Origin of the sequence: Marinobacter sp. bablab_jr008 (assembly GCF_016464145.1) — a bacterium.
GTDB lineage: Bacteria > Pseudomonadota > Gammaproteobacteria > Pseudomonadales > Oleiphilaceae > Marinobacter > Marinobacter nauticus.
Window position 1 is genome coordinate 1 of sequence record NZ_JACDWW010000052.1, and the last position, 202,023, is coordinate 202,023.

At 58.1% G+C, this 202,023-nt stretch carries 189 protein-coding genes, 3 tRNA genes, 1 rRNA gene, 1 other RNA gene and 1 pseudogene; 127 read left to right on the top strand and 68 right to left on the bottom strand.

The genetic code is table 11. The annotated features are described in order from the left end of the window. The 13 genes from rrf to JIF53_RS06380 all read left to right on the top strand — a co-directional run. Positions 1-87: ribosomal RNA gene (gene rrf / locus JIF53_RS06320) — 5S ribosomal RNA — on the top strand; the annotation flags it as partial. A 116-nt stretch (positions 88-203) separates the two neighbouring features. Further along, on the top strand, positions 204-1,754 hold the full coding sequence (locus JIF53_RS06325) for a 2-isopropylmalate synthase (protein ID WP_113879807.1): 1,551 nt from the start codon (positions 204-206) through the stop codon (positions 1,752-1,754). A 30-nt stretch (positions 1,755-1,784) separates the two neighbouring features. Continuing rightward, the gene (locus JIF53_RS06330; protein WP_278350333.1) at positions 1,785-2,603 is read left to right on the top strand and encodes a hypothetical protein; all 819 of its coding nucleotides are present in this window, start codon (positions 1,785-1,787) and stop codon (positions 2,601-2,603) included. After that, a complete protein-coding gene (gene rimI, locus JIF53_RS06335; protein WP_199452093.1) occupies positions 2,600-3,082 on the top strand; it encodes a ribosomal protein S18-alanine N-acetyltransferase in 483 nt (160 codons plus the stop codon). Before JIF53_RS06330 ends, rimI begins: the two co-directional genes overlap by 4 nt. 61 nt (positions 3,083-3,143) lie before the next feature. Then, positions 3,144-4,724 carry a peptide chain release factor 3 gene (gene prfC, locus JIF53_RS06340; RefSeq protein WP_022991995.1) on the top strand — a complete coding sequence of 527 codons (1,581 nt, stop codon included), beginning with the start codon at positions 3,144-3,146 and terminating at the stop codon, positions 4,722-4,724. A gap of 23 nt (positions 4,725-4,747) precedes the next feature. Then, positions 4,748-5,539, top strand: coding sequence for a TatD family hydrolase (locus JIF53_RS06345; protein WP_153740845.1), 792 nt, complete (start codon positions 4,748-4,750; stop codon positions 5,537-5,539). Between the two features lie 202 nt (positions 5,540-5,741). Continuing rightward, positions 5,742-6,170: a 50S ribosomal protein L13 gene (gene rplM / locus JIF53_RS06350; RefSeq protein ID WP_011785931.1), complete on the top strand. Its 429-nt coding sequence runs from the start codon at positions 5,742-5,744 to the stop codon at positions 6,168-6,170. 12 nt (positions 6,171-6,182) lie between these two features. Continuing rightward, entirely contained in the window at positions 6,183-6,575 is a 393-nt protein-coding gene (rpsI, locus tag JIF53_RS06355; protein ID WP_011785930.1) for a 30S ribosomal protein S9, read from the top strand. 238 nt (positions 6,576-6,813) lie between these two features. Further along, a complete protein-coding gene (gene petA / locus JIF53_RS06360; RefSeq protein ID WP_014420621.1) occupies positions 6,814-7,407 on the top strand; it encodes a ubiquinol-cytochrome c reductase iron-sulfur subunit in 594 nt (197 codons plus the stop codon). Continuing rightward, a complete protein-coding gene (locus JIF53_RS06365) occupies positions 7,407-8,639 on the top strand; it encodes a cytochrome b (protein WP_014420622.1) in 1,233 nt (410 codons plus the stop codon). Before petA ends, JIF53_RS06365 begins: the two co-directional genes overlap by 1 nt. Next, positions 8,639-9,394, top strand: coding sequence for a cytochrome c1 (locus JIF53_RS06370; RefSeq protein ID WP_153740846.1), 756 nt, complete (start codon positions 8,639-8,641; stop codon positions 9,392-9,394). The genes JIF53_RS06365 and JIF53_RS06370 overlap by 1 nt, the downstream gene beginning before the upstream one ends. Before the next feature lie 104 nt (positions 9,395-9,498). Further along, positions 9,499-10,128 carry a glutathione S-transferase N-terminal domain-containing protein gene (locus JIF53_RS06375; protein ID WP_011785926.1) on the top strand — a complete coding sequence of 210 codons (630 nt, stop codon included), beginning with the start codon at positions 9,499-9,501 and terminating at the stop codon, positions 10,126-10,128. A 57-nt stretch (positions 10,129-10,185) separates the two neighbouring features. After that, the gene (locus tag JIF53_RS06380; RefSeq protein ID WP_206769525.1) at positions 10,186-10,590 is read left to right on the top strand and encodes a ClpXP protease specificity-enhancing factor; all 405 of its coding nucleotides are present in this window, start codon (positions 10,186-10,188) and stop codon (positions 10,588-10,590) included. Positions 10,591-10,619: 29 nt separating this feature from the next. On the opposite strand, the gene JIF53_RS06385 is transcribed toward JIF53_RS06380, so the two are convergent. From JIF53_RS06385 to JIF53_RS06395, 3 genes are read right to left on the bottom strand one after another with little or no spacing between them, the layout of a single operon-like run. Then, positions 10,620-11,210 (bottom strand): D-sedoheptulose-7-phosphate isomerase, encoded by a 591-nt coding sequence (locus JIF53_RS06385; RefSeq protein WP_011785924.1) that lies wholly within the window; start codon positions 11,208-11,210, stop codon positions 10,620-10,622. A 9-nt stretch (positions 11,211-11,219) separates the two neighbouring features. Continuing rightward, complete coding sequence (locus tag JIF53_RS06390) at positions 11,220-11,591, bottom strand: YraN family protein (RefSeq protein WP_153740848.1); 372 nt, start codon at positions 11,589-11,591, stop codon at positions 11,220-11,222. Between the two features lie 6 nt (positions 11,592-11,597). Next, positions 11,598-13,451 (bottom strand): penicillin-binding protein activator, encoded by a 1,854-nt coding sequence (locus tag JIF53_RS06395; RefSeq protein ID WP_199452094.1) that lies wholly within the window; start codon positions 13,449-13,451, stop codon positions 11,598-11,600. 144 nt (positions 13,452-13,595) lie between these two features. Between JIF53_RS06395 and rsmI the strand changes: the two genes are divergently transcribed. The 18 genes and pseudogenes from rsmI (at position 13,596) to lpxC (ending at position 33,257) form a co-directional block, all read left to right on the top strand. Next, positions 13,596-14,459, top strand: coding sequence for a 16S rRNA (cytidine(1402)-2'-O)-methyltransferase (rsmI, locus tag JIF53_RS06400; protein ID WP_199452095.1), 864 nt, complete (start codon positions 13,596-13,598; stop codon positions 14,457-14,459). Between the two features lie 38 nt (positions 14,460-14,497). Then, an RNA gene (rnpB, locus tag JIF53_RS06405) (RNase P RNA component class A) lies at positions 14,498-14,848 on the top strand. Positions 14,849-15,158: 310 nt separating this feature from the next. Beyond that, a complete protein-coding gene (gene mraZ, locus JIF53_RS06410; protein WP_022991988.1) occupies positions 15,159-15,611 on the top strand; it encodes a division/cell wall cluster transcriptional repressor MraZ in 453 nt (150 codons plus the stop codon). Further along, positions 15,608-16,567, top strand: coding sequence for a 16S rRNA (cytosine(1402)-N(4))-methyltransferase RsmH (gene rsmH / locus JIF53_RS06415; protein ID WP_183580826.1), 960 nt, complete (start codon positions 15,608-15,610; stop codon positions 16,565-16,567). The genes mraZ and rsmH overlap by 4 nt, the downstream gene beginning before the upstream one ends. Positions 16,568-16,593: 26 nt before the next feature. Next, on the top strand, positions 16,594-16,998 hold the full coding sequence (gene ftsL, locus JIF53_RS06420; RefSeq protein ID WP_014420629.1) for a cell division protein FtsL: 405 nt from the start codon (positions 16,594-16,596) through the stop codon (positions 16,996-16,998). A 30-nt stretch (positions 16,999-17,028) separates the two neighbouring features. Then, entirely contained in the window at positions 17,029-18,771 is a 1,743-nt protein-coding gene (locus JIF53_RS06425) for a peptidoglycan D,D-transpeptidase FtsI family protein (RefSeq protein WP_199452096.1), read from the top strand. Positions 18,772-18,774: 3 nt separating this feature from the next. Further along, a complete protein-coding gene (locus JIF53_RS06430) occupies positions 18,775-20,259 on the top strand; it encodes a UDP-N-acetylmuramoyl-L-alanyl-D-glutamate--2,6-diaminopimelate ligase (RefSeq protein ID WP_153740853.1) in 1,485 nt (494 codons plus the stop codon). Next, a complete protein-coding gene (locus JIF53_RS06435; protein ID WP_199452097.1) occupies positions 20,256-21,653 on the top strand; it encodes a UDP-N-acetylmuramoyl-tripeptide--D-alanyl-D-alanine ligase in 1,398 nt (465 codons plus the stop codon). Before JIF53_RS06430 ends, JIF53_RS06435 begins: the two co-directional genes overlap by 4 nt. Beyond that, the gene (gene mraY / locus JIF53_RS06440) at positions 21,638-22,723 is read left to right on the top strand and encodes a phospho-N-acetylmuramoyl-pentapeptide-transferase (protein ID WP_014420633.1); all 1,086 of its coding nucleotides are present in this window, start codon (positions 21,638-21,640) and stop codon (positions 22,721-22,723) included. The genes JIF53_RS06435 and mraY overlap by 16 nt, the downstream gene beginning before the upstream one ends. A 15-nt stretch (positions 22,724-22,738) precedes the next feature. After that, positions 22,739-24,079, top strand: coding sequence for a UDP-N-acetylmuramoyl-L-alanine--D-glutamate ligase (gene murD / locus JIF53_RS06445; RefSeq protein ID WP_153740855.1), 1,341 nt, complete (start codon positions 22,739-22,741; stop codon positions 24,077-24,079). Next, positions 24,079-25,278: a putative lipid II flippase FtsW gene (gene ftsW, locus JIF53_RS06450; protein ID WP_153740856.1), complete on the top strand. Its 1,200-nt coding sequence runs from the start codon at positions 24,079-24,081 to the stop codon at positions 25,276-25,278. Before murD ends, ftsW begins: the two co-directional genes overlap by 1 nt. Continuing rightward, positions 25,271-26,362, top strand: coding sequence for an undecaprenyldiphospho-muramoylpentapeptide beta-N-acetylglucosaminyltransferase (gene murG, locus JIF53_RS06455; RefSeq protein ID WP_153740857.1), 1,092 nt, complete (start codon positions 25,271-25,273; stop codon positions 26,360-26,362). The genes ftsW and murG overlap by 8 nt, the downstream gene beginning before the upstream one ends. Continuing rightward, positions 26,355-27,800 (top strand): UDP-N-acetylmuramate--L-alanine ligase, encoded by a 1,446-nt coding sequence (murC, locus tag JIF53_RS06460; protein ID WP_153740858.1) that lies wholly within the window; start codon positions 26,355-26,357, stop codon positions 27,798-27,800. Before murG ends, murC begins: the two co-directional genes overlap by 8 nt. After that, the gene (locus tag JIF53_RS06465) at positions 27,793-28,770 is read left to right on the top strand and encodes a D-alanine--D-alanine ligase (protein ID WP_014420638.1); all 978 of its coding nucleotides are present in this window, start codon (positions 27,793-27,795) and stop codon (positions 28,768-28,770) included. Before murC ends, JIF53_RS06465 begins: the two co-directional genes overlap by 8 nt. Next, the gene (locus JIF53_RS06470; RefSeq protein WP_199452098.1) at positions 28,763-29,602 is read left to right on the top strand and encodes a cell division protein FtsQ/DivIB; all 840 of its coding nucleotides are present in this window, start codon (positions 28,763-28,765) and stop codon (positions 29,600-29,602) included. The genes JIF53_RS06465 and JIF53_RS06470 overlap by 8 nt, the downstream gene beginning before the upstream one ends. 36 nt (positions 29,603-29,638) lie before the next feature. Continuing rightward, positions 29,639-30,874 carry a cell division protein FtsA gene (gene ftsA, locus JIF53_RS06475; RefSeq protein ID WP_199452099.1) on the top strand — a complete coding sequence of 412 codons (1,236 nt, stop codon included), beginning with the start codon at positions 29,639-29,641 and terminating at the stop codon, positions 30,872-30,874. 100 nt (positions 30,875-30,974) lie between these two features. Continuing rightward, positions 30,975-31,964: pseudogene (ftsZ, locus tag JIF53_RS06480) on the top strand (cell division protein FtsZ); the annotation flags it as partial. A gap of 378 nt (positions 31,965-32,342) precedes the next feature. After that, positions 32,343-33,257, top strand: a complete 915-nt coding sequence (lpxC, locus tag JIF53_RS06485; RefSeq protein WP_199452100.1) for a UDP-3-O-acyl-N-acetylglucosamine deacetylase — start codon at positions 32,343-32,345, stop codon at positions 33,255-33,257. Positions 33,258-33,268: 11 nt separating this feature from the next. On the opposite strand, the gene JIF53_RS06490 is transcribed toward lpxC, so the two are convergent. Continuing rightward, complete coding sequence (locus JIF53_RS06490) at positions 33,269-33,718, bottom strand: DUF721 domain-containing protein (protein ID WP_199452101.1); 450 nt, start codon at positions 33,716-33,718, stop codon at positions 33,269-33,271. Between the two features lie 213 nt (positions 33,719-33,931). On the opposite strand from JIF53_RS06490, the gene JIF53_RS06495 reads away from it, so the two are divergent. The 6 genes from JIF53_RS06495 (at position 33,932) to ribA (ending at position 41,319) form a co-directional block, all read left to right on the top strand. Then, the gene (locus JIF53_RS06495; RefSeq protein WP_153740860.1) at positions 33,932-34,888 is read left to right on the top strand and encodes a M23 family metallopeptidase; all 957 of its coding nucleotides are present in this window, start codon (positions 33,932-33,934) and stop codon (positions 34,886-34,888) included. An 89-nt stretch (positions 34,889-34,977) separates the two neighbouring features. Then, positions 34,978-37,716 (top strand): preprotein translocase subunit SecA, encoded by a 2,739-nt coding sequence (gene secA, locus JIF53_RS06500; protein ID WP_199452102.1) that lies wholly within the window; start codon positions 34,978-34,980, stop codon positions 37,714-37,716. Between the two features lie 101 nt (positions 37,717-37,817). Further along, positions 37,818-39,035 carry a bifunctional glutamate N-acetyltransferase/amino-acid acetyltransferase ArgJ gene (gene argJ / locus JIF53_RS06505; RefSeq protein WP_199452103.1) on the top strand — a complete coding sequence of 406 codons (1,218 nt, stop codon included), beginning with the start codon at positions 37,818-37,820 and terminating at the stop codon, positions 39,033-39,035. After that, positions 39,016-40,005 carry a Nudix family hydrolase gene (locus JIF53_RS06510; RefSeq protein ID WP_199452104.1) on the top strand — a complete coding sequence of 330 codons (990 nt, stop codon included), beginning with the start codon at positions 39,016-39,018 and terminating at the stop codon, positions 40,003-40,005. Before argJ ends, JIF53_RS06510 begins: the two co-directional genes overlap by 20 nt. An 87-nt stretch (positions 40,006-40,092) precedes the next feature. Then, positions 40,093-40,575 carry a cyclic pyranopterin monophosphate synthase MoaC gene (gene moaC / locus JIF53_RS06515; protein ID WP_199452105.1) on the top strand — a complete coding sequence of 161 codons (483 nt, stop codon included), beginning with the start codon at positions 40,093-40,095 and terminating at the stop codon, positions 40,573-40,575. A 132-nt stretch (positions 40,576-40,707) separates the two neighbouring features. Then, a complete protein-coding gene (gene ribA, locus JIF53_RS06520) occupies positions 40,708-41,319 on the top strand; it encodes a GTP cyclohydrolase II (RefSeq protein WP_014420644.1) in 612 nt (203 codons plus the stop codon). 43 nt (positions 41,320-41,362) lie between these two features. Here the strand turns inward: ribA and dxs are convergent, their stop codons facing one another. The 4 genes from dxs to JIF53_RS06540 all read right to left on the bottom strand — a co-directional run bounded on the left by dxs (position 41,363) and on the right by JIF53_RS06540 (position 45,402). Further along, positions 41,363-43,294 (bottom strand): 1-deoxy-D-xylulose-5-phosphate synthase, encoded by a 1,932-nt coding sequence (gene dxs / locus JIF53_RS06525; RefSeq protein WP_199452106.1) that lies wholly within the window; start codon positions 43,292-43,294, stop codon positions 41,363-41,365. Positions 43,295-43,416: 122 nt separating this feature from the next. Next, positions 43,417-44,313, bottom strand: a complete 897-nt coding sequence (ispA, locus tag JIF53_RS06530; RefSeq protein ID WP_199452107.1) for a (2E,6E)-farnesyl diphosphate synthase — start codon at positions 44,311-44,313, stop codon at positions 43,417-43,419. Beyond that, complete coding sequence (locus JIF53_RS06535; protein WP_011785895.1) at positions 44,313-44,570, bottom strand: exodeoxyribonuclease VII small subunit; 258 nt, start codon at positions 44,568-44,570, stop codon at positions 44,313-44,315. The genes ispA and JIF53_RS06535 overlap by 1 nt, the downstream gene beginning before the upstream one ends. A 58-nt stretch (positions 44,571-44,628) precedes the next feature. Then, the gene (locus JIF53_RS06540; protein ID WP_014420647.1) at positions 44,629-45,402 is read right to left on the bottom strand and encodes an NRDE family protein; all 774 of its coding nucleotides are present in this window, start codon (positions 45,400-45,402) and stop codon (positions 44,629-44,631) included. A gap of 92 nt (positions 45,403-45,494) precedes the next feature. Between JIF53_RS06540 and JIF53_RS06545 the strand changes: the two genes are divergently transcribed. From JIF53_RS06545 to JIF53_RS06560, 4 genes are read left to right on the top strand one after another with little or no spacing between them, the layout of a single operon-like run. After that, positions 45,495-46,292, top strand: coding sequence for a sulfite exporter TauE/SafE family protein (locus JIF53_RS06545; protein ID WP_199452108.1), 798 nt, complete (start codon positions 45,495-45,497; stop codon positions 46,290-46,292). Positions 46,293-46,302: 10 nt separating this feature from the next. Next, a complete protein-coding gene (gene lgt / locus JIF53_RS06550; protein ID WP_023011442.1) occupies positions 46,303-47,091 on the top strand; it encodes a prolipoprotein diacylglyceryl transferase in 789 nt (262 codons plus the stop codon). After that, the gene (locus JIF53_RS06555) at positions 47,088-47,927 is read left to right on the top strand and encodes a thymidylate synthase (protein WP_199452109.1); all 840 of its coding nucleotides are present in this window, start codon (positions 47,088-47,090) and stop codon (positions 47,925-47,927) included. Before lgt ends, JIF53_RS06555 begins: the two co-directional genes overlap by 4 nt. 14 nt (positions 47,928-47,941) lie before the next feature. Further along, positions 47,942-48,457: a dihydrofolate reductase gene (locus JIF53_RS06560; RefSeq protein WP_014420650.1), complete on the top strand. Its 516-nt coding sequence runs from the start codon at positions 47,942-47,944 to the stop codon at positions 48,455-48,457. A gap of 19 nt (positions 48,458-48,476) precedes the next feature. Here the strand turns inward: JIF53_RS06560 and JIF53_RS06565 are convergent, their stop codons facing one another. Then, positions 48,477-50,003 (bottom strand): DEAD/DEAH box helicase, encoded by a 1,527-nt coding sequence (locus tag JIF53_RS06565; protein ID WP_022991977.1) that lies wholly within the window; start codon positions 50,001-50,003, stop codon positions 48,477-48,479. A gap of 198 nt (positions 50,004-50,201) precedes the next feature. Here JIF53_RS06565 and JIF53_RS06570 point away from each other — a divergent pair, with 198 nt between their 5' ends. Beyond that, positions 50,202-50,990 carry an acyl-CoA thioesterase gene (locus tag JIF53_RS06570; protein ID WP_199452110.1) on the top strand — a complete coding sequence of 263 codons (789 nt, stop codon included), beginning with the start codon at positions 50,202-50,204 and terminating at the stop codon, positions 50,988-50,990. A gap of 18 nt (positions 50,991-51,008) precedes the next feature. On the opposite strand, the gene JIF53_RS06575 is transcribed toward JIF53_RS06570, so the two are convergent. The 3 genes from JIF53_RS06575 to JIF53_RS06585 form a co-directional block, all read right to left on the bottom strand. Beyond that, positions 51,009-51,908: a haloalkane dehalogenase gene (locus tag JIF53_RS06575; protein WP_199452111.1), complete on the bottom strand. Its 900-nt coding sequence runs from the start codon at positions 51,906-51,908 to the stop codon at positions 51,009-51,011. A gap of 122 nt (positions 51,909-52,030) precedes the next feature. Continuing rightward, on the bottom strand, positions 52,031-52,279 hold the full coding sequence (locus JIF53_RS06580) for a hypothetical protein (RefSeq protein ID WP_011785886.1): 249 nt from the start codon (positions 52,277-52,279) through the stop codon (positions 52,031-52,033). A gap of 98 nt (positions 52,280-52,377) precedes the next feature. Further along, positions 52,378-52,728: a hypothetical protein gene (locus JIF53_RS06585; protein ID WP_199452112.1), complete on the bottom strand. Its 351-nt coding sequence runs from the start codon at positions 52,726-52,728 to the stop codon at positions 52,378-52,380. A gap of 129 nt (positions 52,729-52,857) precedes the next feature. Between JIF53_RS06585 and JIF53_RS06590 the strand changes: the two genes are divergently transcribed. Both JIF53_RS06590 and JIF53_RS06595 read left to right on the top strand, forming a co-directional pair. Then, entirely contained in the window at positions 52,858-53,949 is a 1,092-nt protein-coding gene (locus tag JIF53_RS06590; RefSeq protein WP_022991975.1) for an AI-2E family transporter, read from the top strand. A 107-nt stretch (positions 53,950-54,056) separates the two neighbouring features. Next, a complete protein-coding gene (locus JIF53_RS06595; RefSeq protein ID WP_022991974.1) occupies positions 54,057-54,467 on the top strand; it encodes a peptidoglycan-binding domain-containing protein in 411 nt (136 codons plus the stop codon). Between the two features lie 67 nt (positions 54,468-54,534). Here JIF53_RS06595 and ilvD read toward each other — a convergent pair whose 3' ends face one another. Continuing rightward, a complete protein-coding gene (gene ilvD, locus JIF53_RS06600) occupies positions 54,535-56,370 on the bottom strand; it encodes a dihydroxy-acid dehydratase (protein WP_199452113.1) in 1,836 nt (611 codons plus the stop codon). Positions 56,371-56,523: 153 nt separating this feature from the next. On the opposite strand from ilvD, the gene JIF53_RS06605 reads away from it, so the two are divergent. Beyond that, positions 56,524-57,777 (top strand): HDOD domain-containing protein, encoded by a 1,254-nt coding sequence (locus tag JIF53_RS06605; protein WP_022991973.1) that lies wholly within the window; start codon positions 56,524-56,526, stop codon positions 57,775-57,777. Between the two features lie 44 nt (positions 57,778-57,821). After that, positions 57,822-58,403 carry an LON peptidase substrate-binding domain-containing protein gene (locus tag JIF53_RS06610; protein WP_011785880.1) on the top strand — a complete coding sequence of 194 codons (582 nt, stop codon included), beginning with the start codon at positions 57,822-57,824 and terminating at the stop codon, positions 58,401-58,403. A 3-nt stretch (positions 58,404-58,406) separates the two neighbouring features. Here JIF53_RS06610 and JIF53_RS06615 read toward each other — a convergent pair whose 3' ends face one another. From JIF53_RS06615 to JIF53_RS06625, 3 genes are read right to left on the bottom strand one after another with little or no spacing between them, the layout of a single operon-like run. After that, a complete protein-coding gene (locus tag JIF53_RS06615; protein WP_153740872.1) occupies positions 58,407-59,858 on the bottom strand; it encodes a bifunctional DedA family/phosphatase PAP2 family protein in 1,452 nt (483 codons plus the stop codon). After that, on the bottom strand, positions 59,855-60,853 hold the full coding sequence (locus JIF53_RS06620) for a GGDEF domain-containing protein (RefSeq protein ID WP_153740873.1): 999 nt from the start codon (positions 60,851-60,853) through the stop codon (positions 59,855-59,857). Before JIF53_RS06620 ends, JIF53_RS06615 begins: the two co-directional genes overlap by 4 nt. Continuing rightward, positions 60,850-61,872, bottom strand: a complete 1,023-nt coding sequence (locus JIF53_RS06625) for a GGDEF domain-containing protein (RefSeq protein ID WP_041656405.1) — start codon at positions 61,870-61,872, stop codon at positions 60,850-60,852. The genes JIF53_RS06620 and JIF53_RS06625 overlap by 4 nt, the downstream gene beginning before the upstream one ends. A gap of 136 nt (positions 61,873-62,008) precedes the next feature. Here JIF53_RS06625 and JIF53_RS06630 point away from each other — a divergent pair, with 136 nt between their 5' ends. From JIF53_RS06630 to lipB, 10 genes are all read left to right on the top strand, one after another. Further along, complete coding sequence (locus JIF53_RS06630; RefSeq protein WP_153740874.1) at positions 62,009-63,265, top strand: glutamate-5-semialdehyde dehydrogenase; 1,257 nt, start codon at positions 62,009-62,011, stop codon at positions 63,263-63,265. A gap of 4 nt (positions 63,266-63,269) precedes the next feature. Continuing rightward, the gene (gene nadD / locus JIF53_RS06635) at positions 63,270-63,920 is read left to right on the top strand and encodes a nicotinate-nucleotide adenylyltransferase (RefSeq protein WP_153740875.1); all 651 of its coding nucleotides are present in this window, start codon (positions 63,270-63,272) and stop codon (positions 63,918-63,920) included. 93 nt (positions 63,921-64,013) lie between these two features. Then, the gene (gene rsfS / locus JIF53_RS06640; RefSeq protein ID WP_011785874.1) at positions 64,014-64,364 is read left to right on the top strand and encodes a ribosome silencing factor; all 351 of its coding nucleotides are present in this window, start codon (positions 64,014-64,016) and stop codon (positions 64,362-64,364) included. 2 nt (positions 64,365-64,366) lie between these two features. Next, a complete protein-coding gene (gene rlmH / locus JIF53_RS06645; protein WP_153740876.1) occupies positions 64,367-64,837 on the top strand; it encodes a 23S rRNA (pseudouridine(1915)-N(3))-methyltransferase RlmH in 471 nt (156 codons plus the stop codon). A gap of 8 nt (positions 64,838-64,845) precedes the next feature. Beyond that, the gene (gene mrdA / locus JIF53_RS06650) at positions 64,846-66,744 is read left to right on the top strand and encodes a penicillin-binding protein 2 (protein WP_199452114.1); all 1,899 of its coding nucleotides are present in this window, start codon (positions 64,846-64,848) and stop codon (positions 66,742-66,744) included. Beyond that, entirely contained in the window at positions 66,744-67,886 is a 1,143-nt protein-coding gene (gene rodA / locus JIF53_RS06655; protein WP_014420665.1) for a rod shape-determining protein RodA, read from the top strand. The genes mrdA and rodA overlap by 1 nt, the downstream gene beginning before the upstream one ends. 110 nt (positions 67,887-67,996) lie before the next feature. Further along, on the top strand, positions 67,997-68,884 hold the full coding sequence (locus JIF53_RS06660; RefSeq protein WP_199452115.1) for a septal ring lytic transglycosylase RlpA family protein: 888 nt from the start codon (positions 67,997-67,999) through the stop codon (positions 68,882-68,884). Positions 68,885-68,941: 57 nt separating this feature from the next. Further along, positions 68,942-70,105 (top strand): D-alanyl-D-alanine carboxypeptidase family protein, encoded by a 1,164-nt coding sequence (locus JIF53_RS06665; RefSeq protein ID WP_416234183.1) that lies wholly within the window; start codon positions 68,942-68,944, stop codon positions 70,103-70,105. Positions 70,106-70,137: 32 nt separating this feature from the next. Then, positions 70,138-70,416 carry a YbeD family protein gene (locus tag JIF53_RS06670; protein ID WP_394132853.1) on the top strand — a complete coding sequence of 93 codons (279 nt, stop codon included), beginning with the start codon at positions 70,138-70,140 and terminating at the stop codon, positions 70,414-70,416. Positions 70,417-70,418: 2 nt separating this feature from the next. Further along, positions 70,419-71,057 carry a lipoyl(octanoyl) transferase LipB gene (gene lipB, locus JIF53_RS06675; RefSeq protein ID WP_014420669.1) on the top strand — a complete coding sequence of 213 codons (639 nt, stop codon included), beginning with the start codon at positions 70,419-70,421 and terminating at the stop codon, positions 71,055-71,057. Here the strand turns inward: lipB and JIF53_RS06680 are convergent. Continuing rightward, entirely contained in the window at positions 71,045-72,139 is a 1,095-nt protein-coding gene (locus tag JIF53_RS06680) for a GGDEF domain-containing protein (protein WP_199452117.1), read from the bottom strand. The genes lipB and JIF53_RS06680 overlap by 13 nt on opposite strands. A gap of 253 nt (positions 72,140-72,392) precedes the next feature. Between JIF53_RS06680 and JIF53_RS06685 the strand changes: the two genes are divergently transcribed. Further along, positions 72,393-73,799: an ABC1 kinase family protein gene (locus tag JIF53_RS06685; protein WP_014420672.1), complete on the top strand. Its 1,407-nt coding sequence runs from the start codon at positions 72,393-72,395 to the stop codon at positions 73,797-73,799. Here the strand turns inward: JIF53_RS06685 and JIF53_RS06690 are convergent. Beyond that, entirely contained in the window at positions 73,796-74,221 is a 426-nt protein-coding gene (locus JIF53_RS06690; RefSeq protein ID WP_199452118.1) for a YqaA family protein, read from the bottom strand. The two genes, JIF53_RS06685 and JIF53_RS06690, sit on opposite strands and share 4 nt — an antisense overlap. 58 nt (positions 74,222-74,279) lie before the next feature. Between JIF53_RS06690 and JIF53_RS06695 the strand changes: the two genes are divergently transcribed. Both JIF53_RS06695 and JIF53_RS06700 read left to right on the top strand, forming a co-directional pair. After that, positions 74,280-76,406, top strand: a complete 2,127-nt coding sequence (locus tag JIF53_RS06695; protein ID WP_199452119.1) for a methyl-accepting chemotaxis protein — start codon at positions 74,280-74,282, stop codon at positions 76,404-76,406. 154 nt (positions 76,407-76,560) lie between these two features. Next, on the top strand, positions 76,561-76,815 hold the full coding sequence (locus JIF53_RS06700; protein WP_011785863.1) for a GrxA family glutaredoxin: 255 nt from the start codon (positions 76,561-76,563) through the stop codon (positions 76,813-76,815). Positions 76,816-76,889: 74 nt separating this feature from the next. Here JIF53_RS06700 and JIF53_RS06705 read toward each other — a convergent pair whose 3' ends face one another. Beyond that, positions 76,890-78,152 (bottom strand): 6-phosphofructokinase, encoded by a 1,263-nt coding sequence (locus tag JIF53_RS06705; protein ID WP_199452120.1) that lies wholly within the window; start codon positions 78,150-78,152, stop codon positions 76,890-76,892. Between the two features lie 144 nt (positions 78,153-78,296). Here JIF53_RS06705 and mpl point away from each other — a divergent pair, with 144 nt between their 5' ends. The 4 genes from mpl (at position 78,297) to JIF53_RS06725 (ending at position 83,650) form a co-directional block, all read left to right on the top strand. Then, complete coding sequence (gene mpl / locus JIF53_RS06710; RefSeq protein ID WP_153740884.1) at positions 78,297-79,691, top strand: UDP-N-acetylmuramate:L-alanyl-gamma-D-glutamyl-meso-diaminopimelate ligase; 1,395 nt, start codon at positions 78,297-78,299, stop codon at positions 79,689-79,691. Then, entirely contained in the window at positions 79,684-80,307 is a 624-nt protein-coding gene (locus JIF53_RS06715) for a flavin prenyltransferase UbiX (RefSeq protein ID WP_199452121.1), read from the top strand. Before mpl ends, JIF53_RS06715 begins: the two co-directional genes overlap by 8 nt. A 122-nt stretch (positions 80,308-80,429) precedes the next feature. After that, positions 80,430-81,569 carry an acyl-CoA dehydrogenase family protein gene (locus JIF53_RS06720; RefSeq protein WP_011785859.1) on the top strand — a complete coding sequence of 380 codons (1,140 nt, stop codon included), beginning with the start codon at positions 80,430-80,432 and terminating at the stop codon, positions 81,567-81,569. A gap of 146 nt (positions 81,570-81,715) precedes the next feature. Next, positions 81,716-83,650: a hypothetical protein gene (locus JIF53_RS06725; RefSeq protein WP_199452122.1), complete on the top strand. Its 1,935-nt coding sequence runs from the start codon at positions 81,716-81,718 to the stop codon at positions 83,648-83,650. A gap of 149 nt (positions 83,651-83,799) precedes the next feature. On the opposite strand, the gene JIF53_RS06730 is transcribed toward JIF53_RS06725, so the two are convergent. Continuing rightward, positions 83,800-83,886: transfer RNA gene (locus JIF53_RS06730), tRNA-Leu, on the bottom strand. Positions 83,887-84,159: 273 nt separating this feature from the next. Between JIF53_RS06730 and rnr the strand changes: the two genes are divergently transcribed. The 8 genes from rnr (at position 84,160) to alr (ending at position 92,270) form a co-directional block, all read left to right on the top strand. Further along, positions 84,160-86,607: a ribonuclease R gene (rnr, locus tag JIF53_RS06735; protein ID WP_014420680.1), complete on the top strand. Its 2,448-nt coding sequence runs from the start codon at positions 84,160-84,162 to the stop codon at positions 86,605-86,607. Positions 86,608-86,632: 25 nt separating this feature from the next. Further along, complete coding sequence (gene rlmB / locus JIF53_RS06740) at positions 86,633-87,370, top strand: 23S rRNA (guanosine(2251)-2'-O)-methyltransferase RlmB (protein ID WP_011785850.1); 738 nt, start codon at positions 86,633-86,635, stop codon at positions 87,368-87,370. Between the two features lie 246 nt (positions 87,371-87,616). Beyond that, positions 87,617-88,030 (top strand): 30S ribosomal protein S6, encoded by a 414-nt coding sequence (rpsF, locus tag JIF53_RS06745; protein ID WP_199452123.1) that lies wholly within the window; start codon positions 87,617-87,619, stop codon positions 88,028-88,030. A gap of 24 nt (positions 88,031-88,054) precedes the next feature. Then, a complete protein-coding gene (gene rpsR / locus JIF53_RS06750; protein ID WP_011785848.1) occupies positions 88,055-88,285 on the top strand; it encodes a 30S ribosomal protein S18 in 231 nt (76 codons plus the stop codon). 25 nt (positions 88,286-88,310) lie between these two features. Beyond that, a complete protein-coding gene (locus JIF53_RS06755; RefSeq protein ID WP_199452124.1) occupies positions 88,311-89,174 on the top strand; it encodes a hypothetical protein in 864 nt (287 codons plus the stop codon). 20 nt (positions 89,175-89,194) lie between these two features. Next, positions 89,195-89,641, top strand: a complete 447-nt coding sequence (gene rplI / locus JIF53_RS06760; protein ID WP_199452125.1) for a 50S ribosomal protein L9 — start codon at positions 89,195-89,197, stop codon at positions 89,639-89,641. A gap of 149 nt (positions 89,642-89,790) precedes the next feature. Next, complete coding sequence (gene dnaB, locus JIF53_RS06765; protein ID WP_014420683.1) at positions 89,791-91,197, top strand: replicative DNA helicase; 1,407 nt, start codon at positions 89,791-89,793, stop codon at positions 91,195-91,197. Beyond that, entirely contained in the window at positions 91,197-92,270 is a 1,074-nt protein-coding gene (gene alr, locus JIF53_RS06770; RefSeq protein WP_199452126.1) for an alanine racemase, read from the top strand. The genes dnaB and alr overlap by 1 nt, the downstream gene beginning before the upstream one ends. On the opposite strand, the gene JIF53_RS06775 is transcribed toward alr, so the two are convergent. Continuing rightward, entirely contained in the window at positions 92,239-92,601 is a 363-nt protein-coding gene (locus JIF53_RS06775) for a hypothetical protein (RefSeq protein ID WP_022991953.1), read from the bottom strand. The two genes, alr and JIF53_RS06775, sit on opposite strands and share 32 nt — an antisense overlap. A gap of 169 nt (positions 92,602-92,770) precedes the next feature. Between JIF53_RS06775 and JIF53_RS06780 the strand changes: the two genes are divergently transcribed. Continuing rightward, positions 92,771-93,643, top strand: coding sequence for an SDR family oxidoreductase (locus JIF53_RS06780; protein WP_153740891.1), 873 nt, complete (start codon positions 92,771-92,773; stop codon positions 93,641-93,643). A 30-nt stretch (positions 93,644-93,673) separates the two neighbouring features. Here JIF53_RS06780 and fnr read toward each other — a convergent pair whose 3' ends face one another. Further along, positions 93,674-94,420 (bottom strand): fumarate/nitrate reduction transcriptional regulator Fnr, encoded by a 747-nt coding sequence (fnr, locus tag JIF53_RS06785; RefSeq protein ID WP_011785841.1) that lies wholly within the window; start codon positions 94,418-94,420, stop codon positions 93,674-93,676. Positions 94,421-94,687: 267 nt separating this feature from the next. Continuing rightward, entirely contained in the window at positions 94,688-95,611 is a 924-nt protein-coding gene (gene ylqF, locus JIF53_RS06790) for a ribosome biogenesis GTPase YlqF (RefSeq protein ID WP_199452127.1), read from the bottom strand. Positions 95,612-95,847: 236 nt separating this feature from the next. Here ylqF and JIF53_RS06795 point away from each other — a divergent pair, with 236 nt between their 5' ends. Beyond that, positions 95,848-96,297: a Spy/CpxP family protein refolding chaperone gene (locus tag JIF53_RS06795; protein WP_199452128.1), complete on the top strand. Its 450-nt coding sequence runs from the start codon at positions 95,848-95,850 to the stop codon at positions 96,295-96,297. A 62-nt stretch (positions 96,298-96,359) separates the two neighbouring features. Here the strand turns inward: JIF53_RS06795 and JIF53_RS06800 are convergent, their stop codons facing one another. The 5 genes from JIF53_RS06800 to JIF53_RS06820 form a co-directional block, all read right to left on the bottom strand. Then, complete coding sequence (locus JIF53_RS06800; RefSeq protein ID WP_199452129.1) at positions 96,360-98,837, bottom strand: efflux RND transporter permease subunit; 2,478 nt, start codon at positions 98,835-98,837, stop codon at positions 96,360-96,362. A gap of 48 nt (positions 98,838-98,885) precedes the next feature. Continuing rightward, positions 98,886-100,106 carry a methyl-accepting chemotaxis protein gene (locus JIF53_RS06805; RefSeq protein ID WP_199452130.1) on the bottom strand — a complete coding sequence of 407 codons (1,221 nt, stop codon included), beginning with the start codon at positions 100,104-100,106 and terminating at the stop codon, positions 98,886-98,888. Positions 100,107-100,115: 9 nt separating this feature from the next. Continuing rightward, positions 100,116-101,162 carry a lipoyl synthase gene (gene lipA / locus JIF53_RS06810; RefSeq protein ID WP_199452131.1) on the bottom strand — a complete coding sequence of 349 codons (1,047 nt, stop codon included), beginning with the start codon at positions 101,160-101,162 and terminating at the stop codon, positions 100,116-100,118. Positions 101,163-101,292: 130 nt separating this feature from the next. Then, positions 101,293-102,570 carry an O-acetylhomoserine aminocarboxypropyltransferase/cysteine synthase family protein gene (locus JIF53_RS06815; protein WP_014420692.1) on the bottom strand — a complete coding sequence of 426 codons (1,278 nt, stop codon included), beginning with the start codon at positions 102,568-102,570 and terminating at the stop codon, positions 101,293-101,295. Between the two features lie 117 nt (positions 102,571-102,687). Beyond that, positions 102,688-103,884: a serine hydrolase domain-containing protein gene (locus tag JIF53_RS06820; protein ID WP_153740894.1), complete on the bottom strand. Its 1,197-nt coding sequence runs from the start codon at positions 103,882-103,884 to the stop codon at positions 102,688-102,690. 117 nt (positions 103,885-104,001) lie between these two features. On the opposite strand from JIF53_RS06820, the gene JIF53_RS06825 reads away from it, so the two are divergent. Both JIF53_RS06825 and JIF53_RS06830 read left to right on the top strand, forming a co-directional pair. Next, on the top strand, positions 104,002-104,703 hold the full coding sequence (locus tag JIF53_RS06825; protein ID WP_153740895.1) for a transporter substrate-binding domain-containing protein: 702 nt from the start codon (positions 104,002-104,004) through the stop codon (positions 104,701-104,703). A 25-nt stretch (positions 104,704-104,728) separates the two neighbouring features. Continuing rightward, positions 104,729-105,601 carry an amino acid ABC transporter substrate-binding protein gene (locus JIF53_RS06830; protein ID WP_226597606.1) on the top strand — a complete coding sequence of 291 codons (873 nt, stop codon included), beginning with the start codon at positions 104,729-104,731 and terminating at the stop codon, positions 105,599-105,601. A gap of 379 nt (positions 105,602-105,980) precedes the next feature. Here the strand turns inward: JIF53_RS06830 and JIF53_RS06835 are convergent. From JIF53_RS06835 to JIF53_RS06875, 9 genes are all read right to left on the bottom strand, one after another. Continuing rightward, positions 105,981-106,057 (bottom strand) — tRNA-Met (locus JIF53_RS06835). A 91-nt stretch (positions 106,058-106,148) separates the two neighbouring features. Further along, positions 106,149-107,240: a redox-regulated ATPase YchF gene (gene ychF, locus JIF53_RS06840; protein WP_199452132.1), complete on the bottom strand. Its 1,092-nt coding sequence runs from the start codon at positions 107,238-107,240 to the stop codon at positions 106,149-106,151. Between the two features lie 83 nt (positions 107,241-107,323). Beyond that, positions 107,324-107,914, bottom strand: coding sequence for an aminoacyl-tRNA hydrolase (gene pth / locus JIF53_RS06845; RefSeq protein ID WP_011785830.1), 591 nt, complete (start codon positions 107,912-107,914; stop codon positions 107,324-107,326). A 21-nt stretch (positions 107,915-107,935) separates the two neighbouring features. Continuing rightward, positions 107,936-108,574, bottom strand: coding sequence for a 50S ribosomal protein L25/general stress protein Ctc (locus tag JIF53_RS06850; protein WP_011785829.1), 639 nt, complete (start codon positions 108,572-108,574; stop codon positions 107,936-107,938). 165 nt (positions 108,575-108,739) lie between these two features. Beyond that, positions 108,740-109,690: a ribose-phosphate diphosphokinase gene (locus JIF53_RS06855; protein ID WP_011785828.1), complete on the bottom strand. Its 951-nt coding sequence runs from the start codon at positions 109,688-109,690 to the stop codon at positions 108,740-108,742. A gap of 52 nt (positions 109,691-109,742) precedes the next feature. Continuing rightward, positions 109,743-109,817: transfer RNA gene (locus JIF53_RS06860), tRNA-Gln, on the bottom strand. A 22-nt stretch (positions 109,818-109,839) separates the two neighbouring features. Beyond that, positions 109,840-110,703 carry a 4-(cytidine 5'-diphospho)-2-C-methyl-D-erythritol kinase gene (ispE, locus tag JIF53_RS06865; protein ID WP_014420700.1) on the bottom strand — a complete coding sequence of 288 codons (864 nt, stop codon included), beginning with the start codon at positions 110,701-110,703 and terminating at the stop codon, positions 109,840-109,842. Between the two features lie 3 nt (positions 110,704-110,706). After that, positions 110,707-111,333, bottom strand: coding sequence for a lipoprotein insertase outer membrane protein LolB (lolB, locus tag JIF53_RS06870; RefSeq protein WP_199452133.1), 627 nt, complete (start codon positions 111,331-111,333; stop codon positions 110,707-110,709). Next, positions 111,330-113,087, bottom strand: coding sequence for a tetratricopeptide repeat protein (locus tag JIF53_RS06875; RefSeq protein ID WP_199452134.1), 1,758 nt, complete (start codon positions 113,085-113,087; stop codon positions 111,330-111,332). Before JIF53_RS06875 ends, lolB begins: the two co-directional genes overlap by 4 nt. Positions 113,088-113,321: 234 nt before the next feature. Here JIF53_RS06875 and hemA point away from each other — a divergent pair, with 234 nt between their 5' ends. From hemA to JIF53_RS06895, 4 genes are read left to right on the top strand one after another with little or no spacing between them, the layout of a single operon-like run. Continuing rightward, the gene (gene hemA / locus JIF53_RS06880; protein WP_011785824.1) at positions 113,322-114,611 is read left to right on the top strand and encodes a glutamyl-tRNA reductase; all 1,290 of its coding nucleotides are present in this window, start codon (positions 113,322-113,324) and stop codon (positions 114,609-114,611) included. After that, positions 114,608-115,699: a peptide chain release factor 1 gene (prfA, locus tag JIF53_RS06885; RefSeq protein WP_011785823.1), complete on the top strand. Its 1,092-nt coding sequence runs from the start codon at positions 114,608-114,610 to the stop codon at positions 115,697-115,699. Before hemA ends, prfA begins: the two co-directional genes overlap by 4 nt. Further along, positions 115,686-116,543: a peptide chain release factor N(5)-glutamine methyltransferase gene (prmC, locus tag JIF53_RS06890; protein ID WP_228285489.1), complete on the top strand. Its 858-nt coding sequence runs from the start codon at positions 115,686-115,688 to the stop codon at positions 116,541-116,543. The genes prfA and prmC overlap by 14 nt, the downstream gene beginning before the upstream one ends. 11 nt (positions 116,544-116,554) lie before the next feature. Then, on the top strand, positions 116,555-117,301 hold the full coding sequence (locus tag JIF53_RS06895) for a HesA/MoeB/ThiF family protein (protein ID WP_199452135.1): 747 nt from the start codon (positions 116,555-116,557) through the stop codon (positions 117,299-117,301). 143 nt (positions 117,302-117,444) lie between these two features. Here the strand turns inward: JIF53_RS06895 and phrB are convergent, their stop codons facing one another. After that, complete coding sequence (gene phrB, locus JIF53_RS06900) at positions 117,445-118,836, bottom strand: deoxyribodipyrimidine photo-lyase (protein WP_199452136.1); 1,392 nt, start codon at positions 118,834-118,836, stop codon at positions 117,445-117,447. 151 nt (positions 118,837-118,987) lie between these two features. On the opposite strand from phrB, the gene JIF53_RS06905 reads away from it, so the two are divergent. From JIF53_RS06905 to JIF53_RS06945, 9 genes are all read left to right on the top strand, one after another. After that, a complete protein-coding gene (locus JIF53_RS06905; protein WP_014420707.1) occupies positions 118,988-119,800 on the top strand; it encodes a hypothetical protein in 813 nt (270 codons plus the stop codon). Positions 119,801-119,820: 20 nt separating this feature from the next. Then, positions 119,821-120,708, top strand: a complete 888-nt coding sequence (locus JIF53_RS06910; RefSeq protein WP_199452137.1) for a mechanosensitive ion channel family protein — start codon at positions 119,821-119,823, stop codon at positions 120,706-120,708. Then, on the top strand, positions 120,689-121,180 hold the full coding sequence (locus JIF53_RS06915) for an ATP-dependent zinc protease (protein WP_199452138.1): 492 nt from the start codon (positions 120,689-120,691) through the stop codon (positions 121,178-121,180). The genes JIF53_RS06910 and JIF53_RS06915 overlap by 20 nt, the downstream gene beginning before the upstream one ends. A 2-nt stretch (positions 121,181-121,182) precedes the next feature. Further along, complete coding sequence (gene rimK, locus JIF53_RS06920; protein ID WP_011785816.1) at positions 121,183-122,088, top strand: 30S ribosomal protein S6--L-glutamate ligase; 906 nt, start codon at positions 121,183-121,185, stop codon at positions 122,086-122,088. Positions 122,089-122,094: 6 nt separating this feature from the next. After that, complete coding sequence (locus tag JIF53_RS06925) at positions 122,095-123,162, top strand: succinylglutamate desuccinylase/aspartoacylase family protein (RefSeq protein ID WP_121208399.1); 1,068 nt, start codon at positions 122,095-122,097, stop codon at positions 123,160-123,162. An 18-nt stretch (positions 123,163-123,180) separates the two neighbouring features. Then, complete coding sequence (locus tag JIF53_RS06930; protein ID WP_014420709.1) at positions 123,181-123,606, top strand: secondary thiamine-phosphate synthase enzyme YjbQ; 426 nt, start codon at positions 123,181-123,183, stop codon at positions 123,604-123,606. 222 nt (positions 123,607-123,828) lie between these two features. After that, complete coding sequence (locus JIF53_RS06935) at positions 123,829-125,580, top strand: type VI secretion system PAAR protein (protein ID WP_199452139.1); 1,752 nt, start codon at positions 123,829-123,831, stop codon at positions 125,578-125,580. An 85-nt stretch (positions 125,581-125,665) separates the two neighbouring features. After that, positions 125,666-126,199 carry a DUF2931 family protein gene (locus JIF53_RS06940; protein ID WP_323127156.1) on the top strand — a complete coding sequence of 178 codons (534 nt, stop codon included), beginning with the start codon at positions 125,666-125,668 and terminating at the stop codon, positions 126,197-126,199. Positions 126,200-126,244: 45 nt separating this feature from the next. After that, complete coding sequence (locus tag JIF53_RS06945) at positions 126,245-126,835, top strand: DUF2931 family protein (protein WP_199452141.1); 591 nt, start codon at positions 126,245-126,247, stop codon at positions 126,833-126,835. A gap of 143 nt (positions 126,836-126,978) precedes the next feature. Here JIF53_RS06945 and JIF53_RS06950 read toward each other — a convergent pair whose 3' ends face one another. Then, entirely contained in the window at positions 126,979-128,019 is a 1,041-nt protein-coding gene (locus JIF53_RS06950; protein WP_199452142.1) for a threonine aldolase family protein, read from the bottom strand. Positions 128,020-128,241: 222 nt separating this feature from the next. On the opposite strand from JIF53_RS06950, the gene JIF53_RS06955 reads away from it, so the two are divergent. The 5 genes from JIF53_RS06955 (at position 128,242) to JIF53_RS06975 (ending at position 136,613) form a co-directional block, all read left to right on the top strand. Beyond that, the gene (locus tag JIF53_RS06955; protein WP_022991005.1) at positions 128,242-129,219 is read left to right on the top strand and encodes a TAXI family TRAP transporter solute-binding subunit; all 978 of its coding nucleotides are present in this window, start codon (positions 128,242-128,244) and stop codon (positions 129,217-129,219) included. Positions 129,220-129,303: 84 nt separating this feature from the next. Then, a complete protein-coding gene (locus tag JIF53_RS06960) occupies positions 129,304-131,499 on the top strand; it encodes a TRAP transporter permease (protein WP_023011494.1) in 2,196 nt (731 codons plus the stop codon). Between the two features lie 107 nt (positions 131,500-131,606). Continuing rightward, positions 131,607-133,421 carry a sensor histidine kinase gene (locus tag JIF53_RS06965; RefSeq protein ID WP_023008866.1) on the top strand — a complete coding sequence of 605 codons (1,815 nt, stop codon included), beginning with the start codon at positions 131,607-131,609 and terminating at the stop codon, positions 133,419-133,421. Next, entirely contained in the window at positions 133,418-134,770 is a 1,353-nt protein-coding gene (locus tag JIF53_RS06970; RefSeq protein ID WP_011785810.1) for a sigma-54-dependent transcriptional regulator, read from the top strand. The genes JIF53_RS06965 and JIF53_RS06970 overlap by 4 nt, the downstream gene beginning before the upstream one ends. 148 nt (positions 134,771-134,918) lie before the next feature. Then, on the top strand, positions 134,919-136,613 hold the full coding sequence (locus JIF53_RS06975; RefSeq protein ID WP_199452143.1) for a methyl-accepting chemotaxis protein: 1,695 nt from the start codon (positions 134,919-134,921) through the stop codon (positions 136,611-136,613). 71 nt (positions 136,614-136,684) lie between these two features. Here the strand turns inward: JIF53_RS06975 and JIF53_RS06980 are convergent, their stop codons facing one another. The 3 genes from JIF53_RS06980 to JIF53_RS06990 are packed head-to-tail and all read right to left on the bottom strand — an operon-like array spanning position 136,685 to position 141,145. Then, positions 136,685-138,343, bottom strand: coding sequence for an acetolactate synthase large subunit (locus JIF53_RS06980; protein ID WP_199452144.1), 1,659 nt, complete (start codon positions 138,341-138,343; stop codon positions 136,685-136,687). After that, positions 138,340-139,527 carry an L-lactate dehydrogenase gene (locus JIF53_RS06985; RefSeq protein WP_199452145.1) on the bottom strand — a complete coding sequence of 396 codons (1,188 nt, stop codon included), beginning with the start codon at positions 139,525-139,527 and terminating at the stop codon, positions 138,340-138,342. Before JIF53_RS06985 ends, JIF53_RS06980 begins: the two co-directional genes overlap by 4 nt. Positions 139,528-139,531: 4 nt before the next feature. Continuing rightward, positions 139,532-141,145 carry an FAD-binding dehydrogenase gene (locus tag JIF53_RS06990; protein ID WP_153741560.1) on the bottom strand — a complete coding sequence of 538 codons (1,614 nt, stop codon included), beginning with the start codon at positions 141,143-141,145 and terminating at the stop codon, positions 139,532-139,534. A gap of 90 nt (positions 141,146-141,235) precedes the next feature. Here JIF53_RS06990 and JIF53_RS06995 point away from each other — a divergent pair, with 90 nt between their 5' ends. After that, complete coding sequence (locus tag JIF53_RS06995) at positions 141,236-142,243, top strand: AraC family transcriptional regulator (protein WP_011785805.1); 1,008 nt, start codon at positions 141,236-141,238, stop codon at positions 142,241-142,243. Positions 142,244-142,246: 3 nt separating this feature from the next. Here JIF53_RS06995 and JIF53_RS07000 read toward each other — a convergent pair whose 3' ends face one another. The 3 genes from JIF53_RS07000 to JIF53_RS07010 form a co-directional block, all read right to left on the bottom strand. After that, positions 142,247-143,632, bottom strand: coding sequence for a PhoH family protein (locus JIF53_RS07000; protein WP_011785804.1), 1,386 nt, complete (start codon positions 143,630-143,632; stop codon positions 142,247-142,249). Between the two features lie 24 nt (positions 143,633-143,656). Further along, positions 143,657-144,148: an HPP family protein gene (locus JIF53_RS07005; RefSeq protein ID WP_014420722.1), complete on the bottom strand. Its 492-nt coding sequence runs from the start codon at positions 144,146-144,148 to the stop codon at positions 143,657-143,659. Between the two features lie 83 nt (positions 144,149-144,231). Next, entirely contained in the window at positions 144,232-144,957 is a 726-nt protein-coding gene (locus tag JIF53_RS07010) for an START domain-containing protein (RefSeq protein ID WP_199452146.1), read from the bottom strand. A 137-nt stretch (positions 144,958-145,094) separates the two neighbouring features. Between JIF53_RS07010 and JIF53_RS07015 the strand changes: the two genes are divergently transcribed. Further along, on the top strand, positions 145,095-146,102 hold the full coding sequence (locus tag JIF53_RS07015; protein ID WP_199452147.1) for a DUF2804 domain-containing protein: 1,008 nt from the start codon (positions 145,095-145,097) through the stop codon (positions 146,100-146,102). Positions 146,103-146,116: 14 nt separating this feature from the next. Here JIF53_RS07015 and minE read toward each other — a convergent pair whose 3' ends face one another. From minE to JIF53_RS07040, 5 genes are all read right to left on the bottom strand, one after another. Next, a complete protein-coding gene (gene minE / locus JIF53_RS07020) occupies positions 146,117-146,368 on the bottom strand; it encodes a cell division topological specificity factor MinE (protein WP_011785800.1) in 252 nt (83 codons plus the stop codon). A 3-nt stretch (positions 146,369-146,371) separates the two neighbouring features. Continuing rightward, positions 146,372-147,184 carry a septum site-determining protein MinD gene (minD, locus tag JIF53_RS07025; RefSeq protein ID WP_011785799.1) on the bottom strand — a complete coding sequence of 271 codons (813 nt, stop codon included), beginning with the start codon at positions 147,182-147,184 and terminating at the stop codon, positions 146,372-146,374. 65 nt (positions 147,185-147,249) lie between these two features. Continuing rightward, positions 147,250-147,999 (bottom strand): septum site-determining protein MinC, encoded by a 750-nt coding sequence (gene minC, locus JIF53_RS07030; protein WP_014420726.1) that lies wholly within the window; start codon positions 147,997-147,999, stop codon positions 147,250-147,252. Further along, positions 147,996-148,385, bottom strand: a complete 390-nt coding sequence (locus JIF53_RS07035) for a HopJ type III effector protein (RefSeq protein WP_011785797.1) — start codon at positions 148,383-148,385, stop codon at positions 147,996-147,998. The genes minC and JIF53_RS07035 overlap by 4 nt, the downstream gene beginning before the upstream one ends. Further along, the gene (locus JIF53_RS07040; RefSeq protein WP_011785796.1) at positions 148,385-148,663 is read right to left on the bottom strand and encodes a DUF1244 domain-containing protein; all 279 of its coding nucleotides are present in this window, start codon (positions 148,661-148,663) and stop codon (positions 148,385-148,387) included. Before JIF53_RS07040 ends, JIF53_RS07035 begins: the two co-directional genes overlap by 1 nt. 112 nt (positions 148,664-148,775) lie before the next feature. Between JIF53_RS07040 and dinB the strand changes: the two genes are divergently transcribed. Together dinB and JIF53_RS07050 are read left to right on the top strand one after the other, a co-directional pair. After that, on the top strand, positions 148,776-149,837 hold the full coding sequence (dinB, locus tag JIF53_RS07045) for a DNA polymerase IV (protein WP_011785795.1): 1,062 nt from the start codon (positions 148,776-148,778) through the stop codon (positions 149,835-149,837). A gap of 161 nt (positions 149,838-149,998) precedes the next feature. Beyond that, entirely contained in the window at positions 149,999-151,408 is a 1,410-nt protein-coding gene (locus JIF53_RS07050; RefSeq protein ID WP_014420728.1) for a pectin acetylesterase-family hydrolase, read from the top strand. Here JIF53_RS07050 and JIF53_RS07055 read toward each other — a convergent pair. The 3 genes from JIF53_RS07055 to JIF53_RS07065 form a co-directional block, all read right to left on the bottom strand. Beyond that, positions 151,396-152,058: a hypothetical protein gene (locus JIF53_RS07055; protein WP_199452148.1), complete on the bottom strand. Its 663-nt coding sequence runs from the start codon at positions 152,056-152,058 to the stop codon at positions 151,396-151,398. The two genes, JIF53_RS07050 and JIF53_RS07055, sit on opposite strands and share 13 nt — an antisense overlap. Before the next feature lie 67 nt (positions 152,059-152,125). Next, complete coding sequence (locus JIF53_RS07060; RefSeq protein ID WP_199452149.1) at positions 152,126-152,674, bottom strand: phosphatase PAP2 family protein; 549 nt, start codon at positions 152,672-152,674, stop codon at positions 152,126-152,128. After that, the gene (locus JIF53_RS07065; protein ID WP_199452150.1) at positions 152,640-153,887 is read right to left on the bottom strand and encodes a glycosyltransferase family 4 protein; all 1,248 of its coding nucleotides are present in this window, start codon (positions 153,885-153,887) and stop codon (positions 152,640-152,642) included. The genes JIF53_RS07060 and JIF53_RS07065 overlap by 35 nt, the downstream gene beginning before the upstream one ends. 104 nt (positions 153,888-153,991) lie before the next feature. On the opposite strand from JIF53_RS07065, the gene JIF53_RS07070 reads away from it, so the two are divergent. The 4 genes from JIF53_RS07070 (at position 153,992) to JIF53_RS07085 (ending at position 158,445) form a co-directional block, all read left to right on the top strand. Beyond that, positions 153,992-155,029, top strand: coding sequence for an NADP(H)-dependent aldo-keto reductase (locus JIF53_RS07070; protein ID WP_199452151.1), 1,038 nt, complete (start codon positions 153,992-153,994; stop codon positions 155,027-155,029). Positions 155,030-155,262: 233 nt separating this feature from the next. Next, a complete protein-coding gene (locus tag JIF53_RS07075; protein ID WP_023011506.1) occupies positions 155,263-155,616 on the top strand; it encodes a hypothetical protein in 354 nt (117 codons plus the stop codon). Between the two features lie 139 nt (positions 155,617-155,755). After that, positions 155,756-157,969 (top strand): acetyl-CoA hydrolase/transferase C-terminal domain-containing protein, encoded by a 2,214-nt coding sequence (locus tag JIF53_RS07080; protein WP_121208412.1) that lies wholly within the window; start codon positions 155,756-155,758, stop codon positions 157,967-157,969. Continuing rightward, positions 157,969-158,445 carry an FKBP-type peptidyl-prolyl cis-trans isomerase gene (locus JIF53_RS07085; protein ID WP_011785787.1) on the top strand — a complete coding sequence of 159 codons (477 nt, stop codon included), beginning with the start codon at positions 157,969-157,971 and terminating at the stop codon, positions 158,443-158,445. Before JIF53_RS07080 ends, JIF53_RS07085 begins: the two co-directional genes overlap by 1 nt. Here JIF53_RS07085 and JIF53_RS07090 read toward each other — a convergent pair. Then, complete coding sequence (locus JIF53_RS07090; protein WP_014420732.1) at positions 158,405-159,223, bottom strand: lysophospholipid acyltransferase family protein; 819 nt, start codon at positions 159,221-159,223, stop codon at positions 158,405-158,407. The two genes, JIF53_RS07085 and JIF53_RS07090, sit on opposite strands and share 41 nt — an antisense overlap. 15 nt (positions 159,224-159,238) lie before the next feature. Further along, entirely contained in the window at positions 159,239-160,000 is a 762-nt protein-coding gene (locus JIF53_RS07095; RefSeq protein ID WP_153741552.1) for a GNAT family N-acetyltransferase, read from the bottom strand. Positions 160,001-160,242: 242 nt separating this feature from the next. Between JIF53_RS07095 and JIF53_RS07100 the strand changes: the two genes are divergently transcribed. From JIF53_RS07100 to glpK, 3 genes are all read left to right on the top strand, one after another. Next, complete coding sequence (locus tag JIF53_RS07100; RefSeq protein WP_011785784.1) at positions 160,243-160,977, top strand: response regulator; 735 nt, start codon at positions 160,243-160,245, stop codon at positions 160,975-160,977. Between the two features lie 58 nt (positions 160,978-161,035). After that, on the top strand, positions 161,036-162,607 hold the full coding sequence (locus tag JIF53_RS07105; RefSeq protein WP_141067747.1) for an ATP-binding protein: 1,572 nt from the start codon (positions 161,036-161,038) through the stop codon (positions 162,605-162,607). Between the two features lie 244 nt (positions 162,608-162,851). Then, positions 162,852-164,333 (top strand): glycerol kinase GlpK, encoded by a 1,482-nt coding sequence (glpK, locus tag JIF53_RS07110; protein WP_011785782.1) that lies wholly within the window; start codon positions 162,852-162,854, stop codon positions 164,331-164,333. A gap of 3 nt (positions 164,334-164,336) precedes the next feature. Here glpK and JIF53_RS07115 read toward each other — a convergent pair whose 3' ends face one another. After that, positions 164,337-165,413 carry an ABC transporter ATP-binding protein gene (locus tag JIF53_RS07115; protein ID WP_011785781.1) on the bottom strand — a complete coding sequence of 359 codons (1,077 nt, stop codon included), beginning with the start codon at positions 165,411-165,413 and terminating at the stop codon, positions 164,337-164,339. Between the two features lie 3 nt (positions 165,414-165,416). Further along, a complete protein-coding gene (argF, locus tag JIF53_RS07120; RefSeq protein ID WP_011785780.1) occupies positions 165,417-166,331 on the bottom strand; it encodes an ornithine carbamoyltransferase in 915 nt (304 codons plus the stop codon). Between the two features lie 200 nt (positions 166,332-166,531). On the opposite strand from argF, the gene grxD reads away from it, so the two are divergent. Continuing rightward, positions 166,532-166,858, top strand: a complete 327-nt coding sequence (gene grxD, locus JIF53_RS07125; protein ID WP_014420735.1) for a Grx4 family monothiol glutaredoxin — start codon at positions 166,532-166,534, stop codon at positions 166,856-166,858. A gap of 12 nt (positions 166,859-166,870) precedes the next feature. On the opposite strand, the gene JIF53_RS07130 is transcribed toward grxD, so the two are convergent. The 4 genes from JIF53_RS07130 to JIF53_RS07145 all read right to left on the bottom strand — a co-directional run bounded on the left by JIF53_RS07130 (position 166,871) and on the right by JIF53_RS07145 (position 172,156). Beyond that, positions 166,871-167,605, bottom strand: coding sequence for an energy transducer TonB family protein (locus JIF53_RS07130; protein ID WP_227548983.1), 735 nt, complete (start codon positions 167,603-167,605; stop codon positions 166,871-166,873). A 35-nt stretch (positions 167,606-167,640) separates the two neighbouring features. After that, the gene (locus JIF53_RS07135; RefSeq protein WP_153741549.1) at positions 167,641-169,848 is read right to left on the bottom strand and encodes a DUF1631 domain-containing protein; all 2,208 of its coding nucleotides are present in this window, start codon (positions 169,846-169,848) and stop codon (positions 167,641-167,643) included. A 128-nt stretch (positions 169,849-169,976) separates the two neighbouring features. Next, on the bottom strand, positions 169,977-171,257 hold the full coding sequence (locus JIF53_RS07140; RefSeq protein ID WP_153741548.1) for an HlyC/CorC family transporter: 1,281 nt from the start codon (positions 171,255-171,257) through the stop codon (positions 169,977-169,979). Positions 171,258-171,349: 92 nt separating this feature from the next. Next, positions 171,350-172,156, bottom strand: a complete 807-nt coding sequence (locus tag JIF53_RS07145; protein WP_014420738.1) for a cytochrome C assembly family protein — start codon at positions 172,154-172,156, stop codon at positions 171,350-171,352. A gap of 161 nt (positions 172,157-172,317) precedes the next feature. Here JIF53_RS07145 and ffh point away from each other — a divergent pair, with 161 nt between their 5' ends. From ffh to ung, 13 genes are all read left to right on the top strand, one after another. Then, positions 172,318-173,703, top strand: coding sequence for a signal recognition particle protein (ffh, locus tag JIF53_RS07150; protein WP_014420740.1), 1,386 nt, complete (start codon positions 172,318-172,320; stop codon positions 173,701-173,703). 165 nt (positions 173,704-173,868) lie between these two features. Next, entirely contained in the window at positions 173,869-174,108 is a 240-nt protein-coding gene (gene rpsP, locus JIF53_RS07155; protein ID WP_011785745.1) for a 30S ribosomal protein S16, read from the top strand. Between the two features lie 30 nt (positions 174,109-174,138). Further along, complete coding sequence (rimM, locus tag JIF53_RS07160) at positions 174,139-174,666, top strand: ribosome maturation factor RimM (RefSeq protein ID WP_011785744.1); 528 nt, start codon at positions 174,139-174,141, stop codon at positions 174,664-174,666. A gap of 3 nt (positions 174,667-174,669) precedes the next feature. Beyond that, complete coding sequence (gene trmD / locus JIF53_RS07165; protein WP_014420741.1) at positions 174,670-175,428, top strand: tRNA (guanosine(37)-N1)-methyltransferase TrmD; 759 nt, start codon at positions 174,670-174,672, stop codon at positions 175,426-175,428. Positions 175,429-175,453: 25 nt separating this feature from the next. After that, positions 175,454-175,810: a 50S ribosomal protein L19 gene (gene rplS, locus JIF53_RS07170; protein ID WP_011785742.1), complete on the top strand. Its 357-nt coding sequence runs from the start codon at positions 175,454-175,456 to the stop codon at positions 175,808-175,810. A 96-nt stretch (positions 175,811-175,906) separates the two neighbouring features. Then, on the top strand, positions 175,907-176,812 hold the full coding sequence (gene xerD / locus JIF53_RS07175; RefSeq protein ID WP_011785741.1) for a site-specific tyrosine recombinase XerD: 906 nt from the start codon (positions 175,907-175,909) through the stop codon (positions 176,810-176,812). 83 nt (positions 176,813-176,895) lie between these two features. Next, positions 176,896-177,630: a DsbC family protein gene (locus tag JIF53_RS07180; protein ID WP_153741547.1), complete on the top strand. Its 735-nt coding sequence runs from the start codon at positions 176,896-176,898 to the stop codon at positions 177,628-177,630. Between the two features lie 140 nt (positions 177,631-177,770). After that, positions 177,771-179,072 (top strand): homoserine dehydrogenase, encoded by a 1,302-nt coding sequence (locus JIF53_RS07185; protein ID WP_114434400.1) that lies wholly within the window; start codon positions 177,771-177,773, stop codon positions 179,070-179,072. Positions 179,073-179,083: 11 nt separating this feature from the next. After that, positions 179,084-180,484, top strand: a complete 1,401-nt coding sequence (thrC, locus tag JIF53_RS07190) for a threonine synthase (protein ID WP_011785738.1) — start codon at positions 179,084-179,086, stop codon at positions 180,482-180,484. A gap of 6 nt (positions 180,485-180,490) precedes the next feature. Then, the gene (recJ, locus tag JIF53_RS07195) at positions 180,491-182,224 is read left to right on the top strand and encodes a single-stranded-DNA-specific exonuclease RecJ (RefSeq protein WP_199452152.1); all 1,734 of its coding nucleotides are present in this window, start codon (positions 180,491-180,493) and stop codon (positions 182,222-182,224) included. An 86-nt stretch (positions 182,225-182,310) separates the two neighbouring features. Further along, positions 182,311-183,406, top strand: a protein-coding gene (prfB, locus tag JIF53_RS07200) for a peptide chain release factor 2 (protein WP_113879872.1) whose coding sequence is annotated in 2 segments (ribosomal slippage) — positions 182,311-182,382 and positions 182,384-183,406 — 1,095 coding nt in all. Because the reading frame shifts where the segments join, the coding sequence is not laid out codon by codon here. Positions 183,407-183,458: 52 nt separating this feature from the next. Beyond that, entirely contained in the window at positions 183,459-184,994 is a 1,536-nt protein-coding gene (gene lysS, locus JIF53_RS07205; protein ID WP_199452153.1) for a lysine--tRNA ligase, read from the top strand. A gap of 4 nt (positions 184,995-184,998) precedes the next feature. Continuing rightward, positions 184,999-185,730: a uracil-DNA glycosylase gene (ung, locus tag JIF53_RS07210; protein ID WP_199452154.1), complete on the top strand. Its 732-nt coding sequence runs from the start codon at positions 184,999-185,001 to the stop codon at positions 185,728-185,730. Positions 185,731-185,775: 45 nt separating this feature from the next. On the opposite strand, the gene JIF53_RS07215 is transcribed toward ung, so the two are convergent. From JIF53_RS07215 to nadB, 5 genes are all read right to left on the bottom strand, one after another. Next, positions 185,776-186,609, bottom strand: coding sequence for an HDOD domain-containing protein (locus tag JIF53_RS07215; RefSeq protein WP_011785733.1), 834 nt, complete (start codon positions 186,607-186,609; stop codon positions 185,776-185,778). Between the two features lie 100 nt (positions 186,610-186,709). Next, complete coding sequence (locus tag JIF53_RS07220; RefSeq protein WP_199452155.1) at positions 186,710-187,690, bottom strand: YgfZ/GcvT domain-containing protein; 981 nt, start codon at positions 187,688-187,690, stop codon at positions 186,710-186,712. 26 nt (positions 187,691-187,716) lie between these two features. Continuing rightward, the gene (locus JIF53_RS07225; protein WP_199452156.1) at positions 187,717-188,178 is read right to left on the bottom strand and encodes a hypothetical protein; all 462 of its coding nucleotides are present in this window, start codon (positions 188,176-188,178) and stop codon (positions 187,717-187,719) included. Further along, the gene (locus JIF53_RS07230) at positions 188,162-188,434 is read right to left on the bottom strand and encodes a succinate dehydrogenase assembly factor 2 (protein WP_141067759.1); all 273 of its coding nucleotides are present in this window, start codon (positions 188,432-188,434) and stop codon (positions 188,162-188,164) included. Before JIF53_RS07230 ends, JIF53_RS07225 begins: the two co-directional genes overlap by 17 nt. A gap of 38 nt (positions 188,435-188,472) precedes the next feature. Then, complete coding sequence (gene nadB, locus JIF53_RS07235) at positions 188,473-190,080, bottom strand: L-aspartate oxidase (RefSeq protein ID WP_181800070.1); 1,608 nt, start codon at positions 190,078-190,080, stop codon at positions 188,473-188,475. Positions 190,081-190,288: 208 nt separating this feature from the next. On the opposite strand from nadB, the gene rpoE reads away from it, so the two are divergent. The 5 genes from rpoE (at position 190,289) to JIF53_RS07260 (ending at position 194,555) form a co-directional block, all read left to right on the top strand. Continuing rightward, positions 190,289-190,906, top strand: a complete 618-nt coding sequence (gene rpoE / locus JIF53_RS07240) for an RNA polymerase sigma factor RpoE (protein ID WP_011785728.1) — start codon at positions 190,289-190,291, stop codon at positions 190,904-190,906. 15 nt (positions 190,907-190,921) lie between these two features. Further along, positions 190,922-191,488 (top strand): sigma-E factor negative regulatory protein, encoded by a 567-nt coding sequence (locus tag JIF53_RS07245; RefSeq protein WP_141067760.1) that lies wholly within the window; start codon positions 190,922-190,924, stop codon positions 191,486-191,488. A gap of 17 nt (positions 191,489-191,505) precedes the next feature. Further along, positions 191,506-192,564 (top strand): MucB/RseB C-terminal domain-containing protein, encoded by a 1,059-nt coding sequence (locus JIF53_RS07250; protein ID WP_199452157.1) that lies wholly within the window; start codon positions 191,506-191,508, stop codon positions 192,562-192,564. Beyond that, on the top strand, positions 192,545-192,994 hold the full coding sequence (locus JIF53_RS07255) for a SoxR reducing system RseC family protein (RefSeq protein WP_023008837.1): 450 nt from the start codon (positions 192,545-192,547) through the stop codon (positions 192,992-192,994). Before JIF53_RS07250 ends, JIF53_RS07255 begins: the two co-directional genes overlap by 20 nt. A 112-nt stretch (positions 192,995-193,106) precedes the next feature. Further along, positions 193,107-194,555 carry a DegQ family serine endoprotease gene (locus JIF53_RS07260; RefSeq protein ID WP_323127157.1) on the top strand — a complete coding sequence of 483 codons (1,449 nt, stop codon included), beginning with the start codon at positions 193,107-193,109 and terminating at the stop codon, positions 194,553-194,555. A gap of 251 nt (positions 194,556-194,806) precedes the next feature. Here the strand turns inward: JIF53_RS07260 and JIF53_RS19770 are convergent, their stop codons facing one another. Both JIF53_RS19770 and JIF53_RS07265 read right to left on the bottom strand, forming a co-directional pair. Further along, a complete protein-coding gene (locus tag JIF53_RS19770) occupies positions 194,807-194,947 on the bottom strand; it encodes a tyrosine-type recombinase/integrase (RefSeq protein ID WP_227499572.1) in 141 nt (46 codons plus the stop codon). After that, a complete protein-coding gene (locus JIF53_RS07265; protein WP_416234184.1) occupies positions 194,944-195,282 on the bottom strand; it encodes a site-specific integrase in 339 nt (112 codons plus the stop codon). Before JIF53_RS07265 ends, JIF53_RS19770 begins: the two co-directional genes overlap by 4 nt. A gap of 370 nt (positions 195,283-195,652) precedes the next feature. Between JIF53_RS07265 and JIF53_RS07270 the strand changes: the two genes are divergently transcribed. From JIF53_RS07270 to JIF53_RS07285, 4 genes are all read left to right on the top strand, one after another. Then, a complete protein-coding gene (locus JIF53_RS07270; protein ID WP_041656226.1) occupies positions 195,653-196,225 on the top strand; it encodes a hypothetical protein in 573 nt (190 codons plus the stop codon). A gap of 499 nt (positions 196,226-196,724) precedes the next feature. Next, entirely contained in the window at positions 196,725-197,102 is a 378-nt protein-coding gene (locus JIF53_RS07275) for an SMI1/KNR4 family protein (protein WP_194841929.1), read from the top strand. Between the two features lie 90 nt (positions 197,103-197,192). Beyond that, a complete protein-coding gene (locus JIF53_RS07280; protein ID WP_153741540.1) occupies positions 197,193-197,507 on the top strand; it encodes a hypothetical protein in 315 nt (104 codons plus the stop codon). A gap of 178 nt (positions 197,508-197,685) precedes the next feature. After that, positions 197,686-201,570: a hypothetical protein gene (locus JIF53_RS07285; protein ID WP_199452158.1), complete on the top strand. Its 3,885-nt coding sequence runs from the start codon at positions 197,686-197,688 to the stop codon at positions 201,568-201,570. The last annotated feature ends 453 nt before the right edge of the window (positions 201,571-202,023 follow it).

A 202,023-nucleotide genomic window follows, 5' to 3' on the forward strand; every position in this document is an offset into this window, starting at 1 on the left:
CTGATCCCATCCCGAACTCAGAAGTGAAACAGACCTGCGCCGATGGTAGTGTGGCGTTGCCCATGTGAGAGTAGGTCATCGTCAGGCGCCTAATGCCTAAAAACCCCCGACAGCGAAGCTGCCGGGGGTTTTTTATTTCTGGTTCCGGAGAAGTGATATACTTCACCGAAAATCAAAGCAACGTTTCTGATGGGAGCCCAGCAATGGCCGCAAGCGAACACCTGGTCATTTTCGATACCACTCTGCGCGATGGCGAGCAAAGCCCGGGCGCCACCATGAACAAGGCGGAAAAACTCCGCATTGCCAAGGCGCTCGAGAAGCTTCGCGTAGACGTTATCGAGGCGGGGTTTGCCATTGCCAGCCAGGGCGACTTTGATGCAGTCAAGGCCATTGCCGAGAACATCAAAGAATCCACTGTCTGCAGTCTGGCTCGTGCTTTGGACAAGGATATCGACAGGGCTGCTGAAGCGATCCGCCCTGCCGAACGCTCCCGTATCCATACCTTTATTGCCACCTCGCCCATCCATATGAAGCATAAACTTCAGATGGAGCCAGATGAGGTGGTCGAGCAAGCCGTGCGCGCTGTCAAGCGGGCGCGTAGCCACGTTGATGACGTCGAGTTCTCCTGTGAAGACGCCGGGCGGTCAGAGCTGGATTTTCTTTGTCGCATCATTGAAGCCGCTATCGATGCCGGCGCCCGTACCATCAACATCCCTGATACCGTGGGCTATGCCATTCCTGAACAGTTTGGTGAGACCATCCATCAGTTACTGAACCGTATCCCGAATGCCGACAAGGCCGTGTTTTCAGTCCATTGCCATAACGACCTGGGCCTTGCGGTAGCCAACTCGCTGGCTGCGGTTGCCCACGGTGCCCGTCAGGTCGAATGTACTATCAATGGTCTGGGCGAACGTGCTGGTAACGCAGCGCTGGAAGAAATTGTCATGGCGGTTCGTACCCGCCAGGATCTCTTCAATATTGATACCCGCATAGATACCCAGCATATCGTCCCGGCATCACGTCTGGTGTCCACCATTACCGGGTTTCCTGTTCAACCCAACAAGGCGATCGTCGGTGCCAATGCCTTTGCCCATGAGTCCGGCATCCATCAGGATGGCGTGCTCAAGCATCGTGAAACCTACGAGATCATGCGGGCACAGGACGTAGGCTGGCATACCAATAGCCTGGTTTTAGGTAAGCATTCCGGCCGCAATGCCTTCCGTACGAGACTGCTGGAACTTGGTATCCAGTTTGAAACCGAAGGGGAGCTAAATGAGGCCTTCACGCGCTTCAAGGCGCTGGCCGACCTCAAGCATGAGATCTTTGATGAGGATCTGCAGGCGATTGCCAGCGATACCAAGCAAAAGGAAGAAGAAGGCCGCTTCGGTCTGGTCTGCATGCAGGTCTGTTCTGAAACCGGCGTTGTGCCCAAGGCGCATCTGACCATGACGGTGGATGGTAAAGAACACACGGTAGAGGCTGAGGGCAGCGGTCCTGTAGACGCAACTTTCAAGGCCATTGAATCTCTGGTGGATTCCGGGTGTAACCTGCAGCTGTATTCGGTCAACAATATTACCAGCGGCACTGATGCTCAGGGGGAAGTCACCGTTCGTCTTGAGCGGGGCGGCCGTATTGTGAACGGCGTTGGATCAGATACCGACATCATTATTGCGTCGGCGAAGGCCTACATTGAGGCTCTGAACCTGATTTCCAGTGGCGGTATTCGCCAACATCCCCAGGTGGCTGATGTTTAAAGCGCCCGAAGGATTGCCATGGAGGGATTCGTGATAGGGAATGAGGCGGAGCGGCAGTTCTATCTGGCGGCGGCAGGCATTCGGATGTGGTATGCCCGCGAGAGTTTGCCTGGCGCGGCGCCAAGCCCCGACTTTGATTTCGGAGTGGATGACGAGCCGCAATTCCAGCCCGCGTCGGAGGTGCCTCAGATTGGGCGCAAATCTGAGCCGCTGTCAGGGGACCAGGGGCGGCAGCGCATTGCTCAGCTCCAGAGCCTGATGGGCAACAAGCCTGAATCCGTGCAGAAGGCGGACAGCGCTGGGCAACAGGCCGCGGACCCAGTGAAAGCTCCACCGGCCACCGAGCCTCGGTCTGAAACTCCAGACATGGAGCCAGAGGCTTCCCTGCCGGCCTCGGAGCCAGTAGAAGTGCAGCAGCGGGAGCCAGTGCACCGGGTGTGTCTGACTGCCTGGAAAGGCTCCCGGTTCATGCTCTTGTGCCATATTGCCGAGGACGCCAGTTTTGCCTTGCAGGAAAATCTGGCTCGTAACATATTGCGAAGCATTGGAGAGACCGGGGTGTCTCAATGCAGTGTAGTGCGCTGGCCCTTGTTCAATAACCTGAAAGTGACGCTCAACAGTGAAAGCGATCTTGTCTCAGTCATAGCCTCTGCTTTTGCTGGCGACGCCCCGACAGAAACGCTAATAACGCTGGGGCTTGGCGACGAAACTCAGGCACGGTTGATCGAGCGTGGCCTGGGGCGGGTGCCGGAGATTGCGTTTTCCGGCACGCTCGCATCACTGGCATCAGACCCCTCCCAGAAGCGGCTGCTCTGGCAATCGATTCGGGTTCTCGTACCTGGCCGATGAAAGCATCACAGCCTTTTTTCGACGTGCACAACCAGGATGTCCGGGTACGCCCTCTGGTCGAGGCAGACCTGGCGGCGGTCATGGAGCTGGAGTGTCAGGGACACTCCCATCCGTGGCCGAAATCGACTTTTCTTGACTGTTTTAAGCCGAATTACAGGCTCTGGGCCGCTGAGCGTGGCGATGAGCTGATTGGCTATGCGGTTGTGGCCTATATGGTCGACGAAGCCCATCTGCTGAATATCTGCGTCAGTCCCCGTGTGCGTGGTCAGGGTGTCGGGCGCTGGCTGCTACGGCATCTGATCGCTGTCGCGGTGTCGGATGGTATGGAACAACTGATTCTGGAAGTGCGGGTTAGCAATGATGCCGCCACCCAGCTCTATCTGAGCGAGGGTTTCTCTGAAATCGGCAGAAGGGCCGGCTATTATCCCGATGGCGCTGCACGGGAAGATGCCCTGGTCATGGCGCTGCGGTTCACCTGAGGACGGTATAGGCCGTATAATGCTCGGCTTTCATCCATCTCGATTCAGGTCACCAGAGTTTATGCCTAACCTTTCCCAGGAAGTGGCCAAGCGCCGCACCTTTGCGATCATCTCGCACCCGGATGCCGGTAAGACCACCATCACAGAGAAGGTGCTGTTGTTCGGCCAGGCCCTGCAGAAGGCGGGAACCGTCAAGGGCAAAAAATCCGGACAGCACGCCAAGTCTGACTGGATGGAGATGGAAAAAGAACGGGGTATTTCCGTCACCACGTCGGTGATGCAATTTCCCTATGGTGGAAAGCTGGTCAACCTGCTGGATACACCGGGGCACGAAGATTTCTCCGAGGATACCTATCGGACACTGACCGCCGTCGACTCCTGTCTGATGGTGATTGACAGTGCCAAAGGGGTTGAGGAGCGCACCATCAAGCTGATGGAGGTGACCCGCCTGCGTGACACCCCGATCCTTACCTTTATGAACAAGCTGGACCGGGATACCAGGGACCCCATCGAGTTGATGGACGAAGTGGAAGACGTACTGAAGATTGCCTGTGCGCCGATTACCTGGCCCATTGGTATGGGCAAGGGGTTCAAGGGGGTTTATCACCTGCTGCGGGACGAAGTGATTCTTTATCAGTCAGGCCAGGGGCATACCATTCAGGAAAAACGTGTTGTCAAAGGTCTGGACAACCCGGAGCTGGATGAGGCCATCGGCAATTACGCTTCCGACCTTCGTGATGAGATTGAGCTGGTCAAAGGGGCTTCCCATGAATTTGACCAGGAGGCTTTCCTGGCTGGTGAGCTGACCCCGGTGTTTTTCGGAACAGCGCTTGGCAACTTCGGTGTTGATCACATGCTTGATGGTCTGGTGGATTGGGCGCCGGCCCCTCAGCCCCGGGCCACGGATGTGCGCCAGGTGACCCCGACCGAGGATGGCTTTTCCGGCTTTGTCTTCAAGATTCAGGCAAACATGGATCCACAGCACCGGGACCGTATCGCTTTCCTGAGGATCGTGTCAGGTAGTTACAATCAAGGCATGAAAGCTCGGCACGTCCGTATCGGTAAAGATGTTCGGTTCTCTGATGCGCTCACCTTCATGGCTGGTGACCGTGAACATGCGGAAGAAGCGTTTGCCGGTGACATCATTGGCCTGCATAACCACGGCACCATTCAGTTGGGTGATACCTTTACCGCGGGCGAGGACATGAAGTTTACCGGTATCCCGAACTTCGCCCCAGAGCTGTTCCGGCGCATTCGATTGAAAGATCCGCTGAAAGCCAAGCAATTACAGAAGGGCCTGATCCAGCTTTCCGAGGAGGGTGCAGTTCAGGTCTTCCGTCCGCTGAAGAACAACGATCTGATCGTCGGGGCGGTGGGTGTGCTGCAGTTTGATGTAGTTGTCGCCCGCCTGAAAAGTGAATACAAGGTGGAAGCGGTTTACGAGCCCATCAACGTGGCAACTGCCCGTTGGGTAACCTGTTCCGATGAGCGTAAACTGGACGAATTCCAGCGTAAGAATCAGGACAACGTCGCACTGGATGGCGCAGATCGCCTTGCGTACATCGCGCCGACCATGGTGAACCTGAATCTTGCTCAGGAGCGTTATCCGGATATCCAGTTCCACAAGACCCGGGAGCACTGATTCGGCTCCGGGAGGAGGCCGCCATGCAGTTGGTAGATGCTCATTGCCATTTTGATTTCCCGTTTTTTGACGGGCATCGGGAGGCGGTGTTGGCACAGGCGGCCAGCCTTGGAGTTCGCGCGATCGTGATTCCGGGGGTCCGGCGGCAGGACTGGCAGCGTGTGGCGAGCATGGCAGATGCAGAGAAGGGTCTCTGGTACTGTCTGGGTATTCACCCCTGGTTTATTCAGGAGCACGGCGCTGGCGATCTCGCCGAGCTTGAAAGGTTGCTGTCTTCCGCGCCCCAAGCCAGTGTTGGCCTTGGAGAGTGTGGTCTGGACGCCCTCAAAGGCGATCTGTCTGAGCAGGAACCCTGGTTCGAGGCCCAGATTGATATTGCCCAGCGGCTCGGTCTGGCGCTGGTGATTCACTCCGTCAAGAGCCATGATCTGGTGCACAGTAGTCTGAAACGCGCCGGATGGAACGGGCGGGCATTGCTTCACGGCTTCTCGGGCAGTTATCAGCAGGCGCAAAAGCTGGTTGATCTGGGTTGTTACATTGGCGTGGGCGGCGTGATTACCCACGATCGGGCCCGGAAAACCCGGGATACCATTGCCCGGTTACCGGCGGATGCGCTGGTCCTGGAAACCGATGCGCCGGATATGGCGCCGGCCGGAGTGGCGAAAGGGCAGAACTCACCTGTCCACTTGCCGGAGATTTTCGAGGCCCTGGCGGAACTGCGGAGTGAGCCCCGGGAGTCGCTGGCTGAAATACTGTTGGCCAATACCGCGAAGCTCTACCGGAAAGATCCGCTAACTCTGGTTCCACGCCCATAGGGGATTAACGAAACAGCATAGGTCGGGGTTGGCATTCACCAGGGGTTCGAGTATACTTCGCGCCCTGGCTTTTCAAGGCGATGTCATTATCTCAGCCCCGAATGATGGCAGCGCAACATACAGGTATGAACCTCCTCCGGATGCCTTGCATGTACCGGTGGTGGTTTTTAACGTTTCTTATATAGCGTTCAAGGCGGAATCAATGAAGACTCTGAGTGCGAAACCAGAAACAGTAAAACGTGACTGGTACGTTGTAGACGCAGCCGGCAAGACGCTGGGTCGTCTGTCAACCGAAATCGCCCTTCGTCTGCGGGGCAAGCATAAGCCTGAGTATACCCCTCACGTGGACACTGGCGACTACATCATCGTTATCAATGCCAGCCAGGTGAAGGTTACCGGCAAAAAGGCATCGGCTAAAATGTATTACAGCCATACCGGCTTTCCGGGTGGAATCAAATCCATCAATTTCGAGAAGCTGGTTGACAAGGCTCCCGAGCAAGTCATTCAGAAGGCCGTAAAAGGCATGCTTCCGAAGGGCCCGCTTGGCCGCGCCATGTTCAAGAAGCTGAAAGTGTACGCAGGCGCTGAGCATGCTCATGCCGCCCAGCAGCCCAAAGAACTCGACATCTAACGGAAGGCGAATATGTCTGTAGCACAAAATTACGGTACTGGTCGCCGCAAATCATCCACGGCTCGCGTCTTTATCAAGCCGGGTAGCGGTAACATCTCCATCAACGGTCGCACTATCGAAGATTTCTTCGGTCGTGAAACCCTGCGCATGATTGTTCGTCAGCCGCTGGTGGTTGCCGAATCCGAAGATCGTTTCGATATCGCCATTACCGTAAAGGGTGGCGGCATCAGTGGCCAGGCTGGCGCCATTCGCCACGGCCTGACTCGCGCTCTGATGGACTACGACGAAACTCTGCGTCCGGCACTGCGCAAAGCGGGTTACGTAACCCGTGATGCCCGTAAGGTTGAGCGTAAGAAAGTGGGTCTGCGCAAAGCGCGTAAGCGTCCGCAGTACTCCAAGCGTTAATCGACGTTCAGTCGATTTGGAAAAACCCGGTCTTGTGGCCGGGTTTTTTTATATCTGTACTCCGGAAATATTTTTGATCTGGCGCAGGGATAGGCTCGCCTGCCGACCTTTCCGGCTTGTAAGCGGGGGGTAATTTCATTACCATTTCAGCGCTTATATTTTTGGGTTGTGAAGTCCTTTTCGAAGCGCAGTGCCGGTTTTTCCGCGTCTGTGCCTCGCCTGATGGGAGAAAACCATAATGAGTAATGGCGACGTGAGCCAAGGCCGGCGCCGGTTTCTGATCGGTGCTACGTCCGTGGTAGGTGGTGTCGGCGTCGTCGGTGCAGCCGTTCCTTTCGTAGCGTCCTGGAACCCCAGTGCGAAAGCGGAAGCGGCCGGTGCACCGGTAACCGTCAATATCAGCAAAATCGAACCGGGTCAGCAAATCACCGTTGAGTGGCGAGGTAAGCCTGTTTGGATTATCCGCAGAACGGAAGAAATGCTGGCGAATATCGAGAAGCTCAATGACGCAGTGAAGGACCCGATGTCGGAGGCGCCTCAGCAGCCTTCGTATATCCAGGGGCCCTTGCGCGCGATCAAGCCAGAGTTCGGTGTCTATGTGGGGCTCTGTACCCATCTGGGCTGCGTGCCCTCCTACCGGCCAGAGGTTGCGCCGGCTGATCTGGGTGAAAACTGGCTTGGTGGGTTGTTCTGCCCGTGTCACGGTTCCCGCTATGACATGGCCGGTCGGGTTTATGAGGCTCAACCCGCGCCGCTGAACCTTGAGGTTCCGCCGTACCGGTTTGACGATGATGTGACCATGACCATTGGTCTTGATCCGGAGGCCGCGTGATGCAAAAGCTGATTAACTGGGTAGACGAGCGTCTGCCAATCGTTGAGGCCTGGAACAAGCACCTGGCCAAGTATTACGCGCCGAAGAACTTTAACGTCTGGTATTTCTTCGGTTCACTGGCAATGCTGGTGCTGGTCAACCAGCTAGTGACCGGTATCTGGCTGACTATGAGCTACAACCCGTCTGCCGAGGGGGCGTTTGCCTCGGTGGAATACATCATGCGTGATGTGGAGTGGGGTTGGCTGCTGCGATACCTGCACTCGACCGGCGCATCTGCGTTCTTCGTTGTGGTGTATCTGCACATGTTCCGTGGTCTCATGTACGGTTCCTACCAGAAGCCGCGGGAATTGATCTGGATTTTCGGTATGCTGATCTACCTGGTGCTGATGGCAGAAGCCTTCATGGGCTACCTGCTGCCCTGGGGCCAGATGTCATACTGGGGTGCCCAGGTAATCGTTAACCTGTTTGGTGCGATTCCGGTCATCGGTGAAGATCTGTCTCTGTGGATTCGCGGTGACTATCTGATCTCCGGTATCACGCTGAACCGTTTCTTTGCCCTGCACGTGGTTGCTCTGCCAATCGTTCTGCTGGGTCTGGTTGTTCTTCACATCCTGGCGCTGCACGAAGTGGGTTCTAACAACCCCGACGGCATCGACATCAAGAAGAACAAGGATGAAAACGGTATTCCGAAAGACGGTATTCCGTTCCACCCGTATTACACCGTTCACGATCTGCTGGGCGTGGGTGTGTTTTTCTTCATCTTCTTCATCGTTGTCTTCTTCTTCCCGGAGATGGGCGGTCTGTTCCTGGAAAAGCCGAACTTTGAACCGGCCAACGCCCTGAAGACACCAGCGCACATTGCGCCTGTCTGGTACTTCACGCCGTTTTACGCGATGTTGCGGGCGGTGACGGTAGACTTTATGGGGCTGCCGGCGAAGTTCTGGGGTGTTGTGGTCATGGGTGGTGCGATTGCGATTCTGTTCGTGTTGCCGTGGCTTGACAGAAGTCCTGTCCGCTCAATCCGCTACAAGGGCTGGTTGAGCAAGATTGCCCTGGCAATCTTTGCGGTGAGCTTCGTAATCCTTGGCTACCTTGGACTGGTTCCCGCAACAGAAGGTCGCACGACTGTCGCTCAGATTCTGACAGTGTTGTACTTCCTCTACTTCATTCTGATGCCGTTCTACACGCGCATGGAGAACACCAAGCCAGTTCCAGAGAGGGTGACAGGATAATGAAAAAGCTGATTGTTGGTCTTTTCATCGCACTCCTGCCAGCGCTTGGCCTGGCGGCTGGTGCCGCGGTTCCTCTTGATCATATGGAGCCGGATCATACGGACAAGGCGTCGCTGCAGCGCGGTGCTGCCTTGTTTACCAACTACTGCATGGGGTGTCACTCCATGGAGTATGCTCGCTACAAGCGTGTTTCGGATGATCTGGAGATCCCTGTCGAGCTTTACGAGGAAAACCTGATCTTTACTGGTGCCAAGATCGGTGAGCTCATGAAGAACTCCATGAACAAGGATATGGCGGCCGGCTGGTTCGGTGCGCCGCCACCCGATCTTACGCTGGAAACCCGTCTGCGTGGTGAGTCCTGGGTATATTCATACCTGCGGGGCTTCTACAAGGACGATTCCCGGCCACTGGGCGTAAACAACGTGGTGTTCGATAACGTTGGTATGCCTCACATTCTGGTCGAGATGCAGGGTCTGTGCGCCGTGAAGCCGAACATTGGTGTCGGGGCGTCTGTTGAGCCGTTGAGTGGTAACGTCAATAACGCAGACGCTTGCCCGGATTACGCAACGGAAGGCTCGATGTCCGGTGCGGAGTTTGATCGGGCCATGTGGGATCTGACCAACTTCATGTCCTACATGGGCGACCCGGTCAAGGTGGAGCGCGAGCGTCTCGGTATCTTCGTGCTGATCTTTGTGGCGATCTTCTTTGTCTTCGCGTACCTGCTCAACCGCGAGTACTGGAAAGACGTACACTAAGATTTAGGGTATAATCCCGTGTCCTTGATTCCAGCGAGTCTTTAAGGCTCGCTGGATTTTTGCGTTTTGCATTGTTTCGATTTTTAGAATCGTGAGGTAGCTATATGGGCGTTGTGACCAAGCGGTCATCAATGACTTTTTTCTCGGATCCCGCAAGCCACTACAGTCACCGGGTGCGTATTGTCCTGGCTGAGAAAGGTGTCACTGTTGATATCGTGGATGTGGATCCGGACAACCCGCCGGCGGAACTGGCGGATATGAATCCGTACAACGCCCTGCCAACCCTGGTAGATCGGGACCTGGTTCTGTACGAGCCCAACATCATGATGGAGTATCTGGATGAGCGTTTTCCTCATCCGCCGCTGCTGCCGGTTTACCCCGTTGCCCGGGCTAACAGCCGCCTGATGATTCACCGCATCCAGAAAGACTGGTGCGGACTGGTTGATCAGATCCTGGCGCAGCCGGGGGCCAAGGCCAGCGATGCCGCTCGCAAGGAACTCAAGGAAAGCCTTCTGGCCACGGCACCTTTGTTTGCCGAAATGCCGTTCTTCCTGTCGGAAGAGTTCACCATCGTGGACTGTTGTATTGCGCCGATCCTGTGGCGTTTGCCGGCTCTGGGTATTGAGCTGAATGAAAAGCAGGCCAAGCCTTTGCAGAAGTACATGGAGAGCATCTTTGCCAGAGAAGGCTTCAAGGCAAGCCTTTCAGATCTGGAAGAAGATATTCGCAGCTGATTGTCAGCGCCCGTATTTCAGGGCAGGAGTTAAGCAGTGTCTGACATGACTATCGCCATGACATCCAGTCGTCCCTATCTGGTCCGTGCGTTGAACGAATGGATCCTCGATAACGACTGTACCCCGTATATCGTGGTGGATGCCGGCATTCAGGGTGTTCAGGTGCCTACCGAGCACGTTGCCAACGGCCAGATTGTGCTCAATATCAGCCCCGGCGCCGTGCGCGGGCTGGTGATTGGCAATGGTGCGCTGGAATTCAGTGCTCGTTTCGGTGGTGTGCCGATGCAGGTTTTCATACCGTTGCAAGCGGTTATGGCCATCTATGCCAAGGAGAACGGCGAGGGCATGGTGTTTGGCAGTGAGCCAGGCTCTCCCGATCCGGAGGGTGGAGGTGAGCCCAAGTCGTCACGGCGAGCGGAAGACCGCCCGAATGGCAGGCCAACCCTGAAAGTGGTCAAGTAATAAAAAAGCCGGCGATGCCGGCTTTTTTATTAGCCTCCGAAAAGCTTGTGGTCAATCAGGTCGCAGAAGGCGTTGATGATGACCAGCAGCAAGGGCGTGGCCTCGCTTGGCGGCAAATCGTTAAGTGCGATTTCATGGTCTTCAGGGTGCATCAGGGAGGTGATGTCGGATTTTTCCCTGGCGCTCAGCACCACAATCCTCATTTCCCGGTCGTGGGCCGCCTGGATGGCCTGGATCAGGTTTGCCTTGTGGCCATCATCCACGATCACAAACAGAAGGTCGCCGGGTTTGCCTATGGCTCTGACCTGACGAGAGAAGGTGTCGTTGAATCGATTGTCACGGCAGATAGCGGAATAGGTGGTGGCGTCTGCCCCAAGGTTGATTGCCGGTAGGGCCGGGCGGTCCTGGTCAAAGCGGGACAACAATGCCGTGCAGAAATACTGGGCCAGTACATTGGCGTTGCCATTGGCGCAGGTAATGATCTTGCCATCCTGGAGCAGGGCGTCAACAAATGCCTGCGCTACCTGCTCAATGGCGGGACCAGCGGTGCTTGCCGCCTGCGCTGTGTGCTCCATATGGCTGGCGAACCACTGGTTGATTCTCTGTTCGGTGTCGGTCATGGTTTCTGGTCAGTCTGCCTGAATTGCGTTTTTGATCCATTGTATACGGTACTTGCTGGACTGGCCTGGTGTGATGCCGATAACATCGATCCGGCTGACCCGGTCCCAGAGTCCGTGGCGGTGCAGGTAGAATGAGGCTGCACGCACCAGGCGTTGCTGCTTCACCGCGGACACCGAGCTTATCGGGTCCACCAGCGCACCATCAGCGCGGAAGCGAACTTCAAAGAACACCAGTGCTTCGGCATCCATTCCAATAAGGTCGATCTCGCCGCCACGATTGTGCACGTTCCGCTCAATAATCCGGATGCCTCTGCTTTCCAGATACCGCGCGGCGACACCTTCGTAATGCTGTCCGAGTTTTCTGGAGCCTTCCCTGGCCATCGGTTATCAGTTGTTTGCAGTCGGGGCGGGTTCACCTTCCCGGGGTACGGTCGGAGAAAGCAGTTTGGGTGTTCCCCCCTGGAATTGTGCCCAGCGTTGTTCGCGATGAATGCTGCCGTCAGGATCCATGGTCAGAATGCCGGTTTGTCCTTCAATGGCGGCATCTTCAACCTGGCGTAGAAGTGGCAAGCGCTTGCTCAGTTGCCAGGCGTCGGCGCCCATGGCGAAAAGGCGCCCCAGTTGCCCGGTGGTGCCACTCAGATACTGGCGTGATTCTTCCCGCAGGGGATTCGTCTCGGCCAATACCCAGGGGATGTCCGTAAAGAAAACCCGGTCAATATCTCGGTCCCGGCCCGGATTCGGCGTACCCTCGTACACGATGGAAGGTGAGTATACCGGCAGATCGCCGCCATAATAGAAGGCGAACAGTGGCTTGAACTGGCGGGCAACCGTGGGTGCGGCAACCAGCACGATGCCCTCGGCATCCTGGCGGCGGCGGGGTTCAAATTCCACATTCAGGCCAATTGTTCGCTCCACCTGAATGGCGCGCTGGCGGGAGGCGGTAATGCCCAGCAGGTCAGCTGTCACTGAGCGCAGGTTGTCTTCCGGGAAAAAGCGCTCGACGTCGAGCGCTCGCAACCCGAGCTGGTCCATCCTTGTTTGCAGGGCGGTTTCAACCCGGTCTCCCCATTCACCGTGGGGAATCAGTACGAGAACCTGCTCGATGTTCTCGGCATCGAGCCTGTCGGCGATCTGTCGTGCCTCATCTTCGGCAGATAGCCCGAACTGATAAAGGCCGTCCGGAATGCGGGCATCCGGGCCAAGGTAGTTCAGGCCCAGTGCCGGAACCGGCAGCGTGTTCATGTTAGCGAGCTGGGACAGTGCTTCCTTGTCCAGCGGGCCAACAATCAAATCAATGTCGTTATTGGAGAGTTCCTCGTAGAGCTCGGAAAAAGAGCCGGTGGAGGTGTCGATGACCCGAATATCGGTTTTGCTGCGGTCAGTGGTTTCATCCTGATAATAGGCGGCCAGGAAACCGTCGCGAATCGCTTTGCCGGCGCTGGCGAGGGCACCTTGAAGTGGAACCGCCAATGCCAGTTTCTCCGGCCGGCTTGCTGCCAGTTCAGCCAGCAGGGCGAGATCCATGGGGAGTACCTGTGCTGCGGGGTGTCCCGGCCAGTTATTCTGCCATTGCCGGATCAGACGCCCCTGATCATCCAGGCTGGCCCCTTTGGTGCGTAGGCGCAGAGCGAGCTCAAGCCAGCCTTGAACCTCGAATCCGAGGGCGTTGTCGGAGGCGGATTGCAGGGTTGAGCGATTGATGGGCTTGAGCAATTGCCAAATGCGATTGTGCACCTCCTGCGGGGAAGTGCTGGAGTCGGTCTGGCTGAGCAGGATCAACGTCAGTGCCCCGTCCAAAGGTTGTCCGGCCAGCTCATAGGTCCGGGCCTGGAGCATGGCAGCCCGGGACATTAACTCCGCGGGGTAGGCAAGAAAGCTTTCAGGGGTGCTATCTGTGGCGAGTTGCTCAGCCCATTGGCTGTCCTGTAACTCGCTGGCACTGGCCATGGACAGGAGCGAGCGTTGTCTTGCGATGTCCTCCGGAGCATTTTCCAGAACGGGGGCCTGGAGAATGACTCGGGCATCTTCGTGGCGGCCTTGATCCTGGAATCGGCTGGCCACCCTCAATAGATAGCGTTGGCCAACCACCGGATCACGTTCATCGCTGGCCAGTGACAGTGCCTGTTCCGGGCTTTGTGCCATATGTTCGTCGAGATTGACGGTGGCGCAGCCGCCCAGATAGAACAGAACGAGGGTGATCAGGGCCAGAATTGGGCTGTGACGGAAGCGATTTGTCATGGCGGGCTCGGTACTCTCTGAATCGTTGGGCTTGTGGTGCCGCGTTTTAGCTGGCAAGTTTACCAGCTCCCGGCGCATTTCACATGACGGGACAGTCATGGGCCGGAAATAGCGGCGCCGCGGTTCACTTCAGTGGAGTTTATTATGTCCAGTTCTGTAGCAAGCGTTGTCGGTGGTCGGCTTTCAATTGTTGCCACGCCCATCGGTAATCTGGCCGATCTTTCTGATCGTGTCCGGCAGGTGCTCGCTGCGGCGGATCTGGTCGCCGCTGAGGACACCCGTCACAGCTCACGCCTGTTACAGCACCTGGGCCTGAGCAAGCCTTTGCTGGCGCTACACGATCATAATGAGAGGGATCGCGTCGGCAGAATCCTCTCTGCCCTTGCTGAAGGGCAGCAAGTGGCACTGATTTCCGATGCCGGTACCCCATTGATCTCCGATCCCGGGTACATCCTGGTACGTGAAGCCAGAAAGGCGGGCTTTCCGGTTTCCCCTATCCCCGGTCCATGTGCACTGGTTGCGGCATTGTCGGCGGCAGGTTTACCGACGGATCGTTTTCTTTTCGCAGGTTTTTTGCCGGCTAAACGGGCGGGTAGACGTTCAGCGCTCGTGGAATTGCGTGAACAGACTGCCACTCTGGTGTTCTACGAATCCCCCCATCGAATTCTGGACCTGATGCAGGATCTGGTTGATGAGTTTGGCGAGGGCCGGGAGTGTGTGCTCGGTCGGGAGCTGACCAAAACCTTTGAAACTTTCTACAGTGGGACGGTTAAAGAGGTATTGGCGGAGTTGGAGGCCGACCCGCATGGCAGTCGGGGCGAATTCGTGGTGATGGTCCGGGGTAACGATGTCGTGACCGGTTCGTCGCTCGATCTGGATGCCGATAAGCTGTTAAAGCTGCTTGTTGCAGAGATGCCGGTCAAAAAGGCTGCGAAAATCGTCGCGGAAGTCAGCGGCATCGGAAAAAATGAACTGTATCAGCGAGCGCTGCAGTTAAAGGGTGATTAAGCCTTGCATGCCTGCGCGCACGCGGGTATTGTCAGCGCCGAGCTCGCCAGACAGTCGCCGCCGGTTGATCCGGGGGAGGAAAGTCCGGGCTCCGCAGGGCAAGGTGCCAGGTAACGCCTGGGCGGCGTGAGCCGACGGAAAGTGCAACAGAAAGTATACCGCCTAAGCGCTTTCGGGCGCCGGTAAGGTTGAAATGGTGCGGTAAGAGCGCACCGCGTGGCTGGCAACAGTCCACGGCGATGGTAAACCCCACCTGGAGCAAGACCAAATAGGAATCCAATGGCGTGGCCCGCGCTGGATTCGGGTAGGTTGCTTGAGGCCTGTGGTGACGCAGGCCCTAGATGAATGACTGTCCAAGACAGAACCCGGCTTATCGGCGAGCTCGCCTCTTTTCCCGATTATTCGGATGTGATCCGCATCCTTCTCACAAGTTACCTTTTATAGCCAAAAAATCTTAAACCTGAAGTTGGCTATCTAAAGGTGTCTGCAGGTATTTGTTTTTTATCCTTTTCTTTACGTCTTTTTAACGCTTCGTTCCGTTTCTGCTTTGTAACCTCTTGTCGTTAAAGGAACTTTCCTGTGTGTGGTGCCTGTCGCGGCGCTTGCATTGTTATTTGCGTATTTCTATAGTGTGCGGGAGTGGGAAAAAGTGGTTTTTGGTGGAATTTTGTGGAAATGAAAACCTCGGACTAGACGTTAATGAGCAATTTTCTTGGCAGTCATGCCATCAATATGGACGCGAAGGGTCGCCTGGCGATCCCGACAAAGGTGCGTGAAGAGCTCGCGCAGCTTTGCGGTGGCCGTATTGTATTGACAGCCAACGCCGATGAGGAGAAATGCTTGTTGCTCTACCCCGAGCCGGAATGGGAAGTGCTGCGCCCGAAAATCGAGGCGCTGCCCAACATGAACAAGGCGGCCAAGCGCCTGCAGCGCCTCATTCTGGGTAACGCTGCCCTTATGGAGCTGGATGGGTCCGGCCGGATTCTGGTGCCGCAGACCCTCAGAAATCACGCCAATCTTGAAAAACGGCTGATGTTGGTCGGGCTTGGCAAGAAGTATGAGCTGTGGAGTGAGGAAAGCTGGAATGCTTACCTTGATGCCTCCGCAGCCGACGAGGAAATGCCGCCGGAAATGGAGGCGCTGTCGCTATGAGCGCACGCCAGGACGATCAGGCCAATGAAGGCTATCAGCATCGCTCGGTACTGCTGGATGCAGCGGTCGACTATTTGGTTACAGATGAAAATGGCCGTTTTGTCGACGCCACGTTTGGCCGGGGCGGTCATAGTCGTCTGATTCTCGGCAAGCTCGGTCAGGATGGTCAGCTCCTGGGCATTGATAAGGATCCGGAGGCTATTGCCGTCGCCAGAGAGCTGGCATCTGGGGATTCCCGGTTTCAGTGGTACCACGGCTCGTTCGCCGAACTGGATCTTGCGCTTGAACGTCAAGGTTGGTCACAGGTTGATGGCGTGTTGATGGATCTTGGGGTGTCTTCGCCACAACTGGATGATGCTTCCCGCGGTTTTTCGTTCATGCGGGACGGTCCATTGGATATGAGAATGAACCCGCAGCAGGAGCCGAGTGCGGCCCAGTGGCTGGCCGAGGCTGATGAGCGGGAAATAGCAGATGTGATCTGGCGATACGGCGAGGAGCGGTTTTCTCGCCGTATCGCTCGTCTTGTCGTGGAGCGGCGTCAGGAGCAGCCGATTGAAACCACGCGGCAGCTGGCGGAGTTGGTTGCGGAGGCCGTGCCGAAGAAAGAGAAGCACAAGCACCCTGCCACCCGTGCTTTTCAGGCTATCCGGATTTTTATAAACCGGGAGCTCGAGGACCTGGAAGCCGGTCTGGCCGCGGCAGTTGATCGCCTGGCTCCCGGTGGGCGCCTGGTGGTGATCAGCTTTCACTCTCTGGAGGATCGTCTGGTCAAGCGCTTTATGCGTGATCTGGCGCGGGGGCCAAAGCTGCCGAAGGGGATACCGGTCACGGCGGAGCAGGAAGAATCCGGGTTCCAGCTGATTGGCAAAGCCAGCAAGGCCAATGAGCAGGAAATTACTGAAAACGTCAGGGCTCGCAGCGCGGTCATGCGAGTGCTTGAACGTAAAGCGAATTAATCGAAAACGCAGGGGAGCGCGACGCCATGGGCGCGGTAGCGATTGAGCAACCAGTAAAAACCAACAGGATAAACAAACAGCGGGTTCGCGAGGGTGTTGCGACAGCCGTTCGTTTGTCCCGTCAGGTGTTTGATGCAACACGGGAAAGCCGGGTTCTGGTGACGCTGGTGTTGGTGGCCGTACTGACGCTGTCGTCCATCGGGGTGGTGGTCAGTGCCCATGAGAACCGCGAGCTGTTCAATACGTTGTCGGGTCTGCAGGAGCAGCGCGATGCCTATCAGCGTGAGTGGAGTCAGTTGCTGCTGGAACAGAGTGCTTTGAGCGCTCACGGGCGGGTCGAGAAACTCGCTGCTGAGCGCTTCAACATGGTGGTGCCCGGGCGGCAGGACATTGTACTCGTGCCTTTGATGTCACCGCTGGCAGCGAACTAAAACCAACAATAACCATCCGGGGTAACTGAAGTGTCCGGTCAGGGAACGCACGCAAACAGCTGGAAGCAGAAGCTGGTGGCAGGCTTGAAAGCCTGGCGCTTCGGCTCTGTGCTGGGCGTTTTCCTGCTGGTTGTGGCCGGCATTGGATGGCGGTTGGTGGATCTTCATGTGGTGGATAATGACTTCCTGCGCAAGCAGGGAGATGTCAGAACTATCCGCGTTGAATCTATCGATGCCCATCGAGGCGTGGTGACGGATCGTCATGGCGAGCCTTTGGCCGTCAGTACGCCAGTTCAGACCGTGTGGGCAAATCCTTCCGAAACCGATCCCGAAGATCCGCAACTGGCGGCGCTTGCCCGAATTCTTGGGTTGTCTGAGGGCGCGCTGCGGGAGCGATTGCGCCAGTATGCTGGCCGCGAATTTATCTACCTGCGACGCAAAGTGCAGCCCTCAATGGCGCGTGAAGCGTTGGCTCTAGGTGTCGGTGGTATCTATGCCCGGCAGGAATATCGTCGTTATTACCCCGCGGGAGAAGTCACCGCTCATGTGGTCGGGTTTACTGATATCGACGAGCATGGCCAGGAAGGTATCGAGTTAGCCTATAACAAATGGTTGACCGGTGAGCCGGGCCAGAAGCGGGTGCTCAAGGATAACCGTGGGCGCGTCATCAAAGATCTGATGCTTATCCGCGATGCCCGGCCCGGGAAAGACCTGGAACTGAGTATTGATCTCCGGCTGCAGTATCTGGCCTATCGGGAGCTCAAGGCGGTGGTCGGTGCTCACAAGGCTCGCGGTGGCACGCTGGTGATGCTGGATGTCGACACCGGTGAGGTGCTGGCCATGGTCAATCAAGGTTCCTACAACCCGAATGACCGGTCACAGCTTGCCGCAGAAAACCTGCGCAACAAGGCGATTACAGATCTGTTCGAGCCCGGCTCAACCATGAAGCCGCTGACGATAGCGGCTGCTCTGGAGTCCGGGGAATACACGGTTAACAGCACCATTGATACTTCCCCGGGCTTTCGGAGATTTGGTCGCTTCACCATTCGGGATCATCGCAATTACGGGGTGCTGGATCTAACGGAGATTATTGTCAAGTCCAGCAACGTCGGGGTGAGCAACATCGCAACGGATCTGGGTGGCGATACTCTGAGAAACCTCTATGCCCGCCTGGGCCTCGGCCAGGCAACCGGTATCGGCTTCCCAGGGGAAGCCGTTGGTGTTTTGCCGGCCCCCCCGAAATGGCGGCCGGTAGAAGAGTCCACCTTGTCTTATGGCTACGGCATGAGCGTTAACGCCTTGCAACTGGCACAGGCGTATATGGTTATTGCCAATGGTGGAATTCGTTACCCTCTCAGCCTGATGAGGCAGGAGCAGAGGCCGCAGGGACAACGTGTACTGTCTGAGCAGGTGACACGGGCCGTGCGAGACATGCTAAAACAGGCGGTTGCCCGTGGTACTGGCAAGCGTGCCCGGCCCGGGCTGTATGCGGCCGGGGGCAAAACCGGGACCGTTCACCTGGTGGGGGCGAACGGGTACGAAGACAGTCAATATAAGGCCATCTTTGCCGGTATGGCACCGATTGATGACCCCAGAATTGTAACCGTTGTGGCCGTGGATGCGCCGCAGGCCGGAGAATATTACGGCGGAGAAGTTGCCGCGCCGGTATTCGCCCGGGTGATGGGTGACGCGCTGCGACTGCTGAATGTGAAGCCTGAACTGGAAGTCAGTGAAACACGCGTTTCGCAAGTGACCTCCGGGGGGAGAGGGTAAGCCATGTGCATCACATCCATCAGCACCTTGCTTCAGGGCATTATTGAGGTGCCATCGGTCTTCGATGTCACTATCCACGGCCTGAAGACGGATAGCCGGAAAGTGCAGTCCGGTGACGCCTTTATTGCGCTGGCCGGGGCCCGAACGCCCGCAGAGCACTATATGGATCAGGCCATCAGCGCCGGTGCCACGGCCATTCTGCTTGAGTCCGAGCAGGAGCGGCAGTGCCATGAGCGCCACGGCGCATTGATTGTGCCCGTGGTTGGTCTGCGCGCCCGTCTGGGCCGAATTGCCGATCGCTTCTTCGAGCATCCGTCGCGCCATCTGAGAGTGATCGGGGTTACCGGCACCAATGGCAAGACGTCGGTGACCCAATACATCTCCCAGTTGTTACGGGAAACCGGCACGCCCTGCGGGCTGCTGGGTACCCTGGGTTATGGCATGCCGGGCAGTATCGAGTCGGCCACGCATACCACGCCGGATGTGGTCCAGGTGAACCGGGTATTGAACCGCATACGCAATGAGGGTGGTCGGGCTGCGGTAATGGAAGTGTCGTCGCACGCTCTGGATCAGGGGCGGGTTGATAACCTGACCATGACCGGTGCGGTGTTCACCAACCTCACGCGTGATCATCTGGATTACCACGGTTCCATGGAGGCCTATGGTGAGGCCAAGGCCAGGCTGTTCCTGCGGGAAGAACTGCACTTCTCAGTGATCAATTTTGACGATCCGTTTGGCCGGCAGCTTTACGGTCAGCTTGAGGGCCAGTGTGACCGTGTTCGTTACAGTCTGCATGAAGCCCAGACGGAACTCTGGTTGAAGGAATTTACGCCCACGGCCTCAGGGTTCCGCGCCAGGGTCGATGGGCAATGGGGTGAGTTTGATCTTGCTGTCCCCCTGTTAGGGAGTTTCAACGCCAGCAATGTTCTGGCGGCCCTGGCTACCGTACTGACGCTTGGCGTACCCGTTGAGCGGGCGGTGTCCATTGTCAGGGAGCTGTCACCGCCCCCTGGGCGTCTTGAACGATTCACCGGCTCAACCGGCAAACATGTGGTGGTGGACTATGCTCACACCCCCGATGCCCTGGCCAATGCGCTTGAAGCATTGCGGCCCCACATCCGGGGCAGGCTGATCTGTGTGTTCGGTTGCGGTGGCGACCGGGACCCCGGCAAGCGGCCGGAAATGGCGAAAGAAGCGGAAAAGCGGGCGGATTACGTCATCGTAACCGACGACAACCCTCGTACCGAGCAGCCTGAACGGATTGTCAGCGACATTTCTGCTGGTTTCACTCAGGCTGGTCGCTGGCAGGTGATTCACGACCGCGCTCAGGCAATTGCCGAGGCAGTGGGCATGGCCAATGAGGATGATCTGGTGCTGATTGCAGGTAAAGGTCATGAAGCCTATCAGGAGATCCGGGGCCAGAAGTTGCCGTTCAGCGACGCCGAGCAGGTACGCCATCTATTGAACCTGAATGGAGGTGTGGCATGATGCGCGCCTTTTCGCTGGCGGAAGCTCGCGAGTGGCTTCAGGCCACCCTGGCAGGGGCGCGCACTGATGCGGGTGAACTCTGGTTTGATGGCGTCTCCACCGATACCCGATTGGTTGGAGATGGGCAGCTGTTTGTTGCTCTGCGCGGTGAGCGGTTTGATGGTCATGAATTCCTTGGCCAGGCCCTGACACAGGGCGCCGTCGCCGCGGTAGTGGATACCGAGGTCACCGACGTTGCCATTCCGCAACTGATCGTTAGCGATACGGTTCAGGCCTTGGCCGATCTGGCCAGCGCCAATCGCAGCGGAAGCGCGGCCCGGCTGGTGGCGATTACCGGCAGCAGTGGCAAAACCACGGTTCGTGAAATGACCGGGGCCATTCTCGCCGGCATGGGGCCGACCTTGGTGACTGAAGGCAATCTCAATAATCACATTGGTGTTCCGCTGACCCTGTTTCGGCTGACGCCGGATCACCAGTTCGGCGCCATTGAGCTGGGGGCCAGTGGTCTTGGCGAAATTGCCCACACGGTGTCAATTACCCGACCGCAGGTTGCGATTCTGACCAATGCAGGCCAGGCGCACCTGGAGGGTTTTGGCAGTTACCAGAATATTGTTCTGGCCAAAGGCGAGATTATTGATGGCGTGCCGGCAGATGGAGCCGTCGTGCTGAACCGGGACGATCCTGCCTTCGATCAATGGCATGCCCGTGCGGGCCAACGGCGGGTGCTGGGGGTTTCCCGGATGGGGCACCCGGGCGCGGATTACCGCGCGGAGGCGATCATGGCCACTGATCAGGGGTTTGAATTCCTGGTGTTGGGGCCAGACAACTGGCGCTGTCATCTGGTGCTGGGGTTGCCCGGTGAACACAACATTACCAATGCTCTGCTGGCTCTCGCGGCCTGCAGGGAACTTGGAGCGACAGATCAGCAGGTTCAGTCCGGGCTCATGCAGGTAGAAGCCGTGAAGGGGCGTCTCCAGGTGCTCAAGCCGGCCCCGGATCTGACCCTGATTGACGACAGTTACAACGCCAATCCGGCGTCTATGAAAGCGGCGCTGGACGTTCTGGCGTCGTACCCGGCGCCCCGGCTGGCGGTGCTCGGCGCCATGGCAGAGCTGGGCGATGAGGCGAACGAGCTGCACCGGCAGGTGGGTGAACATGCCCGTGCCCGTGGAATTGAGAAGGTTATGGTGGTGGGAGCCGGAGGTAACGGCTACGGCACCGGATTTGGTGACGAGACAGAGTTTTTCCCGAGTCATGAGCAGGCGGTGGACGCCATTGTGGCGGGCCGGAGTGGTGCTATGACGGTCCTGGTGAAAGGTTCTCGTAGTTCCGCCATGGATCGCGTGGTGGAGGGAATTCAGAAAAAGGTGAAGAACCCATGCTGCTCTGGCTGACAGAGATACTATCGCAATACTTTTCGTCGCTGACGGTGTTTCAGTACCTGACACTGCGGGCGATCCTGGGCATTCTTACGGCGCTGCTGATCTCGCTGGTGATCGGTCCGGTGATGATTCGCAAGCTGAGTCAGTATCAGATCGGCCAGGCCGTACGTGATGACGGCCCCCAGACTCACCTGAGCAAAGCCGGTACGCCGACGATGGGCGGCGCCCTGATCCTCGTGGCCATCGCCATTTCCACTCTGTTGTGGGCGGATCTGACCAATCGTTATGTCTGGGTGGTGTTGCTGGTTACCCTGCTGTTCGGTGCCATTGGCTGGGTGGATGACTACCGTAAGGTTGTGGAGCGCAATCCCCGGGGCCTGCCGGCACGCTGGAAATACTTCTGGCAGTCGGTGATCGGGGCCACGGCCGCGATCGTGCTCTATGTCACTGCTTCACTGCCCCAGGAAACCTCGCTTTATCTGCCGTTCCTGAAAAATGTCTCGCTGACCCTCGGGCCGGTGTTGTTCATTCTGCTGACCTACTTCGTGATTGTTGGTAGCAGCAACGCGGTAAATCTGACAGACGGCCTGGATGGTCTGGCTATCATGCCAACCGTCATGGTGGCGGGGGCTCTGGCCATCTTTGCTTACCTCTCGGGCCATGCGCAGTTCGCCAATTACCTGCTGATTCCGCATCTGCCCGGAACCGGTGAGCTGATCATTTTCTGCGGAGCCCTGGTGGGTGCAGGGCTCGGGTTCCTGTGGTTCAACACTTACCCGGCGCAGGTATTCATGGGCGATGTCGGTGCCCTTGCCCTGGGAGCCGCCCTGGGCACAGTGGCTGTCATCGTCCGGCAGGAAATTGTGTTGTTCATCATGGGCGGCGTGTTCGTGATGGAAACCATTTCTGTGATTCTGCAGGTGGCCTCATTCCGGCTCACGGGTCGGCGGATCTTCCGGATGGCGCCGCTGCACCATCATTTTGAATTGAAAGGCTGGCCCGAGCCACGAGTCATTGTCCGGTTCTGGGTTATTACTGTTGTTCTCGTTCTGATTGGCCTGGCCAGTCTGAAAATCCGATAGGAAATTGCTACGGCTATGAGTGTCATTGTTTCGGATCGTCGCACGTTAATCGTAGGGCTCGGTAAGACCGGGCTTTCCTGCGTGCGTTACCTGTCCGGGCAGGGGCGTGAGATTGCTGTGGCTGATAGTCGCCTTCAGCCACCAGGCCTGGATGAGCTGAAGGCCGGTTGGCCAGACGTCCCGATTTACCTGGGCGAGTTTGATGAGGAGCTGTTTGCCGGTTTCAATGAGCTGATAGTCAGCCCGGGAATCAGTATTGCAGAGCCGGCGATTGCCGGTGCGGCGGCCAGGGGCGCCCGGATTCGCGGCGACATCGATTTATTCGCCGATGCGGCCGACGCGCCGATTATTGCCATCACCGGCTCTAACGGCAAAACCACGGTAACAACCCTGGTAGGGGAAATGGCACGAGCTGCGGGCCGCAATGTGCAGGTGGGCGGTAATATCGGTACGCCCGCGCTGGATTTGCTGGACCAGGGTGCGGATCTCTATGTGCTGGAGCTGTCGAGTTTTCAGCTGGAGACCACCGAAGAACTCGGGGCTCTGGCGGCCACTGTCCTGAATGTCAGCGATGATCACATGGACCGGTACCCGGACAAGATGGCGTATTTCCAGGCCAAACAACGGATCTACCGTGGCTGCAAAAATGCCATCGTGAACCTCGACGATGCCCTGAGCACGCCCATGGCTCGGGATACCCTGAGGTTTCTGTGTTTTGGCTTTAACCGGGTGAATCCGGAGACCTTCAGTACCCGGGATGATGACCAGGGCACCTGGATTACCTGGGGCCTGGATAACCTTTTGCTGGCCAGTGAACTCCAGTTGATGGGCAGGCATAACATCAGCAACGTGATGGCCGCCCTGGCGCTGGGGCACGCGGCTGGCCTGGCCATGGAGCCGATGCTGGAGGTGGCCCGCAGCTTCCGGGGGCTGCCCCATCGCTGTGAATTCGTCCGCAACCTGAATGGGGTGGATTACATCAATGATTCCAAAGGTACCAATGTTGGTGCCACGGTAGCCGCCATTGAAAGCCTGGTGCCGGATTCAGGCAAGGTGATCCTGATTGCAGGCGGAGATGGCAAAGGCGCGGATTTTCAGCCGCTCGCAGAGCCGGTGGCCGCATGCTGTCGGGCCTTGGTGCTGATTGGACGCGATGCCGGCAAGATATCCGAGGCGGTAGGCGTGTCAGTGCCGCAGTATCGCGCAACGTCACTGCAAGAGGCGGTCAGCCTTGCCCGCCAGGCGGCGGAGCCGGGCGATCGGGTGCTGTTGTCTCCAGCCTGTGCCAGCTTTGACATGTTCCGGGATTACAACGATCGCGGCGAACAGTTCCGCGCTTTGGTGGAGGGGCTGTGATGCAGGCAGGCGTCAGCGTTCCTCATTATCAGGGTGTGGCGGGTGAGTTGCAGCCGCTGCCGGTGCTGATTATTACCTCCGTGGCCTTGCTGGTGACCGGTGTGGTGATGATTTCATCTGCGTCGATGGACATGGCAGCGGCCACGTTGGGCAACAGTTACCACTACGTTATTCGCCAGATTCTGTTCGCAGGGCTTGGCTGCGCCACTGCCCTTGTAGCTGTTAACGTGCCGGTATCCTGGTGGGAACGCAGTGGCTGGTTGTTGCTGGGCATTGGACTTCTGGTGTTGGTGTTGGTGCTTACTCCTCTCGGCCGCACCGTCAATGGTTCTACCCGATGGATTCCCATGGGGCTGTTCAATGTGCAGGTGTCTGAAGTCGCCAAACTCTGCCTCATCGCCTACCTGGCGGGTTACGTGGTTCGTCGGCGGGAAGAGCTGCTTCATACCTGGCCAGGTTTTCTGAAACCGCTCGGGGTTCTGGGTGTGGCGTCGGTGTTGCTGGTCATCCAGCCGGACTTCGGCGCAACGGTTGTTCTGGTGACGGCGGCTGCGGGCATGATTTTTCTCAGCGGCGTAAGGCTAAGCCGTTTTATGCCATTGATTGGCGTACTGGCGGCACTGGGTACGGTTCTGGTGGTGACCCAACCGTATCGACTGAAGCGGGTGGTCAGCTATCTCGACCCCTGGAAAGACCAGTTCGACAGCGGTTATCAGCTCACTCAGTCACTGATTGCCTTTGGTCGAGGCGAGTGGGTGGGTGTTGGCCTGGGCAACTCGGTACAGAAACTGTTCTTCCTGCCTGAGGCCCATACGGACTTTATCTACGCGATCATTGCCGAGGAATTCGGTTTGCTTGGAGCGCTGGTGGTGCTCGGCCTGTTTGCGGCGCTGGTGGTCAGTGGCCTGGTGATTGCCCGGCGTGCGGAGAAAGCCGGCATGGCGTTCGGCGCCTGTTTCAGCTACGGCATCACGCTGCTGATCGGATTGCAGGCGGGCATCAACATGGCGGTGAGTACTGGGCTCCTGCCAACCAAAGGCTTGACCTTGCCGCTGGTCAGTTATGGCGGCTCCAGCCTGATGGTTACCTGCATTGGTATCGCGGTTATCGCCCGGGTAGAACTGGAGCGGCAGGATCGGGCCAGGGTGGCATCGGAAATAAAGAGCAGCGGGCGCAAAGGAGGAGCAGTGTATGACTGATTCACCTCGCCGTCGCTTCCTGATGATGGCTGGTGGCACCGGCGGCCATGTGTTTCCTGCGTTGGCCACAGCCCGCGCGTTGCAGCAACGGGGGCACGAGGTGCACTGGCTCGGCGCCAGCGGCGGCATGGAAGAACGTCTGATTGGAGACACCGATATTCCGCTGTCGCTCATTCACATCTCCGGCCTGCGCGGTAAAGGCAAGCTGGCGCTGCTGCTGGCACCGTTCCGGTTGATGCGCGCCCTGGGCGAAGCCTACACCCATTTGCGCCGAATCCGCCCCGACTGCGTGGTAGGCATGGGCGGATTTGTCACGGGGCCGGGTGGTATTGCCGCCTGGCTGATGCGCAAGCCGCTGGTCATTCATGAACAGAACGCCATCGCTGGAATGACTAACCGTTGGCTCACACGTTTTGCCGAAACGGTGCTTGAGGCGTTTCCTGACAGTTTCGGCGACCAGACGGTTACCCGCTGTACTGGCAATCCGGTGCGGGGCGAAGTGGCGTCGATGGACGCCCCCGAACAACGATTGGCGGGCCGAAGTGGCAGGCTACGGGTGTTGGTTGTTGGTGGAAGCCTGGGAGCCCAGGTGTTCAATCAGCAACTGCCCCGGGCCCTGGCGCTGATGGCGGAGGCTGATCGCCCGGATGTTCGGCATCAGTGCGGTGAGAAGAATCTTGAGGTGGCCAGGGCGGCCTACGACGAAGCCGGAGTCAGTGCCAGCATTGAGCCCTTTATCCGCGATATGGCAGAGGCCTACGGCTGGGCTGATCTGGTGATCTGCCGTGCCGGTGCGCTGACGGTGTCTGAGCTCTGTGCGGCGGGAATTGGCGCGGTGCTGGTGCCATTCCCCCACGCAGTCGATGACCACCAGACCCGTAACGGCCAGCACATGGTGAAAGCCGGGGCGGCCATTCTGGTTCCTCAGCCAAAGCTGAACCCGGAGGTGCTGGCGGAAACCCTGAAAGATCTGGCAACAGATCGGAAACGAATTCTGACCATGGCGAAGGCCGCCCGCTCGCTGGCCCGCCCTGATGCAACGGAGAGAGTCGTGAATTACTGTCTGGAGGCCGCCAATGGCTGATGCAACCAATCCGCCACTGGTCTATCAGGTGCCGGAAATGCGCCGGATCCGCCGCATCCATTTTGTCGGGATCGGTGGTGCCGGGATGAGCGGTATCGCCGAAGTCCTGAAGAACCAGGGCTATGACGTATCTGGCTCTGATATCCGGGACAGTGCTGTTACTGCGCGCCTGCGGGCAATGGATGTCGATGTGTACATCGGTCATCGCGCCGAAAACACCGATCAGGCCGACGTGGTGGTAGTGTCTTCGGCCGTTGCCGGCGACAACCCGGAAGTCGTCTCTGCCCGTGAACGGCGGGTACCAATTGTACCCCGGGCCGAGATGCTGGCAGAGATCATGCGCTATCGCCATGGTATCGCTGTGGCCGGTACTCACGGCAAAACCACAACCACCAGCCTGATTGCCTCCGTGTTGGGCGAGGCCGGACTGGACCCCACCTTTGTGATCGGTGGCAAACTCAACAGCGCCGGAACCAATGCCCAATTGGGTGGTTCCCGTTACCTGGTGGCCGAGGCCGACGAAAGCGATGCGTCGTTCCTGCATCTGACACCGGTTATTTCTGTGGTCACCAACATTGAAGCTGACCACATGGACACCTACGGTGGGGATGTCGAAAAGCTCAAGCAGACCTTTGTGGACTTCCTGCACAACCTGCCGTTTTACGGTGTTGCGGTGATGTGTGTGGATGACGACTACGTTCAGGAAATCATTCCGCGCATTTCCCGGGCCATTATCACTTATGGCATCGACAATCCTGATGCTGATTACCGGGCGGAGAACATTACCTCTGATGGTCTGAAGACCCGATTCCTGGTTCGTCGCCCTGGTGGTCGGCCGGATCTCCAGGTGGAGCTGAAAATGCCGGGTCGTCACAACGTTCTGAACGCCCTGGCAACGATTGCCGTGGCGACCGACGAGGGGGTGGACGACCAGGCCATCTGCCGCGGGCTGGCTGGATTTGCCGGTGTTGGCCGTCGGTTCCAGGTGTATGGCGAGTACCAGACACCGAAAGCAGCAGCGACGCTGGTGGACGACTACGGCCACCACCCCACCGAGGTGGAGGCCGTCATCCGGGCTGCCCGCGAAGCCTGGCCCGAGCGCCGGATCGTGATGCTGTATCAGCCACACCGGTACACCCGGACCCGGGACCTATATGAGGATTTCGTGCGGGTATTGTCCGAAGTGGATGGACTGTTGCTGATGGATGTGTATTCCGCGGGTGAGCCGGCTATTCCGGGAGCAGACGGGCGGGCTTTGTGCCGGAGCATCCGGCAGCGGGGCAAGGTAGAACCCGTGTTCGTTGAAGATAACCGTGAAATCGAGAGTCTGCTGGCCAATGTCCTGCAGGATGGTGATCTGTTGATCACCCAGGGGGCCGGCGATATCGGTGGCGTAGCAGCAAGGCTGGCAGCAGCAGGAGTCAAGGCAAGTGAGTGATCTGACCCACAACGACATTCAGCCGTATCAGGCACCCCCCGAACTGGTTCGGGCACTGGGGCGCGTGGCTGTGTTCATGGGGGGCGATTCCGCCGAGCGGGAAGTATCCCTGAAAAGTGGCAAAGCCGTGCTGGCAGCGCTGCAATCGGCGGGTATTGATGCAGTTGGCCGGGACATTCGCGGCTGTCTGCTGCGGACCGTGGACGAACCCGATTTCGATCGGGTGTTCATTGCCCTTCATGGCCGTGGTGGCGAAGACGGGACCCTTCAGGCGATCCTTGGGCAGGCAGGCATTCCCTATACCGGCAGTGAAGTGCTGGCATCGGCACTGGCCATGGACAAATTGCGCACCAAGTATGTGTTCGAAGGTTGTGGGCTGCCTACGCCGGCATTTCGTGCCATGACCTCCGTGAGCGAGGCCGAGGACATTGTGACGGCACTGGGGGCGCCCCTGAGTGTGAAACCGGCCCACGAAGGTTCGAGTATCGGTATCCGTAAAGTGAGCAGCGCGGCAGAGCTGGCTGAAGCCTATGAGGCGGCAGCCCGGCTGGATGATCTGGTGCTGGTAGAGCAGTGGATCGAAGGGCCGGAGTTTACCGTCAGCCTGCTACAGGACAAAGCGTTACCGGCGATTGGCCTGAGCACCGATCACGCCTTTTACGACTATGACGCCAAGTACCTGGCGGACGATACCCGGTACCGTATTCCCTGTGGTCTGGCGCCGGATGACGAATTGAGATTGCAGCATCTGGCCCTGGATGCCTTCCGGGTGCTGGGCTGTCGCACCTGGGGACGGGTCGACATCATGCAGGACCGGACCGGTGAGTTCTGGTTGCTTGAGGTGAACACGGTTCCCGGTATGACGGACCACAGCCTGGTGCCGATGGCTGCAAAGGCGGCCGGCATCAGTTTTGAAGAACTGGTGGTGCGAATTCTCAGGGATACGCTGGCGGAGGGCATCGATGCTTGAGACGTTGCTGATCCGGAGCCGGGCGGTACCGCCCGAACCGCCACGCCGCCGGGGGGCAACCTCTGTCGGGCCTGAGCGGGACCGGTTTGGTGTGTTGAAAGCTGTGCTGTCGGCCGTACCCTGGTTGCAGGTCGGCCTGGGCGCAACGGTGGTACTTCTGGCCGCCATGGTGCCCTGGGCAACGGACCGGATGCTGACCGCCATGGATCAGCAGATCCTGGCGGTGGATGTGCGGGGCGAATTTGTTGGCGACAGCCAGACGGCTATTGAGCGAGCGGCCGGCGCCTGGATTGGCAAAAGCTATTTCGCCACCGATCTGGCTGACATCAAGGCTGAACTGGAACGGCGCCCCTGGGTGGCGTCGGCAGCGATAAAGCGAGTCTGGCCAGGCCGTCTTGAAATCGATATTCGGGAAAAGAAGCCATTGGCCTACTGGACCGATGGCCGTCTGGTGAGCCGTTCCGGCGAACTGTTCTCGCCGCCGAATCCGGAGGTGGCCGGAAAGCTGCCCCGTCTGGCAGGGCCGGATGAGCGAGTCAGGGACGTGATCGGTATGGCCCGAACCATGAGCGAGCAGTTGGTTGGTTACGGCCTGGGCTTTGCCGGACTGGCGCTGGAGCAACGTGGCGCCTGGACCCTGACCCTCAGTAATGGCATCGAAGTGGTGCTGGGGCGGGATCAGGTAGAACAACGGTTTGAGCGCTTTATCACCGTTTATGAGAACCGTCTGGCCTCGCGTGTTGATGAGGTCAGCCGGATAGATGTCCGCTACTCGAACGGGGTGGCGGTGCAGTGGAAGGCGGACGTGGCTCAGGCCGCTCCGAAATCCTGATAACGATTACTACGAACCTGGGGTTTGGTGAAACACATGTCATCGGTTGAAACGGAAAACATGATTGTCGGCCTGGATATTGGAACCTCCAAGGTGGTGGCGATAGTCGGCAAGCGCAAGATGGATGGAACCATCGAAGTGGTCGGTATCGGCTCACACCCGTCCCGGGGGCTCAAGCGCGGCGTTGTGGTGAACATTGAAACCACGGTACAGGCCATCCAGCGCGCGGTCGAAGAGGCCGAGCTGATGGCAGGTTGTCGCATCCATTCGGTGTACGCCGGTATTGCCGGCAGCCACATCAAGAGCCTGAATTCCCACGGCATCGTGGCGATCCGGGACCGGGAAGTCACCCAGGCGGATATTGACCGGGTGATTGACGCGGCCCAGGCGGTGGCAATTCCGGCGGACCAGAAGATCCTGCACATCCTGCCTCAGGAGTTCGTCATCGATAACCAGGAGGGCATCAAGGAACCGATGGGGATGTCCGGTGTGCGGCTCGAGGCCAAGGTGCACCTGGTGACCTGTGCCGTGAATGCGGCCCAGAACATCGAGAAGTGTGTTAAACGCTGCGGGCTGGAAGTGGACGACATCATTCTGGAACAACTGGCTTCCAGCCACGCCATCCTGACCGAGGATGAAAAGGAATTGGGCGTCTGTGTGGTGGATGTCGGTGGTGGTACAACCGACATTGCCGTGTTCACGGGCGGGGCAATTCGCCATACCGCAGTCATCCCGATCGCCGGTGACCAGGTGACCAACGACATTGCCATGGCGTTGCGCACGCCCACCCAGAATGCCGAGGAAATCAAGATCAAATACGCCTGCGCTCTGACCCAACTGGCGGGGGCGGAAGAAACCATCAAGGTTCCCAGTGTGGGAGACCGGGCTCCGCGGGATCTTTCTCGCCAGGCTCTGGCGGAGGTCGTTGAGCCACGCTATGAGGAGCTCTTCACGCTGGTGCAGTCTGAGTTACGCCGGTCCGGGTTCGAAGATCTGATCCCGGCAGGCATCGTGATTACAGGCGGCTCGTCCACCATGGAAGGGGTGGTGGAGCTGGCTGAAGAAATCTTCCACATGCCGGTAAGACTGGCCTGTCCGCAGGCGGTTTCCGGTATGACGGAAGTGGTCAACAACCCGATATACGCCACTGGCGTCGGATTGTTGATCCATGGCTTCCGGCAAATGGATCTTGGCCGGGCGCCGGTGCTCAAGGGGGAGGAGGCTCCCTCGCTGGTTGAGCGCATGAAAGCCTGGTTCACCGGTCATTTCTGACGGTGTTCCGGTTGCAGTACACGAAGGTCTCTCGAAAAAAACACAACGATTGAAGCAACCGGCCTGGAAAGGCCGGACACAGCACGAAGGAGTAGGGGAAATGTTTGAACTCGTTGATAATGTTCAGCAGAACGCAGTTATCAAGGTCGTCGGTGTTGGCGGTGGCGGTGGCAACGCCGTTCGTCACATGCTCAACAGCGACGTGGAAGGCGTTGAATTTATTTGCGCCAACACAGATGCCCAGGCCCTGAAGGACCTGGACGCACGCCAGATCATTCAGCTGGGTGGCAACATCACCAAGGGCCTGGGTGCGGGTGCCAATCCGGAAGTCGGCCGCCAGTCTGCACTGGAAGACCGTGACCGTATTGCCGAAGCTCTGAGCGGCTCCGATATGGTGTTCATCACCGCCGGCATGGGTGGCGGTACCGGCACCGGAGCAGCCCCCGTGGTTGCTGAAGTTGCCCGTGAGCTGGGTATCCTTACGGTTGCGGTGGTTACCAAGCCATTCCAGTTTGAAGGCGGCAAGCGCATGAGCGTGGCTGAAGCCGGTCTGAAGGAACTGGAAGAGAGCGTTGACTCCCTGATTACCATTCCCAATGAAAAGCTGTTGGCAGTCATGGGCAAGAAAACCAGCCTGCTGGATGCCTTTGCCTCCGCCAATGATGTGTTGCTGGGTGCGGTTCAGGGCATTGCTGACCTGATTACCCGCAACGGTATGATCAACGTCGACTTTGCCGACGTGAAAACGGTTATGTCCGAGATGGGCATGGCGATGATGGGTACCGGTCGCGCCACCGGCGAGAATCGTGCCCGTGAAGCCGCAGAAGCCGCGGTTCGCAGCCCGCTGCTCGAAGATATCAACCTGCAGGGTGCCAAGGGTATTCTGGTCAATATCACCGCTGGTATGGACCTGAATCTGGGCGAGTTCTCCGAAGTGGGCGACATTGTGCGCGAATTCGCGTCCGATTCAGCCACTGTGGTGGTCGGCACTGTGATCGATCCGGAAATGACCGACGAGCTCAAGGTTACTGTTGTGGCGACTGGCCTGGGTGGCGAGCGCGAGAAGCCGACCAAGGTGGTGGACAACACCCGTACCCTCGATGGCAAGACCGATTACAACCAGCTGGATCGCCCGGCCGTGTTGCGTCGTCGTGCGGTTGCCCAGGGTAATGTGGCGCTGGATCAGAGCAAAGAAAGCGAAGAACAGGGCGTGGACTATCTCGATATTCCCGCATTCCTTCGCCGGCAGGCTGATTGATAATCTGTTTCAATCGTGGCAGGGCTGGCTTTACTGTGAATCAGAAAGCATAAGCTTTCGCCTAAGTTGAGCTGATAAACCATAGCTCATGGCTATTGCAAGATTTAAGTAAAGTCATGTTGGTTAAATGGTGCTCAGTCTTGAATTCTGATATTCTCCGGGCAGTTTTTTGCTCAGAATATCGACTTTTTGTGACGGAATAATGAACCGATGATCAGACAACGGACACTCAAAAACACCATCCGCGCGACCGGTGTTGGCCTCCATTCCGGGGAAAAGGTTTACCTGACCCTGAAGCCAGCACCCGTCGATACGGGGATCATCTTCCGCCGCACGGACCTTGACCCGATGGTCGAAATCCGTGCCTGTGCGGAGAATGTGGGTGAGACCATGCTGTCCACGACGCTGGTAAAAGACGGTGTCCGTGTGGCGACGGTAGAGCATCTGCTCTCCGCCATGGCTGGTCTCGGCATCGACAACTGTTTTGTCGAACTCAGCGCTGCAGAAGTGCCGATCATGGATGGCTCCGCCGGGCCGTTTGTGTTCCTGCTTCAGTCTGCCGGTATCTCCGAGCAGGAAGCGGCAAAACGCTTTATCCGCATCAAGCGCGAAGTCACCGTGGAAGAGGGCGACAAGAAAGCCACCTTCCTGCCTTTCGAAGGCTTCAAGGTGAGCTTCGGGATTGATTTCGACCACCCGGTCTTCAAGGGCCGTGCCCAGACAGCGACTGTGGACTTTTCCAGCACCTCCTTCGTGAAGGAAGTGTCCCGCGCCAGAACCTTCGGGTTCATGCGTGATATCGAAAAGCTGCGGGCGATGAACCTGGCACTGGGTGGCAGTGTGGATAACGCGATTGTGGTGGACGACTACAAGATCCTCAATGAGGACGGTCTTCGCTACGATGACGAGTTCGTCAAGCACAAGGTACTGGATGCCATCGGCGATCTTTACCTGTTGGGCAACAGCCTGATTGGTGAATTCCGTGGTATCAAATCAGGTCACGACCTGAACAACAAGCTGCTGCGCAAGCTCAGGGCAGAAGAAGATGCATGGGAAGTAGTGACCTTCGATGACGAAGCCACTGCCCCTATCTCTTACATGAAACCTGTGCTGGCGGTGGGTTAAGGCCGGACGCCTTAGTCCCGGACGTGGCTGGCGAGTTTTTCGAGAACCTCGCGTAGAGCTTTATCCTTCGTGTGCCCGGCTTCCTCCTGGAGGAGCCGGGCATTTTCTTTGCTGAGCGGCTCTTTTACCGGTTTGCGTTGGCTGGCGAATCTGGGTGGGCTGACCTTGATTTTGACCTTCCAGACGTAGCGGAACAGTTCATTCTCCCTCAGTGCCGACATGATCTCGTGCTGGCGGAAGCGCAGTCGCGTGGCTTTGCTCGCATTATTAGTGGACAGCACCAGTTCCCCCTCCCGACAGCTGACGAATCGGGTAGCCTCGGACAGTTCTGCGGGAATGGCCGCGAGTACCAGTTGTTCGGCCTGTAGGTGCAGTTCGGCTTTGGACATCAGCTCTTTGAGCGTATTGTTGCCAGCCGATCCTTTGCCGAAGATCATTTTTTGATCATTTTTTTCCGTCATGGTCGCTTTTTTCTCGACGAGCCTGTTTACGATTGGTTACACTTCGGCACGCTTTGTGCGTAGCGCCATTGTTACTCTCGTTTTACATTGTCACGAGTGAGAGAGTCTACCGGGCGCTGCGATTATTCAGTACGTAGTTGTTGCCAAGGATAGCAGACCCGCTCGGAATATTTCCGGGTCGCAGCACTACAGGGATACGGTTGCGGCTCAACAATGAAACCGAAAGACGATATGAACGTAATTTTCGTAGGCAAACGTCACGGTCAGTCCAGGGCAATACCGCTGAATGGGCCGCTGTTGTGTGGCCTGGTCTTTCTGGTGTTGGCCACGCTGGCGGCAGCCGGATGGGCTGGCTATCAGGTGGCGATCAGTCAGTTTGAAGCTCGGCAACCCACCGAGTCTGAGCTTGTGGCCGGCTGGAAAGAAAGGCTGCAAGATCAGAAGGACGAAGTCGCCCGGGTTCGTGAGAACGTGCAGCAGCAGATTGATGCACTGACCCTTCGGCTGGGCCAGATTCAGGGTCGTCTGCTGCGCCTGGATGCGCTCGGCCAGCGATTCGTGGAAACGGGCATGGTCGCCAGCGATGAATTCAATTTTGACAAGCCGGCAGCGGTTGGTGGCCCCGAAGAAGATGTGCTACCCGGGGATTCCTACACGGCTCCCGAGCTGACGGACATGATCAATCAGTTGGAACAGCAGATCAACGATCGCGAAAAGCAACTGCGCCTGCTCGATAAAGTCGCTTCCCGCAAAAAGCTGGAAGATGAGCTCTATGTGCAGGGGCGGCCGATCACCTGGGGCTGGCTCTCGTCCAAATACGGATACCGCTCGGATCCTTTTACCGGAAAACGTACCTGGCATGCCGGTGTTGATCTGGCAGGCAAGGAAGGCAGCGACATTATTGCCGTGGCGGCTGGTGTTGTAACCTGGGCCGACGAGCGCTATGGCTACGGAAATCTGGTTGAAATCGACCATGGCGACGGCCTGGTTACCCGGTATGCCCACGCCAAGGCCATCAAGGTTAAGGTTGGGGATGTGGTGCAGAAAAGCCAGGTTGTTGCACTGATGGGCAGCACCGGCCGGTCCACCGGCCCCCATGTGCATTTTGAAGTTATCCGTAATGGTAAATCCGAAAATCCCGTGAAATACATCCAGCGCGCAAGCCGCTGATTCCATTCCCGTGAACCCCGCCTTTTGTCCTGTCGCCAAATAAGGTTAGAATGCCGGCTTCCTCCGTTTAACTGAAGAAGCAGTGGTCTATGTTCACAAAGCTTGCAACCAAGATGTTCGGCAGTAAGAACGCCAGAGAAATCAAGAGGATGCGCAAAGTTGTCACGCGCATCAATGAACTTGAAGAACAGTTTGGCGCGTTGTCTGACACCGAGTTGCAAGGCAAGACTGCTGAGTTCCGGCGCAGGCTTGATGAAGGCGAAGCGCTGGACAGCCTGCTGCCGGAAGTCTTTGCCACGGTGCGCGAGGCCAGCCGCCGGGTGATGGGCATGCGTCACTACGATGTCCAGCTCATCGGGGGCATGACCCTGCACGAAGGTCGAATTGCCGAAATGAAGACCGGTGAAGGTAAAACGCTGGTGGCAACCGCCGCGGTCTACCTGAATGCGCTTCCCGGTAAAGGCGTGCACGTAGTGACCGTGAACGATTACCTGGCCCGGCGTGATGCCGAGTGGATGGGCAAACTGTACCGCTTCCTGGGCATGCAGGTGGGGGTCGTGGCGTCTGGTCAGCCACAGGAAGAAAAACGTGCCGCCTATCAGGCCGATATCACCTATGGCACCAATAACGAGTTCGGTTTCGACTACCTGCGCGACAACATGGCCTTCAGCATTGAGGACAAGGTTCAGCGCGGTCTAAACTTCGCCATTGTCGACGAAGTGGATTCCATCCTGATCGACGAGGCCCGTACACCGCTCATTATTTCCGGTGCCGCTGAGGATTCATCCAAACTGTATCAGGCCGTCAATGCCCTGGTGCCGAGTCTTGAGAAGGGCGAGGTCAGCGAGGAAGGTGAATCCTCCGGTGACTTCACCATTGACGAAAAATCCCGCCAGGTTGAACTGACGGAATCCGGCCATGAGAAGGTCGAAGATCTGCTGCTTGGCCAGGGCCTGCTGAAAGAGGGCGAAAGCCTGTATTCGGCTGCCAACCTGAGCCTGCTGCACCATGTACACTCGGCGCTCCGTGCCCATCACCTGTTCCAGAAAGACGTGGATTACATTGTCCAGGGCGGTCAGGTGGTGATCGTAGACGAACACACTGGCCGGACCATGCCCGGTCGCCGGTGGAGCGAAGGTCTGCATCAGGCGATTGAAGCAAAGGAAGGGCTCAAGATTCAGGCCGAAAGCCAGACGCTGGCCTCGACGACCTTCCAGAACTATTTCCGTCTCTATGACAAGCTGGCCGGTATGACCGGTACCGCCGATACCGAAGCCTTCGAATTCCGCCAGATCTACGGCCTGGACGTAGTGGTGATTCCGCCGAACAAGCCGATCCAGCGGATTGATTACAACGACCTGGTGTACCTGACCCAGGAAGAGAAATTCCACGCCATCATTGATGAAATCAAGGATGTGACTGCAGAGGGTCGGCCCATTCTGGTGGGCACCGCGTCCATCGAGGCCTCCGAGCTTCTGTCCATGCTGTTGAAGAATGCGCGCATTGACCATAAGATCCTGAACGCCAAACAGCACGAATCCGAAGCCCTGATTATTGCCCAGGCCGGGCGGCCGGGTGCGGTTACCATTGCCACCAACATGGCGGGTCGGGGTACCGATATTGTCCTCGGTGGTAACTGGGAATATGAAGTCGCAGCCCTGGATAATCCCTCGGAAGAGGAAGTGGCTCGCATGAAGGCGGAGTGGACTGAGCGCCACAACCAGGTACTGGACGCCGGCGGCCTGCACATCATCGGTACCGAGCGCCACGAATCCCGCCGGATTGATAACCAGCTCCGCGGTCGTGCCGGTCGCCAGGGCGATCCGGGTTCCTCCCGATTCTTCCTGTCGCTGGAAGACAACCTGATGCGGATCTTTGCGCCGGAGCGCGTGAAGAATCTGATGCAGGCCATGGGCATGAAGAAAGGTGAAGCCATCGAGCACCGGATGGTCACCAATGCTATTGAAAAGTCGCAGCGCAAGGTCGAAGGCCGTAACTTCGATATGCGTAAAACGCTGCTTGAATACGACGATGTGGCCAACGATCAGCGTACGGTCATCTACGAGCAGCGTAACGAGGTGATGGCGTCCAACGACATTTCCGAGATGATCGATACCATCCGTGAAGACGTGGTGGATTCGGTGGTCAGTGAGTTTATTCCGCCGCAAAGCATGCCCGAGCAGTGGGATGTGCAGGGGCTGGAGGCTCAGCTGCAGTCCGAGATGGCGATTGAGCTGCCCATCCAGCAATGGCTGAAGGACGACAACAAACTGTATGAAGACAATCTTCGCCAGAAGATTCTCGACGCCATCGTGGCTGAGTACAAGGCCAAGGAAGAAGTGGCCGGTGCCGAGGCCATGCGCAAGTTTGAGAAGCAGGTGTTCCTGCAGGTGCTCGATACCCTGTGGAAGGAGCACTTGTCCAACATGGATCACCTGCGCCGGGGTATCCATCTGCGTGGCTACGCCCAGAAGAACCCGAAGCAGGAATACAAGCGCGAGGCGTTTAACCTGTTCGAAACCATGCTCGATACCATGAAGCGTGACGTTACCCGGGTACTCTGCCACGTGCGGGTTCAGAGTCAGGAAGAAATGGCGGAAATTGAACGTCGACGCAAGGAAGAGCTGGAGCGGGAAATGGCTCGCGCCAAACTCCGCCACGAGCAGGCCAGTGCCGCCCAGGCAGAAGGGGAGGGTGACGGTGGCCAGCAGGGCCAGCAGACCACCCCGGAGACCTTTGTCCGCCAGGAGCGCAAGGTCGGCCGAAACGAGCCCTGCCCCTGCGGGTCTGGCAAAAAGTACAAGCAGTGCTGCGGAAAGGTGAGCTGACCAGCCACCGAGTAGCCGGAAACCAGAACCCGCAATTCGCCAGTACGCTGGCGCTTGCGGGTTCTGTCGTTTGAAGATCAGGAAAAATCAAGGAGACAGGCATGGCGGTAGGTCCCGGAACCTTACCCGATTTCTTCCCGGTGGCGGGAATCAAGCTGGGCATTGCCAGTGCGGGGATCAAGAAGCCCGGCAGAAAAGACATCGTGGTGTTTGAACTGGCGCCGGAAACCCGCGTAGCGGGTATTTTTACCCGCAACCAGTTCTGTGCGGCCCCAGTGGTGCTCAGCCGCCGTCACCTGTCCCAGGAGGTTCCGCGCTATCTGCTGATCAATACCGGCAATGCCAACGCCGGTACCGGCGAACGGGGCCTGGCGGACGCCGCGGCCTGCTGTGAGGCGCTGGCGAAAGAGGCGGGCATTTCTGCCAGCCAGGTATTGCCGTTCTCTACCGGGGTGATTGGAGAGCCATTGCCGGTTGCCAAGATCGTCAGTGCGCTGCCTGCGGCTCTGGCCGACACCCGGGAAGACCGCTGGGCAGAGGCGGCATCCGGCATCATGACCACCGATACCCGCCCTAAAGGCGCTTCGCGGCAGCTGGATCTGGATGGCCACCGGGTAACCATTTCCGGAATCAGCAAGGGCGCGGGTATGATTCGCCCCAACATGGCCACCATGCTCGGCTTTATCGCCACCGATGCCCGTCTGGCGCCGGAGGTTTTGCAAACGCTGGCTTCTGAGCTTGGCGAGAAGTCTTTTAACCGCATTACCATTGATGGCGACACCTCCACCAATGATGCCTGCATGCTGATGGCCAGCGGCCAGTATGGCGGGCCTGAAATTACCGCCGATAGCCCGCTGCTGCCGGTATTGCGGGCGGCCCTGCAGGAGGTGTACCTGGAACTGGCCCACGCCATTGTCCGGGATGGAGAGGGCGCCACCAAATTTGTGACCATCGATGTCAGTGGCGCAGCCAACCAGCAAGAAGCGCTGGATGTGGCCTACACCGTGGCGCACTCCCCGCTGGTAAAAACAGCCCTGTTCGCCTCAGACCCGAACTGGGGGCGTATCCTGGCAGCCGTTGGCCGTGCCGGCGTGGAGAATCTGGATTTGAACGCCCTGGAAATCTACCTGGGCGATGTCTGCCTAGTGCGCAATGGTGGTCGCGCCGACGATTACTCCGAGGCTCGGGGCCAGGCGGTGATGGATCAGGAAGAGATCACCATTGCCATTGACCTGAAGCGGGGCACTGTTCGGGAAACGGTCTGGACCTGTGATTTTTCCCATGATTACGTGACTATCAATGCTGAATACCGTACCTGAGACTGCCGACGGCCGCCCCGCTGCCCGCAAGACCGTTCATGTGGCGGTGGGCGTGATCGTTCGCGATGGTCGTGTCCTGATTGCACGGCGCCCGGACACCGCCCATCAGGGGGGCTTGCTGGAGTTTCCGGGCGGCAAGGTGGAGCCCGGAGAAACTGTCCAGCAGGCCCTGTGTCGGGAAATCGCCGAAGAGACCGGGCTGGTGCTGACTGAGGACAGCATGGAGCCACTGATTGGCATACGTCACGACTACGGCGACAAGTGTGTGTTTCTTGATGTCTGGTCAAGCCACTCGGCTCAGGGCGAGCCGGAGGGCAGAGAAGGTCAGCCGGTCAGCTGGCTGGCTCCGGAGGCGCTCAAGGACGAAGAGTTTCCCGCCGCCAACCGGCCTATCATCAGGGCGCTGCGATTGCCCCACCGGCTTGCGATTACCGGAACGATTGAGAATGCGCCGGCAGGCCTGGCCAGACTCGGCGCCGCTCTCGACCGGGGGCAGCCGGATTCACTGGTGGTGTTACGTGCTCCGACACTCCCCGGGGCAGCGTACCTGGAGCTGGCAGCAGCGGCTCGGGGCGTGTGCCGGGAAAGGGGCGTCGGGTTGATTCTGCATGGGGCGGCAGACCTGTGTCGGGCAGTGCCAGAAGCCCAAGGCGTTCATCTGCCCTGGCGCGAGGCGCAGCGGCATTCAGAGCGCCCTGTCAGCGACGATTGCTGGCTGGGTGTATCTTGTCATAGTGCCGAGCAATTGCGCCACGCAGAGCGCCTGGGGGCGGATTACGTGGTCCTGGGTAATGTACTGGAGACGCCCAGCCATCCGGGGCAACCCGGAATCGGGTGGGCTGCTTTTCAGGCGTTGGCCGCAACGGCAAATGTGCCGGTTTACGGTATCGGAGGTCTTGGACCTGAGCACCAGTCCCGGGCCCGCGCGCTTGGTGGCCAGGGCGTGGCTGGTATCGGTTTCTGGTGGTAGCCATCTGTGGCCCGGGGCGATTACGGATTCCAACCAGGCCCGGGCCATGCCAAAGTAACCTCTTCAACAGATCAATCGGAGTTTTCTGTGACAAAACTGACCCATCTGGATGACAAGGGCGAAGCCCGAATGGTGGATGTCACCGACAAAGCGGTGACGGAACGCGAGGCCAGAGCCGAGGCCTGTGTCCGGATGGCTCCGGAAACCCTGAGAATGATCCTGGAAGGTGAGCACCCCAAGGGGGATGTGCTGGCGACGGCCAGGATAGCAGGCATCATGGCTGCGAAACGAACCCACGACCTGATTCCCCTGTGCCATGCGCTTAACCTGACCTCCGTGAAAGTCGAACTGAGGGCTGGCGATGATGGCGCCTCCGTGGCGATCGAGACCCGGTGCAAACTGGCCGGTCAGACCGGTGTTGAAATGGAAGCGCTGACGGCCGCGAGTGTGGCCGCCCTGACCATTTACGATATGTGTAAGGCGGTCGACAAAGGTATGGTGATCGATAATCTGCGTCTGCTGGAAAAGAAAGGCGGCCGCTCCGGCCACTGGCAGGCCAAAGGCCAATGATCTGAAGCCCGGCAACGACCGTAACCTTTCGGGTACCGCATAAACCGGAGGGGAACCGTGTCGACACTACGCCAGGCAAGCAGCCGCATGATAGAATGCCCACCCAATTTGTCCGAACCACGAGGAAACACAGTGGCTGTTCGTTACATTGAAACCTGCCGTTTGCCCACCCCCTTTGGTGTGTTTGATATGCACGGCTTTGAGGAGCCGGACACCGGGAAGGAGCATGTGGCGCTGACGTTGGGGGACATTGATAGCGCAGAACCACTGCTGGCACGAACCCACTCCGAATGTTTAACTGGCGACGCCCTGTACAGCATGCGTTGTGACTGTGGTTACCAGCTGGAAGAAGCGTTGCGCAGTATCGCCCGGGAGGGTCGGGGTATTCTGATGTACCTGCGTCAGGAAGGCCGTGGTATCGGGTTGCTGAACAAGATCAGGGCTTATCGTCTGCAGGATCAGGGCGCCGACACCGTGGAAGCCAATGAGCGCCTGGGCTTTGGTGCAGATCTCCGGGATTACAGCATGTGCAAGGACATGCTTGAACACCTGGGCATCAAAAGCCTGCGCTTGATGACCAACAACCCGCGAAAGGTGAAGGCGCTGGAATCTTACGGCATCAACATTGCCGAGCGCGTGCCTTTGCATGTGGGCCGCAACCCGCACAACGAGCACTACCTGAACACCAAGCAGAGCAAGCTGGGGCACTGGCTGGAAACCCACCAGGACGACGACCCGGTCTGATGGATCTCTGGCGGATCAGTGCTGATCCGCCTTCCTTCCCGAGTTATTTAGCAGCCACCACTGTCGGGTATCCGAGCTGCTCCATTCGACGGGCAATGCTGCGACGAATACCGTCTGCATCCAGCCCACAGTCCCGCAGTAATTCCTTGTGCTGACCGTGCTCAACGAACGCATCCGGTAGCCCCAGTTGTAACACCGGCATGGAGACCTGGCGGGCATTCAGGAATTCCGTCACCGCGCTGCCGGCGCCACCGGCAACAACGTTTTCTTCCAGTGTGACCAGCAAGTCGTGGGTTTCCGCCAGTTCCAGTACCAGAGCCTCATCCAGAGGCTTGACGAAGCGCATGTCGGCGACCGTGGCGCCCAGGGCTTCCGCAGCCTCCAGCCCCGGCGCCAGCAGGGTGCCGAAGTTGAGGATGGCGATACGGCTACCGTCGCGCACGCGCCGGCCCTTGCCGATGGGCAGCGGGGTGAGTTGCTGCTGGATTTCGGCACCGGGCCCGGTACCCCGGGGGTAGCGAACGGCGGCCGGGCCGCAGTATTCAAGGCCGGTGTGAAGCAGCTGCCGGGTCTCGTTTTCGTCCGACGGAGTCATCACCAGCATGTTGGGAATGCAGCGCAGATAGCTGATGTCGAAGGCGCCGGCATGGGTGGGGCCATCTTCGCCGACCAGACCCGCACGATCAATGGCAAACAGGACATCCAGATTCTGGATGGCGACATCATGCACCAGCTGGTCATAGGCCCGCTGCAGGAAGGTTGAGTAAATGGCCACGACCGGCTTGGCGCCATCGCAGGCCAGGCCAGCCGCCAGGGTGACCGCGTGCTGCTCGGCAATGGCGACATCAAAATAGCGGTCCGGGAAGCGCTCTGAAAATGCCAGCAGATCCGAGCCTTCACACATGGCGGGGGTAATGCCGGCTACCCGGCTGTCCTGCTCGGCGGCATCGCAAAGCCACTGCCCGAAGATGTTGGCGTATTTCGGGCTGGCTGGTTTCGGCTTCACCGGTTCCGGCTTGCTGGCGGGCACCGGTTCGATCTTGTTGATGGCATGGTAGCCAATCGGGTCCGCTTCGGCAGGCGCAAAGCCTTTGCCTTTGGTGGTGACCACGTGCAGGAACTGCGGGCCTTCCAGTTCCCGGATGTTCTCCAGGGTTTCCACCAGCAGGGGCAGGTCGTGACCGTCGATGGGGCCAATATAGTTGAATCCCAGCTCCTCAAACAGTGTGCCGGGCGCAATCATGCCCTTGAAATGTTCTTCGGTTTTCTTTGCCAGGGCCATCAGGTGAGGTGTGCCTTTAAGCACCTTCTTGCTGCTGTCGCGAACCTGATTGTAGGTACGGCTGGAGAGCAGTTTGGCGAAATAGTTGGAAAGCCCGCCGACGTTGCGTGAAATCGACATGTCGTTGTCGTTCAGTACCACCAGCATGTCGGCATGAAGGTGGCCGGCATGGTTCAGGGCTTCAAAAGCCATGCCCGCGGTCATGGCGCCATCCCCGATAACGGCAATGCTCTTGCGGCCGGTGTTCTGCATCCGGGCGGCGATCGCCATACCCAATGCCGCGCTGATGGATGTGCTGGAATGGCCTACGCCAAAGGTGTCGTACTCGCTCTCTGCCCGCTTCGGGAAGCCGGCCAGGCCACCTTTGCGGCGAATGCTGCCCATTTGTTCCTTGCGACCGGTCAGGATCTTGTGGGGGTAGGCCTGGTGGCCGACGTCCCATACCAGCCGATCTTCGGGGGTATTGAACACGTAGTGCAGGGCCACCGTCAGCTCAAGCACACCAAGACCTGCGCCGAAATGACCACCGGTCTGGCCAACTGACCACAGCAAGAACGCTCGCAATTCCCTGGCCAGCCGGGGCAAGTCCTCCGCTGGCAGCTCACGCAGCTGGGATGGCACGTCTATCCGGTCGAGCAACGGCGTATTGGGCCGCTGCGACGGGATTTCCCTGAAAATGTATGTGTCCTGCATCAGCTCGGGTCTTTATCGGAATGTGAGTTCTATGGCTGGCATTATAAGGGAACAGGCGACCCGGTTTCATACATCCCGGGCCAGTTGTTACAAAATGGTGATGCTTTGGCCTTGTAAATGGTTCAGTGGCTGCGCGCCACCACGTAGTCAGCCATGGCCCTGAGGGTGTCGGCTTCCGGGCCGAAGCTCTCCAGTGCGACCAGGGCTTCATCAAGAAGCCGGGCCAGGTGCTGGCGTGCCCCGTCGATACCTAGTAATGCCGGATACGTGGGTTTCGCCTTGGCCACATCGGAGCCCTGGCGCTTGCCGATAATCTCGGTGTCGCCCTCGATGTCCAGAAGATCATCCTGCACCTGAAACGCAAGCCCCAGCGCGCTGGCGTAATCGGTCAGGTTGGTCAGCTGGCGTTCGGTCACGGTCTCGGAGGTGAGTGCGCCCAGACGAACACTGGCTTCGATCAGGGCGCCGGTTTTGTGCCGGTGCATGGCTTCCAGTTGTTCTACGCTCAGTTGCCGCCCCACCGATTCCAGATCAATGGCCTGACCACCAACCATACCCTGATGACCACTGGCCCGGGCCAGCTCTGAAATCATGGCCACGCGCTGTCGGTCTGACAACGCCGGCGCTTCTGACAGTAACGCGAACGCCAGTGTTTGCAGCGCATCCCCGGCCAGAATGGCAGAAGCTTCATCAAAGGCGATGTGGGCGGTCGGTCGGCCCCGGCGAAGATCATCATCGTCCATGGCCGGCAGGTCATCGTGGACCAGGGAATAGGCGTGAATCAGTTCCAGGGCGCAGGCTGGCGCCAGGGCCGTGCTTTCGTCGCTGCCCATGGCTCGGGCGGCAGCCATGCACAGGGCCGGGCGCACTCGTTTGCCGCCGCCCAGAACGCTGTAACGCATGGTTTCCTGGAGCCGTTCTGAGGTGGTGTTGCGGGCAAGGCAGCGGTCCAGCTCCCGATCAACCTGTTGGCGGCACTGGTCCAGATAGGCCTCCGCCTGGCGGATGCGATGGTCCATCACTGCTCGTCGTCTGCTGAGAAAGGCCGGGTTTCCAGTGTGCCGTCACTGTTCTGCACCAGCTGCTCGACCCGCTGTTCGGCGGATTTCAGGGCACTCTGGCACTCCCGTGTCAGCTTGACGCCGCGCTCGAAAGCCGCCAGTGATTGTTCCAGGGACAGTTCGCCCTGTTCCAGGTCACGAACCAGTTGTTCCAGTTCGTTCAGGGATTTCTCAAAGTCGGCTATGGAAGCGCTGCTGGTGTTCTCGCCGGCCATGGGGCGACCTCCGGTCGGGTGTTTCGGAAATTGCGCGGATTATAACAGAGTCGGTTTGCTATCGCTGCCAGCTGAACTGCCGTTTTTCCAGGGCCTGGGCATTGGGTCCCCAGGATTGTTCTGTCACCCTGACTTCGCCCTGTGCGTCCAGTGTGACGATGGTAGTGGCCCGTGTGCCGTAGTCACTGCCGACAATGAACGGTGACGATAGAAATCGTTCGGTCTCAATGCCTACGCCAGTATCGGGAAGCATGGCGTCGGGCGCCGGGCTGGTGTCCTGAAGCAAAGGCAGGAGTTGGTTGTGCAAGTCCTCGGTACGGTGGCTCGCAGCTTCAACCACGGTGGCAAAGGCCTTTCTCAGGCGCAGCAGTTTCGGCCAGGGTGTCTGTAAAAGATGATTGCTAAGACCAAAGCTGCCTCGGAAGAGTTGGCGCCCCGGGTGCGCGTCGCGGTTGCTGTAATACCAGCCGCCGCGTTCTGTCAGAGACACCAGGTTAAATCCGGCGTACCGATCGGGTTCGCTGTTCAGAGCAGCGCCCAATACGCTGGCGGGTTCAGCCAGGGCACGAACGGGCAGCTCGCCGCGGCTGGAGCGACCGGTTTCCGGGCTACCCTCCCGCACATTGGTGACAGCGGCAACCTGACCGTTCGCGCTGATGGCCAGCCAGGTGCCGCCAGAAGCCAGGTCTCTCCCGGCCAGCAGATGCTGACCGCTGTCGGCCTGCCACCAGTCCATGGCGGCCGTGGGACGGCGGAAGAATTCATCCCGGTTGGCAGCAACCACCAGGGGAAAGCGGGGGTTCTGGCCGATGGCAAAAGCAATTAGGCACATGGGTGAACGGAATTCCTTGGATGCGTGGGCTGAAGTTGCTGGCATTCCTGCGTATCATACCAGCCTGATCTGAGCCGGGGTGGTCTGTAACCATGAGCATGATAGGCATCATCGTACTGTATCTTTTATTGGGCGCACTGGCGGGCACCATGGCCGGTCTGTTTGGCATTGGTGGCGGGCTGGTGATTGTGCCGGTGCTGATCTTCAGTTTCGGGCTACAGGGCATCAGCCCGGAGATTGCTGCCCACCTTGCCGTCGGTACGTCGTTGGCCACCATTGTGTTCACCTCCATCAGTTCCATCCGCACACACCACCAGCATGGCGCGGTGCGCTGGGATCTGTTTCGCCCCATGACCGTTGGTATTGTGGTCGGTGCCGTGCTTGGTGCCTGGACCGCGGCGATGCTGAGCGGCCCGGTGCTGGAAACCATTATCGGGGTGTTTGTCATTCTGGTGGCACTGAAGATGATCCTCGAGGTCAATCCGAAGCCGGGGCGGGACGTTCCGGGCACCACCGGGCTGGGTGCTGCCGGCGGCATCATTGGCTGGGCGTCGGCTATCTTCGGTATTGGTGGCGGCACCCTGACCGTGCCCTATTTAAGCTGGTGCAACGTCAAAATGCAGCAGGCGGTGGCGACTTCGGCGGCCTGCGGCTTCCCGATTGCAATTGCGGGCGCCCTGGCCAATATCTGGACCGGCTGGCAGGATCCCCATCTGCCCGAGCTGAGTCTTGGTTTTATCTACCTGCCGGCGTTGGTGGGTGTGGTCGCCACCAGTGTGTTCTTTGCACGCATCGGCGCCGGGCTGGCCCATCGTCTGGATGGGCGCCTGCTCAAACGCATCTTTGCCATTATGCTGGTTCTGGTTGGTTTACGGTTTCTTCTGAGCTGAGAGAGCATTCATGCTGCAACATCCACAGTTTGACCCGGTGGCGATCGCCCTTGGGCCGTTGAAAATTCACTGGTATGGCCTGACCTATCTGGTCGGGTTTGCCGCCGGCTGGTGGCTGGGCCGTCTTCGGTCCCGCAAGCCCTGGTCGCCACTGCAGGAAGAGCAGGTGGGTGATCTGCTGTTCTATATGGCCCTGGGTGTGATCCTCGGTGGCCGCTTTGGCTATGTAGTGTTTTACAACTTCGATGCCTTTATAGCGGACCCGCTCTGGTTGCTCCGGGTCTGGGAAGGCGGTATGTCTTTCCATGGCGGGTTGCTGGGGGTAATGCTGGCCATGTGGTGGTATGGCCGAAAAACCGGAGCCGGGTTCTGGAAAATTGCCGATTTTGTCGCGCCCTTGGTCCCGGTTGGGCTGGGTGCCGGGCGAATCGGAAATTTCATAAACGGCGAACTCTGGGGCAAACCGACAGACGTAGCCTGGGGCATGGTCTTTCCGCAGGCGCCAGACAGCCTTGCCAGGCACCCGTCGCAGTTATATCAGTTTGCGCTGGAAGGGGTGGCCCTGTTCGTGATTCTCTGGTGGTTCTCCTCGAGGCCCCGTCCGAAAATGGCGGTGTCCGGCCTGTTTCTGGTCTGCTACGGCATCTTCCGGTTCCTGGTGGAGTTCGTTCGTCAGCCAGATCCCCAGTTGGGTTACCTGGCCTTTGACTGGCTTACGATGGGGCAGGTGCTCTCTACACCCATGATCGCCGCCGGCGCCGCCCTGATGTTCCTTGCTTACCGGAGAAACGCCCAATGAAAGCCTACCTCGACCTGATGCAGGATGTTGTCGACAACGGATTCGACAAAGGTGATCGCACCGGCGTGGGCACCCGCTCGGTGTTCGGTCGCCAGATGCGTTTCAATCTGCAGGACGGATTCCCGCTGGTGACGACCAAGAAGGTTCACCTGCGCAGCATCATTTATGAGCTGCTGTGGTTCCTCAAGGGCTCCACCGACAACACTTGGCTGGCGGAACGCAAAGTCAGCATCTGGAATGAGTGGGCGCTGGAAAACGGCGATCTGGGGCCGATCTACGGCAAGCAGTGGCGCAGCTGGCAATGCCACGACGGCCGCGTGATTGACCAGATCAGCGAGGTGATCGAGCAGATTCGCACCAAGCCCAACTCCCGACGCCTGATTGTCTCCGCCTGGAATCCGGCTGAGCTGCCGGACGAGTCCATCAGCCCGCAGGATAACGTGCGGGAGGGGCGCATGGCCCTGGCGCCTTGCCACTGTCTGTTTCAGTTCTATGTCGCCGACGGCAAGTTGTCTTGCCAGCTCTATCAGCGCAGCGCCGATCTTTTCCTGGGTGTGCCCTTCAATATTGCGTCCTATGCCTTGTTGACCCATATGATTGCGCAGCAGTGTGATCTGGGGGTGGGCGAGTTCGTGCACACGTTTGGTGATTGCCACTTGTACCGGAATCACCTGACGGACGACATCGTATTCGAACAGCTCAGGCGTGAGCCCCGCGCGTTGCCGAAGCTGGTCATCAAGCGTAAACCGGAATCCATCTTCGACTACGAGCTGGAAGATTTCGAGTTCGAAGGTTACGACCCGTACCCCGTGATCAAAGCCCCTATAGCGATTTGACCAAGGAACCCGTTATGCGCAAGGCCCTCATCGTAGCTATGGCCCGAAACCGGGTGATCGGCCGGAATAACAAGCTGCCCTGGTATCTGCCCGGTGATCTGCGCTACTTCAAGCAGGCCACCATGGGCAAGCCCATTATCATGGGCAGAAAGACCTGGGACTCCATCGGCCGGCCCTTACCCGGGCGGATGAACGTGGTGATTTCCAGAAATCCGGAATGGCAGGCGCCAGCCGGAACCGTTGCCGCAGCGTCGCTGAACGAAGCGTTGGTGAAAGCGGAGGCCCAGGCGGAGCTTGAAGGTGGTGATGAGGTGATGATTATTGGCGGAGGCCAGATCTATGCTGAAGCGCTGCCAATGGTTGACCGGATATACATCACTCAGGTGCACGCAGAGGTGGACGGAGATGCCTTCTTTCCGGAAGTGAACTGGGACGAGTGGGAAGAGATCGGGCGCGAAGATTTTTCTGCGTCTGACAACAATCCTTACGACTACAGCTTTGTCGTATACCAGCGTAGCCGGTCAGAATGACCGGCTAGCCAATCAGGCCTCAGCGCGGCGCGCGCTTGGGGCCTTTTCCTGCAGGTTTGCCGCCCTTGCCGGCGGGCTTGCCACCTTTCGGCCCGCTCTTGCGGAAGCCGGGTTTGCCATCCTTGCTGAACTTCTTGCCAGGGCCGCCTTTGCGGAAGCCGCCTTTGCCCGGAGGCGGGCCTTTGCGATCCCGGCGAGGCGCGGCGGAAATCTCGGGCAGTGCTTCCGGCTGTTCCAGTGGCAGAGAATCCGGCTGGGAGGCTTCCAGCAGGCAGGCCATGGCGCCAGCGATGGCGGCCATGTCCATGTCGTTACGTTCGGCGATCTCGTCCAACAGGGCGATGGCCTTGGCGGCGCGAGGATCGTCGGTGAAGCCCAGCAGCTGCGCCTCAAACTGTTCTACCCGCATTTTCTGCAGGGCGGCAGGTGACGGCAGCTGGTACGGTTCCATCGGGGAGTTGGTGGCCCGCTCCAGAGTGCGCAGCCAGCTGCGCTCACGCGGAGTCACCAGCAGGATAGCCTTGCCGGTGCGACCGGCACGGCCGGTACGGCCAACCCGGTGGATGTAGGCCTCGGTGTCGTAGGGCACATCGTAGTTGATAACGTGAGTAATCCGGGGCACGTCCAGACCACGGGCGGCGACATCGGTGGCAATGATGATATCTTTTTTGCCACGCTTGAGATCTTCAACGGTCTGTTCGCGCTGACGCTGGTTCAGGTCGCCGCTCAGGGGCGCCACAGCGTGGCCGCGTGCGGACAGCTTCTCTGCCAGCATGGTGGTTTCGGCCTTGGTGCGCACGAAAATGATCGAGGCGTCAAATGGCTCAACTTCCAGAATGCGGGTCAGCGCATCCAGCTTGCGCTCGGCGTAGACCGGCAGCACAAACTGAGCTATGCGTTCCACCGTGCGGGTTTCGCTCTCGATTCTTACTTCGGTAGCGTTTTTCAGGTAAGTCTGCGCAACCTTCTTGATCTGTGGCGGCATGGTGGCCGAGAAGAGCGCGCGCTGGCAGGTGTCCGGCGTCTTCGCCAGGATGGCTTCCACGTCATCAATGAAGCCCATGCGCAGCATTTCGTCGGCTTCGTCCAGTACCAGTGCCTTCAGGCCGTCCAGCTTCAGGGTGCCCTTGCGCAGATGGTCGAGCATGCGGCCAGGTGTGCCCACAATAACCTGGGCGCCACGCTTCAGGCCGCGAATCTGTGGTGAGAAATCCTGGCCACCGTAAATTGGCAGAACATGAAAATTGCGGAACTTGCTGGCGTAGGTGGTAAACGCTTCCGCGACCTGAATCGCCAGCTCCCGGGTAGGGGCCAGTACCAGAATCTGTGGCTCGGCCACGTTCGCATCAATCCGGCTCAGCAATGGCAGGGCAAAGGCTGCGGTCTTGCCGGTACCTGTCTGGGCAACGCCCAACAGATGGTTGCCGGCCAGCAGAGCAGGGATGGATTGCGCCTGGATGGGCGACGGGGTTTCATAGCCAACGGCGGAGACGGCTTCCAGTACTGCTGGATCCAGCCCCAGTTCGGCAAAAGACAATTCTGACATGAATGTACTCGGTATTCGGAGGGTATCGCACTGCACAGGCAATGCATGATTTTGGCGCATTATAGTCTGTTTGGGGTGGTTTTTATACGACTATTGCCAGGCAATCGATAGGTAGTTGCCGGGGCCGGCCTATTGTCAGGCTTCGGTAAGTGGTGCAGTCTTACCGGTTTGCAGGCTAATGAACAGGATCTAAAACAAATGACGTTCGATGACCTTCTCGGTGATGTCCGGAATAACGGCGAAGTGGTGATACCGTCAGACTGGGGCCAGGGACGTGCAACGTTCGGCGGCCTGGTAGCGGCCCTGGTGTTTGAGGTGATGGCATCAAAGGTGGCGGATGATCGCGCCATGCGGGCCCTTCAGGTGTCTTTTGTCGGCCCCGTAGAGGCGGATGTGCCGGCCCGTGTTGAGGCCGAAGTTCTGCGTGAAGGAAAGGCAGTATCCCAGGTCCAGGGACGGATCGTTCAGAATGGCGAGCCACGCCTTGTCTGTCTTGCCAGTTTCGGGGGCGACCGTGAGTCTGCTGTCCGGGTGGCACCGACGTCGGCACCGGAAGCGGTTGCGGCAGAGCAATGTCAGTCACTTCCGTATATCCCGAAAGTGACGCCGGAGTTTACCCGGCATATCGAAATGCGCTGGGCGTTTGGCCATATGCCATTCTCCGGTAAGGGCGGGCGCGAAATGGGGGGCTGGATGAAGTTCCGGGAAGCCCCAGAGACTATGACCGACGCCCACATTGTTGCTCTGGTTGATGCCTGGCCACCGGCGCTGTTGCCGCATCTCAAGGGGCCGGCCCCAGCCAGTTCCCTGAGCTGGGCACTGGAGATTGCCCATCCCCGGCCTGCCATGAAGCCGGATGACTGGCTGTTGTACCGGGCAACCATCGACCAGGCTGGCGCCGGATATGGTCACACTCACGCTGGTATCTGGACTCCGGCCGGTGAACTGGTAGCCCTGAGCCGGCAGACGGTTACAGTCTTCGGTTGAGTCGGGCGGGTCTGGTTATCAGGCCGCTATCTCGGCTTTGAGCGCGTCCAGAATGACCCGGGCAAACTGTTGGGGAGAATCTTCCTGCAGGAAGTGTCCGCCGTTGAGGGTGATATGGGGCTGGCCGAAGGCTCCGGGGATTCGCCGCTGCATGTAACGGTCGCCACCCCGGGTAATCGGGTCGCCGTTGCTGAAGCAGGTGATAAAGGGTTTGCGCCATTTTTCCAGCACGCGCCAGGCTTCCCGGTTGGCGGCACTGGCCGGGTCGCTGGGCGACGTTGGCACCAGTGCCGGGAAAGCCCGGGCTCCGGCTTTGTAACCCGGTGTCGGAAAGGGCGCCTCGTAGGCGGCTATTTCGGCCGGGCTGAGTGATCGCTCGGTACCAAGCTGGACGATCCGCCCTATTGGAAACCATGGGCTATGGCTGGCAAACGCCTTCCAGAGTCTGAAGACGGCCGGCACCCGGGTGTCCCCCGTTGGCAGCATGCCGTTGCCGACAATGATCCGGCTGAACCGGCGGTGATGCTCTGCCGCCAGCCTTAATCCCAGCAGTGAGCCCCAGTTCTGACACACCAGCGTGACGTTGGTCAGGTCCAGTGTTTCAAGCCAGTGGGTCAGCCAGCGCATGTGGCTGTCATAACTGTAGTCGCTGACATCGGCGGGTTTGTCGGACTTGCCAAAACCAATCAGATCGGGCGCCAGAACCCGGTGGCCCGCTTCGGCGACAAGCGGAATCATGTGCCGGTAGAGATAGGACCAGGATGGCTCCCCGTGAAGCATCACCACTGGGTCTGCGTGGGCTGGCCCTTCGTCCACATAGTGCATCCGAAGACCTGGCTCAACATCCAGATAGTGTGCTGAAAAGGGGTAATCCGGGAGGCCTGCGAAGCGGGCTTCGTCGGTTCTCAGAATACGCATGCCATCGACTGTCCTGACTGAGTGGTTGCGTGATTATCGGTACGACAATCGTCGAAGGTCAGGATAAATCAGATGGGAATTTTGTGTGTTTGAGTTGCGTAACAGAGCGTTGCCAGTTTGAATCAGGATGCGATGTCAAACAGGCGTTCGGGGTTTTCCACCTGGGCCAGAGCCTCGTCGCAGCAGTTCACCGCGCCGCAATCGTCCGCGGAGCACAGGCCGATGGTGTTGCACTCTATGGCTTGGTGGGCGTCGCCCTGGTTACGGAAAATTCTGGCGCGGGAGAGAATGGAATGGCAATGCCCGCATAACAGGGTGGGCACGGCGCTCCCCTGGGCCAGGATGGCAGTGTAATGGTTATTGTCTGTCATAGTTATCCTCCTGATCAGATCACAGTAAGGGCGAAGTGTGACATTTCAAAGTCAGTCCGGGCCTGGGCCCCGCACTTCGACTTCCGCAGTTATACGTATCAGGCGTCAGGATCGACCAACGGCCGGCGGTTGGAGCGCTTGTCCTCCCAGTCGAGTTGCTTGGGGTCGTACCAGCCAAGTCCGTCCAGAACCCGTTGGCGAGTGTATTCAGACAGCGTGGGCCAGAGCTCCTGGAAATCCTCCAGGCCACGATCTCGCAACCGTTGCTGCTTGCCACGCAGGCGGCTGATGGTTCTGGGCAGGTGCAGGGCCTCGCCCAACTGGCCGGGCACGAGTACCTCCTGGCCCATCACCTTGCGACGATGGGTTCGGGCTGCCAGCACTTTCTGCAGTTCCAGTGCCGCCTCCAGCGCGCTCTCCACGGTAAAGTTGTCTGCTTCCAACCACATAACCTGTATTGTTGGCTGATCGATAACCGACCACTATAACGCGAACCCCGCTACACTGGCCACGCTATCGTGGTAGTCTGCTTTCCCTATCGGCCCGGTGGGCATGTTCTGGACAGGAATTGTTTAACTATGTACGCAAAACTTGAAACACGGACTTTTCTGGCGATGCTGCTCGGTGTGTCGCTTGCGTTCATTCTGTTGATGAAGCCGTTCTTTGGCCCGATCTTCTGGGCGGTGGCCATTGCTCTTATTTTCCATCCGGTGCAGCAGTTGCTGGTACGGAGACTGGGCGACCGGCCGACACTAAACGCCCTGATTACACTGTTCGTGTGTATGGTGATCGTGGTGATTCCGGTGCTGGTACTGGGCGCGGCGCTGATCGCGGAAGGTATGGGGATCTACCAGAAGATCCAGGCCGGAGAGATACGGCCGGGGGAATACATTGATCAGGTTAACCAGTCGTTTCCTGCCATCCAGGCCTTTCTGGCCCAGTTTGACATCAACTTTGCGGATCTGAGGGACCGCGCCGTTAATGCCTTTCTGGGGGGGAGTCAGTTTCTGGCCAAGCAGGCCCTGGGCATAGGGCAGAACACCTTTCAGTTCTTTCTGGGGCTGGCTCTGATGGTTTACCTGGCCTTTTTCCTGATCCGTGATGGCCAGAAACTGATAGAGCTGATGATTCGCGCCTTGCCGTTGGGTGATGAGCGTGAGCGCCTGTTGTTTGCCAAATTCGCGGAAGTCACCCGTGCCACGGTCAAGGGTAACCTGCTGATCGCCATCATTCAGGGTGCGCTTGGTGGCATAATCTTCTGGATACTTGGCATTACCGGAGCCTTGCTGTGGGGGGTGGTCATGGCCATCGTCTCATTGCTGCCAGCCGTCGGGGCTGCGATTGTCTGGGTGCCGGCGGCCATCTATCTGGCTGCCGTGGGGGACATTGTGCCGGCCATCATTCTGACCGCCTATGGGGTGGTGGTGATTGGTCTGGCGGATAACCTGCTCCGGCCTGTGCTGGTAGGGCGGGACACCAAAATGCCGGACTATCTCGTGCTTTTGTCCACCCTGGGCGGCATTGTTATGTTCGGCATCAATGGTTTTGTCATGGGTCCGCTGGTGGCGGCGCTTTTCATGGCGTTCTGGGGCATTTTTATCCGTGAATTTGGCCAGTATCACTATGCCGATCCTGCAAATCCCGAGAATGGTCCGGCCCGCGAAGATTAAATTATGTTATGGTCTAGGAAGCGCTGATACGTAGAGGAAGGCGCCACACTATAAAAACAGAACAGCAGATGTCACAGAGATATCCAGGAGTAGATCAGGTGAGAACCATGAAAACAGTCACCCGTCACATCGGCAGGACGGCGCTGGCGGTCGGAACGGTCGCCCTGCTGGGTCTGGCACCCGTTGCCCAGGCCAATGAAGTGGTCGCGCTCAAGCACGCGCTTTATGGCGCCGGTTACGACATCACCAATGTCAGCCCGAGCATGGATGACAAGACCAGGGCGGAACTGACCCGCTTCCAGAAAGACAACGGCCTTGAGGCAACCGGTATTCTGAACGAGGAAACCGAGCGTGCTCTGGGGCTGATCACCGTGCAGCAGGCGGCCGCTGATGCGGGCCAGTCTGCGCCGGCGGCAACTGCGCAGGCGGCACCGGCAGAACCGGCTCCAGCTGAGACCGAGTCTTCTGCCGAAGACACCATCGAAGAAGACGAAGATGGTGGCTGGTCGCTCTGGTAAACGCCAGTCCCCGGATAAAAAAAAGCCCGCAAGGCAAACACTTTGCGGGCTTTTTTGTGGTCCAGATTCAGTCCAGCTTGCTCAAATCCCGAACCGCACCTTTATCGGCACTGGTGGCCAGCAGTGCGTAGGCTTTGAGGGCGGCGGATACCTTCCGGTCCCTCGGTAACTCCGGTTTCCAGCCCCTGGCGTCGCGTGCTTCCCGTCGCTGTGCCAGTTCTTCCTTACTGACCTGAACATTGATAGATCTGTTGGGGATGTCGATCAGAATGGTATCGCCATCCTCAATCAGACCAATCGCGCCACCGGCAGCAGCTTCCGGCGAAGCATGGCCGATGGAGAGTCCTGAAGTGCCGCCGGAGAACCGGCCATCGGTCAGCAGTGCACAGTCCTTGCCCAGCCCCTTGGATTTCAGGTAGCTGGTCGGGTAGAGCATTTCCTGCATTCCTGGACCGCCTTTGGGCCCTTCGTACCGAATGATCACCACATCACCGGCCTTGACCTCGTCACCCAGAATGCCGGCCACGGCGGAATCCTGGCTTTCGAAGACCCGGGCCTTGCCCTCGAAGACGTAGATGCTTTCATCAACGCCCGCGGTTTTCACCACGCAGCCATCCTGGGCGATATTGCCATACAGTACCGCCAGACCGCCTTCTGAAGAATAAGCGTGTTCCACGGAGCGGATGCAGCCGTCTTCACGGTCGCCATCGAGGCTTGGCCAGCGGGTGCTCTGGCTGAAGGCTGTCTGAGTCGGAATACCGGCGGGGCCGGCTTTGTAGAATTCGATCACTTCGGGTGTTGGCGAGCGCATGATGTCCCAGGTTTCCAGGGCTTCACGCATGGTTTTGCTGTGAGCCGTGGGCAGGTCGACGTTGATCAGACCGCCGCGCTCCAGTTCACCCAGAATGCCCATGATGCCGCCGGCGCGGTGCACGTCTTCCATGTGGTACTTGGGGGAGTTGGGAGCAACCTTACACAGCTGCGGAACCTTGCGGGACAAGCGATCGATATCGGCCATGGAGAATTCAATACCGCCCTCCTGGGCCGCAGCCAACAGGTGCAGGATGGTGTTGGTGGAGCCGCCCATGGCAATGTCCATGGTCATGGCGTTCTCGAATGCTTCCACGGAGGCGATGCTGCGCGGCAGAACGCTGGCATCGTTCTGCTCGTAATAGCGTTTGGCATTCTCCACAATCTGGCGACCGGCTTTCAGGAACAGCTGTTCCCGGTCGGCATGGGTGGCCAGCATGGAGCCATTACCGGGCAGGGCCAGGCCGATGGCTTCGGTCAGACAGTTCATGGAATTGGCGGTGAACATGCCGGAGCAGGAACCGCACGTAGGGCAGGCGCTGCGTTCGTATTCCTCGACCATCTCATCGGTCGCCGTTGGATCGGCGGCGATGACCATGGCATCCACCAGGTCGAGCTTGTGTTCAGAAAGCTTGGTTTTTCCGGCTTCCATCGGGCCGCCGGAAACAAAAATGGTGGGAACGTTCAGGCGCATGGCGGCCATTAGCATGCCCGGGGTAATCTTGTCGCAATTGGAGATGCACACCAGCGCATCGGCGCAGTGGGCGTTGGCCATGTATTCCACCGAGTCGGCGATGATTTCCCGCGACGGCAGGGAGTAAAGCATGCCATCGTGTCCCATGGCGATACCATCATCCACAGCAATGGTGTTGAACTCTTTGGCAACACCGCCGGCCGCTTCGATCTCGCGGCAAACCAGCTGGCCCAGGTCTTTCAGGTGAACGTGCCCGGGCACAAACTGGGTGAAGGAGTTGGCAACGGCGATGATGGGTTTGCCGAAGTCCTCGTTCTTCATGCCGGTGGCACGCCAGAGGGCGCGGGCACCGGCCATATTGCGGCCGGCAGTAGAGGTGTGGGAACGATACTGGGGCATGGTAGGCGGTTCTCTCCCTAGGTTATCGGATAAAGTTAAAGACCAGAGGATAACAGATTCGACGCCGCTCGCATGGCTGTTTTCCCGAGTGGTGATTACAATACGTAACATGTAATGCCCGTTTTTTATCCAGCAGTTCAGGGGAGTCTGCCTATGGGCGGCCAGGAAAGCCTGCCGTTACGTCGTCTTAAAAGTTTTCAGCCTTTGGGCCGTCTGACTGACGATCAGCTTGTGCTGTTGGCCAGCCGGGCTGAGCGCAGAACCCATGGACCAGGGCAGAGGGTCATGGAACGGGGCGTTCGGGATGGGCTGGATTATTTTCTGATTTCCGGCGCCGTGGAGCTGCAATCGGTTGATGGTCGTAAGTCGACCATTGAGGCTGAGACCGACAAAGCCCTCAATCCAGTAGCCCGCCTGCAGCCCCGGATGTATGACGTTACTGCGGTCAAACCCTGCGAGTTTCTGGTGATCGAGCAGGAAGTGCTGAACCAGATGCTGCGGGCGGCGCCCATTTCCCAGGTGGAAATGGACTCGTCGGATCACGACGAAGACCAGAGCGAAGAGCACCATCTGTTGATGGAGTTCTACTCTGAGCTGCGGTCCAATCAAGTCCAGTTGCCGAGTGTGCCGGATGTGGCCTGGAAAGTCCGGCGGGTGGTGGACCGGGAGGACTCGTCGGCCACCGAGGTCGCTTCCGCGGTGTCGGCAGACCCGGCCATGGCGGCCAAGCTGGTACGTTCCTGCAACAGTCCGCTCTATCGCGGTTTCAGCGATGTCCGCAATGTGCGTGAGGCTGTGGTTCGGCTGGGCATGCGTACCACCCGGCAATTAGTGACGGTGTTCGCCATGCGCGAGGTGTTCAAGACCCGTCGGGCGGCATTGCAGAAAGAAATGGAGCAGCTATGGCGCCATTCCCGGGAGGTGGCAGCGCTGTGCTGGGTGCTGGCGGACCACGCCACACGCATTGATCCTGAGGAAGCCTTACTGGCGGGGTTACTGCATGATATCGGTGTGGTTCCTGTGCTGGTGCAGGCCGAGCACCACGTCAATCTGTTCGCCGATGACAGAAACCTGCACCATGCCATCGACGAACTCCGCGCCGATGTCGGGTGCGCGGTACTTGAGAACTGGGCGTTCCCGAAAGCCTTCGTGGAGGCGGTGCGCCATGCGGAAGACTGGCATCATGAGTGCCGGGAAACTGCGCCCCAACTGGTTGATGTGGTGATTGTTGCCCAACTGCATTCGATGATTGGCTCCAGCCAGAATGAGGGGCTTCCAGCCTTTGATCAGGTGCCGGCATGGCGCCGGCTGGGCGAGCTGGAACTGAATGCTTCCAGAAGTCTGCAACTGCTGAGTGAGGCCCGGGAACGGGTGGATGAAGTGCAGAAGCTTCTTTCGATTCGATAGACCAAGCCGCAGCAGGAGCCTGGCCGGTAGTGACTGAAAAACTTATGAACGTACCGCTGTTTCCATTGAATTCAATCATCCTGCCCGGGGGGCGAATCCCCCTGCAGCTGTTTGAACCCCGTTATATCGACATGCTCACCCGCTGCCTGAAGGAGGATCGCGGCTTTGTGGTGGTTTTGTTGCGGGAAGGGGCCGAGACCGAAGCCCGGGCCTCGTTCTACGACATCGGCACCTACGTCCGGATCATTGACTTCCAGCAACTGGATAACGGTTTGCTGGGTATCACCGTTGAGGGCGATTACAAGGTTTCCGTCATCCGTAGCTGGCAGCAGGAGGATGGTCTCAATGTCGGCGATGTGGAGTGCCTGATTGCCGAGGCCGAGAGTGACGTGCCGGAACGCTACCATGAGTTGCCCTCGGTTTTGCGGGCACTGTTCCGGCATCCGGTGGTCAAGGATCTGGAAATGGATGTGGATTATGACGATGCCCGCCATATTGGCTGGAGGCTGACCGAATTGCTGCCGCTGGATAAGCAGGAAAAACAGCGGCTGGCGGAATTACAGGATCCGCTTGAACGGCTTGACCGACTGCAACAGCTGCTGGAAGCGCTGGAACAGGGCGGCTGACGGTTATAGCTGGGGTGCGTAACTCACCACGGCAGTTTCCCAGTTACCCATCATGTACATGGCCACGAAAGCCAGCCAGCCGATTCCGGCGGCCCAGGTCAAGCTGTCCGGGCTCAGCGCCACCCTGTCATATCGGCTGTAACTGGCCCGTGTCGCACCGGTGATCGCGAGCCCCAGAAACAGGCCTCCAAGCACATCCGTGAACCAGTGCACGCCGAGATACAGTCGGCTCAGGGCTACCGGCAGCAAGGGTAGTGACAGAAACAGGTAATGTTGCCAGCGCTGGTGTTTGCGGTTTTCGCCCGCGACGAAGCTGGCTGCCAGGGTAACCAGCACGGTCATACCGGCCGTATGCCCACTGGGGTAAGCGCCGGAGCTTGGTGCCGAGAGCACCTGATCTGGCCGGCTGATGCCGATACCTGCTTTCAGCAGCCAAACGCTGATCCCGGTGATGGCTGCTGCAGTGGCAATATGAATGGCGGCTGCGTAGTAGCCCCGGAACGCCAGCAACAGAACGGCAAACACGGCGGCAGCGAACAGGACCGGGGGATCTCCCAGCAAGGTGAACGCTACCATCGGAAGATCCAGCAGGGGTTGGCGCAGAGCGCCGAACCATTGCAGCACTTGCTGGTTCATAAAGGCCAGCTCATCACTGACTCCGACCAACTGTGCCAGCCCAAGAAACAATGCGAGCGAGGTGGCCGTCATTAGCAGTGAGGGCAGAGGAAATTCCCCCTGCTGAGCCGGCCGCTCGCTGCTGTACAGACGCCAGAACCGGTGTGTTGCGTCGTATTGACTCATCCGGGATTCCAGCCATTGATAGAGCAAGCTCCCTTCACCAACGCCGAGCCGAATCCGCAAAACAATCAGATAGACAACCACCAGCGCCGCACCACTGATCGCAAGTACCAGATAGAAATGGGGTGGGGGTTTGATCTCGCTGCCCATAGCCGAGCCTACGAAAAATCCCGGCAGGATATACACCAGGGCCCAGCCCGTGGCTGATAGCAGATTGAAGGTGAGAAAGCGCTGCCAGGACATGGTCAGCGCACCGGCAATCAGTGGAATGACCGGGCGTATCGGCCCAACGAAACGGCCGATGACCACGCTTTTTCCTCCGTGGGCGCGAAAAAAGCTCTCTCCGCGGGCAATGAGCCCCGGGTATCGACTGAATGGCCAGACGGTATTCAGGCGCCCCTTGAACAGGCGGCCGATGGCGAAGCTGATCGCATCCCCCGCCACGGCGCCAAGGCCGGCCCACAGCAGGGCGTCGGACAGGGGCAGGCCGCTCTTGCCGGCGAGCGCGGCAAATGCGAACAGTAAAGCCACTCCGGGCACGATGATGCCGGCCACCGCCAGCGATTCTATCAGCGCGGTCAGGAACAGGGCGGCAATCAGCCAGCCCGGATTGGCGGCGACCCAGGAAGTAACGTCGGTGAGCCAGGTCGCGGTCATGCCTTGACGGGCTCTCCCGGGCTGAACCAGGCAGAATCCGCACCCCGCTTCCGGGCTTCGAGCATGGCGGTGACGGCGCGGTCACGCAATGAATGAGTGCTGGTGTCGCCGTTGCCCCGGGTGGTGCAGCCGAGGCTGACCGAGATCTTGCCAACCTGGGCCCAGTCATGTTCGCTGAGGGTTCTGCGAATGCGCTCTGCGATGACCCGGACCCCTTCCTCCGGCGTAAACGGCAGGATCAGGAAAAACTCCGAGCCGTTGATGCTGTAGAGCGAATCCCCGGCCCGGATGATTTCAAACAGGGTACCTGTAACGTCGCGTAGCAGCGTTTGCAGGCCGGCCTTGCCGTGCAGGTCGTGAATTTCGTCGGCATGGTCGATGTTCAGGCTGACGACCGACAATGGGTGGCCGGTGGCAATGGCACGACTGATTTCCTTCTGCAGTGTCTCATCCAGTAAACGGGCGTTATGGGCTCCGGTGGCGGGGTCGGTAATGGCAAGATCCTGGGCCGATTGCGCCATATGGTCGTAGTGCCAGATATACAGGGCTGTAACTGCCAGCAGTGCCATAAGGCCGGCTGTCGTCATCAGGGCAGTGTCTATGGATGTCGACAGCCAGGTGACAGCCAGCACCGGCACCAGCAGCATCGCTGAGAGCATTAGTCCATGCCGCAGGGGCAAAATCAGCAGGTTCAGCGAAAGCAAAGGCATGGCCCAGTGGCTGATGCCCGGGGCATCCATTGTCAGTACCGCTGCAACCAGACCACTGTTAAGGCCGGCGAGAATGACCAGGTGGCCGGGCGCGGAGAGCTGCTGGCGACGGCATAGCCAGGTATAGACCAGGCCGGCAACCAGTAAGGCGGTCATGGCCAGGGCCAGATAGAACAGCTGGTAAAAGCCGTAACGCAGGTTCTGCAGTGCCAGCGCGGCGGTGAACAGCGCCGCCAGGCCGTAGCCAAAGGCGTGGGTCCAGGTTCGGAGTCGGGTCTCGGTCATTGCGTTGCCTCCCTGCCGGAAGGTTCAGTCAGTCCGCTGGCCTCTGGGGGTACCGGGTTGCTGTAGGTCTGGGTCCGGTTACCGCCCTGCTGTTGGGCGCGCCGCAGGGCGTTGGCAACGCTCTGTTGCAGGCTGTCGGCATCGTCGCCGATATTGAGCCCGGCCACGCCGGTACTGACCGTAAGCTTAAGGCCGTGCGAATCCATCAGCGTGCACAGGCCGCGGCGAACCTGTTCTGCAGTGCGGGCTGCCTCGGCAGTATTGGCGCCGGGGAGAATCACAAGAAACTGAAGGTCGGCCACCCGGTAATAGGTATCGAAATCCCGAAGCTGAGAGTGCAGGTAGCGGCCGATGCGTGGCAGAATCGCGCGAATGTCTTCGTCCGGATCGACGTCGCTCAGGTGAGTATCCAGCCCGATCATCATCACCGACATGTTGGTGCCTTCCCGCTCGCTGCGCTGTATTTCCTTGTGCAGGTCGGCTGACAGGTATTCCCGGCTGGCTGCCTGGGTAAGCTCATCGGTACGGCGCAGGGGCGCAAGCTGCCGGGATTTGTACTCGCGCATGAACACCAGAATGGCCCCGAGGAGCGTGGTCAGTACCAGTGCTGTCATCATCTGGTGCCGGTCCGGGAGGGCTATCGCCCACTGGGTTCCGGCCAGCACCAGGAAAATGAAGATGACAGTAACAATGGCTGCCAGGTAGACCGGCGCCATGGCGAACAGTACCAGCGGCAGGGCATAGAGCCAGTGGCTGAGTGGCCAGGGACCCAGCCAGATGGCCGATGCCAGAGCCAGAACGAGGGCTGTCAGAAAGAATGCCCGTAATTGTGGCCAGGGGGCGTTTTGATGTGCTTTGCCCTGATGGGTGCCCGCCAGGCAAAGACCAGCTGCAGCTGCCGCTGCCACTGCCGCCAGCAGTTCCCCCATGAACAGACAGAACCCGGTGGTCAGGCCAAAGGCAATAAACCCGCTGCGGGAAAACTTGCCGGGAAGAAATTTTTCGGCGGTTTGGGGCATTGAGTCTGTCCTTTGCTGGCGCATCCATTTGAACCTGTGCAGCGCTATAATAGTCGTTTGGGGTGCGGACTTGAAACGGGAAAGGTAAAGTAACCCTCCCGTTTTGGAATCAGCTTGCAGAATTAAGGGTAAATCAATGGATGTAGCAGCCTACATGACGGAGCTCGGCCAGCAGGCCAGGACCGCTTCCCGGGAAGTCGCCCGGTCCTCCACTGCCGTGCGGAATCAGGCACTTCTGGCCACCGCCGCCGCCCTGGACGCCGCCAGATCCGAGCTTGCCACGGCTAACAGCAAGGATCTGGAGCGTGGCCGGGAAAACGGACTCGACAGTGCCATGCTGGATCGCCTGGAGCTTACCTCTCAGCGCATCGATGCCATGATTGAGGGTTTGCGCCAGGTGGCTGCGCTCCCGGACCCGGTGGGTGTGATTACCGATATGACCTATCGCCCGTCGGGTATTCAGGTAGGCAAGATGCGGGTGCCGCTGGGGGTAATCGGTATCATTTACGAGTCGCGGCCCAATGTCACGGTCGAGGCTGCCAGTCTGTGCCTGAAATCCGGCAACGCGACCATTCTGCGCGGCGGCTCCGAGGCGATCCACTCCAACCAGGCCATTGCCCGTTGTCTCAAACAGGGTCTGAGCGAGGCGGGGTTGCCGGAAACTGCAGTCCAGGTGGTCAGCACTACCGACAGGGCCGCTGTGGGTGAGCTGATTACCATGCCTCAGTTCGTGGATGTGATTGTTCCTCGCGGCGGTAAGGGCCTGATCGAGCGTATCAGTCGGGACGCCCGCGTGCCGGTAATCAAGCATCTGGATGGTGTGTGTCATGTTTACATCGACAGCCATGCCGACCCGGAGAAGGCGCTGAAGGTAGCGGTTAATGCCAAAACCCAGCGTTACGGGACCTGCAATACCATGGAAACCCTGCTGGTTGATGACGAGGTGGCGGAGGACTTGTTGCCGCTGCTGGCGGAACAGTTCCGAAGCAAAACCGTGGAGTTGCGGGGGTGCCGGCGCACCTGTGCCATTCTAGGAGATATTGTCGAAGCCACTGAGGAAGACTGGCACGCGGAATACCTTGCCCCCATTCTGGCGGTGAAGGTGGTTGACGGACTGGATGGTGCCATTGAGCATATCAATCGCTACAGCTCCCAGCACACCGACAGCATTATCACCGAAAACTACACCCGTGCCCGTCGGTTCCTGACGGAGGTGGATTCCAGTTCTGTCATGGTCAATGCCTCAACCCGATTTGCCGATGGCTTCGAGTATGGCCTGGGCGCTGAGATTGGTATTTCCACCGATAAGATCCATGCCCGTGGGCCGGTCGGTCTGGAAGGGCTTACCTCACAGAAGTACGTGGTGTTCGGTGACGGCCATATCCGGACCTGACACCATGCATGTGATCTACGGCGGCACCTTTGACCCGATTCACCACGGTCACCTCCGGCTGGCACTGGAAGTATCCGAGGCGCTGGAGGTGAGCCAGGTGCATCTGGTGCCCAGCCATATCCCGCCGCATCGGGGTAGCACCGGAGCCAGTTCAGCGCAGCGTCTGGAGATGATCCGGCAGGCCATCGCTGGCGAGCCCGCGCTGGCGCTGGACGAACAAGAGGTGCACCGGGGCGGAGCCTCATACACTGCCGATACACTGCGCCAGCTTCGGGCCGAGCTGGGGCCGGATTGCCCTCTGGTGATGGTGGTCGGTACCGATGCCTTCTCATCGTTTGACCGCTGGCGCGAGTGGCAGGAGATCCCCGGGCTTGCCCATATCGTGGTAGTGCGCCGCCCCGGCTCGGAACTGCCGGTGGGCAGCGAGGCAGCGCAGCTGGTGGCAGAGCGCTGTGTGGGTTCAGCGTCGGAGCTGCATTCGCGGCCGGCGGGCCTGGTACTGGAGCTGGCGCCGCCGTTGCTGGACATTTCCGCCACGGGTATTCGACGGCGTATCGCAGCGGGTCGGTCGCCACGCTACCTCACCCCGGATGACGTCTGCCGGAGTATCCGCGCCTGGGGGCTCTACGGTGCCCGGCCCGTTGAAGGCCAATAGGAGTTATTCACAGGCGTCTTTGATGCTACAATCGCGTCTGAATATCATTGATCGGGTGGCCATACCGGCCAGTACCCGTACTACAGGGTAATTATGCAGGCTGAACAACTGAAAGATCTGGTCGTTAACGCACTGGAAAATATCAAGGCTCAGGACATCAGTGTGATTGATGTTCGCGACCGCACCAGCGTGACCGATTTTATGGTTCTGGCATCCGGTACCTCCAACCGACATGTGAAATCCCTCGCGGATTCGGTGGTGATCGAGGCCAAAGAGCAGGGTGTACGTGCATCCAACGTTGAAGGTGAAGGCGGCAGTGACTGGATCCTGGTTGATCTGGGTGACGTGGTTGTTCACGTGATGATGCCTGCTACCCGGGAGTTCTACGATCTGGAGCGCTTCTGGCGTGATGCTCCGGATCTCGGTGCTGCGGGCAGCGAGTAGTCATGCGCCTGCGTCTGATCTGTGTGGGGCAGAAAATGCCCGACTGGGTCACTGCGGGTTACAACGACTACGCTCGCCGGATGCCGCCCGAGTTGCCCCTTGAACTGACTGAAATCCCCATGGCCCACCGGGGCAAAAATCCCGACATCTCCCGGCTGATGCAGCGGGAAAGCGACGCGATCCTGTCTGCAGCAGGCACCCGTGACCGCGTGGTGGCTCTGGAGGTGGGTGGGCGCCCCTGGTCAACGGAAAAACTCGCCTCACAGCTGGAAAACTGGCAACAGGAGGGCCGGGATGTCGCTTTTCTGGTCGGCGGCCCCGACGGCCTGGCGGATGCCTGTCGACAGCGGGCGGATCAGCAATGGTCACTGTCGCCTCTTACCTTGCCCCACCCTCTGGTGAGAATCCTCTTGGCTGAGCAACTCTACCGGGCCTGGACCATCACCCGTAACCACCCTTACCACCGGGCCTAGGAACAGACATGGTCTGGGGCGAACTGAAAAATACCGCAGCGGAGCGCCGGCTGTTCCAGCGCCGGGCCATGGTGATGCTGGTATTCGTCCTGGTGCTGATGACCGGGTTGCTGGCGCGGATGTACCAGTTACAGATCGTTGAGCACGAGATCTATACCACACTGTCTGACAAAAACCGGGTTCAGGTACAGTCGGTACCGCCACCCCGAGGTCTGGTGTACGACCGGAATAACGTTCTGCTGGCGGAGAATCGCCCGGTATTCAGCCTGACGGTGGTGCCGGAGCGCGTTGGCGATATGGACGCAACCCTGGAGCGCCTGAGCGACATTCTGAGTATTGCCGATGAAGATCTGGAACGGTTCGAGCGCCGACTGCGGGAGCCGCGGCGTCCGTTCCAGGCGATCCCCTTGAGTTACGATCTCGACGAAGCCGAAATTGCCCGCATGGCAGTGCACCGACATCAGTTTCCGGGGGTGGAAGTTGAGGCCGAACTGGTTCGCTACTATCCCCATAGCGAGCTGACCGCCCATGCCCTGGGGTTTGTCGGCCGTATCAATCGCGACGAACTCCAGCGTATCGATCCGGTCAATTACGCGGGGACCAACTACATCGGCAAATCCGGGATTGAACGTTTCTACGAGGAGGCGCTTCACGGTCAGGTGGGCTACCAGCATGTAGAAACCAACGCCCGCGGCCGGATCTTGCGGGTGCTTGAGCGAGTAAATCCTGTTCCGGGCGAAGATCTCCAGCTCCATCTTGATTTGCGGCTCCAGCGCCGGGCGCATGAGCTGATGGAGGGCAGGCGAGGTGCGATCATTGCTATCGAGCCCAAGACCGGCGGGATTCTGGCGCTTGCCAGTGTGCCCGGTTTTGATGCCAATAAGTTTGTGACCGGTATCAGCGTCAATGATTATCGCGAATTGAGTCAGAGTATTGATAAGCCATTGTTTAACAGGGCGCTCCGGGGCCAGTACCCCCCTGCGTCGACCATCAAGCCCATGATGGCTGTTGCAGCGCTGGACAGCGGAGCAACGGATAAAGACCGTAGAATCTGGGACCCGGGATACTTCCAGCTACGTGAGGGCGGGAGGCGCTTTCGGAACTGGAATCGCTCTGGCGATGGCTGGGTGGATCTGAAGTACTCCATGGCGAGATCCAATGATGTTTACTTTTACGCAGTGGGCGTTGATATGGGGGTGGATGTCATGTCTTCCTATCTGGCCCGGTTCGGCTTTGGTGAGGATGCCACCCTGGATGTGTCCGGTGCTTTGACCGGGTTGTTGCCGACCGCAGACTGGAAAAGGGCCGTGAGAAATGAACCCTGGTATCCCGGAGACTCAGTCAACATGAGCATTGGACAGGGTTTTTTGCTGGCAACGCCCATGCAACTGGCAACGGCTACAGCATTGATTGCCAATCGCGGAGCCTGGGTTGAACCCAGGTTGCTTAAGGATGTTCATGGCGACAGTCCAGTGGAGGAATTCCTCCCGGAGCAGACGCATGAGCAGCTTGAACTGAAGGATCCTGACGATTGGGAATATGTCGTCGATACCATGGAAGAAGTGATGCACGGTGCCAGGGGGACGGGGCGAAGCGCTGGTCGAGGCGCAAGCTACCGAATGGCTGGAAAAACGGGCACGGCCCAGGTATTCAGTCTTGGTCAGGATGAGGAGTACGACGAAGAGCAGATAAGGGAACGACTTCGGGACCACGCGCTGTTTGTCGGGTTTGCGCCAGCGGATGACCCCAAGATCGCAGTGGCGGTTATCGTTGAAAATGGTGGCAGTGGCAGCGGCGCCGCGGCTCCGGTTGCCCGGGCCTTGTTTGATGCCTGGCTGGAGGAGTTTCCGGCGGAGCAGGCGGAACCTGTAATCAGCGATTCCAGAGCGGCCGGGGGAGATAACTGATGGCCGGTAGCAAATTGTGGAGCACTCAGACTAGCAGCGATCTGGGGCGCAATCGCAGTATCTGGTCAGCGTTGCATCTGGACCCGATTCTCCTGGGGCTTCTGTTGTTGCTCGTCGGTGGCGGCCTTTTTGTGCTTTACAGTGGTGCTGACCGGAATATTGATGTGGTCAAGGCACAGGGTATTCGCCTGGGCGTTGCCTTTGTGGTGATGTTCGTATTCGCTCAGTTGGATCCGGCGGTCTTTCGCCGATGGGCGCCCTGGCTCTACGGCTTGGGGCTGATCGGGCTGGTCGCCGTGTTGTTGGTGGGTGTCGGTGCCAAAGGGGCGCAACGCTGGCTGGCGTTGCCTGGCCTGCCCCGGTTTCAGCCTTCCGAGTTCATGAAGCTGGTGGTGCCGATGATGGCAGCCTGGTATCTGTCTCGCTATTACCTGCCACCGACCTTCCCGAGGGTGATGACGGGGCTGGTGATCGTTCTGCTGCCGATGTTCCTGATCATCCAGCAACCGGATCTCGGTACCTCCCTGCTGGTCGGCATGGCCGGCATTTTCGTGGTGTTTTTTGCCGGTATCAGCTGGAAGTTGATTGCCGCGTTCCTCGCCATGGTCTCGGTTTCTGCCCCGCTGATGTGGTTCTTCGTCATGCGGGAATATCAAAAGCAGCGGGTATTGACGCTGTTGGACCCTCAGAGTGATCCGCTCGGAGCCGGCTGGAACATTATCCAGTCGAAAACCGCGATCGGTTCCGGCGGTATGGAGGGCAAGGGCTGGTTGCAGGGTACCCAGTCACACCTGGAGTTTTTGCCGGAAAGCCACACCGACTTTATTGTCGCGGTGCTGGCAGAGGAGTTCGGTTTTATCGGTATGTTGCTGCTGTTGACGGTGTACTTCCTGATTATCCTGCGTTGTCTCTATATCTCGGTTACCGCCCAGGACTCCTTCAGCCGGTTGGTGGCCGGAGCGCTGACGATGACGTTCTTTATCTATATCTTCGTCAACATCGGAATGGTGAGCGGCCTGTTGCCAGTGGTCGGTGTGCCTTTGCCGTTGATCAGCTATGGCGGCACCTCAAGTGTCACTTTGATGGCGGCGTTCGGCGTGCTGATGTCGATTCACACCCATCGCCGGATGATCACCGCCTGAACCAGTAATGATGGCTGCCCGGTAATGGTGTATACACAAGGGAACCCGTTACAATGTTGCTGGTCAGTAATGGCGGTATCAATACATAGGTTTTGGGGTAGTGAACAGACATGGTCAAGGTCTCTGACAAACGGATTCCCGCACTGGCTTTAGCTGCCTTGCTGGCCGGCTGTGCCAGCAGTCCTGAAGTTGACCACTCGTCACGCTACACCATTAAGCAGGATCGGGCTCCTTCGGGCAGTTTTGACGCCAGTGGCCTGGCCGATGCCACACCCCGATATGAGCAGCCACGGTCGGCTGGCAACAAGTCGCCCTATACGGTCTGGGGCAAGCGCTATCATGTGATGGACAGTAACGACGGCTACGTGCAGCGCGGCACCGCGAGCTGGTATGGCGAGAAATTTCACGGCCACAAGACCTCCAACGGTGAGGTGTTCGACATGTATGCCATGTCGGCGGCACACAAATCCCTTCGGATTCCGGGTTACGCGCGAGTGACCAATCTCGATAACGGCCGTTCGGTGATTGTCCGTGTGAACGATCGCGGCCCCTTCCACGGGGATCGGCTGATCGATCTGTCCTATGCCGCTGCCAAGAAGCTCGGCTATCAATCCCGTGGTACCGCCAGGGTTGAAGTGGCTGCTATTACGGTGCGTCCGGACGGCGCCATGTTTCTGGCTGGCAAGCCGTTTGATGCCGCTGGCCAGGCTCCGGTGGTTGCCTCGCCGGCTTCCGGAACAACAGAGCTGGCCGCCGGTGAGGGGCTGTTTGTCCAGCTCGGCGCATTCAGTCAGCGGGATCCGGCTGAGGCCATGCGTGAGCGTCTGCTGGGAGTGCTGGATAATCCTGTGAGAGTCCGGGAGATCACCACTGATAATGGCCGGTTCCATCGGGTTCAGGTGGGGCCATTCAAGAGCGAGGGCGACGCGCGCTACGCTCAGAACCTTCTGGAATCCAGAGGGTTCCGGCAGTCCATTGTACTGACCGATTCGCACTGAACCGACTGAGTTCAGAACCAACATAAGACAAGCATCTGACGACGAATGAAACTATCCATGGCTTTCAAGACTGTAACTCGAACCCTGTTTCTGGTTTTTTCCCTGTTGCTGATGAGCGGGCAGGCCTCGGCGCAGGCGGTACTGATTCCGTCTCCGCCGCAGATTGCCGGTAGCTCCTGGGTATTGATGGATCCGCTCAGTGGTCGTGTGATCATGGAGCACAATAGCAATGAGCGTTTGCCACCGGCGAGTCTGACCAAAATGATGACGGCCTATATTGTCGAGCGCGAGCTGGATGAAGGCCGTATCTCCATGTCGGATATGGTACCTATCAGTGTCAAGGCCTGGCGCACAGAGGGGTCCCGAACCTTCGTGCAGGAAGGCACCTCGGTGTCCGTTGAGGATCTGCTCAAGGGTGTGATTATCCAGTCTGGCAACGATGCGTCTGTGGCGTTGGCCGAGTTTGTGGCCGGCAGTGAAGGGGCTTTCGTGGACATCATGAACCAGCAGGCGCAACTGCTGGGCATGAAAGATACCCACTTCGAAAACGCCACTGGCCTGCCCTCCGCAGACCATTTCTCAACCGCCTACGATCTTGCGGTCCTGGCACGGCATATTATCCAGGATTATCCGGAAAACTACCCGCTGTATGCGCAGAAGCACTTCACCTACAACAATATTCGTCAGCCCAACCGAAACAGCCTGCTGTGGCGGGATGACAGCGTTGATGGTTTGAAAACCGGGCACACGGAAGAGGCCGGCTATTGCCTGGTGGCGTCGGCCAAGCGGGGTGAGACCCGGCTGATTGCTACGGTTATGGGTACCAGCAGCTCTGAGGCCCGGGCCCAGGAAGTGCAGAAAATGCTCAACTACGGCTTCCGCTACTTTGAAACCGAGCGGCTGTTCCGTGCCGGTCAGGAGCTGATGGCGTCCAGAGTGTGGGGCGGTCAGGCGGATGAGGTGTCGGTAGGCATGCCGGAGGATATCTATGTCACCATTCCCCGTGGCTCCCGCGAGAAACTGGAATCGGTGGTCGACCTTGATTCCGTGATAAAAGCGCCCATTAAGGTGGGAGATGAGCTGGGCCGTGTTCGTGTGGTTCTGGATGGTGAAACCCTGGTGGATGAGCCGGTGCTGGCACTTACCGAAGTGCCTGAAGGCGGTTTGTTCAAGCGCATCTGGGATGCCATCAAGCTGTTTTTTGTTCAACTGTTTAACTGAGGTTGAGGCGCTGTTTGCCTTAGCCGGGAGTAATGTGCGGCATGACTGAGCCGAAAGCACCAAAAATCGAGTTTCCCTGTGACTACGTCATCAAGGTGATTGGCCATGCTGCGCCCGATTTCACCGAATTTGTGGTGGAGGTCGTTGAGCAGCATGCCCCGGGACTGTCTGAAGCGGACATCTCGGTGACCGACAGCAGTAAAGGCCGGTTTTCTTCGGTTCAGCTGAAAATTGTGGCGACCGGTGAAGATCAGCTCAAAGCACTGTTTGAAGAACTGAAGGCCAGTGGCCGCGTTCACATGGTGCTGTAACCGTGGCTGACCTCATCGTGCGGTCACTGGGGCAACAGCCCTACATGGAAACCTGGGAAGCGATGAAATCGTTCACCGCCAACCGGGACGAGGCCACCGTGGATGAGCTCTGGTGCCTGGAGCATCCCAGGGTGTTTACCCAGGGGCAGGCGGGCAAAGCCGAGCATATCCTTCTGCCAGGAGACATTCCGGTAATTCAGGTGGATCGTGGTGGTCAGGTGACCTACCACGGCCCCGGGCAGTTGGTGATCTACCTGCTGATTGATCTGACCCGGCGTAAACTCGGGGTGCGTAACCTGGTCAGTGCCATTGAGCAGGCGATTGTCCGTACCCTGGCCCAAGGCGGCATCGAAGCAGCACCGCGGTCAGATGCGCCGGGTGTCTATGTGAATGGCGCCAAGATTGCGTCCTTGGGTTTGAGGGTCCGCCGGGGCTGCTCCTTCCATGGCCTGGCTTTGAATGTGAACATGGACATGGAACCCTTCTCCCGAATCAACCCTTGTGGCTACGCGGGTATGTCCATGTGCCAAGTCAGTGATTTTGAGGCCGGAGCCTCGGTCTATGACCTGGAACGCCGGCTGGTGAGCGAGCTGGTCGAAGGCCTGGGCCATTGTCAGGTGGAGCAACGTCAGGGCTGGTGAAGCGCCTCAGTAGCCTGACACACGCGATTTCTCCCCAGCGTCTTGGCCTGATACAGCGCCTCATCGGCCCGTTGCAGCAGGCGATCGATCGACTCCGACCCCTGTATACAGGCCACGCCGATGCTGATGGTGGCGGTCACTCGCTTGCCCGCGCAGTCAATGGCCTGGCTCGCCACAGCTGAACGGATTCGCTCTGCCGTAGCGGCGGCTTCAGCCAGGGCGGTTTCCGGTAGCAGTACCAGAAATTCTTCTCCGCCCCAGCGGGCGATCGTGTCCACTTTGCGGCTCTGGCCGGTCACGGTGCGGGCAACCACCACAATCATGTCGTCGCCCGCCTGGTGGCCGTAGGTATCGTTCACATTCTTGAACAGGTCGATATCCATCAGCAGAACCGAGAAGGCGCGTCCGTTGCGCAGATAGCGCTGATATTCTGTTTCCAGTTGTTCCAGCGCTTCGCGGCGATTGGCCAGGCTGGTGAGAGCGTCGTGCTTGGCGGCGTACTCGAATTCCGCTGCCAGCCGGATCAAACCGAGCTTGCTCCGCCGCCGGCTCTGGTCGAGGATGTAGCAAGTGGCCATTTCGAAAGCCAGCACGATGATCATGGAAAGCCGGAAGCTGGTGCTGTAGGGCGAGTCAAAGACCACATCGCCCAATGGGCTGAACAGGAACAACACGGCCAGCCATCCGCCCAGGCACGCCAGTATGCCCACCCGGGCTTCACTAATATAGAAAATGATCGGGGGGTAGGCGAACAGCCAGATGATGGCCGAGCCGTCTTCAACCGCCTGGATGGCCAGGTAGGTAAACAGAGCGATAATCAGGGTAATGAATGCCCGACGCTGGAGGGTTTTGTGGCCCAGGCTCAGAAAGACGATCGCATTGATTGCCAGAAGGGCGGCAAAGGCCAGCAGCAGTCGAGAGGTCAGCGGGTCACCGTGGCCGGATGAGCGCCAGGCAAAAAACACCAGCAACGGCACTGCCGCACAGGTGAGGCCGTTGATCAGGGCCGGAACCGGTATCTCGCCTTTGACGCGAAACTGCGACAGTTCGGCGTCTGGCGTTTCTGAAGCGGGCTGATTCATGCGTGAGTGATGTTGTTGTAGTTGATAAATATCACAGAAACCCTGCTTGCCAATACTAGACCGCTTTGTGAACTGTGACTGTGTCAAAACGTAACCGATGTCACGGACTCTTTTAAATTGGTCGAAGTTTGTACACATTGGCTGCAGGGGCAGCGCCGGCGCGACGACTGGGTTAGGTAGTCGCGCGCGCAGATCCGTATAATGGTTAGATGTATTGCAGGCATTCACATTTCCTGACAGAAACAGGTCTTTCATGTCTTCCAGCCGACCCGGAAAATCCGTCTCCCGTATCAAGACCGGCAGTTTTGAGCGCAGGTTGTCGCTGACCAGAGCCGGACTGTTCGCAGGCACGCGCATGGCGTCCCATATGGCGACTAACTGGTTCAGCAACAAGGAAACCCGGGAGCAGCGGCATCGGGCAATGCTCTCCAGTCAGGCCCGGTTTCTGGTGGACGAACTTGGCCGGCTCAAGGGCAGTGTGGTCAAGATCGGCCAGGTCATGGCGCTATACGGCGAGCATTTTCTCCCCGAAGAAGTCACTGAGGCGCTGCACACTCTGGAAGACCAGACCACCTCTCTGGAGTGGCCGGCCATCGAGCGGGTGCTCAAAGCCGAACTGGGGGAGAGCCGGCTTTCTGAACTCGATATTGACCCGGAGCCTATAGGAGCTGCGTCACTGGGCCAGGTACATCGTGCGGTGCGCCGTAGCGACGGGTTGGAGCTTGTGCTCAAAGTACAATACCCCGGTGTTGCCGATGCCGTCGACAGTGATCTGAACGCTGTGGCTCATCTGCTCAAAGTGGCGCGGCTGGTCAGCTTCGGCCCTGAATTCAACGACTGGCTGGAAGAAGTCCGGGAAATGATGCACCGGGAGGTGGATTACCGGCTGGAGGCCCGTACCACCGAAAAGTTCCGCCAGATGCTAAGCCATGATCCACGCTTTGTGGTGCCAAGAGTGCTGGCAGAATTTTCAACGGATCATATTATTGCCTCGACCTATGAGCACGGCCATTCGGTCAGTTCAGTGGCGGTTCGTGAATTGCCACTGGAGCGACGCAGTGCCCTGGGCCAGGCAGCCCTGGAATTATTTTTCCGGGAACTATTTGAATGGGGTGAGATCCAGACCGACCCGAATTTCGGCAACTACCGGATTCGTATTGCGGGCGAACAGGGTGGTGATTCGGAAACTGACCGGATTGTCCTGCTGGATTTTGGCGCCGTGCAGAGTTACTCGTCTGACTTTCTGAAGCCGGTCATCCAGATGATCAGGGCTTCCTATGAGGAAGATCTGGAGCAGGTTGTTGAGGGCGGAATCAAGCTCAGATTCATGAGCCGGGACTGGCCGGCGGAGGTGCTGGACAAGTTTGGCAAGGTCTGTATGTCAGTACTGGAACCCCTGGCGAAGGATCGCAGTCAGTGGCCGGATTATGCCGTCAACAGCCATGGCCAGTACCGCTGGAAACAGAGCGATTTGCCCTCGAGAGTGGCCAAGCAGGCCGCCAGGTCTGCCATCAGCCGCTATTTTCGTGTACCCCCCAAGGAATTCGTGTTCCTCAATCGAAAACTGATCGGGGTTTACACGTTCATTGCGGTGTTGCACTCCGAGTTCAACGGCGAGGACTTGTTGAGAAAATACCTCTATGGGAGCGGTGCTGCCTAGCCAGACGCGGTCAGCACCACCCAGATGACGAAGGCATAGCGCAGTCCCTTACCAATCCCCACCAGAACAATAAAATTCAGCCAGGGGACCCGCATAATGCCGCCCACCAGAGTCAGCGCATCGCCGCCGATGGGTAGCCAGCCCAGCAGCAGCGACCACTGCCCATAGCGATTGAACCGGTTTCGCGCCTTGTGTAATTGCAGTTCACTGACGGGAAACCAGCGTTTGTGCTTAAAGCGATCCACTTGCCGGCCGATAAGCCCGTTAACCACTGACCCCAGGGTATTGCCCATGGTTGCCCATAGCCACAACCAGAACAGCGGGTAATTCTGACTGACCAGAGTGCCAAGCAGTATTTCCGAATACGCAGGCAGCAGCGTTGCCGCGGCAAAAGATGTCAGGAACAGGGTCAGGTAGGCCAAAAACGCCTCCATGCTCTAGGATGTTGGTTAAGCCTCACAGAAAAAGGTTTCGATGTACATGAAACAACTCTCTCTGCGCGTAAAACTCTACGCCCTGGTGATTGCACTGCTGCTGACCATGGGGGTGAGTATTGTCATCACCGCCCAGCTTTCCCTCAGTTCCATGGAGGAACGGCTGACCCGGGAAACCCGGGGCACGGTACAAAGTATCGTCATGGATCAGCTTAGCGCTACCGCAGGGAAATACGGTGAGCTGGTGACCGGGGTATTCGAAACCGCCTACCAGACCCCGGAGGTGGTTCGCAGCCTGATTACCCGAAATATCGAAGCGGACAGCTCCGGAAGGATCAGCCGGCGCGACCTTCAGGAAAACATTGGGGCTGTGCTCGAGGAACAGAAGCACCTGAGTTCGATTTATGCCCAGTTTGAGCCGGATGGTTATGACGGTCAGGACATCTACTTTACCGGCGGCGTGGAAGAACACAGCAGTGATGAGGGTACCCTGGAGATCTACTACTATCGGGACCCGGCTGGCGACGTGGTATTCAGCAGGACCGAAGACCCTGCCACCAAATACCTGGAAAACCGCAATGAGTTCGGAATCCGTGAGGCCGAATGGTACCTGTGTTCCCGTGATTCCCTGAAGCCCTGTCTGATGGAGCCCTATGAGTACGAGGTTGAAGAGGGCTACTCCGAGCTGATGACCAGCCTGGTGGTGCCGGTGATTAACAACGGCGAGTTTGCCGGGGTGGTGGGTGCCGATATCAATCTGTCGACACTGCAGTCGACCATTGCCGGTGTCAGCGAGGAACTCTTTGACGGCCAGTCACGGGTGACATTGTTGAGCGAGAAAGGCCTGATTGCGGCTTCCAGTCATTATCAGGAGCAACTGGGGCGGCCGCTGAGGGAAGCTCTGCCGGATTTGGCCGGCGAGTTTACATCGCTGCACCGCAACGGGGGCAGTTTCGACAATGGTGAGATTCTTGCCGTGTCCTATCCCATCAAGGTGGCGTTGCCGGGCGCCGAGTGGTCGCTGTTGATCGAACTGCCCCGTGATACGGCTCTGGCCAGTGTGAATGAAATAACGGCGTTGCTGTCAGACGAAGTAACCAGCACTGCCACCCGCCAGACCGTGGTGGGCATTGTGGTGGTCGTACTTGCGATTGCTGTGTTGGTGTTGCTGGTGCGCTCGGTTACCCGGCCCCTGGACGAGATCCGGAAGCGCATGCGCAATCTGGCCAGTGCCGAGGGCGATCTTACCCGTGAACTGGATATTGACACCCATGCCGAGTTGATTGACCTGGCGGGCGGCTTCAATGCCTTCCTGGCCCGTCTGAGGGAAATGATCAACGACCTGAAAGACGTGAATGCCCAGGTTCGGGGGCAGGCCTCGGATGTTGGCGTCATTGCACGGGATACCGATGAGCAGACCGCCCGCCAGCACCAGGATATCGACAGCGTCGTGACCGCCATGAATGAAATGTCCGCGGCGGCCGGGGAAGTGGCCGGCTTTGCTGGCGAGGCAGCAGATAATGCCCGGGCGGCCCGGGACGGCATCAAGTTTACCCAGGACACACTGGGTACGGCGTTGCGGGGTGTGGATGCACTGGCCGGCGATATGGATCAGGCCAGCTCGGCCATTGGCCATGTTGCCCAGCGCAGTGAGGAAATTAATCGGATTCTGGAAGTGATCCGTGGCATTGCCGAGCAGACCAATCTGCTGGCACTGAATGCGGCTATCGAGGCTGCCCGGGCCGGAGAACAGGGGCGTGGCTTTGCGGTGGTGGCCGATGAAGTTCGCACGCTGGCGTCCCGAACCCGTGAATCTACGGATGAGATCAGTGGAATGATCGAGCGCCTGAAAGGCGACGTGGACGGTGCGGTAACGGTCATTGGAACCGGTGTCGAGCGGGCCACCAGCGCGGTAGAGGGTACCCGGGAAGCCAGCCACTCGCTGGCGACGGTGGTTGAACGTATCGCCACTATTGTTGAGCACGTGACCCAGGTGGCCACCGCCGCTGAGGAGCAGAGCTCGGTGAGCGAGGAAATTAACCGGAACCTGACCCACATTGGTGATGCGGCCAACGACCTGCGGGAATTGGCGCAACGGGTCCGGCAGAGTGGCGATGCACTCGATGGCCAGGTCCAGGTGCTCGACCGTGAACTGGGTCGCCTGAAAACCTGAGGCTGCCCCTTCTCAAGGCGATATCGGTATCGTCAGCTACTATCATGATCATGGCGAGGATCAATTTTCAATTGGTGCTCGCCATGCCATCATTGCGACACTATAGATGCGAAGAGTGCCAGCCACTCACTACCCTTTGAGTCAGGAGGTTTGTATGGAGCAGGTCACGATTTATGGCCGTTCAAGCTGTGGTTTTTGCGTTCGGGCAAGGGACCTGTGTGAATCCAGAAACATCCCCTACGTGTGGGTGGACATGATCGAGAAAGGCATGAGCAAACAGGATATTGCCGACCGTATCGGTCATCCGGTCTACACGGTGCCCCAGATTCTGGTGGGTTCCGAGTATGTGGGTGGCTTCGACGATTTCTCGGCGTATGTCCGTCGCCATGAGGCACAAACGGCCAGTTAGGTCGCAGCCGTTTGTAGCGTTAAAAAAAGCCCGGCAATTTTGGCCGGGCTTTTTTGTAGGGCTGCAGGGCAGGATCAGAGTTCGAACTCGGTCCGCAGTTTCTTCTCCACCAGCTGGTTCTTCAGCTTGGCAACCCTGGGCAGGCCGTCGTCAAACGGCGGGAAACTTTCACCGGCAATCAGCGGCTGCAGGTAATCCCGGCAATCCTGGGTGATACCAAAGCCGTTGTCCGTGATGTAGTGGATCGGCATTTTCTTTTCCTGGTTGGCCACCTCGCAGAGATTGGCCTCGCCGATTGACCAGCGATAAGGCTTGGCCTGATCCCGCACGATGGTGGGCATCAGCGCCTGTTTGCCCGCCAGGGCCATTTCCACAGCAGCCTTGCCAACCGCATAGGCCTGCTCCACATCGGTGGCGGAGGCAATGTGTCTGGCTGCACGCTGCAGATAGTCTGCCACCGCCCAGTGGTATTTGTGGCCAAGGGCCTGTTTCACCATATTTGCCAGCGCCGGTGCAACGCCACCGAGCTGGGTGTGGCCGAAGGCGTCCTTGGCACCGGCATCGGCAACGAAGCGACCGTCTTCGTACTGGGCACCTTCAGACGCCACCACCACACAGTAGCCATAGTCCTTCACGCACTGATCCACCCGCTCCAGGAATTTCTCCCGGTTGAACGGAATTTCCGGGAACAGGATGATGTGGGGCGGTTCGCCCTCGCCCTGTCCGGCCAGCCCACCGGAGGCTGCAATCCAGCCGGCGTGGCGTCCCATCACTTCCAGAATGAAGACCTTGGTGGACGTTTCACACATGGACTTGATATCCAGGCTGGCTTCCAGGGTGGACGTGGCAATGTACTTGGCCACGGAGCCAAAGCCGGGGCAGCAGTCGGTGAAGGGCAGGTCGTTATCGACGGTCTTGGGCACGCCGATGCAGGTGATCGGGTAACCCATGCGGTCGGCCAGCTGGGAGACCTTGTAGGCGGTATCCTGGGAATCACCGCCGCCGTTGTAGAAAAAGTAGCCTATGTCGTGGGCCCGGAACACTTCAATCAGGCGCTCGTATTCGCGCTGGTTCTCGGAAATATTCTTGAGCTTGTATCGGCAGGAGCCGAAAGCCCCGCCCGGCGTGTGGATCAGGGCCTGGATGGCGTCGTCAGATTCCAGGCTGGTGTCAATCAGCTCTTCTTTCAACGCGCCGATGATGCCATTACGGCCGGCATAGACCTTGCCGATCTGGTCCGGATGTTTGCGTGCGGTCTGGATAACACCGCAAGCACTGGCATTGATAACGGCGGTGACCCCGCCAGACTGGGCATAAAATGCGTTCTTGATAGCCATCTCGGGCTGAAGCCTCCTGCTGGTTCAACGATGGCGCAGATGATACGCCAAACACCGCGGTTTTTCATGAGCATATGCCGGCTCTTGACCGCGCAGAAAGTATGGTAGAGGCTTGGCAGGTTTCAAACCGGAGGCACAACCTTAATGCATATACATATTCTGGGCATTTGCGGCACGTTCATGGGCAGTCTGGCGGTGATCGCCCGGGAGCTGGGGCATAAGGTGACCGGTTCGGACCAGGGCGTTTACCCTCCCATGAGTACTCAGCTGGAGGCCCAGGGCATTGCGTTGACAGAAGGTTACCGGCCCGAGAACCTGGAGCCGAAACCGGATCTGGTGCTGATCGGAAATGCCATGTCCCGGGGTAACCCGGAAGTGGAAGCAGTGCTCAACCGGCGCATTGATTATATGTCTGGCCCTGAATGGCTTGCCCGGGAGGTCCTGCGCCACCGTTGGGTGATGGCCGTAGCCGGTACCCATGGCAAAACCACCACAACGGCCATGTTGCTGTGGATTCTCGACCAGGCCGGCTTTGATGCCGGTTACCTGATAGGCGGTGTGCCCCAGGACTTTCCGGTGTCTGCCCGGCTGGGCAGCAGTGATTTCTTTGTGATCGAGGCGGATGAGTACGACAGCGCGTTCTTTGACAAGCGCTCCAAGTTCATCCACTACCGCCCGAATACCCTGATTCTGAACAATCTGGAATTCGACCACGCCGACATTTTCGAAAACGTGGAAGCCATCGAGCGTCAGTTCCACCACCTTGTGCGTACCGTACCGTCTCAGGGCCTGATCATTCGACCTGCCCTGGACAGCCACCTGGATAATGCCCTGGAGATGGGGTGCTGGAGCCCGGTGCAGGATACGGCTATCGGCAGCGAGATCAGCCGCACGGCGGACTGGCGGGCTGAGCTTCTGGCTGAGGATGGCAGCCGCTTCATGGTTATCCACCATGAGCAGCCGGTTGCGACCCTGAAATGGGGGCTGACCGGTTTGCACAATGTGCGTAATGCCCTGTCGGCGATTGCCGCTGCCCGTCATGTGGGCGTTACGCCTGACCATGCGGTGGCGGCGTTGTGCCGGTTCTCTGGAGTGAAGCGCAGAATGGAGCTGGTGGGCGAAATCGGCGGTGTGCGCGTATACGACGACTTTGCCCATCATCCAACCGCGATTGCGTCTACCCTGGAGGGATTGCGCAATCGGGTGGGAGATGAGCCCATCCTGGCCATTATCGAACCCCGCTCCAATACCATGAAGCAGGGTGTGCACAAGCAGACGCTGATCCCGAGTGCCGCACTGGCGGATCGGGTGCTTTGGGGTAATCTCAGTGATATGGACTGGTTGCCGGAACTGGTGGGGAGCTGGCAGGCGGAACATGGTGAGCTGGATCATCACAGGGTGGAGGCGTCGGTGGAGGAACTGATTGAGAAGGCGCTGGAGGGACTGCCAGAGACCTGTCATATCGTGATCATGAGTAATGGCGGTTTTGGCGGCATTCATCGGAAACTGGTGGCGGAACTGGAGAAGCGTCGTGGCTGAACAATCACCGGTTGTTAATCTGGCGTTTACCGGCGCGTCCGGAGCCCAGTACGGGCTTCGTCTGTTGCAGTGCCTGGTAGCCAACGGTTGCCGTGTGAACATGATGATCAGTAAGGCGGCCCAGGTGGTGATCGCGACTGAAACCGATTTTCGGCTGCCGGGTTCCACGCCTGCCATGGCAGAGGCCTTGTCGGACTTCGCCGGTGCGCAGCCCGGTCAGGTACAGGTCTTTGGCCGGGAGGAGTGGTTTTCTCCACCGGCTTCCGGTTCCGGCGAGAAGGCGCCGCTGGTGATATGCCCCTGCAGCACTGGCACGCTCTCGGCTCTGGCGACCGGGGCCAGCAATAACCTGATCGAGCGCGCCGGCGATGTGGCCCTGAAGGAGCGCCGCAAGCTGATTCTGGTGTTACGGGAGACGCCGTATTCCGAAGTGCACCTGGAAAACATGCTCAAGCTCACCCGCATGGGCGCGGTGATGATGCCGGCGAGCCCCGGGTTCTATCACAACCCGCAGTCGGTAGATGATCTGGTCGATTTTATGGTGGCCCGGATTCTCGACCATCTGGATCTTCCGCAAACCCTGGTACCCCGCTGGGGCGAAAAGAAAGCCAACTGATCCGTTCCGGGGCGATGGTTTTGGCCAAAGCGATTGATGGTTTTCACCATTGAGCGAAACCCCGCCCCGCCACAGACTTGCTGAACACAACGATAAACCAACCCGTTTACCGAGGTTCAGCAATGATTCCACGTACTCTTTTCGACGCCGATCTTGAAGGCTTCCGGGACTCCGTTCGCAAGTTTCTGGAGCAGGAAGCGGCTCCGTATCATGACCAATGGGAAAAAGATGGTCAGGTCAGCCGCGAGCTCTGGCAGAAAGCAGGTGAGCTGGGCTTCCTGTGTCCGATGCTTCCGGAAGAGTACGGTGGTGTTGGTGCCGATTTCCGTTACTCCGCCGTGATTATGGAAGAAATCTCCCGGGCGGGATTGTCCGGCATTGGCTGGGGGCTGCACTCCGACATCGTGGCGCCCTACATCCTGAACTACGGCTCGGAAGAGCAGAAGCAGAAGTATCTGCCGAAAATGGCTTCAGGTGAAATGATCACCGCCATCGCCATGACTGAACCGGGCGCGGGTTCCGACTTGCAGGGCGTAAAAACCACCGCGATTCGCCAGGGCGACCACTACATTCTGAATGGCTCCAAGACCTTTATCACCAACGGCCAACTGGCGGATCTGGTGATTGTCGTTGCCAAGACCGACCCCAAAGAAGGCGCCAAGGGTACCAGCTTGTTGCTGGTCGAAACCGCCTGGGAGGGCTTTGAAAAAGGTCAGAACCTGAACAAGGTGGGCATGAAGGCTCAGGATACCTCCGAGCTGTTCTTCCAGGATGTGAAAGTACCGGCAGACAACCTGTTGGGCAGCATGGAAGGGCAGGGCTTCTTCCAGCTGATGCAGGAGTTGCCGGCGGAGCGCTTGCAGGTGGCCCTGACCGCCGTCGCTGCCGCCGAGGCCGCCTGGCAGTGGACCCTGGATTACGTGAAAGAACGCAAAGCCTTCGGTAAACCGGTCATCGCGTTCCAGAACACCCGTTTCAAACTGGCCGAGCTGAAAGCCGAAATCACGGCAGCCCGTGTCTTTACAGACCGCTGCCTGGAGCTGCACCTGGACAAGAAGCTGGATATCCCGACGGCGGCCATGCTCAAGCAGCACACCACCGACCTGCAGTGCAAGGTGATGGACGAATGCGTTCAGCTGCACGGTGGCTATGGCTACATGTGGGAGTACCCGATTGCCCGGGCGTGGGCCGATTCGCGCGTGCAGCGGATCTACGCCGGCACCAACGAAATCATGAAAGAAATCGTGGCGCGGTCGTTCTGACGAATTGTCCCGATTTGCAGGCCCCGGCACATTCCGGGGCCTGCTCGTTACCAAACTTTACAATTTGCCAAGCCTGTCAAGGTCTCCCGGCGGCACATCTCCTAAAGTAGCGGCACAACCTCTAACAAGGATAAATGGTTGCCGCGATGAAACGTCTGATCAGTGTTACCGTTCCTCTGCTGTCACTTGCGATCGCCGGCTGTGGCGATGAATCCGATGACCTGCCGGTTGATGGCCGGGAGTTCGATGGTGTTACCTACAGCGAGCGGGCGCCCTACCAGGGGCGTGTGATCGACGGATACCTCAACAATGCCCGGGTCTGGCTGGATCTTGACGACAATGGCCAGTACACCGCAGGGCCGGTGGAGATTGAGCTGGACAGCGGTAATACCCACGTTCTGGAGAATGGCGAGCCAACCGTGATGAGCGGTCCCGGCGGGCGGTTTTCCATGGACGTTTCCGCACTGGATGTTCCGCCATCGATCGGCGCAAACCTGGACCCCAGGGATTATCCGCTTTATGCCCTCGCCATTCCCGGGCAGACCCTGGAGGAGCGAAGCTACGGCGATGAGGCGGTCAGCCGGGCGTTTTTGATGTCAGCCAGCCCCGGCGTAACCAATATTACCCCCCTGACTACGCTGGCCCGTTTCCGGAGCCTGGCCGGCCAGTGGAATGCTGAAAATCCGATTCCGGATAACCGGTTCGCTGATCTGGACGGTATCAACCTGTGGAAGGACTATATTCTTGCCAATGATGACCGGGCTCACGCCTATGCCCGGGCGTTGGCGCGGTTCATGGCCAGCCAGATTCCTGATGGCTACAACGATTACCTGGCAGGGAATGGCAGTGACGGCAGCGAAGCCAGCCTGTTACCGCGTGACGGGGTGTACCTGCTTGGTTATTCGGTGGTGCAGAACGTTGATGAGGTTATTGCCATTGTCGATGCCGCTGCGTCCGGTGGCAACTACGGCAATGTGGATACCGATACGCTGGTACTGCCGGATGTTGATGTGGAAGTAAGCAATCCCAGGCTTCTGGTGAGTCAGCGGATTTCGGCACGGCCAACCCGATCAGACGTACTGCCTACCAATACCTCTGACCTCGGTGCCTCGGCTGAGCTGTCTTTTGAATACAGTGAAGGTGGCAGGCTGCTGGCTGTATCCAGTCGGGGCTGCCTGGGTATTTCATTGCCAGAGATGGCCCGTTTGTTTCAGGCCGATGGCTATATGACCAATTTGAAGACCCAGTGGCTGCCATCTTCCTCCCTTTCGCCCCAAAGTGCCGTCTGGTACGACGAGGAGGGCGTGCACGAGCGTCTGGAGTTTGCCTGGGAGAATGGCACGGCCAGTCTTGATACCGTCACTACGTGCCATGAGCAGACGCTCGGGGTAACGCCAGGGGGAACCGAGCTGGATGGTATCGGTGACATCAGCTGGGTTTGGGATGGGCAGGCCGGGACTCTGGTGGAGTCCGTGCCCGGTAGGGCTGATGATCGCGTGCTGACGTTAGAGGTAGCCAATTCGCCAGCGGACATTCTGGATGGCGAGCAGTCGCCACGGGATCTGGTCAGTGGGTATCGGCTGACCGCGGGCGGTGGCCTGGAAGCAGCCGTTCAGTTTGCAGGTGGTGGAGCCTCCTGCGCGCCCCAGGGTGTTGCGCCTAACGATACCGAGCGCAACGGCCAGTATGCGACCCGGCTGTTTCCCTTCTCATTTACCAGTGACGTTGCCGCTTCCGATCTTTTCGGGGCCGGCGCCTATGAATACGATATTGATGATCGCAATGGCGTCTCTTTTGCCCGCTTGCTCCGGTTCCCGTTCCTGGATCGGGCGACCGCAAATAGGCCAGAAGTGGATTCTGCGAACGGGGCGTTCCAGTGGCAGCTGTTTTACGACGCACTGAACAGCGAAGAGCTGGATATGCAGCGTCCGAACCTGCTCAAGACGGCGTATCTGGTCGATTTCGTCGCCACATCCGATTGCGGTGACGGTCCTCTCGACCGGCCGGGCCGGGCGTATTCCACAGTGGAGTACGAGTACCAGAGCCTCTCGGACTATCTGTTGGACAGGCTGTCGGAGTAAGGCGGTTTGCGGAAAGGGCGATGGATGTTCTGTCTGTCGTCCTTCCAGACAGCACAAAATGCTCGGCGTAAATACGGCGAGTTCGACGTCAGATGCTGCTGATTTTTTCGGGATTTTTAATTTCTTAGGCCATTTTCTGGGGAAGAAAATGGTGCCGAGGAGAGGACTTGAACCTCCACGGGGTTGCCCCCACTAGCACCTGAAGCTAGCGTGTCTACCAATTTCACCACCTCGGCAGGTGATTTGCAGATTCGCGTATAGTTTATTGAAAACCTAGCGTTTCTGCCAGTGGTGAGGAGTTGCCCCTCAACCAATGGCGCGTACTTTAATGATTCGTTCAGGTGCTGTCAAACATTTTTTTCAAAAAAGTTTCGGCGGCAGAGTCTGACGATTTCAGGGTATTTGTGCCTATATTGGCGCCCTTGTTAGGCAGCATTCCCATCCCAACGTTATACTGCATCAAACATGAATGATGCCGCACGGTTTGCGGTGAGACAGAAAGGATCCGAATGGTTTCCAGGAAGAACAAACAAAGTGACCCTCATGCCCAGCGTGAGGCCCAGAAATATGACAACCCCATCCAGAGTCGGGAGTACATTCTCCAACATCTGAAAGAGCGGGGCGCGCCGGCCACGCACGAGACCCTGTGTCAGGAGCTCGGGCAGACGTCTGCGGAAGGAATTGAAGCGTTGCGCCGTCGTCTGATTGCGATGTGCCGTGATGGACAGTTGATCTGTAACCGCCGTGATGCGTTCCTGCCGATCGAGGAAGCGGATCTGGTCACCGGGCGTGTGGTTGGACATCGTGATGGTTTCGGGTTTCTGATCCCCGATGACGGTGGCTCCGACCTGTTTCTGACTGCCCGGCAGATGCGCCAGGTATTCCACGGTGACCGGGTAGCCGCCCGGGTGGATCAGGTGGATGATCGCGGGCGCCGGGAAGGCAAGATTGTAGAAGTGCTGGAGCATCGCACCTCCCAGATCGTCGGTCGCTTTTTTAAAGAAAGCGGCATCGCCTTCGTAGTGCCAGAGAACGCCAGAATCAATCACGAGATACTGGTTCCGGATGAGCAGGCGGGTAAGGCGGTTCACGGCCAGTATGTTGTGGTGGAAATCATTCGTCAGCCGACGATTCGAACCCAGCCCACCGGCCAGGTTATCGAGATTCTGGGCGAGCACATGGCGCCGGGAATGGAAATCGATGTGGCCATTCGTTCCTACGAAATCCCGCATAGCTGGCCGCCCGCGGTCGGTGAACAGGCCGCCTCGATTCCCGCGGAAGTGGCAGAGAAAGACAAGGCAAACCGGGTGGATATCCGCAACATGCGCCTGGTGACCATCGACGACGAGAGCGCTCGTGACTTCGATGATGCCATTTACTGCGAGCCTCGTCCCCGTGGTGGCTATCGGTTGGTGGTGGCCATCGCTGATGTCTCCCATTATGTCCGCCCGGGGTCGCCACTGGATGAAGAGGCCATTCAGCGCGGTAACTCGGTGTATTTTCCGGACCACGTGGTGCCCATGCTGCCGGAGAAGCTCTCCAATGGCCTGTGTTCCCTGAACCCGGATGTCGACCGTCTGTGCATGGTGGCCGACATGACCATCAGTGCCGCCGGTAACATCAGCGGCTACACCTTCTATCAGGCCGTAATGCGCAGCCATGCCCGGCTGACCTACAACAAGGTCAGTGCCATGCTGGAGCATCCGGATACGGAGCAGGGCTACAAACTCAGCGCCCACTATGCGGATCTGCTGCCGCATCTGCACAACCTGTATGACCTCTACAAGTTGTTGCGAAAGGCTCGCACCGAGCGTGGGGCCATTGATTTCGAGACCACGGAAACCAAGATTGTTTTCGATGCCCAGCGCAAGATTGAGGAAATTGTTCCGGTGCACCGGAACGATGCCCACAAGATTGTCGAAGAGTGCATGCTGTGCGCCAATGTGGCGACGGCCCGCTTCCTCAAGAAGCACAAGATTCCGGCGCTTTACCGGGTGCACGACGGGCCTTCGGAAGAGCGTCTGAGCAATCTGCGCCTGTTCCTGGGTGAGCTGGGATTGCAGCTGGGCGGCGGCGACAAGCCGTCATCGGCAGATTACCAGGCCTTGCTGGGTCAGGTGGCCGACCGCCCGGATGCCAATGTCATCCAGATGGTGATGCTGCGCTCTCTGAGCCAGGCGGTGTACAGTCCTGAGGAAGCCGGGCATTTTGGTCTTGGCTTCGCCAGTTATACCCACTTCACGTCGCCAATTCGACGTTACCCGGACCTGATTGTGCATCGGGCCATCAAGTCCCGGATCCATAATCCCGAGGCAACCAAAGATCTGGTGTCCCCGAAGGTGCACGATCCCGAATTGGCTGAGTATCCCTACGATTATGCCCGTATGGAGCAGTTGGGTGAGCATTGCTCCATGACCGAACGCCGGGCCGACGATGCCACACGGGACGTCATGGCCTGGCTCAAGTGCGAGTTCCTGCGCGATCACGTGGGCGAGGAGTACGATGGCATTATCGGCGCGGTGGTGCCGTTTGGCTTCTTTGTTGAGCTGTCCGATATCTACATCGAAGGTCTGGTACACGTCTCCACGCTCAGTGGTGACTACTTCCATCACGATGCCGTCAAGCATCGTCTGATTGGTGAGCGCACGGCGGTCAGCTTCCGTCTGGGTGACGAAGTGCGTGTCCGCGTGGTGCGTGTCGATCTGGAAGACCGAAAAATCGATCTTGAGCTGGTAAGCACCCCCAGGCGCCGGAAGGCAGACCGCGATGCGCTGGAAGTGTCCAAGCGCGAGCCGCGGGGCAAGGGCAAGGGTGGTCGCTCCGGTAAAGGGCAAAAATCCGGTAAGCCGGCCAGCGCCAAGGAAAAGCTGGCCGCAGAGGCTGCCCGGGAGGCCCGGTCCAAATCGGCCAAAGGTAAACCGTCAGGCTCGGGCCGTAAGCGCAAGAGTCGTAAATAACACGTTACGCAGGAATTGATTGTCAGTGTCTCAGGAATATGTATTCGGCTGGCATGCCGTGGATGCCGTGCTGAAAAGAGAGCCGGAGCGGTTGCAGCGGGTCTGGATTCAGACCGGTCGTCAGGACAAGCGGGTGAAGTCGGTTACCGATGCCCTTGACGGTCTGGGGGTGCCCTGGAAAGTGGTGCACCGGAAAGAGTTGGATGAGCGGGTGTCCGGTGTCCACCAGGGTGTTGTTGCTGCCGTTGCGGAAAGCCGGGAGTGGACCGAGGATGATCTTCTTGCCCAGTTGGCCGCCAGCGACAAGCCGCCATTCCTGCTGGTGCTGGATGGCGTGACGGATCCCCATAATCTGGGTGCATGCATGCGCACTGCCGATGCCGCGGGCGTGCAGGCGGTGATTGTGCCCAAGGATAAATCGGCCTCGTTGACGCCGGTTGCCCGAAAGGTCGCCTGTGGGGCGGCAGAAACGGTACCGTTTGTCCGGGTGACCAATCTCGCCCGTTTCCTTCGGGAGTTGAAGGACCAGGGCGTGTGGTTGATTGGTACGGCAGGTGAGGCGGATGCCACCTTGTATCAGGCTGATTTCAAGGGGCCGGTTGCTCTGGTCATGGGTGCCGAAGGTAAAGGCATGCGCCGTCTGACCCGTGAACATTGTGACCAGTTGATCAACATTCCGATGCTCGGCCACGTCGACAGTCTGAATGTGTCGGTGGCGACCGGTGTCTGTCTGTATGAGGCGTTGCGCCAGCGCCTCGGTTAAACCTTGCACAAACAGGCCTGCGGGCCTAGAATACGTCACCCCTTTTTTCAAGGGGTGGCTTTTTATTGTCTGTTGTATGGCAATGGTTAGCTTCGCTTTTGATCAAGCCTTTCTTGTAAAGCCTTATTGATAAAGCAAAAAAGAAACCGGCAGCACTTGCTGTCACCTCCTTGCTTTCACGCTCCGGCCACAACCACTGGTATGGCCACCGGGAGAAGGAAGCTGTTTAAACCGTAGGGAGAACTCATGCGTCACTACGAAATCGTTTTCATGGTACATCCGGATCAGAGCGAGCAGGTGCCCGCGATGATCGAGCGTTATACCAGCGTCATCACTGAAGATGGCGGCAAGGTACATCGCCTGGAAGATTGGGGCCGTCGTCACCTGGCTTACCCGATCAACAAGATCCACAAGGCTCACTACGTGCTGATGAACATCGAGTGTTCACAGGCAGCGATGGACGAGCTGACTCACAACTTCCGGTTCAACGACGCCATCATCCGCGACCTGATTCTGCGTCGCGACGAGGCCGTTACCGACCTGTCTCCGATGAAAGCCGCTGAGTCCCGTGAGGACCGTCGTTCCGGCGGAGACGATCGTCCACGTCGTTCAGCTGACGCTGAAGAGCGTCAGAGCGCATCCCAGGACGAAGAAGAGTAATTAACCGGAGTTAGGAGTTACGTTATGGCTCGTTTTTTCAGACGTCGTAAGTTCTGCCGCTTCACGGCAGAAGGTGTTAAAGAGATCGATTACAAGGATCTGGACACCCTGAAAGGCTACATCACTGAAACCGGCAAAATCGTGCCCAGCCGTATCACCGGCACCAAAGCACGTTATCAGCGTCAGCTGGCTACCGCTATCAAGCGTGCCCGCTACCTGGCACTGCTGCCGTATACGGACGGTCACGACCACTAAGTTTTAACGGACAGGACCCGGGACCATGCGTGCACTGGCACAGTATGTAATGCGCGGTCCCCTGCAGGCTGGCGGGGTTGCAGCGGTTACCACCGCAGTACCCTTACTGTTCTGGATTGGCGCAGCGGTAACTGGCCTGGTCGTTCTTCGACTGGGCATTCGCCAGGGGCTCAATATTGGCCTCTGGGCTTTGATTCCGGCGATCGGGTGGGCTGTTTACGGCCAGGATCCCACGGCGCTGGTGGTGCTGCTGCAGGTGATGCTGATGGCATCCATTATCCGGACGACACTGTCCTGGGAAAGAGCACTGTTGTCCGGTGCCTTTCTGGCGATACTGACCGGGCTGATGTTGCCTGTGATGTATCCGGCGCTGCTGAACGACCTGGTTCAGGCTGGTGTCGAGGTTTACGAGCAGTACAACACTGAAATGGCCCGTGCGCTGGGTGGTGATCTGGAACAGGTTATCCGGGACACCATGAATGCCAGCATGGCCGGTACCTACTTTGCCACCGCCATCGGTATGACGATGCTGGCAAGGGCGTGGCAGGCGGGGTTGTATAACCCCGGGGGATTCCGCAAGGAATTCCATGGCCTCAGGTTATCGCCGGCGGTAGCCGTAGTGTGCGCCATCACCATGGTGGTTGGCCCGATTCTTGGGTTGAATGCCATCCTGCTGGCCTGGGCTGCGGGCACCCCGCTGGTTCTGGCCGGGTTGGCTCTGGTGCACGGTGTGTTCGCTCGAAAGCAGTGGAGCGGTAACTGGTTGGCAATGTTTTACGTTGCTCTGGTTTTGCTGGGTCCCAATCTGTTGATGCTGTTAGTGGTTCTGGCTTTTGTGGATAGCTGGCTGGATATCCGGGGGCGTATACCCGCCGGTCCGGCTGAATAAAGCACGAAGAGGTTAACGAGATGGAAGTTATTCTGCTCGAGAAAGTCGCAAACCTTGGCTCCCTGGGTGACAAGGTAAAGGTTAAGGCCGGTTACGGTCGTAATTTCCTGCTGCCGTACGGCAAGGCCGTTCCTGCTACGGAAGCAAACGTAAAGGCGTTTGAAGAGCGTCGCGCTGAGCTGGAAAAAGCTGCTGCTGAGAAGCTGGCTGCTGCCCAGACCCGTGCCGAAGCTCTGGAAGGCGCTTCCTTCACCATCACCTCCAAGGCTGGTGAAGAAGGCAAGCTGTTCGGTTCTATCGGTGTTCGTGACATTGCCGACGCAGTGTCTACCGGTGGTACTGAAGTCGAGAAGAGCGAAGTTCGTCTGCCGGAAGGCCCGATCCGGGTGACTGGCGAGTACGACATCGAGCTGCAGCTGCACACAGACGTTGAAGTGACCATCAAGCTGGCGGTTGTTGCCGAGTAATCGGTAGCCCAGTGACAGGTCGATTCAACCAGCACTGAAGCCACAGGTTTCCGTGCTGAAAAACGGGCCCGAGCCGGAGACGGTTTCGGGCCCGTTGCTTTCTGGTATTCTTGTAACCTCGTTTGTTCATTTCCCTGATGTCGGTGTCTATGGCCAATCCCACTCTGAAACCTGCTTCTATTGATCCGGAAACCAGTCGCATCAAGGTCCCGCCGCATTCGGTCGAGGCTGAACAGGCGGTGCTCGGCGGCCTGATGCTGGACAACCGTCGGTTTGACGAGATCGCCGAAATTATTTCAGCGGCTGATTTTTACCGGCAGGACCATCGCCTGATTTTCGGCGCCGTGGAGCGCCTCGCCAGCGAGAGCGAGCCGCTGGATGTGGTTACCCTGGCCGAGTTTCTGGAACGGGCCGGCGATATCGAGGATGCCGGTGGTCTGTCTTATCTGGCGGAACTGGCCGAGAAAACACCCGGTGCCGCCAATATCAGGGCCTACGCTGACATTGTTCGCGAACGCTCCATTTTGCGGCAGCTGGTGGAGGTGTCCGGCAAGATCTCCGATTCAGCCTTCAACCCGCAGGGGCGAAAAAGTAACGATATCCTGGACGAAGCAGAACGCAGTGTGTTCCAGATCGCCGAGGCACGTACTAAAGAAGGTTCCGGTCCCAAGGCCATCAACCCCATCCTGGCTACCACACTCAGCCGGATTGAAGAGCTGTTTGAATCCGGCGAGCAGACGACCGGTTTGACTACTGGTTTCCGGGACCTGGACGACCAGACCTCCGGTATGCAGCCAGCCGACTTGATCATTGTGGCGGGGCGGCCCTCTATGGGTAAGACCACTTTTGCCATGAACATTGTTGAGAACGCCCTGATCAGCACCGGCACCCCGATACTGGTGTTCAGTATGGAGATGCCCGCAGATGCGCTGGCCATGCGTATGCTGTCGTCGCTTGGTCGCATTGATCAGACCAAAGTGCGGGGCGGCAAGCTGGAAGAGGATGACTGGCCCCGGCTTACCTCTGCCGTCAGTCTGTTGAAGGATAAGCCGCTTTATATCGATGACACTCCGGGGCTGAGCCCGACAGAAATGCGCTCCAGGGCCCGTCGGGTGGCCCGCGAGAACGGCGGCAAGATTGGCCTGATCATGGTCGACTACCTGCAGTTGATGCGGGTGCCGGGTAACACCGAAGGCCGGACTGCGGAGATTTCCGAAATCTCACGCTCACTCAAGGGTATTGCCAAAGAACTGGGCTGCCCGGTTGTGGCGCTGTCCCAGTTGAACCGGAGTCTTGAGCAGCGACCCAACAAACGCCCGGTCAACTCGGACCTGCGGGAATCCGGTGCGATCGAGCAGGATGCCGACGTGATCATGTTCGTATACCGGGACGAGGTCTACAACGAGGATACGCCGGATAAGGGCATTGCCGAGATCATTATTGGTAAGCAGAGGAATGGCCCGATCGGTACCATCCGTCTCGCGTTCATTGGTAAATACACCAAATTCGAAGACCTGGCGCACGGCGATTACAGCGATTACGGTGGGGATTATTAATGCCACGCCCCACCGTTGCCCGCATAGATCTTGACGCCCTGAAACACAATTTTCGACGGGCCCGGGAACTGGCTGGAACCGCCTACGCCATGGCGGTGGTCAAAGCCGATGGCTATGGCCATGGCATTGGCTCGGTTGCTGATGCTCTGGCTCCGGAGACCAGCCGGTTTGCGGTGGCCTGTATCGAGGAAGCCATAGCCATTCGCGGTGCCGGCCATCGGCACAGCGTGGTGCTGCTGCAGGGCACCCATCAAAAGGATGACCTGGCCGAATGTGAGCAGTCGGGTTTTGAACCCGTGCTCCACTGTCAGCAACAGTTATCGTGGCTCGGTGCGGGGCGTTCTCCCAGATTCTGGATCAAGGTCAATACTGGCATGAACCGTCTGGGCTTCCGGCCCGAAGAGCTGCCGGAGGTGATGGCCGGGCTTGAGGAAGCGGGCCTGAAGCATCTTGCGATTGGTTTTGTCACTCATTTTGCTTGTGCCGATGATCCGGACAGCGAAATGACCGGGCTCCAGACCCGGGTTTTTGAGAGAGCGGTAGCGCCCTGGCCGGATTTGATGCGTAGCGTTGGCAATTCTGCGGCTCACTTTCGCCCGAATCAGCCGCTGTACGAGTGGAGCCGCCCGGGGATCATGCTCTACGGGGCGTCACCCGTGGAGGGCAAAACCGGTGCGGAGCTGGGGCTTTGCCCCGCAATGACCTTGCAGGCGCCTCTGATTACCACACGCGTGGTCCGTGCCGGGGAGTCGGTAGGGTATGGTGCTTCCTGGACGGCCAGTCAGGATACCCGGATGGGCATGGTGGCCATTGGTTATGCCGATGGCTACCCGCGTCACGCGGGTACCGGAACGCCAGCCGCTGTGCGCGGCCAGCGAATCCGTTTGCTGGGGCGGGTATCCATGGACATGCTGGCAGTAGACCTGAGTGCCGTCCCTGAGGCCCGTGAGGGCGACCTGGTGGAGCTCTGGGGCAAAACCGTGAGTGTCGACGAGGTGGCCGGTTACGCCGGTACCATTGGCTATGAGTTGCTCACCGGCGTTACGTCGCGGGTGCCTCGGGTTCATGAATGATTTCTTCGATGAAATCGAGAATCGCCGCCAGGCTGCGGTCGTCCAGTTTCTTGAGGACTTTGTGAATCACCATTTTGCTGCCCTTGAGCATGCTACTGATGCCCATTTTGGCCATTCCCATCATCATGCTGCCGGCATTCAGGCGGCGTAGTGGCTCAAGGAAAAAGAAATCCAGCCCGGATTCGGTCAGTTCAACGATGAGCTCATACAGCTGGTCGATGGCCTGCTTGTCGGCTTTGCCGCGGCCTTTGAGCTCACTGACGGTATAAAGAGCCCGGGTTCTTAGTTCATCGGGGATAGGGGCCACTATATGGCTCTGTTGTTTCAGCATTGGGATTCCCGTTGTTGTATGCTTGTCGATCCGGGAGCGTTCACCGGCTCCCCGTAAGGCTGACGTTTCAGGCTGCATGATACTGCAGTAAAGTAGTGTTCCGAGCCATTGGCCCGAGTGTTTCCTGACATCCGTCACATCAGTGATATTCCGGAGGCGTTGTTTCCACGTGCATGTACTTGTTGTTCACGACTATGGCCCGCTTGGCAAGGTGCTGTTGGAGCGCCTGCGGGAAACGCATCTGCGGATCAGTCCTTTGCTGGTCAGTGATCCTGCCAATGTCGACCTGCATGCCCTGGATAACTGGATTCCTGAAGACACCGCGCTGATTATCAATGCGTTGTGGCTCGCGGATCCGGAAAAGGCGGAGAAAAACCGGGAGGCGACTCACGAAGCGGCGTTTTCATTGCCGTTGGCGCTGGCCGAGCATGCCCGTGAGCGCAAAATGGCTTTACTGCAGCTTTCTTCATGTTATGTGTTTGATGGCCGTAAACAGGGTGCCTACATAGCGTCGAATCCAGGGCAGCCTGTTAACGAGCTGGGTCGCTGGCAATGGGAATGTGAGCAGGCCCTGAGAACGCAGCTCCCGCGGCATATTATTCTGCGTACCGGCTGGAGCCTGGCCCGATTTATCGGCAAGGTTCAGCAAAGTACGGCGCAAGGTGGCCTGTCTTTGCCCGGCCGCTGTCAGGGGCAGCCGGTGGCGGTGAAGGATCTGGCGAGGGTGATCGTGGCAGTGGCGCTCCAGATCGATTGTGGTGCTGAAGTCTGGGGTACCTACCAGTATGCCGGGGCAGAAGAGATCAATCTGTATGAACTTGGGTTGGCGATAGCCGGCATGCCCGGCATTCCTGAGGGAATCAAGGTGGTGGACGAGGTGCCCGACTGGGGTCACATCGAACCGGTAAACACCACTATGGTCTGTACCAAGATCCGCAATACCTTCGGCATAAAACAGATGCCGTGGCGCACCTGGTTGTCTGAAGAGGTGGCGATGTTGAAGGAATCGAACAGCGCTGAGCGGGTTCCGGCAAATTCCTGAACCCGCTCAGGGTGTGTGACTGGTTGGTGCTTACTGGCCCTGACGGGCGAAATCCCGCGTTACCATTTGCAGCGCTTCCACATCCAGCAGTTCCACTTCCCGCCCGCGAGCGCGGATGATGCCCTGATTCTGGAAGCGGGTGAAAACCCGGCTCACGGTTTCAACTGCCAGGCCCAGGAAGTTGGCAATGTCGTTCCTGGCCATGGGCAGGCTGAAATTGGTAGCCGACATACGACGACGGCGGAAGCGGCTGGACAGCGAGAGCAAAAGCGCCGCAATGCGCTCTTCGGCGGTATTCTTGCTGAGCAGCATCGCCAGCTGATGGCTGTTCTGAATTTCCTGGCTCATCAGGTGATACATGTGGTGCTGCAGTTCCGGCAGCTTGCCGGTGAGTTCCTCAAGCCTGTCGACCGGGAATTCACATACGCTGGTACGTTCCAGCGCTTTGGCCGTGCAGGCATAGTTCTCGCTGCTCATGCTGTCCAGCCCCACCAGTTCACCAGGCATGAAGAAACCGGTTACCTGTTCTTCACCGCCTTCGGTAATAATGGATGTTTTGATGGAGCCGCTCTTGACCGCAAAGCAGGAGCGAACCGGGGTACTCTGATCGAAAATATGCTCGCCGCGGTTATAGATTTTCCCCTGCTGGACAATGTCCTCAAGGCGATCAAGATCGTTCTCTTCAATGGCCAGAGGTAGACACAGGTTGCTCAGGCTGCACTGGTGACAGGAGGCCTTGAGAGGGGATACTTGGTGAAGTCGAATTGCCTGGGCCATAGTTGACGAACCATCCGGGTTGATCCATTCAAAACCGCACCGAAGCGTGTGCGGTGCGTCCTCAGCCCCAACAGGTAAGGCTTTTGCCTGCGTTCGGGGCGGACACCCTGGGCGATCCGGATACCTGGGCATGCGGCGGATTCCCATGGGTGCCAATGCTGAAACATCTGGTTTCAGTCACCTTGATTTAAATCAAGTATAGCAAAAAAGGCTAGTCTTATGCCCAAACTTTAGTCTTTACGGGTTTGGCCTTTACGCCGAGTCCGGCTAGCGTTTCTTCTTCTTGCGCTGCTCATCCTTTCTGGCTCTCTCTTCCGCCTCGGCCTGTTCCCGGGCCCGGGCTTCCACCAGTTCCTGTTCCACCATGTCCGGCGTTTCCAGCGAGATCCGGCCGAGCGTCCCGGCTCGGAGTTCGTTCAGCAGCACTTCGGAAACCTTGTGCAGATCCGGTACCCCGCCGCGGCCCAGGAAACGGCGTTTTACGGCGATGGCATCCATCAGTGCCAGCCCATCCACGGGTGTTTCGTCCAGCCCGTAGCGGTTGACGACGAGCTCCGGGTAGTGGGCAATCAGATAATCCGCCTCGAACAGCGCAACATCCTCGAAATCCAGTACAGCACTGCGGATTGCGCCGGTTACTGCCAGGCGATAGCCGCATTGCACCGGCGACAGCTTGGGCCAGAGGAAGCCAGGGGTATCGTAGAGCAGAACGTTATCCGGCAGTTTGATGGCCTGTTGCGCCCGGGTAACCGCCGGCTCGTTGCCAGTCTTGGCGGCGGGCCGGCCGGCCAGGGTATTGATCAGCGTGGATTTGCCGACGTTGGGGATGCCCAGAATCATCACTCGCAAGGCACTTTTCTGTCGATCATGCCCGGGCGTCATCTCTTCCGCCAGCTTGAGTATACCCAGGGCTTCCTGGCGCTGATTGTGCGTGAGCGTGACCGCACGCACGCCCCGTTCCCGCTCCAGCCACGCCAGCCACTGGTCGGTGATGGCCGGGTCGGCCAGGTCGCGCTTGTTAAGCACCTTGATCAGCGGGGTATCGCCACGCAGCGAGGGAACCAGTGGATTCTCACTGCTGAAGGGAATCCGGGCGTCCACCACCTCGATGATGAGGTCCATCTGGGGCATGACTTTCTTGATCTCCTTTCGGGCCTTGTGCATATGCCCGGGAAACCAGTTAATGGCCATGGTGTTTACTCCGCTGATTGATTGAGGGCGCCATTATGCAGGGGAATGACCAAATTTTCACATTCATCAAATCCCGCCAGTGCCGCGCCCTCAGAGCGAATCAAACTGAGAACCTGTACAAATTGAAGGGACATCGGGGTGAAATGAAGCATGAGAATGCTTTAGGGTGTCACTTCAAACGATTAAAGCCAATCCGTGGTGGTACCCGAGTGGCCGCCTTATTGATGGAGAACAGTATGAAGCTTGCAAAATTCATCGGTTCCGCACTTGTTGCCCTGAGTCTTTCAGCGCCGGCTCTCGCACAGCAGGCGCCGGGTGGTCAGCCGGATCAGGTTGCCCAGCTGGCCCAGATGGTGGGGCTGTCTGAAGAACAGCAAACCGAGATTCGCGGCATCATCGACGACATGCAGGGCGAGATCGGCGAACTGCGCCAGGATGCCCGCTCGCTGCAGGAAGACCTGCAAGAGCAGATCAAGCCGGATTACGACGAGTCTGCCATTCGTGACAATGCCGCCAAACTCGGTGATGTGACCGGTGAAATTGCAGCGCTTTCTGCCCTGATGCAGGCGAAGGTGGATGCGGTGTTCACCCAGGAGCAGCGTGATGAGCTGGATCGCCGCATGAAACAGATGCAGCAGCAGATGCAACAACAGCGTCAGATGATGCAGCCTCAGGGCCAGCAGTAATTCGCTGAGTCGGTGTATTTGAGAGAAACCCCGCCGGAGCCTGGCCCCGGCGGGGTTTTTTGTTATGGGGTATTAAACGGTCGAACCAGAATGATCAGCCTGGGCAGCAAGGTGAGCGCACCCAGCAAGGCCATGAACATGGCAAAACCGGTGAACAGGCCAAAATAAATGGTGGGAATGAAGTTCGACAGCACCAGTATGGAGAAACCGGCAATGATGGTCAGCGAGGTGTAGAACATGGCCTGGCCGATACTGCGGTGACAGCGATGCATGGCGGCCAGGTAGTCGCCGTCTTTGGCGAACTCGGTTTTGAAGCGATGGATGTAGTGGATGGTGTCATCTACCGCAATCCCGACGGTGATGGCCGCCACGGTAATGGTCATCATATCCAGTGGAATGCCCAGCCAGCCCATCAGCCCCAGTACTGAGCCTGCGGCAATCAGGTTGGGTGCCATACCCACCAGCGCCAGCTTCACGGAACGGAACAGGATCAGAAACATGACCAGTATAGCGCCAAACACCACGCCGATGGTTTTGATCTGGGAATCGAACAGGCTCTGAAGCATGTTGTTGTACATCACTGTCATGCCTGAGAGCAGTATGCGATCCCGGTCGTAACCGAGTTCGGTGCTCAGGTGGTGGCGAATGTCATCCAGCAGCTCCTGTCGACGCAGGTCCGGCATGGTTTCGAGTATGCGGATACTGAATCGCGCCTTGTCCTGCTCCTCAGAAATATAAGGGGTCAGCAGAATATCCTGTAGATCGTCCGGTACGGCGGCGGGCACAAAGGCCAGCTCCAGGGCGTCCAGGGGCTCACCGCCGTTAACCTGGGCCAGCAGGTCGAGTGTGGTCTGTATGGACAGGACTTTGCCGGTCTCCGGCAGGCTATGCAGGTAATCATGCACCTCACCGAGTTGGCGCATTTTCTGATAGGTGTACCAGGTGTCCCGGTATTCCTCGTCACCGCAGTCTTCTACAAACGGGTCGCAGTCACTGGCGAATGGATCCGCGTTGGCGTTATCCGGGGCGGGTTGATCGGTAATGACCACATCCAGCGGCGTGGTGCCCCCCAGTCGGTCGTCTATGGTGACCATGCCTTGATGGATTTCGGTGGAGGACTTGAAGTAATCAATGAAGCTGTTCTCTACCGTCAGTCGGTTCAGGCCAATCACGCAGAGCACGGCAATGACCCCGGAACTGACCAGGACCGTCCCGCTGAACCGCTCGGTGAAGCGGGCGAAGGCATCGGTGAAGGGCACCTTGTCTGAGCTCACGCGCTGGTCGATCGGGGGTGGCAGCAGGCTCAACAGGGCCGGGAAGATCAAGAAAGTAATGAGAAAAGCCACGGTCAGCCCCAGGGTCATCATCCAGCCAAAATCGATGACCGGCCGGATGCCGCTGAAGGTGAGGGAGCCGAAGGCAACAATGGTGGTGATCGCCATATAGAAGCACGGTCGGATCATGGTCATCAGGGTGTTGCGCAGGATGTTGTTTGGCGCAGCCTCGGGCTCGTCATGCTGGAATTCCCGGTAGCGCACAATCAGGTGGATGGTGAGCGACAGGGTCATGATCAGTAGCAGCGAGATAAAGTTGGACGAAATCACTGTCACCGGCCATTGGGCCCAGCCCAGAAATCCGACCATCAGCCAGACGGTAAAACCGCAACACAACAGTGGTACCACGACCCAACGCCATTGCCGGAAAATAATCGCCAGGGTGAGCAGCAGGAAAGCCAATACCCCGAAGCCGAAAGTGGAGAGATCGTTTTCAATAAACCGGATCATGTCGGCGACAATCATGGGCACGCCGCCCAGGTGGATGCTGGCGTGGTCGCGGTATTGCTCCAGTATGGCGCGAACCTGATTGATGGTGGCATCACGCTCTTCACCCAGTTGCTCGGTGTAGCGGATAAATTCGTCGCTTGTCTGCTCAAGTTGCGTCCGCTCGGCCTCGCTGGCCTCGCCCCGATTCACCTTTTCCCGGAGTTCGTTACGCTGGTTGAGTAAGTCAAAATAGCGGCCCGGGGTTGGCAGGTTGACCTGGATGGCCGTGGTCTTGCCGTCCTCGCTGATGAGCAGGTTTGGGTACATGGGGTTGTCCAGCAACGCCTGTCGGCCGGTCGCCGGAGCCACATCGTGTTCATCCAGCGTTTTGATCTCGCTGTCGACGGTGTCCAGGGTAAGGTCCGGACTGTGCAGCAGCGGTACATTCAGAATGCTGTTGGTGGAACCGACGGCCTCAAGAGCCTGCAAGTCGTCGCGAAGAGCCCTTAACCGCGACAGGCCTTCGGTGGTGAACAGGGGCTCGTTGGGGGTGTAGGTGACCACCAGGAAATCGTCAGAGGTGGTGAAGGTCTGGTTTACCTGTCGGTACTGCTCCAGCGAACGATCGTTTTCCAGCACCAGGGATTCTGCCGAGGCATCCAGCCGGAACTGATCAAAACGCAGCGCGGTCAGTGCCAGTAGCAGGGCAAACAGGGCCAGAACAATCCAGGGGTGGGGCAGGATAAAACGGTCGTAGAAGGCGCCAAGGCGATTCATGAGTTACAACTCTGCAGTCAAAAACGAGTGCAGAGTGTGCCACAAACCTCAGCGAACTGTGACCTTTGCCGAGGCTTCTTCCAGTGAACGGATCAGTTGCTCCAGACGTTGCGTCATATCCGCGCTTTCCGAGAGCTGGACAACCATGTTCCGGGTGGTTTCCCGGATGTCCTGAACATTGGCCAGTACCTGATCGGTATCGGCGGTCTGCTCAGCAGACATATCCGCGATTTCCTGATTGGTCCGGTCGATACGACCGACCACCTCGTTAATGGCTTCCAGGGCCTGGCGCCCATTCTCGGATTCTTCCACGCATCGTTCGGCGTCGTCTGAACTGCCTGTCATCTGTTCGACAGCGGTATTCATGGAGGCCAGCAAGCGATCCAGAGTGGTCTGGATCTGGTCGGTAGAGTCCTGAACCCGGCGCGCCAGGTTTCGGACTTCTTCGGCAACCACCGCAAAGCCCCGGCCCTGTTCGCCCGCGCGGGCGGCTTCTATGGCGGCATTGAGGGCCAGCAGGTTGGTTTGCTCGGCAATGCCCTTGATTTCGGTAATGGTCTGGCCAATCTCATGGCTGTTTTCGGCCAGTGACTGTACGCTGCCAGCAGACTGGCGAACCACACTCGCCAGCCTGCGAATGCTGTCGGCGCTCTGGCTGACCCGTTGGCTGCCATTTACCGCAGTCTCCCGGGCTTCTGTTGACAGGGTTTTGGCAATGCCTGCCTGTTCGGCAATGCCCACAAAGCTCTGTAGCATGGCCTCAACGGATTCGGCCGAGCGATTGGCGCCGTCCTGTTGCCGGGTGAGGCTGTCCCTGCGTGCGGCGGCCCGCTGAGTGAGGGATTCGACCTCCTGATGCAGGTGCTCGGTGGCCGTTTTCATGCTACGAACGACATTGGATGTTCGATCCTGCATGGCATTGAAGGCAGCGGCCATTTCGCCAATTTCATCCCGGGAGTCGACGTCGGCCCGGCGGCTCAGGTCGCCACTGGTCTGCACGGCCACCATGGTGTCCTTGAGCCGGTTAACATGGCGCTCAATAAAGGAAATAAGCAGCTGGGAGCCGGCCATCTCCAGTGCCATAAGCACTGCCACGATCAGGGCAAAGCCCGGCGCGGTCTTTGCCAATACCTGGCTGAAGCTGGATTCTGTCTGGCCTGCGATCACCTGCATGGCATAAAGCACCAGCAGGCAGAGCACCGCAAACACGAGAATATTCAGCAACCAGAATTTGTACTTCAGCCGGATATTTCGCAACAGGGTCAGCATTGGCAGCTCTCAGTCAACGGCCTTGACCGGAATCTGCATCGCCTTGTCGGGCACGGGAACCTCCGGCACGCTCAGGCCCAGATTGTTCTTGTCGAATACCCGGTCGGCCCGGTAGCTGGAGCGAACCATGGGGCCGGACGGCACTTCCATGAAACCTTTTTCCAGACCAATGTCGCGGTAACGGTTGAATTCTTCCGGGGTGACGTAACGCTCCACGGGCAGGTGGTTCGGCGTGGGGCGCAGGTACTGGCCCAGGGTGAGAATATCCACACCAATGGCGCGCAGATCGTCCATGGTTTCAAGGATTTCCTCTTCGGTTTCACCCAGACCCAGCATCAGGCTGGTCTTGGTGAGCACATCTGGCCGATGTTTCTTGGCGTGGGCCAGTACGCTCAGGGTTTTTTCGTAACCGGCACGGGGGTCTCGCACACGACTGGTCAGGCGCTTGACGGTTTCCACGTTCTGGGCGAAAACGTCCAGTCCGGAATCCACCACTTTTTCCACGTCGCTCATTACTGCATCAAAGTCCGGGGTCAGGGCTTCTACCGCCACCTCCGGGGTACGCTGTTTGATGGCCGAGACACAGGCCGCGTAGTGTGCGGCGCCGCCGTCGGGTAAGTCGTCACGGTCTACCGACGTCAGCACGATGTAGCGCAGGCCCATCAGTTCCACAGACTTGGAGGTGTTTTCCGGCTCTTCCGGGTCAAGCCAGCCTTTAGGGTTGCCGGTGTCGACCGCGCAGAATTTGCAGGCCCGTGTGCATACGGAGCCCATCACCATGATGGTGGCGGTGCCGTTGGTCCAGCATTCGCCAATGTTAGGGCAATGTGATTCCTGGCAGACGGTGCTCAGGCGGTGCTCGGTTACGTTCCGGCGCACGGCATCGTAGCGCTCGCCGCCCGGCATACGCGCTCTCAGCCATTTCGGCTTGCGCTCCAGAGATTTGCCTTCCGTGTTTGATGATGAACGCTTGACGCCGTCCTTGATGGCGGAGAAGCCGTGTTCGTTACGGAATTTGGAACCACTGGTAATGCGGGGCTTTGCGCTTTCGCTCATTGGCCAGGAACTCTCGGATAAGGGTGTGGTGAACCTTTAAGAGTAATCGGCAGACAGGGCAGTTACAAGGCAGGTAGGGGCAATCACGGGGTTGCCGGGCACGACTTTGGTCGTACCCGGTTGAGGGAAATCAAGCCTGGGATTTTTCCAGGGCCTGAGTGATATCGGCGATGATATCGTCGGCATCTTCAATGCCGATCGACAGCCGTACGAGGTCTTCGCTGACCCCCGCACTTTTCAGCTCGTCAGCATTGAGCTGGCGGTGGGTAGTGGTGGCCGGATGGCAAGCCAGGGACTTGGCGTCGCCAATGTTCACCAGTCGCAGGATCAGATCCAGGGCATCGATGAATTTGGCGCCGGCTTCGCGGCCGCCTTTAATGCCGAAACTGAGAATGCCGGAGGCCTTACCGTCACAGATCTTGTCGCAGGTCGCCTTATAGGGGCTGTTCGCCAGGCCGGCGTAGTTGACCCATTCCACGGCGGGATGATCCTGTAGGAACTGGGCAACCTTCTGGGCGTTGTCGCAGTGGCGTTCCATGCGCAGGGCCAGCGTTTCCAGCCCCTGCATAATCAGGAAAGAATTGAACGGCGACAGGGCGGAGCCGGTGTTGCGAAGCGGTACCACCCGACAGCGGCCGATAAAAGCGGCTTCGCCCAGGGCTTCGGTGTAAACCACGCCATGGTAGGAGGGGTCGGGCTGGTTCATCATCGGGAACTTGTCGGCGCTGGCCTTCCAGTCGAACTTGCCGGAGTCCACCACAATACCCGCTACCGTGGTGCCGTGGCCGCCGATGTACTTGGTTAGCGAGTGAATCACGATATCTGCGCCATGCTCGAACGGGCGGCACAGAAACGGCGTGGCGACAGTATTATCGACGATCAGCGGAATGCCGTGCCTGTGGGCAATCTCGGCCCACTTCTGGATATCCACCACATTACCGGCCGGGTTGCCGATAGATTCACAGAACAGGGCTCGGGTCTGGTCGTCGATGGCGTTCTCTACCGCCGCGAAATCATCGTGGGGCACCATCTTGCATTCGATGCCCTGGTTCGGCAGCGAGTGAGCAAACAGGTTGTAGGTGCCGCCGTACAGCTGGCTGGTGCTGACAATGTTGTTGCCCACCTTGCAGATGGTTTGCAGGGCATAGGTAATGGCCGCCATGCCGGACGCTACTGCCAGTGCGCCAATACCACCTTCCAGCGCTGCCATACGCTCTTCCAGAACCGCGTTGGTGGGGTTCATGATGCGGGTATAGATGTTGCCCTGTACCTTCAGGTCAAACAGGTCGGCACCATGCTGGGTGTCGTCGAAGGTGTAAGACGTGGTCTGGTAAATGGGCGTGGTGGCGGCCTTGGTGGTCGGGTCGCTCTTGAAGCCGGCGTGCAACGCGAGAGTAGCTGGTTTCATCACAACATTCCTTGCTGGTGGATTGTTCGTTATTGGTTTAAGGAGCCGAGTATGCCACAGGCATTCGGGCTTCGGCACAGTTCCAGCGGTTATACCGATATAAGGTGGAACGCGGAGTCAGTCCAGGACACCGTATACCAAAGCTCTGAGCTGCTGTCGGATGGGGTAGGACGAAGACGGCATCAGCTGGGTCATGAAAATCACCACCAGATCTTCCACCGGGTCGATAAAGAAGCTGGTGCTAGCCAGGCCGCCCCAGCCGAATTCTCCCGGCGAACCAATCGTGGCGGATTTGGCGATATCGGTTTTGACCGAGAACCCTAATCCGAAGCCGCTGCCGGCATAAGGTGTTTCAGTGAAGCCGCCAATAGACAGGGCAGGGAGATCCTGGCCGCCCGGTAGGTGGTTCAGGCGCATAAACTCCAGGGTTTTGCGGCCGATGATGCGCTGGCCCTGATATTCGCCACCCTGGCACAGGGCCTGGGCGAAGCGGAAATAATCATCTATGGTGGACACCAGCCCGCCGCCACCCGACAGGAATTTTGGTTCCTTCAGATAGCGGGACCGCTCCGGGTCGTCCTGGAGTTTCATGGTATTTCCGGATTGGTACAGATAGCAGGCGGCAAAGCGTTCCTGCTGGTCTGGTCGCACATGAAATCCGGTATCGGTCATGCCCAGGGGGGCAAAGATGTGCTCCTGAAAGTAGCTGTCCAGAGATTGGCCGGAGAGCAGCTCAACCAGGTAGCCCAGGACATCGGTGGACACAGAATAGTTCCACGCAGTGCCGGGAGAGAACTCCAGAGGTAACTCGGCCAGCCGGTCGACCAGCTTGTCCAGAGTCAGAATGGTACTGCCATCCAGTTTCAGCTTGCGGTAGGCGGCATCTACCTCGGTTCGCTCGGTGAAGCCATAGGTCAGCCCGGAGGTGTGGGTCATCAGATCCCGGATTGTCATGACCGAGGCCGCGGGTTCCGTCTCGAAATCCGGATAACGGCCTCCCTTGTAGACGCGTAGATTGCGCCAGCCTGGAATGTATTTGTGGACCGGGTCGTTGAGCAGGAACTTGCCCTGCTCGTACAGCTGCATCATGGCAATGCTGGTGACGGGTTTGGTCATGGAGTACACGCGGAACAGGGTGTCCCGGTTCATCGGTAAGTTTCTCTCAACATCCCGCAGGCCCTGGGCGTGACACCACAGAATCTCGCCATGCCGGGCTACCAGGGTAACCATTCCAGGAAGCTTCCCCGGCTGAAGGTAATGAGTGTCAAAGAAAGAAGCGATTGGTTCGAATTTTCCGGTATTCCGTTTTGGCATAGTCACTGTGCACAGGTATTGAAGAGGTTGGTTCCATCAGCGTGTTGCCAGCAGACTGGGCATTTCTGTACTACCCTGAAACCACCGTTCGAGTTGCACGGGCAGGGAGCAGCTGACATGGGCAGGATACCGCACTGGCTTGCGCCGGTTTTAATCTACTTTCTCACTATACCTTCATTATCGGGTGCCGTAACTGACAAGACCGTCTATCCCGTCGGTGTTTTTGAGGGGATCCCGCGGGAAATTGGCGTTGAGAACGGCTCGCTGGTTGGCCGCTTTGCCGACATTTACCGCTGCGTCTTTGATCGGGTGGAAGGGAACTTCCAGTTTATTGAGATGCCGCTGGCGAGAATTCTTTTTCAGTTGGAGAAGGGAGAATTGGCGATTGGGTTGCCTCTTGTGCAGACGGCAGACCGCGACCAATATGCCGATTTTGGTGGCAGGCTGTTCCAGACCGAATACGTATATCTGTTTTTGGAGCAATATCCGCCTTTGCGCCAGGTGTCCGGCCTGCGTTATGCCTTTGTGCGTCGGTTCATAGGCAACCAGTTTCTTCAGGGAGACAACGCCAGTGCGGTCATGGTGGCTGAATGGAAGCAGGCCGTTGATATGGTGAAGCTTGGCCGCGCTGATGTCGTGGTTTTACCGGCGGTTCTTATCGACCATTTGATGGCGGGGTATGAAAAGCCATTCTACGTACGAACCGCGGCGTGGGTAGATCTTTCGTTGTATGTGTCACACCGCTTCGGTGCGGAGCGATTGGCACCGGAATTCCGTAGAGCTATTCGTGATTGCGAATCCTATGATGACCGCGAGTAATGGCTGACCCGGATTCTATCCTTTTTTGTGGAGCAATCGTTCAAAAAGAAGTACTGTATTCGGTAGCGGCATAAACTGTTTACCGGTGGCCTATCCCTTGATATCAGATTCTCTGTACCGTTTTCTCTTCTATGTCCTGCTGTTGATTCCTGGTGCAGTGAAGTCAGACGCGTTTCCATTGGCTCCCCTCATCGTCATGGCGCCCGACATACCCGGGATGTCGGAGCCAGGTGAAATTGGCCGAGATGTAGAATTGGTGAATGCTGTGCTGGAGGCCTGCGGCTGGGAAGCCGAATTTGTCTATCAGCCCTTCGGTCGCCACATCCGCACTTTTCGCGACCTGACTGCCGCCGATGCCGTTATGACGGTCCCGCTATCTTTGGACATACCGGGGGTCTCCACGTCTGCCTATATCTGGTACCACAACGGCGCTTTCTATAACGCGTCGGTGGTTGGTCCCATAACGACAATTGATGATCTGGCAGGGTTAAGGGCGGTTACGTTTCAGAATGGCATCGACATACTCAGACTATCTGATCGCGTGGATGAGTTTGAGCTGTTGCTGGAGGTGACTGACCAGACGATCCACGCCCGGATGCAGTTAATGGGCCGCGTTGATGTCATTCTAGCCGACGGTCTTGTGGTGGCTACTCTGGACAGGCGGATCCGTTCAGACCGTCGTTTTGGGGAGAGTTGGCCAAAAGAGCTGGACGATTTTGTATTCTATCCGGTTTTCAATCCTACTCCTTACAAAATGGTTTTCCGAAGTGAGGAGCTTGCCACTCAGTTTGACGAATGCTTTGATCGCCTCAGTGCGAAAGGCCGGATCGTTGAAATCAACAGCAAACACATTGATCAGTATCAGGAGCTGCTGCTGCACCGTTATTTGGGGTTCTAGTCAGTTCGCATCGCGGTGTCGTTGAGAATGCTCTATTGCGGAGCCTGGTACTTCTGCATTGGAAGCAGGCGTGTCGTCCAAAGGGATTTGTTTCTTTCTCGTTGCTCTTAAACGGGGACGCTCACCAGGTTCTTTTGACCGCTGATACTGACAGTCCCCGACTAACCGTCTCTGATGGCGGCTATCTGATTCTGAACTGGTCTTTATGTTCAGAGCGGAAGCATCCTCAATAGCTTCTCCATCCGGCATTCACTGACCGTGATTGACAGTGTGTTTCGGGGTGCAATAGCGCCGGCAAAGTTGTTGTGGGCAACCGGGGGTCAAAAAGGGGACAACCATAAAAAAAGGGCTACAACGTGAGTTGTAGCCCTTTGAATTCTGGTAGCAAGGGGCGGAGTCGAACCGCCGACCCCAGCATTATGAGTGCTGTGCTCTAACCAACTGAGCTACCTTGCCATTTCGCTTCGGGACACGCCCCAAACGAGGCGCGTATTTTCGGTATTTGGGCTCATCCTGTCAAGGCTTTACGGCCAAAAAATACCGAAAATTACACGTTGAACCGGAAGTGAATAACATCGCCGTCTTTGACGATGTAATCCTTGCCCTCCAGGCGCCATTTGCCGGCATCCTTGGCGCCGGCTTCGCCGTTGTACTGTACGAAATCGTCGTAGCTCACCACCTCGGCCCGGATGAAGCCGCGCTCGAAGTCGGTGTGGATAACGCCAGCCGCCTGAGGGGCTGTGGCACCGATTTTAACGGTCCAGGCTCGGACTTCCTTCACGCCGGCGGTAAAGTAGGTTTGCAGGCCAAGCAGACTGTAGCCGGCACGGATGACCCGGTCCAATCCGGGCTCTTCCATGCCCATTTCGTCCAGGAACATGGATTTCTCTTCGTCTTCCAGTTCAGAGATCTCGGCTTCCAGCTTGTTGCAGATGGGTACCACGACTGCGTTTTCAGAAGCGGCAATCTCACGCACCTTGTCCAGGTGGGGATTGTTCTCGAAGCCGTCTTCGTTCACGTTGGCGATGTACATGGTGGGCTTGACGGTGAGCAGGCACAGCTCACGAATCAGTGCCATCTGATCCTTATCCAGGCCCATGCTGCGAACGGGCTTGCCTTCGTTCAGTACCGGCAGCAGCTTTTCAAACATCTCCAGCTGGGCCTTGGCTTCTTTGTCGCCGCTCTTGGCAACGCGCTGAACACGCTTGATGGCTTTTTCTACGGTGTCCAGGTCGGCCAGGGCCAGTTCGGTGTTGATCACTTCGATGTCGGAAGCGGGATCTACCTTGTTGGCCACGTGGATGACGTTGCCGTCTTCAAAGCAGCGCACCACGTGAGCAATGGCATCGGTCTGGCGGATGTTGGCCAGGAACTGGTTGCCCAGGCCTTCGCCCTTGGAGGCGCCGGCGACCAGGCCGGCGATGTCGACGAACTCCATGGTGGTGGGCACCACCCGCTCCGGCTTGACGATCTCCGCCAGTCTGGTGAGGCGCGGGTCGGGCATGGCTACCACGCCGGCGTTCGGCTCGATGGTGCAGAACGGGAAGTTTTCCGCGCCGATGCCGGCTTTGGTCAGTGCGTTGAACAGGGTGGATTTGCCGACGTTGGGAAGGCCGACGATGCCGCAGTTAAATCCCATGGAATGCCTCTGCTGGAACTGAAAAATTTGGGCGGATTATACCGGTGTATCGGTAAGGGTGCGAGTAAGGGGATGTGCCTTGCTCAGGGCGTTGGTTTGAAGCTGTGCAAACGGTTCATGGCGGCAGCCAGTTTGCCGCTGGCGGCATCCGGTAATACCCGCATGACTTCGTCAAACACGGCGGTCAATTGTTCGGTTTCCTGTTTGCCCAGTCGGCCCAGTACAAAACCGGTGACTTTGCGGCTGTCGCCGGGGTGGCCTATGCCAAGGCGCAGGCGCTGGAAATCGTTGGTGCCCAGATGGGCGATGGTGTCGCGCAGCCCGTTGTGGCCGCCGTGGCCGCCGCCTTTCTTGAGTTTGGCCGTGCCGGGAGGCAGGTCAAGCTCGTCGTGGGCAACCAGAATCTGTTCAGGGGAGATCTTGAAGAAGTCCGCCAGGGCCTTGATGGCAGTGCCGCTGCGGTTCATAAAGGTACTGGGGTTCAGTAAGTGCAGGTCCAGGCCCTGCCACTGAATGCGGGCGTATAGCCCGTGATACTTCTTTTCGGGACGGAGCGTCTGACCCGCTTCGCGGGCCAGCGCTTCGACGAACAGGGCGCCGGCGTTGTGGCGGGTATTCTCGTAGTCGGAACCGGGATTTCCCAGTCCAACCACCATGACAATATCCTGTGCCATTCGCCGTTGCCCCCGGAGTTATTACTCCTCGCCGCCTTCTTCGCCTTCCTCGCCTTCAGCGTCGTCCGCCTTGGCGCCTTTCGGCTTGTGGATAGAGGCAACTGGCAGGTCGTGGTCTTCGCCCTGCTGCAGAGCGGCAACTTTAACGCCTTTCGGCAGTTTCAGGTCGCTCAGGTGAACTACCTGATCCATCTCGACTTCGTTCAGGTCGACTTCGATGAACTCGGGCAGGTTCTGCGGCAGACAGATCACTTCAACTTCGGTCATGGTGTGGGAAACAATGCCACCCTGGAGTTTCACGGCCGGAGCTGTGTCTTCGTTGATGAAGTGCAGCGGTACGTTAACGTGAATCTCGTGGTCCTTGTCAACGCGCAGGAAGTCGGCGTGAGTCAGGATGGGCTTGTACGGATGACGCTGCAGATCCTTCAGGATCACGCTCTCTTTTTTGCCCTGAATGTCGACGGTCAGGATGTGAGAGAAGAAGGCTTCGTTTTCGATGGCCTTTTTCAGCTCGTTGTGCCAGATGGCGACCGGAGTTGCGTCTTTGCCGCCACCGTAGATGATGGCCGGAATCTTACGCTCTTCGCGACGCAGGCGGCGGCTCGCACCTTTCCCCTGATCGTCACGAGGAAATGCTTCAATTACAAAATCCTGAGACATGGTAATTACCTCGTTGGTCATCTGAGCGGCCCGCGACCAGGCTCTGAACAGATGAGCATTTCAAAAAGACCGGAGTTTTCCGATCGACTAAAAGAGTCGGGAGCCCTGTTGGACTCCCGACCCGGAAACTGCCTCTAAGTCTGAGGGTTACAGCGATAAGGCTGTTCAGACGTTCTCGAACATGGCACTGATGGACTCTTCGTTGCTCACGCGGCGAATGGATTCGGCGAGCAGCCCAGCCATGCTGAGGGGGCGGATTCTATCACAATTTTTGGCTTTGTCACCCAGCGGGATGGTGTCGCACACCACCAGTTCGTCCAGCTCCGAGTTGTTGATGTTCTCGATGGCCGGGCCGGAAAGTACCGGGTGAGTAATGTAGGCAACCACGCGGGAGGCGCCGTGCTCTTTGAGCGCGTTGGCGGCTTTGCACAGTGTGCCGGCGGTGTCGACGATGTCATCCACCAGGATGCAGGTCTTGTCGCGGACGTCACCGATGATGTGCATTACCTGGGAAACGTTGGCCTTGGGGCGGCGCTTGTCGATGATGGCCAGGTCGGCATCATCCAGGCGCTTGGCAACAGCGCGGGCGCGGACAACGCCGCCTACGTCCGGAGATACGACGACAAAGTTCTCGAACCGCTGTTTTTCAATGTCTTCAAGCAGTACCGGGGTGGCGTAGATGTTGTCCACCGGGATATCGAAGAAGCCCTGAATCTGGTCGGCGTGCAGGTCTACGGTCAGCACACGATCCACGCCAATGCTGGAGATCATGTCGGCGACCACTTTGGCGCTGATGGCTACCCGGGTAGAGCGAACGCGACGATCCTGACGGGCGTAGCCGTAGTAAGGAATAACGGCGGTGATTCGTGTGGCGGATGCACGACGCAGGGCGTCAGCCATCACGATCAGTTCCATCAGGTTGTCGTTGGTGGGGTAGCAGGTGGGCTGGATAATGAAAACGTCGTGACCACGAACATTCTCATTGATTTCAACGGTGGTCTCGCCATCGCTGAAGCGGCCTACAGTGGCCTGGCCCATGGGAATATGGAGTTTTCTGGCAATGTCACGCGCAAGTTCGGGGTTGGCATTGCCAGCGAAAATCATCAATTTGGACACGACAGCATCCTTCTCAGTATCGGCGTTTGATTCAGAAGAAGCGGGAGAAAGGTGGCTGGGGTGGCAGGATTCGAACCTGCGCATGACGGGATCAAAACCCGTTGCCTTACCACTTGGCGACACCCCAATATCATCGTGCTTTTTTGGCATCATTTCAGCTCTGTCAGCTTTTTGTGCAGAGGTGAATGGTTCACCCCTTTAGCTACGAACCCCGTGATGCCGGAGGGTTTGCTTTCCCAGATAATCCGGGCTGCGGATTCTGTCGGGAAACGTCCAAAAATGCAAGCCCCGGTTCCGGTTAATCTTGCAGGTCCGAATTGTGAAAGCCACTCCAGGCTCTGGTTAACCTCAGGATACAGTTTTCGAACTACATCCTCACAGTCGTTTCGGTACCTCGAGGCGTCTCCCTCAAAAGCGGGGCGTATTTTGATTTTTGGTGTGTCCCTTGTCAACCCTTCGGCTGAAAAAATCTTTCCGGTGCTGATGTTGCACTCGGGTTTGAGCACCACAAACCAGTCTTCCGGCGGGTTTGTGGGGGTCAGCTTTTCGCCGACACCCTCGCCAAAGGCTGCATGGCCACGCACAAATACCGGCACATCGGCGCCCAGGCGCAGGCCGATTTCTGCAAGCTGGTCTTCGCCCAGATTCAGTTCCCAGAGGCGGTTCATTGCAAGCAGGGTGGTTGCGGCGTTGGAGCTGCCGCCACCCAGGCCGCCGCCCATGGGCAAGCGCTTGTGGATGTGAATGGTAACGCCGGGGAGCGTGTTCTCGGTGGTTGCGGCCAGGGCTTTGGCTGCCCTGATCACCAGGTTGTCACTGTCCGGAACACCTGGTACGGGTTCTGCCAGTCGTATGCCGGGCTGCTCCGGAGTCAGTGTGAACGTGAGTTCGTCGCCATAGTCCAGAAACTGGAACAGGGTCTGGAGCTCGTGGTATCCGTCCGGGCGCCGGCCAACGATATGCAGGAACAGGTTGAGTTTGGCGGGCGAGGGCAGGGTAATCCGGGTTAACAATACTCAGTCCTCTTGTTGCCATTCGCTGATGACCACGCGTACCCGTTTGTCGCCGTTCAGGGCTGTGATCCGGGCAGGAAGCGCGGGCAGGCTGTCAATGAATGGCTGCCAGCGGTCATAGCGAATTTCCCAGCCATTCTGCCGCAGGATGGCAAGTTGGCGCCGTTCATCGAACAGCAGGCGGAAATCACCGTCCGGTGCCGGCAATCCCCGAACCCACCAGGCGAGGTTGTCGATGGGCAGGTTCCACCCTGTGGCGGCGGCCACCAGGGTTTCCGGGTCTGAGGACTGGTAGGTCTCACCATTGGCCAGAGTCAGTTCAATGAAGCCCGGAACGCCCTTGAGCCGTGTCGTGCCCATGCCCAGAAAAGAGGACGACAGCGAGAGGTCATAGCTTTCACCCTGTTGGCGCCAGTTGTTGATAATGGCGGTGCCGCTGTCTGAGGGTTGTTTTACCGCCAGCTTTCCTCTCAGTTGCCACTGATCAAACCGGCTCAGTTGGTTGCTGCGCTCGGCCCAGTCGGCCGGGGGCTGGTTGGTCATGCCTTCGGGCAAAGGTTCCAGCTGGATGGTGGTACAGCCGGCCATGGCGCCGGTCAGCAGCGCCATGGCAAGTAATCTTCGGATCATTGGTCGGCCCCATCGCTGGTCAGCCGGTCGATGGTTTCCCGAAGAATTTCATGGTCCGGGTTCTGGTCCAGCCCTTCTTCCCAGATGATGCGTGCCTGTTCTTCATTGCCCGTTACCCAGAGGACTTCGCCATAGTGTGCCGCTACTTCCGGGTCCGGGTAGGCTTCCCAGGCCCGGGCCAGGAAATCGAGGGCCTGATCCGTTTCGCCCTGGCGGAACAGTATCCATCCCATGCTGTCGAGAATGGCCGGGTTTTCCGGGTCCAGCGCGATGGCTTTCTCAATATAACCGCGGGCTTCATCAAGGCGATCAGTGCGCACCGTCAGAATGTAGCCCAAGGCGTTCAGGGCAACGGCATTTTGCGGTTGCGTTTCAAGGATGGTTTTCAGATCCTGCTCTGCGCCAGCCGGTTCTCCCATAGTGTCCTGCAGCATCGCCCGTGCATAGCGCAGTTCAACATTGTTCGGGTAGTTTTCCAGCGCAGCATCAGCTGCGGTCAGGGCTTGTTCATTCCGCTCCTGATCGATCAGCAGATTCACCTCCAGTAGCCAGAATTTCTCGGCATGGTCTGGGGCTCGTTCGCGCAGGCTCTGGATGTGGGCAATGGCCTGGTCCAGATCGCCGGCCAGGGCTTGCAGTTCACTGGCGCGGGCCAGCGACGGGAAGAAATAGTTTCCCCGTTGCACGCTCTGGTAGTACTCGATCGCCTGGTCGGTATTGCCGGCATCTTCCTCGATGCGTCCCAGGTAATAGCTGGCTTCGTCCTCGTGGTGGCCCTGCTCGATCAGGCGGGTCAGTTCTTCCCGGGCCAATGCGGGCTGCTGGTTTTCCAGGGCGACCAAAGCGTGTGAGAGTCTCAGCCCCGGCGTGTCCGGATAGCGTTTTACCAGCCGTTCAAATTCGTCCTGGGCGGCCTGCAGCTCTCCCTCGTTGATCAGCATGCGGCCATAGAGGGTGCCCATCTGGCGGTTGGACGGGAAGCGCTGGGTATTGGTGGTCAGGTAATTCAGGGCCTCACGTTTCTGCCCGGTCTGGTAGAGCAGATCGCCCTTTAGGATGATGGCGGGCTGGAAGTTCGGCTCCTGCTCAAGCAACTGGTTAATCTGCCGGAGGGCGACCGTGGGGGTGCCGGTTATTTTCTGCAGCAGGGCAATGCTGTACTGCAGTTCGGGGTTATCCGGGTGCTTGACTGCCAGTTGACTGTAAAGCGCCAACAGCTCCTGTTGCTGCGCGGGCGGCAGTCCCGCGGCCATGGCAGCGAGGCTGTCAAAATCCGCGTCTTCTCCCTGGTCCATGATCTGCTCCATATGGAACAGGGCGTTTTCCAGTTTCTGGCGCTTGACCGCCTGAATGGCCGATATCCGATGTGCTTCCAGATTGTCGGGGTCCACGTCCAGCCAGAGTGTAGCCAGTTGTTGCTGGGCATTGTCTGCATTCAGAGACTGGGCGATCCGCATGGCCCGCTCAATCACGCCGGTGTCCCGTGAGGTTTTCGCAGCCTGGAGGTAATTGACCAGGGTGACATCGTAACGGCCACGCTGGCCTGCCACTTCAGCCGACAGAAGCTGGTAAAGCACTTCCGGTTCGAATTCGGCATAGTTGATGGGCGTGGCAGGCGGGGTAGCTGCGGGGGTATCGGTCCCGATTACCTCATCGGCGGGTTCCGGGGTACCGGAAAATACGGCGCAGCCCGGAAGTGTGACGAGAGTGAGTCCCAACAGGCAGGTAACCAGATACGGTGCGGATTTTTGCATGCAACTTCCTGTGTGCTATCGGCGATAGGTCAGTGAAAACCGTTTTCTGCCCGGTAATTGAGGCAGATCGGGTTGCGGCCACGGCCAAGGCCCTATAATGGCATAAGCGTCTGAACTTGCCCAACCTGTCCGCACTTGCCGAAGGCGACGGGTTTTCGGGTGGCGACTGAGCAGTTGCCCCGGTAGAATGGCGAGTGATTATCCATAATCAGGGCAGGGTTTTCTGTACTCCAAATGGCACTAGTAACGCTGGGAATCAACCATCGCACCGCACCCGTGGAGATCCGCGAGCGTGTGGCGTTCACGCCGGAGCGAATGGCCGAGGCCTTTTCAGAACTCCGTGCTGCCTCCGGTGCCAGCGAGGCGGCTATCCTGTCCACCTGCAACCGGACGGAGCTCTATCTGGCCGGGGATGATGACTGCGCCCCCTCAGTGCTGCGCTGGCTGGCCGGCTTCCACGAGCTGGATGTGGCCGATCTTGAAAACGTACTCTATGTGCATCGGGATTCCGACGCGGTTCGTCATATGATGCGGGTGGCCGCCGGCCTGGACTCCATGGTGTTGGGCGAACCGCAGATTCTGGGCCAGCTCAAGGATGCCTATGCGCTGGCGCGGGAACACAGCGCCACCGGTTCCTTTCTGTCCCGGTTGTTCGAGCAGACTTTTTCCGTAGCCAAACGTGTACGTACCCAGACAGCTATCGGTGAAAACCCGGTGTCGGTTGCCTATGCCTCGGTCAGCATGGCACACCACATTTTTGCGGACATGTCCCGCAACAAGGCGCTGCTGATTGGTGCCGGGAAAACCATTGAACTGGTCGCCCGACACCTGGCAGAAGCCGGTGTGCGCAGTTTCCTGGTGGCTAACCGTACGCTGGAGAAGGCCCAGGCGCTGGCAGAAGCCCACGGTGGTAAAGGCATTCTGCTCTCGGAAATTCCGGATCATCTTTCCGATGTGGATATCGTGATTTCCTCCACCGCCAGCCCCTTGCCGATTCTGGGCAAAGGCGCGGTGGAAAGGGCGTTGAAGAAGCGCAAACACCGGCCCTATTTCATGGTCGACATTGCCGTGCCCCGGGATATTGAACCGGAAGTGGCGTCACTGGCCGACGTCTACCTCTATACCGTAGACGACCTGCGCCAGGTGATTGAAGAGAATATTCGCTCCCGGGAGGGCGCGGCCCGGGAGGCGGAAAACCTGATCAGCAGTGGCGTTCAGGATTTTCTGGATCAGCTGCGTGCCCTGGATGCGGTTTCCACCCTCAAGGTGTTCCGTCAGCGTGCAGAATTGCTGCGCGATGTCGAAACCGAAAAAGCCTTGCGCGCCCTGCGCAACGGCACCGATCCGGAGACGGCCCTGCGCTCACTGGCACGGGGCCTGACCAACAAACTTCTGCACCAACCCTCGGTTCAGGTACGCAAGGCGATGGCCGAAGGCCGTACCGAAGTGACCGAATGCCTGAGGGAGCTTTACCAGCTGGACGCACTGGAAGCTGACGAGCCCACCACCACGGAAAAACTATGAAACCATCCATCCAGTCCCGCCTCGAACAGCTTGTTGAACGGTTCGAGGAGGTGAACGCGTTGCTGAGTGATGCATCGGTGATTGCCAATCAGGATAAATTCCGGGACCTGTCCCGCGAATTTGCCGAGATTGAACCGGTGGTCAAGTGTTTTCAGGCTTGGCGACAGTCTCTGGAGGACATCGACGCGGCCACGGAACTGGCCAAAGACGGCGATGCAGATATGCGGGAAATGGCCGAAGAGGAGCTGGCCAGTGCCCGGGCTCGCAGTGAAGAGCTGGACGAAGAATTACAGCGGTTAATGCTGCCCAAAGACCCCAACGACACCAAGAACGTGTTCCTGGAAATCCGGGCCGGCACCGGTGGCGATGAAGCCGCTATCTTTGCCGGCGACCTGTTCCGCATGTATTCCCGCTATGCAGAGAAACGCCGGTGGCAGGTCGAAGTGCTCAGCGAAAATGAAGGGGAGCACGGCGGTTTCAAGGAAATCATCGCCCGCCTCTCTGGCGATGGTGTCTATGGCACGCTGAAATTTGAATCCGGTGCGCACCGGGTGCAGAGAGTGCCGGAAACCGAATCCCAGGGCCGCATTCACACCTCGGCCTGCACGGTTGCCGTGATGCCGGAGGCCGACGAAGCCGAAGCAGTCGAGATCAACAAAGCGGACCTGCGGGTGGATACCTTCCGCTCCTCCGGTGCCGGTGGTCAGCACGTGAACAAAACCGACTCGGCCATCCGCATCACCCACCTGCCCACGGGCATTGTGGTGGAATGCCAGGAAGAACGTTCCCAGCACAAGAACCGTGCCAAGGCCCTGAGCCTGCTGGCCTCCCGCCTTCAGAATGCCGAACTGGAAAAGCAGCAGAAGAGCATGGCGGAAACCCGCAAGAGCCTTGTGGGCAGCGGTGACCGTTCCGAACGTATTCGCACCTACAACTTCCCTCAGGGCCGGGTAACGGATCATCGTATCAACCTGACTCTGTACAAGCTCGACGAAGTCATTGCCGGAGACCTGGACGCCGTGGTGGTTCCCTTGCAGCAAGAACACCAGGCCGAACTGCTGGCAGATATGGCCAATGAGCAACAGTGAATGTTCGCTCACCTGTGAGGCCCTGCTGAGAGAAGCGGCAGGCCGGATTGGTGGTGACTCTCCCAGGCTGGATGCCGAACTGCTACTGAGCCACATCACCGGCCTGACCCGCACCAGTTTCCGGGCGTGGCCGGAGCGGGACGTGCCGGTGGACCAGGCAGAGCGGTTTTTCGCGTTGGTGGGCGAGCGTGCCAGCGGCCAACCCGTTGCCTATTTGCTGGGGGAGCAGGAGTTCTGGTCTCTCCCTCTCAAAGTCAGTCCGTCCACCCTGATCCCCCGGCCAGATACGGAGTGCGTGGTAGAGGCCGCGCTGTCGCTGGAATTACCCGCCCGCGCAAGCGTGCTGGACCTCGGCACCGGCACCGGTGCTATCGCGCTGGCGCTGGCCAGTGAACAGCCTGGCTGGCGGATTATGGCCAGTGACCGTGTGGAAGACGCGGTCGAGCTGGCCCGGGAAAACAGCCGGCGCCTGGGATTGCCTGTTACCGTGGTAAAGAGCCACTGGTTCGACCAGATTCCCGCCGGAACTTTCGACCTTCTGATTTCCAACCCACCGTATATACCGGCCAGCGACCGTCATTTAAGGGAAGGTGATGTGCGCTTCGAGCCTGAATCTGCCCTTGTGGCCGGAGACGATGGCCTGGACGATATTCGCCTGCTGGTGACCGAAGGACTGAACTGGCTTAACCCCAATGGCTGGATGCTGCTGGAACATGGCTACGACCAGGGCGGCGCCGTACGGGATTTGTTTGCCAAAGCCGGATGGCGCAACATAGAAACCCGCAAAGATTACGGCGGCAATGATCGCATGACCCTGGCCCGGAAACCGGCCAGCGACCAATAGCGAGAACAACCATGCTCAGCGACGAAGAACTCCTCCGCTACAGCCGGCAAATCCTGATGCCCCGGTTCGACATCGCCGGCCAGGAAAAACTCAAAGCCGCCCACGTGCTGGTCATCGGCGCCGGCGGCCTGGGTTGTCCTGTAGCCCTCTACCTTGGCGCAGCAGGTGTTGGCCACTTGACTCTGGTCGACGATGACCAGATCGAACTGGCAAACCTGCAGCGCCAGATCGCCTTTGAGCAAAGCTGGCTGGGCGATTCAAAAGCCGGGCGTCTGGCAGAGCGGGTGAGGGCGATCAATCCGGAAATTACCGTTAATGCGGTGAATCTCCGGGTGGATGGTGATGATTTGCGCCATCTGGTGAGCGAATCCACACTGGTGCTGGACTGCACGGACAACTTCAACACCCGGTTCGCCCTGAACCGGGCTTCGGTTTCTTCGAAAGTGCCCCTGGTTTCGGGTGCTGCAATAAGAGGTGAAGGCCAGCTTTCCGTTTACGATCCCCGTCACCCTGAAAGTCCTTGTTACCACTGCCTGTATCCTGAACAGGGCAACGAAGACCTGACCTGCTCGGAAGCCGGTGTCATCGCTCCGCTCGTCGGCATGATTGGTTCTGCGCAAGCCATGGAAGCCATTAAAGTTATCTCGGAGGTGGGCAAACCTTTGGTGGGCCGTTTGCTCATTCTGGATGCCTGGCAGATGGAATGGCGAGAGATGAAGCTGGCAAGAGATCCCGAGTGCCCAGTCTGCGCAAGTTAACTCCAGGATAGGTCAGGGTTGGGGGAGGTCTTTCCAAAACCCTGTGGAGCCATGGATGGCGGAACGGAGCCTACATGGATGTATTTACGGCGTGTTTTGGAAAGACCTCCCCCAACCCTGACCGGCAACGAGACTCCAAAGTCTCAATCCTTCAGCGCCTGAAACCTGGCGATGGCTTCTTTGCGGGACTCTTTCAGGTCCACAATGGGTCTGGGATAGCCTTTTGGGATAACACCACCCCTGGATGGGTCGTGAATCCGCTTGTTGTCGAGCTTTGCCAGCTCCGGCACCCAGTTCCGAATAAACTCCCCCTTCGGATCAAAGCGCTCACTCTGGGTCACCGGATTGAACACACGAAAGTAGGGCGCAGCATCGGTACCCGTTGAGGCACTCCACTGCCAGCCACCGTTGTTAGACGCCAGAAAGCCATCCACCAGATTCTGCATAAACCAGGCTTCGCCCAGCCGCCAGTCGATGAACAGGTTCTTGGTCAGGAACATGGCAGTGATCATCCGCAGGCGATTGTGCATCCAGCCGGTGGCTTTCAACTGGCGCATGGCTGCATCCACAATAGGGATACCCGTGCGGCCTTCCTTCCAGGCTTCGAAATGCTCGCCCGGCGTATTCCACTCCAGAGCCTCGGTTTCCTCCTTGAACGCACGCCCCATACTCACCCGCGGGTAGTGATAAAGGATATGGATGTAGAAATCCCGCCAGGCGATTTCATTGATCCAGGTTTCCACGCCTTCCCCGGAAAGGCCTGATTGCTTTGCCGCAATCAGGCACTGGCGCCCGGAGAGCACGCCATTGGCCAGGTAGGGGGAGAGCTGGCTGGTGCCATCCAGCGCCGGGAAGTCCCGGTTATCTTTGTAGTCCTTGGCGCGCTCCGTCAGAAACGCCTCCAGCTGCTCGTGAGCGGCATCCTCTCCCGTCGGTACCAGCGGCTCCGGTGCCTCTCTGAACGGCGCAGGCAGGGTGTCGGTCTGTTCGGGTTTGACCGCGTTGCCGATCGCGGCGGGCCTGGGGTGCAGAGTGGGCCGTGTTTCCTCTATCCAACTGCGCCAACGACGGGAGAAAGGCGTAAACACCGAGTAGGGTTCGTTCTGCTGGGTCAGAATCTGGCCGACCGGGGCGACGGTCTGGTCCCGGTACTTGCTCACCCGGATGCCGAAATCCACCAGGCGATCGCGCAGTGCTTTATCCCTGCGGCGTTCGTTAATGCCGTACTCCTCGTTGAAATGGACGTCGGCAATGTCACTGTCCTTGCAGAACTGCAGCAGTGCATCGCTGCCATCCGAAAAACGCTCGGCGTTCAGGAATGTCAGTGGAACGCCAAGCTCAGCCAGTTCCCGGGCCAGGGCGTTGGCGTGTTCAAGAACAAAGCGTACCCGGGCGGCAGACCAGTCGTGTTCCTGCCATTGCTGAGGGGTGACTACAAAACACGCGCGCACCGGTTCTCCTGATTGGCACGCGGCCGTCAGGGCAGGGTTGTCGGCAAGCCGAAGGTCGTTACGGAACCACACCAGTTGTGTCATCGGGTCATCCAGGTCGTTGACGGGTGCATATAAGGGTAAATACAACCCAAAAAATCATAGGCTTGTATATTCGCTGCAACTACCGGATTGGATTATAGTTAAAACCAGCCGCCACCGAATCACGCTGACAACAAGGAGCCGTTTCGCAGGCATGACCGAGCAAACCGAAAGCCAGCGCGAAGGTGTCTGGGCGCACCCCTATCAACTGGCATCCGGCCAGACACAGCAACATCAGCTTGGACATACCCGGGTCTGGATTACCCTGCTGGATCTTGAGTGGCAGGTGCGTGAGGAGAAGCTGGATATTCATTCCGATCCCCTGCATTGGCAGGAAACCCTGGGCCATACCGTGCCATCCGCTGATATTCCGGTGCAGCGTTTTGTGCGTATGGATGATCAAGGTATCGTCCGCTTCAACCCCGCTATGGGCTGTCGTCCCACGGTTATACGGCCATTCCAGCCTTTAACCATTCCTGCCGGTGGGCGCTGTTTGCTTTACGTGGGAACATCCTTGTGGATGAAAGTGTGTGTAGGCGATGGGCAAACAGAGCTGACCGAGATCCCGCTGGCCGTGCCCTCCATGACCTGGCTTGGCCGTAACACCATGGAGGGCGAGCTTTGCTACGCTTCCTCCACGTTTGGTCGTCTGGCACTTGAGGCGGTGCCGAAACGTCCCTGGCGGGCCGTTACTCCGGTGACCATCATCAATCGCCGTGAGCAGGCACTGCTGCTGGAAAGGTTCAGCCTGCCCACGCCATTGCTGGCCCTTTATCGTAACGAGCGTGGACAGCTGTGGACGCCGGGTGTCACGGTAGAGTGTGAAACCGATATGAACTCTGCCAGCCTGAATATTGAACAGTCGGTACCCGCCTGTGCCGGTCAATGCCAACTGGTGGCGCCGCCCCGGGAAAAGCTGGCCAAAGGGCGCCGCCTGGTGCGGGCGTTTGACCGAATGTTTGGCTGACAGAACCAGGAGCAACTCTGTTGATTGAGGCTATTGAGGCTACGTTTATTCAATTGATCAGTGGCATTGCCTGGGGGCAGTGGCTGGCGGCGGGATTTTTGCTGGTGCTGGGTATCTTCCTGGGTACCATGCTGGCCCGGAGCGTCGGGCGGCTGGTCGAAAGCCGCACTTCACGGCACCACCAGGTGCTCATCCGGCGCCTGGTGTTCTATGTGATTTTCGTGCTGTTTGCTATCGCAGCGCTGCGGGAAGCCGGGTTTTCACTGGAAGTGGTGCTGGGGGCGGCCGGTATTCTCACGGTAGCCATTGGCTTTGCTTCGCAGACATCGGCTTCCAACATCATCAGTGGCCTGTTTCTGGTGATGGAGCGTCCGTTTGAGATAGGCGATGTCATCGAAGCGGATGCCACCATTGGTGAGGTGGTGGCGATTGATCTGCTCAGTGTAAAGCTGAGAACACCGGACAACCTGTATGTGCGTATCCCCAATGAAACCCTGATCAAAACCCGGGTGGTGAACCGGTCCCGGTTTCCGATCCGGCGGATCGATTTGGTGATCGGTATCGCCTACGCTGAAGATGTGGAGCGGGTGCGGGATCTGTTGCTCGGGCTGGCGGAGACCAATCCGCATTGCCTGGAAGAGCCCCGGCCGTTTGTGCTGGTGACCGGTTTCGGGCCTTCGTCTGTGGATCTCCAGTTTTCCTTCTGGGTGGCCCGGGAGGAATTTCTGGAAGGTAAAGGCGGCATGATGGTCGCCATCAAGAAAGCACTGGACGGGGCGGGTATTGAAATACCGTTCCCCCACACCAGTGTCTACGCCGGCAGTCATTCCGAACCTTTCCGCATACAGCTGGTTGGGTCGGAACAACAGCAAGAAAAGGAATCACCGGATGTCGACAATAAAACCTGAAGCCATCAAAACCACTCCCCCGAAAGCGGCAGAGAACAAGGTCAGCCTGGGGTGGCGGGAATGGGTGGCGCTGCCGGATCTTGATATCCAGCGTATCAAGGCCAAGGTGGATACCGGCGCCAGGACATCCTGTCTGCACACCTTCCGCACCGAGCCCTACACCGAAAATGGCGAGCGCCGCGTGAAATTTTGGGTACACCCGGTCCAGAACGACCTGCACCATGTGGTGGAATGCGATGCCCGGGTGCTGGATGAACGTACGGTCTCGGATTCCGGTGGCCACAAGGAACAACGGCTGGTGATTGAAACCACGCTGGCACTGGGCGATCAGAGCTGGCCCATTGAAATGACACTGACCAACCGGGACTCCATGCGGTTCCGGATGCTGCTCGGGCGAACCGCCATGGCGGGCCGCTCGGTAGTCTACCCCGAAGCTTCTTATCTTGCCGGTGAGCCGGCACCAAGGACCTGACTATGAAAATTGCGGTACTGTCCCGAAACCGTCACCTGTATTCGACCCGGCGTCTGGTGGAGGAAGGCATTAACCGTGGCCACGAAGTGAAGGTCATCGACTGCCTGCACTGCTCCATGAACATCACCTCTGCCGACCCGAAAATCCACTACCACGAAGAGGTGCTGGAAGATTTTGATGTTGTGATTCCCCGTATTGGTGCCTCGGTCACGTTTTACGGCACTGCGGTGCTCCGGCAGTTTGAGATGATGGGCGTGTTCCCGGTGAATGAATCGGTTGCCATTACCCGTTCGCGCGACAAGCTGCGCTCTTTACAGTTGCTGGCCCGCAAAGGTGTCGGCATGCCGGTGACCGGTTTTGCCAATAAACCGGACAACGTGCCGGAATTGCTGAAAATGGTGGGGGGGGCTCCGGTGGTGATCAAGCTGCTGCAGGGCACCCAGGGCATCGGCGTGGTGCTGGCGGAAACCCGCAAGGCGGCAGAAAGCGTGATCGAGGCCTTTATGGGCCTGAAAGCCGACATTCTGGTGCAAGAGTTCATCAAAGAGGCGGGCGGTGCCGACATCCGCTGTTTCGTGATTGGCGACAAAGTCATTGCCGCCATGAAGCGCCAGGGCGCCGAAGGCGAATTCCGCTCCAATCTGCACCGCGGTGGCACTGCCTCGCTGGTGCGGATTACCCCGGAAGAACGCCGCACCGCCATCACCGCCGCCAAGGCCATGGGCCTGAATGTGGCCGGTGTTGACCTGCTGCGTTCCAGCCGTGGCCCGCTGGTGATGGAGGTAAACTCTTCGCCAGGCCTGGAGGGTATTGAAAATGCCACCGGCAAGAACGTGGCTGGCATGATCATCAACTGGACCGAAAAGAACTATAAACCCTGGAAAACCAAAACCCGGGGCAGGGGATAAGCAGGCATGGCCAGAGCACCGTTCGAGATTGCCGGCGTACAGGTAAAAGCCGGTACCCGGGAGACCGTGGAAGTCCCAGTGGCAAAACTCTACACCCATACCCCGCTGCATATTCCGGTGGAAGTGGTGCACGGCCGCCGGGATGGCCCGGTGTTGATGGTGTGTGGTGCCATCCACGGCGATGAGATCAACGGTGTTGAAATCATCCGCCGGGTGTTGAAGAACTCCGCGCTGCGGCACCTTCGGGGCACCCTGGTGGCAGTTCCCATTGTTAACATTTTCGGGTTTGTGCAGCGTACCCGTTACCTGCCCGACCGGCGGGATCTGAACCGGTGTTTCCCGGGCTCTGAGAGTGGCTCTCTGGGCGGCCGTATTGCCTATCTGTTACGCACCCAGATCATGGAAAGCGTCACCCACATTATCGATCTGCATACCGGCGCCATTCACCGGTTCAACCTGCCGCAGATCCGCGCCGAGCTGAAAAACCCGGAAACTTCCCGCATGGCTGAAGCCTTTGGAGCGCCGATCATTATCAATGCCGGTCTGCGCGAAGGCAGCCTGCGTGCCTACGCCGATTCACTGGATATTCCGGTCATTACTTTTGAAGGCGGCGAAGCCCTGCGCTTTGACGATGTCGTCATTGCCAGCGGCGTGAAGGGCATTATCCGGGTAATGAGGGAACTGGAAATGGTGCCGGCCAAGAAAGGCCCCAAGGCGCCGAAAAAGCGTTCGGAAACGGCGGCCAATTCGCAGTGGGTGCGGGCAGACATCGACGGTATCATGCGGCCGGTGGCCAGGCTGGGCCAGAAGGTCCGCAAAGGGCAGCGGCTGGCCATGGTAGCCGATCCCTTTGGCGAGACTGAAGTGGCTATTACTTCACCCTGTTCCGGGATCGTCATCTGTGTGAACAACCTGCCCTTGGTGAACGAAGGTGAGGCCATCTACCACGTGGCGCGGTTTGATGAGTTGGGTGAGGCCGAGAAGGCCATGGACTACTTCCGCAGTTCCTTCGAGAGCGAGATGTCGGAAGAAGCCGTGGTGCCGGTACACCCCTGGGATGAACTTCAGAAATAACCGACTGTTGGAGCACGTATGATCTGGCACCAGAACACTATTGAGCTGGCCCCGCTGCCCAGGGGATTTAACCTGGTGACCAACGAAATCCTGGCCCAGGCGCCGGAACTGACCAACTGCGAAGTGGGGTTGCTGAATCTGTTCATTCAGCATACCTCCGCTTCTCTTGCCATCAATGAGAACGCCGACCCGGACGTACGTGGCGATCTGGAGCGTCACTTCAATGTGATGGTGCCGGAACACGCCGACTATTACGAGCACACCCTGGAAGGCCCGGATGACACCACCTCCCACATCAAAAGCGTGATCATCGGGCCGTCGCTGACCATCCCCATCAGCCACGGCCATCTGGCTCTCGGTACCTGGCAGGGCATCTACCTTTGCGAACACCGGAATCATGCCGGTGGTCGTAAAATTGTGGCGACTTTGCAGGGGCGTTGGTGAGTATGTTTGAATCATGGTCTCAACGCCAAGGGGCCAATATGTATTTCTCTGATATCGATCATGTAGAGGAATAACCCTCTAAGGTAAGGTGGTACGGATACACTTTTTCTTCGCCGAATAAGGGACCTTTGAGGCCTGGAAGAAGTTGGCATGAGGGCAGGATTGCCCGTCAAGGAACCCCGAGGATTTTCGGGCATCAAGGAAGAAGCAAGGAGCAAAGCCATGAGCGGCAAGAAAGTTGTGCTGTTGGGGGATCTAGGTACCGACCATGAGGGTTTTCCGCCCACCCCGGTAATCAATGGTTCCCCGGATGTATTCATCGACGGCAAGCCCGTCGCGCGGGTAGGTGACCAACTCGCCCCGCACTCCAAACCCAAGCATTCCCCTCATCCGCGTACTATCGCTTCCGGTTCAAGCACGGTTTTCATTAACGGGTTACCCGTTGCCACAACCGGTGGTGCGATTTCCTGTGGTGGAGTCACCATTGGCAGTAGTAGCGTGGTGGTTGGCGATACCCATGCGCCATTGCCATTCTCTGGTGTTTCGGGGGCAAATTCTCACTCTGCGCCTTTGAGCTCAGACTCCAGTACAGCAGAAACACACACAAACGGCATGCAGGCCTCTTCCGGCCCGCAGCTGCGCAATAGCACGTCCAGCCACGATGGTGGAGGGGCTGGCTCAGCCGCAACCCCTTCTCAGGTCACCAAGTCTATTGACGAGTCTGGCAAAACCCTTCACCTGGGGGTATTTTTTGATGGCACTGGCAACCATCGGGGCAATGACCAGATCCTGGCGAACCGCGATGTGACGAATGTGGCGAAGTTGTATGACCTGTATCGTGACGATGGCCTTGGCAGCAACTATCGAAGAATCTACGTGAATGGACCAGGCACCATTGACGGCCAGCACACTCCGAATGGCTTTGAGGCCTCGGAGGACCTCATGGGCTTGGGTTTGGGCATTGGGCCCGAAGGTGGACATGACAGGATAGAGTTTGCGATTAGACGGATGCGAAGAGATATCTTTGCTGGGGACTATGAAGAAGTAGTCTTCGATGTATTCGGCTTCAGCCGTGGCGCGGCCCTGGCCCGGCATTTTGTCAATCTGATCAATGGACAACCGGAAACGGTCCTGCTGCCCCAGTTTAAGGGTGCCTCTTTGTTCTCCCCAATGGTTGGCGTCACACCCGTACCTGCTTTTCCGTCTGGTGTGAAGGTGCGGGTAAATTTTGTTGGCCTGTTTGACACTGTGGGTAGTTTTTACCTACCCGGAGACAACGCCAACCTGGACTTTAATCTGAACCTTTCGCCTAGCAGTGCTGAGAGGGTTGTGCACCTTACGGCCCATCATGAGATCCGCAAGAATTTCCCATTGAGCAGTATTATGAATGACAACGGTAATGGGCCATCACACTTTACGGAAATAGCCGTACCGGGCGCCCATTCCGATGTGGGCGGCGGTTATGAAAACCCGGACAAGGGCTTCGAGAATATTGAGAAGATCGTTCTGGGCATCCACTCGGGTCTTGCGGACGGCGGCCATACCCAACGCACAGCCATTCCGCAACTTGAGGCGAAGTACGCGCGCCCAGGCCGGACTGTGGTAGCGGTGCCACAGCCAAATGGAGATATCCACGTGCAGGAGCGTAGGCGTACACGTAAGGAGCTGGCGATATACAACCTACACCGGATGCATGGATTAGCTGTGCAAGCGGAGGTTCCATTGGGTGGACTGGATCTGACTGATATCGATCATGCATTACCTTCCGCCCTTCAGTCAGCAATCGCGTCTTGGCAGTCGGCAGGAGGCTCGCTGGAAACGTCCAGGGATTACCTGCATGGGTTTATTCATACTTCCCATAGTATCTACAAATTTGGGTTAGACCCAGAGTCCTCGGGCAAACGCACGGTTTTCTACAATAAGCCGAGCAAAGCCATAACCCCATCTTCGGTAGGAGTGGCAAGTGCACAATAAAAGGGCCCTGAGGGCAACCTTTATCATCTTGTTTTCGTTCCTCGCTGTAGCTTGTTCCTCGGAGCCCCGCGAGTACGACTTTGCCGTGTCTGTTGCGGGAGGGCCGCAGGGATGGCCGGTTTGGGTTGAAGACATCACATTCGATGGAACGTGGAACGCTCGTGGTGGGTCACTGCGTGGTGGTTATGACCACATTCCCCCGGGAGGGGGCGTCGTGGGTATAAGTCCTAAACCTGCCCCCAGCACCGTGCACGCCCGCTGGTTTTCTTTCCGAACCCAAACGTTCTATGAGGTCACCCTCTCGCTACCCGAGGATCTTGATGACAAATTGCGTAAATGGTACCGGGACTACCCGCTTGATGACTACAACCATACTCTGATTGTTGGGTTTTCGGGTAAGGGAGAAGCACTCGCCTGGTGGGAGGCGTTCTGTAACACCTGCAATTATGATCGCAGCCACGATTTCCACATGCCACTGGCTGAAGATGTTGTCGCTGAAATTGTTGAGGGTGATCCTGGCCGATACAACGTCAGAACTCGCGATTATGTAGAGGAAGGAATTATTCCTCCACCACCAGCCTGGCTCAGCCGTCAGGCTGATGGCGACGCAGGAAATTGAGAAGCAACTTCTCAGGTTAACCGAGTTGTGATTTGGGAGAGGTGAGTGCGCAATAACACGGTTCTCAGAATCAGGGTGATTATCCTGCTGTCGCTTTTAGTCACAGCCTGCTCCTCGGAACCTCGCGAGTACGACTTCGCCGTGTCTGTGGCGGGAGGGCCTGAAGGGTGGCCTGTTTGGGTTGATGAAGTAATCGTTGATCAATCTTGGAGGGTGCCGGCTGGGGGAATTGAACATGGCTTTGATCAACGCCCTCCAATAGGCGGTGTGGCCATATTGGGTCCCAAGCCTGCACCCAGCAGCGTGCATGCCCGCTGGTTCTCCTACCGGACCCAGACATTCTATGAAGTTATCCTTTCGCTGCCAGAGGATCTTGATGACAAACTGCGCAAATGGTATCGGGACTATCCGCTTGATGACTATAGCCATACTCTGATTGTTGGGTTTTCAGGTAAGGGAGAAGCGCTTGCCTGGTGGAAGGCTTTTTGCTCCACCTGCAATTACGATCGCAGCCACGATTTCTACACGCCGCTGATCGAAAACGTCCAAGCCGAAGAGGTCGAAGGGGACCCAAGCGGTTACCGATTGCAAACTCAGGAGTTGATTGATGAGGGAAGTATGCCGTCGCCGTGGTAGCCATTCCATTGGCAGCACCATAGGGTTAGCTAGTGCGCGACAAAACCAATGCAGGGGCCACCCATCGGTCCCAATGAGTAAGTTTGGATGGAGAACAGGCTGCCCTTTGCCAAACAATCCACGTAGTATGCGATTTGTCGTTTCTACCCAGGTACCCCCGCAAACTCCTGAACATCCCGCAAAAACCGATCTACCTGCTCTTCCGAGGTCGACCAGGAGCACATCAGCCGGGAACAGCCGCCAATAAAGTTGTAGAACTTCCACCCTTTCTCTCTCAGCGCAGCCTGGGTAATTTCCGGTAAATCCACAAACACACCATTGGCCTGCCTGGGGTAACGCAGGGATACGCCGTCAATACCGCGCAATCCGTGCTCCAGCCGTTCGGCACAGGCATTGGCGTGTCTGGCATTTTTCAGCCAGGTATCGTTAGTGAGCAGACCGCACCAGGGGGCTGAGATATAGCGCATCTTCGAGGCGAGTTGCCCCGCCTGTTTACAGCGCCATTCAAAGTCTTCGGCCAGTTTACGGTTGAAGAAAATCACCGTTTCACCCAGGGCCAGTCCATTCTTGGTGCCGGAGAAACAGAGCACGTCGACACCCGCTTTCCAGGTGATTTCAGAAGGGTGCACGTCCAGCGCCGCTACCGCGTTGGCAAAGCGTGCGCCATCCATATGAATGTTCAGGCTATGGCGGTCGGCCACTGCGCGCAGCGCACGGAGTTCCTCTGGGGAGTAAAGGGTACCCACTTCTGTTGCCTGGGTGATGCTCAGGGCCTTGGGTTTGGGATAGTGAATATCGCTGCGTTTAGTGACAAGGTGTTCCACGCTTTCCGGGGTCAGCTTGCCGTTGGTACCGGTACCCAGTAATAGCTTTGCCCCGTTGGAGGCGTATTCCGGGCCGCCGCATTCATCGGTCTCGATGTGGGCCAGTTCGTGGCAGATGACGCTGTGGAAGGACTGCCCGATGGACGCCAGAGCGAGGGAGTTTGCGGCTGTGCCATTGAACACGAAGTAAACGTCGCAGTCGGTATCAAATACTTCGCGTAGTTGGTCTGCCGCTTTGGCTGTCCAGGTGTCTTCGCCGTAGGCAGGTTCGTCCTTCTGGTTGGCCTGTTCCATGGCGTTCCAGGCCTGGGGGCAGATACCGCTGTAATTATCGCTGGCGAATTGCTCCGAGTCTGACATTGGTTCTCCCGAAAATATCATGGGTGAATATCCACCCATTATTAGCTTTGCTGTGGGTGGTTAGCCACCCAATGTTCTTCGTCTATTTGTCTAATAAGAAATCAATTTATTGTTTTGTAAGTATTTTTACTAACTGGCCTGGCCCTTGCTGATAGCTCCCCCAGCGAGGCCGGGCAGGCCTCATCAGCACCCAACCAACAAGATGAATCGGGAGCATTTCTTATGAAACTTCAAACCATTCTGGCGGCTGCGATCGCCTCCTCCGTTGTTGCTGGCCCTGTGATTGCCCAGGATCGTGCCGGCTGGCCCGAGAGCTTTACCGTTGGCACGGCAAGCCAGGGCGGCACCTACTTTGCCTATGGCTCCGGCTGGGCGAACTTTGTGGCGGAGAATCTGGGGGTGTCTGGTGGTGCTGAAATCACCGGCGGCCCGGTTCAGAACATGGCGCTGGTTCACACCGGAGACCTGAAGTTTGGCCTGACCACCATGGGCCCGGCCCGTGAGTCCATGGAAGGCGAGAGCCCGCTGGCCCCGGGCATGAAGATGGACAACGTGTGTGCCATGTTCCCGATGTATGAAACCCCGTTCTCCATTGCCACGCTTTCCAGCTCCGGTATTACCAGCATCTCCGAGATTCCGGACGGTGCCACCATTGGTTTCGGGCCGGCCGGCTCCACCTCGGATACCTACTTCCCGCGCATGATGGAAACGCTGGGCGTCAAGTTCGAGCGTCGTAACGGCAGCTGGTCAGACCTCGGTGGCCAGCTTCAGGATGGTCTGATTGATGTGGTGGCCTTTGCGGCCGGTATTCCCATTCCGGCGGTCAGCCAGCTGGAAGTCCAGACCGACGTTAACGTGATCGGCATGAACGATGATGAAGCCAAGAAGATCGTCGATAACTTCCCGGTGTCGGAGTTCGTCATTCCGGCCAGCACCTACCAGTCCCTGGACGCTCCATCCCGAGTGGTCTCCATGTGGAACTTCGCCATGGTGAACTGCGATATGCCGGAAAGCTTTGTGTATGAAATCACCAAGCTGACCATGGAGAACAACGACAAGATGGTGTCGATCCACAAGGCAGCGCGCCACTCCGTTCCCGAGAACTACACCAAGAACAAGGTACTGCCCTGGCATCCGGGTGCAGCACGCTGGTTCAACGAGAACGGCTATCCCATCGAAGACGCGGCCATCAAGCAGTAATGAACCAGGCCGAAGGGTCGCCTGACGACCCTTCGGCATCCGGTCGATACCGATTCACCGCCTCTCAGACAGGCAGGACTTATCATGACCAAAGAACAATCCCATGCCGGCGGCGAAACGCAGCTGGCAGAAAACCTGACGGTCAATGAAGACCATGTATTGGCCCACAATGTGGATGAAGAACCGGTAGAGGCGAACCGTCGCCTGTACACCGGTATTTTGCTGAAGTTCGTGGTGTTGCTGGCCATTGCCTATTCGGCGTTTCACCTCTACACCCTGAACGTGTCGCCCATGGAAACCTGGTCGTTCCGTATTGTGCACGTGGCCGGTGCCCTGGTGTTGGGCTTTATCCTGTTTGCCGGTGCCCGCTTCGTTTCCAGTGAAGAAGGTGCTGCGCGGCATCGCTGGACCACCTGGTTTGCAGCAGTCGCACTGATTCCAGCGCTCTATGCGCTGTACCAGACTTACGCCTTTCACCAGATGATTCTGGGTGGTACCCTGCGGATTCCCGCCGAGCTGGAAACCTGGCATTTTGGCTGGCCGCTGCTGGCGGCTTCCGGTGTGGGTATTGTCATGAGCTGGTTCCACCAGCGCGATCGTGCCCGGTTCAGCGTGCCGGATCTGGTTCTCATCATCTGCTCTGTGGCGGCTGCTGCCTACCTGCTGGTGGTGTTCAACACCTCCATGCGGATGACCACCGGCACCGCGTTCGCCCCCGTGGGTATTTCTTTTGCCGCTGTGGCCGGTACCGCGCTGATTATGGAGCTTACCCGCCGGGTAGCCGGTATGGCTCTGGTGGTGATTGCACTGGTCTTTCTGGCCTACGTCTTCGCCGGCCCCTACCTTCCGGGCTTTCTGGGGTATCCCGGGCTGTCGGTGCAGCGCTTCTTCAGCCAGGTCTATACCGATGCGGGTATTCTCGGGCCGACCACGGCGGTGTCTTCGACCTACATTATCCTGTTCATTATCTTTGCCGCGTTTTTGCAGGCGTCGAAGGTAGGTGACTACTTTGTGAATTTCGCTTTTGCGGCGGCTGGCCGGTCCCGGGGTGGTCCCGCCAAAGTCTCCATTTTCGCCTCTGGCCTGATGGGTATGATTAACGGCACCAGTGCCGGGAACGTGGTATCCACCGGTTCCCTGACCATCCCCTTGATGAAGCGGGTTGGCTACAGCAAGGAATCCGCCGGCGCGGTTGAAGCAGCAGCGTCTACGGGCGGGCAGATCATGCCGCCGATCATGGGTGCGGGCGCCTTCATCATGGCGGAGATTACCGGTATTCCCTATACCGAAATTGCCATTGCGGCGATTATTCCGGCGATTCTGTACTTTGCCTCGGTCTACTTCATGGTCGATTTCGAGGCCAAGAAGCTGGGGATGCGCGGCATGCGCGAAGACGAGCTGCCCAATTTGCGCCTGATGCTGCGCCAGGTATACCTGTTTGTGCCCATCATCATTCTGATCGTGGCGTTGTTCCAGGGCTACTCGGTGATTCGTGCCGGTACTCTGGCCACGATTTCCGCGGCGGTGGTCAGCTGGATTTCCCCCAACAAGATGGGCCTGCGGCAGATTCTGCATGCGTTTGAGATAGCGGCCTATATGTCGATTCAGATCATCGTGGTCTGTGCGGCCGCCGGTGTCATTGTGGGTGTGATCTCACTCACCGGCGTTGGCGCTCGGTTCTCAGTGCTGTTGCTGGATGTGGCGGCCCACAGTCATCTGCTGGCTCTGGTGTTTGCCATGTTTATTTCCATTCTGCTGGGCATGGGCATGCCGACCACCGCAGCTTATGCCGTTGCAGCTTCGGTCGTGGCTCCGGGCCTGGTGCAGTTGGGGATTGAGCCGCTGACGGCGCACTTCTTTGTATTCTACTTTGCGGTGGTCTCGGCCATCACGCCGCCTGTGGCACTGGCGTCCTATGCGGCGGCGGGTATTTCCGGTGCCAACGCCATGTCGACATCGGTGGCGTCGTTCCGTATCGGCATTGCGGCGTTCATCGTGCCCTTCATGTTCTTCTACAACAGTGCGCTGTTGATGGAAGGAGGGTGGTTCGAAATCGGACGGGCGCTGATTACCGCTACCTTTGGCGTGTACCTGCTGTCTGCCGGTGTGCTGGGCTGGTTCGCACGGTCGTCCGCCCCGGTTCTGGTACGGTTGTTACTGGTGGCCGCAGCCCTGCTGACCATCGAGGGTGGTTTGTGGACGGATCTGGCCGGTATCGCGCTGGCGGTAATCGCCATGCTCATCCAGCGCAAGCGTGCGCCGGCTCTCGCCGCAGCCTGATCTGGCCAGTACCCGGAGGACAACCTGCCGCTGAGCGGGTTGTCCTGCCGGTCCGGGGGCGCTAGGCTTGGCCGAAGCCCCTCTTTGATGTTTCGGAACTGAATTCCATGCTCCAGCGCTTCAGCGTCGTTGTGATTCTGGTTGTCATCATGCTGCTGTCCTGGCTTCTGGGCGGTTGGTACGGTTATCGCCAGCTGGAGCAGGAGGCCCTGCAAGAGGCTTTCCGGTACCGACAACTGGTTGCGAATGAGCTGAACCGGTATCTGCCGGTACCGGCTCTTATCGCCGAACACCCCCTGTTAGCCGACGCGCTCAAGCAACCGAATGATGCCGTGACCCTGCTTCGCGCCAACGAGCAGATGCAAAGAATGGCCACCATTGTCGGCGGCTCAGATATCTACCTGATGGATTTGTCTGGTTTGACGATTGCGGCCAACAATTTCGGCCAGCCGGACACCTTCGTTGGCAATAATTACGCGTTTCGCCCCTACTTTTCTGAAGCCGTGCAAACCGGAGATTCAGTGGCCTATTTCGCCTTGGGTTTACGGTCCCTGGAGCGTGGTCTGTACTTCACTCATCCGGTGCGCGATCAGCGGGGCAAAATGCTCGGGGTCGTAGCCATCAAGATATTGGTCCATGAGCTGGAGTCGCAGTGGCACCGGCCAGAATCGACCCAGCAGGCGCAAATGGTGGTGCTGGACGGCGACGGCATCAGTTTTCTGTCCAGTCGCAGCCAGTGGTTGTATCGGGACTTTCGGCCAGGTGACAAGGCCGAAAAAACCGCCCGCGTGCGGCAGCGTTACCCCGAGCGGGATTTAGCGCCTGTTGACTTCTCGGTCACTGGCAAGCCTTGGGGGCTGGCGGATTATTCCACACGGATTCAGTTACGGGACAGCAACAGTGTCGGCACGTACCTGACCGTCGAGGTGGACCTGCCCAGGCTGGACTGGAGCCTGATGGTACTGACCGAGACGCGATCAGTACTCTGGACCCGCGCCGGTTTCCTGGTCAGCGGGCTGGCCTTGTTCCTGGCCGGGTTCCTTACCTGGTTGTATCTCCGCGAACGATACCGGCGGGAACGTGAACTGGCCTTGAGGGGAGAGCAGTTGGAGCGTCGCGTTGCTCAGCGGACAGCCGATCTTAAACGTTCCAATGACCAACTGCTGGAAGAGATACAGGAGCGGGAGAGAGCCCAGACGGAGTTGCGTGAAACCCAGCAAGAGCTCATCCAGGCTGCCAAGCTCGCGGTGCTCGGGCAAATGTCGGCGGGTCTGAACCACGAGATCAATCAGCCCCTGACCGCTATCCAGGGTTATGCCCGCAACAGTCGGAAGTTTCTGGAGCGGGGGGCCACCGATATGGTGGATGCCAACCTGGGGGAAATTGTCGCCCTGTGCGACAAGATGGCGGAGCTCATCCGACAGTTTAAGGTGTTCGCGAGAAAGTCCGAGGGCCCCCCGTCGGTGGTTGATCTCAGATTGGCGGTGGATGGAGCCCTCAAGATTATTCGTGCCCAGCACAGCAGTAGCGGCATTGTCATCGATTGGCATCGTCCGGAGCAGCCGGTCATGTGCCACGGCGATCTGATCCGGATCGAACAGGTGATGGTCAATCTGGTGGCGAACGCGGTTCAGGCGGTTGAAGGCCGTGACGAGCCGTTGATCGAGATCATGATTGATGAGGAAGAGGGGAGCTGGCGTTGCCGGGTTCGAGACAATGGGCATGGCCTTCCCGGTAACACAGAGAAGGTGTTCGAACCGTTTTTTACCACCCGCTCTGTCAAACAGGGGTTGGGCCTGGGGCTTTCCATTTCCCGTCAGATCGTTGAAGCTCTGGGCGGAAACCTGGTCGGCCACAATCGTGACGATGGTCCGGGTGCCGAGTTCGTTCTCAAATTGAAACAGCGTAGGGCAGAGGAATGACAACCGCTTCAGTCATTTTTGTCGATGACGACCCGGATATCCGGCCACTGATGGAACAGACCCTGGAGCTGGAGGATATCCCGGTGGCCTGTTTTGCGGATGGTGCGTCAGCCTTGCAGGAGGTTCATCCGGATTTCGAGGGCATCGTCCTGTGTGATTACAACATGCCGGGCATGGACGGCCTGGATGTGTTGCAGCGCATCCGGCAGATTGATGAAGATATTCCGGTCATTCTGCTGACTGGTCAGGGCGATATCAGCACGGCGGTATCGGCCATGCAGCAGGGTGCCTACGATTTCATCGAGAAACCGTTTGATCACGAGGAGTTGATTGAACTTCTGCGGCATGCCCTTGAGAAACGGCATCTGGCGCTTGAGAACCGGCGGCTGAAAGCTCAGCTCCGACACCTTGCCCGCCCCGGCCCCCGGATGCTGGGCGATTCGCCGGCTATGCAACGGGTGATGGCGACCATTGATCCGGTATTGGATATCTCCGCAAACGTGCTCCTTCATGGTGAGACGGGGTCCGGTAAGGACGCGCTGGCCAGATATATCCATGAAAACAGTCCACGCAGCAGCCACAATTTTGTTGCGATCAATTGCGGCGCTGTACCCGAGAATCTGATCGAAAGCGAGCTGTTCGGGCACGAGGCCGGTGCCTTCACAGGTGCTGACAAACGACGTGTTGGCAAGATAGAACACGCTCATCGGGGAACCCTGTTCCTGGATGAGCTGGAAAGTATGCCCATGCCGTTGCAGATAAAACTGCTCCGGGTTCTTGAGGAGCAACGGGTTGAGCGGCTTGGCAGCAACCAGGTCGTGGACGTGGACGTACGTATTATCGCCGCCACCAAATCCGATCTGAAAGAACTGAGTGACAAGGGAGAATTCCGGTCCGACCTTTATTACCGACTGAATGTGGTGAAAGTGGATATTCCGCCGTTGCGGGAGCGAAAGGAAGACATCCCCAAACTGTTCCATCACTTTGTGCTGATTGCTGCCGCTCGCTATGACCGGGAGAGTGTGCCTTTGGACGCACGTCAGGCTGCCCGGCTGATGCAGCATTCCTGGCCCGGCAACGTTCGGGAACTGCGTAACCTGGCCGAGCGATATGTCTTGCTGGGCCCGGCAGCCCTGGCCGAAGGCGATTCTGCCAGCGGACCGAACATTGCCAGCCGGCAGACGCTGTCGGAAATGATGGATGGCTTTGAACGCTCGGCGATTGTCAGTGCGCTGAACGCCTGCCACGGTAGCATCAAGGACACCATGGTGCAGCTCGGGATTGCCCGCAAGACGCTGTATGACAAAATGAAGAAACACGGGTTGGACAAAGCCGAGTTCAAAGACTGACCATTACAAAAGATAACGCCCCGGTTGCACTGGTTTTACAAACCACGAGGTTTCCTCGATAAATCTGTCGTGTGTTTTTCTGTAGGATTGCTAATCTTTTTTTAGCGGACTTCTCCGACAGTCATTCCAACCACGGAAAACACACCACATGAAGAATCTGACCATCCAGGCGAGGGTGCTGTTGCTGGCACTGGTGCCGGTTATTGTTCTGACTGCATTGCTGACCACTTACAACCTGAATCAGGCCCGCTCGATCGGAGAGCAGGCGGTTGCAAGCTTCTCGGAAGACATGGAGGCCAGCAAGCGCCAGGAACTGCGCAACTATCTGGAACTGGCGAAAACGTCCATCCAGCATCTGTATGAGCAGCCGGGCTCGGCCAATGATCCTGAGGTCCAGCAGCAGGCCTGGGACATCTTGCGGCAACTGCGTTTTGACGACTCCGGCAGTGAGGGCTATCTGTTCGCCTATACCACGGAAGGTGTTTCGGTGATGCATGGTGTCAATTCCGCCCTGGAAGGCCGTAACCTCTGGGGCTTTCAGGACCCGAACGGCACCTACCTGATTCGCGAACTGATCGAGGCTGCGCGCAATGGTGGCGGCTATGTACCCTATGGCTGGAAACACCCGGAAACCGGTAACGTAGCCCCCAAGTTAGGCTATGCCGAAATGCTGCCGAAATGGGGCGTGATGATTGGCACCGGATTCTGGATTGACGGCCTGGAATCTCAGGTTGCTTCCATGGAGCAGCGGGTGGGAAATTCCCTGGGTGAGGCAATCATTGGTTCGGTGACCACCTCCCTGATCGCTCTGGCCATTATTGTCTTCCTTGCCCTTGTCGTGGTTCGCGGCATTATCAGTCCGTTGAAGTCGGCGGTGACGGCGATGAATGGCATTGCCAGTGGCGACGGGGATCTTACCCGTCGGCTGGAGGTCTCGGGTCGGGACGAGCTGTCGCAGCTGGCCACGGCGTTCAACAGCTTTGCGGATCAGGTCCATGGGCTGGTCCGCCAGGTCCGCCAGTCGGCCGAGACATTGAATGTTACCACCGGCGAGTTGAACGAGGTCATGGTGGAAGCCGAGCAGGGCGTTGAGCGCCAGAAATCGGAAAGTGATCAGGTAGCCACCGCCATGAACGAGATGACCGCCGCAGCCCAGGAAGTGGCCGGTAATGCCAGTGAAGCGTCGGATTCGGCTGGCCACGCTACCGCTCAGGTAACCGATGCCCAGGGGCTGGTCTACCAGGCCATCGAGGTGATTGGCGGGCTCTCCAAACAGGTGGAAGAGGGTGTTCAGGTCATAGAAAAACTGGGCACCGACTCCCGCCAGATCGACAGCGTGCTGGAGGTTATTCGGGAGATTGCCGACCAGACCAACCTGTTAGCCCTGAATGCTGCCATCGAGGCGGCTCGCGCCGGAGAAGCCGGCCGTGGCTTTGCCGTGGTTGCCGACGAGGTACGTACGCTGGCAAGCAGGACCCAGAAGAGCACTCAGGAGATCCAGGCGACCATCGAGCGGCTGCAGAAAGGTGCCCAGCAGGCGGTAATGCTGATCGGCGCCATCAGCCAGCGCAGCGAGGAAACCGTGGAGGAAACCCGCCAGGTGAACGAAGCGCTGCAGCGTATTTCCCAGGCCGTGAACACGATTACCGATATGAACACCCAGATTGCCAGTGCTGCGGAAGAGCAGACCAGCGTGTCGGAAACCATCAACCAGAATGTCCACGAAATCGTGGCAATCTCGGAACAGACTGCCCAGGGAACCCGTCGCGCCGGCGAAGCGACCCAGCGCCTCAAGGCACTGGCCGGTGAGTTGACCGACCAGGTCAGCCGCTACCGGGTCTGAGCAGAGTTACCTATCCAGTCGAAGGAAAAGGCGCAGTCACGCAAGTGACCTGCGCCTTTTTTTTGCCTGGATCAGGGCGCGATCTTCTTTTTCAGGGCTTTGGTCAGCGGCCTTGGCAGGCTCGGCAGCGACTTCAGCAGCCAGGGCAGCACCTTTCTTTTTACGCCATTCAGGGATTCCGGTACCACCGCTTCAATCAGGTGCGGGCCGGGGTTGTGTTTGGCGTATTCCATGGCTTTGATCAGCTCTTCCGCCGTGGTTACCCGGGTGCCGTGCACGCCCATGCTCTGGGCCAGCAACGCGTAGTTGGTGACCGGGCCACTGATGTCGAGCTGTGATTTCGCCTTGGCACCGGCTTCTTCTGCGCCAACCCGTTCCAGTTCTACGTTCAGGATCGAGTAGGAGGCGTTGTTGAAGATGATGGTGATCACGTTCAGGTTTTCCCTCGCCATGGTCCACAGGGCCTGGTTGGTATACATGGCGGTGCCGTCACCGATCAGTGCGTAAACCTGGCGATCCGGACAGGCGATGGCTGCGCCGACGGCGTTGGGCATGCCTTGCCCGATGGCCCCGCCGGTGAGGGTGATCAGGTCGTGCCGTGGTGAGCCTGCGGTCATGGCGTTCAGCATCAGGCCGGAGGTGATGGCTTCATCCACGATAATGCTGTTCTCGGGCATCAGTTCGCCCACCGCCCGGCAAACTTTTTCGGCGGTGAGTTTACCTTTGGGCAGGCCGGGGCGGCCGGGCGCCTGCAGCTTGGGTTGGGCATTGCTGGCACCGAGAGTATCGGCCAGCTTTTTCAGGCTGGTGGTGGCATCCTGCTCCGGTGTGCTCAGAGTGTGAGCCGTGCAGTTGTCTGGCACCAGGTAGCTTTGTTTGCCCGGATAGGCGAAGAAGGATACCGGGGCCTTGGCATCCACCAGAATCAGGTGGTCAAACTCGGAGAGCTGCAGGGTAGCCAGTTCCGCCAGGTAAGCGATCCGCTCCACCGGCGGCAGGCCGGCGCCCCGTTCAATGCGGGTTGGGAAGGTTTCGGCAAACAGGGTGACACCGTTGTGAGCGGCAATGCGTGCCGCCTCCAGCAGAGCGGGCTCACGCAAGGCGCGGCCACCCAGCAGCAGGGCGGTTTTCCTACCGCTCTTAATGGCTTCTGCGGCCGCTTTAACAGCGCTATCTTCAGCTGCAGGCGCTTGCGGTTGAGTGGGTGCGGCACAAGGCTTGCCGCCTTCGCCCCAGGACACATCCGCTGGCAGAATCAGAGTGGCTACCTGCCCTGGCAGGCCCCGGGCGGCGGTGATGGCTTCGGCGGCATCCTGGCAAAGGGCTTCTGTGCTTTGTGACGTGCGCACAAAACTGGGGGAGATGTTGCGAGCGACCGTTTCGATGTCAGACTGCAACTGGGCGTCGTATTTCACATGGTAGGTGGCATGGTCGCCAACAATGTTGACCACCGGTACCTTACCCTTGCGTGCATTGTGCAGATTGGCCAGGCCATTACCCAGGCCACAGCCCAGGTGCAGCAGGGTAGCAGCGGGTTTGTCCGCCATCCGGGCGTAGCCGTCGGCGGCACCGGTGGCGACGCCTTCAAACAGGGCCAGTACCGCCCGCATTCCGGGTTCGCTGTCCAGGGCGGCGACGAAATGCATTTCGCTGGTGCCTGGGTTGGTAAAACAGACTTCAACACCCGAATCCACCAGGGTTTTCATGAGTGCCTGAGCGCCGTTGGTCATTGTTGTTCTCCAGCTTGGGTCAATTCGTTTGTATTGGTCCGGTCGAGATGGGTCTCGTTGATATCGGCAATTCTGGTGACACCGGTCAGGGTCATGGCCAGTTTCAGTTCCTGCTGCCAGGTGTTCAGGAGTCGGGTTAATCCAGCCTGACCTTCTGCCGCCAGGGCCCACGCCCAGGGGCGACCAATCATCACGCCGTTGGCTCCCAGGGCAAGGGCGCGGAAAACGTCTACGCCGTTGCGGATGCCGCCATCCACCAGGATCTCGGTGTCGTTGCCGACGGCGGCCACGATGTCCGGGAGTTTGCGGGCGGTGGCGGCCACACCATCTAACTGACGACCGCCGTGATTGGAGACCACGATGCCATCGGCACCGACGTTGACGGCTGCTTTGGCATCATCCACTTCCAGTATGCCTTTCAGGATCAGTTTCCCTGGCCAGCGTTCCCGCAGCCATTCGATGGCCTGCCAGGTGACGGAGGCATCGAACTGGGTATCGACCCACTGCTTGAAGGAGTCCAGGTTACTGGCCTCTGGCACTGCGTCGCTCAGGTTGCCAAAGGTCAGGGGTTTACCTTTTATCGCTACCTGCCATAGCCACCCGGGCCTGGATAGCAGTTGCTGCGCTTTGAGCGCAACAGAACGGGCGCCGGCGCTGTTCAGGCCGTTACGGGTGTCCCGATGCCGGGGGCCGGGCAGGGGCAGGTCGATGGTAAAGATCAGCGTCTGGCAGCCGGAATCCCAGGCTTTTTTCAGCAGGTTTTCTACGTAGCCCCGGTCGCGAATCATGTACAACTGGAACCAGAACGGCGCCGTGGCGGCTGCTTTCACTTCTGCCAACGGGCATATGCCAACGGTGGAGAGGGTGAAAGGCACCTCGGCCGCATTGGCGGCTTTTACTGCCTGGGCTTCTCCCCGTTGTGCCATCATTCCGGCCAGCCCCAGAGGCGCCAGGGCGACAGGCATGCTGCAGGATTGCCCGGCCAACTCGGTGCGGGTGTCTACGTTATCGACATCAATCAGCACGCGCTGGCTCAGGGCGATATCCTGCCAGCCGCGGACATTGGCCCGCAGGGTGTGTTCTTCGGTGGCGCCGCCGTCCAGGTAATCTGCCAGAAACCGGGGCAGTTTACGGCGAGCGAGTTGCTGGTAATCGGCGGCGGTGGCCGGATAACTCAGGGGCATGGTCTCAGTTTCCCTTGGTGATGGAGCGGGCGGCAGCCCGCGCCGTCAGAATGCAACCGGGCAGGAAGGTGCCTTCCAGTGACCGTTTGCCATTGCTGCCACCGCCGCCAAAACCGGCCGCTTCGCCGACACAATAGAGGCCGCGGATGGGTTGCCCACGGGCATCCAGTACCCGGCTTTGCAGGTCGGTGCGCAGGCCACCCAGGCTTTTGCGGGTGGTCAGTTGCATGTGGATGGCGATGAAGGGGCCGGCCCCTGGTTTCTGCAGCGGCGCCGGTTTGCAAGTGCGCAGCCGGTCCGGGCCCCATTGGCGGGCGTGGCGGATCATGCGGATTTGCGGGTCGTTGTTCAGCTGGCTGCCTTTGCTGAAATTGGCATCGAAGGCATCGGCGGTGGCTTTCAGAGTGGCAGCGTCAATGTCCAGGGAGCAGGTCAGGGCGTTCATTTTCTTCGCCAGCCCTTCCAGGGTGTCATCCACCAGGAAGTGGCGGCTTTCGTGCTGCATCTGATTTACCAGCGGTTTGTTGCCCAGCAGCAGTTCTTTCAGGAACAGGGGGAATTGTTTGTCCCGGATTCGGGCGTTGTGTTCAGCGCCGGAGATGGCAAATTCTTTCAGGGCAATACGCCGGTTCAGCAGGTGCCAGGTCCAGGGTTTTTCCTGTTCGGCCACCCGTTGGCAAAGCCAGTGGGTATCGAAGCCGGTCACCAGGGGCTCCGGCCCGATGCGCTCGCCCCGGTGGTTCAGCCAGAGTGCGGATTTACATGGAATGGTAGACAGGCCGTGGCCCGGGAAATGCGGGTAGGGGTGGGGAAAGCCCGCCGCGTAGTTCCACATTTCGCCGGCGTGGGTAATGCGCGCGCCCAGGTGGTCTTTGGCCCAGTGGTGCAGCTTGCCATCGGCAAAGGGATGGGCACCGTTAAGCATGGTGGCCGGTTGCGGGCGATGTTTGGGCCAGTTGGCCCGGCATTCGGCGTGGCTGCCATTGATGCCGCCCATGGCCAGCACCACGTTCGGAGCCTCAAACCGCACTTCTTCGCGGGTTTCCTCGTTAATGGCAACGGCGCCGCAGACCTCACCGGCCTGATGGTCGAGTGCGGTAATTCGGTGCCGGTGATGAATGGCCAGTCTGCCACCGGTGTCGGCTTCGTGCAGGGCATTGACCATGCAGCGCACCAGTTCCCGGGAGGTGCCCCAAGTGATGTGGTAGCGGGGCACGCTGTTGCCATCGCCAAACCGGCCTCGCTCCACCCAGTTCACCGCCGGCATGAATTTGATGCCCTCGTCAGCGAGCCAGTCGTGCACCTCGGTACGGGAATGCTCAACGTAATAGCGGGCCCACTGCACAGGCCACTCATCGTTTGGGTCCAGTTCGCCGAAACGCAGCCAGTCGTTCAGCGCCAGTTCCGGCGAATCGGCGATTCTCATGCGCCGCTGCAGCGGCGTGTCAATCAGCATCATGCCGCCAAAGGCCCACAGCGCCAGACCTCCGAAGCGTTCGGGGCTGTCACGATCAACAATGGTTACGGACTTGCCAGCCCGCAGCGCTTCCAGGGCGGTGACAATGCCCGCCAGTCCGCCGCCGGCAATCAAAAGGTCTGAGCTAACAGGTTTCACCATGGTGCGTTTCCGGATTGTATTTTTGATTTTGTTGTTACAGACCATATAACGCTATGATCGGTTCTGAATTGACTTCAGAGGCCGTAATAATTGACGTTAGAAGCCACCGTATCGATGGGCTGGGTCAATACCGTGATCGATGCCGCGAAGAATCTGGGCGTTCCTGAGAACCTGTTGCTGGAAACCGCTGGTCTGCCGGCCGGGGCCCTGTCTCTCGAACGATGGCCCATCGACTTCATTACCCGTCTCTGGCACGCCGCGGAGCAGTGCACGCGGGATCCCGGGTTTGGTCTGAAAGTTGGCGCCGGGGTGCGGCCGGCCAGTATTGATGCGGTCAGTTTCGCCATGCAGAGCGCCGCCACGCTGCGCGAAGCCATCACCCTGGTCCAGAAATACCAGCGGCTGATCTCTGATGGCGGTCGCTTCCAGATGATACCGGGTAGCAGGGGCACCTGGATTGTCTACCACCCCCGGCAGGGGCGTCTGGCGTTCAGTCCGCATCAGATTGAAGCGGTGCTGTCGGCCGTGGTCAGCCTGACCGACTGGATTGCCGGTTCTGCGGTTGGGCCTGTGCGAGTGCAATTCAGTCAGGCCCGTCTGGGGCCGCTGTCAGGGTACCGGGAGGTGTTTGGTTGCCCGGTGGAGTTCGAGCAGGCGTTCAGTGGTTTGCTGGTGGGTAATGAGGTGCTGGACAGGCCTTTACCACAGGCAGATCCGGCCCTTGCCCGTGTACATGAACAGTACAATGCAGGACGGCTGGCGGCGCTGGAAAAGGGCGCTGTGTCGGCAGAGGATCTTCGACAATGGCTGGTCGCCCGGATGGGGCCAAACCTTCCACGACGGGCAGAAGCGGCCAGGATGTTGGGGCTCAGCGAACGTACGTTGGCCCGTCGGCTGGAGGCACAGGGCTATACGTTCAACAGCTTGTTGGACGAGGTGCGCCGGGAGCTCGCCCTGGCGGCGGTGCGGGAATCGGGGTTGTCCCTGGCAGAGATCGCTTTATCGCTCGGATTTGCAGAGGCCAGTACCTTTTACCGGGCATTCCATCGCTGGACGGGCATGCCCCCGGCTCGCTGGCGCAAACAGGGGGCGCACTGAAGCCTAAAGATTGGCTTCGGCAAACTCGGCCAGTACCGAACGGGGTACGCCTTGCAGATGGATGTGACCGCCATGGCGGAAGCCCTTGAAGCGCTCAGTCATGTAGGTCAGGCCGGAGCTCAGTGGGCTCAGATAGGGGGTGTCTATCTGTGCCAGGTTGCCGAGGCATATCACCTTGGAGCCGTTACCGGCCCGGGTGATGATGGTCTTGATCTGGTGCGGGGTCAGGTTCTGTGATTCATCGATGATGATGAGGCTGTGCTGGAAGCTGCGGCCCCGGATGTAGTTCATGGATTTGAAGTGCAGGGGCACTTTGCTGAGGATGTAGTCGACACTGGCGGTCATGTTCTCATCGTCTTCGTGCAAAGCTTCCAGGTTATCCACGATCGCACCCAGCCAGGGTTCCATTTTCTCGGCTTCGGTACCGGGCAGGAAACCGATATCCTCATCCAGGCCCTGGGTGGAGCGGGTCGCGATGATGCGTTTGTAGAGTTTGCTGGCCACGGTCATTTCAATACAGGCGGCCAGGGCCAGAATGGTTTTACCGGAACCCGCCGAGCCGGTCAGGTTCACCAGGTGGATGTCGGGGTCCAGTAACAGGTTCAGGGCCATGGCCTGATAGATATCCCTGGGTACCAGGCCCCAGACTTCTTCATTCATCAGGTCATGCTGGTGCAGATCCTTGAGCACCAGTTGGTCCTCGGAGATATCGACGACCTTGCCGATGAAGCCCTGCTCGTCAATCACGAACTCGTTGATGTTCAGCTTCGCCAGTTCCCCTTCGCGTTTGAGCAGGTGTTCCGTCACTCCCTCCCGCTGGATGGTTTCCACCTTGGCGATACCGTCCCAGAACGAGTTCGGGAACTCCTTGTAGCCCTTGGGCAGCAGGTCAATGTCGTCAAGTAGCTGGTCGTTGTGGTAGTCCTGGGCTTCGACACCAAAGCCGCGGGCCTTTAACCGCATGTTGATGTCTTTACTGACCAGGATGATATCCCGGGATTTGTGGCGTGCCTGCAGGGCGGCGAGGGTGTTGATGATCTTGTTGTCGTTCAGGTGCTCCGGCAGTGAGTGATTGCCGGCACCTTCGGTGCTCATGATGATTGAGAGGGTGCCCAGTGGGTCCGCTTTCTTGCCGCGCAGAATCGGCACGCCTTTCTCGATGTCCTTGGGGCTGGCATCACCCAGCAGTTTGTCGATGTTGCGAATGGCCTGGCGGCAGTCGGCGGCAACCGTCTGTTTGCCGGATTTCAGGCTGTCGAGTTCTTCGAGGACGGTCATCGGAATGATGACATCATGTTCTTCAAAGTTCAGGAGGGCATTCGGGTCGTGAATCAGGACGTTGGTGTCGAGGACATACATTTTCCGGCGAGCTTGCGGTGCTCTTGGCATAGGGGGCGCTACCTCTCTGGTGGCTCAGTCGGTCTCGGCGCAGCGTTGCGTCAGGTCTCTGTCGGAGATCAGTTTCAGCATGTCATAAGTGGTTATGATACCGGTGATTTTTGAATCCCGGGTGACAAAGATCCGGTGCAGGTGCTCTCGCATCATGATATTGGCAATGTCTCGCACTGGCGTGTCTTCGTCAACCGACAAAACAATGGGCGTCATGATGTCCCGGACTTCAACCGGAACCTTGCCCATCTCTTCGAAGATGACCATACGCAGACGCCGGGCCTCTTCCTGCTCCTCTTCGGTCAGCCTGGGCTGATCGCCGGAACGGGAGGCATTCCAACGGAATTCGGTAATGTCCTTGAGGGTGGCTATGCCGATGATGTCGCCGTTGTCGTCGGTAACCGGGCTGCCGGTGATTTCGTTGTCGGTGAGGAACCTGGCGAGGCGATCCATAGTCCAGTTGTGGGGGACAGCCTTGATGGTTGGGGTCATGATCTCATGGGCGAGAACACTCATGTGCGGGCATCTTCCGTTTGCTGTGCTTTTGATGAAGCTTAGCCGTTCCGTGGCCTGCCGTCACCCCTGCATTGTGGGTCGGGTTAACGGGCTTCCGGGCTTACGCCCTGCAATGTGCCGTCTTCGCCCCATTGCAACTGGTAACCCTGATAGCGATCCTGTTTGGCGACAGCTTCCAGTGCGAGGATGGATTTGACCGGTATATCGACAATCAGGCTATTGACCAGCCACCCGGGCAATGCGCCGTTGGGTTCGGTGTGCTGCACCCAGACCATTCGGGTTCGGTCGCCCTTGGGAGTAAACCGGTAGAGTGTGTCGGAGCGGTCCACCCGCACGCGACTGTTGAACTCGGCCCGCATGTTGGGAGTGGCGTTGAGGTCCATGACAATCTCGCCGGTGGACGCGTCGCCGCGGGTACGGATGCGCAGTACATAATCCCGGTCGGCTACCGGCCACGGCATATCGTTGACCGAATAGGCATAGCGATCGTGGAAGTCCCCCTGCCCAAAGGCATGGGATTCGGTGCAGTTGTGAACCCATTCCTCACAGGATTCCGGATTGACCATGACGGCCATCAGGTTCTCGATAGGAACGTCCAGTTCCGCTACTGCCTTGAAAGCCTCGAACCCCGAGCCTTCCCGCGCCATGGTGTATATCCGCACATTGTCCACTTCCTTGCGCAGTGACCAGGCCTCGGCATCTTCCGATGGCAACGGGCCGGTTTCACTGGCGGACACAGACAAGGTCATCAACAGGCCCATAATGCCGGAAATCAGGCGGCTAACGCCGTGGGCTCTGGTTGTGGTCATAGGCTAAACTTCCGTTGTAAGAGTGAGCCGAGTCTACCACGGGGCGCAATGCCCCCCGCCTGTGAATGCGGGGGTTTGTGAACCAGGTAGCTTAGTTACACAACGCACACCACGATTGGCCTGATCTGACGAACATTATGACAACACAGAAACTGGTAGATGCCCGCGGACGAATAACGCCAGGGCTGATGGAGCACCCTGTCGACACCATCAATTATCTCGACTACGACCTGCGCACGGTGATGGACAAGCCTCGGACCCGCCTGGCCAGACACTGGCGTTTCAACCAGTTCCAGTTTGTCAGTGCGATGGCGCCGGGCTGGGTGTTTGGCCTGGCTATTGTGGATCTGAACCTGGTTGGTAATGGCTTTTTCTATCTGTTCGATTTCGAGAGCGGACAGATGTTCGAGCATTCGTTTTTACAGCCTCTGGCCAGGAACACGAACATAGAGCCTTATCCCGAACGCGGTTACGCCCGGTTCCGCAAAGGCGACTTGAGCATGGCCATCGAACCGGCCACGGGCGGTCGGAATGTGAGAGTGAGCGGGCCCGGTAATATCCGGGTGGATCTTGAGTTGCGGGACACCGAACAACCCTTGCGGCTGGTGTCGCCGGCCGGATACAACGGCTGGGTGTTCACCCGGAAATCGGCCGGACTGACGGTGGACGGTGAAGTGCGCCTGGGCGATATGGTCTGGCGTTGCGATGAGTCTAGCCGTGGAGCCATCGACTGGAGCTGCGGCTTCATGCGCCGGGAAACCGCCTGGAACTGGGCCTGTCTGGCTGGGGTTGCCGACAATGGTGTTTCAGTAGGGCTGAACCTGGCCGCAGGGGTGAACGAAACCGGGATGACCGAGAACGCCCTGTGGCTTGACGGGCGTCGCGTTCTGCTGGGGCCGGCCCGATTCGAGTTCGATCGCTATCAGCCCGGGGCAGACTGGCGGGTCACCACCGACGATGGCCGCGTTGACCTCCGTTTTGTGCCCGCGGGCGCGCGCCGGGAAAAGCTCAACGCCTGGGTGATTGCCTCCAATTTCCGTCAGTTTGTGGGCACTTTCCAGGGTACGGTTGCGGATGAAAACGGCAAAAAAATCCCCGTAAACGGCTTACGGGGATTGATGGAAGACCACTTTGCCCGGTGGTAAACCGGGCGTAGCCATCACTTTTCGGGCAGGGTGACGTTCAATTCAAGCACGGAGCAGTGGTCATTGCGATCCACCTCCACCTGTACCATGTCGTCGCTGATCTGAACGTACTTGCGAATCACCTGCAACAGCTCCTGCTGCAGCTGGGGCAGGTAATCCGGCTGTTCACGCTGGCCCCGCTCATGGGCCACAATAATCTGCAGTCGCTCCTTGGCGACACTGGCGGTACTGTTTTTCTTGCTTCTGAAGTAATCGAAAAAACTCATCCCTTAGCCCCCTTTAAACATCCGTGAGAAGAAGCCTTTTTTCTGGGACGTCATGAAACGGTGTTCCCGTTCCTCACCCAGCAGCCTCGCAACGGCATCTTCATAGGCCTGGCCGGCATCGCTCTGCTCCTCCAGAATGACCGGCAGGCCCTGGTTGGAGGCATTCAGTACGATCTGGCTCTCGGGAATCACGCCCAGCAGGGGAATGGCCAGAATTTCCTCAACATCCTGTACCGACAGCATCTCGCCTTTTTCTACCCGGTCCGGGTTGTAGCGGGTCAGCAGCAGGTGTTCCTTGACCGGGTCCTGACCCATTTCTGCCCGCCGGGATTTGCTCTGCAGGATGCCGAGAATACGGTCTGAATCCCGTACCGATGAGACTTCCGGGTTGGTGACGACAATCGCCTCGTCGGCATAGTAGAGCGCCATCAGCGCGCCATGTTCGATGCCGGCCGGAGAGTCGCACACGATGTAGTCAAAGGTTTCGGACAGTTCGTTGATGACCTTCTCCACACCATCTTTGGTGAGAGCTTCCTTCTCGCGGGTCTGGGAGGCAGGCAGGATATAGAGCGTTTCTACCCGCTTGTCCTTGATCAGGGCCTGGTTGAGAGTCGCTTCGCCCTGAATGACGTTAACGAAGTCGTACACCACCCGGCGCTCGCAGTTCATGATCAGGTCCAGGTTGCGCAGACCCACGTCGAAATCAATCACGACGGTCTTGTGGCCACGCTTTGCCAGACCAGTGCTGATGGAGGCGCTGGTGGTGGTTTTGCCCACGCCGCCTTTTCCTGAGGTAACGACAATGATTCTAGCCAAGGTTCAGTTCCTGTTTCTCGGTGGATTCGTCATGGTTTCAACTGTTGTTATCGGTTGTCACAACATCAGGCCTTGTCCAGTGGCGTCACCACCAGTACATCGTCCCTGAGCTGGATCTGCACAGCGCTTTTCCAGCCAATGTCCTGAAGATCTTCGGAGATTTTATAGTGTCCGGCGATGGACACAAGCTCCGCCTCAAGTGACTGGCAGAACACCCGGGCAGACTCGGCACCGTGAATGCCGGCCAGCGCCCGCCCGCGTAACGGGCCGTATACATGAATATTGCCGGCAGCCAGAACTTCGGCTCCAGCCTGCACCGGCGCAAGGATGATCAGATCGCCTTCCGGCGCGTATACCTGCTGCCCTGATCGAACCGGTTGATTGATGATTTTTGCCGGTGCCGGTTCGTTTGCAGGCTCCGGTGCAGCGGCCGCTTCCGGTTCGGCTTGTGCCGGAGCTTCCTGGGCCGGCTTTTCTTTCAGGCTGCCGCCGGGCAGCAGTGCCAGGGAGGCTCCCCGGGCAAGCCGGCGCTGATCGTCGTTGGCGGCACGTACGCCAATCACATGGATGTTGTGGCGGCGGCAGGTCCCGATCATCTTGAAAAAATCGAGTTCGCTGTCCAGGCCTTCATATTTCTCCAGGCTGATAATCAGCGGGATGTCTTTGAAGAAGCCCGGCGCCTGGCTGATCTTGTCCCGAAGATTGGCTTCAAATTCGTCGTTGTCGAAGTAGTAAAGCTCAAGGGCGGTCAGGGAAACACTGGCACTCTTCAGTTGAAAGCTCTGTTTTGTGTCGGTGGCTGCGGAATCGCTCATGGATGGACCTGTTCTCCGGTGTCTGAGGCATGGGCATCTCCGAGGGCGCGCAGCGGAGGGGCATCGAAACGGATGCCGGACCAGCCCGTGCTGATAAACTGGCGAATGTTACCATGGCTGTCCCCGGCCGGGTCGCCGAGCACCTGCTCGTAGTGTTGGGCGAACAGGCGCAGGGTGTCGGTCTCGCTCAGATTACAGTACTGACCCAGGCCGAAGACCCGGCAGGAGCCAGCGTTTTCGCCAGTCTCGTTGCGAAGCGGGCCGTTGCTGAAACCGGTGGGCCGAAATTCGAAATACTGATTGATCAGTTTCAGGGTGTCGTCGAAATCGGCATGACCGGCCTGCACTGAGGCCAGGTGGATACGAACCGCTTCATTAACATTCATTATTTGTGATCCTGCTTGGGGCCGGTCTGGTAGTTGGCTTTCCATTCTTCGTACGGCATGCCGTAGATTTCTTCCCGGGCGTCCGGATCTGAAATGTCGAACCCCCGCTCTCCCGCTTCGGCCCGATACCATTTGGACAGGCAGTTGCGACAGAAACCCGCCAGATTCATCAGGTCGATGTTCTGGACGTCGTTGTTTTCACGCAGGTGCTGCACCAGGCGCCGGAAGGCGGCGGCTTCGATTTCGGTGCGTTCAGACTCGGGAATCGGGTTACTCATGGGGCCTCGCTGTTGCTTGCCGGGACTATCGGGATTTCCTGACATTCTCGGCATGTTACCGTAAGATACAAGGCTGTATAAACGTACAGATTGTTAACGTGAGCCCGCCCCTATGGCCCAGCGCAAGATCATTCATGTGGACTGCGACTGCTTCTATGCCGCCGTCGAGATGCGTGACGACCCAAGCTTGCGGGATGTTCCGCTGGCGGTGGGTGGCGAGGGCGGCCGTGGTGTGGTGACCACCTGCAACTACCGGGCCCGGGCTTTTGGCGTGCGTTCGGCCATGCCCGGCAGCGAAGCCCGGCGGTTGTGCCCCGGCCTGGTCACGGTACCGCCGGACATGGGCCGTTACCGGGCAGTTTCCCAGCAGGTGATGGCGATACTGCGGGAGATGACCGATCTGGTTGAGCCCTTGTCCCTGGATGAGGCGTTTCTGGATGTGACCGATGTTGACGCGTTCAAGGGCAGTGCCACCTTGATGGCGCGGCACCTGCGGGAGCGGGTGAGCAGGGAAGTCGGCATTACCATTTCCGCCGGCGTGGCCCCCAACAAGTTCCTTGCCAAAATTGCCAGTGACTGGCGCAAGCCCGATGGTCTGTTTGTGATTACGCCGCCGGAGGTGGCCGACTTTGTAAGCGAGCTGCCGGTGGAAAAGCTCTTCGGTGTAGGGCAGGTGACCGCGGCCCGGCTGCACGCCCTGGGTGTGAAAACCTGTGGCGATATGCAGGCGCTGGGTGCCGACGTGTTGATCGAGAAGTTTGGCAAACAGGGCTATCGTTTGTTTGAAATGGCCCATGGCCGGGACAATCGCCCCGTTGTGGTGTCGCGGGTGGCCAAGTCGGTGAGCGTCGAGCGCACCTTTTCCCAGGACCTCCCTGACCGGAGCGCCTGCGATACCGTGATGCCGGCCCTGGTGGCCGACCTCAATCTTCGCCTCTCGCGCAAGGGGCAGCACAAGCCGATACACAAGCTGTTCGTGAAAATCCGCTACAGCGATTTTTCCACCCACACACTGGAGCGGGTTCGGGAGTCCGTTACCGAGCCGGCCCTGGTGGATTTCCAGCCACTGCTCGAAGAGCTGATGCCCAAAGACCGCCCGGTTCGCCTGCTGGGAGTGGGAGTCCGGTTCCGCAATGACGATGCTCCGGTCACCCAGTTGCGCCTGTTTGACTGACTTCGGTCCCCGCGGGCATATCCGCCATTTTTTTAGTTTAAAACGGTATGGCTGCCGCTTTGACGTGACAGTGTGTCACCTCTAGCTTTTAGGTGACGCTATCCTGCTGTAAGCGTTGCGGGCCACGCCCGCCCCGAAACAACAATCGCAGGAGAACAAGAATGAACAAAGCTGGCTGTTGTGGCCCCTGGCGCTCCGGTGCGCTGGCGGGCTTGTTGTTATTGTTGCTGTCGGCTCCGGTATCGGCGGAGCTGGGGGATTATGGATTCTGGCGAACCCTGGGTAACCTGGCGTCGCCGCCCGGTGCCGATAATCCGGTGACATCGGATCAGCGCCAGGGTGCCTACCCTTTGTTGGCCAATCCCGATGGCTACGAGAATTTCTCGGCGGGGGCCTACTACCAGTGGCAGACCATCGCACTGGCGCCGGAAACCGGCGCTGTATGCGGTAACGGTTCGGAGTACAAGTTCTTCGTGAACCGGGTGCCGAACACTTCCAATACCGTGGTTTATTTTGAAGGTGGCGGTGCCTGCTGGGATTACGAGAGTTGCAGTGGTCAGACCGGGATCCGGGGAGCTCGTAATCCCGATGGTATCCCGGATGATTACATGTCTCTGTTGAATCCCGGCGCCAGCCTCGTGAGCCCGTTTGTGGTTCGTCTGCATCCCTGGACTCGGGTAAAAACTCAGAACTGGAACATGGTCTACGTACCCTACTGTACGGGGGATATCTATTCCGGTGACCGGGTGGCGGTGTATGAAGATCCTGAAGGCGAGGCGGAACCTCTGATCTGGCATCACAACGGCCTGAGGAATACCCGGGCGGTGATCAGCTGGCTCAAGGACAACCTGCAACGCCCCGGGCAGATGCTGGCGACCGGTTGCAGTGCTGGTGGCATTGGTGGCTTGACCAACTATCACCCAACCCGGCGGGACATGGCGCCGACTCGCAGTTTCCTGATCAACGATTCAGGCCCTGCCTTCAGTGCTCCGGTTGGCGCGGACCCTCAGCAGTATCCTTCGGTGCTGTTACAGAGCTTCATCAGGCAATCCTGGGGGCTGGACCAGCCGGGTGGCCCGCTGGCTTACCTGAAGTCCGGTTTACCGGCACTGAACCTGAATGACCTCGGCAGCCTGTATCCTGCGCTGGCGACGGCGCTGCCACAGGACCGCATGGGGCATACGCATTTCTGGCGGGATCTGAACTACTCCTCCTATTCCTATGAGCGCTTCTTCCCGGAGATCGAGAATGCGCCGGATCAGGCCACTAAGGAGGCTTTGCTGCATCAGAAGTGGGCCGTGGACACCGAACGGTTGACGCAGACGCTGGCCGGGCTGGATAACTTCGGCTATTACCTGCCCATGTTTCGGGACGTGAATGAAAGTCACTGCACGTCCATTATCGAGTTCGCCAATTCGGATATTCAGGAGTTGGGCCTGGAACTGGGGGATTTCGTCAATAACGTGATGAATGGCAGCGGAGCGGTGATGCAGGCCTCGGAGACCGATACGGTGGCCGATTACAATAAACCGTTCAACCTGTTGTACTGGTCGCTGGATCAGTTGCTCTGATTATTGCCGGCGGACCGGCCCATGGCCTCTACCCGAGCTTCCTGAAGGCGCTCGCGCAGGTATTGGTCCCGGGTCAGTCCGCCGGGAATATCATCCATGGCCATCACTTCTTCCACAATCGCCTTTTCCCGGGCCTTGTAGCGTTCGAAGTCCGGCCTGGGTTCGTCCAGCCAGGCCTGCAGTCTGGCTCCGGATTCAGCCCGGTACCGATCCATGAGTTGCTGTGCGGCGGCTTTTGCTGCCTCCTCATCCGGCTCCAGAATCTGGATCATCGCCAGTTGAATTAGCGCGGCTTCCGGAGCACTCATCTGCACAGATCCCTCGTATTCGTTCATACGATTTCTGAGGGCATCGGCCTGGGCCCGGCGTTCCTGTTCGGGGAGGGCGGGGGCGTTGGCAAAAAACTCGTGCAGGTCATCTTCAAATTCAAGCCGCTGGGCGTAGGCCTTGACCTTGGGGTTGTCCAGCAGCGCCTGTTGTTCCGGTGTCAGGGCATCGGAAGAGGGCAGGGGGGCCTCGGCCGGATCTGAAGCGGTATCCGGAGCGTTTTCGGCTGGTGATATCTCGGGTGGCGGGGTGTTGGTTGGCCACAGTAGCGCCAGTGCCAGAATAATTGCGGCCCCGGTGACCAGCAGGATCTTTGTGTTCATGACTCACTCCGGCAGAAATTCTCCGGAATCAGTGTAGACCAGAATGCAGCAACCGCCCGCGTTTGGCTCAGCCGGCCAGCCACTGCATGGATGCCCAGCCCATGGTGCCACCAATCAACGCGCCAGCCAGGACGTCGCTGGGGTAGTGGAGCCCGAGAATCACCCGTGATGCGGCCACTGACAAGGTGAACGGAAGCACGCACCAGGCCAGGGCCGGGAGCGCAACAAACAGCATGGCCTGAAAACACATGGCGTGCAGGGTGTGGCCGGAGGGGAAGCTGTACCTGTCCAGTGGCGGCGTTGCGCAGTTAATGACCGGAAACGAAATAAACGGTCGTTCGCGGATCAGCCAGCGTTTCAGGGCCTTGTAGGTAAGGGTGCAGGTGAGCCCGGTAAGCGCCATTTGAAGTGCCAGGGCCGGGCCGGAATCTCCGGCGTAAAAAGGCAGTGACAGAATCAGTGCGTACCAGAACCAACCGTCGCCGAGTCGACTGACGATTCGGAAATACCCCAGAATCGGCCGGAACCGTACGCTGCGGTTAATGGCCTGGCAGACCGCGAACTCTCGCTGGTCTGCCAACTCAAAGAAGCGAGATGCCTTGCTTGTCAATGCCATGGTATCGGGCCTGTGCAGTTTGGTTTAAAACCAGCTGTTCAAACTGGTCGATCTGGCTGCTCCAACTCAATTCAAGGGCGTCCAGGCGAGCCTGGGCGCGGACTCGGTTCAACAGTGAGGGCTGGTCGGCCAGTCTCAGGGCGTGATTGATGAAGTCTTCGTCGTCTGTCAGTTCAGCCTTCATGCCGTTTTCGTCGTGTCGGATATGTTCTGCGGCTGCCGCATCGTCGAAGGCGACGATGCCCAGTCCGCTGGCCATGGCTTCCAGCACCACGTTGCCGAAGGTGTCGGTTTTGCTCGGAAACAGGAACAGGTCACCGGAGGCATAGTGCCGGGCCAGATCTTCGCCCCGTCGGGTGCCACAGAATATGTAGTCCGGGTGCCGGTCTTCCAGGGAGCGGCGCATGGGGCCATCCCCTACCAGCACGAAGCGGGCATTAGGATGCAGGCCGCGGATACGCTCGAAGCAGGCAACAGCCATGCGCAGGTTTTTTTCCGCAGCCAGGCGCCCGACATAGAGTACGGCACGTTCGTTGTCGTGCAGCCCCCATTGCCGACGCAGGGATTGGTCGCGTTTGTGGGGGGTGAAGCGCTGGCAATCCACGCCCCGGCTCCAGAGGCCGGTGCGGGTGATCCCCATGTCCCGGGTAACCCGCTGCATGCGACCGGTAGGCACCAGGGTGATGGCTGTTCTGTTATGGAACCAGCGACCGTAGGCACACAGCAACCGTTCGAGCAGGCCCGCTCCGTAATAGCGAGAGTACTGATGGAAGTTGGTATGGAACCCGGAACTGACAGGCAGGGCGAGGCTGCGAGCCGCGTTCACGGCCGCCACGCCGAGTGGCCCCTGGGTTGCCACATAGATGCCGTCGGGCCGCTGTTTCTGCCAGAGCTTTTTCAGGCTCGAGGGGCGGGCGGTACCGAAGCGCAGATCTGCGTAGCCGGGAAGAGGCAAGCCATTAACCACCAGTTCGGTGGAAAACAACCCGCTCCCGGTACTCTCAAACAGCCCTTTCTGTTCGTGAGGCTGCCGGGGGCGCACCACGGTTACATGGTGGCCCCGTTGCATCAGCCCCTGACACAGGTGCCGCATGGTGTTGGCAACACCATTGATTTCCGGCGGAAACGTCTCGGAAACAATGGTAATGTGTTGCGGTCGCCGTTCGGTCAACTGGGCTTCGGTCACGGGGGTTCCTGAAGGTTCTGCTGTCATGCCTTTACTATGGAAAGACGCCATGACAGAAATGCGACAACTCCGTGACATTCCGTTTACGTGTTTTTACCCCGTCTCTTATCGACCTATTGCAAGGAGATTCCATGCAAACGCGAAAACTTGGCTTTACAGATATCGAGGTCAGCCTGATCTGCCTGGGAACCATGACCTGGGGCGAGCAGAACAGCGAGCAGGAAGCCTTTCAGCAGCTCGACTATGCCATGGAGCAGGGCATCAATTTCATCGACGCCGCTGAAATGTATCCAGTGCCACCCAGGGCAGAAACCCAGGGCCTGACCGAGCAGTATCTGGGCAACTGGCTGGCCCGCCGTGGCCAGCGTGATGATCTGGTGATCGCCAGCAAGGTGGCCGGGCCGGGTAATGGCCTCGGGTATTTGCGCGGGGGGCCGAGGCTGACCCGGGAGCATATCCGCTCTGCCTGTGAGGGCAGCCTTAAGCGCCTGCAGACGGATTACATCGATCTTTATCAGGTGCACTGGCCGGACCGGAACGCCAATTTTTTTGGCAAGCTCGGTTATGACCGTAATCCCGATGAGCAGATGACGCCCATTGAGGAAACACTGGAAGCGCTGGATGAACTGGTTCGTGAAGGAAAGGTCAGACACATCGGGCTTTCCAACGAGACACCGTGGGGCACAATGCAGTACCTGCGCCTGGCGGAACAGCGTGGCTGGCCCCGGGTGGTCTCTATCCAGAATCCCTACAACCTGTTGAACCGTTCCTTTGAAGCGGGGCTGGCGGAGTTTGCCCATCGTGAAGGCACCGGCTTGCTGGCCTATTCACCACTGGCCTTTGGCATGCTGACCGGCAAATATCTGGGCGGCAAATGGCCGGAAAAGGCCCGCCTGACGCTGTACGAGCGTTTCAGTCGCTACACCAATGACCGGGCCGCGGATGCCACGCGGGCCTATGTGGAACTGGCACATCAGCATGGCCTGACGCCGGCCCAGTTGGCCCTGGCCTGGGTGAACAGTCGGGAGTTCGTAACCAGTAACATCATTGGCGCAACCACCATGGAGCAGCTCAGGGAGAACATCGGGTCAGCCAGTGTGACTCTGAGCCCCGACCTCGTGTCCGCCATCGAGGCGATCCATGCCGAGTTCACCTATCCCTGCCCTTGAAGACTGTATGAACAGGGGCTTGCAGTAGCCAGGTGCGATCCTGCCGCTCCGACCAGCGGCAGGGTCGTTACATATTGCAATATAAGTGATCATTTATTGACAAAAAAGCTGGTGTCAGGCGACGGAACGCTGGCGAAATTGTGTGCAAAATCACACCATTCTTCGCCGCAATCATTAGACTTTGGTACTGTGAGTTAAATAAAGCCAATGTCGATACCGGATTTCCTGTTGCCATGATTCTTCGCCTGTTCGTCGTCCTTCTTGCCCTGAATAGCGTCGCCTTTGCGATGCGGGCAGACGCTGCGCAGCCCATGTTGTCGGAGCCGATGCTCTCCGAACGCATGATGGCCGAGCGCGACGAAATGACGACAGCGGAGGAGGTATATGAACTCCAGGAATGGATGTCCGGCGATTATGAAGACGACCGCAGTGATGCACTTACCGCTATCGGTTCCCGTCTGCTCAGCCTGAGCCTCAGCCGCTCCCGCACTGCTGAAAAGACCTATGCTTCCGATCCGGCTCAGCCTGACCACGGCATCGCCCTGTTGAACGAAGGTGCCTGCCTGAACCTGCGCTGGAAGTTCTGACCACTGTTCCTTGGCGTGCCCGCCATCTTTCTCCCGACATCCGCTTTGTCAAAATGTCATGACCTGACGCATTGTCAGCTTGAATCTGCCGTGTGATCATCCACCTTAATTGAGATTCTCAAGCGACGAGGAGCCGGTAATGGCAGCAGAGAACGGAGTCTATTGCGACGACGCAGAACGGTGTGTTGATCGGGTGATTGAACGGGTTGGCAAGCGCATTACCCTGGGCTTGCCGCTTGGTCTTGGCAAGCCGGTGAGGTTTGTGAATGCGCTCTATCAGCGTGCCAAGGATGATCCGGACATTGAGCTGCATATTGTGACCGCGCTCTCCCTGTTAGCGCCTGAGGGCAGTTCTTCACTGGAAAAACGTTTCATGGGGCCCTTCGCCAAGCGCCTGTTTGGCGATATTCCGGAACTGGCCTACGCCCGTGATGTCGCCAATAACCGCTTGCCAAGCAATGTCCAGGTGTCTGAATTTTTCTTCAAAGCTGGCAGCTACCTGAACAATCGCAACCAGCAGCGAAACTATGTATGCACCAACTACACCCATGCCGTTCGCGATCTGATGGCGCAGGGTGTGAATGTGGTGGGGCAGATGGTTTCCCCAGGCGAGCCCAATGGCTTTCCGGGCCAGGTGAGCTTTAGCTGTAACCCGGACCTGTCACTCGATATCCTGCCGCTGCTGCGGGAGCGTGAACAGCAGGGCGTACCGGTGGCCATGGTGGCTGAAATCAATCAGTACCTGCCCTGGTTTGGCCATCATGCAGCCGTCGAGGAACAGCAGTTTGATCTTCTCTTCAGTCATCCATCGACAGACTATCCGTTATTCTCGGCTCCTCAGATGGCCATCAGTCCGTCTGATCACCTCATCGGATTCTACGCCAGCTGCCTGTTGAAGGATGGCGGAACCCTTCAGGTTGGCATCGGTTCACTGGGAGCCTCGCTGGTTCACAACGCCATTCTGCGCCACAAGCACAATGATGCCTGGCGCGCAGTTTATGACCACCTGGATGTGGGATCCAGGTTCCCTGTGGTTGACAGCTGCGGCGGTACCGGTACGTTCGAGACCGGCCTGTATGGCTGTAGTGAAATGATGGTGGATGGCTTCCTGTATCTGATGCAGGAGGGCATCCTGAAGCGGGAAGTATTTGATCATGCCGGTTTGCAGACTCTGATCAACCGGGGCGAGATTACCCTGACGCCGTCGCTCGACATGCTGGATGTGCTGGTCCGGGAAGGGCTTATCGACTCGCCATTGCGGGCGCGGGATGTCAACTGGCTGATTCAGTACGGCATTCTGCGGGACACAGTGGAATTCCGTGGCGGACGCCTGCGCCTGAGTGAAGATCACGCTGTAGAAGCAGACCTCAGCCAGGATCAGACCCGTGAGGCGCTGGCGGCCCTGGGTCTTGGTTCAAGGCTCACCGGTGGTATTGCCATGCACGGTGGCTTCTACGTGGGGCCGGAGGCCTTCTACCAGGCTCTGAGAGATCTGTCGCCAGAGCAGCGTGACAAGATCTGCATGACCAGTGTCAATTTCATCAACCACCTTTACGATCACCGTTTCGGAGATCAGAAGCTCAAAGCCGCCCAGCGTTTGCACGGTCGGTTTATCAACTCTGCGATGATGTACACCCTCAATGGCGCGGCAGTGTCAGATGGGCTGGATGATGGTCGCGTGGTCAGTGGTGTGGGGGGGCAGTACAACTTTGTTTCGATGGCCCATGAGTTGCCCGGGGCGCGCTCCATCCTGGCTCTCAGAGCCACCCGCATGTCGGGTGGGCAGGTAGTGTCCAACATTGTATTCAACTATGCCCATTGCACCATTCCAAGACATCTCAGGGACATTGTGATCACGGAGTACGGCATTGCCGATTTGCGGGGGCGGTCCGACGAAGATGTGTTCCTGGCGCTGATCCGTATTGCCGATTCCCGTTTCCAGGCGGATTTGCTGAAACAGGCCCAGAAGGCGGGCAAGGTCCGTGACGATTTCCGCTTGCCTGCGGACTGGCAGAACAATACGCCGGCGTCGGTTCGCCAGGCTTTGGCTGCACCCGGTAAGGGCGACTGGTTCCCGGCGTTCCCGTTCGGCCGGGATTTCACCGATGAGGAGCTGACCCTGGGGAAAGCCCTTAAAGGACTGAAAGCCGCAACCGCCACTCCCCGTGGTAAACTGGCGACCCTTTGGCAGGCCATCCGGGCTGAAGACGATACTGGCCAGTACGCGGTGCTGCTCGAACGCATGGGGTTGAACAACCCCTCAGGCATTCGGGAGAAGCTGGATCGCAAACTGGTGATACATGGCCTGCAGCAACTTGAACCCGCGACAAAGACAGGAAGCGAAAACAGCTGATGCAAGCCGATAACCCGAACACCCGGCCGGATGTTTTTACCGTCCATTACGTGCTCAAGAACCGCATCGGTGAGCTGGTGGATACGTCTGAAGGCAGCGAGCCTCTGCACTTTATCTACGGCAGCCCCGAGATTATTGCCGGCATTCAGGAGGCGGTGAAAGACCGAAACGTAGGTGATTGCCTGGAAGTGACCGTGCCACCGGAGATGGCCTATGGCGAATACCGCGAGGACCTGGTGCGCAAGGTGCCCCGTTCCCTCTTTGAGGGCGTTGAAAACCTGGATGTGGGCATGAAATTCCAGACTAACTCCGGTGATCAGGCCCAGGTGGTACAGGTGGTGGCGATCGACGGCAACCTGGTCAAAGTGGATGCCAATCACCCTTTGGCCGGTTTCACCCTCTATTTTGATCTGGAAATCGTGGGTCGTCGCGAGGCTACTGAAGACGAGGTAGCTCAGGGTCGCCCGCTGTTCTGAGAGGGCGTTCGGGTACCTGGTCGAACTCGCCCGAGTGAATGCGGGCGAGGCCCTGGCTGATCTGCTGGTGTATGCACCCGGTCAGCTCATTCAGGGATAGATCCGGATCCGGCCCAAGGGGCGGATGCAGTATTACGATGATCTGCCCCGGTGGCTGTCGCAGCAGCCTGAACAGATGACAGTGGAAACTGTCATCGCCCACAAAGGGCGCCAGTGAGTCAGGGCGCCGTTCTCGCCGATAACCGATGGACACTGGCTGTATGGCCGTGTTGCTGTCCCGGGCGGCGCTCATCAACAGTCCGTGCATGGGTAATACGGCTACCCCGGTGCTGGTGGTTCCCTCGGGATAGACCATCACCGATTCTCCCGCCTGCAGGCATTGCGCGATACTGGCTTTGATAGCTCTGGCCTGACCGCCGCCACGTTTGATGAACAGCGTGCCGGCCTGCCGGGCCAGCCAGCCGATCACCGGCCATTGACCCACTTCCGCTTTTGACAGAAACCGCATGGGCGTAATGCTGCCGAGAACCGGGATGTCTGACCAGCTGATGTGGTTGGCGACAAACAGGGCGTTTTCCGGGCAGGGCTGGCCATAAACCTGAACCTGCCAGCCCAGGCACTGACATGCCTTCCGAAAACAGATTGTGGCCCAGGGATTCCTGTCCACCGGTCTGGTCCTGGCCAGATCGGAGATCCGGAGCAAAGCCGCCAGCGCGCAGGCTCCGACAAGGAAGCCTGCAAACATTGCTAAGCGAAAGCTCAGTCGAAGCCAGCTCATCGGCAATCCTCCGAATCAGGCGGGGCGACGCAGGAAGTGCCGGCTGTAGCGGCCGGCCAGGTTACTGACCTCCAGCAGCACCAGCATGTCGGCACAGCGGAATTCAGGATCCCAGCAAGGCTCGCCACAGACCCTTGCGCCCAGGCGCATGTACGCCTTGATCAGGGGCGGTATGTACACAGAGCGTTCTGATTCCGGATGGGCAAGATGTGGCAGTTGGCGCTTTGGCGTTACCCGGCAATGCGGCTCAGACAGATGCTGTTGTTGCAGAAGCCGGGCCACATGCCAGGCTTTCGCCCCGCCGTCGGCCATGCTGATACTGGCGCAGCCGATCAGATGGGTAACGTTGCGCTGCACCAGGTACTCCGCCACCGCTGACCACAGCAGCGTGATGGTGCCGCCATTGCGGTAGTCCGGGTGCACGCAGGTGCGGCCGAGTTCAGCCAGTGTTCCGGGCAGGGCTTCCAGAGCCGCGAGATCAAACTCGCCTCGGGAGTAGAAGCCGCCAACGGAAGCCGTATCGTCCTGGTGAAGTATGCGGGTGGTGGCCACCAGTTCACCGGTGTCTGCGTCGGTGACGATCAGGTGATCGCATGCCGCATCGTAGGCATCGGCATCAATACCCGGGATTGTGGCGCCGAGATCGCTGCCATACTCCTCGGAGAATACCCGGTAACGCAGGCGCTGCGCCGCTTCTATGAGCTCCGGGTCACGGGTCAGTTCGGTGCTCAGGTTACGGCCCCGGCGGGGTTGAAGGCTCGCGGTGGTTGCAGTCATGGCTTGGCCTCTGTGTTTCTGTTTCAGGTCAAGGCTATGAAGCGGGTATGACAGATGGGTGACGCCGGGGTGACGTCTCTGTGACAGTGCGAGACCGTTTTCAGGAAAACGGATATGTGTCACAGGCTGTAACCCTTTGGCGGTTCCATGTATATTTCTGAATAGCATGTATAATTGCTGTAACTGAACGTTGCCTGTATCGTCGGGTGTACAACCCTGAAACCGGAATAAAATAATCAGAGATGGATGGCGTGGAACAAACAAACGAGAGTTGGCGAATCCTGATCGTAGAGGACGATGAGCGGCTTGCGGATCTGACCCGCGAGTACCTTGAGAACAATGGCCTGACAGTGTCGTTGGAAACCCACGGGGGAGCCGCTGTTGAGCGGATCCGCAACGAGCAGCCTGATCTTGTGGTTCTGGATCTGATGCTGCCTGGCGAAGATGGTTTGTCCATCTGCCGGCGGGTACGGCCGTTCTTCAATGGCCCCATTATTATGCTCACCGCCCGGACAGACGACCTGGACCAGGTCCTGGGCCTGGAAATGGGCGCGGATGACTACATTGGCAAACCGGTCCAACCGCGCGTTCTGCTCGCCCGCATCCGTGCCATGCTCCGCCGGGTAGAAACCTCGCCCGTTAGTGGGCAGGAGACGTCCGGGGAGGAGCCGGTGCGTTTGCAGTTCAACGACCTCGTGGTCGATCGTTCCATGCGTGAAGCCTGGTTAAGTGACGAAAGTATCGACCTCACCAGTGCTGAGTTCGACCTGCTCTGGCTGCTGGCCAGTAATGCCGGGCGGGTGCTGAGCAGGGAAGAGATTTTCACCGCACTCCGGGGCATCGAGTACGATGGGCAGGATCGTTCCATTGACGTTCGCGTGTCCAGGATCCGCCCGAAAATCGGTGACGATCCCATCCACCCGCGCCGTATCAAAACCGTTCGCAGCAAGGGTTACCTGTTCGTCAAGGAAGCCTGATCGCGCCTGAGGCGTTGCCGCCCCGAAGGTGGCAACGCCGGTTACCAGGGTTGGCCCGATGTCCCTGAAATTTTTCCTGAAAGCCTACGCTCGTATTGCTGCCATTGCGGCGGCGGTCGTGCTGGTGTGCGTCCTGCTGTTTAACGGCATCAACTCCGTTCGCGAACAATACTGGCATGAGCAGGCCATGACACCGGTTATGCGTTGGCTGGCAGCGGCCCCGGATCCGCTCAGTCAGTATCACTGGATGGCCCCGATGTTTGGTCTGCACAGTGGCGTTGCGGCCGACTTCGGGCTTTCCCAGGTTGCGCTTGAGCGCCTGGGCTATGGCCAGGTGGTGGCGCAGTCAACCGATAGCGGGTATGGCTATTATGTCCTTGGTCTCGGGGGCGAGGTGCTCGGCATACATCTGGAGCAACCCTACCGGGATCTGGCCCGGGCAATCTCGTTGATGGTGCGTTGGCATCTGGATACCAGCCCTGCGGCTCAGCGTGCGGATGTGGCGCAGCAATTGGCAGAGTCTCTGAATCTCGATATCCGTCTGGTTCAGAAGGCCGAGGATCTGCCGGATCAGCAGGCGCTTGAGCGGCTTGGCGACACCGGGCTGGCGATTTTTGAACACGGTGATAACCGTGCCAGGGCGCTGGTTCGTTTGTCGGAAGGCGCGTTGGTTGTGGTGACATTGCCTCCCCCCTTCAATCCCTGGGGCTGGCCGATTATCTTGCTGCTGACCGCTGTTGTCGGTGGCGTGCTGGCAGTGGCCCTGTTTCTTGCGTTGCGTTTTGTAGAGAGTCATCTGCGCAAGGTTGAGTCGGTAGCGATTCGTATTGCCCGGGGTGAGATGGGAGCCCGGGTGGAATCCGAGCAGGGCACGCTCGTGTCCCGGCTGGGGGCTTCGTTCAATGGAATGGCGGAACATATCCAGCGCCTGGTGCAGGTGCAGCGGGAAATGATTCACGCGGTTTCCCACGAACTGAGAACGCCGGTGGCCCGTATCCGGTTCGGCGTCCAGATGATTGAATCCGGTAGTACCCAGGAAGTGCTCGAAAAGCAGCTCGAGGGCATTGATGGCGACATCCAGGAGCTCGACGAACTGATTGACGAGATCCTGACCTATGCCCGGCTGGAGCAGGGCGGGCCGGTGTTCAGTCTCCGGGAGGGCTCGGTCACGGATATAGTCAGGCAGGTTGTCTCCGAACAGCGGCTGATCCGGGAGGGAGTCGACATTGAGTGTCAGATTGACGAAGCCTCGGAGCGCTGGGCACAGGCCGATATGGAGCCTCGTTACATTCACCGGGCGGTTCAGAACCTGGTCGGCAATGCCGCGCGCTATGCCGCAGGCCGTGTGCGGGTGAGTTGCCATCTGGATGAAGATAATTGCCGGATTGATGTGGAAGACGATGGTCCGGGCATTCCGGAACAGGATTGGGAGAAGGTGTTCACCGCCTTTGCCCGGCTTGATGACAGTCGTACCCGCACCTCAGGCGGCTACGGATTGGGCCTGTCCATTGTTCGCAGGATTCTGTACTGGCACGGTGGGCAGGCGTTTGTGGGCCGCAGTGATGTCTTGGGCGGAGCCCGGTTCAGCCTGGTCTGGCCGCGCCTGAAGCCCGCAGACCCGGATTTGTGAACCAGTGCTCGGTACCTCACCTGATGTAACAAAGCTCTACACAACCACAACTGAACCCTCCGCAGCCCTGGGTAATACTTCAAAGCGTAAGGGATGACTTTTGAGGTTGTAGTTCTTACGAACTTTCCTTGTTTCATTCGTCATTTGAGGGCCGGTTTTTCCGGCCCTTTTTTTATTTCCGCGCCGCGTCACACCGCTCGATCCCCGTCCTGTTAGAATCTCCTGAAAACAACAGGAGGTTTTGATGTCCCGATATCTGCTTGCCATAGACCAGGGTACCACCAGTTCCCGCGCCATCGTGTTTGATGATAAAGGCGCTCAGGTGGCCGTTGCCCAGCAGGAGTTTCACCAGTACTTCCCCAAAGATGGCTGGGTCGAGCACGATGCCATGGAAATCTGGGACAGTACGCTGGCGGTCTGTCGTGCAGCGCTGAACAACGGCAAGATCAAGGCATCTGACCTCGCAGGCATCGGCATTACCAACCAGCGGGAAACCACTGTGATCTGGGACAGGGCGACGGGGCAGCCGATTCATCACGCCATTGTCTGGCAGGATCGCCGTACCGCGTCCTGGTGTACCAAGTTGCGCCAGGATGGCCACGAATCCCTGGTGGTTGACCGCACCGGATTGTTGATTGATCCCTACTTCTCTGCCACCAAGATAGCGTGGATTCTGGACAATGTTGACGGTGCCCGCCAGCGCGCGGAAGCAGGCGAGTTGGCCTTTGGCACCATTGATACCTGGTTGCTCTGGAATCTGACCGGCGGCAAGCACCATCGTACCGATGCCACCAACGCGTCCCGCACTGCGCTGTTCAATATCCATACACAGCAATGGGACCCGCAGCTGCTCAAGCTGTTTCGGGTGCCTGCTGCCCTGTTGCCGGAGGTATTCGACAGTGCAGCTGAGTACGGGTTGACGGAACCCGAATGTCTGGGCGCTTCGGTGATGATTGCCGGTATTGCCGGTGATCAGCATGCCGCTTTGATCGGCCAGGCCTGTTTTGAGCCGGGGATGGCCAAGAGTACCTATGGCACAGGCTGTTTCCTGATGCTCAACACCGGCCAGCAGGCTCTGCGCTCTGAAAACCGGTTATTGACGACAGTAGCCTACCGCCTCAACGGCAAACCCTGCTATGCCATTGAAGGCAGTATTTTTGTTGCCGGTGCCGCCATGCAGTGGCTCAGGGATGGGCTTCGGCTGATTTCCCATGCCCGGGAATCGGCGGAGCATGCGGCGACGGTTGGTGTGAATAATCCGGTGTATCTGGTGCCCGCGTTCACTGGCCTGGGGGCCCCGCACTGGGACCCGAACGCCCGGGGTGCAATCCTGGGACTGACGCGGGATACCGGCATTGCCGAGATTGTCACGGCGGGTTTGCAGTCGGTGTGCTATCAGACCAAAGACCTGGTGCGCGCCATTCGCAACGATGGCGCCCGGCTGGAATCGCTGCGAGTCGACGGAGGCATGGCGGTGAACGACTGGGTGATGCAGTTTTTATCGGACATTCTCAATGTGCCGGTTGACCGGCCGAGCGTGACCGAAACCACGGCGCTGGGGGCGGCGTATCTTGCGGGCTTGCAGACCGGAGTTTTCGATAGCCTGGAGCAGATTACGTCGCTTTGGGAATGCGAGCACCAGTTCCGGCCGGATATGGCGCCGGGGCTGCGGGAATCACTCTATGCCGGCTGGCTGGATGCTGTTGAGCGAGTCTGTAATCACTGAGGTTCAGTGGCCGGTGCGTTCGAAGGCGATCAGGTGATCAGCCTCCACCCGGACCGGTACCTGCTCACCCAGGTTAAAGTCCAGGTGGCTACGGAACAGGGCCTCAAATTCAGTATCTTCTGAACACCGGAAGCGATAGAGCGTGGAGGTTCCTGCAAAGGTTTTTTCCACTACCTTTGGCTTCAGCTCTGAGTCTTCATCGAAAACAATGTCGTCCGGCCGGATCAGGACGTCCAGCAGCGTGCCTGGCTGCCATTTGTAGGCCCGGTTGCCATGGATGACGCCCAGTTCCGATTCTATGGTGTCAGGGCCCAGGGCCTTGCCGGGAATAAACCCACCTTGCCCGACAAAACTGGCCACGAACCGGTTCGCCGGCTCATGGTAGAGGTTGTAGGGCACATCCCACTGTTGAATCTGCCCGTCCCGGAGAACTGCCACCTGATCACACATGGCAAAGGCTTCCTGCTGATCATGGGTAACCAGGATGGCGCTGATGCCGAGAGTCTTGAGGATTTCCCGCACATCCAGGCTCAGCCGGCGGCGCAGATCCGTGTCCAGGTTGGAGAAAGGCTCATCCAGCAGGATCAGTGTTGGCTCTGGTGCAAGTGCCCGGGCCAGGGCCACCCGTTGTTGCTGGCCGCCGGACAGCTCGTGGGGATAGTTGTCTGCAAGGTCCTGGAGGTGCACCAGGTTCAGCAACTCCATGACCTTTTGTCGACGTTCCGCTTTGCTTAATGACTTCAGACCGAAGCCGACGTTATCGGCAATGCTCAGATGCGGAAAAAGGGCATAGTCCTGGAACACCATGCCAATCTTGCGCTTTTCCGGTTGCAGTGCCCGCCCGGGCAAGCTGATGGCCTGTGACTGCAGGCGGATTTCACCCCGGGAAATCGGCAGGAAGCCTGCCAGCGCCCGGAGAATGGTGCTCTTGCCACAGCCGCTGGGGCCCAGCAGGCAGCCAATATCACCGTGGCTGAGGGCAAAGCTGACGTCCTTGACGACGGAATCACCGCCGTAGCCACAGGACAGATTGTTTACTTCCAGCAGCCAGTCTGCGGGGGGTACCAGGGCTTCGGGCATGGATCAGTCCAGACGATTGAGAATCAGGAATTCCAGCAAGGCTTTCTGGGCATGCAGCCGGTTTTCCGCCTCATGCCAGACTGCCGAGCTTTCGTGGTCCATCATGTCTGCCGAAATCTCTTCACCCCGGTGGGCGGGCAGGCAGTGCATGAAGAGGGCGTCTTTGTCGGCCTGAGCCATCAGAGCCGGGTTGATCTGATAGCTGCGGAAGGCTTTTTCCCGGGCTTTCTGCTCGTCTTCCTGGCCCATGGAAGCCCAGACATCGGTGACCAACAGTTGGGCGCCTCGTGCTGCCTCTTCCGGCGCGCGCACAACGGTCACCCTGTCAGCATGCTGTTCGATCAGTTGTTGATCCGGTTCGTAACCCTCTGGGCAGGCAACGTTCAGGCGGAAATCGAAACGCTCTGCAGCGTTTATGTACGAGTGGCACATATTGTTGCCGTCACCAATCCAGGCCACGGTGGCACCACGGATGCTGCCGCGAAGCTCCCGATAGGTCTGCATGTCGGCCAGCAGCTGGCAGGGGTGGAATTCGTCGGTGAGAGCGTTGATCACGGGCTTGCTGGAGGCAGTGGCAAAGCGCTCGACCGTTTCGTGGGCAAAGGTACGGATCATCACCGCGTCGACCATGCTGGAGATCACAATGGCAGAATCCTCGATCGGTTCGCCGCGGCCAAGCTGTGTATCCTTGGGCGAGAGGAACATGGCGCTACCCCCGAGCTGGGTCATGCCGGCTTCGAAGGAAACCCGGGTCCGGGTGGACGATTTTTCGAAGATCATTGCCAGCACCCGGTTTTTAAGGGTGTCCCTGGTCTGGCCTGAACGCCACTCTTTGCGTAATTTGGAAGCATGATCGAGCAGATCTTCCAGTTCCGCCGTGGTCATGTCGTTCAGTGTCAGAAAATGTCTTGCTGCCATGAAAGGCCCCTGTTTCAAGCAAACTGCCCGTTCGGAAAAGCCAACAAGTCTAGCCCGTCGCTACCCTGAAAACAACGCCGGGCGCGGTGCTGTTGTTCTGGGTCAAAACGGACGGTTTGTTGAGGCCTGAGGCACCCGTGTACAATAAGTGCAAATGCCGTTTGGCGGCAAAGCTGACTCCCAACCAGAGGAATGAGTTCATGGACATCAATGAAACCATCAAGAGCCAACTTGAAGAGAACCCGGTTATTCTTTACATGAAGGGCACCCCGCAAGCTCCGCAGTGCGGTTTCTCGGCACGTACTGTTCAGGCTCTGATGGCGTGCGGTGAGCGCTTTGCGTTTGTGAATATTCTCGACAATCAGGAACTGCGTGAGGCCCTGAAAGTCTACTCCAGCTGGCCAACCTATCCGCAGCTCTACATCAACGGTGAGTTGGTGGGTGGTTGCGACATCGTTCTGGAAATGTCAGAAAGTGGCGAGCTGGCCAAGATGGTCAAGGATGCTGCGGGCCAGGCCGAAGCCTGATCTCTCCTGCCTTTATGGCTGTTTCGGGGTGAACACCAGTTCCACCTCGAAACGGTCGGTAGCCTCCCCTTCCGGACTCGGGTAGGGACTGGCTGCCAGAGCCGTTCGATAGGCGGCCTCATCAATACTCTGCACACCGGTCGATTTGATCACCCGGGCCCGGGTGAGGGCGCCGTTGGGCATCAGTCTCAGTTCCAGTTCCATGGACACTCTCTCTGTAAGCGCCGAAATTGCAGGCACTCTTTTCTGATCGAGTTTCTCGGCCAGATGAGTGGCGAGCTTGATGAGATAAGGGTCGGTTTCGGTGGGCGACTCGGTGATTCGTTTGATGGTTTCCGGCGTGTTCGTTGGCTCGGAGACCCGTGCTTTAAGGGCCGGCATGGCCTGTGAGGCAGGGGATTCGGCGGTGGTTTCCCGGGTTCGGGTACTTTCGGGTTTCCGCTCCGGGGGATCTGGCTGTGGTTTAGTAACAGTCTGCGATTCGGGTGCAGCATTGGAGGCGGATTCGGTCGAGGTTACCACCGGCTCGGCCGGCGGGATCTCGAACTCGGTGTGCCTGGGCTTCGAAGGTTCCGGATTTGCCACGCTCTCTGGAGTTGGTATGGCTGCTGGACTGGTCAGCGTAAAAACCAGCCGGTGAGTCAGTTCCCGGGCCTCCTTCAGCGGTGATGGAAGCCCGGCCAGTACCAGAGTGTGGGCCAGTATGGCCAGCGACACTGCCAGCAGGAGCCGATAGGATGCCGGCATTGAGGGTGAACGAAAACCCGTGTCCGGCATCAAAATCAGGCGGTTTTGGTGCGCAGATTGCCCACAACGGCGTTCAGGGCCCGGTCAATCAAGGCACCTTGTTCGAGCAGAGTCAGGCGGCCTCGGCGCATCTCGTGAGCCAGCTCGACACGGGTCTTCTCGATGACTTTCAGGCCCATCCGGTTGACGAACACAAAGCAGTCCGCTTCATCAATAATGGCTGAGAGCTTGCAGCGGAAGCTGGTGCCGTTGACCAGGCGGAACTCCACCCAGTTGCCAATTTCGATAGTGTCGAGTTTGGCTACGTATTCGGCAATCGCGGCATCTTCCAGTTCCTGCTGCCGTTCAACGGCCGTCTGGTGCACGGTCGGGGCTTCGTCTTCGGCATCCGACGGTGCATCCTGACGGGCTTCGATGGCGGCGTTGGTCCGGAAGGCCTCAGCCAGCTCATGCTTCAGGTGGCCCATCATCTGATCAAGCCGGGTGGCGTTGTAGGAGACTTCCTCGAGTCCTGCCCGCAGTGATTTCAACAGACCGGGTACAACCCGAACCCACTGGTCACGCTCTTCATCTTCTTCGTGGGGGTGCAGGCACCAGATCAGGTCATCCACGACTCTGGCCGTTTCGTGCCAGCGATGTTCGGTGTCGTCCTTCAGGTAGGCCAGGAACATAACCCGGCTCCAGCCATTCATCAGAATATCGCTGACCGAGTCCGGAAGCCGGTAACGGGATACTTTCTCCCGTAACAGCCGGTCCACCTCTTCCTGGGCCTTCTGGGATTTGATGCGACCACGTTCCGATTCTCGTGTTCTTTGTTCCACCAGGGAGGCCTTACGGTTTTCCCGCTCCAGGAATTGCTCAAATTCTTCGTTCAGGGTTTCGAACAACTGTATGTTGCCATCGAATTCATTGAGGATTCGTTGCACCACGTTGTGTATCTGACCGTACAGCTTGTCCCGGGTTTTCTCATCGCTGCTGCTCCAGCCAATGCCTGCGCGGGCGAGGGAGTTGAGCAGTTTGCGGGCCGGGTGGGTTGCCTTGCTGAAGAAGCTTTTGTCCTTGATCACAACCTTCAGAATCGGAATCTGCAGGCGACTGATCAGCACCTGTACCGGGGCGGACAGGTTGTAGTCATCAAGGATGAACTCGAACAGCATGGAGACCAGGTTGATCAGATCTTCATCCACTTCATTCAGTGCGGGCTGGCGACCATCTTGAGTATCGGCTTTAGCCAGCAGTTGCTGAACGACCTGGCGCAGGTCGACGGTTACGGGCTCACCCGTGCTCAGGTCGTCGGTTTCCGGCCAGTTCTGCTGAAGCGGAATAGCGTTGAGCATATCGGCCAGTTCCCGGCCTCCGACCACTCTCAGAGAAGGATCGGCACTGCGCGGGGGCATGCCGGCATTGGATCTTTGCAGAGCCAGCATCTGACGGATCTGGTCAAAAAGTACGGTGTCTTCCGGGCGTTGATCGTAGCCGGCAGTCGCCTCGCTGGGGCTTTCGGCAGAGCTGTCTGCCGTTGCCGGTGGCTTCTGGCTCTGGCTCTTCTTGCCGTGATAGCGGAAGTTCGGAATAACGCCGGCCTGGATCAGAATGCGATTGGCTTCATCCAGAAGCATGCCCAGGTTGGAGATAACGTAACGGTCAAATTGCTTGAGCAGGATCAGCCGTTCGCGAATCTGGATATCGAGGGCCTGGATCGCTTCGGTAAATGCGCTGCACAGGTGCTCCGGTGCCATCGGGTTGACCGGCTCCTGCTCGGTGGCGTCCGGATAGATCTCGGTAAAACGGGCCTGCAATTGCAGTAAAGGGCTTTGGAAGTGCGCCTTGGCCTTGGTGGTCATGGCGTTGAAGGCAACCTGTTCTTCCAGGTCGTCATTGCCAACCAGCGAAAGAGTGTCGGCACTGGCCTGCGGGCTGGCTTCGGTTGAAGGAAGCTGGCCGGCGTGGGGCGGGTTGGCAAAGAACTGGGCAACCGTATTCTGAAAATGACGCTCTACGCCCTTGCGCTTGATGCGAATCTCGCGCATGGCTTCGAAGTAGCGGTTTTGTTCATTGTTGCTGCGGGCATTGTTGGCCAGTTCGAAGAGTGAATCGTCGACGGCATCGAAAGCCCCCTGCAACAAATCACCCAGACCCGCAACAACGGTGTCGCGGATGCGGGCTACCTCCGCAGGAACCGGTCGGGTGCTTGCCGCTTCCCTGTGCTCGCGGAGGTAATGTATGCCGGACTGCTTGTTCATGGCCGACTCCTGTTTACGCCTCAACCGGATACATGACCGAGCCTGATTCTTGTCTGTTCTGATTATTGGATAAATTTAGCGCATTTTGATCTGCATTAACATGAATAAACGCTAACCTGCGATCAGGTTCATAAACTCCGGCCACGCTTTTTCTTGCGTTTGGGGTGGACTATGGCGGCTTTAACCACGTTGTCCTTGATTTGCAGGACTTCAATACGATGACCGCCGACTTTCAGACACACGTTGGTGTCCGGAATATTTTCCAGAGTTTCGGTGATCAGTCCGTTCAGGGTTTTCGGGCCATCGGTTGGCAGATGCCAGCCCAGGGTCTTGTTGATCGTCCGCACGGCGGCACTGCCGTCGATGATAAAAGTGCCGTTGTCCTGTGGAATAATGTCGGGCGAGGTGGCGGCATAATCGGTGGTAAATTCCCCGACGATTTCCTCAAGAATATCCTCAAGGGTGGCCAGGCCCAGCACATCGCCGTATTCATCTACCACAATGCCGAACCGGCGCTTACCTTTCTGGAAGTTCAGTAACTGGGTGTTGAGCGCGGTACTCTCGGGAATGAAGTAGGGTTCCTGGCACAGTTGCATGATCATCGCCTTGTTGATGTCGGCCTCCTGCAGCAGTCTGGCCGCGCTGCGAAGGTGCAGAATGCCCTGAATGTTGTTGATGTCACCCTTGAAGATAGGCAGCCGCGTGTGTTGGCTGCTTCTGAGCTGGCGCAGGATGGTGTCTGTGTCGTCTTCCAGGTCGATGCCGACGACTTCGTTTCGGGGAACCATGATGTCATTGACGGTGACGTTCTCCAGATCCAGGATGCTGACCAGCATGTCTTTGTGCCGGGCCGGAATCAGTGCGCCGGCCTCGTTCACCACGGTTCTGAGTTCTTCACGGCTGAGATGATCTTCCGAGGCCTGGGCCGAGGAAACGCCCAGCAGTCGCAGGATACCGGTGGTAAACAGATTGACGGCCCACACCAGTGGGTACAGAAGTTTCAGCAATGGCCCAAGAATGTGGCTGGCCGGGAAGGCAATTTTTTCAGGGAACAGGGCTGCAAGGGTTTTCGGAGTCACCTCGGCAAAAATCAGGATGACGATCGTCAGCAGTAAGGTGGCGATCGCAATACCGGCATCCCCCCAGAGGCGAATTGCGATGACCGTGGCAATGGATGACGCAAGAATGTTCACGAAATTGTTGCCGATCAGGATTACACCAATCAACTGGTCGGTCCGGTTAAGGAGGCCTTGCGCTCGCTGGGCCCCTTTGTGGCCGGTGTTCGCCATGTGTTTCAGGCGGTAGCGGTTCAGGGACATCATGCCGGTTTCAGAGCTGGAGAAAAACGCAGAAAGGATGATCAGTCCGACAAGTAGAATAAACAGCGCGGTAAGCGATGTTTCGTTCAAGAGAGCAGCCCTTATATTGAGGATAAGTTGCGAAAATAGGTTTTGAAGGTGACAGGTGTCAAGCGGGTTAGGTCAGTAAGGGGGGGCGGGTCTCAGACGCCCCGGTGGAAAACCAGCTCGAGAACAAACTTGCTGCCGTAGAAGGCCAGCATCAGCAGTGCGCAGCCTGCCAGTGTCCAGCGACTGGCGGTGATGCCGCGCCAGCCTTTGGTGTAGCGGCCTACCAACAGTCCGACAAAAACCAGCAGGGACAGCAGGGAAAAAATGGTTTTGTGGGCCAGATCCTGAGCAAAAAGGTCTTCAATGAAAACAGCGCCAGTGACAATGGCGAGTACCAGCAGCACAACGCCCGCCCAGACCATTTCAAACAACAATGACTCCATGGTTTGCAGCGGTGGCAGGTTCCTTACCAGCAGGCTGTTGTAGTTGCGCTTGAGCTGCCGGTTCTGTACGTAAAGTAAAACCGCCTGTATGGCTGCCAGGGTAAACAGGCTGTATGCCGTGACTGACAGGGCAATGTGAGACAGCATGCCGTAGCTTTCTTCGGACACCAGGCGAGACGGCGTGTGGGTAATCAACGCCATGACAATGGTCAGTGCTGCAATCGGATAGGCCGCAATGAACAGGCTTTGCACGGGTTTGCTAAGGTTCAGTCCCAGCAGCAGGAAGACGATAAGCCAGGAGATCAGTACCGAGCTCTTGAAGAAACTGAAGTCGAAGCCGCCGTCCAGGTGTACAGTCTGGGCAATGAGCAGGCCGTGGCCGATCAGGGCAAGCACGCCGATCAGTGTGGTGACCGCCAGGTTGCTGTGCACCTTGCCACGTAAATGGAGGGCCTGAAGCGCGGTTCCAACGCTATAGAGGAAAAGTGCGGTAACCGCGAGAATCAGCGTTCCCATGACATCCTTAATCGTGTTGCCTGATGAAGTGAAATCGGCGCGGAGTTGTTCAGAGGCTCCGTAGTCTGGGTATAATGTCGCGATTATGCAACAGGAATCAAGCAGGCCGAGCTGGCTTCTTGATCTGTGTGAACAAATTCTCCGGGGTACGGAAGAGCAACATGTTTGAGAATCTCCAGGACCGGCTATCCGGTAGCTTGCGCAAGATCTCGGGCCAGGCGCGCCTGACTGACGACAATATCAAGGACACGCTCCGTGAAGTGCGGATGGCACTGCTGGAGGCTGATGTCGCCCTGCCGGTGGTCAAGGCCTTTATCGAAGGGGTTCGTGAGCGCGCGATTGGTCAGGAAGTTCAGCGCAGCCTGACCCCGGGCCAGGTCTTCGTTAAGGTTGTTCAGCAGGAGCTGGAACGGGTCATGGGTGAGGGCAATGAGTCCCTGAACCTGGCCACGCGTCCTCCGGCGGTCATTATGATGGCGGGCCTCCAGGGTGCGGGTAAAACCACAACGGTGGCCAAACTGTCCCGTTTCCTGAAAGAGCGTGAGAAAAAGTCCGTGCTGGTGGTCAGTGCCGATATCTATCGGCCGGCGGCTATCCGTCAGCTGGAGACGCTGGCCGGTGAGGTCGGCGTCGAATTTTTCCCGAGCACAACCGAGCAGGATCCGGTGGATATTGCCAACGGCGCCATCGAGGCCGCCCGCCGCAAGCATATCGACGTAGTGATACTGGATACTGCGGGTCGTCTGCACGTGGATGAGCAGATGATGGGTGAAATCGGCCGCCTGCATAAGGCGGTGAATCCGGTTGAAACCCTGTTTGTGGTTGATGCCATGACCGGTCAGGACGCGGCCAATACTGCCAAGGCGTTTAATGATGCGTTGCCGCTGACCGGTGTCGTGCTGACCAAGACCGATGGTGATGCCCGTGGTGGTGCGGCGCTGTCCGTTCGTCATATCACCGGCAAGCCAATCAAGTTCCTGGGTATTGGTGAAAAGTCAGACGCTCTGGAGCCTTTCTATCCTGATCGTGTTGCCTCCCGCATCCTTGGCATGGGGGATGTGCTCTCCCTGATTGAGGAAGCTGAGCGCAAACTGGATAGAAAGAAGGCCGAGAAGCTCACCAAGAAGATCAAGAAGGGTAAGGGGTTTGATCTGGAAGACTTCCGCGACCAACTCCAGCAAATGAAGAATATGGGCGGTATCGGCGGGCTGCTGGACAAGTTGCCGGGCATGGGGCAGATGGCGCAGATGGCGCAGGCCCAGGTTAACGATAAGTCGGTTGGTCAGATGGAAGCCATTATCTGCTCCATGACGCCAAAAGAGCGCCGTTATCCGGATGTCATCAATAACTCTCGCAAGCGTCGGATTGCCGCCGGTTCTGGTACCCAGATCCAGGACGTGAACCGTCTGCTCAAGCAGCACAAGCAGATGCAGAAGATGATGAAAAAGTTTGGCAAGAAGGGCGGGGTGGCTAACCTGATGCGCGGTATGGGTGGTATGATGCCGCCCGGCGGCGGTGGTGGCATGCCCCCGTTTGGCCGTATGTAAAAAGCCTTACATATAAAATGGGGAAACCGGTGGTTTCCCTGTTTTCATTGGCGCTTTTTTCGCATAGAATAGCGCCCCTTTCGAGTATGGGTCTTCCCGTCAGCCGTGAAACGGTGTGTCGGGAATCGTACAAAGTTCGTACAACAGAACAGGATATTGGTCGAAATGGTAACAATCCGTTTGGCTCGTGGCGGCTCCAAGAAGCGCCCGTTCTACCATCTGACAGTCACTGACAGCCGTAACTCCCGTGACGGCCGTTTCATTGAGCGTGTTGGTTTCTTTAACCCGATTGCCCGTGGTCAGGAAGAGCGTCTGCGTGTTAATCGTGAGCGCGTTGATTTCTGGCTGGGCCAGGGTGCACAGGCCAGTGAGCGTGTTGCTCAGCTGCTGAAGGCTGCTCAGTAATAGCATTGTTGGTACCGGGGTTGTAAAGGCATGACGCAGAATTCGCAGGAAACTGTGATCGGCCGGATCACCTCGGTGTTCGGGGTAAAGGGTTGGCTTAAGGTCTTCTCTTACACAGACCCGAAAGACGGAATACTGAACTACCGTGACTGGACTCTGCTCCTGGACGGCAAGCGTATTCCGATCAGGCTTGAGGAAGGTCGCCGCCAGGGGCAGGGGATCGTCGTCAGGCTTAAAGGTATTGATGATCGTGAAGTAGCCCGCACCTATTGCGGAGCGGAGATCCGGGTTCCCACCGAGCAACTGCCGGAACTGCCCGAAGGGGAGTTCTACTGGCATCAGCTGGAAGGTCTGGATGTCTTCACGGTAGAAGGTGAGTGCCTGGGTAAGGTGCATCACCTTCTGGAGACAGGCTCCAATGATGTCCTGGTGGTGCACGCTACGGCGGGCTCTATTGACCAGCGCGAGCGTCTGATTCCCTATCTGCCGGATCAAGTGGTTCAGCAGGTGGATCTCAAAGGCTCTCGCATGGTGGTTGACTGGGATCCGGAGTTCTGACGGGTGTGGATTGGCGCAGTCAGTCTGTTCCCGGATATGTTTTCTGCGGTGACGGATTACGGGATTACCGGGAGGGCAGTGCGTGAAGGTCTGTTGACCTTTCAGAGCTGGAATCCTCGGGATTACACCCACGATCGTCATCGCACGGTGGATGACCGGCCTTATGGTGGTGGTCCGGGGATGCTGATGAAAATTCAGCCTCTGCGGGACGCAATCCAGGCGGCCAGGGCATCGGCACCCGGCAAGGCCTGTGTGGTCTATCTTTCGCCGCAGGGTGAAAGGCTGGATCAGTCGGTGGTGGAGTCACTCGCCGCCGAGCAGCAGCTGATTCTCGTTGCCGGTCGTTATGAAGGTGTGGATGAGCGCCTGATTGCGGCAGAGGTCGACCGGGAGGTATCCCTTGGGGATTTCGTTCTCTCGGGTGGCGAGCTGGCAGCGATGGCTGTAATTGATGCGGTAACACGCCTCATCCCCGGAGCGCTGGGTCATGCGCAGTCGGCAGAGCAGGATTCCTTTGCCGACGGATTGCTGGATTGTCCGCACTACACCCGGCCCGAGGTTTACGAAGGTCAGGCGGTGCCGGAAGTTCTGTTGGGCGGTCACCATGAACAGATCCGGCGTTGGCGATTGAAAGAATCGTTGAGGCGAACCAGTGAGCGGCGCCCCGACCTGCTGGAAAAGCGGGAACTTACGGAAGAAGAGCGTCAGTTACTGGAAGAAATTTTGAACGAACCGGGTGCCTCTGAGTCATCAGGGCATTGAAAGATTGGGTATCAGGAGCATTACGATGAGCGGCAAGAACAACATCATCAGTCAACTTGAAGCAGAACAGATGACCAAGGAAATCCCTGCGTTCGCGCCGGGCGATACCGTGGTTGTACAGGTTCGCGTAACTGAGGGTAACCGTGAGCGTCTGCAGGCGTTTGAAGGCGTGGTTATCGGCAAGCGTAACCGTGGCATGAACTCTTCCTTCACTGTTCGTAAGATCTCTTACGGCGTGGGCGTTGAGCGTACTTTCCAGACCTACTCCAAGCTGATCGACAGCGTCAGTGTGAAGCGTCGTGGTGACGTGCGTCAGGCCAAGCTTTACTACCTGCGCGACCTGTCTGGTAAGGCAGCTCGTATCAAGGAAAAGCTTAACTGATTCAGATTCGTCTGTTCAGTACCAAAAAGCAGCCTCAAGGGGCTGCTTTTTTTATGGTTTAATGCCTGCGATGACTCCGGAATCGAAGAGGGTGCTGTGCCAAGGCCAGAAGATGAGCAGTTGATAGAGCGTTTCAGTGACGCGGTCTGGCTTGAGGATGGCCTTGGCGAGAAAACCCGGCAGGCCTATGCCAGTGATCTGTACCGTTTGTCCGGGTGGCTGGAGCAGCAAGCTGGGGCGCCAACCCTGCGCAGCGCACGACGCACAGATCTTCTGGCCTGGATGTCGCGGGGCTTGTCCGACGGCCTGAAAACCAGCACGGCGGCCCGCCGCCTGTCTGGTGTAAGGCGCTTCTATCGTTTTCTTTTGCGTGAAGGCATTATTGCCGAAGACCCAACGTTGCGGATTGACAGCCCTAGGTTGCCCCGGCGCTTGCCGGATACCCTGACCGAGGCCGACGTGGAGTCGCTGCTGACTGAGCCGGACCCGGAGCTGCCGGTAGAATTGCGGGATCGGGCCATGCTGGAGATTCTCTATGGCTGCGGACTTCGGGTTTCGGAGTTGACGGGGCTGACGGTGGACCAGGTCAACCTGAGGCAGGGCGTGGTTCGCATACAGGGCAAGGGCGGCAAGGAGCGTTTGGTGCCGCTGGGTGAAGAAGCTGTGGACTGGTTATTACAGTACATGCGGCAGGCCCGGGGCGAGCTGCTGCGAGGCAAAACCAGTGATGCCCTGTTTCCGGGCAATCGTGGCACCGCCATGACCCGGCAGGCCTTCTGGTATCGAATCCGGCATTATGCGATCCGCTGCGGAATCACCAAGCACCTTTCTCCTCATACGCTCAGGCATGCGTTCGCCACCCATTTGCTCAATCACGGGGCGGATCTTCGGGTGGTGCAGATGCTGTTGGGGCATTCAGATTTGTCGACCACCCAGATCTACACTCATGTTGCGCGGCAAAGATTGCAGGATCTTCATCAGGCCCATCACCCCAGGGGTTGACGGCGGCCGCTCCGGAGGCTGAACTAATCCGATTTTCCGGTGTCGCAGACACCACACAAACCGACAGAGGTAGTTTCAAGCTCATGAACATCAAATCAGTAGCAGTGTCCGTTGGATTGGCGCTGACCCTGGTCGGGGCGCCAGCCTCCCAGGCAGGCGAAGCCGAAGACCGCATTGCCCAGCGGCTCACCGAGGCGGTTCCCGGTCTCAAGGTGAACTCTGTTCGCGAATCTGAGGCAAAAGGGTTGTACGAAGTTCAGAGCAACAACGGCGACACCATCTACACCACGGAAGACGGCACCTATCTGCTGACGGGCGATCTGCTGAAAATCACCAAAAACGGCATTGCTAACGTTACTGAAGAATCCCGTGCGGGTTCCCGTAAGGACCTGATGGCGGATTATGGTGGCAAGGGCGTGATTTCGTATCCGGCCAAGGGTAAAGAGAAGGCGGTCGTTAATGTGTTTACCGATATCGATTGCCCCTATTGCCGGAAGTTGCACGATGAAGTGCCCCAGTTGAATGAGTACGGTATTACCGTCAATTACTACGCGTTTCCTCGTTCCGGGCCAGGTACGGCCTCCTTCAATAAATATATCTCGGTCTGGTGCGCTGACGATCAGCAGGCCGCTATGGATGCCGCCAAAGCGGGGCGTTCGGTAGAGCAGAAGAGTTGTGAGAACCCGGTGGCAGAGCAGTATCGTCTCGGCGGTCAGGTGGGTGTGACCGGCACGCCGGCTATTTTGCTGGAAGACGGCAATATGGTTCGGGGTTATGTGCCGGCCCGAAATCTGGCTGAGGGTCTCGGTATTCTGTGACCCTGTCGGTGTTCGTCGCCAGTCGTCATCTTTGTTGAAAGCGTGACCGATTCAGGGCTTATTCAGCCGGCCCTGAATCGGTATACTATGCCCCCTTATTGCAATCCATCAGCACCCCCATCGGGATCAGAGGTGAGAGCTTGAAAGACGTCAATGTCGGAATTTGCGGACTGGGAACCGTAGGCGGCGGTACATTCAATGTCCTGACTCGCAACGCCGAGATTATTGCGGGTCGTGCCGGCTGCAACATCCGGATTGCCCGGGTGGCGAGCCGCCATAGCCGCGATGACCTTGATCTGGGCAATGTCCCGTTCAGTACCGACATTTATGACGTGGTGAACGATCCTTCGATTGATATCGTGGTGGAGCTGATTGGTGGCTACGATGCGGCCAAAGAGCTGGTGCTGGCGGCCATTGCCAACGGCAAGCATGTGGTGACTGCCAACAAGGCCCTGATTGCCGTGCACGGTAATGAGATTTTCGACGCAGCGGAGAAGGCCGGCGTTGTGGTTGCCTACGAAGCCGGCGTTGCCGGCGGCATTCCGGTAATCAAGTCTGTGCGTGAGGGCCTGGCCGCCAACCGCATTGACACCATTGCCGGCATTATCAATGGCACCGGCAATTACATTCTCACCGAAATGCGCGCGGGCCGGGAATTTGGTGAAGTCCTCAAAGAAGCGCAGGCGCTGGGCTACGCGGAAGCGGATCCGACGTTCGATGTGGAAGGTATTGATGCCGCTCACAAACTGACCATCCTGGCGGCGTCCGGGTTCGGCGTTCCCCTTCAGTTTGAGAAAGGTTTTACCGAGGGAATTTCCGGTATTACTCCATATGATATTTCCCACGCAGAGTTGCTGGGGTACCGGGTGAAGCACCTGGGCATCGCCCGTCGTCGTGAAGACGGTATTGAACTGCGGGTGCATCCGACTCTGGTGCCACAGAGTCATCTGATTGCTCAGGTTGATGGCGTTCTTAACGCAGTCCTGGTGGATGGCGATGCTGTTGGCCAGACTATGTATTACGGTCCTGGTGCCGGGGATGAGGCTACAGCATCTGCGGTCATCGCAGACATCGTGGACGTCGCCCGTGCGGTGGCCAGCAACAGCCAGCAGCGCATTCCCTACCTCGGATTTACGCGGGACGCCCTGGAAGACCTGCCGGTGCTGCCAATGGAAGATGTCCAGTCGGCTTACTACCTGCGAATCCAGGCCTTTGACCATCCGGGTGTGTTGGCCAAGATTGCTGCCATTCTGAGTGAGCATGGCATCAACATCGAGTCAATCATGCAGAAAGAATCCGAATTCAAGGATGGCCGGATTCCGGTCATCATCCTGACCCACACGGTTCAGGAGCGCCAGATGAACCTGGCCATTGACGAGATGGAATCCCTCGCCGACATCGATGGCAAGGTTGTCCGTATTCGCGCAGAAAACTTTAACTGACAGGTACGCACGTGAGATACATCAGTACACGGGGTGAAGCTCCCGCACTGGGCTTTGAGGACGTTCTTCTGACCGGGCTGGCCACCGATGGTGGCCTCTATGTGCCGGAATCGTTGCCGCACTTCAGCCTGGAAGAAATTCGTAGCTGGCGTGGGCTTCCCTATGCGGAGCTGGCCTATAAAGTGATGTATCCGTTCGTAGAGGATGCCATCCCGGCGGACGACTTCCGCAAGATGCTGGATGAAACCTACAGCGTGTTCAGCCACCAGGCGGTGGCACCGCTGGTGCAGCTGGACACCAACGAGTGGGTGATGGAACTGTTCCGTGGCCCGACGCTGGCGTTCAAGGACTTTGCCCTGCAGCTGCTGGGCCGCTTGCTGGACTACGTTCTGGAGAAGCGCAACCAGCACGTTGTGATCATGGGGGCCACCTCCGGTGATACCGGTTCTGCTGCCATCGAGGGCTGCCGCCGGTGCGAGCACGTGGATATCTTTATCCTGCATCCGCATCAGCGAGTGTCTGAAGTGCAGCGCCGCCAGATGACTACGGTGCAGGGCGACAACATCCATAACATCGCAGTCAAAGGCAACTTCGACGACTGTCAGCGCATGGTGAAGGAGAGCTTCGGCAATCAGTCCTTCCTGGGCGGCAAAACCCAGCTGGCGGCGGTGAACTCCATCAACTGGGCCCGGATCATGGCCCAGATCGTGTACTACTTCCAGGCGTCTCTCGCTCTGGGTGGCCCGGACCGCAGCATGGCGTTCTCTGTGCCCACAGGCAACTTTGGCGATATTTTCGCCGGCTACCTGGCCAAGAAAATGGGGCTGCCCATCAGCCAGCTGGTGATTGCCACCAACCGCAACGATATCCTGCATCGCTTCATGAGCGGCAACAAGTATGAGCAGCACCAGCTGGAGCATACCCTGTCGCCGAGCATGGACATCATGGTGTCCAGCAACTTCGAGCGTCTGCTGTTTGATCTGCACGGCCGTGACGGCGCGGCGGTCAAAGCCTTGCTGGAAAATGCAGCCAAAGGCCCGGTCAGCATTGAAGACTACCGCTGGAAGCACGCCCGCAAGCTGTTCGACAGCGATGCGGTGGACGATAAAACCACCTGCGACACCATTCGTGACGTCTACGAGCAGAACGAATATCTGCTGGACCCGCACACCGCCATTGGCGTACGCGCTGCCCGCAACTGCCGCCGCGACTCTGCTGTGCCCATGATCACCCTCGGTACCGCGCATCCGGCCAAGTTCCCGGATGCCATTGCCGAATCCGGCCTGAGCGTGAAGCCGCAATTGCCGGCTCACATGGCTGATCTTTTCGAGCGGGAAGAGCGCTACACTGTGCTGGATAACAATGTGTCCGAGGTGCAGGGCTTTATCGCCAAGCATTGGAAGAACGCCTGATCCGGCATGACTCCTAAAAAGATCCTGCGTCGCCCCCAGCCGTCCGATGTGACGGGCTGGGGGCAAAACCTGCCTCCCATCCTTCGCCGTCTGTACGCCGCTCGCGGTGTGCAATCCGACGACCAGCTCCAGTACACCCTGAAACACCTGGCTTCGCCGATGCAGCTTCGCGGTATTGATCGCGCAGTTGAACTGCTGGCCGAGGCCATAGTGCAGAAACAGCGGGTAATGGTGCTGGGGGACTTCGATGCCGATGGGGCCACCAGTACTTCGGTGGCTATGCTGGGTTTGTCTATGCTCGGTGTGGCGGCGATTGATTTCCGGGTGCCCAGCCGATTCTCTGATGGCTACGGCCTGACACCCGGCATCATCCACCGGTTGCAGGAAGACGGGGATTTGCCGGATCTTCTGGTGACCGTCGACAACGGCATCTCCGCCACCGAAGGCGTGCGTGCTGCCCGGGAGTTGGGCATCAAAGTGGTTATCACCGACCACCATCTGGCCGGAGAAGAGTTGCCAGATGCCGATGCCATTGTGAACCCCAATCAACCCGGTTGCCCGTTCCTGAGCAAAAATGCGGCGGGAGTGGGCGTGATGTTCTACGTGCTCACGGCGCTGCGTAAGCACCTGCGAGACAACAACCGGCTGCCGGACCCGGAGCCTAACCTGGGTAGCCTGCTGGACCTGGTGGCCCTGGGTACCGTGGCCGACGTGGTTCCGCTGGACCATAACAACCGCATCTTTGTGGAGCAGGGCATCCGCCGCATCCGCAAAGGTGAAGCCCGACCGGGCATCCTGGCCCTGCTGGAAGTAGCCGGCCGCGACTACACCGAAATCAGCGCCACCGATCTGGGCTTTGTGGTTGGCCCGCGCCTGAACGCTGCCGGCAGGCTGGACGACATGAGTATCGGCATCGCCTGCCTGCTCGCCGACAGTCGCGACGAAGCGCTGCGCCTGGCCCGGGAACTGGATAACTTCAACCGCGAACGCCGCACCATTGAAAAAGACATGAAAGCCCAGGCCCAGGACCTGTTGGCCTCCATGTCCCTCGATATTGACGGCTTGCCCTGGGGTCTGGCCCTGTTCGATCAGGACTGGCACCAGGGCGTGATCGGCATCCTGGCGGCCCGCATCCGCGAACAGACCCATCGCCCTACCATTGCTTTTGCGCCCGACGACGACGGCGAACACCTGAAAGGCTCTGCCCGATCCATCCCCGGCCTGCACATCCGGGATGCGCTGGCCGTGGTCGATGCGAAGAATCCGGGCTTGATGAAAAAATACGGCGGCCACGCCATGGCCGCCGGCATGACCATCGCCCGGGACGACCTCGAACGTTTCAGCAACGCCTTCGACCAGGCCGTGCGTGACACGTTGAAATCGGAAGACCTGGAAGCCGCCATCACCACTGACGGCCCACTGGCTCCGGAAGAGCTGAACCTGGACACCGCCTACCTGCTCAAACGCGCCGGCCCCTGGGGCCAGCACTTCCCCGAGCCGGTGTTTGACGGTGAATTCCGGGTAGTGAGCCAGCGGATTGTCGGCGAGAACCATCTGAAGCTGGTGCTGCAGCCGGTTGAGGGCGGCGGCATTATTGATGGCATCGCCTTCAACACCGGGCCGGAAGTGCCGGACTTTACCCGGAGTGGGGCGCGGGTGGTTTATAAGCCGGATGCCAATACGTTCCGGGGGCGGACTAATTTGCAGCTTCTGGTGGATTATCTGGAGCCTTTGGGCTGATTAGGCTTGCTGATTTAACCCGCAAATTCCGGTAGAATCCGCCCTCTGTTTTTATCGCACCATTTTCCAAAGCGAGACAAGGTTTCATGGAAATTAATCCCATAGTGACGAAGATCAAAGAGCTTCGCGAGCGCACTGAAGCGCTGAGGGGGTATCTTTGACTACGATCAGCGAAGTGAACGCCTGACCGAAGTCGAACGCGAACTCGAACAACCCACCGTCTGGGACGATCCCGAGCGGGCCCAGGCATTGGGCAAAGAGCGCTCAGACCTTGAACTGATCGTTAAAACCATCGACAACCTCACCAACGGCCTGGCCGATGCAGAAAGCCTGCTCGACATGGCGGTGGAAGAGGACGACGAAGGCACTGTCCAGGAAATCGAAGCCGATCTCGAAAACCTTGATAAAGAACTCGAGAAGCTCGAATTCCGCCGCATGTTCTCCGGCGAAATGGACGCCAACAACGCCTACCTGGATATCCAGGCCGGCTCCGGCGGCACTGAAGCCCAGGACTGGGGCAACATGCTGTTGCGCATGTACCTGCGCTGGGCCGAGCGTCGTGGCTTCAAGGCCGAAATCGTTGAACTGCAGGAAGGTGAAGTGGCCGGCATCAAGAGTGCCACCATCCACATCCAGGGCGACTACGCTTACGGCTGGCTACGCACAGAAACCGGCGTACACCGCCTGGTGAGGAAATCCCCGTTTGATTCCGGCAACCGTCGCCATACCTCTTTCTCTTCCGTGTTTGTATCACCGGAAGTGGACGACAGCTTCGAAATCGAGATCAACCCGGCGGATCTGCGGGTCGATGTGTATCGCGCTTCCGGCGCCGGTGGTCAGCACGTAAACCGGACCGAATCCGCAGTGCGACTGACCCACAACCCCACGGGCATCGTGGTGGCCTGTCAGGCCGGCCGAAGCCAGCACCAGAACAAAGACCAGGCCATGAAGCAGCTCAAGGCCAAGCTCTTTGAACTGGAAATGCAGAAGCGTAACGAAGAGAAACAGAAAGCCGAAGACTCGAAGTCTGACATCGGCTGGGGTAGCCAGATCCGTTCCTACGTGCTGGACGACAGCCGTATCAAAGACCTGCGCACCAAGGTGGAAACCAGCAACACCCAGTCGGTGTTGGATGGTGACATCGACAAGTTTATTGAAGCCAGTCTGAAGATGGCGCTGTAGACGGCGTCATCCAAACCAAACCGGACCATTCCGACTTCTTTAGTGAGCCAAGATGACTGAACAGACCCAGAACGCCGCACAGCATGAGGATAACAAGCTGATTGCCGAGCGCCGCGCCAAACTGGCTGCGCTGCGCGAGCAGGGCAATCCGTTCCCAAATGACTTCCGTCGCGATGCCACCGCCGCCGAACTGCAGGCGAAATACGGTGATAAATCCAAGGAAGAGCTGGAAGGTCTGGGCATCAAGGTGGCCATTGCCGGCCGCATGATGCTCGACCGCAAGGCGTTCAAGGTGGTTCAGGACATGACCGGCCGCATCCAGATCTATGCCTCCAAGGATGTCCAGAAAGACACCAAGCACTGGGATATGGGCGACATCGTGGGCGTGCGTGGTACCCTGTCGAAATCCGGCAAGGGCGACCTGTATGTGACCATGGACGAATACGTACTGCTGACCAAGTCACTGCGCCCGCTGCCGGAGAAGCACAAGGGGCTGACTGACACCGAAGCCCGCTATCGGCACCGGTACGTGGACCTGATGGTGAACGAGGACAGCCGCCGTGTGTTCCATGCCCGGTCGAAGATCATCAACGCCATGCGCCAGTACTTCGCCGAGCGTGATTTCATGGAGGTGGAAACCCCCATGTTGCAGGTGATTCCGGGTGGCGCCACCGCCCGTCCGTTCGTGACCCATCACAACGCTCTGGGCATCGACATGTATCTGCGCATTGCTCCGGAACTGTTCCTCAAGCGCCTGGTGGTCGGCGGCTTTGAGCGAGTGTTCGAAATCAACCGTAACTTCCGCAACGAAGGGCTGTCTACCCGGCACAACCCCGAGTTCACCATGGTCGAGTTCTACCAGGCCTACGCCGATTACAACGACCTGATGGACCTGACCGAAGACATGCTGCGTACCATCACCCAGAAGGTGCTGGGTACCACCACTGTAATCAACACACGGGTACTGAAAGACGGTAGCGAAGAGACCATCGAATACGATTTCGGCAAGCCGTTCGAGCGCCTCACGGTGGTCGACGCCATCCTGCGCTACAACCCGGACATCACCCGTGAGCAAATGGCTGACGACGCACAGGCCCGAGAAGTGGCCAAGAACCTGGGTATCCACGTGAAAGACATCTGGGGCCTGGGCAAGGTGCAGATCGAAATCTTCGAAGCCACCGCCGAGCATCGCCTCACCCAGCCGACGTTCATCACCGAGTACCCGAAAGAAGTGTCGCCTCTGGCTCGCTGCAAAGACAGCGATCCGTTTGTGACCGAGCGCTTTGAGTTCTTCGTGGGCGGTCGCGAGATTGCCAATGGCTTCTCCGAGCTGAACGATGCCGAAGACCAGGCCGAACGCTTCCAGGCCCAGGTGGCTGAGAAAGACGCCGGCGACGACGAAGCCATGTTCTACGATGACGACTATGTCATGGCCCTCGAATACGGTTTGCCGCCGACCGCTGGTGAAGGTATCGGCATCGACCGCCTGGCCATGCTGCTGACCAACTCGCCATCCATCCGCGACGTCATCCTGTTCCCGGCCATGCGCCCGGAGCACAAGGCGGAACAGAAACCGGAAAGCGAGTAAGCCCATGCACCCTGCCGAGGCACTGGCTCAACAACTGAAGCCCGGCCGCGGCTGGGACCAGTGGCTGGCGGATGAGTTCCGCCAGCCCTACATGCGGCAACTGACCGAATTCCTCGCCGCCGAGGAACAGGCCGGCAAGGTTCTGTATCCCCCCAGCACCCACTGCTTCAATGCCCTCAACAGCACACCGCTGGCGAACGTAAACGTAGTGATTCTTGGCCAGGACCCCTACCACGGCCCCGGCCAGGCCCATGGTTTGTGCTTTTCCGTGCGCCCTCAGGTTCCGCCACCACCGTCCCTGGTCAATATCTTCAAGGAAATCGAAACCGACCTGGGCATTGCGCCACCGGATCACGGCTGCCTGCAGCCCTGGGCAGAGCAGGGCGTGCTGCTACTCAACAGCGTCCTCACGGTCGAGCAGAGCAATGCCGGCGCCCATCAAGGCAAGGGGTGGGAGCAGTTTACCGACAAGGTGATCGAAGTCATCAACCGGGAGCGCGACAACGTGGTCTTCCTGTTGTGGGGCAGCTACGCCAAGAAAAAGGGCCAGCACATTGACCGGAACCGCCACCTGGTTCTGGATGGCCCACACCCGTCACCGCTCAGTGCCTACCGTGGATTCTTTGGTTGCCGGCATTTCTCGAAGGCTAACGAATGGCTGAGGGAGCAGGGCAGGCCCTCCGTTGATTGGGCATTGCCAAGCAAAGCTGCGTTGATTGCCAAGTATAAACAGTGACGCGCTGACGAAGGCGGTCGGCAGACTCCCGAAGAAAGCCGGAACCTATTGAAGCAGCGCCATAGCTGCTTCCATCTGCGCATTCAGATCCTCTTCCTCGCTCATATCGATATTCGGATCCAGTCCCAGCCGATCGAACGCAGAAATCTTCGTCCAGTCCATCTCGTTCCAGGGATGATCGCTCCCGGCAACCAGCTGCAGGTTGGCCACCATCACCAGATCGGCATAATCTGCTGCCGGCACCTCACGCTGGAAGTTGGCGTATTCCAGAGGCACATTCTGCAGTTCCTTCGGAAAATCCCATTTTTTCAGAATCATAGAGCCAATACGTGGGTGCAGCTCATCAATCACATTGTCCAGCATGATGCTGCTGATCTGGATATCCTGATCCTCCACATAACGCAGAATCGGCAGAATACCGATCAGGTGCACCAGGCCAGCCAGCGTTGCCTGATCCGCCTTCAGGCGGGTGTAATGTTGCGCCAGAACATGGCACACGCCCGCCACTTCGGTGCTGGTCTGCCAGGTGGCGCGCAGGCGCTTGTCGATCATATCTGATGTGGCCTGGAACATCTGTTCCATCGCCAGCCCCATGGCCAGATTACTGGTGTAAGCCATACCCAGCCGGCTGACCGCCATGTTCAGGTTCTCGATGGCACGGCTGCCGCGAAACAGCGGGCTATTGCACACCCGGATGATACGGGCCGACAGCGCGGTATCGTTGCTGATGACCTTCACCAGATCAGCAATGGCAGAGTCTTCGGACTCGGCAATCTCCCGTACCTGAAGCGCTACCTCAGGCAGGGTTGGAAGTACCAGCTTGTCGTTTTCAATGGCAGCCGTCAGGTCAGACTTGATGGTTTCAACAATATTGGCCATGGTCAGTTAGGTTCCACTTGTCTGGAGGCATCCCGCGTACGGGGATAAAACCGGTATGTGTTTTAATTTATAGCAAATTTTTCCGGTATTTCCTGTCAACTTATGTATCAGCCTGTTCGGCTTGCTCTCGTTCCGGAACCGGATAGGGTATCGGCCGCATCTCAAGTTGCAGGCCCTCATGACCGTCTACGCCCAGGTGCTTGCTGGCCGAATCATGTCGGATCACCGCCAGCATTTCTCCCTGCTGCTCACCAGTCAGTACCGAATTAACCACCTCGCCCACGGCACTGCCATCGGCGATCAGTCGGGTACCGGGTTGTGGCGCGGCGTCTGTACCGGTGAAAGCGACCCGGAACAGGCTTTTCTTTAACTGGCCGAGGAAATGCATTCGCGCGATCACTTCCTGTCCGGTGTAACAGCCTTTCTTGAAGTGAATGCCTTGCAGGTGCTGAAGGTTGAGCATCTGGGGAACATAGGCTTCCCGGGTTGCTGCGGTCAGCCAGGGTACGCCGGCGCGGATCTCCGAGGCCTGCCAGGTCGGCATAGGCAGTTCGGAGGTGGGCGGCAACGCAGGCTGGGCATCGGTTTGCCAGAGTTCGAAGCGAGCGAGGTGGTTGCTGTCATCTTCGACACGAATCAGGTACCCGTTATCGGTACTTAACACCTGACCGGGGCGGGTCAGTTCGTCTGTGGCCGCGCCGGCAACCTGTCGGGCGGTCTCGATCCCCAGTAGACCGGTGATCCGGCCCGAGTCAAGAACGGCAAGCGATGTGCCCCGGAACAGCATCAGGTACTTGTTCAGGTGCTGAACGGTGTCTTCTGCGGTCTCCCGCTCCAGGCTGAGTAGCAAGTCTTCGCCATCCCGGAGCAGTCGGGTAATGCAGTAGGCTCTGCCCTTCGGGGTGCAGGCTGCTGCCCTGAGCGACTGTCCGGCAGTGACTTCGTCCACACTCTGGCTGAACTGGCCCTGGACAAACTTGTCGGTACCCGGCCCGCTGATTCTGGCCAGAACCCGGTCGGTCAGATGAGCCCAACCCTCGTGAGTGGGATTGGCTGGCGTTTCGGTATTGGCGTTGGTCATCGAAAACTCCGGATGGAATCGGGGGTTCACCGTGAAATAGCTGCTGGCCCTGCCACGAGCCACATGCGCAGCCGACGGAATGCCTGTTCGGAAACATTGCCACGACATAGCCGGGAAGGGCTGAGCAGGATCGCGGTCATGGTGTCTGATCTGGTGACAACGGACTCTACTTTCAAGATCAGAAAGGATGCACCGAGGGAGCTGCAGCCGCAAACTCTGGTGGTAACTTCCCGGCCATCGGCCAACTGGCATCGAAGATGCCGGTCGTCAGTTGTCAGGCGGATAATGGCATTGGCTCCAAGGAGCCGGCCACAACGTCGGAAGTCCTGCCAGCCCAGAAGCAGGGAAACCGGTAACAAAACCAGTGCCAGCGGGTCGACGGACCGGCCGATTGCCAGTAGTACGGCAGACAACGCCAACCAGGGCAGGCTGGCGCAAATACCCGCGGCCCTCGAGGACGCCAGGTTCAGCTCAATCGGGCTGGACACGGTTCAGGATCATGTCAACGATGTGACGAAGATCCGGGTCCTCCGGCTTGCTGCGCTGCATGAACCACTCGAACATGTCCGTATCCTCGCAACTCAACAGCTTGCGGTAGCGGGCCTGGTCTTCCACTGAAAGATCCCGGTATACCTCTTCAAGGAACGGGAGCAGCAGAACGTCCAGTTCCAGCATGCCGCGGCGGCTGTGCCACCACAGGCGATGAAATTCAGTGTGATCCTGAGAAGTATTGGTTTCGGACATAACGGATTCTGCCTTTGGAAACGGAGTAAGGCCCGGTCTCAGGGAGACGGGGTGCGGTAAGTCGTCGGCACCAGCACGGTATCCTGGGCGTCATTCAGCAGGCCCGGATAATCCAGTGTGTAATGCAGGCCTCGGCTTTCCTTGCGTTGCAGTGCCGAGCAGATGATGAGGTCGGAGACTGTGACCAGGTTGCGCAGCTCGATCAGGTCATTGGAGACCCGGTAGTTACTGTAAAACTCGCCGATTTCACGGGACAGCAAATCAACCCGGTGTTTCGCCCGCTGCAGGCGTTTGGTGGTTCGGACGATGCCGACATAGTCCCACATGAAGTGCCGAAGTTCGTCCCAGTTATGGGAGATGATGACGTCTTCGTCGGAGTCCCGCACCTGGCTTTCGTCCCAGTCCGGGGCTGACGGTGGTGGTGGAATGTCAGCCTCCCTGCGGGTGATGTCCTGAGCCGCGGCCCGGCCATAGACCAGACATTCCAGCAACGAGTTGCTGGCCATGCGGTTGGCGCCGTGCAGGCCGGTGAAGGCAGCTTCGCCAACGACATAGAGTTGGTTGATGTCGGTACGCGCCCGTTCATCACTGACAATTCCGCCGCAGGTATAATGGGCAGCAGGCACCACGGGGATCGGTTCGCGGGTAATGTCGATCCCGAAGCTCAGGCACTTTTCGTAAATGGTCGGGAAGTGCTGTTTGATGAAGTCGGCCGGCTTATGGCTGATATCCAGGAACAGGTGGTCTGCGCCCAGGCGCTTCATCTCATGGTCAATGGCCCTGGCAACAATGTCACGGGGCGCCAGTTCCGCCCGTTCATCAAACCGGTCCATGAACCGACTGCCGTCCGGCAGCCGGAGCACGCCACCTTCGCCCCGAACCGCCTCGGTAATCAGGAAGGACTTGGCGTGCGGGTGGTACAGGCAGGTGGGGTGGAACTGATTGAACTCCATGTTGGCAACACGGCAACCGGCTCGCCAGGCCATGGCAATTCCATCTCCGGAAGCGCCGTCCGGATTGGTCGTGTAGCGATACGCCTTGGAGGCGCCGCCGGTGGCAATGACGGTGAACCTGGCTCGAAACAGTTCCACATGATTGTCTTCGAGATTCAGGATGTAGGCGCCGACGCAGCGGTTGCCGGGAAGCGCAAGCTTGCGGTTGGTAATCAGGTCCACAGCCACCCGGCCGGCTTTCAGGTGAATATTCGGCCTGGCCTGGGCCTGGCTCGCCAGGGTGGTGGAAACCGCGTGGCCGGTGGCATCGGCGGCGTGGATAATCCGGCGATGGCTATGGCCGCCTTCGCGGGTGAGGTGGTAGTCCTCGCCATCGTCCTGCCTGGTGAACTTCACGCCGGAGTCGATCAGCCACTTGATGCTTTCCTTGCTGTGTTCCACGGTAAAGCGGACCGCATCCTCGTGGCACAGACCGCCGCCCGCGTTGAGGGTGTCCTGTATGTGATTCTCCACGGAATCGGTATCGTCCAGAACCGCAGCGATGCCTCCCTGGGCCCAGAGGGTGGCGCCAGAGCTGATATCGGCTTTGCTGATGACGCAAACCCGCAAGTGCTCCGGAAGATTCAGCGCAACGGTAAGGCCGGCAGCGCCGCTGCCGATGATCAGAACATCGTATTCGTAGGACTGTGGCATTGAGTCGTGGTCGCGGGCCATAATGTGGACGTGTATTGAACTAAACTTTACGCTTGCTGTCTATTTGGGCTAACGGATAACCCTGTCAGCCGGGTGCGGTCTGCATCAAGGGTTAGTGAACGAACGCTGGAACAGCCCAATGACACAAGCCACTCGTATCGAGGCCAGACCACTGGCTCCCAAAACAGGACTTTCTGTTGCTTCGTCCATGACGCCTGAAAATGACTGGAAACCCGGTGAGCAGTCCGACAGCCAGACGGATCTGCAGTTGGTTCGCAAGGTCCGGAACGGAGATCGTGCGGCCTTCGATCTGCTGGTGGTGAAATACCAGTCCAGGGTCGCGTCTATTATCAGCCGCTATGTCTACGACAGCCAGGAAGTCATGGATCTGACTCAGGAAACCTTTGTCAAAGCCTTCCGCGCGATTGATCGCTTTCGCGGCGACAGCGCGTTTTACACCTGGTTGTACCGGATTGCCGTAAACACCGCCAAGAATTTCCTTGAGGCCCGCGGCAGGCGGCCCCAGGGATCGGCGGATGTCACCGATGCGGAAAACTTTGATGATGGCGGCCGACTGCGTGACCCGGCCTCGCCGGAGCGGTTGCTGCAGAGAGAACAGCTGCAGAAAGCTCTTGCGGAAGCCATTGCCAGCCTGCCGGAGGAACTGCGGTCGGCGTTCCTGCTCAGGGAATACGATGGCCTGAGTTATGAAGATATTGCCCGGATACTGGAGTGCCCCATAGGTACCGTGCGCTCAAGAATTTTCCGGGCGCGGGACTCGGTGGATCGCCACCTTGGCCCGCTTCTTGATCAGTCAGTAACGTGAATGAGGTTGCATCCTATGGATGAGCGTCTCAGAGAAACACTGTCTTCGATGATGGATGACGAGGCCGATGAGCTATCGGTTCGTCGGTTGTTGTCACATGGCAACCAGGAGGACGTGCGCGGCCAGTGGCAGCGATGGCAGCAGATACGTGATCTGATGCACGAGCAGCACGGTCCTGCCGATGGTATTGATGTTGCCGGCGCGGTGAGGGAAGCGCTCGATGGCCATGCTCGCTCAGAACAGGCCCGGTCGCCGGTGGAGGTGCCCAGGGTGTCGGTCTGGCGCTGGCCGGTGGCCGCCATGGTGTTCATGGCGTTGATTGTGGGCTTCGGCGCCGGAGCCGGCTGGGATACCCGCACCGGAGTACCTGTTCAGGCACTGGCCGGCGGCAGTGCCGAGCCTTCAGCCTCTGCGGTAACGCTGTCGGCGGCGGTTGAGGAAGTGGCACTACAGCGGCTGGACGAAGACCAGTTGCGCCAGATGCGTCAGTACCTGCTTGAGCATGCCCAGCACAACAGCGTGGGTGCAGGTCGTGGCTCGGTGGGTTACGCCCGCCTGGTCAGCGCCAGTGGTAACTATTGAACCGGGAGCATGGGTTTATGAATAACCGGGTATCCAGCAGGTCGGTATTCGGAGCGGTTGCCGCTCTTGTGGCTCTGCTGTGCCTGTTGATCAATCCGGTGAGGGCCGAGTTGGCCAGCGAGACAAAGAAAAGCGGTGAAGCCCCGGCGGCCATGGCCTGGCTGGAGCGGCTTGGCCCTGCACTCAACATGACATCGTACCGCGGGGTCTTTGTTTATGCCCGGGGCGATCAGGTACATTCCATGCGCATCGCCCACCGTTACCGGAACGGGCGTGTTGAGGAACGCCTGGTGATGCAGGACGGCGGCAGTGGTGAAATCGTCCGTAAAGGCATGAACGTGGTCTGTGTATTGCCTGACCGGGGCAGGGTCCGGCTGGACGAGGTGATTCCTTCCGGCCCGTTCGCAGAAGCGTTTACCAGTCAGTTGATGCCGTTTGGCCGCTGGTATCTGCCTGAACTGGCGGGTGAAGACCGGGTCGCCGGCTACGATGTGGTGATCGTGGCGCTCGGGGCCCGGGATGATGATCGCTACAGCCACCGCCTCTGGCTGGAAAAAGAGACGGGGCTACTGGTCAAGAGCCAGGTGCGGGATGTAAACGGTGAGGTACTGGAGCATTTTCAGTTCACCGATCTTGAGATCACTGACGATATTTCCGACGAGGAACTCGAGGTTCAGACCCGTGGTCGTGAGATTAGCCGTACCCTGGACGATGGCCGGAAACAGGAGTCATCGGTTGGCCGGATGAATGGCTGGACTCTGTCCTGGCAGCCGGAGGGCTTTGTGCCGGCGGCTGCACCACGTTCGGGCAGTGGCAAGGCCGTGGCGTTCTCCGATGGCCTGGCTGCGTTTTCCGTATTTGTCGAGCCTGTCGGGCGGCTGAAAATGCCGACAGGCGCTTCCCGTATCGGGGCAACCACCATCTACATGCGCGAAGTCATGGTCTCTGATCGCCCCTTCCTGGTAGCGGTGGTTGGTGAAATTCCGCCGGGCACTGCACGAAAGGTCGCAGATGCCGTGGAAGTGGATGACGATTTCGTAGCTGAGCTGTCCGGTCATGATCACGGAAACCGGTAAAGTCGTGGCCCTGGTGGGTGATCAGGTTTGGGTTCAGACGATAAGAACCAGTGCCTGTCAGAGTTGCTCAGCCCGCTCGGGCTGCGGGCAGCGAGCCCTGGCTGCGGTATCCGGTGGCCGGGCGAATCAGGTACTGGTAGATAATTCCGTGGGCGCCCGGGTGGGCGATGAAGTGGTCATCGGGCTGGATGAACAGTCGCTGCTGAATGCCTCGCTGATTATTTACGGTTTGCCGTTGGTGCTGATGGTGCTTGCCAGTGTGATGGCGCATAACTGGGCCGCGGGGTCAGACCTGGGCGCCATAGCCGGAGCGGTGGCAGGCCTGGGCGTCGGATTCTGGCTGGTGCAGCGTTGGCAGGCCGGGGCCGGTGATCGCTACCAGCCGCGGTTGTTGAGGGTAAAGACAATTCCATCCTCGACATGTCCATGATCCCTACCGTTTTTTAAGTTGAAAATTCACGCCCCAGCCCCAGAATAGCTCTATAAACGCAAGTAAAATCAGGGGGTTCTACATGCCAGAAAAAAATATAGAAGCTGCCCGTATGCCTTCCCTGGCCAGGCCCGGGGCCATGCTGGGCGTTCTGCTGATGCTGGCTGCCATGGTGTCGGTATTCTGGAGCCAGGGCGTCGCAGCCAGAGGCCTGCCGGATTTCACTGAGCTGGTGGAAGATAACTCCAGTGCGGTGGTGAATATCAGCACTACGACGGATCCGGGCAGCCAGAGCTCTGGCTTCCATGGGCTCCCTTTTGATGAAAGGCAACTGGAGCAGTTGCCGCCTTTCCTTCAGGATTTCTTCCGCGGCCCGCAGTCTCCTTTTGGTGGGTCCCCTCGGCCGCAGCAGCCGCGCAGGAGCATGGGCTCCGGCTTTATTGTGTCAGCGGATGGTTACGTACTGACCAACAATCACGTGGTTGAGGGTGCCGATGAAGTGATTGTGCGCCTGAATGACCGCCGCGAATTTTCCGCCACTATCGTGGGTACCGATCCCCGCTCGGATATGGCGGTTCTCAAAATCGAGAATGGTGAAGACCTGCCGGTGGTCAGCGTTGGACGTTCCCGGGATCTGAAAGTCGGCGAATGGGTTTTCGCGATCGGCTCGCCATTCGGGTTTGACTACACGGTGACGGCGGGCATTGTCAGTGCTCTGGGCCGCTCGCTGCCATCCGAGAACTACGTGCCGTTTATCCAGACCGACGTTGCCATTAACCCCGGTAACTCCGGTGGCCCGCTGTTCAACCTGGAAGGCGAAGTGGTGGGCATAAACTCCCAGATTTACACCCGCTCCGGCGGCTTCATGGGGGTGTCGTTCGCCATTCCGATTGACGATGCCATGAACGTATTCCGCCAGCTCCGTGACAAAGGTACCGTCGCCCGGGGTTGGTTGGGCGTGCTTATTCAGGAAGTGAACCGGGATCTGGCCGAGAGCTTCGGACTGCGCCGTCCCCGCGGCGCGTTGATTGCCGAAGTGATGCCGGATTCACCGGCGGAAAAGGGTGGCCTTGAGGCCGGTGATATTGTGCTGGAATACAATGGCGAAGATGTTCAGTTGTCCTCTGACCTGCCGCCCATGGTTGGCCGCACACCGGTAGGTGAATCGGCGCGCCTGACGGTATTGCGCGGTGGTGATGAAATCACCCTCGACGTGGCAATTGGCAAGTTGCCGGAAGACGGCGATGACGCTGCCCAGCCCTCCACCGGTAGCCGCGACAACAGCGCGGGCGCACCGCTTGGGTTGTCCGTTGAGCCACTGGCTCCCGAGACTGCTCGCTCCATCGGCGTGGAAGGCGGTGTTGTAGTCGCCGGCGTAGATCGTGGCCCGGCGTTTGAGGCTGGTATTCGTGCCAGGGACATCATTACCGAGATCAACCGCCAGCAGATTCGCTCGGTGGAGGACTTCCGGTCGGTGGTCCGCGACTTGCCGGAAAACCGGGCGGTCTCGGTCCGGATTGTAAGGCAGGGTCGGGCAATCTACCTGGTCATGAAGCCCTGAGTCGATAACCACATTTCAAGTAAAAGTGGGCCCCCGGCGTGTCAGTACACGTTCGGGGGCTTTTGATTTTTAAACCATATTTTGTCCGTTTTGGGCGAGCACTATAAAAGCTATTCGATGCTTTGTGCCCGTCAAGTTGACCCGGGATTTCTGTCATTAACGATTAAGCCGCTTTTTAAACAAAAGCGAACATTCGGATGGCCTCAGAGATCCCCGGCTCTTTCTGCCTTGGTTGGGCGCTTGGTCATTTCTCAAGAACCCGGCAAACGATCAAATGGACTAACTGTTCCAGCTCTTCGATCGCCAATAATGTGGGTGTAGATTTCAGTCGTCCGAATATCGCTGTGGCCGAGGATTTCCTGGACCGTTCGGATATCACTTCCCGATCTCAGTAGCTCGGTGGCAAAAGCGTGGCGAAAAGTATGCGCCGAGGAGTCTTCGACATCTTGTAGTGCAGGTTTTCGATCTCCCTTTTCAGCATATTCTTGTAAAGGAAAATTATGGCGCAGAGTGCCTGGTTTTGGGTGGCGGGGCTGACCCCTCGATTTACGGCGAGATGATTCAGGAAACGCTCAATTTCGCGATTACCCATCACCTCAGGGTGCTTCTTGTCATTGAACAGAATGAACTGGCGGACCCAGTAGAGATAGGTTTTCTCTGTTCGATAGCTGTACTGCTTCGTCCTGATTTCTGTGCGAACCGATTGCAGAAACGGTGATTTTGACACAGTCGCCCCTCCGTGGCTGAGTGCTGTGTATGTATACAGTTATAATGAAAAAGCCTCGGGAATGCCAAAAATTCTGCGGTTTGATTTGCATAAGGCCGCACACTTTTCACAGAGCACCCTAGTAGCCCATTGATTTAGAGACGGAAATTTTTGGCCTTTTGGATTTCACTTGTAGAAACGTGCAACAATAACTTGCTTGCAAACTTTTCACAGAAGCAAGACAGGAAAAGCGCTTGGGAGCCGGATGGTAAGGGTTTGAAAAGTCGAGATTATCCGGGCCGTGACTCAGTTTTGGACGGGGTGGTGGCGTTGCGGTTTAATAAGAATTCAAACCAATAAGCTGTTAAACATTAAAAAGAGAGGACTCCCTGTGAGGAAACAACAAATTTTATTGGTCGCATTTTTACTGGCCATGTTGTCGGGCTGTGCATCAATGCCCGGTATGCCGGGCTATATTTCAGAGGAAAAATCCAGTTTTGACGGATCTGTTCAATTAAGCATGGAACCTGCTTTTGTTTATCGAGATAACGACGGTTTTAGCGGTAGTGACCTGAAACTGTCCCTACTCTGGCGATCATCCATGGAAAACGATGATATTGTGCTTGAGGCATTCGTGGACGGAGCGCACAGCTTTGCTCGTGGCGAGTCTCTCCATTTCAATATCGACGGAGAAAAGGTGAGCTTCAAGTCTCTCGAGGAGCTCACAAATATCGATTATGAGCCAGGTGTCTATTCGACGGTTTATGTACCTGGAGGTAATGTTTCCTCAAAACGGTACCTGGTCAGCAGGAAATTCATCACGCGTATATTGGAGGCGTCGCAAGTAGGGGTCAGATTGGACTTGCGTCGCAGTTTTGTGGAGGGAGTGTTCACCGATAACACATCGTCATCGGCACACGAAGCCTTTGAAGCATTCATGCAGAAGGTGGGGCAAAAGTCCTGACATGTTTAACAAGGTGGTCAACGGGACGCCAACTACGCTGCGCTCCGTTGTCGCCCATTACCACTGGCGTTATATGTCTTGGAGCGATGGATCGTGCCAACTCTAAGAAACACACTTTACTCGACTGTCTTTGTTCTCGTTGTAGTGGTTGGACTCTCTGTATTCGCTGACGTTGCTTTTATTTACACACTCTGCGGGCTCTCAGGCTGGGCATTAATCGGGCATCTGGTTACGCTCGACGATGACATGCCCGGTGAATGGAGCAATCCTGAGGGCAGCAGAACTCTTTGGCATAGTTCGCTGATTGTGCTGCTGATAAAGCTTTTGGCCTTCTCAGTGTTCCTGGTTCTCGCTATGTCATTTCCCGGCCTAGCGCGATACGGAGCGTAGGTGGGTATCGATAGCCATATAACCAGTTGTTGTAGTGTGTTCCGGCCTGCGGCCTCCACCGGACGCCCCTGTCGGGGCGCCGCTAATCAAAAGCGTTATGACTAAAGCTATGCATCAGATTGAGAGCATTCTGGCCAAAAACGAAAAGTATCGGCTCGATGATCCGGTTCCCACCGAGAATCAGATTGATCAGGCAGAGCTCCATCTGAAAACCGAGCTTAAAGGTTGGTATCGCGATTTTGTCAGGTTGGGCGGTTTAAACGATCTGAGGTTTAGTGCGGAAATTCTCTCGCCCCAAGAACTGGTAGCGAACCAAAGCTACATTAACAGTCGGGCCTATGTTGCTTTCGCTAGCAATGGGTGCGGTGACCTTTTCTGCTGGTCAGTCGGAGAGTCGCCTGCAATTTTTTTGTGGGACCATGAAACAAACCAATTCACCGAGCATGCTCCGGACTTTGTCACTTGGCTTGAGCGTAACCGGTTCTAGTCATAACCAGTAGTTGTAGTTCGTTCCGGCCTGCGGCCTCCACCGGACGCCCCTGTCGGGGCGCCGCTAAACAATGGCGTTATGCACTAGATGAGCATGGAACATTATATTGAGCTCGTGAGGATTGATGGGGATTGGGAGGGTGGTCATCACGGCCAGTATCCCAAAGTATTCGGAGTCAGCCTCGAAAGCGACAAACCATTTGTGGTTACCGAAGGTTCCGGATGGGGGCTAGGCGGGGCGAGCTACACCTTGCCCGGATTATTTGAGGGTAACGCAGCATCGATATTTGATCGGGCTGAGTCTTCGGAGCTGTTTCAGCTTTTGTCATCTGCTTACCATTCCGGTGCAAGTGATGAGGTTTTGGCGGCGGAGTTGTTGCAGCGGTATGGTGGGCATGCATAACCAATCGTTCAAGTTCGCTACCGGCCTGGTGGCCGTCCGCCGGACGCCTACTACGCTGCGCTTCGCAGGCGCCGCTTAACATTCAGCTTATACGGCACCGCAAAAATATCCATTTTCGACCCAATGCGGGTATTGAAAATATAAGAACCAATCGCACTAAAATTTTTTAGAGGGCGTCATGATCTTTGAAACAAATGCCAACCAAATTGAACGCCTTGATCAAAGCCAGCTTGTGGACCTTCTCAGAAGACTTATTCAAGCTGAACTTAACAAAAATTCAATTCCGTTGCGCTGCGGTACTGCCCCTGCGCAGATAACAATTGCTGACGGTGGTGATGATGCACGTGTTTCATGGTCAGGCGGCCCTAATGAAACAGACTGGTTGCCTAGTCGTTTCACAATTTTTCAGAGCAAGAAGGGAGCGACGTCCCCTGCTGGTTTAAAGGCGGAGACTCAGACCAAATCCTCACAAGGTACTGATGCACCATTATTGAACGAAGCTCTTGAGAAAGCTATCTCTCAAAGTGGCGCTTATGTGGTTGTTACATCTACGCCGGTTGTCGGCACCAATCTTGATCGTCGCATTAAAGCTATTCGGGAAGGCGTTAGTGATACCGGTAACGATCCGACCCTACTGTCCTCGATCCAGATTTACGATTGCAACAGACTCGCTGCATGGACTAATACGCATCCGTCAGTAGCTCTCTGGCTCAACGCTTTACTGCGGGATGTCCATCTCAGCGGCTTTCAAACCTTCGAAGACTGGGGGCGTGCTCCTGAAATTTCCGAGATCGAATATCAGCAAAATGACGACACACGGTTTGTCGCTAAAGGAAGGGAAATCCAAACTTGGAAAAACGAGGATGCCTCGATTTCGCAGGAAAAATCCTTTGATGAAATTCGGGAGGTCATATCCACTTTCCTTACGGCACGAGGAAATGCTGTTCGCATAATCGGACCATCAGGATTTGGAAAAACTCGACTCGTCCACCAACTCATAGCTAGTCAGGTGGCGTTGCCGCAAGATGTTTTGAGCGAGAACCAGATTATCTACTGTCTCTACGCGGACGTTAAAGATCGACTTCCGAATATAGCGCGCGAAATTGCCGATACCGGATCTCGTGCACTGTTGGTTGTCGATGATTGTCCGGATCAAGTTCATACGAAGCTGAGTGATACCGTCCATCGGGATGGTTCCCACTGCCATCTCATAACAATAGGCGTGGAGACTAAGGCGCAAGGCATGCGCCGCAATCTGATAGTTGAACTCAATGCCGCGTCAAACGAGTTGATCGACCATATTGCAGAGGCAACGAACAAGCAGGTTAGTGAAAAGAATGCCTCGCTCATTCGCGACTTGTCACAAGGCTTCCCAAGGATGGCGGTATTAGCATCCCGTGCTTTGGAAGGTGGTGACGAAGAACTGAGTTCGGTCGAGACTTTGATTTCGCGGATCGTTTGGGGTGAGCACGAAATAGACCAGTCAGCCTTTGAAAGCCTGCAAGTCTTGAGCCTTTTCACCATCGTTGGGATGGAAAACCATGTCGCTAAAGAACTCGAAGAAGTTGCAAATTACTGTGGTAAGACTGCAAGACAAATGTACAAAGAATTGCAGCGCTTTGCCGAGCGTGGTGTCCTTTTTCGACAGGGAGATTATGGCGAGGTGCAGCCGCTTCCTCTCGCCATGCGCTTGTCAAACCAATGGCTCGAAAGCAACCCTGCTGGGACATTGGAGGACTTGTTCCGCTCTCTTAGCGAAGAAATGAAACTGAAGATGGTCGGGCGTCTACGTTGGATGTCCTGGTCAGAGAAGGTATTGAGGTTCGGTCGCGCTCTGCTTTCTGAGGCGTTGCCAGATGAAGCAGCATTGGACAGTGAATTCGGCTCAAAGCTTCTCGACCGTTTTGTCCACCTTGCGCCTGACGCAACAATGGAACACCTGGGCAGGCTGCTTTCAGGGAAATCCATTGATGAACTTGTCGCCTTTGATACAGGTAGACGCTATGCCATTTGGGCATTGGAGAAGCTGGTTTTCCGACGTGAGACCTTTGATGCGGCAGCCCGATTGTTGCTGAAGCTTGGTGCGGCGGAAAACGAAGATTGGTCTAACAACGCATCCGGTCAGTTCACGGGCCTTTACCAGCTTTACCTATCAGGAACGGAAGCTACGCCTGAAGAAAAGCTCGTTGTGCTGGATGACGGACTGGCTGATGCCAATGAACGGGTGCGCAAGCTCAGTATTGATGCGCTTAACCGTATGCTCGAAACTGGGCATTTCTCTCGGACCGGTGGCTCGGAACATATCGGAGCCAGAGAAGCTTTGCAGGATTGGCAGCCCACAACATATGGAGAGATTTTAAATTATTATCGAGCGGCCTTGTCACGCCTTGAGCAAATTGCCCTTGATACCAACGATCCTAACCATCGGACTGCGCTAAACACTATCGGCTCACACTTGAGGAGTCTGTTCTCCAACGTCAATTTGCTCGATGAAATTCAGGCTATGATAGTGCGCTTGCGCGAAGCCTATCCCGGATGGCATCAGGCAGCGCTCGGGCTTAATAATTGGCTATATTTCGATCGAAACGATGCGGATGAAGCCTATCAACAAAGGCTTCGTGAGTATTATGACGAGCTTCTCCCGACTGATCCGCTAGAGCAAATCCACTATTATAGCAGCGGTTGGGCTACGGATATTCACGATCCGGATGTCAGTTATGACCGTGAAGGTGATAACGATCATCACTACACAGAAAATAAGATATATGCGCTTGTCGTCGAAGCTCCAAATGAGGCCCAGTATTTCTTGCCGCTTCTAGACAGGTTCTTGGAAGAACCGACAAATTCAGGCTGGATTGCCGTGGTTCGTATTGCGAGGCATGTCAATGAGCCATTAAATCTGCTGCGTCACCTATTGGAAAGCATGACTCCAGACAGTGAAATTGCCGTCGTTTCAAATCTTGTGCGCAATGTCATTTCCGGTGCGGCGCAAGCCGACAGGAATAAGGGTCTGGAATGCCTAGAACTCGCACTTGGATGCCAGAGTTTAAGTACGTCATCAATTGAATTTCTTGCTTCGGCTGGATTGGATGACGCGCTCATGCAACGCGCAATCGAGTTTGTACAAAACGATACGGTCGAACCGCACCAAGTTTCAGTGATTGCATTCAATGATGTTTTGCAAACTGTCGATCAAGGTTTAATTGAACTGATGGTGAGCACCTTGCTAGATAAACAAGCGAATGGAGCGTGGGCGGCTATCGGTTTTCTAGCGCACGTTTTGTATCGCATTGCTCCAAAAGAACGACGGTTATTGCAAAGTCTGAAAGCGTCTGTAATCAACCCTTCCTTATTCGACAAACCACGTTATTCAAACATGGACTGGTATCATTGGTGTGATCTTGTTGAAAAGCTCTTCGAAGGCGGGCATGTCGACGATTTATTTAGTCTTGAATTGGTGGACTTCATTATTAGCGTAACGTCCGTCCAAGAGTACAATGTTCAACTCTCGTTCGACGATTACGCTCAAAAGATACTTCAGCAATTGATTGCCACCTCACCGGGCTTGGTTTGGGAAAAATACCACGAAGCGCGAACAGCCTTAAAAGGGCGCGCTTTGTATCGATTCCTTCGCTTGTTTGAAGCAAGGGTGGGAGAACCTTCGGCTCCTGGGGTGCTCAATGATATTCCCGCTAAAATTTACGTGCCGTGGATGCTTGAGGAAAAAGAAGAACGAATGCCGTTCATTTTGGATTGGCTTCAACTTTTCGCTGAAGAGAAAAAGGATCGGCAATGGAATGCTAAATTTGTTTCATTTGTCGATGCTCATGTGGATCGTCCCGAAAGATTGGATACTCTACGCTCCAGACTAACCACTGGAATGTGGTGCGGTTCGTTTGCCAGCAAGCTAGAAGCCGAACGTGATCAATTGCTGAAACTTCGGGAAGCTTCAAGTAACTCTAACGTCCACCGGTGGATTGACCGAACAGTGTCACAGATGGAACAACAAATCGTTGAAGAAAGAAGGCAGGAAGCAAACAGGGAAGCCTCGTATAAGGCATAGGGATGCTTGCTATAGTTGTATCCATTTTCGACACGGATTTCCGCTATTTTTCGTATGAGGACAATAGGAAATAGGTTTAAGTGCCTTATAACAAGCGCTTGCAAGGTGACGCAATAGCGCACTTGAAGCGAGCGTTATGTTTCTCTCAGAGCAGGCTCAAGTCCAAGGTGATCGACAAAAGGGATAAAGTCGCGATCTAGAAACAGCAGTGGTAGCTCTTTCTCTATGCAGAAGGTCGCGATGATGACGTCGGCAGTTTTTCGGATTGTGATGCCCTTTTTGCGGAGTGCCCGATAATTGTCCGCGCAAACAAGTGAAGTGGACCCCAAATTTTGGACAGGTGCCTAAGCTCTGATTCATCATCTCCACGAGGAGGAGAATCATGAGCAAGAAACGCAAGCAATACAGCGCATCATTCAAGTCCAAAGTTGCTCTGGCCGCCCTCAAGGGTGA

Excerpts from the sequence above, each read along its gene's own strand:
- JIF53_RS06325 (WP_113879807.1), top strand. The coding sequence starts at position 204 with ATGGCCGCAAGCGAACACCTGGTCATTTTCGATACCACTCTGCGCGAT.
- rimI (WP_199452093.1), top strand. The coding sequence starts at position 2,600 with ATGAAAGCATCACAGCCTTTTTTCGACGTGCACAACCAGGATGTCCGG.
- prfC (WP_022991995.1), top strand. The coding sequence starts at position 3,144 with ATGCCTAACCTTTCCCAGGAAGTGGCCAAGCGCCGCACCTTTGCGATC.
- JIF53_RS06345 (WP_153740845.1), top strand. The coding sequence starts at position 4,748 with ATGCAGTTGGTAGATGCTCATTGCCATTTTGATTTCCCGTTTTTTGAC.
- rplM (WP_011785931.1), top strand. The coding sequence starts at position 5,742 with ATGAAGACTCTGAGTGCGAAACCAGAAACAGTAAAACGTGACTGGTAC.
- rpsI (WP_011785930.1), top strand. The coding sequence starts at position 6,183 with ATGTCTGTAGCACAAAATTACGGTACTGGTCGCCGCAAATCATCCACG.
- petA (WP_014420621.1), top strand. The coding sequence starts at position 6,814 with ATGAGTAATGGCGACGTGAGCCAAGGCCGGCGCCGGTTTCTGATCGGT.
- JIF53_RS06365 (WP_014420622.1), top strand. The coding sequence starts at position 7,407 with ATGCAAAAGCTGATTAACTGGGTAGACGAGCGTCTGCCAATCGTTGAG.
- JIF53_RS06370 (WP_153740846.1), top strand. The coding sequence starts at position 8,639 with ATGAAAAAGCTGATTGTTGGTCTTTTCATCGCACTCCTGCCAGCGCTT.
- JIF53_RS06375 (WP_011785926.1), top strand. The coding sequence starts at position 9,499 with ATGGGCGTTGTGACCAAGCGGTCATCAATGACTTTTTTCTCGGATCCC.
- JIF53_RS06380 (WP_206769525.1), top strand. The coding sequence starts at position 10,186 with ATGACATCCAGTCGTCCCTATCTGGTCCGTGCGTTGAACGAATGGATC.
- JIF53_RS06385 (WP_011785924.1), bottom strand. The coding sequence starts at position 11,210 with ATGACCGACACCGAACAGAGAATCAACCAGTGGTTCGCCAGCCATATG.
- JIF53_RS06390 (WP_153740848.1), bottom strand. The coding sequence starts at position 11,591 with ATGGCCAGGGAAGGCTCCAGAAAACTCGGACAGCATTACGAAGGTGTC.
- JIF53_RS06395 (WP_199452094.1), bottom strand. The coding sequence starts at position 13,451 with ATGACAAATCGCTTCCGTCACAGCCCAATTCTGGCCCTGATCACCCTC.
- rsmI (WP_199452095.1), top strand. The coding sequence starts at position 13,596 with ATGTCCAGTTCTGTAGCAAGCGTTGTCGGTGGTCGGCTTTCAATTGTT.
- mraZ (WP_022991988.1), top strand. The coding sequence starts at position 15,159 with ATGAGCAATTTTCTTGGCAGTCATGCCATCAATATGGACGCGAAGGGT.
- rsmH (WP_183580826.1), top strand. The coding sequence starts at position 15,608 with ATGAGCGCACGCCAGGACGATCAGGCCAATGAAGGCTATCAGCATCGC.
- ftsL (WP_014420629.1), top strand. The coding sequence starts at position 16,594 with ATGGGCGCGGTAGCGATTGAGCAACCAGTAAAAACCAACAGGATAAAC.
- JIF53_RS06430 (WP_153740853.1), top strand. The coding sequence starts at position 18,775 with ATGTGCATCACATCCATCAGCACCTTGCTTCAGGGCATTATTGAGGTG.
- JIF53_RS06435 (WP_199452097.1), top strand. The coding sequence starts at position 20,256 with ATGATGCGCGCCTTTTCGCTGGCGGAAGCTCGCGAGTGGCTTCAGGCC.
- mraY (WP_014420633.1), top strand. The coding sequence starts at position 21,638 with ATGCTGCTCTGGCTGACAGAGATACTATCGCAATACTTTTCGTCGCTG.
- murD (WP_153740855.1), top strand. The coding sequence starts at position 22,739 with ATGAGTGTCATTGTTTCGGATCGTCGCACGTTAATCGTAGGGCTCGGT.
- ftsW (WP_153740856.1), top strand. The coding sequence starts at position 24,079 with ATGCAGGCAGGCGTCAGCGTTCCTCATTATCAGGGTGTGGCGGGTGAG.
- murG (WP_153740857.1), top strand. The coding sequence starts at position 25,271 with ATGACTGATTCACCTCGCCGTCGCTTCCTGATGATGGCTGGTGGCACC.
- murC (WP_153740858.1), top strand. The coding sequence starts at position 26,355 with ATGGCTGATGCAACCAATCCGCCACTGGTCTATCAGGTGCCGGAAATG.
- JIF53_RS06470 (WP_199452098.1), top strand. The coding sequence starts at position 28,763 with ATGCTTGAGACGTTGCTGATCCGGAGCCGGGCGGTACCGCCCGAACCG.
- ftsA (WP_199452099.1), top strand. The coding sequence starts at position 29,639 with ATGTCATCGGTTGAAACGGAAAACATGATTGTCGGCCTGGATATTGGA.
- lpxC (WP_199452100.1), top strand. The coding sequence starts at position 32,343 with ATGATCAGACAACGGACACTCAAAAACACCATCCGCGCGACCGGTGTT.
- JIF53_RS06490 (WP_199452101.1), bottom strand. The coding sequence starts at position 33,718 with ATGACGGAAAAAAATGATCAAAAAATGATCTTCGGCAAAGGATCGGCT.
- JIF53_RS06495 (WP_153740860.1), top strand. The coding sequence starts at position 33,932 with ATGAAACCGAAAGACGATATGAACGTAATTTTCGTAGGCAAACGTCAC.
- secA (WP_199452102.1), top strand. The coding sequence starts at position 34,978 with ATGTTCACAAAGCTTGCAACCAAGATGTTCGGCAGTAAGAACGCCAGA.
- argJ (WP_199452103.1), top strand. The coding sequence starts at position 37,818 with ATGGCGGTAGGTCCCGGAACCTTACCCGATTTCTTCCCGGTGGCGGGA.
- JIF53_RS06510 (WP_199452104.1), top strand. The coding sequence starts at position 39,016 with ATGCTGAATACCGTACCTGAGACTGCCGACGGCCGCCCCGCTGCCCGC.
- dxs (WP_199452106.1), bottom strand. The coding sequence starts at position 43,294 with ATGCAGGACACATACATTTTCAGGGAAATCCCGTCGCAGCGGCCCAAT.
- ispA (WP_199452107.1), bottom strand. The coding sequence starts at position 44,313 with ATGGACCATCGCATCCGCCAGGCGGAGGCCTATCTGGACCAGTGCCGC.
- JIF53_RS06535 (WP_011785895.1), bottom strand. The coding sequence starts at position 44,570 with ATGGCCGGCGAGAACACCAGCAGCGCTTCCATAGCCGACTTTGAGAAA.
- JIF53_RS06540 (WP_014420647.1), bottom strand. The coding sequence starts at position 45,402 with ATGTGCCTAATTGCTTTTGCCATCGGCCAGAACCCCCGCTTTCCCCTG.
- JIF53_RS06545 (WP_199452108.1), top strand. The coding sequence starts at position 45,495 with ATGAGCATGATAGGCATCATCGTACTGTATCTTTTATTGGGCGCACTG.
- lgt (WP_023011442.1), top strand. The coding sequence starts at position 46,303 with ATGCTGCAACATCCACAGTTTGACCCGGTGGCGATCGCCCTTGGGCCG.
- JIF53_RS06555 (WP_199452109.1), top strand. The coding sequence starts at position 47,088 with ATGAAAGCCTACCTCGACCTGATGCAGGATGTTGTCGACAACGGATTC.
- JIF53_RS06560 (WP_014420650.1), top strand. The coding sequence starts at position 47,942 with ATGCGCAAGGCCCTCATCGTAGCTATGGCCCGAAACCGGGTGATCGGC.
- JIF53_RS06565 (WP_022991977.1), bottom strand. The coding sequence starts at position 50,003 with ATGTCAGAATTGTCTTTTGCCGAACTGGGGCTGGATCCAGCAGTACTG.
- JIF53_RS06570 (WP_199452110.1), top strand. The coding sequence starts at position 50,202 with ATGACGTTCGATGACCTTCTCGGTGATGTCCGGAATAACGGCGAAGTG.
- JIF53_RS06575 (WP_199452111.1), bottom strand. The coding sequence starts at position 51,908 with ATGCGTATTCTGAGAACCGACGAAGCCCGCTTCGCAGGCCTCCCGGAT.
- JIF53_RS06580 (WP_011785886.1), bottom strand. The coding sequence starts at position 52,279 with ATGACAGACAATAACCATTACACTGCCATCCTGGCCCAGGGGAGCGCC.
- JIF53_RS06585 (WP_199452112.1), bottom strand. The coding sequence starts at position 52,728 with ATGTGGTTGGAAGCAGACAACTTTACCGTGGAGAGCGCGCTGGAGGCG.
- JIF53_RS06590 (WP_022991975.1), top strand. The coding sequence starts at position 52,858 with ATGTACGCAAAACTTGAAACACGGACTTTTCTGGCGATGCTGCTCGGT.
- JIF53_RS06595 (WP_022991974.1), top strand. The coding sequence starts at position 54,057 with ATGAAAACAGTCACCCGTCACATCGGCAGGACGGCGCTGGCGGTCGGA.
- ilvD (WP_199452113.1), bottom strand. The coding sequence starts at position 56,370 with ATGCCCCAGTATCGTTCCCACACCTCTACTGCCGGCCGCAATATGGCC.
- JIF53_RS06605 (WP_022991973.1), top strand. The coding sequence starts at position 56,524 with ATGGGCGGCCAGGAAAGCCTGCCGTTACGTCGTCTTAAAAGTTTTCAG.
- JIF53_RS06610 (WP_011785880.1), top strand. The coding sequence starts at position 57,822 with ATGAACGTACCGCTGTTTCCATTGAATTCAATCATCCTGCCCGGGGGG.
- JIF53_RS06615 (WP_153740872.1), bottom strand. The coding sequence starts at position 59,858 with ATGACCGCGACCTGGCTCACCGACGTTACTTCCTGGGTCGCCGCCAAT.
- JIF53_RS06620 (WP_153740873.1), bottom strand. The coding sequence starts at position 60,853 with ATGACCGAGACCCGACTCCGAACCTGGACCCACGCCTTTGGCTACGGC.
- JIF53_RS06625 (WP_041656405.1), bottom strand. The coding sequence starts at position 61,872 with ATGCCCCAAACCGCCGAAAAATTTCTTCCCGGCAAGTTTTCCCGCAGC.
- JIF53_RS06630 (WP_153740874.1), top strand. The coding sequence starts at position 62,009 with ATGGATGTAGCAGCCTACATGACGGAGCTCGGCCAGCAGGCCAGGACC.
- nadD (WP_153740875.1), top strand. The coding sequence starts at position 63,270 with ATGCATGTGATCTACGGCGGCACCTTTGACCCGATTCACCACGGTCAC.
- rsfS (WP_011785874.1), top strand. The coding sequence starts at position 64,014 with ATGCAGGCTGAACAACTGAAAGATCTGGTCGTTAACGCACTGGAAAAT.
- rlmH (WP_153740876.1), top strand. The coding sequence starts at position 64,367 with ATGCGCCTGCGTCTGATCTGTGTGGGGCAGAAAATGCCCGACTGGGTC.
- mrdA (WP_199452114.1), top strand. The coding sequence starts at position 64,846 with ATGGTCTGGGGCGAACTGAAAAATACCGCAGCGGAGCGCCGGCTGTTC.
- rodA (WP_014420665.1), top strand. The coding sequence starts at position 66,744 with ATGGCCGGTAGCAAATTGTGGAGCACTCAGACTAGCAGCGATCTGGGG.
- JIF53_RS06660 (WP_199452115.1), top strand. The coding sequence starts at position 67,997 with ATGGTCAAGGTCTCTGACAAACGGATTCCCGCACTGGCTTTAGCTGCC.
- JIF53_RS06665 (WP_416234183.1), top strand. The coding sequence starts at position 68,942 with ATGGCTTTCAAGACTGTAACTCGAACCCTGTTTCTGGTTTTTTCCCTG.
- JIF53_RS06670 (WP_394132853.1), top strand. The coding sequence starts at position 70,138 with ATGTGCGGCATGACTGAGCCGAAAGCACCAAAAATCGAGTTTCCCTGT.
- JIF53_RS06680 (WP_199452117.1), bottom strand. The coding sequence starts at position 72,139 with ATGAATCAGCCCGCTTCAGAAACGCCAGACGCCGAACTGTCGCAGTTT.
- JIF53_RS06685 (WP_014420672.1), top strand. The coding sequence starts at position 72,393 with ATGTCTTCCAGCCGACCCGGAAAATCCGTCTCCCGTATCAAGACCGGC.
- JIF53_RS06695 (WP_199452119.1), top strand. The coding sequence starts at position 74,280 with ATGAAACAACTCTCTCTGCGCGTAAAACTCTACGCCCTGGTGATTGCA.
- JIF53_RS06700 (WP_011785863.1), top strand. The coding sequence starts at position 76,561 with ATGGAGCAGGTCACGATTTATGGCCGTTCAAGCTGTGGTTTTTGCGTT.
- JIF53_RS06705 (WP_199452120.1), bottom strand. The coding sequence starts at position 78,152 with ATGGCTATCAAGAACGCATTTTATGCCCAGTCTGGCGGGGTCACCGCC.
- mpl (WP_153740884.1), top strand. The coding sequence starts at position 78,297 with ATGCATATACATATTCTGGGCATTTGCGGCACGTTCATGGGCAGTCTG.
- JIF53_RS06720 (WP_011785859.1), top strand. The coding sequence starts at position 80,430 with ATGATTCCACGTACTCTTTTCGACGCCGATCTTGAAGGCTTCCGGGAC.
- JIF53_RS06725 (WP_199452122.1), top strand. The coding sequence starts at position 81,716 with ATGAAACGTCTGATCAGTGTTACCGTTCCTCTGCTGTCACTTGCGATC.
- rnr (WP_014420680.1), top strand. The coding sequence starts at position 84,160 with ATGGTTTCCAGGAAGAACAAACAAAGTGACCCTCATGCCCAGCGTGAG.
- rpsF (WP_199452123.1), top strand. The coding sequence starts at position 87,617 with ATGCGTCACTACGAAATCGTTTTCATGGTACATCCGGATCAGAGCGAG.
- rpsR (WP_011785848.1), top strand. The coding sequence starts at position 88,055 with ATGGCTCGTTTTTTCAGACGTCGTAAGTTCTGCCGCTTCACGGCAGAA.
- JIF53_RS06755 (WP_199452124.1), top strand. The coding sequence starts at position 88,311 with ATGCGTGCACTGGCACAGTATGTAATGCGCGGTCCCCTGCAGGCTGGC.
- rplI (WP_199452125.1), top strand. The coding sequence starts at position 89,195 with ATGGAAGTTATTCTGCTCGAGAAAGTCGCAAACCTTGGCTCCCTGGGT.
- dnaB (WP_014420683.1), top strand. The coding sequence starts at position 89,791 with ATGGCCAATCCCACTCTGAAACCTGCTTCTATTGATCCGGAAACCAGT.
- alr (WP_199452126.1), top strand. The coding sequence starts at position 91,197 with ATGCCACGCCCCACCGTTGCCCGCATAGATCTTGACGCCCTGAAACAC.
- JIF53_RS06775 (WP_022991953.1), bottom strand. The coding sequence starts at position 92,601 with ATGCTGAAACAACAGAGCCATATAGTGGCCCCTATCCCCGATGAACTA.
- fnr (WP_011785841.1), bottom strand. The coding sequence starts at position 94,420 with ATGGCCCAGGCAATTCGACTTCACCAAGTATCCCCTCTCAAGGCCTCC.
- ylqF (WP_199452127.1), bottom strand. The coding sequence starts at position 95,611 with ATGGCCATTAACTGGTTTCCCGGGCATATGCACAAGGCCCGAAAGGAG.
- JIF53_RS06795 (WP_199452128.1), top strand. The coding sequence starts at position 95,848 with ATGAAGCTTGCAAAATTCATCGGTTCCGCACTTGTTGCCCTGAGTCTT.
- JIF53_RS06800 (WP_199452129.1), bottom strand. The coding sequence starts at position 98,837 with ATGAATCGCCTTGGCGCCTTCTACGACCGTTTTATCCTGCCCCACCCC.
- JIF53_RS06805 (WP_199452130.1), bottom strand. The coding sequence starts at position 100,106 with ATGCTGACCCTGTTGCGAAATATCCGGCTGAAGTACAAATTCTGGTTG.
- lipA (WP_199452131.1), bottom strand. The coding sequence starts at position 101,162 with ATGAGCGAAAGCGCAAAGCCCCGCATTACCAGTGGTTCCAAATTCCGT.
- JIF53_RS06815 (WP_014420692.1), bottom strand. The coding sequence starts at position 102,570 with ATGAAACCAGCTACTCTCGCGTTGCACGCCGGCTTCAAGAGCGACCCG.
- JIF53_RS06820 (WP_153740894.1), bottom strand. The coding sequence starts at position 103,884 with ATGCCAAAACGGAATACCGGAAAATTCGAACCAATCGCTTCTTTCTTT.
- JIF53_RS06825 (WP_153740895.1), top strand. The coding sequence starts at position 104,002 with ATGGGCAGGATACCGCACTGGCTTGCGCCGGTTTTAATCTACTTTCTC.
- ychF (WP_199452132.1), bottom strand. The coding sequence starts at position 107,240 with ATGGGATTTAACTGCGGCATCGTCGGCCTTCCCAACGTCGGCAAATCC.
- pth (WP_011785830.1), bottom strand. The coding sequence starts at position 107,914 with ATGGCACAGGATATTGTCATGGTGGTTGGACTGGGAAATCCCGGTTCC.
- JIF53_RS06850 (WP_011785829.1), bottom strand. The coding sequence starts at position 108,574 with ATGTCTCAGGATTTTGTAATTGAAGCATTTCCTCGTGACGATCAGGGG.
- lolB (WP_199452133.1), bottom strand. The coding sequence starts at position 111,333 with ATGATCCGAAGATTACTTGCCATGGCGCTGCTGACCGGCGCCATGGCC.
- JIF53_RS06875 (WP_199452134.1), bottom strand. The coding sequence starts at position 113,087 with ATGCAAAAATCCGCACCGTATCTGGTTACCTGCCTGTTGGGACTCACT.
- hemA (WP_011785824.1), top strand. The coding sequence starts at position 113,322 with ATGGCACTAGTAACGCTGGGAATCAACCATCGCACCGCACCCGTGGAG.
- prfA (WP_011785823.1), top strand. The coding sequence starts at position 114,608 with ATGAAACCATCCATCCAGTCCCGCCTCGAACAGCTTGTTGAACGGTTC.
- prmC (WP_228285489.1), top strand. The coding sequence starts at position 115,686 with ATGAGCAACAGTGAATGTTCGCTCACCTGTGAGGCCCTGCTGAGAGAA.
- JIF53_RS06895 (WP_199452135.1), top strand. The coding sequence starts at position 116,555 with ATGCTCAGCGACGAAGAACTCCTCCGCTACAGCCGGCAAATCCTGATG.
- phrB (WP_199452136.1), bottom strand. The coding sequence starts at position 118,836 with ATGACACAACTGGTGTGGTTCCGTAACGACCTTCGGCTTGCCGACAAC.
- JIF53_RS06905 (WP_014420707.1), top strand. The coding sequence starts at position 118,988 with ATGACCGAGCAAACCGAAAGCCAGCGCGAAGGTGTCTGGGCGCACCCC.
- JIF53_RS06915 (WP_199452138.1), top strand. The coding sequence starts at position 120,689 with ATGTCGACAATAAAACCTGAAGCCATCAAAACCACTCCCCCGAAAGCG.
- rimK (WP_011785816.1), top strand. The coding sequence starts at position 121,183 with ATGAAAATTGCGGTACTGTCCCGAAACCGTCACCTGTATTCGACCCGG.
- JIF53_RS06925 (WP_121208399.1), top strand. The coding sequence starts at position 122,095 with ATGGCCAGAGCACCGTTCGAGATTGCCGGCGTACAGGTAAAAGCCGGT.
- JIF53_RS06930 (WP_014420709.1), top strand. The coding sequence starts at position 123,181 with ATGATCTGGCACCAGAACACTATTGAGCTGGCCCCGCTGCCCAGGGGA.
- JIF53_RS06935 (WP_199452139.1), top strand. The coding sequence starts at position 123,829 with ATGAGCGGCAAGAAAGTTGTGCTGTTGGGGGATCTAGGTACCGACCAT.
- JIF53_RS06950 (WP_199452142.1), bottom strand. The coding sequence starts at position 128,019 with ATGTCAGACTCGGAGCAATTCGCCAGCGATAATTACAGCGGTATCTGC.
- JIF53_RS06955 (WP_022991005.1), top strand. The coding sequence starts at position 128,242 with ATGAAACTTCAAACCATTCTGGCGGCTGCGATCGCCTCCTCCGTTGTT.
- JIF53_RS06960 (WP_023011494.1), top strand. The coding sequence starts at position 129,304 with ATGACCAAAGAACAATCCCATGCCGGCGGCGAAACGCAGCTGGCAGAA.
- JIF53_RS06965 (WP_023008866.1), top strand. The coding sequence starts at position 131,607 with ATGCTCCAGCGCTTCAGCGTCGTTGTGATTCTGGTTGTCATCATGCTG.
- JIF53_RS06970 (WP_011785810.1), top strand. The coding sequence starts at position 133,418 with ATGACAACCGCTTCAGTCATTTTTGTCGATGACGACCCGGATATCCGG.
- JIF53_RS06975 (WP_199452143.1), top strand. The coding sequence starts at position 134,919 with ATGAAGAATCTGACCATCCAGGCGAGGGTGCTGTTGCTGGCACTGGTG.
- JIF53_RS06980 (WP_199452144.1), bottom strand. The coding sequence starts at position 138,343 with ATGACCAACGGCGCTCAGGCACTCATGAAAACCCTGGTGGATTCGGGT.
- JIF53_RS06985 (WP_199452145.1), bottom strand. The coding sequence starts at position 139,527 with ATGCCCCTGAGTTATCCGGCCACCGCCGCCGATTACCAGCAACTCGCT.
- JIF53_RS06990 (WP_153741560.1), bottom strand. The coding sequence starts at position 141,145 with ATGGTGAAACCTGTTAGCTCAGACCTTTTGATTGCCGGCGGCGGACTG.
- JIF53_RS07000 (WP_011785804.1), bottom strand. The coding sequence starts at position 143,632 with ATGCCAAGAGCACCGCAAGCTCGCCGGAAAATGTATGTCCTCGACACC.
- JIF53_RS07005 (WP_014420722.1), bottom strand. The coding sequence starts at position 144,148 with ATGAGTGTTCTCGCCCATGAGATCATGACCCCAACCATCAAGGCTGTC.
- JIF53_RS07010 (WP_199452146.1), bottom strand. The coding sequence starts at position 144,957 with ATGACCACAACCAGAGCCCACGGCGTTAGCCGCCTGATTTCCGGCATT.
- JIF53_RS07015 (WP_199452147.1), top strand. The coding sequence starts at position 145,095 with ATGACAACACAGAAACTGGTAGATGCCCGCGGACGAATAACGCCAGGG.
- minE (WP_011785800.1), bottom strand. The coding sequence starts at position 146,368 with ATGAGTTTTTTCGATTACTTCAGAAGCAAGAAAAACAGTACCGCCAGT.
- minC (WP_014420726.1), bottom strand. The coding sequence starts at position 147,999 with ATGAGCGATTCCGCAGCCACCGACACAAAACAGAGCTTTCAACTGAAG.
- JIF53_RS07035 (WP_011785797.1), bottom strand. The coding sequence starts at position 148,385 with ATGAATGTTAATGAAGCGGTTCGTATCCACCTGGCCTCAGTGCAGGCC.
- JIF53_RS07040 (WP_011785796.1), bottom strand. The coding sequence starts at position 148,663 with ATGAGTAACCCGATTCCCGAGTCTGAACGCACCGAAATCGAAGCCGCC.
- dinB (WP_011785795.1), top strand. The coding sequence starts at position 148,776 with ATGGCCCAGCGCAAGATCATTCATGTGGACTGCGACTGCTTCTATGCC.
- JIF53_RS07050 (WP_014420728.1), top strand. The coding sequence starts at position 149,999 with ATGAACAAAGCTGGCTGTTGTGGCCCCTGGCGCTCCGGTGCGCTGGCG.
- JIF53_RS07055 (WP_199452148.1), bottom strand. The coding sequence starts at position 152,058 with ATGAACACAAAGATCCTGCTGGTCACCGGGGCCGCAATTATTCTGGCA.
- JIF53_RS07060 (WP_199452149.1), bottom strand. The coding sequence starts at position 152,674 with ATGGCATTGACAAGCAAGGCATCTCGCTTCTTTGAGTTGGCAGACCAG.
- JIF53_RS07065 (WP_199452150.1), bottom strand. The coding sequence starts at position 153,887 with ATGACAGCAGAACCTTCAGGAACCCCCGTGACCGAAGCCCAGTTGACC.
- JIF53_RS07070 (WP_199452151.1), top strand. The coding sequence starts at position 153,992 with ATGCAAACGCGAAAACTTGGCTTTACAGATATCGAGGTCAGCCTGATC.
- JIF53_RS07075 (WP_023011506.1), top strand. The coding sequence starts at position 155,263 with ATGATTCTTCGCCTGTTCGTCGTCCTTCTTGCCCTGAATAGCGTCGCC.
- JIF53_RS07080 (WP_121208412.1), top strand. The coding sequence starts at position 155,756 with ATGGCAGCAGAGAACGGAGTCTATTGCGACGACGCAGAACGGTGTGTT.
- JIF53_RS07085 (WP_011785787.1), top strand. The coding sequence starts at position 157,969 with ATGCAAGCCGATAACCCGAACACCCGGCCGGATGTTTTTACCGTCCAT.
- JIF53_RS07090 (WP_014420732.1), bottom strand. The coding sequence starts at position 159,223 with ATGAGCTGGCTTCGACTGAGCTTTCGCTTAGCAATGTTTGCAGGCTTC.
- JIF53_RS07095 (WP_153741552.1), bottom strand. The coding sequence starts at position 160,000 with ATGACTGCAACCACCGCGAGCCTTCAACCCCGCCGGGGCCGTAACCTG.
- JIF53_RS07100 (WP_011785784.1), top strand. The coding sequence starts at position 160,243 with ATGGATGGCGTGGAACAAACAAACGAGAGTTGGCGAATCCTGATCGTA.
- JIF53_RS07105 (WP_141067747.1), top strand. The coding sequence starts at position 161,036 with ATGTCCCTGAAATTTTTCCTGAAAGCCTACGCTCGTATTGCTGCCATT.
- glpK (WP_011785782.1), top strand. The coding sequence starts at position 162,852 with ATGTCCCGATATCTGCTTGCCATAGACCAGGGTACCACCAGTTCCCGC.
- JIF53_RS07115 (WP_011785781.1), bottom strand. The coding sequence starts at position 165,413 with ATGCCCGAAGCCCTGGTACCCCCCGCAGACTGGCTGCTGGAAGTAAAC.
- argF (WP_011785780.1), bottom strand. The coding sequence starts at position 166,331 with ATGGCAGCAAGACATTTTCTGACACTGAACGACATGACCACGGCGGAA.
- grxD (WP_014420735.1), top strand. The coding sequence starts at position 166,532 with ATGGACATCAATGAAACCATCAAGAGCCAACTTGAAGAGAACCCGGTT.
- JIF53_RS07130 (WP_227548983.1), bottom strand. The coding sequence starts at position 167,605 with ATGCCGGCATCCTATCGGCTCCTGCTGGCAGTGTCGCTGGCCATACTG.
- JIF53_RS07135 (WP_153741549.1), bottom strand. The coding sequence starts at position 169,848 with ATGAACAAGCAGTCCGGCATACATTACCTCCGCGAGCACAGGGAAGCG.
- JIF53_RS07145 (WP_014420738.1), bottom strand. The coding sequence starts at position 172,156 with ATGGGAACGCTGATTCTCGCGGTTACCGCACTTTTCCTCTATAGCGTT.
- ffh (WP_014420740.1), top strand. The coding sequence starts at position 172,318 with ATGTTTGAGAATCTCCAGGACCGGCTATCCGGTAGCTTGCGCAAGATC.
- rpsP (WP_011785745.1), top strand. The coding sequence starts at position 173,869 with ATGGTAACAATCCGTTTGGCTCGTGGCGGCTCCAAGAAGCGCCCGTTC.
- rimM (WP_011785744.1), top strand. The coding sequence starts at position 174,139 with ATGACGCAGAATTCGCAGGAAACTGTGATCGGCCGGATCACCTCGGTG.
- rplS (WP_011785742.1), top strand. The coding sequence starts at position 175,454 with ATGAGCGGCAAGAACAACATCATCAGTCAACTTGAAGCAGAACAGATG.
- JIF53_RS07180 (WP_153741547.1), top strand. The coding sequence starts at position 176,896 with ATGAACATCAAATCAGTAGCAGTGTCCGTTGGATTGGCGCTGACCCTG.
- recJ (WP_199452152.1), top strand. The coding sequence starts at position 180,491 with ATGACTCCTAAAAAGATCCTGCGTCGCCCCCAGCCGTCCGATGTGACG.
- lysS (WP_199452153.1), top strand. The coding sequence starts at position 183,459 with ATGACTGAACAGACCCAGAACGCCGCACAGCATGAGGATAACAAGCTG.
- ung (WP_199452154.1), top strand. The coding sequence starts at position 184,999 with ATGCACCCTGCCGAGGCACTGGCTCAACAACTGAAGCCCGGCCGCGGC.
- JIF53_RS07215 (WP_011785733.1), bottom strand. The coding sequence starts at position 186,609 with ATGGCCAATATTGTTGAAACCATCAAGTCTGACCTGACGGCTGCCATT.
- JIF53_RS07220 (WP_199452155.1), bottom strand. The coding sequence starts at position 187,690 with ATGACCAACGCCAATACCGAAACGCCAGCCAATCCCACTCACGAGGGT.
- JIF53_RS07230 (WP_141067759.1), bottom strand. The coding sequence starts at position 188,434 with ATGTCCGAAACCAATACTTCTCAGGATCACACTGAATTTCATCGCCTG.
- nadB (WP_181800070.1), bottom strand. The coding sequence starts at position 190,080 with ATGCCACAGTCCTACGAATACGATGTTCTGATCATCGGCAGCGGCGCT.
- rpoE (WP_011785728.1), top strand. The coding sequence starts at position 190,289 with ATGACGCCTGAAAATGACTGGAAACCCGGTGAGCAGTCCGACAGCCAG.
- JIF53_RS07245 (WP_141067760.1), top strand. The coding sequence starts at position 190,922 with ATGGATGAGCGTCTCAGAGAAACACTGTCTTCGATGATGGATGACGAG.
- JIF53_RS07250 (WP_199452157.1), top strand. The coding sequence starts at position 191,506 with ATGAATAACCGGGTATCCAGCAGGTCGGTATTCGGAGCGGTTGCCGCT.
- JIF53_RS07255 (WP_023008837.1), top strand. The coding sequence starts at position 192,545 with ATGATCACGGAAACCGGTAAAGTCGTGGCCCTGGTGGGTGATCAGGTT.
- JIF53_RS07260 (WP_323127157.1), top strand. The coding sequence starts at position 193,107 with ATGCCTTCCCTGGCCAGGCCCGGGGCCATGCTGGGCGTTCTGCTGATG.
- JIF53_RS07275 (WP_194841929.1), top strand. The coding sequence starts at position 196,725 with ATGCATCAGATTGAGAGCATTCTGGCCAAAAACGAAAAGTATCGGCTC.
- JIF53_RS07280 (WP_153741540.1), top strand. The coding sequence starts at position 197,193 with ATGAGCATGGAACATTATATTGAGCTCGTGAGGATTGATGGGGATTGG.
- JIF53_RS07285 (WP_199452158.1), top strand. The coding sequence starts at position 197,686 with ATGATCTTTGAAACAAATGCCAACCAAATTGAACGCCTTGATCAAAGC.